223 protein-coding genes, 2 tRNA genes, 2 other RNA genes, 6 pseudogenes and 2 riboswitches (2 of these 235 cut by a window edge) are annotated in these 229163 nt (G+C 61.0%); of the genes and pseudogenes, 113 read left to right on the top strand and 120 right to left on the bottom strand.

What is annotated here, in order from left to right; translation table 11 throughout:
- The 3 genes in view from IPM27_09385 to IPM27_09375 are tightly spaced (at most 11 nt apart) and all read left to right on the top strand, a layout consistent with a single transcriptional unit that may run on beyond the window.
- A protein-coding gene (locus tag IPM27_09385; protein MBK9161759.1) for a CHASE2 domain-containing protein crosses the window boundary here: on the top strand, positions 1-1058 show its 3' portion. The gene continues 652 nt to the left of window position 1, outside the view; the window shows 1058 of its 1710 coding nt (coding positions 653-1710); the start codon falls outside the window, past its left edge; its stop codon occupies positions 1056-1058.
- Entirely contained in the window at positions 1055-1552 is a 498-nt protein-coding gene (locus tag IPM27_09380; protein ID MBK9161758.1) for an SH3 domain-containing protein, read from the top strand. The genes IPM27_09385 and IPM27_09380 overlap by 4 nt, the downstream gene beginning before the upstream one ends.
- 11 nt (positions 1553-1563) lie before the next feature.
- On the top strand, positions 1564-2391 hold the full coding sequence (locus IPM27_09375) for a M48 family metalloprotease (GenBank protein ID MBK9161757.1): 828 nt from the start codon (positions 1564-1566) through the stop codon (positions 2389-2391).
- A gap of 48 nt (positions 2392-2439) precedes the next feature.
- On the opposite strand, the gene IPM27_09370 is transcribed toward IPM27_09375, so the two are convergent.
- A tRNA-Gly gene (locus IPM27_09370) sits at positions 2440-2513 on the bottom strand.
- 60 nt (positions 2514-2573) lie between these two features.
- Here IPM27_09370 and thiS point away from each other — a divergent pair.
- From thiS to trmB, 3 genes are all read left to right on the top strand, one after another.
- Entirely contained in the window at positions 2574-2777 is a 204-nt protein-coding gene (thiS, locus tag IPM27_09365) for a sulfur carrier protein ThiS (GenBank protein ID MBK9161756.1), read from the top strand.
- A 129-nt stretch (positions 2778-2906) separates the two neighbouring features.
- Positions 2907-3701: a thiazole synthase gene (locus IPM27_09360; GenBank protein MBK9161755.1), complete on the top strand. Its 795-nt coding sequence runs from the start codon at positions 2907-2909 to the stop codon at positions 3699-3701.
- Between the two features lie 20 nt (positions 3702-3721).
- Positions 3722-4471 carry a tRNA (guanosine(46)-N7)-methyltransferase TrmB gene (gene trmB / locus IPM27_09355; GenBank protein ID MBK9161754.1) on the top strand — a complete coding sequence of 250 codons (750 nt, stop codon included), beginning with the start codon at positions 3722-3724 and terminating at the stop codon, positions 4469-4471.
- Positions 4472-4518: 47 nt separating this feature from the next.
- Here the strand turns inward: trmB and IPM27_09350 are convergent, their stop codons facing one another.
- From IPM27_09350 to IPM27_09335, 4 genes are read right to left on the bottom strand one after another with little or no spacing between them, the layout of a single operon-like run.
- Entirely contained in the window at positions 4519-5721 is a 1203-nt protein-coding gene (locus tag IPM27_09350) for an oxygen-independent coproporphyrinogen III oxidase-like protein (protein ID MBK9161753.1), read from the bottom strand.
- Positions 5718-6314 (bottom strand): RdgB/HAM1 family non-canonical purine NTP pyrophosphatase, encoded by a 597-nt coding sequence (gene rdgB / locus IPM27_09345; protein MBK9161752.1) that lies wholly within the window; start codon positions 6312-6314, stop codon positions 5718-5720. Before rdgB ends, IPM27_09350 begins: the two co-directional genes overlap by 4 nt.
- 45 nt (positions 6315-6359) lie before the next feature.
- The gene (gene rph, locus IPM27_09340) at positions 6360-7076 is read right to left on the bottom strand and encodes a ribonuclease PH (protein MBK9161751.1); all 717 of its coding nucleotides are present in this window, start codon (positions 7074-7076) and stop codon (positions 6360-6362) included.
- Positions 7077-7122: 46 nt separating this feature from the next.
- Positions 7123-7917: a serine/threonine-protein phosphatase gene (locus IPM27_09335; GenBank protein ID MBK9161750.1), complete on the bottom strand. Its 795-nt coding sequence runs from the start codon at positions 7915-7917 to the stop codon at positions 7123-7125.
- A 78-nt stretch (positions 7918-7995) separates the two neighbouring features.
- Between IPM27_09335 and IPM27_09330 the strand changes: the two genes are divergently transcribed.
- The 5 genes from IPM27_09330 to IPM27_09310 are packed head-to-tail and all read left to right on the top strand — an operon-like array spanning position 7996 to position 12238.
- A complete protein-coding gene (locus IPM27_09330; protein MBK9161749.1) occupies positions 7996-8859 on the top strand; it encodes a YicC family protein in 864 nt (287 codons plus the stop codon).
- A gap of 2 nt (positions 8860-8861) precedes the next feature.
- On the top strand, positions 8862-9479 hold the full coding sequence (gene gmk / locus IPM27_09325) for a guanylate kinase (protein ID MBK9161748.1): 618 nt from the start codon (positions 8862-8864) through the stop codon (positions 9477-9479).
- Positions 9480-9482: 3 nt separating this feature from the next.
- Entirely contained in the window at positions 9483-9689 is a 207-nt protein-coding gene (locus IPM27_09320; GenBank protein ID MBK9161747.1) for a DNA-directed RNA polymerase subunit omega, read from the top strand.
- Positions 9690-9703: 14 nt separating this feature from the next.
- Positions 9704-11815: a bifunctional (p)ppGpp synthetase/guanosine-3',5'-bis(diphosphate) 3'-pyrophosphohydrolase gene (locus IPM27_09315; protein ID MBK9161746.1), complete on the top strand. Its 2112-nt coding sequence runs from the start codon at positions 9704-9706 to the stop codon at positions 11813-11815.
- A 48-nt stretch (positions 11816-11863) separates the two neighbouring features.
- Positions 11864-12238, top strand: coding sequence for a hypothetical protein (locus IPM27_09310; GenBank protein MBK9161745.1), 375 nt, complete (start codon positions 11864-11866; stop codon positions 12236-12238).
- Between the two features lie 101 nt (positions 12239-12339).
- Here the strand turns inward: IPM27_09310 and pabB are convergent, their stop codons facing one another.
- The gene (gene pabB, locus IPM27_09305) at positions 12340-13671 is read right to left on the bottom strand and encodes an aminodeoxychorismate synthase component I (protein ID MBK9161744.1); all 1332 of its coding nucleotides are present in this window, start codon (positions 13669-13671) and stop codon (positions 12340-12342) included.
- 47 nt (positions 13672-13718) lie between these two features.
- Here pabB and IPM27_09300 point away from each other — a divergent pair, with 47 nt between their 5' ends.
- Positions 13719-14288: an MFS transporter gene (locus tag IPM27_09300; GenBank protein ID MBK9161743.1), complete on the top strand. Its 570-nt coding sequence runs from the start codon at positions 13719-13721 to the stop codon at positions 14286-14288.
- A 295-nt stretch (positions 14289-14583) separates the two neighbouring features.
- Here the strand turns inward: IPM27_09300 and IPM27_09295 are convergent, their stop codons facing one another.
- From IPM27_09295 to IPM27_09245, 11 genes and pseudogenes are all read right to left on the bottom strand, one after another.
- Positions 14584-15216 (bottom strand): histone H1-like repetitive region-containing protein, encoded by a 633-nt coding sequence (locus IPM27_09295; protein MBK9161742.1) that lies wholly within the window; start codon positions 15214-15216, stop codon positions 14584-14586.
- A gap of 142 nt (positions 15217-15358) precedes the next feature.
- Positions 15359-16510: a ribonucleotide-diphosphate reductase subunit beta gene (locus tag IPM27_09290; GenBank protein ID MBK9161741.1), complete on the bottom strand. Its 1152-nt coding sequence runs from the start codon at positions 16508-16510 to the stop codon at positions 15359-15361.
- Positions 16511-16620: 110 nt separating this feature from the next.
- Positions 16621-19473 (bottom strand): ribonucleoside-diphosphate reductase subunit alpha, encoded by a 2853-nt coding sequence (locus tag IPM27_09285; GenBank protein MBK9161740.1) that lies wholly within the window; start codon positions 19471-19473, stop codon positions 16621-16623.
- A 162-nt stretch (positions 19474-19635) separates the two neighbouring features.
- A complete protein-coding gene (gene ampD / locus IPM27_09280; GenBank protein ID MBK9161739.1) occupies positions 19636-20181 on the bottom strand; it encodes a 1,6-anhydro-N-acetylmuramyl-L-alanine amidase AmpD in 546 nt (181 codons plus the stop codon).
- Complete coding sequence (locus tag IPM27_09275) at positions 20171-21541, bottom strand: sigma-54-dependent Fis family transcriptional regulator (GenBank protein ID MBK9161738.1); 1371 nt, start codon at positions 21539-21541, stop codon at positions 20171-20173. Before IPM27_09275 ends, ampD begins: the two co-directional genes overlap by 11 nt.
- Positions 21534-23138, bottom strand: a complete 1605-nt coding sequence (locus IPM27_09270) for a PAS domain-containing protein (GenBank protein MBK9161737.1) — start codon at positions 23136-23138, stop codon at positions 21534-21536. The genes IPM27_09275 and IPM27_09270 overlap by 8 nt, the downstream gene beginning before the upstream one ends.
- Positions 23139-23156: 18 nt before the next feature.
- Positions 23157-23369, bottom strand: coding sequence for a hypothetical protein (locus tag IPM27_09265; GenBank protein ID MBK9161736.1), 213 nt, complete (start codon positions 23367-23369; stop codon positions 23157-23159).
- A gap of 90 nt (positions 23370-23459) precedes the next feature.
- Positions 23460-24227, bottom strand: coding sequence for a HesA/MoeB/ThiF family protein (locus IPM27_09260; GenBank protein ID MBK9161735.1), 768 nt, complete (start codon positions 24225-24227; stop codon positions 23460-23462).
- Positions 24228-24356: 129 nt separating this feature from the next.
- Positions 24357-24433, bottom strand: a tRNA-Pro gene (locus IPM27_09255).
- A 28-nt stretch (positions 24434-24461) separates the two neighbouring features.
- Positions 24462-24728: pseudogene (locus IPM27_09250) on the bottom strand (octaprenyl diphosphate synthase).
- Between the two features lie 15 nt (positions 24729-24743).
- A pseudogene (locus tag IPM27_09245) lies at positions 24744-25671 on the bottom strand (polyprenyl synthetase family protein).
- A 132-nt stretch (positions 25672-25803) separates the two neighbouring features.
- Between IPM27_09245 and IPM27_09240 the strand changes: the two are divergent.
- The 5 genes from IPM27_09240 to IPM27_09220 all read left to right on the top strand — a co-directional run bounded on the left by IPM27_09240 (position 25804) and on the right by IPM27_09220 (position 31670).
- Positions 25804-27873 carry a carbon starvation protein A gene (locus IPM27_09240; protein ID MBK9161734.1) on the top strand — a complete coding sequence of 690 codons (2070 nt, stop codon included), beginning with the start codon at positions 25804-25806 and terminating at the stop codon, positions 27871-27873.
- On the top strand, positions 27858-28082 hold the full coding sequence (locus tag IPM27_09235; GenBank protein MBK9161733.1) for a YbdD/YjiX family protein: 225 nt from the start codon (positions 27858-27860) through the stop codon (positions 28080-28082). The genes IPM27_09240 and IPM27_09235 overlap by 16 nt, the downstream gene beginning before the upstream one ends.
- Positions 28083-28194: 112 nt before the next feature.
- Positions 28195-28410: a 50S ribosomal protein L31 gene (rpmE, locus tag IPM27_09230; GenBank protein ID MBK9161732.1), complete on the top strand. Its 216-nt coding sequence runs from the start codon at positions 28195-28197 to the stop codon at positions 28408-28410.
- A 152-nt stretch (positions 28411-28562) separates the two neighbouring features.
- Positions 28563-29984 carry a M48 family metalloprotease gene (locus IPM27_09225; GenBank protein ID MBK9161731.1) on the top strand — a complete coding sequence of 474 codons (1422 nt, stop codon included), beginning with the start codon at positions 28563-28565 and terminating at the stop codon, positions 29982-29984.
- A 48-nt stretch (positions 29985-30032) separates the two neighbouring features.
- On the top strand, positions 30033-31670 hold the full coding sequence (locus tag IPM27_09220; protein MBK9161730.1) for a glycosyltransferase family 39 protein: 1638 nt from the start codon (positions 30033-30035) through the stop codon (positions 31668-31670).
- A 16-nt stretch (positions 31671-31686) separates the two neighbouring features.
- On the opposite strand, the gene IPM27_09215 is transcribed toward IPM27_09220, so the two are convergent.
- From IPM27_09215 to aroC, 3 genes are all read right to left on the bottom strand, one after another.
- Positions 31687-32304: a DUF2238 domain-containing protein gene (locus IPM27_09215; protein MBK9161729.1), complete on the bottom strand. Its 618-nt coding sequence runs from the start codon at positions 32302-32304 to the stop codon at positions 31687-31689.
- Between the two features lie 681 nt (positions 32305-32985).
- Positions 32986-33678, bottom strand: coding sequence for an HNH endonuclease (locus tag IPM27_09210; protein ID MBK9161728.1), 693 nt, complete (start codon positions 33676-33678; stop codon positions 32986-32988).
- Between the two features lie 15 nt (positions 33679-33693).
- Positions 33694-34788: a chorismate synthase gene (aroC, locus tag IPM27_09205; protein ID MBK9161727.1), complete on the bottom strand. Its 1095-nt coding sequence runs from the start codon at positions 34786-34788 to the stop codon at positions 33694-33696.
- 141 nt (positions 34789-34929) lie between these two features.
- Here aroC and IPM27_09200 point away from each other — a divergent pair, with 141 nt between their 5' ends.
- The 3 genes from IPM27_09200 (at position 34930) to IPM27_09190 (ending at position 37577) form a co-directional block, all read left to right on the top strand.
- Positions 34930-35931 carry a zinc-dependent alcohol dehydrogenase family protein gene (locus IPM27_09200; GenBank protein ID MBK9161726.1) on the top strand — a complete coding sequence of 334 codons (1002 nt, stop codon included), beginning with the start codon at positions 34930-34932 and terminating at the stop codon, positions 35929-35931.
- A gap of 93 nt (positions 35932-36024) precedes the next feature.
- Complete coding sequence (locus IPM27_09195) at positions 36025-36804, top strand: TatD family hydrolase (GenBank protein MBK9161725.1); 780 nt, start codon at positions 36025-36027, stop codon at positions 36802-36804.
- Between the two features lie 2 nt (positions 36805-36806).
- Positions 36807-37577 (top strand): tRNA threonylcarbamoyladenosine dehydratase, encoded by a 771-nt coding sequence (locus tag IPM27_09190; GenBank protein MBK9161724.1) that lies wholly within the window; start codon positions 36807-36809, stop codon positions 37575-37577.
- Here IPM27_09190 and IPM27_09185 read toward each other — a convergent pair.
- The 5 genes from IPM27_09185 to thpR all read right to left on the bottom strand — a co-directional run bounded on the left by IPM27_09185 (position 37574) and on the right by thpR (position 41131).
- Positions 37574-38002: a DNA lyase gene (locus IPM27_09185; GenBank protein MBK9161723.1), complete on the bottom strand. Its 429-nt coding sequence runs from the start codon at positions 38000-38002 to the stop codon at positions 37574-37576. The two genes, IPM27_09190 and IPM27_09185, sit on opposite strands and share 4 nt — an antisense overlap.
- A 2-nt stretch (positions 38003-38004) precedes the next feature.
- The gene (corA, locus tag IPM27_09180) at positions 38005-38964 is read right to left on the bottom strand and encodes a magnesium/cobalt transporter CorA (GenBank protein MBK9161722.1); all 960 of its coding nucleotides are present in this window, start codon (positions 38962-38964) and stop codon (positions 38005-38007) included.
- Between the two features lie 64 nt (positions 38965-39028).
- A complete protein-coding gene (locus IPM27_09175) occupies positions 39029-39424 on the bottom strand; it encodes a group II truncated hemoglobin (GenBank protein MBK9161721.1) in 396 nt (131 codons plus the stop codon).
- A gap of 1 nt (position 39425) precedes the next feature.
- Positions 39426-40553, bottom strand: a complete 1128-nt coding sequence (locus IPM27_09170; GenBank protein MBK9161720.1) for a phospholipase A — start codon at positions 40551-40553, stop codon at positions 39426-39428.
- A 29-nt stretch (positions 40554-40582) separates the two neighbouring features.
- Positions 40583-41131, bottom strand: a complete 549-nt coding sequence (gene thpR, locus IPM27_09165) for an RNA 2',3'-cyclic phosphodiesterase (protein ID MBK9161719.1) — start codon at positions 41129-41131, stop codon at positions 40583-40585.
- A gap of 85 nt (positions 41132-41216) precedes the next feature.
- On the opposite strand from thpR, the gene IPM27_09160 reads away from it, so the two are divergent.
- The gene (locus tag IPM27_09160) at positions 41217-45041 is read left to right on the top strand and encodes a DUF3683 domain-containing protein (protein ID MBK9161718.1); all 3825 of its coding nucleotides are present in this window, start codon (positions 41217-41219) and stop codon (positions 45039-45041) included.
- An 80-nt stretch (positions 45042-45121) separates the two neighbouring features.
- Entirely contained in the window at positions 45122-46747 is a 1626-nt protein-coding gene (locus tag IPM27_09155) for a hypothetical protein (GenBank protein ID MBK9161717.1), read from the top strand.
- A gap of 69 nt (positions 46748-46816) precedes the next feature.
- Here the strand turns inward: IPM27_09155 and phoR are convergent, their stop codons facing one another.
- The 8 genes from phoR to IPM27_09115 all read right to left on the bottom strand — a co-directional run bounded on the left by phoR (position 46817) and on the right by IPM27_09115 (position 55789).
- Entirely contained in the window at positions 46817-48115 is a 1299-nt protein-coding gene (gene phoR, locus IPM27_09150) for a phosphate regulon sensor histidine kinase PhoR (protein MBK9161716.1), read from the bottom strand.
- 10 nt (positions 48116-48125) lie between these two features.
- On the bottom strand, positions 48126-48812 hold the full coding sequence (gene phoB / locus IPM27_09145) for a phosphate regulon transcriptional regulator PhoB (protein ID MBK9161715.1): 687 nt from the start codon (positions 48810-48812) through the stop codon (positions 48126-48128).
- A gap of 68 nt (positions 48813-48880) precedes the next feature.
- Positions 48881-50326 carry a sodium:solute symporter family protein gene (locus tag IPM27_09140; protein MBK9161714.1) on the bottom strand — a complete coding sequence of 482 codons (1446 nt, stop codon included), beginning with the start codon at positions 50324-50326 and terminating at the stop codon, positions 48881-48883.
- Between the two features lie 95 nt (positions 50327-50421).
- Complete coding sequence (locus IPM27_09135; GenBank protein ID MBK9161713.1) at positions 50422-50769, bottom strand: DUF1622 domain-containing protein; 348 nt, start codon at positions 50767-50769, stop codon at positions 50422-50424.
- Positions 50770-50798: 29 nt separating this feature from the next.
- Complete coding sequence (locus IPM27_09130) at positions 50799-51401, bottom strand: peroxiredoxin (protein ID MBK9161712.1); 603 nt, start codon at positions 51399-51401, stop codon at positions 50799-50801.
- A gap of 86 nt (positions 51402-51487) precedes the next feature.
- Positions 51488-53230, bottom strand: a complete 1743-nt coding sequence (gene msbA, locus IPM27_09125) for a lipid A export permease/ATP-binding protein MsbA (protein MBK9161711.1) — start codon at positions 53228-53230, stop codon at positions 51488-51490.
- A gap of 27 nt (positions 53231-53257) precedes the next feature.
- Positions 53258-53821 (bottom strand): hypothetical protein, encoded by a 564-nt coding sequence (locus IPM27_09120; GenBank protein MBK9161710.1) that lies wholly within the window; start codon positions 53819-53821, stop codon positions 53258-53260.
- Between the two features lie 105 nt (positions 53822-53926).
- Positions 53927-55789, bottom strand: coding sequence for a TonB-dependent receptor (locus tag IPM27_09115; GenBank protein ID MBK9161709.1), 1863 nt, complete (start codon positions 55787-55789; stop codon positions 53927-53929).
- A gap of 129 nt (positions 55790-55918) precedes the next feature.
- A riboswitch (cobalamin riboswitch) is annotated at positions 55919-56116 on the bottom strand.
- A gap of 104 nt (positions 56117-56220) precedes the next feature.
- Between IPM27_09115 and IPM27_09110 the strand changes: the two genes are divergently transcribed.
- The 5 genes from IPM27_09110 (at position 56221) to IPM27_09090 (ending at position 58253) form a co-directional block, all read left to right on the top strand.
- Complete coding sequence (locus IPM27_09110) at positions 56221-56421, top strand: hypothetical protein (GenBank protein ID MBK9161708.1); 201 nt, start codon at positions 56221-56223, stop codon at positions 56419-56421.
- Complete coding sequence (locus IPM27_09105; GenBank protein ID MBK9161707.1) at positions 56418-56729, top strand: cell division protein ZapA; 312 nt, start codon at positions 56418-56420, stop codon at positions 56727-56729. The genes IPM27_09110 and IPM27_09105 overlap by 4 nt, the downstream gene beginning before the upstream one ends.
- A 10-nt stretch (positions 56730-56739) precedes the next feature.
- Positions 56740-56930, top strand: a non-coding RNA gene (gene ssrS, locus IPM27_09100) — 6S RNA.
- A 58-nt stretch (positions 56931-56988) separates the two neighbouring features.
- Complete coding sequence (locus tag IPM27_09095; protein MBK9161706.1) at positions 56989-57450, top strand: EVE domain-containing protein; 462 nt, start codon at positions 56989-56991, stop codon at positions 57448-57450.
- Positions 57447-58253: a sulfite exporter TauE/SafE family protein gene (locus IPM27_09090; GenBank protein ID MBK9161705.1), complete on the top strand. Its 807-nt coding sequence runs from the start codon at positions 57447-57449 to the stop codon at positions 58251-58253. Before IPM27_09095 ends, IPM27_09090 begins: the two co-directional genes overlap by 4 nt.
- Here the strand turns inward: IPM27_09090 and IPM27_09085 are convergent.
- The 5 genes from IPM27_09085 to ilvD form a co-directional block, all read right to left on the bottom strand.
- Complete coding sequence (locus IPM27_09085) at positions 58243-59763, bottom strand: alanine:cation symporter family protein (GenBank protein ID MBK9161704.1); 1521 nt, start codon at positions 59761-59763, stop codon at positions 58243-58245. The genes IPM27_09090 and IPM27_09085 overlap by 11 nt on opposite strands.
- Positions 59764-59896: 133 nt before the next feature.
- The gene (locus IPM27_09080) at positions 59897-60211 is read right to left on the bottom strand and encodes a c-type cytochrome (GenBank protein ID MBK9161703.1); all 315 of its coding nucleotides are present in this window, start codon (positions 60209-60211) and stop codon (positions 59897-59899) included.
- A gap of 152 nt (positions 60212-60363) precedes the next feature.
- Positions 60364-60657 carry a c-type cytochrome gene (locus tag IPM27_09075; GenBank protein MBK9161702.1) on the bottom strand — a complete coding sequence of 98 codons (294 nt, stop codon included), beginning with the start codon at positions 60655-60657 and terminating at the stop codon, positions 60364-60366.
- A gap of 301 nt (positions 60658-60958) precedes the next feature.
- Positions 60959-61867 (bottom strand): D-hexose-6-phosphate mutarotase, encoded by a 909-nt coding sequence (locus IPM27_09070; GenBank protein MBK9161701.1) that lies wholly within the window; start codon positions 61865-61867, stop codon positions 60959-60961.
- Between the two features lie 52 nt (positions 61868-61919).
- Positions 61920-63770 (bottom strand): dihydroxy-acid dehydratase, encoded by a 1851-nt coding sequence (gene ilvD / locus IPM27_09065; protein ID MBK9161700.1) that lies wholly within the window; start codon positions 63768-63770, stop codon positions 61920-61922.
- A gap of 64 nt (positions 63771-63834) precedes the next feature.
- Between ilvD and IPM27_09060 the strand changes: the two genes are divergently transcribed.
- From IPM27_09060 to IPM27_09030, 7 genes are all read left to right on the top strand, one after another.
- The gene (locus IPM27_09060) at positions 63835-64617 is read left to right on the top strand and encodes a prolipoprotein diacylglyceryl transferase (GenBank protein ID MBK9161699.1); all 783 of its coding nucleotides are present in this window, start codon (positions 63835-63837) and stop codon (positions 64615-64617) included.
- A 55-nt stretch (positions 64618-64672) separates the two neighbouring features.
- On the top strand, positions 64673-65968 hold the full coding sequence (locus IPM27_09055) for an HlyC/CorC family transporter (protein MBK9161698.1): 1296 nt from the start codon (positions 64673-64675) through the stop codon (positions 65966-65968).
- A gap of 113 nt (positions 65969-66081) precedes the next feature.
- Positions 66082-67299: a type II secretion system F family protein gene (locus IPM27_09050; GenBank protein ID MBK9161697.1), complete on the top strand. Its 1218-nt coding sequence runs from the start codon at positions 66082-66084 to the stop codon at positions 67297-67299.
- Between the two features lie 119 nt (positions 67300-67418).
- Positions 67419-68291 carry a prepilin peptidase gene (locus IPM27_09045; protein ID MBK9161696.1) on the top strand — a complete coding sequence of 291 codons (873 nt, stop codon included), beginning with the start codon at positions 67419-67421 and terminating at the stop codon, positions 68289-68291.
- Entirely contained in the window at positions 68288-68914 is a 627-nt protein-coding gene (locus IPM27_09040; protein ID MBK9161695.1) for a dephospho-CoA kinase, read from the top strand. The genes IPM27_09045 and IPM27_09040 overlap by 4 nt, the downstream gene beginning before the upstream one ends.
- A gap of 65 nt (positions 68915-68979) precedes the next feature.
- On the top strand, positions 68980-69741 hold the full coding sequence (zapD, locus tag IPM27_09035) for a cell division protein ZapD (GenBank protein ID MBK9161694.1): 762 nt from the start codon (positions 68980-68982) through the stop codon (positions 69739-69741).
- Entirely contained in the window at positions 69738-69932 is a 195-nt protein-coding gene (locus IPM27_09030; protein MBK9161693.1) for a DNA gyrase inhibitor YacG, read from the top strand. The genes zapD and IPM27_09030 overlap by 4 nt, the downstream gene beginning before the upstream one ends.
- On the opposite strand, the gene IPM27_09025 is transcribed toward IPM27_09030, so the two are convergent.
- The 5 genes from IPM27_09025 to IPM27_09005 form a co-directional block, all read right to left on the bottom strand.
- Positions 69920-70891, bottom strand: coding sequence for a Nudix family hydrolase (locus tag IPM27_09025; GenBank protein MBK9161692.1), 972 nt, complete (start codon positions 70889-70891; stop codon positions 69920-69922). The two genes, IPM27_09030 and IPM27_09025, sit on opposite strands and share 13 nt — an antisense overlap.
- A 215-nt stretch (positions 70892-71106) precedes the next feature.
- Positions 71107-72336: a bifunctional glutamate N-acetyltransferase/amino-acid acetyltransferase ArgJ gene (gene argJ / locus IPM27_09020; protein MBK9161691.1), complete on the bottom strand. Its 1230-nt coding sequence runs from the start codon at positions 72334-72336 to the stop codon at positions 71107-71109.
- 67 nt (positions 72337-72403) lie between these two features.
- Positions 72404-72889, bottom strand: a complete 486-nt coding sequence (locus IPM27_09015) for a cyclic nucleotide-binding domain-containing protein (protein MBK9161690.1) — start codon at positions 72887-72889, stop codon at positions 72404-72406.
- A gap of 19 nt (positions 72890-72908) precedes the next feature.
- Positions 72909-75632 (bottom strand): preprotein translocase subunit SecA, encoded by a 2724-nt coding sequence (secA, locus tag IPM27_09010; protein ID MBK9161689.1) that lies wholly within the window; start codon positions 75630-75632, stop codon positions 72909-72911.
- Positions 75633-75711: 79 nt separating this feature from the next.
- On the bottom strand, positions 75712-76632 hold the full coding sequence (locus IPM27_09005; GenBank protein ID MBK9161688.1) for a M23 family metallopeptidase: 921 nt from the start codon (positions 76630-76632) through the stop codon (positions 75712-75714).
- Between the two features lie 34 nt (positions 76633-76666).
- Between IPM27_09005 and IPM27_09000 the strand changes: the two genes are divergently transcribed.
- Positions 76667-77089, top strand: a complete 423-nt coding sequence (locus IPM27_09000; GenBank protein ID MBK9161687.1) for a DUF721 domain-containing protein — start codon at positions 76667-76669, stop codon at positions 77087-77089.
- Here IPM27_09000 and IPM27_08995 read toward each other — a convergent pair.
- The 19 genes from IPM27_08995 to rnpB all read right to left on the bottom strand — a co-directional run bounded on the left by IPM27_08995 (position 77086) and on the right by rnpB (position 96819).
- Positions 77086-77277, bottom strand: coding sequence for a hypothetical protein (locus tag IPM27_08995; protein MBK9161686.1), 192 nt, complete (start codon positions 77275-77277; stop codon positions 77086-77088). The genes IPM27_09000 and IPM27_08995 overlap by 4 nt on opposite strands.
- 39 nt (positions 77278-77316) lie before the next feature.
- Positions 77317-78228: a UDP-3-O-acyl-N-acetylglucosamine deacetylase gene (locus tag IPM27_08990; GenBank protein MBK9161685.1), complete on the bottom strand. Its 912-nt coding sequence runs from the start codon at positions 78226-78228 to the stop codon at positions 77317-77319.
- A gap of 61 nt (positions 78229-78289) precedes the next feature.
- A complete protein-coding gene (ftsZ, locus tag IPM27_08985) occupies positions 78290-79465 on the bottom strand; it encodes a cell division protein FtsZ (protein ID MBK9161684.1) in 1176 nt (391 codons plus the stop codon).
- Positions 79466-79536: 71 nt separating this feature from the next.
- The gene (ftsA, locus tag IPM27_08980; protein MBK9161683.1) at positions 79537-80772 is read right to left on the bottom strand and encodes a cell division protein FtsA; all 1236 of its coding nucleotides are present in this window, start codon (positions 80770-80772) and stop codon (positions 79537-79539) included.
- A 22-nt stretch (positions 80773-80794) separates the two neighbouring features.
- Positions 80795-81499 carry a cell division protein FtsQ/DivIB gene (locus tag IPM27_08975; protein MBK9161682.1) on the bottom strand — a complete coding sequence of 235 codons (705 nt, stop codon included), beginning with the start codon at positions 81497-81499 and terminating at the stop codon, positions 80795-80797.
- Positions 81489-82400, bottom strand: a complete 912-nt coding sequence (locus tag IPM27_08970) for a D-alanine--D-alanine ligase (GenBank protein MBK9161681.1) — start codon at positions 82398-82400, stop codon at positions 81489-81491. Before IPM27_08970 ends, IPM27_08975 begins: the two co-directional genes overlap by 11 nt.
- 8 nt (positions 82401-82408) lie before the next feature.
- Positions 82409-83326, bottom strand: coding sequence for a UDP-N-acetylmuramate dehydrogenase (gene murB / locus IPM27_08965; protein ID MBK9161680.1), 918 nt, complete (start codon positions 83324-83326; stop codon positions 82409-82411).
- Positions 83323-84723 carry a UDP-N-acetylmuramate--L-alanine ligase gene (locus IPM27_08960; GenBank protein ID MBK9161679.1) on the bottom strand — a complete coding sequence of 467 codons (1401 nt, stop codon included), beginning with the start codon at positions 84721-84723 and terminating at the stop codon, positions 83323-83325. The genes murB and IPM27_08960 overlap by 4 nt, the downstream gene beginning before the upstream one ends.
- Before the next feature lie 153 nt (positions 84724-84876).
- The gene (gene murG / locus IPM27_08955) at positions 84877-85956 is read right to left on the bottom strand and encodes an undecaprenyldiphospho-muramoylpentapeptide beta-N-acetylglucosaminyltransferase (protein ID MBK9161678.1); all 1080 of its coding nucleotides are present in this window, start codon (positions 85954-85956) and stop codon (positions 84877-84879) included.
- The gene (gene ftsW, locus IPM27_08950) at positions 85953-87116 is read right to left on the bottom strand and encodes a putative lipid II flippase FtsW (GenBank protein ID MBK9161677.1); all 1164 of its coding nucleotides are present in this window, start codon (positions 87114-87116) and stop codon (positions 85953-85955) included. The genes murG and ftsW overlap by 4 nt, the downstream gene beginning before the upstream one ends.
- Positions 87104-88495: a UDP-N-acetylmuramoyl-L-alanine--D-glutamate ligase gene (locus tag IPM27_08945; protein MBK9161676.1), complete on the bottom strand. Its 1392-nt coding sequence runs from the start codon at positions 88493-88495 to the stop codon at positions 87104-87106. Before IPM27_08945 ends, ftsW begins: the two co-directional genes overlap by 13 nt.
- A 60-nt stretch (positions 88496-88555) precedes the next feature.
- Positions 88556-89641: a phospho-N-acetylmuramoyl-pentapeptide-transferase gene (locus tag IPM27_08940; protein ID MBK9161675.1), complete on the bottom strand. Its 1086-nt coding sequence runs from the start codon at positions 89639-89641 to the stop codon at positions 88556-88558.
- A 3-nt stretch (positions 89642-89644) separates the two neighbouring features.
- Positions 89645-91072 carry a UDP-N-acetylmuramoyl-tripeptide--D-alanyl-D-alanine ligase gene (locus IPM27_08935; GenBank protein ID MBK9161674.1) on the bottom strand — a complete coding sequence of 476 codons (1428 nt, stop codon included), beginning with the start codon at positions 91070-91072 and terminating at the stop codon, positions 89645-89647.
- Positions 91069-92658 carry a UDP-N-acetylmuramoyl-L-alanyl-D-glutamate--2,6-diaminopimelate ligase gene (locus tag IPM27_08930; protein ID MBK9161673.1) on the bottom strand — a complete coding sequence of 530 codons (1590 nt, stop codon included), beginning with the start codon at positions 92656-92658 and terminating at the stop codon, positions 91069-91071. Before IPM27_08930 ends, IPM27_08935 begins: the two co-directional genes overlap by 4 nt.
- Positions 92655-94385 (bottom strand): penicillin-binding protein 2, encoded by a 1731-nt coding sequence (locus IPM27_08925; protein MBK9161672.1) that lies wholly within the window; start codon positions 94383-94385, stop codon positions 92655-92657. The genes IPM27_08930 and IPM27_08925 overlap by 4 nt, the downstream gene beginning before the upstream one ends.
- Positions 94382-94687, bottom strand: a complete 306-nt coding sequence (ftsL, locus tag IPM27_08920; GenBank protein MBK9161671.1) for a cell division protein FtsL — start codon at positions 94685-94687, stop codon at positions 94382-94384. The genes IPM27_08925 and ftsL overlap by 4 nt, the downstream gene beginning before the upstream one ends.
- Positions 94677-95612, bottom strand: coding sequence for a 16S rRNA (cytosine(1402)-N(4))-methyltransferase RsmH (gene rsmH / locus IPM27_08915; protein ID MBK9161670.1), 936 nt, complete (start codon positions 95610-95612; stop codon positions 94677-94679). Before rsmH ends, ftsL begins: the two co-directional genes overlap by 11 nt.
- Positions 95609-96055 carry a division/cell wall cluster transcriptional repressor MraZ gene (gene mraZ / locus IPM27_08910; protein MBK9161669.1) on the bottom strand — a complete coding sequence of 149 codons (447 nt, stop codon included), beginning with the start codon at positions 96053-96055 and terminating at the stop codon, positions 95609-95611. Before mraZ ends, rsmH begins: the two co-directional genes overlap by 4 nt.
- Before the next feature lie 414 nt (positions 96056-96469).
- Positions 96470-96819, bottom strand: an RNA gene (gene rnpB, locus IPM27_08905) — RNase P RNA component class A.
- Positions 96820-96930: 111 nt separating this feature from the next.
- Between rnpB and IPM27_08900 the strand changes: the two genes are divergently transcribed.
- The 7 genes from IPM27_08900 (at position 96931) to IPM27_08870 (ending at position 102485) form a co-directional block, all read left to right on the top strand.
- Positions 96931-98001: a VanZ family protein gene (locus IPM27_08900; protein ID MBK9161668.1), complete on the top strand. Its 1071-nt coding sequence runs from the start codon at positions 96931-96933 to the stop codon at positions 97999-98001.
- Positions 98002-98087: 86 nt separating this feature from the next.
- Complete coding sequence (locus IPM27_08895) at positions 98088-98399, top strand: (2Fe-2S) ferredoxin domain-containing protein (GenBank protein MBK9161667.1); 312 nt, start codon at positions 98088-98090, stop codon at positions 98397-98399.
- Positions 98399-99010, top strand: coding sequence for an alpha/beta hydrolase (locus tag IPM27_08890; GenBank protein MBK9161666.1), 612 nt, complete (start codon positions 98399-98401; stop codon positions 99008-99010). Before IPM27_08895 ends, IPM27_08890 begins: the two co-directional genes overlap by 1 nt.
- Positions 99007-99921: an ATP-binding cassette domain-containing protein gene (locus tag IPM27_08885; protein MBK9161665.1), complete on the top strand. Its 915-nt coding sequence runs from the start codon at positions 99007-99009 to the stop codon at positions 99919-99921. The genes IPM27_08890 and IPM27_08885 overlap by 4 nt, the downstream gene beginning before the upstream one ends.
- Before the next feature lie 190 nt (positions 99922-100111).
- A complete protein-coding gene (locus IPM27_08880) occupies positions 100112-100897 on the top strand; it encodes an ABC transporter permease (protein MBK9161664.1) in 786 nt (261 codons plus the stop codon).
- Positions 100898-100906: 9 nt separating this feature from the next.
- Entirely contained in the window at positions 100907-101326 is a 420-nt protein-coding gene (hemJ, locus tag IPM27_08875) for a protoporphyrinogen oxidase HemJ (GenBank protein MBK9161663.1), read from the top strand.
- A gap of 4 nt (positions 101327-101330) precedes the next feature.
- Entirely contained in the window at positions 101331-102485 is a 1155-nt protein-coding gene (locus IPM27_08870) for a class I SAM-dependent RNA methyltransferase (protein MBK9161662.1), read from the top strand.
- A gap of 212 nt (positions 102486-102697) precedes the next feature.
- Here IPM27_08870 and IPM27_08865 read toward each other — a convergent pair whose 3' ends face one another.
- On the bottom strand, positions 102698-103834 hold the full coding sequence (locus IPM27_08865; protein MBK9161661.1) for a PilT/PilU family type 4a pilus ATPase: 1137 nt from the start codon (positions 103832-103834) through the stop codon (positions 102698-102700).
- Positions 103835-103870: 36 nt separating this feature from the next.
- Positions 103871-104914 carry a type IV pilus twitching motility protein PilT gene (locus IPM27_08860; protein MBK9161660.1) on the bottom strand — a complete coding sequence of 348 codons (1044 nt, stop codon included), beginning with the start codon at positions 104912-104914 and terminating at the stop codon, positions 103871-103873.
- Between the two features lie 78 nt (positions 104915-104992).
- On the opposite strand from IPM27_08860, the gene IPM27_08855 reads away from it, so the two are divergent.
- Genes IPM27_08855 through IPM27_08840 form a run of 4 tightly spaced genes read left to right on the top strand, consistent with a single transcriptional unit; the run spans position 104993 to position 107350 of the window.
- Positions 104993-105691, top strand: coding sequence for a YggS family pyridoxal phosphate-dependent enzyme (locus IPM27_08855; GenBank protein ID MBK9161659.1), 699 nt, complete (start codon positions 104993-104995; stop codon positions 105689-105691).
- Entirely contained in the window at positions 105688-106497 is an 810-nt protein-coding gene (locus tag IPM27_08850; GenBank protein ID MBK9161658.1) for a pyrroline-5-carboxylate reductase, read from the top strand. Before IPM27_08855 ends, IPM27_08850 begins: the two co-directional genes overlap by 4 nt.
- A complete protein-coding gene (locus IPM27_08845; GenBank protein MBK9161657.1) occupies positions 106497-107063 on the top strand; it encodes a YggT family protein in 567 nt (188 codons plus the stop codon). The genes IPM27_08850 and IPM27_08845 overlap by 1 nt, the downstream gene beginning before the upstream one ends.
- A complete protein-coding gene (locus IPM27_08840) occupies positions 107063-107350 on the top strand; it encodes a YggU family protein (GenBank protein ID MBK9161656.1) in 288 nt (95 codons plus the stop codon). Before IPM27_08845 ends, IPM27_08840 begins: the two co-directional genes overlap by 1 nt.
- A 19-nt stretch (positions 107351-107369) precedes the next feature.
- On the opposite strand, the gene rng is transcribed toward IPM27_08840, so the two are convergent.
- From rng to ilvA, 9 genes are all read right to left on the bottom strand, one after another.
- Positions 107370-108824 (bottom strand): ribonuclease G, encoded by a 1455-nt coding sequence (gene rng / locus IPM27_08835; GenBank protein ID MBK9161655.1) that lies wholly within the window; start codon positions 108822-108824, stop codon positions 107370-107372.
- Positions 108821-109441 (bottom strand): septum formation inhibitor Maf, encoded by a 621-nt coding sequence (maf, locus tag IPM27_08830; protein ID MBK9161654.1) that lies wholly within the window; start codon positions 109439-109441, stop codon positions 108821-108823. Before maf ends, rng begins: the two co-directional genes overlap by 4 nt.
- A gap of 121 nt (positions 109442-109562) precedes the next feature.
- Positions 109563-110033, bottom strand: coding sequence for a 23S rRNA (pseudouridine(1915)-N(3))-methyltransferase RlmH (rlmH, locus tag IPM27_08825; GenBank protein MBK9161653.1), 471 nt, complete (start codon positions 110031-110033; stop codon positions 109563-109565).
- 100 nt (positions 110034-110133) lie between these two features.
- Positions 110134-110496, bottom strand: coding sequence for a ribosome silencing factor (gene rsfS / locus IPM27_08820; protein ID MBK9161652.1), 363 nt, complete (start codon positions 110494-110496; stop codon positions 110134-110136).
- Positions 110490-111149 (bottom strand): nicotinate-nucleotide adenylyltransferase, encoded by a 660-nt coding sequence (nadD, locus tag IPM27_08815; protein ID MBK9161651.1) that lies wholly within the window; start codon positions 111147-111149, stop codon positions 110490-110492. The genes rsfS and nadD overlap by 7 nt, the downstream gene beginning before the upstream one ends.
- Positions 111150-111152: 3 nt before the next feature.
- Positions 111153-112436 (bottom strand): dihydrolipoyllysine-residue acetyltransferase, encoded by a 1284-nt coding sequence (aceF, locus tag IPM27_08810; GenBank protein MBK9161650.1) that lies wholly within the window; start codon positions 112434-112436, stop codon positions 111153-111155.
- A gap of 16 nt (positions 112437-112452) precedes the next feature.
- Complete coding sequence (gene aceE / locus IPM27_08805; protein ID MBK9161649.1) at positions 112453-115107, bottom strand: pyruvate dehydrogenase (acetyl-transferring), homodimeric type; 2655 nt, start codon at positions 115105-115107, stop codon at positions 112453-112455.
- 33 nt (positions 115108-115140) lie between these two features.
- Complete coding sequence (locus IPM27_08800; protein MBK9161648.1) at positions 115141-115734, bottom strand: 5-formyltetrahydrofolate cyclo-ligase; 594 nt, start codon at positions 115732-115734, stop codon at positions 115141-115143.
- Positions 115735-115817: 83 nt separating this feature from the next.
- Positions 115818-117326: a threonine ammonia-lyase, biosynthetic gene (gene ilvA, locus IPM27_08795; protein ID MBK9161647.1), complete on the bottom strand. Its 1509-nt coding sequence runs from the start codon at positions 117324-117326 to the stop codon at positions 115818-115820.
- Positions 117327-117420: 94 nt separating this feature from the next.
- Between ilvA and apaG the strand changes: the two genes are divergently transcribed.
- A complete protein-coding gene (gene apaG / locus IPM27_08790; protein MBK9161646.1) occupies positions 117421-117804 on the top strand; it encodes a Co2+/Mg2+ efflux protein ApaG in 384 nt (127 codons plus the stop codon).
- A gap of 112 nt (positions 117805-117916) precedes the next feature.
- The gene (locus tag IPM27_08785; protein MBK9161645.1) at positions 117917-119065 is read left to right on the top strand and encodes a murein transglycosylase A; all 1149 of its coding nucleotides are present in this window, start codon (positions 117917-117919) and stop codon (positions 119063-119065) included.
- A gap of 126 nt (positions 119066-119191) precedes the next feature.
- Here IPM27_08785 and IPM27_08780 read toward each other — a convergent pair whose 3' ends face one another.
- Genes IPM27_08780 through IPM27_08770 form a run of 3 tightly spaced genes read right to left on the bottom strand, consistent with a single transcriptional unit; the run spans position 119192 to position 122118 of the window.
- Entirely contained in the window at positions 119192-120145 is a 954-nt protein-coding gene (locus IPM27_08780) for a diguanylate cyclase (protein MBK9161644.1), read from the bottom strand.
- A 7-nt stretch (positions 120146-120152) separates the two neighbouring features.
- Complete coding sequence (locus IPM27_08775) at positions 120153-120860, bottom strand: DsbC family protein (protein ID MBK9161643.1); 708 nt, start codon at positions 120858-120860, stop codon at positions 120153-120155.
- A gap of 31 nt (positions 120861-120891) precedes the next feature.
- The gene (locus tag IPM27_08770; GenBank protein MBK9161642.1) at positions 120892-122118 is read right to left on the bottom strand and encodes a UbiH/UbiF family hydroxylase; all 1227 of its coding nucleotides are present in this window, start codon (positions 122116-122118) and stop codon (positions 120892-120894) included.
- Positions 122119-122336: 218 nt separating this feature from the next.
- On the opposite strand from IPM27_08770, the gene dusB reads away from it, so the two are divergent.
- From dusB to IPM27_08715, 11 genes and pseudogenes are all read left to right on the top strand, one after another.
- Entirely contained in the window at positions 122337-123323 is a 987-nt protein-coding gene (dusB, locus tag IPM27_08765) for a tRNA dihydrouridine synthase DusB (protein ID MBK9161641.1), read from the top strand.
- Between the two features lie 17 nt (positions 123324-123340).
- Positions 123341-123661: a Fis family transcriptional regulator gene (locus tag IPM27_08760; protein MBK9161640.1), complete on the top strand. Its 321-nt coding sequence runs from the start codon at positions 123341-123343 to the stop codon at positions 123659-123661.
- A gap of 94 nt (positions 123662-123755) precedes the next feature.
- Positions 123756-125318, top strand: coding sequence for a bifunctional phosphoribosylaminoimidazolecarboxamide formyltransferase/IMP cyclohydrolase (gene purH, locus IPM27_08755; protein ID MBK9161639.1), 1563 nt, complete (start codon positions 123756-123758; stop codon positions 125316-125318).
- Positions 125319-125445: 127 nt separating this feature from the next.
- Positions 125446-126717, top strand: a complete 1272-nt coding sequence (gene purD / locus IPM27_08750) for a phosphoribosylamine--glycine ligase (protein MBK9161638.1) — start codon at positions 125446-125448, stop codon at positions 126715-126717.
- A 539-nt stretch (positions 126718-127256) separates the two neighbouring features.
- The gene (locus IPM27_08745; protein ID MBK9161637.1) at positions 127257-127535 is read left to right on the top strand and encodes a hypothetical protein; all 279 of its coding nucleotides are present in this window, start codon (positions 127257-127259) and stop codon (positions 127533-127535) included.
- Positions 127536-127685: 150 nt separating this feature from the next.
- Positions 127686-128690, top strand: coding sequence for a virulence RhuM family protein (locus IPM27_08740; protein ID MBK9161636.1), 1005 nt, complete (start codon positions 127686-127688; stop codon positions 128688-128690).
- A 244-nt stretch (positions 128691-128934) separates the two neighbouring features.
- A pseudogene (locus IPM27_08735) lies at positions 128935-129021 on the top strand (ORF6N domain-containing protein).
- Positions 129022-129141: 120 nt separating this feature from the next.
- Positions 129142-132207 carry an Eco57I restriction-modification methylase domain-containing protein gene (locus IPM27_08730; GenBank protein ID MBK9161635.1) on the top strand — a complete coding sequence of 1022 codons (3066 nt, stop codon included), beginning with the start codon at positions 129142-129144 and terminating at the stop codon, positions 132205-132207.
- A gap of 124 nt (positions 132208-132331) precedes the next feature.
- Positions 132332-133213: a glycerol kinase gene (locus tag IPM27_08725; protein MBK9161634.1), complete on the top strand. Its 882-nt coding sequence runs from the start codon at positions 132332-132334 to the stop codon at positions 133211-133213.
- A gap of 493 nt (positions 133214-133706) precedes the next feature.
- Positions 133707-134306 carry a sensor histidine kinase gene (locus IPM27_08720; GenBank protein ID MBK9161633.1) on the top strand — a complete coding sequence of 200 codons (600 nt, stop codon included), beginning with the start codon at positions 133707-133709 and terminating at the stop codon, positions 134304-134306.
- Positions 134307-134362: 56 nt separating this feature from the next.
- The gene (locus tag IPM27_08715) at positions 134363-134674 is read left to right on the top strand and encodes an STAS-like domain-containing protein (GenBank protein MBK9161632.1); all 312 of its coding nucleotides are present in this window, start codon (positions 134363-134365) and stop codon (positions 134672-134674) included.
- A 120-nt stretch (positions 134675-134794) separates the two neighbouring features.
- On the opposite strand, the gene IPM27_08710 is transcribed toward IPM27_08715, so the two are convergent.
- The 3 genes from IPM27_08710 to IPM27_08700 all read right to left on the bottom strand — a co-directional run bounded on the left by IPM27_08710 (position 134795) and on the right by IPM27_08700 (position 135743).
- Positions 134795-135070 carry a plasmid stabilization protein gene (locus tag IPM27_08710; protein ID MBK9161631.1) on the bottom strand — a complete coding sequence of 92 codons (276 nt, stop codon included), beginning with the start codon at positions 135068-135070 and terminating at the stop codon, positions 134795-134797.
- A 112-nt stretch (positions 135071-135182) separates the two neighbouring features.
- Positions 135183-135443, bottom strand: coding sequence for a type II toxin-antitoxin system Phd/YefM family antitoxin (locus tag IPM27_08705; protein MBK9161630.1), 261 nt, complete (start codon positions 135441-135443; stop codon positions 135183-135185).
- Between the two features lie 90 nt (positions 135444-135533).
- Positions 135534-135743: a SlyX family protein gene (locus IPM27_08700; GenBank protein MBK9161629.1), complete on the bottom strand. Its 210-nt coding sequence runs from the start codon at positions 135741-135743 to the stop codon at positions 135534-135536.
- Between the two features lie 131 nt (positions 135744-135874).
- On the opposite strand from IPM27_08700, the gene IPM27_08695 reads away from it, so the two are divergent.
- The 7 genes and pseudogenes from IPM27_08695 to IPM27_08665 all read left to right on the top strand — a co-directional run bounded on the left by IPM27_08695 (position 135875) and on the right by IPM27_08665 (position 141528).
- Positions 135875-136231 carry a nucleotide pyrophosphohydrolase gene (locus IPM27_08695; protein ID MBK9161628.1) on the top strand — a complete coding sequence of 119 codons (357 nt, stop codon included), beginning with the start codon at positions 135875-135877 and terminating at the stop codon, positions 136229-136231.
- A 267-nt stretch (positions 136232-136498) separates the two neighbouring features.
- Positions 136499-136787, top strand: a pseudogene (locus tag IPM27_08690) (nucleotidyltransferase family protein).
- Positions 136784-137140 carry a DUF86 domain-containing protein gene (locus tag IPM27_08685; protein ID MBK9161627.1) on the top strand — a complete coding sequence of 119 codons (357 nt, stop codon included), beginning with the start codon at positions 136784-136786 and terminating at the stop codon, positions 137138-137140. The pseudogene IPM27_08690 and the gene IPM27_08685 overlap by 4 nt, the downstream one beginning before the upstream one ends.
- 3 nt (positions 137141-137143) lie before the next feature.
- Positions 137144-137704: a Sua5/YciO/YrdC/YwlC family protein gene (locus IPM27_08680; protein ID MBK9161626.1), complete on the top strand. Its 561-nt coding sequence runs from the start codon at positions 137144-137146 to the stop codon at positions 137702-137704.
- Between the two features lie 140 nt (positions 137705-137844).
- Positions 137845-138759 carry an oxygen-dependent coproporphyrinogen oxidase gene (gene hemF, locus IPM27_08675; GenBank protein ID MBK9161625.1) on the top strand — a complete coding sequence of 305 codons (915 nt, stop codon included), beginning with the start codon at positions 137845-137847 and terminating at the stop codon, positions 138757-138759.
- 70 nt (positions 138760-138829) lie between these two features.
- Positions 138830-140810: pseudogene (locus IPM27_08670) on the top strand (bifunctional (p)ppGpp synthetase/guanosine-3',5'-bis(diphosphate) 3'-pyrophosphohydrolase).
- Positions 140811-140907: 97 nt separating this feature from the next.
- Positions 140908-141528: a class I SAM-dependent methyltransferase gene (locus tag IPM27_08665; protein MBK9161624.1), complete on the top strand. Its 621-nt coding sequence runs from the start codon at positions 140908-140910 to the stop codon at positions 141526-141528.
- Here the strand turns inward: IPM27_08665 and IPM27_08660 are convergent.
- Together IPM27_08660 and IPM27_08655 are read right to left on the bottom strand one after the other, a co-directional pair.
- Positions 141504-142148: a class I SAM-dependent methyltransferase gene (locus IPM27_08660; protein ID MBK9161623.1), complete on the bottom strand. Its 645-nt coding sequence runs from the start codon at positions 142146-142148 to the stop codon at positions 141504-141506. The genes IPM27_08665 and IPM27_08660 overlap by 25 nt on opposite strands.
- A 161-nt stretch (positions 142149-142309) precedes the next feature.
- Entirely contained in the window at positions 142310-143212 is a 903-nt protein-coding gene (locus tag IPM27_08655) for a hydrogen peroxide-inducible genes activator (protein ID MBK9161622.1), read from the bottom strand.
- Between the two features lie 122 nt (positions 143213-143334).
- Between IPM27_08655 and katG the strand changes: the two genes are divergently transcribed.
- From katG to IPM27_08640, 3 genes are all read left to right on the top strand, one after another.
- Entirely contained in the window at positions 143335-145524 is a 2190-nt protein-coding gene (gene katG, locus IPM27_08650; protein ID MBK9161621.1) for a catalase/peroxidase HPI, read from the top strand.
- Between the two features lie 90 nt (positions 145525-145614).
- Entirely contained in the window at positions 145615-145770 is a 156-nt protein-coding gene (locus IPM27_08645; protein ID MBK9161620.1) for a hypothetical protein, read from the top strand.
- A complete protein-coding gene (locus IPM27_08640) occupies positions 145767-146249 on the top strand; it encodes a DNA starvation/stationary phase protection protein (protein MBK9161619.1) in 483 nt (160 codons plus the stop codon). Before IPM27_08645 ends, IPM27_08640 begins: the two co-directional genes overlap by 4 nt.
- A 444-nt stretch (positions 146250-146693) precedes the next feature.
- On the opposite strand, the gene IPM27_08635 is transcribed toward IPM27_08640, so the two are convergent.
- Both IPM27_08635 and IPM27_08630 read right to left on the bottom strand, forming a co-directional pair.
- Positions 146694-147761, bottom strand: a complete 1068-nt coding sequence (locus IPM27_08635) for an alkene reductase (GenBank protein ID MBK9161618.1) — start codon at positions 147759-147761, stop codon at positions 146694-146696.
- Positions 147762-147802: 41 nt separating this feature from the next.
- Positions 147803-148669, bottom strand: coding sequence for a pirin family protein (locus IPM27_08630; GenBank protein MBK9161617.1), 867 nt, complete (start codon positions 148667-148669; stop codon positions 147803-147805).
- Between the two features lie 89 nt (positions 148670-148758).
- On the opposite strand from IPM27_08630, the gene IPM27_08625 reads away from it, so the two are divergent.
- The gene (locus IPM27_08625) at positions 148759-149661 is read left to right on the top strand and encodes a LysR family transcriptional regulator (GenBank protein MBK9161616.1); all 903 of its coding nucleotides are present in this window, start codon (positions 148759-148761) and stop codon (positions 149659-149661) included.
- A gap of 178 nt (positions 149662-149839) precedes the next feature.
- On the opposite strand, the gene fur is transcribed toward IPM27_08625, so the two are convergent.
- Positions 149840-150265 (bottom strand): ferric iron uptake transcriptional regulator, encoded by a 426-nt coding sequence (gene fur, locus IPM27_08620; protein ID MBK9161615.1) that lies wholly within the window; start codon positions 150263-150265, stop codon positions 149840-149842.
- Positions 150266-150430: 165 nt separating this feature from the next.
- Between fur and IPM27_08615 the strand changes: the two genes are divergently transcribed.
- Positions 150431-151174: a hypothetical protein gene (locus IPM27_08615; GenBank protein MBK9161614.1), complete on the top strand. Its 744-nt coding sequence runs from the start codon at positions 150431-150433 to the stop codon at positions 151172-151174.
- A gap of 16 nt (positions 151175-151190) precedes the next feature.
- Here IPM27_08615 and ubiA read toward each other — a convergent pair whose 3' ends face one another.
- The 5 genes from ubiA to IPM27_08590 all read right to left on the bottom strand — a co-directional run bounded on the left by ubiA (position 151191) and on the right by IPM27_08590 (position 156900).
- Entirely contained in the window at positions 151191-152054 is an 864-nt protein-coding gene (gene ubiA, locus IPM27_08610) for a 4-hydroxybenzoate octaprenyltransferase (GenBank protein ID MBK9161613.1), read from the bottom strand.
- A 65-nt stretch (positions 152055-152119) separates the two neighbouring features.
- A complete protein-coding gene (locus tag IPM27_08605) occupies positions 152120-152716 on the bottom strand; it encodes a chorismate lyase (GenBank protein ID MBK9161612.1) in 597 nt (198 codons plus the stop codon).
- Positions 152697-154817, bottom strand: coding sequence for an ATP-dependent DNA helicase RecG (recG, locus tag IPM27_08600; GenBank protein ID MBK9161611.1), 2121 nt, complete (start codon positions 154815-154817; stop codon positions 152697-152699). The genes IPM27_08605 and recG overlap by 20 nt, the downstream gene beginning before the upstream one ends.
- Positions 154814-155200 (bottom strand): RidA family protein, encoded by a 387-nt coding sequence (locus tag IPM27_08595; GenBank protein MBK9161610.1) that lies wholly within the window; start codon positions 155198-155200, stop codon positions 154814-154816. The genes recG and IPM27_08595 overlap by 4 nt, the downstream gene beginning before the upstream one ends.
- A gap of 68 nt (positions 155201-155268) precedes the next feature.
- A complete protein-coding gene (locus tag IPM27_08590) occupies positions 155269-156900 on the bottom strand; it encodes an alpha-D-glucose phosphate-specific phosphoglucomutase (GenBank protein ID MBK9161609.1) in 1632 nt (543 codons plus the stop codon).
- A gap of 155 nt (positions 156901-157055) precedes the next feature.
- Between IPM27_08590 and rpiA the strand changes: the two genes are divergently transcribed.
- The 3 genes from rpiA to ppx all read left to right on the top strand — a co-directional run bounded on the left by rpiA (position 157056) and on the right by ppx (position 160000).
- On the top strand, positions 157056-157718 hold the full coding sequence (gene rpiA / locus IPM27_08585) for a ribose-5-phosphate isomerase RpiA (GenBank protein MBK9161608.1): 663 nt from the start codon (positions 157056-157058) through the stop codon (positions 157716-157718).
- Between the two features lie 93 nt (positions 157719-157811).
- Positions 157812-158519, top strand: a complete 708-nt coding sequence (phoU, locus tag IPM27_08580; GenBank protein MBK9161607.1) for a phosphate signaling complex protein PhoU — start codon at positions 157812-157814, stop codon at positions 158517-158519.
- Complete coding sequence (gene ppx, locus IPM27_08575; GenBank protein MBK9161606.1) at positions 158519-160000, top strand: exopolyphosphatase; 1482 nt, start codon at positions 158519-158521, stop codon at positions 159998-160000. The genes phoU and ppx overlap by 1 nt, the downstream gene beginning before the upstream one ends.
- Positions 160001-160027: 27 nt before the next feature.
- On the opposite strand, the gene polA is transcribed toward ppx, so the two are convergent.
- A complete protein-coding gene (gene polA / locus IPM27_08570; GenBank protein MBK9161605.1) occupies positions 160028-162769 on the bottom strand; it encodes a DNA polymerase I in 2742 nt (913 codons plus the stop codon).
- Positions 162770-162796: 27 nt separating this feature from the next.
- Here polA and IPM27_08565 point away from each other — a divergent pair, with 27 nt between their 5' ends.
- From IPM27_08565 to IPM27_08550, 4 genes are all read left to right on the top strand, one after another.
- Positions 162797-163513 carry a TIGR00730 family Rossman fold protein gene (locus IPM27_08565; protein ID MBK9161604.1) on the top strand — a complete coding sequence of 239 codons (717 nt, stop codon included), beginning with the start codon at positions 162797-162799 and terminating at the stop codon, positions 163511-163513.
- A gap of 4 nt (positions 163514-163517) precedes the next feature.
- On the top strand, positions 163518-164021 hold the full coding sequence (locus tag IPM27_08560) for a DNA-deoxyinosine glycosylase (GenBank protein ID MBK9161603.1): 504 nt from the start codon (positions 163518-163520) through the stop codon (positions 164019-164021).
- 85 nt (positions 164022-164106) lie between these two features.
- Positions 164107-164436 carry a DUF2782 domain-containing protein gene (locus IPM27_08555; GenBank protein ID MBK9161602.1) on the top strand — a complete coding sequence of 110 codons (330 nt, stop codon included), beginning with the start codon at positions 164107-164109 and terminating at the stop codon, positions 164434-164436.
- 2 nt (positions 164437-164438) lie between these two features.
- Complete coding sequence (locus IPM27_08550) at positions 164439-165380, top strand: homoserine kinase (protein MBK9161601.1); 942 nt, start codon at positions 164439-164441, stop codon at positions 165378-165380.
- 16 nt (positions 165381-165396) lie between these two features.
- Here the strand turns inward: IPM27_08550 and thrH are convergent, their stop codons facing one another.
- Positions 165397-166005 carry a bifunctional phosphoserine phosphatase/homoserine phosphotransferase ThrH gene (gene thrH / locus IPM27_08545; GenBank protein ID MBK9161600.1) on the bottom strand — a complete coding sequence of 203 codons (609 nt, stop codon included), beginning with the start codon at positions 166003-166005 and terminating at the stop codon, positions 165397-165399.
- On the opposite strand from thrH, the gene IPM27_08540 reads away from it, so the two are divergent.
- Complete coding sequence (locus tag IPM27_08540) at positions 166004-166993, top strand: hypothetical protein (protein MBK9161599.1); 990 nt, start codon at positions 166004-166006, stop codon at positions 166991-166993. The genes thrH and IPM27_08540 overlap by 2 nt on opposite strands.
- A 105-nt stretch (positions 166994-167098) precedes the next feature.
- Positions 167099-167599: a hypothetical protein gene (locus IPM27_08535; GenBank protein MBK9161598.1), complete on the top strand. Its 501-nt coding sequence runs from the start codon at positions 167099-167101 to the stop codon at positions 167597-167599.
- Here the strand turns inward: IPM27_08535 and IPM27_08530 are convergent.
- The 4 genes from IPM27_08530 to IPM27_08515 all read right to left on the bottom strand — a co-directional run bounded on the left by IPM27_08530 (position 167590) and on the right by IPM27_08515 (position 171598).
- On the bottom strand, positions 167590-167934 hold the full coding sequence (locus IPM27_08530; GenBank protein ID MBK9161597.1) for a carboxymuconolactone decarboxylase family protein: 345 nt from the start codon (positions 167932-167934) through the stop codon (positions 167590-167592). The genes IPM27_08535 and IPM27_08530 overlap by 10 nt on opposite strands.
- Before the next feature lie 53 nt (positions 167935-167987).
- Positions 167988-168455, bottom strand: a complete 468-nt coding sequence (locus tag IPM27_08525; protein MBK9161596.1) for an MEKHLA domain-containing protein — start codon at positions 168453-168455, stop codon at positions 167988-167990.
- Complete coding sequence (locus IPM27_08520) at positions 168433-170601, bottom strand: UvrD-helicase domain-containing protein (protein ID MBK9161595.1); 2169 nt, start codon at positions 170599-170601, stop codon at positions 168433-168435. The genes IPM27_08525 and IPM27_08520 overlap by 23 nt, the downstream gene beginning before the upstream one ends.
- Positions 170602-170698: 97 nt before the next feature.
- Positions 170699-171598: a phosphoribulokinase gene (locus IPM27_08515; GenBank protein MBK9161594.1), complete on the bottom strand. Its 900-nt coding sequence runs from the start codon at positions 171596-171598 to the stop codon at positions 170699-170701.
- A 248-nt stretch (positions 171599-171846) separates the two neighbouring features.
- Here IPM27_08515 and IPM27_08510 point away from each other — a divergent pair, with 248 nt between their 5' ends.
- The 20 genes from IPM27_08510 to IPM27_08415 all read left to right on the top strand — a co-directional run bounded on the left by IPM27_08510 (position 171847) and on the right by IPM27_08415 (position 194618).
- Positions 171847-174453, top strand: a complete 2607-nt coding sequence (locus IPM27_08510; GenBank protein ID MBK9161593.1) for a leucine--tRNA ligase — start codon at positions 171847-171849, stop codon at positions 174451-174453.
- Positions 174454-174457: 4 nt separating this feature from the next.
- Positions 174458-174961 carry a hypothetical protein gene (locus IPM27_08505; GenBank protein MBK9161592.1) on the top strand — a complete coding sequence of 168 codons (504 nt, stop codon included), beginning with the start codon at positions 174458-174460 and terminating at the stop codon, positions 174959-174961.
- A 4-nt stretch (positions 174962-174965) separates the two neighbouring features.
- Positions 174966-175970 (top strand): DNA polymerase III subunit delta, encoded by a 1005-nt coding sequence (locus IPM27_08500; GenBank protein ID MBK9161591.1) that lies wholly within the window; start codon positions 174966-174968, stop codon positions 175968-175970.
- Positions 175967-176290: a divalent-cation tolerance protein CutA gene (locus IPM27_08495; protein ID MBK9161590.1), complete on the top strand. Its 324-nt coding sequence runs from the start codon at positions 175967-175969 to the stop codon at positions 176288-176290. Before IPM27_08500 ends, IPM27_08495 begins: the two co-directional genes overlap by 4 nt.
- Before the next feature lie 10 nt (positions 176291-176300).
- Entirely contained in the window at positions 176301-178166 is a 1866-nt protein-coding gene (dsbD, locus tag IPM27_08490) for a protein-disulfide reductase DsbD (protein ID MBK9161589.1), read from the top strand.
- Positions 178167-178230: 64 nt separating this feature from the next.
- Positions 178231-178701 carry a type II 3-dehydroquinate dehydratase gene (aroQ, locus tag IPM27_08485; protein MBK9161588.1) on the top strand — a complete coding sequence of 157 codons (471 nt, stop codon included), beginning with the start codon at positions 178231-178233 and terminating at the stop codon, positions 178699-178701.
- Positions 178702-178720: 19 nt separating this feature from the next.
- The gene (locus IPM27_08480) at positions 178721-179179 is read left to right on the top strand and encodes an acetyl-CoA carboxylase biotin carboxyl carrier protein (protein MBK9161587.1); all 459 of its coding nucleotides are present in this window, start codon (positions 178721-178723) and stop codon (positions 179177-179179) included.
- 52 nt (positions 179180-179231) lie between these two features.
- Positions 179232-180587: an acetyl-CoA carboxylase biotin carboxylase subunit gene (gene accC / locus IPM27_08475; GenBank protein ID MBK9161586.1), complete on the top strand. Its 1356-nt coding sequence runs from the start codon at positions 179232-179234 to the stop codon at positions 180585-180587.
- Positions 180588-180619: 32 nt separating this feature from the next.
- Positions 180620-181513: a 50S ribosomal protein L11 methyltransferase gene (gene prmA / locus IPM27_08470; GenBank protein MBK9161585.1), complete on the top strand. Its 894-nt coding sequence runs from the start codon at positions 180620-180622 to the stop codon at positions 181511-181513.
- A gap of 13 nt (positions 181514-181526) precedes the next feature.
- Complete coding sequence (locus tag IPM27_08465; protein MBK9161584.1) at positions 181527-182522, top strand: DUF3426 domain-containing protein; 996 nt, start codon at positions 181527-181529, stop codon at positions 182520-182522.
- Positions 182523-182541: 19 nt separating this feature from the next.
- Positions 182542-182703 (top strand): YqaE/Pmp3 family membrane protein, encoded by a 162-nt coding sequence (locus IPM27_08460; GenBank protein MBK9161583.1) that lies wholly within the window; start codon positions 182542-182544, stop codon positions 182701-182703.
- A gap of 65 nt (positions 182704-182768) precedes the next feature.
- A riboswitch (glycine riboswitch) is annotated at positions 182769-182857 on the top strand.
- A gap of 327 nt (positions 182858-183184) precedes the next feature.
- Positions 183185-184267, top strand: coding sequence for a glycine cleavage system aminomethyltransferase GcvT (gene gcvT, locus IPM27_08455; GenBank protein MBK9161582.1), 1083 nt, complete (start codon positions 183185-183187; stop codon positions 184265-184267).
- A gap of 127 nt (positions 184268-184394) precedes the next feature.
- A complete protein-coding gene (gcvH, locus tag IPM27_08450) occupies positions 184395-184784 on the top strand; it encodes a glycine cleavage system protein GcvH (GenBank protein MBK9161581.1) in 390 nt (129 codons plus the stop codon).
- Between the two features lie 93 nt (positions 184785-184877).
- The gene (gene gcvP, locus IPM27_08445; protein MBK9161580.1) at positions 184878-187730 is read left to right on the top strand and encodes an aminomethyl-transferring glycine dehydrogenase; all 2853 of its coding nucleotides are present in this window, start codon (positions 184878-184880) and stop codon (positions 187728-187730) included.
- An 11-nt stretch (positions 187731-187741) separates the two neighbouring features.
- Positions 187742-188263, top strand: a complete 522-nt coding sequence (tpx, locus tag IPM27_08440; protein MBK9161579.1) for a thiol peroxidase — start codon at positions 187742-187744, stop codon at positions 188261-188263.
- Positions 188264-188278: 15 nt separating this feature from the next.
- Complete coding sequence (locus IPM27_08435) at positions 188279-188572, top strand: hypothetical protein (GenBank protein MBK9161578.1); 294 nt, start codon at positions 188279-188281, stop codon at positions 188570-188572.
- A gap of 51 nt (positions 188573-188623) precedes the next feature.
- Positions 188624-189346, top strand: coding sequence for a flagellar brake protein (locus IPM27_08430; protein MBK9161577.1), 723 nt, complete (start codon positions 188624-188626; stop codon positions 189344-189346).
- A 121-nt stretch (positions 189347-189467) separates the two neighbouring features.
- Positions 189468-190481 (top strand): sodium:calcium antiporter, encoded by a 1014-nt coding sequence (locus tag IPM27_08425; GenBank protein MBK9161576.1) that lies wholly within the window; start codon positions 189468-189470, stop codon positions 190479-190481.
- Positions 190471-193110, top strand: coding sequence for a calcium-translocating P-type ATPase, PMCA-type (locus IPM27_08420; GenBank protein ID MBK9161575.1), 2640 nt, complete (start codon positions 190471-190473; stop codon positions 193108-193110). The genes IPM27_08425 and IPM27_08420 overlap by 11 nt, the downstream gene beginning before the upstream one ends.
- 122 nt (positions 193111-193232) lie before the next feature.
- A complete protein-coding gene (locus IPM27_08415) occupies positions 193233-194618 on the top strand; it encodes a lysine 2,3-aminomutase (protein ID MBK9161574.1) in 1386 nt (461 codons plus the stop codon).
- 22 nt (positions 194619-194640) lie between these two features.
- Here IPM27_08415 and IPM27_08410 read toward each other — a convergent pair whose 3' ends face one another.
- The 3 genes from IPM27_08410 to IPM27_08400 form a co-directional block, all read right to left on the bottom strand.
- Positions 194641-195852 carry a citrate transporter gene (locus IPM27_08410; GenBank protein ID MBK9161573.1) on the bottom strand — a complete coding sequence of 404 codons (1212 nt, stop codon included), beginning with the start codon at positions 195850-195852 and terminating at the stop codon, positions 194641-194643.
- An 11-nt stretch (positions 195853-195863) separates the two neighbouring features.
- Positions 195864-197324, bottom strand: a complete 1461-nt coding sequence (locus tag IPM27_08405; protein MBK9161572.1) for a TrkH family potassium uptake protein — start codon at positions 197322-197324, stop codon at positions 195864-195866.
- 203 nt (positions 197325-197527) lie between these two features.
- The gene (locus IPM27_08400; GenBank protein ID MBK9161571.1) at positions 197528-198415 is read right to left on the bottom strand and encodes a mechanosensitive ion channel family protein; all 888 of its coding nucleotides are present in this window, start codon (positions 198413-198415) and stop codon (positions 197528-197530) included.
- 484 nt (positions 198416-198899) lie between these two features.
- Between IPM27_08400 and IPM27_08395 the strand changes: the two genes are divergently transcribed.
- From IPM27_08395 to IPM27_08370, 6 genes are all read left to right on the top strand, one after another.
- On the top strand, positions 198900-200144 hold the full coding sequence (locus IPM27_08395) for a cation:proton antiporter (protein ID MBK9161570.1): 1245 nt from the start codon (positions 198900-198902) through the stop codon (positions 200142-200144).
- A 163-nt stretch (positions 200145-200307) separates the two neighbouring features.
- Positions 200308-201207: a mechanosensitive ion channel gene (locus IPM27_08390; protein ID MBK9161569.1), complete on the top strand. Its 900-nt coding sequence runs from the start codon at positions 200308-200310 to the stop codon at positions 201205-201207.
- Positions 201208-201289: 82 nt separating this feature from the next.
- Positions 201290-202228, top strand: coding sequence for a carbohydrate kinase family protein (locus IPM27_08385; protein ID MBK9161568.1), 939 nt, complete (start codon positions 201290-201292; stop codon positions 202226-202228).
- A 10-nt stretch (positions 202229-202238) separates the two neighbouring features.
- Positions 202239-202715 (top strand): hypothetical protein, encoded by a 477-nt coding sequence (locus tag IPM27_08380; protein ID MBK9161567.1) that lies wholly within the window; start codon positions 202239-202241, stop codon positions 202713-202715.
- A complete protein-coding gene (locus IPM27_08375) occupies positions 202712-203230 on the top strand; it encodes an O-acetyl-ADP-ribose deacetylase (GenBank protein MBK9161566.1) in 519 nt (172 codons plus the stop codon). Before IPM27_08380 ends, IPM27_08375 begins: the two co-directional genes overlap by 4 nt.
- Positions 203208-204119, top strand: a complete 912-nt coding sequence (locus IPM27_08370; protein MBK9161565.1) for a fructosamine kinase family protein — start codon at positions 203208-203210, stop codon at positions 204117-204119. Before IPM27_08375 ends, IPM27_08370 begins: the two co-directional genes overlap by 23 nt.
- On the opposite strand, the gene IPM27_08365 is transcribed toward IPM27_08370, so the two are convergent.
- Positions 204116-204253 carry a hypothetical protein gene (locus IPM27_08365; protein ID MBK9161564.1) on the bottom strand — a complete coding sequence of 46 codons (138 nt, stop codon included), beginning with the start codon at positions 204251-204253 and terminating at the stop codon, positions 204116-204118. The two genes, IPM27_08370 and IPM27_08365, sit on opposite strands and share 4 nt — an antisense overlap.
- Positions 204254-204499: 246 nt before the next feature.
- The gene (locus tag IPM27_08360; GenBank protein MBK9161563.1) at positions 204500-204889 is read right to left on the bottom strand and encodes a hypothetical protein; all 390 of its coding nucleotides are present in this window, start codon (positions 204887-204889) and stop codon (positions 204500-204502) included.
- 334 nt (positions 204890-205223) lie between these two features.
- On the opposite strand from IPM27_08360, the gene IPM27_08355 reads away from it, so the two are divergent.
- Positions 205224-205592, top strand: coding sequence for a hypothetical protein (locus IPM27_08355; protein MBK9161562.1), 369 nt, complete (start codon positions 205224-205226; stop codon positions 205590-205592).
- Between the two features lie 10 nt (positions 205593-205602).
- Positions 205603-205815: a hypothetical protein gene (locus IPM27_08350; protein ID MBK9161561.1), complete on the top strand. Its 213-nt coding sequence runs from the start codon at positions 205603-205605 to the stop codon at positions 205813-205815.
- Positions 205816-205876: 61 nt separating this feature from the next.
- On the opposite strand, the gene IPM27_08345 is transcribed toward IPM27_08350, so the two are convergent.
- Positions 205877-206698, bottom strand: a complete 822-nt coding sequence (locus tag IPM27_08345) for a symmetrical bis(5'-nucleosyl)-tetraphosphatase (protein ID MBK9161560.1) — start codon at positions 206696-206698, stop codon at positions 205877-205879.
- 118 nt (positions 206699-206816) lie between these two features.
- On the opposite strand from IPM27_08345, the gene IPM27_08340 reads away from it, so the two are divergent.
- Genes IPM27_08340 through rffA form a run of 4 tightly spaced genes read left to right on the top strand, consistent with a single transcriptional unit; the run spans position 206817 to position 212146 of the window.
- Positions 206817-208376: an MBOAT family protein gene (locus IPM27_08340; GenBank protein MBK9161559.1), complete on the top strand. Its 1560-nt coding sequence runs from the start codon at positions 206817-206819 to the stop codon at positions 208374-208376.
- Positions 208377-208378: 2 nt separating this feature from the next.
- Positions 208379-209587 carry a hypothetical protein gene (locus IPM27_08335; protein MBK9161558.1) on the top strand — a complete coding sequence of 403 codons (1209 nt, stop codon included), beginning with the start codon at positions 208379-208381 and terminating at the stop codon, positions 209585-209587.
- Entirely contained in the window at positions 209584-210993 is a 1410-nt protein-coding gene (locus tag IPM27_08330; GenBank protein MBK9161557.1) for a dolichyl-phosphate-mannose--protein mannosyltransferase, read from the top strand. The genes IPM27_08335 and IPM27_08330 overlap by 4 nt, the downstream gene beginning before the upstream one ends.
- Positions 210994-211018: 25 nt before the next feature.
- Complete coding sequence (gene rffA, locus IPM27_08325; protein MBK9161556.1) at positions 211019-212146, top strand: dTDP-4-amino-4,6-dideoxygalactose transaminase; 1128 nt, start codon at positions 211019-211021, stop codon at positions 212144-212146.
- A 31-nt stretch (positions 212147-212177) separates the two neighbouring features.
- On the opposite strand, the gene IPM27_08320 is transcribed toward rffA, so the two are convergent.
- The 11 genes from IPM27_08320 to waaC all read right to left on the bottom strand — a co-directional run bounded on the left by IPM27_08320 (position 212178) and on the right by waaC (position 223105).
- A complete protein-coding gene (locus tag IPM27_08320) occupies positions 212178-212540 on the bottom strand; it encodes an EamA family transporter (GenBank protein ID MBK9161555.1) in 363 nt (120 codons plus the stop codon).
- 86 nt (positions 212541-212626) lie between these two features.
- Complete coding sequence (locus IPM27_08315; GenBank protein ID MBK9161554.1) at positions 212627-213334, bottom strand: GNAT family N-acetyltransferase; 708 nt, start codon at positions 213332-213334, stop codon at positions 212627-212629.
- Positions 213327-214265 (bottom strand): glycosyltransferase, encoded by a 939-nt coding sequence (locus IPM27_08310; protein MBK9161553.1) that lies wholly within the window; start codon positions 214263-214265, stop codon positions 213327-213329. The genes IPM27_08315 and IPM27_08310 overlap by 8 nt, the downstream gene beginning before the upstream one ends.
- Positions 214266-214274: 9 nt before the next feature.
- Positions 214275-215135 (bottom strand): class I SAM-dependent methyltransferase, encoded by an 861-nt coding sequence (locus IPM27_08305; GenBank protein MBK9161552.1) that lies wholly within the window; start codon positions 215133-215135, stop codon positions 214275-214277.
- Positions 215132-216181, bottom strand: a complete 1050-nt coding sequence (locus IPM27_08300) for a glycosyltransferase family 4 protein (GenBank protein MBK9161551.1) — start codon at positions 216179-216181, stop codon at positions 215132-215134. Before IPM27_08300 ends, IPM27_08305 begins: the two co-directional genes overlap by 4 nt.
- Positions 216178-216996, bottom strand: coding sequence for a glycosyltransferase family 2 protein (locus IPM27_08295; protein ID MBK9161550.1), 819 nt, complete (start codon positions 216994-216996; stop codon positions 216178-216180). Before IPM27_08295 ends, IPM27_08300 begins: the two co-directional genes overlap by 4 nt.
- Entirely contained in the window at positions 216990-217784 is a 795-nt protein-coding gene (locus tag IPM27_08290; protein MBK9161549.1) for a glycosyltransferase family 2 protein, read from the bottom strand. The genes IPM27_08295 and IPM27_08290 overlap by 7 nt, the downstream gene beginning before the upstream one ends.
- Positions 217777-219036 (bottom strand): O-antigen ligase family protein, encoded by a 1260-nt coding sequence (locus IPM27_08285; GenBank protein ID MBK9161548.1) that lies wholly within the window; start codon positions 219034-219036, stop codon positions 217777-217779. Before IPM27_08285 ends, IPM27_08290 begins: the two co-directional genes overlap by 8 nt.
- Positions 219033-221027 (bottom strand): polysaccharide biosynthesis protein, encoded by a 1995-nt coding sequence (locus IPM27_08280; GenBank protein ID MBK9161547.1) that lies wholly within the window; start codon positions 221025-221027, stop codon positions 219033-219035. The genes IPM27_08285 and IPM27_08280 overlap by 4 nt, the downstream gene beginning before the upstream one ends.
- On the bottom strand, positions 221017-221997 hold the full coding sequence (locus tag IPM27_08275; protein ID MBK9161546.1) for a glycosyltransferase family 4 protein: 981 nt from the start codon (positions 221995-221997) through the stop codon (positions 221017-221019). Before IPM27_08275 ends, IPM27_08280 begins: the two co-directional genes overlap by 11 nt.
- A gap of 40 nt (positions 221998-222037) precedes the next feature.
- Positions 222038-223105, bottom strand: a complete 1068-nt coding sequence (gene waaC / locus IPM27_08270; protein ID MBK9161545.1) for a lipopolysaccharide heptosyltransferase I — start codon at positions 223103-223105, stop codon at positions 222038-222040.
- A 306-nt stretch (positions 223106-223411) separates the two neighbouring features.
- Here waaC and waaA point away from each other — a divergent pair, with 306 nt between their 5' ends.
- Positions 223412-224668, top strand: a complete 1257-nt coding sequence (gene waaA / locus IPM27_08265) for a lipid IV(A) 3-deoxy-D-manno-octulosonic acid transferase (GenBank protein ID MBK9161544.1) — start codon at positions 223412-223414, stop codon at positions 224666-224668.
- Here waaA and cysC read toward each other — a convergent pair.
- The 8 genes and pseudogenes from cysC to rfbD all read right to left on the bottom strand — a co-directional run.
- Positions 224643-225308 (bottom strand): adenylyl-sulfate kinase, encoded by a 666-nt coding sequence (cysC, locus tag IPM27_08260; protein ID MBK9161543.1) that lies wholly within the window; start codon positions 225306-225308, stop codon positions 224643-224645. The two genes, waaA and cysC, sit on opposite strands and share 26 nt — an antisense overlap.
- 14 nt (positions 225309-225322) lie before the next feature.
- Entirely contained in the window at positions 225323-225760 is a 438-nt protein-coding gene (locus tag IPM27_08255; protein MBK9161542.1) for a PIN domain-containing protein, read from the bottom strand.
- Positions 225760-225999: a hypothetical protein gene (locus IPM27_08250; GenBank protein ID MBK9161541.1), complete on the bottom strand. Its 240-nt coding sequence runs from the start codon at positions 225997-225999 to the stop codon at positions 225760-225762. Before IPM27_08250 ends, IPM27_08255 begins: the two co-directional genes overlap by 1 nt.
- 71 nt (positions 226000-226070) lie before the next feature.
- Positions 226071-226904, bottom strand: coding sequence for a 3'(2'),5'-bisphosphate nucleotidase CysQ (gene cysQ / locus IPM27_08245; protein MBK9161540.1), 834 nt, complete (start codon positions 226902-226904; stop codon positions 226071-226073).
- Entirely contained in the window at positions 226885-227430 is a 546-nt protein-coding gene (gene rfbC, locus IPM27_08240) for a dTDP-4-dehydrorhamnose 3,5-epimerase (protein MBK9161539.1), read from the bottom strand. Before rfbC ends, cysQ begins: the two co-directional genes overlap by 20 nt.
- Positions 227366-228339 (bottom strand): annotated as a pseudogene (gene rfbA / locus IPM27_08235) (glucose-1-phosphate thymidylyltransferase RfbA). Before rfbA ends, rfbC begins: the two are co-directional and overlap by 65 nt.
- On the bottom strand, positions 228324-228677 hold the full coding sequence (locus tag IPM27_08230; GenBank protein ID MBK9161538.1) for a four helix bundle protein: 354 nt from the start codon (positions 228675-228677) through the stop codon (positions 228324-228326). The pseudogene rfbA and the gene IPM27_08230 overlap by 16 nt, the downstream one beginning before the upstream one ends.
- Before the next feature lie 63 nt (positions 228678-228740).
- On the bottom strand, positions 228741-229163 hold the 3' portion of the coding sequence (rfbD, locus tag IPM27_08225; protein ID MBK9161537.1) for a dTDP-4-dehydrorhamnose reductase. 480 nt of this gene lie beyond the right edge of the window; only the last 423 of its 903 coding nucleotides appear in the window; the start codon falls outside the window, past its right edge — the gene reads right to left on this strand; its stop codon occupies positions 228741-228743.

The following is a 229163-nucleotide window of genomic DNA, read 5'->3' as shown; positions in this document are numbered from 1 at the left end:
GCTACAACGTCTATCGTGAAGACTACGGCTGGAAACTGCCGACCCTGCCGGCACGCATCGCGCGCGAACTCGGCTGGAACGAGCCGGATGCGCAACAAGTGCTGCTCAACTGGCGCGGCAAACCCTTCACCTATCCTCATGTCAGCTTCAGCGACGTGTATGCCGACATGGGCAACAGGGAGAAAAAACGCCCACAGGACGAATTCAGGGACAAGATCGTCATCATCGGCTCGACCGCGCCCAGCCTGTTCGACATCAAGGCCACACCGATGGACCGCATGTTCCCCGGCGTCGAGATCCTCGCAACGGCGATAGACAACTTCAAGCACGGCGATGCATTGCGCTTTCCGGAAGGGCGCGTATGGTACCTGCTGATCACGCTGGCCATCGTGTGGCTGACCGCATGGGGCTTCTACCGCGATGCCGGGCGCGACAAGATCGACCGCCTGTTCGGCCTTTCGCAAGTCATCCTGATCGGCATCACCTACGCCAGCATCAACCTCACCAATGTCTATATCAATCTCACCGGCCCGGTGACGGTGGGACTGGCATTCTTCACGCTGGCACGCCTGTATGCGATGGCGACCGGCAAGGCGCTGGAGCAGAACATGGTGCGCACCGCCACGACGCGCAGCGGCGAACTGCACGCGACCCTGCTGCTGATCCGGCTGGACAGCGAGCGCAACGTGGTCCGCCCGGCGACACTGGAAAAGATCCGCCACGCGCTGGAAAAGATCGGCCAGACCGACAAGAGCGTCGAAACGCTGACCGGAGACCAGAAGGGGCTGTGGGACCTGTTCGAAAACACGCTGGCGATCTCGTGGGTCGCCGCGTCGCAGGACGATCAGGCGCAGGCGGCGATCCGGCGCGACGCCGACGCGCTGCTGCGCACCCTGCCGGAGGTGTTGCACCGACATCTCGCCCAGCCGGATAATGCAGCCAGCCACTTCGTCCACTCGGGACACATTGCCGGAGGCGCGGGGGCGACTGCCGGCTGGCGCGTGATGTTTGCGGAAGCATTGCTGGAATGGGACAAACAAATGAAGGGATCGGGATGAACGCAACGAAACTCGGATTGACGCTGGGCGCGCTGCTGCTGAGCGGCGCATTGCATGCCGCCGAAAGCGGCACCGCGCTGAAGAACGACGACATCAAGGCGGAACCGTTCCGCGATGCGAAGACGGTTGCCACGATGGCGGCCGGCGACAAGATGGACATCCTCAGGAAGGACGGCGGCTGGTATCAGGTGAAAACCGCAAAAGGCAAGGGCTGGGTGCGCATGCTCAGCATCCGCAGGGGCGACGCAAGCAAGAAGGGCGGCAGCGCCTCCGGCCTGCTCGCGCTGAGTTCCGGCCGCGCCGGCACCGGCAAGGTGGTATCCACCACCGGCATCCGCGGACTGAACGAGGAAGAATTGAAGGCGGCCAGATTCGACGAGGCCGAACTGAAGCGTGCCGAGTCGTACGCCACTGACAAGAAATCAGCCGCGAAATTCGCCGCCGCAGGCAAGCTGGTCGCGCGGACGTTCGACTACCTGCCGACACCAAAGTGAGGGAGCACAAGATGAACAACAAGACATTGTGGATCCTCGCGCTGGCATTGCTCTCCGGCAGCGCATACGCAGCCAATCCGTTCGAGCAGCAGTTCCTCAACGTGCTCAAGCAGGGCGTGCAGGAAAAGGTGACCGGCAAATCCGCCACCCCGGTCGAAGAGGAGGTCGCGATCGGCCGCCAGATCGCCGGCAACCTGCTCGGCGCCGCGCCGCTGGTCAGGGACACCAAGCTGCAGAAATACGTCAATAACGTCGGCCGCTGGATCGCCGACCAGAGTGAACGCCCCGACCTCGTCTGGCACTTCGGCGTGATCGAATCGAACGACGTGAACGCCTTCGCCGCGCCCGGCGGCTACATCTTCATCACCAAGGGGCTGTACAAGCTGCTGCAAAGCGAAGCCGAACTGGCCGGTGTGCTGGCGCACGAAGTCGGCCACGTGATCCGCCAGCACCACCTGAAGATATTGCAGCAGAGCAGGCTGCTCGACCTCGGCAGCCAGGCGCTCGCGCAAAATATCGGCGGCAACGACAAGGTGCAAGGCCTGATCGGCAGCGGCGCGGAGATCGTGTCGCGCTCGCTGGACAAGAACGCCGAATTCGAAGCCGACCGCATCGCCGTGGTGCTCGCCACGCGCGCCGGTTACGACGCGTTCGGCCTGCCCGCCGTACTGCAACAGATCGGCCACTTCGCCAAGGACGACGGAGACGTCGCACTGCTGTTCAAGACCCACCCGCACCCCGATGACCGCCTCGGCAAACTGGGCGGCGCGATGGACGACCGCTTCGATGGCGTGAAAGGCAAGACGCTGGAGAAGCGGTTGTATCGGATCAGGCCGTAGCGATAATCGGATATGGCAGGGAGAGTTACGAAATGAATCGGCAGAATGTGGAGCGGGTGAACGGGATCGAACCGTCGTATGCAGCTTGGGAAGCTGCCGTTCTACCATTGAACTACACCCGCTTGGTGTAAAATGCGGGCGCATTCTAACACGGCCATGGGCAATTCAAGAGGCATCCCAAAGTGATAACTATCAGCATCAATGGCGAATCCCGCCAGTTCACGCAAGCCATCAGCATCGCCGCGCTCATCGAGGAGATGGGGCTGGCCGGCAAGCGCATCGCGCTGGAACGCAATGGCGGGATTGTGCCGCGCAGCGCCTTCGCCACGCAGCAACTGGCCGACGGCGACAGGATGGAGATCGTAGTCGCGGTGGGTGGCGGCTGACACACGGACCCGTCATTCCATTTTGTAGGAGCCCGATTCATCGGGCGATTGGATATCGAAGAACGGCTATCGCGCAATGAATTGCGCTCCTACATGGCCCTCACCGACATATTGATTCAAGGAAACGAAATGAACGACAATTTAATCATCGCAGGCAAGAGCTATTCGTCCCGGCTGCTGGTCGGCACCGGCAAGTACAAGGATTTCACCGAGACGCGCGCAGCGCTGGACGCGAGCGGCGCGGAGATCGTGACGGTGGCGATCCGCCGCACCAATCTGGGCCAGAATGCCAACGAGCCCAACCTGCTCGACGCCGTGCCCCCGTCGAAATTCACCTATCTGCCGAACACCGCCGGCTGTTATAGCGCCGACGATGCGGTGCGCACGCTGCGCCTCGCGCGAGAATTGCTCGACGGCCATTCGCTGGTGAAGCTGGAGGTACTGGGCGACCCGCAATCGCTGTATCCCAACGTGATCGAGACCCTCGCGGCGGCCAAGACGCTGGTGGCGGAAGGTTTCCAGGTAATGGTGTACACCTCGGACGACCCCATCATCGCCAAACAACTGGAAGACGTCGGCTGCGCAGCGATCATGCCGCTGGCTTCACTGATCGGTTCCGGCATGGGCATCCTCAACCCGTGGAACCTGCAACTCATCATGGAACGCGTGCAGGTGCCGGTGATCGTGGATGCAGGCGTGGGCACCGCATCGGATGCGGCCATCGCGATGGAGCTGGGCTGCGACGGCGTGCTGATGAACACCGCGATCGCCGCCGCGCAGAACCCGGTACTGATGGCGTCGGCGATGAAGAAGGCCACCGAGGCCGGACGCGAAGCCTACCTCGCCGGACGCATGCCGAAGAAACTGTATAGCGCCAGCCCGAGTTCGCCGACGGCGGGCATCATCAGTTCGGTGCGCAGTTAAACCCGCCCTCTCCCGGCCATATGGCCACCCTCTCCCGCAAGCGGGAGAGGGATGGGGAGAGGGTCTTGAGTCTAATCGATACCGTGACCGAAAACACCGACCTCCGCAATCGCCACATCCGCAGTTACGTGCTGCGCCAGGGTCATCTGACGCCGGGGCAGCGCCGTGCGGTGGACGCGCTGATGCCGCGCTTTGGCGTCCCATATGAAGTAAAACCGCTGGAACTCGACCGCGCATTCGGGCGCAGCGCGCCGAAGATTCTGGAGATCGGTTTCGGCATGGGCGACAGCACCGCGACCATCGCACAGGCGCATCCGGAGAACGACTACCTCGCGCTGGAGGTGCATACGCCGGGCGTGGGCAACCTGCTCAAGCTGATCGACGCGCAGCAGATCGGCAATATCCGCATCATCCAGCACGACGCGGTGGAGGTGCTACGCGACATGATCGCCGACGGTTCGCTGAACGGCGTGCATATTTTCTTCCCCGACCCGTGGCACAAGGCACGCCACAACAAGCGCCGCCTGATCCAGGCGCCGTTCGTCGCCGGGCTGGCGCAAAAGCTCAAGCCCGGCGGCTATATCCATGCGGCGACCGACTGGCAGGACTATGCCGAGCAGATATTGCACGTATTCAGCGAGGAGCCGTTACTGGAGAATACTGCGGCAGACTATGCGCCGCGCCCTGAATACCGCCCGCTCACCAAGTTCGAACAGCGCGGCCTGCGTCTGGGGCACGGCGTGTGGGACCTGGTGTTTCGCCGGAAGTAACCAATTCCCTCTCCCCCAGCCCCTCTCCCGCCTGCGGGCGAGGGGAGCTAAGCAGGATTCCGCAGGAATATCTCCAACAGGTCATTAAGGAAGCGCTGCCCCAGTTCGGTGGGCGCGATACGGCTCTGATCGCGCACCAGCAGCCCGCGCTGTTCCGCCTGTTCCAGTTCGTGGCGCAAGGATAGCAACGGCAGACCGGCGCGTTCCTGGAACAACGCGCTGTCGAATCCCCCGTTCAGACGCAGCGCGTTCATCATGAACTCGAAACCGAGGTCGTCCGCAGCCACTTCATGCTCTTCCTGCACCGGCTCTCCGCGCGTCACCGCATCGAGATACGCCTGCGGCTGTTTGTGGCGCATCTGGCGCATCACCCTGTCGTGGAAACTCAGCTTGCTGTGTGCGCCCGCGCCGATGCCGAGATAATCGCCGAACTGCCAGTAGTTGAGGTTGTGCCGCGCGCGCCGTTGCGGCTGCGCGAAGGCCGAAGTCTCGTAGTGTTCATAGCCGTGCCCGGCAAGCAATTCCTCGATGCGCTGCTGCATCTCGCTGCCCGTATCGTCGTCCGGCAACGGCGGCGGCTGGTGCGCGAACAGGGTGTTCGGCTCCAGCGTCAGGTGGTAACAGGACAGATGTTGCGGTGCGAACGACAACGCGCCCTGCACGTCCTGCAATGCCTCGGCCAATGACTGGTTCGGCAACGCATACATCAGGTCGAGGTTGATGTTGTCGAAATGCCGCTGGGCGACCGCGATGGCGCGCTTCGCCTCGTCGGCGGAATGGATGCGGCCCAGCGCCCGAAGATGCGCGTCGCTGAAACTCTGGATGCCCAGCGATAACCGGTTCACGCCCGCATCGCGGTACACGGCGAACCTGTCCGCCTCGACCGTGCCGGGATTCGCCTCCAGCGTGATCTCGGCATCGTGCGCCAGCGGCAACAACGTGCGCAACTGACGCATTATCTCGGCAACGCCCTCGCCGGAAAGCAGACTGGGCGTGCCGCCGCCGAAGAATACCGTATAGACCTTGCGGCCCCAGATCAGCGGCAGTGCCATCTCCAGGTCGCGCACCAGCGCGGCGACGTACTCCTTCTCCGGAAACACACCGCGCGCCTCATGCGAATTGAAGTCGCAGTAAGGACATTTACGCACACACCAGGGGATGTGGATGTACAGCGACAGCGGTGGCATCGCCCGGAAATTCACCGACCGCTTGTATTGCAGGATGATGTTGCTCGAAACGGGACTGCTCATGCACCGTCGTTCGCGCGCAGTCTTTCAAGCAGGATCTTCATCGCCTTGCCGCGATGGCTGATCGCATGCTTCTCGTCGCGAGTCAGTTCCGCGCTCATCCTGCCCAGTTCGGGCAGCCAGAACAGCGGGTCGTAACCGAAACCGCCTTCGCCGCGCTCCTCGTGCGCGATCTCGCCGTGCCATTCGCCTTCCACGATGAGCGGCTGCGAATCGCCTGCCCAGCGCATCAGCACCAGCACGCAGTAGTAATGCGCGCGCCGGTCGTCATGCGCCTTCATCGCTTCGAGCAGGGCACGGTTGTTGCGCTCGTCCGATTTGGGGAATCCTGAGAAACGCGCGGAAAGCACTCCAGGCATGCCCTTGAGCGCATCGACGCACAGGCCGGAATCGTCGGCCAGCGCGGGCAGCCCGCTCTCGCTGCTGACATGCCGCGCCTTGGCGATGGCGTTCTCGACAAAGGTATGGTGCGGCTCCTCGGCCTCGGAGATGCCGAGTTCGGACTGGGTGACGACCTCGATCCCGAGCGGCTGCAGCAGGAACTGGAATTCGCGCAGCTTGCCGGGATTGTTCGATGCGATGACGAGTTTTTTCATGACCGGATACTTTCCTTTCCCTATGACGTCGGGCAAAACAGGAAGCTAGTCTGCCAGGGCCGTTTTCTGCAGTGTGGTCAATTCGGCGATGCCGGCTTTCGCCAGCTCCAGCAGCTCATCCATCTCCTCGCGCGAGAACGGGTGCCCTTCGGCGGTGCCCTGCACTTCGACGAAGTGGCCGCTGCCCAGCATCACCACATTCATGTCGGTATCGCAGGCCGAGTCCTCGACATAATCCAGATCGAGTACCGGCGTGCCTTCGTAGATACCGACCGAAATGGCGGCAACGGAATCGCGCAACGGGTTTTCCTTCACCCGCCCCTTCTGCATCAGCGCTGCAACCGCATCATTCAGCGCGACATAGGCGCCGGTGATACTGGCGGTGCGCGTACCGCCGTCGGCCTGGATCACGTCGCAGTCCAGCGTGATCGTGCGCTCCCCCAGCTTTGCCAGGTCGACCACCGCGCGCAGGCTGCGTCCGATCAGGCGCTGGATCTCCTGCGTGCGCCCGGACTGCTTGCCCCTGGCCGCTTCGCGCGGCATGCGCTCGCCGGTGGAACGCGGCAGCATGCCGTATTCGGCCGTCACCCAGCCCTCGCCGCTGCCCTTCTTGTGCGGCGGCACGCGTTCTTCCACGCTGGCGGTGCAGATGACCTTGGTGTCGCCGCATTCGATCAGCACGGAGCCTTCGGCATGCCTGGTGTACCGGCGGGTAATACGGATGGAGCGCAACTGGGCGGGCTGTCTGGAATCGTGGCGCATGGCAAATACTCGTTAAATGTTGTTGGTCGAAGGAAAAGTTACCGGGTCAATGCGGTTCAAGGACATGGCTGACTGGCTCGGCCGTATCGTGCGCGGTCTCGCTGCCGCCCCAACGCATCGCAATGCCGGTGACGTTATCAGAACGCCCCTTTTCGCGCCGGACCGCCAGCACGACCAGGTTCTCCAACACCACATCGACCGGGTTCGACACGAATACGGAGGCCAGTTCGGCATCGGTGAACGGGCCCCACAGCCCGTCGCTGCCGAGCAGCAGTACATCGTCGTTCTGAAGTTCAACCGGCTCGCCCGGCTCGATATAAAACATGTTCTCGACCCCGCCGAGACAATTGGTGATCTGGTTGCGCTGCGGATGGATGCGCGCTTCCTCGGCGGAGATCAGCCCCCATTGCAGCCACTGATAGACCATCGAGTGGTCGTGCGTCCTGGTCAGTACGCGTCCGTTGCGCAACACATAAAGACGCGAATCCCCGGCATGCCCCCAGTACACCTTGCCACCCCGGATCATCGCGGCCACGCAGGTCGTGCCCGGCGAACCGCCATGCCGCTTGTCATGCGGCAACTGCAGGATGCGCTGGTTGGCGTGGAGCATGGTCTCTTCCAGGAATTTCTGCGGTTCGGCCTGCGGCGACTCCACGAAACGGCCGAACGATTCGACGAAGGTCCCGACGGCAAGTTCCGCCGCCAGTTCACCGTGCAGGTGACCGCCCATACCGTCCGCCAGCACCATCAGCAAGGCGTCGTTGTTATAGGCGTAGGCAACACGGTCCTGATTGTATTTCCGGTTGCCGATGCTGGTGACCTGATGGATCGAGAAGTTCATGGTCTGGGGGAAAAATTCACGGGCACAATCGTAATATAATGCGCCGCTCCAGCACAGTCTTTTTTCGGGAGTTTCCGCATGATCCTCAGCATGACCGGCTATGCCTCCGCCAGCGCGGAAACCGACAACGGTTCGCTGACCATGGAATTGCGTGCCGTCAATCATCGCTACCTTGATGTCCAGTTGCGTATGCCCGACGAGTTGCGCGGTTTCGAGACAGCCCTGCGCGAGGCGATCACCGCCCAGTTGCAACGCGGCAAGGTGGAATGCCGCATCAATCTTGCCGTCCACGGTGCACAGGCCGGCGCGGCGCTGAACCGCGAACTGCTGCTGCAACTGGCCGCATGGAACCGGGAAGTGCAGGCGGAACTGCCCGATGCGCGTCCGCTGGGTGTCGCCGACGTATTGCGCTGGAACGGGATGCTGGAAACGCCCGCTGTCGCCGCCGACGAACTGCGCGCCACGCTGCTCGGCCTGTTGCAGGAGACGCTGCAGGAATTCTCCGCTTCGCGCGCGCGCGAGGGCGAAAAACTGAAAGATTTCCTGTTGCAGCGCGTGGAAAAAATCGAGGCGTTGCGCACCGGCGTGATGCCGCACGTACCCGCCGCAATCTCCGCCTACGAGCAGAAACTGGTCGCACGCCTGCAGGAGGCGATGAATGGCGCGGACGACGAGCGCGTCCGCCAGGAAATCACGCTGTTTGCCAGCAAGATCGACGTGGACGAGGAGTTGTCGCGGCTGAACAGCCACCTGACCGAGATGCGCCGTATCCTGTCGCACGGCGGCGCGGTGGGCAAACGCCTGGATTTCCTGATGCAGGAACTGAACCGCGAAGCCAATACGCTGGGCTCGAAATCGGTCGATGCTGAAGTGTCGCGCAGCGCAATGGAAATGAAGATCCTTATCGAACAGATGCGTGAACAAATTCAAAACCTGGAGTAAACATGTCCGGCAACCTATTCGTTATCAGCGCGCCGTCCGGTGCGGGCAAGACCAGCCTGGTACAGGCGCTGCTCAACATCAATCCGCAGATCGACCTGTCGGTCTCCTACACCACGCGCTCACCGCGTCCGGGTGAACAGGATGGCAGGGACTATCACTTCATCGGTCGCGAAACCTTCCTCGACATGGCAAAACGCGGCGAATTCCTGGAAAGCGCGGAGGTCTATGGAAACCTGTACGGCACCTCGCAGACCTGGATCGCGCAAGTCAACGCCAAAGACCGGGATGTCCTGCTGGAAATAGACTGGCAGGGCGCCGCGCAGGTGCGCCGCCTGTTCCCGGGATGCATCAGCATCTTCATCCTGCCGCCCTCGATGCAGGCACTGGAGCAGCGCCTGCACGGCCGCGGCAAGGACAGTGCGGAGATCATCGCAAAACGCCTTGCGGCCGCACGCGAGGACATCTCGCATGTCGCTGAATTCGATTATGTTATTATCAACGACAACCTGAACGAGGCGTTGCGCGAGCTCAATGCAGTCGTACTCACCGCACGTCTGAGATGCAGGAACCAGCTGGCACGCCAGCACGAATTGATCAACCAACTGGAAAGATCGGAATAAATCATGGCACGTATTACCGTCGAAGAATGTCTGGAAAAAATCCCCAACCGTTTCGAGCTGACCCTGGCCGCCGCCTATCGCGCGCGTCAGCTGTCGAATGGCGCTAATAACCTGGTGGAGGAAAGCAAGGACAAGCCCACCGTGATCGCCTTGCGCGAGATCAGCGAAGGCAAGGTCGGCCTCGAGATCCTCAACCGGGGACAGGCCTGATCCAGTGATGATCCATGGCCAACGCAGATCTTCTGCTGGAGGAAGCATCCGCCTATCTTAAGCCGCAGGATGTCGAACACATCCGCGCGTCCATCGAATTCAGCCGCGCCGCGCACCATGGACAGGTGCGCCATTCCGGCGATCCCTATATCTCCCATCCGATCGCCGTCGCGCGCATCCTGACCACCCTGCACCTCGACGTGCAAGCGGTCATCGCCGCATTGCTGCACGACGTGGTGGAAGACACCGAAGTGACGCTCGAGCAGGTTTCTGAAAAGTTCGGCAAGCCTGTCGCGGACCTGGTGGACGGCTTGAGCAAGCTGGACAAGATCCAGTTCGAAACCCGCGAAGACGCGCAGGCGGAGAATTTCCGCAAGATGCTGCTGGCGATGGCGCGCGATGTGCGCGTCATCCTGATCAAGCTGGCCGACCGGCTGCACAACATGCGCACGCTGGATGTCATGTCGCGCGAAAAGTGCGAGCGCATCGCGCGCGAAACCATGGAGATCTATGCGCCGATCGCGAACCGGCTCGGGCTGAACGACATCCACCACGAATTGCAGGACCTCAGCCTCAAGCATCTGCATCCCCATCGCTATGCGGTGCTGGCCAAGGCACTCCAGGTGGCACGCGGCAACCGCCGCGAAGTGCTGGAGAAGATCCTCGAAACGATCCGCCAGCGGCTCGCCGAATTCAACATCAAGGCGGAAGTGAGCGGCCGCGAAAAGAACATCTACAGCATCTACCGGAAGATGCAAAGCAAGGCGCTGGCTTTTTCCGAGGTGCTGGACATCTATGGCTTTCGCGTACTGGTACAGGATTTCTCCTGCTGCTATGTCGCACTTGGCGCACTGCACGGCCTGTACAAACCCATCCCCGGGAAATTCAAGGATTACATCGCGATCCCCAAGGTGAACGGCTACCAGTCGTTGCACACCACGCTGTTCGGCCCGTTCGGTATCCCCATCGAAATCCAGATACGCACCCATGAGATGCACAAGATCGCCGACGTCGGCGTTGCCTCGCACTGGCTGTACAAGAGCGGCCACGGCTCGATCAACGACCTGCACAAAAAGACCCACCAGTGGTTGCAGGAACTGCTGGACAGTCTCAGCCAGAGCAGCGATTCCTCCGAATTCCTCGAGCACCTCAAAGTCGACCTGTTCCCCGACGAAGTGTACGTATTCACGCCGAAAGGCAAGATCCTTTCGCTGCCGCGCGGCGCAACCACGGTGGACTTCGCCTACAGCGTGCATACCGACATCGGCAACCGCTGCATCGCCGCCAAGGTTAATCACGAGGTGGTTCCATTGCGCACCGAGCTCAGGAACGGCGACCGCGTGGAAATCATCACTGCGGCGCATGCCAAACCGAATCCGGCCTGGCTGGGTTATGTGGCAACCAGCAAGGCGCGCAGCCACATACGCCATTTCCTCAAGACCATGCAATCCGGTGAGGCGGCAAAACTCGGCGAACGGCTGCTCAACCAGGCGCTGAACTCGCTGGGGGTCAGCCCGAAGGACATGGACGAGGCGCACTGGAACAAGCTGATCAGGGAAACCAGCGCCAAGACGCGCGAAGACATCCTTGCCGACATCGGCCTGGGTCGCCGCCTCAACATGGTGGTCGCGCGGCAACTGGCGCGTGTCGGCGACACCGTGGGCGAGATACCCGCCAATGCCGTGGTGACGATACAGGGCACGGAAGGCATGGCTGTGCAATTCGCCAAATGCTGCTGCCCGATTCCCGGCGATCCGATCATCGGCGTGATCAAGAGCGGACAGGGGCTGGTGGTGCATACCCACGATTGCCCCACGCTGCGCAGGGGACACAGCAGCAGCGAGCAATGGCTGGATGTGACATGGGACAAGAACATCTCGCGTCCCTTCGATGTCAGCATCAAGCTGCTGGTTGCCAACCAGCGCGGCGTACTGGCCAAGGTCGCCGCCGCCATCGCCGAAGCGGAATCCAACATCGAGAACGTCAGCTTTGCCAACGAAGGCGAATACACCGCACTGCACTTCACGCTGGAAGTGAACAACCGCCTGCATCTTGCCGGCATCATGCGCGGTCTGCGCAAGATACAGGAAGTGGTGCGCATCATCCGCGTGAAGAACCCGGGATAGATCCAGCAGCCCGGCATTCCCGCCATCTGCTGCGCTTTGGAGAACGGTATGCTCAGGGAGCTACGCAATGTCCAGCAAGTACCCGGCGAGCCCCGGCGGCGCTGGTTCTTTTGCCAGGACCTCGACTTGGTCGTGTGGGAAGACGAAGACGGCTCGATTCTGGGTTTCCAGCTTGCCTACGACAAGCACAGGAACGAACATTCGATCTCCTGGCGCAGGGATCGCGGCTTTTCCCACTATGTCGTCGACGACGGGGAGCCGATGGCTGGCGTGAACGACACGCCGTTCCTTCATGCCAATGGCTTGTTCAGGCGTGACCGCGTCCTCGACCTGTTCCTTTCCCTGTCACCGGAAGTACCCGGGGACATCGTCGCCTTTGTCGTGGCCCGGCTTCGCGAATTCAACGGGCCGCTTGCTCCCTGACAGGGCTGCCGGTTCTGCGCCGCCCGATCATTCGCGCATCGTACATCGAGAGACGCCCGTTCCCATCCGGCGTGCGCGCTCAGTCACCTCGCGCAGCGTGATCACATTTCCCCGCCATGGCGTCGCAGCAGGTCGAGCATTGCCGATGCCTTATCCAGCGTCTCCTGGTATTCCGAAGTGCACTGCGAGTCGGCAACGATGCCGCCGCCCGCCCAGCAGCGCACCTGCCCCCCCGAATAGACCAGCGTGCGTATGGCGATGTTGCTGTCCATGTTGCCATCAAAACCGACATAGCCGATCACGCCGCAATAGATGCCACGCCGGTGCGGCTCCAGCCGCTCGATGATCTGCATGGCGCGCAGCTTGGGCGCGCCGGTCACCGAGCCCCCCGGGAAACAATCACGCAACACATCGAGCGCATCGCGCCCGGGTGCGAGATCGCCTTCCACGGTACTGACCAGATGATGCACATTGGCGTAACTCTCCACTTCGAACAGCGCCGGCACGCGCACGGAGCCGGGCGCACAGCCCTTGCCCAGATCGTTGCGCAGCAGGTCGACGATCATCAGGTTCTCGGCCCTGTCTTTGGGGTGATGCCGCAGCTCTTCTGCCAGTTGCGCGTCGCGCAACGGCTCGACATCGCGCGGTCGCGTGCCCTTGATCGGCCGGGTCGACACCCTGCCGTTGCGTATCTGGATAAACTGTTCCGGCGAGGCGCACAGGATCTGTACCTGCGGCAGGTCGAGAAAGGCGGCATACGGCGCCGGACTGAGACGGCGCAGTTCCAGGTATGCGCCCAACGCATCGCCCGTGGCCTGCGCGCTGAAGCGTTGCGCGAGATTGATCTGGTAGCAGTCGCCTGCTTGCAGGTAATCCTGCACGGCGGCGAAAGCTGACGCATAACTGTCGGGCGTGAAATTTGAAACGGGCTCCCCTTGCACGTGAAAATCGTCATCGGGAAGCGCGCTGCCAAGCTGCAAGCGCCGCAATATCTGCGGCAGCAGCACCTCCGTTTCGGCATAGTGCCGGTGCGACACCACCCTGGCCGTCCGCAGTTGGTGATCCAGCACCAGCGCCCAGTCGTAGATGCCGATCGCCATGTCCGGCAATCGCTCGGCATCCTGCGCCAGATCCGGCAGACCCATCAGGCGCCGCGCCAGATCGTAGCTCCAGTAGCCCAGCGCGCCGCCGGCAAACGGTACATCGTCTACCGGGTCGGCATGCAGCCCCAGTTCATTGCGTATCAGTGCAAATGGATCGCACGATGGCGAATCGCTACCGATCAGCAACGTGCGTTGCGGCGCAGCGGTCAGGATGTCGTAGCGTGCCATGCCACCGCTGTCCAGCCATACAGCCCAAGGTAGTTCGGCAATCGCGGCGAAGTAGCCGCTGGCATCACTACGATAGGGAAGCTCGACTGAATAGAAGCTCATCGGGGATTCGGGGATAATATGGGCATCAATATTTTCAGGACGGAACCATGACCACTATCGTCGCAGTCAGAAAGAACGGGATCGCCGCCATCGCAGCCGACACCCTGACGACCTTCGGCAATACCCGACTACCGTCGCATCTGGACGCATCACACGACAAGATCCTGCATATCGGAAACAGCCACGTGGGCGTATGCGGCAGCGCCGCGCATCATCTGGTGCTGGCGAACCTGCTTACCCGTTCGACCGACGTGAAGCTTAACAGCAAGGCGGAGATTTTTGAAACATTTCGCAGGTTGCACCCGATTCTTAAGGAGGAATGCTTCCTGAACCCCAAGGAAGACGAGGAAGACCCCTATGAATCAAGTCAGATTACCGCGCTAATCATCAACGCCAACGGTATTTTCGGCATCTACTCGATGCGCGAGGTGTTCGAATACACACAGTATTGGGCAATCGGCTCAGGCCACGAGTTTGCGCTCGGCGCACTGCATCATGCCTATCCTCGCTACGGCAATGCGGAGGACATTGCGCGCGTCGCCGCAGAGACCGGTATCGCACTGGACAAGAACAGCGGCGCACCGATCACGCAGTACAGTATGGCGATACAGGACTGATCTGCTGTCGTGCGCCACGAAATAAAGGATCGGGAAATTCAGGGGGCAGAAATACTGTCGCAAACAGGGTAGTTTGCAACGGAGGTACAACATCCCGCCAATACTGGATTGGCGAAACAAAAAGGCGCACGCACCGACAAGTGCGCCCCCAATCAAGCCTGCTGTGGCAAACTCCTGACCGCCGAATCAGACTACACTTTGCCGGCCAATCGATTGCGGGAGCTGACAAGCAGCATCACCTCCCGCACCAAAACTGCACCACTATTCCAGTGCAGCGCCACCACAGCCTACCTCATCAGTTCGGCTTGCCGATTCCCGGTGTGGGGAAAGGCCATGTCGCAGCCGGACGCACGGGTGCTGGTGCGGAAGGAGCCGGTGCCGCCGCAGGAGCAGGTGCTGCCGGCTTGGCGGCCACTTTCTTCACGACGGGCTTCTTGGCGGCGACCTTCTTGACAGCCGGCTTCTTGGCTGCCGGTTTGGCTGCTGCCTTTTTCGCGACTGGCTTCTTGGCTGCCGGTTTGGCTGCTGCCTTTTTCGCGACTGGCTTCTTGGCTACCGGTTTGGCTGCTGCCTTTTTCGCGACGGGCTTCTTGGCTACCGGTTTGACTGCTGCCTTTTTCGCGACTGGCTTCTTGGCTACCGCTTTTTTGGCTACCGGTTTGGCTGCTGCCTTTTTCGCGACTGGCTTCTTGGCTACCGCTTTTTTGGCTGCCGGTTTGGCTGCTGCCTTTTTCGCGACTGGCTTCTTGGCTACCGCTTTTTTGGCTGCCGGTTTGGCTGCTGCCTTTTTCGCGACTGGCTTCTTGGCTACCGCTTTTTTGGCTGCCGGTTTGGCCGCTACTTTTTTGACGACTGGTTTTTTGGCTGCCGGTTTCTTAGCTGCCGTAGCCTTCTTTGCTGCTGGTTTGGCTTTCTTTGCTGCTACCATTTCAACCTCCTTACGATAATGAAAGTTAACGAAATACAACATTTGCGACTACTGCACCTCCGGATCGCGCCCATTCAAGGCTCGCCCCAAAGCCCTTCCCTTAAGCCCGGCCACCCACCGCATCGGCATACGCCGTTTACGGTTAATCCCAGGACAACGCGCCACCGGTCTGATATTCGGTGACACGGGTTTCAAAAAAGTTCTTTTCCTTCTTGAGATCAATCATCTCCGCCATCCACGGGAACGGATTGCTTGCGCCCTGGAACAGCACATCGACACCGATCTGCTGGCAACGCCGATTGGCGATGAAACGCAGATATTCCTTGAACATGGCGGCATTCAGGCCCAGCACGCCGCGCGGCATGGTGTCTTCCGCGTAGGCATATTCGAGTTCCACACCCTTCAGGATCAGTCCGCGGATCTCGTCGCGGAATTCCGGCGTCCACAGATGCGGGTTCTCCATCTTGATCTGGTTGATCACGTCCACGCCGAAATTCAGGTGCATGGATTCATCGCGCAGGATGTACTGATACTGCTCAGCCGCGCCGGTCATCTTGTTCTGGCGCCCCAAAGCCAGGATCTGCACGAAACCGACATAGAAGAACAATCCTTCCATGATGCAGGCGAACACGATCAGGCTGCGCAACAGCTGGCGATCCGCTTCCGGCGTGCCGGTCTTGAATGCAGGGTTGGTCAGTGTATCGATGAACGGCAGCAGGAATTCATCCTTGTCACGGATACTTGGCACCTCGTGATACATGTTGAATATCTCGCCCTCATCCAGCCCCAGGCTTTCCACGATGTATTGATAGGCGTGCGTATGGATCGCTTCTTCAAAGGCCTGGCGCAGCAGGTATTGGCGGCATTCCGGGTTGCTGATGTGGCGATACGTGCCCAGCACGATGTTGTTGGCCGCAAGGCTGTCCGCCGTGCTGAAAAAACCGAGATTGCGCTTGACCAGCCGCCGCTCGTCTTCCGTGAGCGCATTGCTCTTCCACAGCGCGATATCCGCAGTCATGTTCACTTCCTGCGGCATCCAGTGGTTGGCGCAAGCGGCCAGATATTTTTCCCACGCCCACTTGTACTTGAACGGGACCAACTGGTTCACGTCGGCATTGCAATTGATGATGCGCTTGTCTTCGACACGGATACGCCCGGTCGAAACGGGCGCAGGCTTTGCCTGGATCGTCGCATCCGGATCGGGCATCGATGCTCCCGGTCTCCCGAAAGCGGGAGTACGCATCGCTCCCGGAAACGTCGCGGATGGATTAATGTCTTCTTCGAATGTCAGCATGTTGTCTCCCTTAATTCTTTAATGCGTCGCCACGTCACTTTCGTCGTCAGGATTGTGGCTCCGACATAACCTGAAGGTTAGTCTTCGCCGTAATCATGGATGAAAGCATGTCACTGACATGCTTCACATTCAGGATTATCAATCGAGCAGAACTTGTTCTCCTCGGCCATTCCGCCATGCGACGGCACCGCGTTCAACGCGCCGGCGCGACCGGTCGATTTTTCGGCTGACGTGGCGCCCAGCGCGCGCAGGTAATAGGTCGTCTTCAGGCCGCGCAGCCATGCCAGCTTGTAGGTCTCGTCCAGCTTGCGCCCCGATACACCGGCCATATAGATGTTCAGCGATTGTGCCTGGTCTATCCATTTCTGCCGGCGCGAAGCCGCCTCGATCAGCCAGGCCGGCTCCACCTCGAACGCCGTCGCATACTGGTTGCGGAGCTCCACGGGGATGCGGTCGATCTTGGCCAGACTGCCGTCGAAATATTTCAGGTCGGCGATCATCACTTCGTCCCACAGGCCGAGTTGCTTCAGGTCGGCGACCAGATGCTCGTTGATCACCGTGAATTCACCCGACAGGTTCGACTTCACGAAGATGTTCTGGTAGGTCGGCTCGATGCAGGCGGACACGCCGATGATGTTGGAGATGGTCGCGGTCGGCGCGATCGCCACACAATTGGAGTTGCGCATCCCGTGCTGGCCGATGCGCGCGCGCAACGCATCCCAGTCCATCGCGGATGACATATCCACTTCGACGTAGCCGCCGCGTTCCCGGCGCAGCAATTCCAGCGAGTCCTGAGGCAGGATGCCGCGATCCCACAGGCTGCCGCGATAGCTGGCATAACGGCCGCGTTCCTCGGCCAACTCGGTGGAAGCCCAATAGGCGTAGTAGCACACCGCCTCCATCGAACGGTCGGCGAACTCGACCGCCGCCTCGGAAGCATAGGCGATACGCAGATCGTGCAGGCAATCCTGGAAACCCATGATGCCTAGGCCGACCGGCCGGTGCTTCAGGTTGGCATTGCGCGCCTTGCCCACCGCGTAGTAATTGATGTCGATCACGTTATCCAGCATGCGCATCGCGGTACCGATGGTACGGCGCAGCTTGTCGTGGTCGATCTGCCCGGCCCGCTCGTGACCCTTTGGATGCAGGTGGGCGGCCAGGTTGACCGAACCGAGATTGCACACGGCGATCTCGGTGTCGCTGGTGTTCAGCGTGATCTCGGTGCACAGGTTGGAGCTGTGTACCACGCCGACATGCTGCTGCGGCGAACGGATATTGCACGGATCCTTGAAGGTGATCCACGGATGCCCGGTCTCGAACAACATGGTCAGCATCTTGCGCCACAGACTCTGCGCCGGAACCTTCTTGAACAGCTTGAGTTCGCCGCTGGCCGCCTTTGCCTCATAAGCCGTATAGGCCTTCTCAAATTCGGCGCCGAACTTGTCGTGCAGGTCAGGCACATTGGAAGGCGAGAACAGCGTCCACTCGCCACCTTCCATCACGCGCTTCATGAACAGGTCGGGAATCCAGTTCGCCGTATTCATGTCGTGCGTGCGGCGGCGGTCGTCACCGGTGTTCTTGCGCAGATCGAGGAATTCCTCGATGTCCAGGTGCCAGGTTTCCAGGTAGGCACACACCGCGCCCTTGCGCTTGCCACCCTGGTTGACCGCCACGGCGGTATCGTTGACCACCTTGAGGAACGGCACCACGCCTTGCGACTGGCCGTTGGTCCCCTTGATGTGCGCACCCAGTGCGCGCACCGGCGTCCAGTCGTTGCCCAGGCCGCCGGCAAACTTTGCCAGCAGCGCGTTCTCCTTGATCGCCTCGTAGATGCCGTCCAGATCGTCGGCCACCGTGGTCAGATAGCAGGATGAAAGCTGCGAGCGCAATGTACCGGAATTGAACAGCGTCGGCGTGGAACTCATGAAATCGAAGCTCGACAGCAGGCGGTAGAACTCGATGGCGCGAGCCTCGCGGTCGATCTCGTTCAGCGCCAGCCCCATCGCCACACGCATGAAGAAAGCCTGCGGCAATTCGATGCGTTTGCCCTGCACATGCAGGAAATAGCGGTCGTACAGGGTTTGCAACCCCAGATAACCGAACTGCAGGTCGCGTTGCGCGTCCAGTTCACCGGCCAGACGCTGCAGGTCGAACTGCGCCAGCGCCGGATCCAACAACTCTGCCGCGATGCCCCGCTTGATGAACTGCGGGAAATACTCCGCATAACGCGCCACCATGTCCGCCGGTGCGATCTCCTCGCCCAATATCTCGCCACAGATATTGTTGAGCAACAGGCGCGCGGTGACGAAGTTATAAGCCGGCTCTTTCTCGATCAGGGATCGCGCGGAGAGAACCAGACATTTGCGTACCTCGTGCAGCGACACGCCGTCATACAGATCCTTGAGCGTCAGTTTGATGACCGCATCCGTATCAACCGCCTCGCCCAAGCCCGCACAGGCGGAATGCACCAGCGCGGAAAGGCGATCCAGATCAAGCGGTCGCGCCACCCCGTCGGTACCGGTGACATTGATGACATGCACCGGCTCCCTGCTTTTGTTTTTGGCGCGGGAACGGGAACGCTCCTCACGGTACAGCACATAGGAACGGGCGACATCGTGCTCGCCGGAACGCATCAGGGCCAGCTCCACCTGATCCTGGATATCTTCGATATGCATCGTCCCGCCATGCGGCTGGCGGCGCAGCAACGCATTGACCACGCCGTCCGTCAGTTGCTCGACCATCTCTCGCACGCGCGCCGAAGCAGCCCCCTGTCCGCCGTTCACCGCGATGAACGCCTTGGTCATCGCGATCGAGATCTTGCCGGGCTCGAAAGCCACCACTGACCCATTGCGGCGGATGACTCTATATTGATCGAAGGGACTGAAGGAAGGGGAAACGGGATCGGAAACTTTGTCGGCAAGCATCGGAGGGCTTGAAACGTTATCGGTAACGGCATGCAGCATGTACGTCTCCCTGAAATTTGTCTGATTTGGTGAAAATCATAAAACCACTATATCTAGTATTTTTTTGTGGTGTTGGACCTAATTGTAGTAGGTGATGAAAATATTGCAAGCAAAAAAACGGCCTATATATTTCTGGCCAGTTGATGAGCAAATGCTGATTTTTCAGGGGGGTGAACCGGACAATGCGCACAGATAACGCATCCAGTCGAAATACGGGCCGGGATCGGTCTTGCGTTGCGGGGCGATATCGCTGTGCCCGGCGATACCGCGTATCGGATAGGACGCCCGCAACGCCAGCGTCAGGTCATGCAGCACGACATATTGAGCGTCGGTAAACGGCACGAAATCGCTGCCCTCGATCTCGATGCCGATGGAAAAATCGTTGCAGCCGGCTCTGCCCTGCCAGCAGGATGTCCCCGCATGCCAGGCGCGGCGCGTACAGGGCACGAACTGAACGATGCCACCGTTGCGGCGGATAAAGAAGTGGGACGATACCTTGAGTCCGGCGATGGTCCGGAAATAGGGATGCCCGTCCGGATCCAGCGTGTTGGAGAACAATTGCGGCACACCATCCCCGCCGAACTCGCCGGGCGGCAGGCTGATGTTATGGATCACCAGCAGCTCGATCTCGCCGCCGGGCCGCTCATCGCAATTCGGCGACGGCTGGCGTTCTGCACCAGCCAGCCAGCCCTGCGCGTCAATCCGCATCGCCCATACCCTGCGGGGGCTTGATGCCCAGCCGCTCCATCCGGTAGCGCATGGTGCGGAACGTCAGTCCCAACAGCCTGGCGGCAGCCGTTCGATTGAAGCCAGTCTGCTCCAGAGCTTCCAGCAAGGCCTGCCGCTCGACCCGATCCAGGTATTCCGGCAAAGGACACTTGCCGCCCGGCTCCGGCGGTCCGGCATGACACTCCTCAACTGGAACAAGATGCAGGTCGGCCACAGTGATTTCCTCATCGGAACACATGGCCAGCGCGCGCTCGACGATATTCTCCAGTTCGCGCACGTTGCCGGGAAAATCGTAAGTCTGCAATTCGCGTAACGCCTCCTCCGAAAAATGCACGGTCGAAGCATTCGGACGCAAGCGCTCCAGTATCCGCTGCGCGATCTCCGGGATATCCTCGCGCGATTCGCGCAGCGCCGGCATGTGGATCTGGATCACGTTCAACCGGTAATACAGATCCTGGCGGAAATTGCCTTGCCGCACCCGCTCGGCCAGCTCATTGTGCGTCGCGCTGATGATGCGCACATCCACCGTCTCCTCGCCCGTCGCACCCACCTTGCGCACGCTCTTTTCCTGTATCGCGCGCAACAGCTTGACCTGCATGGACAATGGCAGGTCGGCGACCTCGTCCAGGAACAGCGTCCCGCCGTGCGCCGCCTGGAAAAAGCCGTCCCTGTCCTTGTCCGCGCCGGTGAACGCACCCTTCCTGTAACCGAAGAATTCGCTCTCCATCAGGTTTTCCGGTATCGCGCCGCAGTTCACCGCGATCACCGGCTGGTCGCGGCGCGCACCGCTCTGCACGATGAGCCGCGCCGCCAGTTCCTTGCCACTGCCGGATTCGCCGCTGATATGCACCGGCGCCTGGCTGCGCGCCACCTTTTCGATCAGCTCGCGCACCTTTTGCATGGCCGGCGAACGACCGAGCAGCGCCTTGTCTCCCGGCACAACCGGCTGCGGCAGGTTCAGCGCCGATTTAACCAGCGCGCGCAACTGGTCGAGCGAGACCGGCTTGGCCAGATAATCGAATGCGCCGGACTTGAGCGCGGTAATGGCATTTTCCATGTTGCCGTGCGCGGTGATCACCGCCACCGGCACGTCCAGATTCTGCTGCGCAATGTGACGCACCACCTGCAGCCCGTCCCCGTCCGGCATGCGCATGTCCGTCAGGCACAGGTCGTAACGATGCGCCGCCAGTTCCGCCAGCGCCTCACGCACGTTAGCGGCCCGATCCACCGTCAGCCCCATCTTGAGCAACGCCATCTCCAGCAACTCGAGGATGTCCGGTTCATCGTCCACCAGCAACACGCGCGGCATCTTTGCCTGATAGTTATCCGCCCTATTCATGCAATTCTCCAAATACGATCCGGAAGCAGGCACCCGCCGGCTCCGCGCCCGGCACATCTCCCCGGTCATGATATTCCAGCCGCGCACCGTTCGCCTCACACAATTCCTTGGCGATATACAAACCCAGCCCGGATCCCTCTGCCGCCGTGGTAAAGAACGGCTCGAACAGCCGCGACCGGGATGCCGCCGGGATGCCCGGCCCGTCATCCTGCACCTCCAGCGTCACCCGCCCCGCCTCGTTGCCCGTCGCCAGCACGATGCTGCCGGACTGATTGCGGCTGTACCGCAGGCCGTTGCCGCACAGGTTCCACAATACCTGGCGCAGGTGACCACGATCGAAGAGCACTTTCCCCGCCTGCACATCCTGCAGCACCAGCACCCCCGGTTCCAGATGCTCAACCTGGGAAAACTCCTCGACAAAACCACGCAACAGCGGCACCAGGTCGAACATCTCGGACTGCGCACGATCGCGCCGGTTCAACTGCATCACATCCTGCACAATCTGGTTGATGCGTTGCGTGTTGTCCAGCACGATCTGCAACAGGCGCTTCTGTCTGGCGTCGGCCGGGTCCTCCTGCATCAATTCCGTGGCATAACTGATTGCCGACAACGGATTGCGCACCTCGTGCGCGATGTTCGCCGTCAGGCGCCCCAGCGCTGCCAGCTTGATCTGCTGTGCCTCGGCCTGCACACGCTGCATGTCCTCCAGAAAGATCACCGTGCCATGGGCGGACTGGCGCTCCACAGCGACGAAACGCAGTCTCGCCTGCACGCCGACATCCAGCTGCAGGGTATCGCGGCTGGCCAGACCGCTCCTTTTCCACATCGCGTATTGCCCGAACAACAGCGGAAAACTTTCCGACAGCGAACTTCCCGACAGCGCATTGTGCCGCAACAGCCGCGCCGCGCCGGGATTCATCTGCACGATCACACCCTGCTCGTCCACCACCAGCACCCCGTCCTGCATGTCGCGCATCACCAGACGATTCGCCTCGGACATGCTGGCCAGATCCTGGCCGCGGCGCTGCGCCAGCAACTGGCTGTCTATCGCATACTTCGCCAGTGTATGCGCCAGCCAGGCCACCGCAAAATAGGAGATGCACAGCAGGCCGACCTGGACATACTGCGCGGGCTCGGCATTGGCATACAGCACCGAGAACGAATGTTCGAGCAGCGCGGCAATGCTGGCCAGCGAAGCAAAAAACAGCGTGACCCTGCCGCGACTGATCAATCCGGCCGAGGCCAGCGAAATCAACAGCAACATCCCGATGCTGCTCTGTATCCCGCCGCTGGCATAGGAAAGCACCGTCAATCCGGCCACATCCCCGCCAACCTGCATGGCCAGTTGCACATTGAATCGCGGCCAGCGCAACCGGAGCAGGACGAGGGAGGCGATCGTCAGCGCGGCATAGGCGAGACTCGCAAAGAAGAACAGCGTCCAACTCCGGGTGTCCAGCGGCAATGCCGAACCGAAGGAACCGGCGATAAAAACAAGGAGGCTGGCCAATGCCAGCCGGTAGAGATTGAAATAGCGCAGGGAACGCCAGAAATCGACGGTCGCTGTGGCGGGAACGGAATTGTCGGTCAATTCACTCAAGGACGGTCCGCCAGAATGTCATTCCCGGAACGCGTCGCGGTGCGCCGCACTGCAGAAGAACCGGCCATCGGACCGGATGCTCTCCCCCTTGGGCAGATGCACCCCGCAATGCGCGCAGCGCACCATATCCTCGACGACCGCCTCGTCGCGAACGGAAGCCCCCTTGCGATAAGACCGGATCAGCAGATAGACCGCCGCCGCAATGGCGATCAGCAACAGTAGACGACTCATTGGAACATACTCCATGCCACGCGATATCAGGTGGAACTATACCCGACCCACGCCCGGCGGCAACACCCGGCGCGCCGGACGCACAGCCAGTCAGGAGCGCATTTCCGCGCGCTGCGTACCACACGCCCGGCAATCGGCATCCCTGTTCAATGTGCTGCGCATGACTTTCATGTCCAATGCATCGACCGTCAGCAGCCTGCCGCTCAAGCCGCGCTCAATCCCGGCCAGCAACTTGAGCGCCTCTGCCGCCTGCAGCGCGCCGACCACACCGACCAGCGGCGCGAACACCCCGGTGGTCGCGCAACGCAGCTCTGCCGCCAGGCTGTCCTCCGGGAACAGGCAGTTGTAGCAAGGCGCGTCCGCTCGGCGGAAATCGAACACCGCCACCTGCCCGTCGAACTGGATCGCCGCACCCGACACCAGCGGCTTGCGCTGCGCCAGACAGGCGCGATTGACGGCATAGCGTGTGGCGAAATTGTCACTGCAATCGAGCACTGCGTCCGCGTTGCCGACCAGTTCCTCGAGTTGCTCCGCCCCGGCGCGAATCGCCAGAGGAACGCACTCCACCTCGGGATTGAGGTCGTGCAGCGCGGCCTGTGCGGACAGCACCTTGGGCTGGCTCACCGAGGCGGTGCGATGGATGATCTGGCGCTGCAGGTTGCTGAAATCCACCGTGTCGTGATCGCACAGCGTCAACCGACCGACCCCGCTGGCCGCGAGATACATGGCGGCGGGAGAACCCAGGCCGCCGAGGCCGACGATCAGCACCCGAGATTCGAGCAGGCGCTGCTGCCCCTCGATACCGAGCTCCGCCAACAGGATATGACGGCTATAGCGCAACAGTTGTTGATCGTTCATGCCGAGTCCCAGTTTGCGAAAGCGACCTGTCCCCGGACGGCATTTCGTCGCACAACGCCCGGATCGTTCCGGACGCTTTTGCCGCCGACAGTATCTGAAGACCGTCCGCCCCGGGTGGGCGGCTCGTGTTGGTCGGGGTGAGAGGATTCGAACCTCCGACTCCTGCGTCCCGAACGCAGTACTCTACCAGGCTGAGCTACACCCCGCTCATGCGGGCCGGAATGGCCCGTCAAACTAAAATTGCCGCGACGCGGCAAAGTGCGCCAATTCTAACAGACACTGCTTGTATTTTGTATCGGCAAACGAAGCGATCTCGGCGCATGCCGCTTCAGCCTCGCGCATCGCCTGCTGGCGCGTGAAATCCAGCGCGCCGGTGGCATGGATGATCTCCAGCACCTCGGCAAACCTGTCCACATCGCCCTGCTCGATCGCGCTGCGCACCACGGCGGCCTGTTCAGGCGTACCGTGCTGCATCGCATAGATCAGCGGCAATGTCGGCCGGAATGGCCCGTCAAACTAAAATTGCCGCGACGCGGCAAAGTGCGCCAATTCTAACAGACACTGCTTGTATTTTGTATCGGCAAACGAAGCGATCTCGGCGCATGCCGCTTCAGCCTCGCGCATGCCGCTGGCGCGTGAAATCCAGCGCGCCGGTGGCATGGATGATCTCCAGCACCTCGGCGAACCTGTCCACATCGCCCTGCTCGATCGCGCCGCGCACCACGGCGGCCTGTTCAGGCGTACCGTGCTGCATCGCATAGATCAGCGGCAATGTCGGCTTGCCTTCGGCGAGGTCGTCGCCGAGATGCTTGCCGGTCTGCGCCTCCTCGGCGGAATAATCCAGCACATCGTCCACCAATTGGAACGCCGTGCCGAGATGCATGCCGTACCTCGCCGCCGCGTCCTCATCCGCCGCCGAAGCCTTGCCGAGGATCGCCCCCAGACGCATCGCCGCCTCGAACAGCTTGGCAGTCTTGTAATGGATGACACGCATATAGTTGGGAATGTCGACATCCGCATCGTGACAGTTGAGCAACTGCAACACCTCGCCCTCGGCGATGATGTTGGTGGCATCGGCCAGCGTCTGCATCACACGCATCTCGCCCACTTCGACCATCATCTGGAACGCCCGCGAATACAGGAAATCACCGACCAGCACACTGGCCGCATTGCCGAACAACGCGCTGGCGGTCTCGCGCCCGCGTCGCAACTCGGACTCGTCCACCACATCGTCGTGCAGCAGCGTCGCGGTGTGGATGAATTCCACCACCGCCGCCAGGTCATGCTGGTGCTTGCCGCGATAGCCGAACGCTTCGGCGGACAGTACCACCAGCGCCGGGCGCAGCCGCTTGCCGCCGCTGTTGATGATGTACTCGCCGACCTGGTTGACCAGTGCCACTTCGGAACGCAGACGCGCGCGTATCACTGCATCCACCGCCGCCATGTCGGCCGCCAGCAATTGCTTGAGGTTCTCCAAAATGCTTCCCGTTGATTATGTGTCCATGCTGCGCGTTAACGCGCTATTCTCGTGGGGCGCCATTGTCGCATAAAATCCCCGCTTCTCGGAGAGCCCATTATGAAACCCTACGCAACCATCGCCGGCTGGGTAACCGTCGCCCTGCTGGGCGCAGCCGCCGTCGGCGGCATCGCGCTGAACCGCGGCGAATCCATCAACGCGCTGTGGTTCATCACCGCCGCGCTGTGCGTCTATGCCATCGCCTACCGCTTCTATGCGGCATGGATCGCCGCGACCGTGTTGAGCATCGACGAAACGCGCGCCACCCCGGCCGAACGGCTGAACAACGGGCGCGACTTCATGCCGACCCACCGCTGGGTCGTGTTCGGACACCACTTCGCCGCCATCGCCGGCCCCGGCCCGCTGATCGGCCCGACGCTGGCCGCGCAGTTCGGCTACCTGCCCGGCACCTTGTGGATCCTGTTCGGCGCGGTACTGGGCGGCTGCGTACAGGACATGGTGACGCTGTTCTTCTCGACGCGGCGCAACGGGCGCAGCCTCGGCCAGATGGCGCGCGACGAATTGGGCAACATCGGCGGCATCGCCGCGCTGGTCGCCACCTTCCTGATCATGATCATCCTGATCGCGGTGCTCGGACTGGTCGTGGTCAACGCGATGAAGAACAGCCCGTGGGCCACCTCCACCGTGGCCGCGACGATACCGATCGCGATGCTGGTCGGACTCTATATGTACAAGCTGCGCCCGGGGCGCGTGCTGGAAGGCTCGGCGCTCGGTGTGATCCTGCTGCTGCTGGCGGTGGCGGGCGGCGGCTGGATCGACCAGCAACCGGGGTTGCGCGAACTGTTCGATCACCCCGGACTGCCGCTGGCATTCGCCGTGATCGGCTACGGCTTCGCCGCCGCGATCCTGCCGGTGTGGCTGCTGCTCGCGCCGCGCGACTATCTGTCTACCTTCATGAAGTTGGGCACGATCATCCTGCTGGCGCTGGCCATCGTGTGGCTGCGACCTGAGATCAGGATGCCCGCGCTGACCCGGTTCATCGACGGCAGCGGCCCGATCTTCGGCGGCACGCTGTTCCCGTTCGTGTTCATCACCATCGCCTGCGGCGCGATCTCCGGCTTCCATGCGCTGATCTCGTCCGGCACCACGCCCAAGCTGCTGTCCAACGAGCGCGACATCCGTATGATCGGTTACGGTGGCATGGTGCTGGAATCGCTGGTCGCCATGATGGCGATGATCGCCGCGACGGTGCTCGATCCCGGCGTATTCTTCGCCATCAACTCCCCAGCCGGCATCGTCGGCAAGGAGGCGGCTGACGCGGTCGCCACCATCTCCGCATGGGGCTTCCCGGTCACCGTCGAGCAGATGAACCAGCTGGCGCGGCAGATGGGCGAGGCCACGCTGTTCGCGCGAACCGGCGGCGCGCCGTCGCTGGCGGTAGGCATGGCCAGCATCTTCAGCAGCGCGTTCGGCCAGGGGATGCTGGCATTGTGGTACCACTTTGCGATCATGTTCGAGGCGGTGTTCATCCTGACCACGCTCGACGCCGGCACCCGCGTCGGCCGCTTCATGCTGCAGGACCTGCTCGGCAACGTATGGAAACCGATGGGGCGGACCTCATGGTATCCGTCGGTGCTGTTCACCAGCGCCGTGGTGGTCGCAGCCTGGGGCTATTTCCTGTACATCGGCGTGATCGACCCGAACGGCGGGGTCAACATCCTGTGGCCGCTGTTCGGCATCTCCAACCAGATCCTCGCGGCGATCGCGTTATGCGTCGCCAGCGGCATCCTGGTGAAATCCGGCAAGCTGAAATATGCCTGGGTGACCGCATTGCCGCTCACCTGGCTGGTGGTCATCACCAGCACCGCGACCTGGCAGAAGCTGACCAGCGACGACCCGCGCATCGGTTTCCTGGCCGCCGCCGACAGCCTGTCCGACAAGCTCGCCGTGGGCCTGCTGCCGCCGGAAAAAGCGGCCGTCGCGCCGCAACTGATCTTCAACCTGCATCTGGATGCGGCGCTGGCCCTGTTCTTCGTGGCCCTGCTGTGGCTGATCGTCGCCGACACGCTGCGCGTCTGCGCACGCCACCTGCGCGGCAAGCCGGTCCCGCCACTGTCCGAGGAGCCGCATTACCCGACGCAACTGGAGGTCGCATGGGCCAGAGACTGAGCAGCCTGCTGCGCGATCCGCTCGCCACGATCCTCCGCTGGCATGACCGGGGTTGGCAGGCCTTACGCCGTCTCAGCGGCGACGACGGTTACGAGCGCTATCTGGCGCATCACGCCGCCGCCCATCCGGACACCCCGGCCATGACGCGCAACGCGTGGTTCGCCCGCGAACAGGAACGCAAGTGGAACGGCATCAAGCGCTGCTGCTAGAGCCCCAAAAATATTTGCGTAACCACGTGTATTTATGGATAATGCGCGCCCCCCGTTGCTCTACTCATGGGAGTGCGTACACCCGCCGCACTAAATTACTGAAGGAAAGAAAATGAAAGAGAACATCCACCCGAATTATCAGGAACTGACCGTGACCTGCAGTTGCGGCAACAGTTTCAAGACCAAATCCGCGCTCGGTAAGCCCGCGATGCATGTCGAAGTCTGCTCGGAATGCCATCCGTTCTATACCGGCACGCAGAAGATCGTCGACACTGCCGGTCGTATCGACAAGTTCCGCCAGAAATACGGCACCAAGGCTGCGGCGTAACCTTCGGGTAATTGTTCCCGATTGCCTGATGGCCGACCGTCCCGTCCGCCATTTGCGGAACTTACCGCAGCAATATAATCAAAAGGCAGCGTTTGCTGCCTTTTTGTTTTAGGCGACAATCCTCCCCTCCAACCCCGTTGAACAGGTGTGCCATGCGTCTACTGATTATTGCCCTTGCCCTCGCCCTGCTGTCCGGCTGCGCCCAGAACCCGGTCACCGGCGGCAACGACTTCGTGATGATGTCGGAAAACCAGGAGGTCGCGGTCGGCCGCCAGAACGACGCGCTGATCAAGAAACAATACAAGGTCTACGGATCGAAAGCGCTGCAGGACTACGTCAACAGCGTCGGTCAGAAGATCGCCAAGCAGAGCCATCGCCCCGGCCTGCAATACCACTTCACCGTGCTGGACACGCCCGACATCAACGCGTTCGCGCTGCCCGGCGGCTATGTCTACATCACGCGCGGCATCCTCGCCTATCTCAACAGCGAGGCGGAACTGGCTGCCGTGCTGGGGCACGAGATCGGCCACGTCACGGCACGCCACGGCGTGCGCCAGCAGAGCGCGGCGCAGGCGGCCAACATCGGCCTGACCATCGCCTCCATCTTTGTGCCCGAGATCGGCTCGGCGGTCGGGCAAAACCTGAGCAACATCATCGGCGGCGCGCTGCTGTCCGGGTACGGGCGCGACCACGAACTGGAGGCCGACCGGCTCGGCGCCGAATACCTGGCACGCACCGAGTACGACCCGCAAGCCATCATCAAAGTCATCGGCGTACTGAAGAACCAGGAACTGAAGGACGCCGAACTGGCCAAGCAGGAAGGCCGCGAACCGCGCCGCTACCACGGCCTGTTCGCCTCGCACCCGGACAACGACACGCGATTGCAACAGGCGGTGGGCGAAGCAGGCAAGAACGCCTCGGCCCATGCCCATGCCGAAGGTCGCGAAGCCTTCCTTGCCGCCACCGATGGCATGCAGTTCGGCGACAACAGCGATCAGGGCGTGGTACGCAACAACACTTTCTATCACGGTGACCTCGGCATCGTGGTCGCCTTCCCGGCAACCTGGCAGGTGCATAACCTGCCCACCGCGCTGGTCGCGGTCAGTCCCGGCGGCGAAGCGACGCTACAGATGAAGATGGACCAGCAGCCGCGCGGCACCCCGGCCGAATATGCACGCCGCATGATCGGCTCCGGAGCGGATGTACGGCAACTCGACCTCAACGGCCTGTCCGCGGCGACGTTCGAACTGCCGAACGTGATGGGCGGCGTGATCTACCAGGACAAATATGCCTACGTCCTGCAGGCACAAGCCAAGTCGCGCGGCGGCCTCGCGGCACACCGCAACGACATCTTCGACACCGTGCGCAGCTTCCATACGCTCAGCACCGAAGAACGCAAATGGGTCAAACCACTCGGCATCCATGTCATCTCCGTGCGCCCGGGCGAGACCTATGCCGCACTGTCGAAAGGCTCACCGCTGGGCAAATCGGCGGAAACCTATCTGCGCCTGATCAACGCGCAATACCCGGACGGCGAACCCAGGGTCGGCCAGCCACTCAAGATCGTGAAGTAACGGCATGTCACACGACCGGAACCATAGCGAATCGCGCGGCATGTTCTGATGTATTTCATCAAGCCGACCGACCCCCACCCGATCACGCCCGCCAAGGCCGTGCTGCTCGGCTTGCTGATCCTGGTCTGGGCGGCCACCGGACTGGTCGGCCACGATCCGTGGAAGCCGGACGAGGCACAGGGATTCGGCATCGTCTATTCGATGCTGCAAAGCGGCGACTGGCTGGTGCCCACGTTGGTCGGCGAACCTTATCTGGACAAGCCGCCGCTGTACTACTGGACCGCCGCCCTGTCCGCCCAACTGTTCGCGCCGTTGCTGCCGCTGCACGACGGCGCACGCCTCGCCAGCGGCCTGTACGTCGCGCTGGCGCTACTGTTCACCGGACTCGCCGGCCGCAAGCTGTACGGCGAGAATCGCGGCTGGGCCGCGGCCGTCATCCTGATCGGCTGCCTCGGCATGCTGGTGCGCGCGCACCAGATGATCACCGACCTCGCCCTGCTCGCCGGTTGCGCGATGATGTTGTACGGCTTCGCACACAGCCAGGAACGCGCCGTGCGCGCCGGCATCTGGATCGGCACCGGCATCGGTATCGGCTTCCTGTCCAAGGGCTTCATCGCGCCCGTCCTGTTCGTGCTGATCGCGGCCTGCCTGCCGCTGTTGTCCGACAGATGGCGCGGGCGCAGGTACTACTCCAGCCTGGCCGTCGCCGCGCTCGGCGCACTGCCGTGGCTCACCGTCTGGCCGCTGCTGCTGTACCTGCATTCGCCGCAACTGTTCGCCGACTGGGCGTGGACGCACAACATCGGCAACTGGCTGGGCTACGCGTCGCACGGCCCGGGCAGGGAATCGTTCTACTACCTGAAGAACCTGCCGTGGCTGGCCTGGCCGGCGCTGCCGCTGGCGGCGTGGGTCGTGTGGCAATCGCGCCGCCGCCTGGCGCAACGCGACGACCTGCAACTGCCGCTGGTCGCCTTCGGCGTGATGCTGGTCACGCTCAGCTTCGTACCCAATATCAAGGAAGTTTTCGCGCTGCCGATGCTGCTGCCGCTCACCCTGCTCGCCACCGCCTCACTGTCCGCGCTCAAGCGCGGCGCGGCCAACGCGCTGGACTGGTTCGGCCTGATGACCTTCGCGCTGGTCGCCATCGCGATGTGGTGGGGCTGGGCCGGCCTGCTGCTGAACAACCACGCCAAGATCACGCTGTGGCTGAAGGACTACCAGCCCGGCTTCGAACCGTCCTTCGATGCCGTGCCGTTCTGGATCGCCGTCACCGCCACCGTGCTGTGGCTGGTGCTGGTATGGCGCGTCGGCCGCTCGATGCGCCGCGCCGTCACCAACTGGGCGGCCGGTATCACGCTGGTCTGGGTGCTGGCGATGACGCTGTGGCTGCCGTGGCTGGACAGCGGCAAGAGCTACCGCAGCATGGTCGCCTCGCTGAAACAGGCCATGCCGCAACAATACCGCTGCGTCGGTTATGACTACCTCGGCGACGGCCAGCGCGCGATGCTGCACTACTTCGGCGACATCCTCACCCGCGAAGACCGCAGGGAACGGTGCGACCTGCGCCTGATCCAGGGCGACCGGCTATCCAAGCCGCTGCTCGACGAAACGCGCTGGGAAAAGATCTGGGAAGGCAGCCGCAAGGGCGACAAGAGCGAGCATTACCGGCTGTACCGGCGCATCTGAATACATCCCGAACGGCCTACGACGCCCGCTTCAATTCATCCATTTGACGGTCATGCAGGCGCGACAGTGCCAGCATCGCCGCAAGCGCGCCAAGCAACGCGAAGAACATGTCCGACTGCGTATCCCATTCGTCGCCCTGCGTGCCGAGGAACTCGTCCGCACCCTGCCCCATGAACAGCGCCGCCCACCACTCGACCAGCTCGTAGCACGAACTGACGAACATCACCGCGCACACCGACAAGAACGCCGTCATCCGCCTGCCGGTCACATAACCGCCGCGCCACAGGATCTCGCGCGCGACCATGAACGGCACGAGACCCTGCGCGAAATGGCCGATCTTGTCGTACGGGTTGCGCACCGTCCCCAGCACATCCTGCAGCCAGAACCCCAGCGGCACCCGCGCATAGGTGTAGTGCCCGCCGCCGATCAGGATCAGCGCGTGCACGAAGATCAGCGTGTATAGCAGCGTCGTCAGCGGGAAGCGTTTGTACGTCGCCGCCATCACCGGCAACGCGATCATCACCGGCAGCACCTCCATGAACCAGGTGGGGTAGTCGTAGGGACGGATGGCGGAGACCAGCAGGATGAGGATCAGCAGCGCAGCGGCGGTAATGAGGGCAGTTTGGCGCTGCATGATGATCTCCTTGTCTATGAGCCGTTCGTGCTGAGCCTGTCGAAGCATGAACGACAAAACCAAAATCAACACCGTCGGGGGTAGCCCGACAGCTAGTTACCTTTCTTGTCTTGCCAAGAAAGGTAAGCCAAAGAAGTCGCACCCGGTTCACCGCCCACTTCGTGGGTTCCCTGCGTTGCTCAACCAGACAGGCCTCCTCATAAACTCGTACGACCTGCTACGCAGTCACGTGCTCAAACATATTCGTCGGACTACCCCTGTCTGGTCTCCGCTACTCGGCGGACGCACAGGGGATGAAAATCAAAACCTAAAAGCCAAACCTCAACACCAGTGAGGCGGGCATTGCCCGCCTCACTCAAATCAAAAACAACCGTGCGCGCAGCGCACACAAAACCGCCTCACCGCCTTTGACTTTCTTTCCCCTGTGCGCCGCCTCGATCAGGCGCGAACGGGCGGTGGGGTTAGGCGAGCACTGTTTGAGCACGTGGCCGCGTAGCGGATCGTGCGAGTTGCGCAGCCCCGCTCGTTTGCGGCTGATCGAGGGAACCCCGAAGGGGCGGCAAACCGGGGGCGATTTCTTTTGGTTACTTTTCTTGGCAAGACAAGAAAAGTAACTTGCTGCCGGGCAACCCCCGGCGGTTTTCGATGGGTATCGTTGCGCTCGCCCCATCCTACGCGAGTTCAAACATTGAACGCGTTTCCCTTGCCAAGGTTGCATCGTTTGCACTTGATTTCAAGGTTATCGTCGTTCGTCTCACCGCCTTTTGACCAAGGCAAAATATGATCAACGTGCAATTCAACACCCGCCTCAGACAATGGGCTCCGACCGCAAGATTTGCACCGAAAACCATCCCTTACGAGAATTCTAAATCTTTGTCGATCTGATATTTCACGGCGAGCGCGACGCTTTGTAGAAGCAATTTTCAAGGTTAAGTCCACTGCGCCTTGATCTTCTTCTTGCTGGGGTTGTTCTGGTGAGTCAGAGTTGACCCATGCTACAAATCTGCCAAGCGCCTTTGACCATGAACCAAAACGGTTTTCATATGTACGAGCGGAGAACCGAGAGTTGGGCGCTCTTACCTCGTTGTATCTGGGTTGGCGCCCTAGACTTATCCATAGCGCCTTGATGTTCTCGAAGAGTTCATCATCAGTAATTCCAATTTTTGACCGGCTTGGTTGCAAGCCCGCCAGTTTTAATGCCTTAACCCACGACCCAAATCTTCGTTGAATAGTACTTGGATGGGCTTTCCCTCTTTCCTCGTATTCGGCAATAGTAATCGTCTCTTTGCCAAGTGCTTTAGCACTGCAACGCATATCTTCCAACAACTCCTCGTCGGAGGCGCCCCTAAGACTTTCTTCCAATTCAAACTTCATATTGCTTCTGCTTGCCTAACGAATCTGAGGAGTCTCACAAACCACATCCCCACACTGCCCCCTATTCCTCAACGCATGATCCATCAACACCAACGCCACCATCGCCTCCGCGATCGGCGTGGCACGGATGCCCACACAGGGATCATGCCGCCCCTCGGTCGAGACCTTCACCGCCTCCCCCGCCTTGTTGATCGAATCGCGCTCGATGCGGATGCTCGATGTCGGTTTGATGGCGTAACGTGCGACGATGTCCTGCCCGGTGGTGATGCCGCCGAGGATGCCGCCCGCGTGATTGGATGCGAAACCATTCGGCGTGAGTTCGTCACCATGCTCGCTGCCTTTCTGCGTGACGCAACCGAAGCCCGCGCCGATCTCCACGCCCTTCACTGCATTGATGCCCATCAAGGCATGCGCGATGTCGGCGTCGATACGGTCGAACACCGGTTCGCCCCAGCCGACCGGCACGTTGTGCGCGACGACGGCGAGCTTGGCGCCGATGGAGTCGCCGGATTTGCGCAGCGCATCCATGTAGTCTTCCAATTGCGCGACATAGCTCGCGTCGGCCACGAAGAAGGTGTTGCCTTCGGCACTCACGTCGTCCCAGCTTTTGAACGGCACGACGATCTCGCCGAGCTGTTCCAGGTAGCCGCGCACTTCCACGCCATATTTCTCGCCCAGCCATTTTTTCGCGATGGCACCTGCCGCCACACGTCCCGCAGTCTCGCGCGCAGAGGCGCGGCCGCCGCCACGATGGTCGCGGATGCCGTATTTCTGCCAGTAGGTGTAGTCGGCATGGCCAGGGCGGAAGGTCTCGGCGATGTTCCCGTAGTCTTTGCTGCGCTGGTCTTCGTTGCGGATCAGCAGCATGATGGGCGTGCCGGTGGTCTTGCCTTCGAACACGCCGGACAGGATCTCCACCGTATCCGATTCGCGGCGCTGCGTGACGTGGCGCGAGGTGCCGGGCTTGCGGCGGTCGAGGTCGGGCTGGATGTCGGCTTCGCTCAGTGCCATGCCCGGCGGGCAACCATCCACGATGCAGCCGATCGCCTTGCCGTGAGATTCGCCGAAGGAGGTGACGGTGAACAGGGTGCCAAAGGTATTTCCGGACATGGTGGTGTCTCGCAAAAAGAGTGCGCGAAGTTTAACATATGCCCACACCCACACATTACCGCCGTAGGAGCGCAATTCATTGCGCGATAGCGATGCAAACAATCGCCCGATAAATCGGGCTCCTACAGAAATGGATCATTGATGAAAGCTATACTGATGACCGCCGCAGGCAGCGCCGATGTGCTGCAACTGCGCGAGATCGAAAAACCCGCGCTGCCTTCGCCGCACCACATCCGCGTGAAGCTTGCCGCCGCCGGCGTGAACCCGGTGGACGCCAAGCTGCGCGCCAAGCCCGCCTACCATCCCGACAAGCTGCCCGCGATCCTCGGTTGCGACGGCGCGGGCGTGGTGGAAACAGCAGGCGAAGCAGTCACGCGCGTCAAGGCCGGCGATGAGGTGTTCTTCTGCAACGGCGGGCTGGGCGACGAGCCGGGCAACTATGCCGAATACACCACGCTGCACGAGGAATATTGCGCGGCGAAACCCGCCAACCTGTCGCTGCAGGATAGCGCCGCGCTGCCGCTGGTGCTGCTCACCGCATGGGAGGCGCTGGTCGAGCGCGCCGGGCTGCAGGCCGGACAGACGGTGCTGATCCATGCCGCGGCCGGAGGCGTCGGCCACGTCGCATTGCAACTGGCGCACCACCTCGGCGCGCGCGTCGCGGTGACGGTCAGCAACGACCGCAAGGCCGGGCTGGCACAAGGCCTGTACGCGGAGAAGATCATCAACTACAAGACGCAGGACTTCGTGCAGCAGACGCTGGACTGGACGGGCGGACGCGGCGCGGATGTGGTGTTCGACACGGTGGGTGGCGAGACTTACCTGCGCTCGATGAATGCCGTGCGCATCGGTGGCAAACTGGTCAGCCTGCTCTCCACGCCGCTGTCGCTGGCCGACACGCAACTGGCGCGGCTGCGCAACCTGTCGCTGTGCTACGAACTGATGCTCACGCCGCAGGTGCTGGCCCTGCACGACGAGCGCGTGCGCCAGCGCAGGATACTGGAAGAAGGCGCCAAGCTGGTCGAGGCGGGACAGCTCGGCGTGCTGGTCACGCACCGGCTGCCGCTGGATCAGGCCGCCGAGGCGCATCGCCTGATTGAGGCGGGCGGCATGATCGGCAAGATCGTGCTGATGATGAAATGAAAAAGCTCACCCTCTCCCCAGCCCCCTCTCCCGCAAGCGGGAGAGGGGAATTGTTCCCTCTCCCGCTTGCGGGAGAGGGTTAGGGAGAGGGCAATGCGATTCATCGACACCCACTGCCATCTCGACGCCGACGAATTCGGCGACACGCAGGCCGAACTGGTACAGACAGCACGCGATGCGGGCGTGGATCGCATCGTCGTGCCCTCGGTGGCGCGCGCCAACTTCGAGGTGGTGCGCGAGCTGTGTGTACGCTTCCCGTCGTGCGCGCCAGCTTACGGCATCCACCCGATGTATACCGATGACGCGATGCCGGATGACCTGCTTGTGCTGCGCGGCTATCTGGAACAACACAAACCCGTCGCGGTCGGCGAGATCGGCATGGACTTCTTCATCAACCACTACGACCGTGCGCGGCAGGAATATTTCTTCGTCGAGCAACTGAAGCTGGCGCGCGAATTCGGCCTGCCGGTGCTGCTGCACATCCGCCGCGCGCAGGACGCCATCCTCAAGCTGCTGCGCCAGCACCGGGTGCGCGGCGGCATTGCGCACGCGTTCAGCGGCAGCCGCCAGCAGGCCGACGAGTTCATCAAACTGGGCTTCAAGCTCGGCTTCGGCGGCGCGATGACCCACGACCGCGCCACCCGCCTGCGCGAGCTTGCCGCGACGCTGCCGCTGGAAACCATCGTGCTGGAGACCGACGCGCCGGACATCCCGCCCGACTTCCTCGAACGCGGCCAACCGAACAAGCCGGAATATGTGCCGCGCATCGCGCAGACGCTGGCACAGTTGCGCGGCATAAGCATCGAGGAAGTTGCACGCGCCACGACAGCGAATGTATCGTCCATTCTTCCGCGACTCGCCGCGACAAACTGAACATGGGACACCTTCATCCGCTCGACGACCATCACGAACGCCGCTTCGGCGGCCTCGACCGCCTCTACGGCGACGGGTCGCGCATCGCGCTGCACCGGGCGCGCGTGGTAGTGATCGGCGTGGGCGGTGTCGGTTCCTGGGCGGTGGAGGCGCTGGCGCGCAGCGGCATCGGCAACCTGACGCTGATCGACTTCGACCATGTGGCGGTATCTAACGTGAACCGGCAGATCCAGGCGCTGGACAGCACGCTGGGCAAGGCCAAGACGGAAGCACTCAAGGCCCGCATCGCGGACATCAACCCCGCTTGCCGGGTGACGATCGTGGATGATTTCCTGACCGAGGCGAACATGGCGCAACTGATCGTGCCGGACAGTTTCGACGCGGTGCTCGACGCCTGCGACGAGGCGAGAGTGAAGGCGGCGCTGATCGTTCATGCGCGCTACAACAGGATCCCGCTGGTGGTGTGCGGCGCGGCGGGCGGCAAGGCCGATCCGCTCCGGTTGAAGCGGGACGATCTCGGCAAGGTGACGCACGATGCCTTGCTGGCACGCATCCGCACGACGCTGAAGAAGGATTTCAACATCCCTCCGCGCAAGAACGGCAAGTTCGGCGTGGCCTGCATCTATTCGGAAGAACCCTCACAGCGCAGCACAAGCTGCACGACCGGCGACCTGAGCTGCGCCGGCTATGGCTCGGTGGTCACGGTGACCGCCGGCATGGGGTTCGCTGCGGCGGGTTGGTGTATCGACAAGCTGCTTGCCAATAGGGGTTAGACCACTTCCCAGGGCTCCACCTCTCCCGCCACTCCCCTGAACAGAGGATGCAGCTGTGCCGGTCCACACTGTTGCAGCCGCCCCAGCGCGGCGACATCCCGCACGGCCAGCTTGCTTCGAAGATGCCGGAGTTCGTATTCGACCTGGCCTTGCGTGACCGCGATCCTGCGGCGCGTCGTTTCGGGCCCGATCTTGTCCGCATCGAAGCGATACCCGCGACAGGATGCTTCCTGCTGCACCGCCCGCAAGTAGCTGGCGATCGCCGCCAGCGGCTCGGGATGCGTGCGGAAGCGCTGCAACTGCGGGTGATGGCGATAACCCCGGGTCTCGCCGCGCAACACTTTCTGCGCCAGCAGGGCCTCGCGCCACAGCGCGACCAGGCCCTTGGCATCGAGATGCTTGGGGTGCAGCGACCAGAGGCGCATGGTTACTTCAGCCAGCCCTTGCGCCAGAACACCCAGAACGGCACGCCGACCGACAGCGTCATCAGCAGCAGCGCGAACGGATAGCCCAGCTTCCACTGCAACTCCGGCATCATGGCGAAGTTCATGCCGTAGATGGACGCGATCAGCGTGGGCGGCAGCAGGGCCACCGACACCACCGAGAACAAACGCACGATCTTGTTCTGGTTGATGTTGATGAAGCCGATCACGGCATCCATCAGGAAGTTGATCTTGTCGAACAGGAACGAGGTGTGGCCGTCCAGCGACTCGATGTCCTGCTGGATCTGTTTCACCTCCTCGATCTGTTCCGCGCCGAGCGCCTTGACCCGGACCAGAAAGGACAGCGCGCGCTGCGTGTCCATCACGTTGCGCCGGATGCGCCCGTTGACATGCTCGGCATGCGCGATCTCGGCCAGCGCCTCGCGCGCCTGCCGGTCGCTGATGTTCTCGTTCAGCACGCTCTGGCTGACGCGCCCGAGGTCGGCGTACACCTCTTCCAGCGCATCGGCGGAGAATTCGACGTCCATGCCATACAGGTCGACCAGCACATCGCTGTTGTTCCTGATCTCGCCGGACTCCGAACGCAGCCGGATGCGCAGCAGGCGGAAGATCGGCAGATCTTCCTCGTGGATGCTGATCAGCGTCTCGCCGGACAGCACGAACGCCACCGCCACGCTGCGCGAGTGGCTTTCGGTACCGGACAGGAAATCGGAACGCAGGTGCAGGTTGCCGTCATGTTCGAAGAAACGCGCGCTGGCCTCGATGTCGCGCAGGTGTTCGGGGCGCGGCAGGTGGAAACCGTATGCCGCCTCGACCCACTCGCCCTCTTCCGGCGTCGCGGCGACCATGTCCACCCACACCGGCGCTTCGCTGCCCAGATCGGCGCCAGGCTCGATATGCAGGCGGTTGAGGCGGCCGTTCTTCAGTGTGAATGCATGCAGCATGACGTATCCCGGGAAATATACAGCGCCATTCTAGTTCCGAAAGAACCAAGTGCGCCAACCATGCTTAATCATCACGGTTGCGCATGTGGTCCGCCACCTTGGCGAAAGCGGCGGAAAGCTCCCGGCGCAGCCCTTCGTCCTTCACCACCTCGTCCAGCGCCCGATCCATGCACAGCAGCCACTGGTCGCGCTCGGCCTCACCGATGGAAAAAGGCATGTGGCGGCGGCGCAGCATCGGGTGGCCGTATTCCTCGACGAACAACTGCGGCCCGCCCATCCAGCCGGACAGGAACTTGAACAGCTTGTCCGAGGCGCTCTGCAGGTCGGCCGCATGCATTTTGCGGATGCCATGCGCTTCCGGCAACTCATCCATCAGTTGGTAGAAGCGCTGCACCAGCGCGCGCACCTTGTCCGCGCCGCCGATGCGCTGGTAATGCGTCAGTCCCTGTGCGCCCTGCATGTCACCACTCGCGGAACGAAAAACCCAGCCCAAAGGTATTCTGGCTATGGTTGTAGTCGATCAGGCTCTCGCCGAAGCCCGAGGTGAACTGCGCATGCACGCGCGCCGCATTGCCGAGCGCGAACGGCATCGACCAGTCGATCTGGACGAAGCCGCGATTGGCCGCCATGTTGAGGTTGTTGCGCAACAAGATGGATACGGCCTGTCTTTTGTCTGCCGGTTCCCAGCGCGCCACCAGGTCGGCACGCCCGACGTAGTCGACGATGTCCGGATTGTCGTCCTTCGCCAGCTTTTCCGGGATGCGATACCAGCCGCGCGCCAGGATGGATGTGCTGTTGTTCCATTCCCAACCGCCCTGCAGGTAGAGGCGGTTCCAGCTGCGCGATTCCGGCAGGGGACGTCCGTTCGACTGGTGCACCCAGGCAAGATTGACCAGTTTGAGGCCCTCCGCCGCACCCGTACCGAACGTGGCGATCAGCTCGGGCTCGTAATCGGTTTCGCGGAACGGCGACGAGTTGCGCATGTTGAATACCTGCCAGCTTGATTGCTGCGTATAGGCTCCCCACAGTCGCAAGGTTTTCATGCCCAGCAGATCGATGTCCTGCTGGCTGCCGATGTCCGCCTTGAAACTCAACTGGAACTTGGCCTCCAGCGCATCGATGTCGCGCGGGGTGAGCGCGCTGTGGCCGATGGCCGGCGAAGTCGGCTGGCTGTTGGCGTTGCCACTCTTCCTGACCAGCAGATAACTTTGCCGGTGCGGCCTGAGGCGACCCACCTTGCTTTCGCCGCGGGCGTTCCTGTCATCCAGATTCCAGGCGCGCGTCAGATAAGAGCGCTCGTCTGACGGTTGTGTCGCATCTGCCGGCGCGCCATTCTCTTCATCATCGGCCTTGCCATCACCCTTCTCACCGACCGGTACATCTGCCACGGGTTGCGGCAGGACGGTCGCGGAAGCGGAAGATACTGCACTGTCGTAACATTTCAGGCGCGCGGCATTGTCGTCCGGGTACTGTTTCGCACACCGCGCGAAGTCTTCTTCGCCAGCTTGAACCGTCGGCACAGACAGCGCGCACAGCACGGCTAGCAGCAGGAAGTTGCCCGGCGGGGCGGAATGGCTCGGTTTTTTCATGGTGAGGGGGACGGGTTTTGCGGATGTGATTATCCGCCAGATGCGCGCAAAGGGAAACGCGCCAGCACGCGATAATCCGCCCGCCCGCCGTCAGGCACGGATTGCACCAGCGCGAAATCACCGACCGGCCAATGCACCGGCGGCATCGCTGGCAGCGGCGCATCCGTCCACTTTGCATTGCGCGCCAGCGTGACATGCGGCTTGTATGCGCGCCGGTCGAACCGGAAGTGATGCCTGCGCAGGCTGTCCTCCAACCCGGCAACCAGTCCGGACAGTTCCGGCGGCAGCGAGGACGGCGCGGCATACACGATGTGGTTGTGCCCCCAGTAACGCGCGGTGTCCATGCACAACCCGAACGATCCGGCCTCCACTTCGCGGGCAGCCAACTGCAACGCTTCCAGCCGGTGCGTTGCAACCTCGCCGAGGAACACCAGCGTGGTATGCAGCGTGACGGCGCGCATGGCCCTGCCGCCGCACAGCTCGTGCAGGCACGGCTGCCACGCGGACAATGCCACACGCACCTTGCGATCCGGCCAGAGCGCGAAGAAGACCCGCGCGGTTTCGAGTTCAGGTTCCATGGTCGCATTTTATCCGCAACCCTGTCGGGGTCGAGCGATGATGCGCGATGCGGTAGAATGCGCGCCTTGCAATCAAGGCTGCACCATGACCGCCCGTTTAAGAGAGATCCCCTATAACTACACCTCGTTCTCCGACCGCGAGATCGTGCTGCGCCTGCTCGGACCCGAGGCTTGGGACATCATCAACACGTTGCGCGCGGAGCGTCGCACCGGGCGCTCGGCCCAGATGCTTTACGAAGTGCTGGGCGACATCTGGGTGCTGACGCGCAACCCCTACCTCGAAGACGACATGCTCGCCAACCGCAAGCGGCGCGAGGCGCTGGTCGGCGCGCTCTACCACCGGCTGCACGCGATCGAGGCGCGCCGCCAGGATAACGAGGTGGTGAAACGATTGCTGGAACTGACCACGGCGGCGGTCGAGCGTTTTGCGGCCGATTTCGAACATACCCTGCAACTGCGCAAAAAGACGCTGCGCAGCCTGAGCCGGTACACGCGACGCGACAACATCCAGTTCGACGGACTGGCGCGTGTCACCCATGTGACGGATGCGACCGACTGGCGCGTGGAATATCCCTTCGTTGTGCTGACGCCGGACAGCGAGGAGGAGATCGCGCCGCTGGTGCGTGCCTGCATCGAGCTCGGCCTGACGTTGATCCCGCGCGGCGGCGGTACCGGCTATACCGGGGGGGCGGTGCCGCTGGACCGGCATTCCGCCGTCATCAATACCGAGAAGCTGGATACGCTCGCTGCCATCGAACGGCGCGTCCTGCCCGGATTGTCCACCCCCTACGCCACCATCCATTGCGGTGCGGGCGTGGTCACACGGCGCGTGATGGAAGCGGCCGAAGCAGAAGATCTGGTGTTCGCGGTCGATCCGACCTCGGCCGACGCATCCTGCATAGGCGGCAACGTGGCGATGAACGCGGGCGGCAAGAAGGCCGTGCTGTGGGGTACCGCACTGGACAACCTGGCGTCGTGGAAGATGGTGACGCCGGACGGTCGCTGGATGCTGGTCGAGCGTCTCGACCACAATCTAGGCAAGATCCACGACGCGCCCGAAGCGCGCTTCCGCATCACGCGCTTCGATGCACAGGACAAGCCGCTCACCGCTGAGGCCGAGATCCTCACTATCCCCGGCAGCGCCTTCCGCAAGACCGGGCTGGGCAAGGACGTGACCGACAAGTTCCTGTCGGGCTTGCCCGGCATCCAGAAGGAAGGTTGCGACGGCATCATCACCTCGGCGACCTTCATCCTGCACCGCGCCCATGCCCACACCCGTACCGTCTGTCTGGAATTCTTCGGTCAGGTGCGCGAAGCCGTGCCGGCCATCGTCGAGATCACCTCGATGCTCGATCCGCGCAGCAGCAAGCGCGGCGTATTCCTCGCCGGGCTGGAACATCTGGATGAGCGCTATCTGAAGGCGGTCGGCTATGCCACCAAGGCCAAGCGCGGCACGCGTCCGAAGATGGTGCTGATCGCCGATGTGGTCAGCGACGACGAGCGCGCGGCCGGCGAAGCCGCCTCGGAGATCGTTCGTCTGGCCAACCTGCGCCATGGCGAAGGCTTCATCGCGGTCTCGGCCGAGGCGCGCAAGAAGTTCTGGTTGGACCGCGCGCGCACCGCCGCCATCGCCAAGCACACGAACGCATTCAAGGTGAACGAGGACGTGGTGATCCCGCTGCCGCGCATGGGCGACTACTGTGACGGGGTGGAACGCATCAACATCGAGTTGTCGCTCGCCAACAAACTCAAGCTGCTCGATGCGCTGGATGAACTGTTTGCCGGCGAACTGCCGCTGCATTATCAGGATGACGAACAACTGGGCGACGACGAATTGCTCGGCAACCGCCGTCAGGGAGCGCAACAACTGCTCGCAGATGTGCGCCAGCGCTGGCAGTGGCTGCAGGATAATCTGGACGTCCCGCTCAGCGAGAGCCTGTATGCCCCAGAAGAACGGCAGGATGCGGTCACCGTTTTCGACGCGGTGCAACGCCACCTGTTGCGCGCCTCATGGAAGCGCGAGTTGCGCGACCCGCTGCGCCAGATCTTCAGCGGCAACACCTATCAACCCGTCCTCGAACAGTGCATTGCCATCCACCAGCGCGTGCTGAAGAGCCGCGTGTTCGTGGCGCTGCACATGCACGCCGGAGACGGCAACGTGCACACCAACATCCCGGTCAACTCAGACGACTATGCCATGCTGCAGCAGGCGAACGGCGCGGTGGATCGCATCATGCAACTGGCGAAGGACCTCGGCGGCGTGATCTCGGGCGAGCACGGCATCGGCATCACCAAGTTCGACTATCTCGACGCGCAGGAGATCGCGCCGTTCATCGCCTACAAGCAGCGGGTCGATCCGGAAGGCCGTTTCAACAAGGGCAAGCTGCTGCCGGGCAGCAACCTGGAGCGCGCCTACACCCCCAGCTTCAGCCTGATGGAACTGGAGAGCCTGATCCTGGAACAGAGCGCGCTGGGGGAGATCTCCGACTCGATCAAGGACTGTCTGCGCTGCGGCAAGTGCAAACCGGTGTGCTCCACCCATGTGCCGCGCGCCAGCCTGCTCTATTCGCCGCGCAACAAGATTCTTGCCACCTCGCTGCTGATCGAGGCATTCCTGTACGAGGAGCAAACCCGGCGCGGCGTTTCCATCCAGCATTTCGACGAGTTCAACGACGTGGCGGACCATTGCACGGTGTGCCACCGCTGCGAGAAGCCGTGCCCGGTGGACATCGACTTCGGCGATGTCTCCATCGCCATGCGCAATTTCCTGCGCAAGCATAACCAGAAGCGCTTCAGCCCAATCACTGCGACCTCGATGCGGTTCCTCAACGCGACCGACCCGACCACCATCAAGCTGATCCGCAAGGTGATGATCGAATGGGCATACAAGGGGCAGCGGATAGCACATGGCGTCGCCAAACGGTTCGGCCTGCTGGGCGCGCAACTGAAGCGCCCGCCCGCCACCGTCGGCAAGCCGCCGCTCAAGGCGCAGGTGATCCACTTCGTGAACAAGCCGATGCCCGGCGGTTTGCCGAAAAGAACCTCACGCGCGCTGCTGGACATCGAGGATCAGACCATCGTGCCGGTGATCCGCGATCCCCGGCGCGCCAGCGAAGAGGCCGAAGCGGTGTTCTATTTCCCCGGCTGTGGCTCGGAACGCCTGTTCTCGGAGGTCGGCCTGGCGACGCAGGCGATGCTGTATCACACCGGCGCGATCACCGTACTGCCGCCCGGCTACCTGTGCTGCGGCTATCCGCAGAACGCCTCTGGCGATCAGGTGCGGGGCGAAGCCATCACCACGCAGAACCGCGTACTGTTCCACCGCGTGGCGAACACGCTGAACTATCTGGACATCAAGACGGTGGTCGTCTCCTGCGGCACCTGCATGGACCAGTTGTTGCAATACCAGTTCGACAAGATCTTCCCCGGCTGCCGGCTGCTCGATATCCATGAGTACCTGTTAGAGAAAGGCATCAAGCTGGACACACCCACTGATGCAAGATACATGTATCACGATCCCTGTCACTCGCCGATGAAAACGTACCAGCCGCTCAAGGTGGTGAACGAGCTGATGGGCAGCAGCAAGGTCGCGCTGAACGACCGCTGTTGCGGCGAGGCCGGATCCTTTGGCGTCTCGCTGCCGCATATCGCGACCCAGGTGCGCTTCCGCAAGGAAGAGGAGATGCGCAAGGGTGTTGCTGCCCTCAGGGCGGACGGCTACGACGGCGAGGTTAAGGTGCTGACATCGTGTCCGGCGTGCCAGCAGGGATTGAGCCGCTATGTCGACGATACCGGCGCCGCGCCGGACTACATCGTGGTGGAGATGGCGCGCCACCTGCTCGGCAAGGACTGGCTGGAAGATTATGTCGGCAAGGCCAACCACGGCGGGATCGAACGCATCCTGCTCTGACAGTGCCGCAGGCGCGTTGCCGCTTGACTGCGGAGCGCGTCTCATGGAAAGTATCCACCCATACCAATGAATGACGAACCATGCTGACGTTGCCGCTCGAACCGACCGATGACCGCGCCAATCCTGTTTTCAAGGATGCGGCCGGTTGCGAACGATGGCTGGGACAACTGCAACTGACCAATCTGCAACTGGCGCACAGCCAGTTGCTCACCCAGATCAACGAGTTCAACCGCTACCCGACGCGCGGGCTGGAACGGCTCAATTCCCTGGAGCTGCTGCGCGAGACGGTCGGCTACGTACAGGCCGACTATGCCAAGAAACTGATTGCCAAGCCGTTGCCGTTGAGCGACAGCGAGTTGATGGTGTTCGTCGGTATCGTGCAGCTCTGGCAGGCCTTGGTGCTCGGCTACCAGCGCTGCCTGCAGGCCTATATCGCCGGGGACAGGCAACTCGAGGAGCATGGCGCGCTGCTCGGCCAGCGTTGTCTGCTCTACAGCGGTCTGGAGATCTTCGAACACCTGCGCACCGGTTACGAATTCAACACCAAGCTGTGGCATCAGCTGCATGACCTGTATGCCTTTGCCGAACAGCAGGGATTGCACCTGACTGCGGTGGAAGACCCGCTGAACACCGTCCAGCCGCGCAGCAGCTGCCGCAGCGTCTACGTCAAGACGCTGCTCGCCTGCTATGCGCGACCCGCCGAACTGACCCGCGCGCAACTGCAATCGCTCGACCATTGGCTTTCCCTGTGGAGCGACATCGTCACCGTTGAGATCAGCTATACAGCCAGCAAGAATGACGCCCAACCGCTTGCGGTGGATCTGGACAGCGTACAGGGCTTGCAGCCGCTTAAATATGTCACGCACAGCGGCAGTATGCGTTATCTGGCGATGGTGCCATTGAGCAAGCTGCTGCGCGTCAAGACCATCCTGCTGCAGCAGGGCGAGACTCCGCAGAAGGTCGGCCTGGGCAATCATTGCAACAGCAGCGATTGCATCGAGTTCCTGACCTTCCTGCACCAGTGCTGGTGCGAGGATCACAATACCCGCTTCGGCGAACGGCATCCCGTCGCACAACATGCGCTGCTGTGCTACAAGCCGGAAGGGATCTACGCGCATCTGTCCGGGAAGCCGTTCGGGCAGCCCAAGCGTGACAATACGGTCAGCGAGGCGGCGCGGCGCCAGATCGAGACCTATGGCCGGGTGCTGGAAGACAAGAGCGCAAGCAAGGGCTTGCAGGAACTGGGCTTCCCGCTGGAGAACTGGCATATAGAGAACGAAAGTATCCTGGGTGCACGGCTGGTCCGGGAAGACCATTTGGGCGGCAGACTGAATTACAGCCAGTTGGTCGCGCTACGCCCGGACGATGCCGACGCCTTCATGCTCGGCGTAACGGCATGGGTGAATGTCGTACTCACCGGCCAACTGAAGATTGGTGTGCGTTATCTGCCCGGAGTGGTGGCTGCGGTCAGCATCCGGGCAACCGGGATCAATCTCACCGTCTCCGACAAGTATGTTCCGGCCTTCCTGTTGCCCGCCATTACCGCGCTGGGCATCCCGTCCAGCCTGGTCGTCCCGCGCGAATGGTTCCAGCCCAATCGCGTGGTCGAGGTACTGCACCTGAACGGGGAAAAGCAGAACGTCAAGATGGGTTTCAGCGTCGAGCGCGGAATGGACTACGAACGCGTCAGTTTCACGCTGGTATAGGACCCCGTCGATCTTCCCGCGCCTGCGGCACCGGGTGGCTAACCGTTCGCGGCATGCCAGTCGATTCGACTACCGGACGATGCGTTTCCCCGGAAAAACCAGCGAGAACAGGCTGCCCTTGCCCTCCTCGCTGAGGATTTCCAGTCTGGCCTGGTGCCGCATCGCAGTATGCTTGACGATTGCAAGGCCCAGTCCCGTCCCGCCAGTTTCGCGGGAACGGCTGCGATCCACCCGGTAGAAGCGCTCCGTCAGGCGCGGGATGTGCTGGGACGCGATCCCGATGCCGCTGTCCTGCACCGAAAACACCGGCTGGCCGGAGCGCATATGCCAGCGCAGCAGGATCGTGCCACCGTCCGGTGTATAGCGGATCGCGTTGCTGAGCAGGTTGCCGAACGCGCAGCGCAAATCGTTGCGGCTGCCGTGCAACTTCGCCTGACCCGGCATTTCCAATCCGATCTGATGTCGTCCGTTGCTGAGCAATTGGCCGTCGCGGCACACCTCGTCAAGCAGGACGGCCATATCGATATCATCTTCGTGCAGCGGATTCTGCTCGTTCTCGAGCCGCGACAGGGCAAGCAGGTCATCCACCAAACTGTACATGCGGCGCGTCTGCTCGGACATCAGTTGCAGCGCCATCTTCGCCTCGTCCTGACCGAGGTCGCGCATATCCTGCAGGTTTTCGATGAAACCGTTCACCACCGTCAGCGGCGTGCGTAATTCGTGCGAGACGTTGGCGACAAAATCGCGGCGCATGTTCTCGATGCGCTCCAGTTGCGTGATGTCGCTGCTGATCAACAGGTGCTTGTTCCCGCCGTACGGAACCAGCTTGATGGACAGCACCAGCCCCTGGTGGCGAGCCGGCTCCATCACCAGCGGCTCGCTGAAATTCGCTTCATGGAGATAGTCGACGAATTCCGGCTGGCGCACCAGGTAGGTGATGTCCTGCATGTAATCGTGTTCCGCATCCAGCCCGAAATGCTGCTCGGCAAGCGGATTGCACCACTCGATACGGTTCTGGTCGTTGAGGATCGCCACACCCTCCGGCAGCGCGGAGGTCGCCTGCTCGATGTGCTGCAATTCGTAAGCCAGTTCCTGCTTGGTCTGATTGTGCCGCTTGACCATCTTGTAGAGCCGCGAAAATATCTCGTCCCATATCCCGCCATCCGCTTCCGGAATGTTTTCCAGTCGCGCGTCGCTCAGCCAGACGCCCAGCTTGTACAACTGGCGCGCACGGTAGAGCATCACGGCCAGCAATACGGCCAGCATGAACCACAAGGCGGAAACAGCCGAGAATACGCCCCAGATCGGCAGCGCCACCAGCCCGCCGCCCCATACCGGCAAAGTCACCCGCAGCCAATAATCCCGCAAACCAGCCCCCTCAAGTTGTAGAAAAACGGTAGCCGCTTCCGCGCACGGTCTGAACCAGACCGTCCATGCCGGCCGGTTCCAGTGCCGCACGCAAGCGGCGGATATGCACATCCACCGTGCGTTCCTCGACGAAGACCTGCGTGCCCCACACCTGATCCAGCAACTGTGCACGACTATACACGCGCTCGGTATGGGTCATGAAGAAATGCAGCAACCGGAATTCCGTCGGTCCCAGATCGATGGTTGCCTCACGCGCCGTCACTCGATGCGAAGCGGGCGACAGTTCCAACCCGCCGACCGCGACCGTCTCGTCCGGCATCTGCGGAACATGGCGACGCAACACGGCGCGGATCCGCGCCATCAGTTCTCGCGGCGAGAACGGCTTGGTGATGTAATCGTCCGCCCCCGCTTCCAGCCCCATTATCTTGTCCCGTTCATCCCCGCGCGCAGTCAGCATGATGATCGGGATGTCCCGGGTACGTGCCTCGGCGCGCAACTGCTTGGCCAACAGGATGCCACTGGTATTCGGCAGCATCCAGTCCAGCAGGATCAGGTCCGGCATTCCGTTGTGGATCTGCCGCCACGCGCTTTCGGCATCTTCGGCGCGCAACGCATGGAATCCAGCCTGCTTTACGTTGAACGCCAGCAACTCCTGGATCGCCGGCTCATCTTCCACGATCAAAATCTTCGCGCTCATCTGTAATCCTTGGTCATCAATCAGGATTGCAATGGTATGAAGTATTTATGACGGGAAGATGACATCCGTCAGGACCCGGAATCCGGGGAAGGTTTCCCGCGCAACAGATCAGGCAGCAACGAACCCGCCACCATGCCGACGACGCTCATCAGAAAGCCGGCGAACTGCGGCGGAAGATCGGCCTCCGGCGCGATGAACTCCAGCGGCAGCCAGGTCGCCAGCCCCAGCCCGATCGCCCAGTATGCGCCCATCCTGGTGGCGCGCTTCCAGTACAGCCCTGCCACCAGCGGCGTGAAGGCGAGCACCAGTGTCACCTTGTAGGCATTCTCCACCATCTGGTGGATGCCGGTCTCCTGATCCAGCGCCCACAGGGCGTACAGCGTCACGCACACCGAGAAGATACCGACCACCCAGCGTGTCATCACCAGCATCTTGTGGTCGGACAGGTTCTTGCGCGTGAGCCAGCCCTTGAGCACGTTCTCGGACAGCATGACCGAGGGCGCCAGCAGCGTACCCGACGCGGTGGACATGATGACCGACAGCAGCGCGCCGTAGAAGATCACTTGGGCAAATAGCGGCAGGTGTGCCTTGACCAGTTCCGGCAACAGCTTCTGGCTGTCCTCGGCGAGCCACTGCGCGACCAGAGCCGGGTCGATCAGGTTGGCCGAGTAGGCCATGAACAAAGGCACTGCGGCGAACAGAAAATAGGCCACGCCGCCCAGCACCGTGCCCCACACCGCGACGTTCTCGTTCTTTGCTGTATTGGCACGCTGGAACACGTCCTGCTGCGGGATAGAGCCGAAACCCATGGTCAGCAGCCCCGAAATGAAGGCAACCATGGCCACCGCGTTCATCTCGGGCCAGAAGTGGAACTTGTTGTTCGCCACCGCATGCTCGATCACCGGTGTGACCCCGCCGGTCATGCCGGCCAGCAACACCGAGATGTAGACCAGACCGATGACGATGACGATCATCTGCACGAAGGTAGTGAGTGCGACCGACCACATGCCGCCGTACAGGGTGTACATCAACACCACGGCAGCGCCGATGAGGATGCCCTGCGCCTGGGTGATCTGGCCGTCGGACAGCACGTTGAACACCAGCCCCAGCGCGGTGACCTGCGCCGACACCCAGCCCAGATAGGACAACGCAATTGCGATACCGGTGATGACCTCGACCTTGTGCCCGAAACGCTGGCGATAGAAATCGCCGATGGTGAGCAGGTTCATGCGGTACAGCTTGCGCGCGAAGAACAGACCGAACAGGATCAGACACAGCGATGCACCGAACGGGTCGGAGATCAGACCTCCCAGATCCTCCTCCATGAAAGTAGCCGGAATACCGAGTACGGTCTCGGCGCCGAACCAGGTGGCGAACACCATGGCCAATACGATGTACATCGGCAGGGAACGCCCGGCGGTGATGTAGTCACGCGCGTTGTGCACACGGGTCGCGGCATACATGCCGATACCGATAGAAAGAACCAGATACAGGAAGACAAAACCAACCAGCATGATGGACACCCGCTCGAAATCAGAACGGCACGGATTTTAACAGTCTTGCAGGATTTGCGTGAAAACGCGCTTGACAGACACCTGCCGATATCACGCTACTTTTGTTCGGCGAACTCTTTAAGATCCTTGTTCAGGAAGAAGGCAATGACGGTACGGATGATGACGATCCCGCCGAGAATGGCAAGCGATTCCCAACTGGGGATGATGATGGTCTGGATGATGTCGCCAGCCAGGAAAAAATCGAGACCCAGCGCAATCTTCTCGCCGATGGCGAGGCGGATGTGGCTGATCGGAACGGGCTCGGACGCCTTGTCCAGCAACGACCGGAATCGCGCCAGCAGCTTGACCACCCCTTCGACCACGCCCCACATCACGATGGCGATGCCGAGCGCTTCGGTCCAGGGAACGATCAGGGCGACCAGCTCAACCAGAAACTCGTGCATGGCCGTCCCCGTCGTGTTTTACGATGCGCCTACAGTTCCTTGGCGTGATTGGCCAGGTACTTCGCCACGCCGTCCGGCGAAGCATTCATGCCGGCCTTGCCTTTGCTCCAGCCTGCCGGGCAAACCTCGCCGTGCTCTTCGGTGAACTGCAACGCGTCAATCATGCGCAGCATCTCGTCGATGTTGCGGCCCAGCGGCAGGTCGTTCACCACCTGGTGGCGCACCACGCCGGCGCGGTCGATCAGGAACGAGCCGCGGTAGGCAACGCCGCCTTCGGCTTCCACATCGTAAGCCTTGCAGATCTCGTGCTTGATATCGGCAACCAGCGGATATTTCACCTGGCCGATCCCGCCCTTGTCGATCGCGGTGTTCTTCCACGCAAGGTGGGTGAAGTGCGAATCGATGGACACGCCGATCACTTCGACATTGCGCTTCTTGAACTCGTCCAGACGGTGGTCGAAGGCGATGATCTCGGAAGGACAGACGAAAGTGAAGTCCAGTGGATAGAAATACACCACGGCATATTTGCCGGAGATGTGCTTTTTCAGATTGAAGGTCTCGTTGATCTCGTTGTTGCCCATCACGGCAACAGCATTGAAATCGGGTGCGGACTTGCCGACAAGAACTGCCATGTTGATCTCCTGATGATTGGTTGTATTCGAGTAGCGCAATTTAGGCTATTTGCCATTGCCGCGTCAACCTTCCACGGCATAAGGTCTTACGCCCCGGTGACGGCGGCGAATTGGATGCGATGCAGTTGCGCATACACACCATCCTTGCCCAGCAATTCCGCATGTGTGCCGATCTCGACGATCCTGCCTTTTTGCAGGACGACGATGCGATCCGCCTTTTCGATGGTGGACAGGCGGTGCGCAATGACCAGCGTAGTGCGCCCCTGCATCAGGGTTTCCAGCGCGGCCTGCACATGGCGTTCGGATTCGCTGTCCAGCGCCGAAGTAGCCTCGTCCAGGATCAGGATCGGCGCGTTCTTCAGGAGGGCGCGCGCAATGGCGATGCGCTGGCGCTGTCCGCCGGACAGCTTGATGCCGCGTTCACCGACCAGTGTATTCAGCCCTTCCGGCCATTCGCGGATGAATTCCATCGCATGCGCGGCGGTCGCGGCGGCAACGACCTCCTCTTCGGAAACCTCGCGCATCTGGCCGTAGGCGATGTTTGCGGTAACCGTGTCGTTGAACAGCACCACCTCCTGGCTGACCAGCGCGATGTTGGCGCGCAGGCTGCCCAGCGTCAGTTCGCCGAGATCATGGCCGTCCAGCAGGATCGCCCCCCGGGTCGGGGAATAGAAGCGCGGCACCAGATTGGCCAGTGTGGTCTTGCCGCTGCCGGATGCGCCGACCAGCGCAATATTCTCTCCGGCGCGAATGTGCAGGTTGATATCCTGCAACGCATATCGTCCATCCTGCTCATAACCGAACTGGACATCCCTGAATTGGAGCTCTCCGAGCGCGCGACCGATCGCTAACGTGCCACTGTCTGTCTCACCGTCGGTATCGAGCAGTGCAAACACGCTTTCCGCTGCCGCCAGTCCGCGTTGCAGGTATTCGCTGACACCGGTCAGCCGCTTGAGCGGCGCGGTCAGCATCAGCATCGCCATGATGAACGAAACGAACCCTCCCACCGTGGTCTCGTCGGCCTGCGATTGCAGCGTAGCGAGGTAAACGATCACCGCCAGCGCCAGCGCCGCGACCATCTGCACGATGGGCACGTTCGCCGCCGCCGCCGCCGCCTGTTTCATGGCATAGCGGCGCACCCAGTTGGCCTGCTCGTTGAAACGCATGCGCTCATATTGCTGGCCGCCGAACAGCTTGACCACCTTGTGCGCACTGACACTCTCCTCGATCACCTGGGTGACATCGCCCATCGCCTGCTGCGCATCGCGGCTACTGGTACGCATGCGCTTGCTGATGGTGCTGATGATGAAAGCGATGACCGGCGCCATCAGCAGCGTCAGCAGCGTCAGCTTCCAGTTGAGATAGAACAGCCAGCCCAGCAGACCGACGATCACGATGCTGTCACGGACCGCGATGGTCACCACTGTGGTTGCGGCACTGGTTACCTGGGTTACATCGAAGGTCAGCTTGGAGATCAACAGACCGGTGGCATGATCGTCGTAATAGCGGGTCGGCAAGCTGAGCAGCTTGGCGAACATCTCGTTGCGCAGATCCATCACCAGTTTGTTGCCGACCCAGTTGATCGCATAGGTGCCGACGAACGTCGCGATGCCGCGCACCAGAAAAATCAGGATGATGATCGCCGGCACCATGCGCATCATTGCCTGATCCTTATGCACGAAGGTGCCATCCAGCATCGGCTTCATCAGCGCGGGCACCAGCGGTTCGGTGACGGCGACGACGACCATGCCGAGCAGCGAAAGTGCAAAAGCACGCCAATATGGCCTGACGTAGCCGAGCAGACGTGAATAGAGCTGGTAAGAAGTCATGTACGCCTTCTCACCGCGCAACGCAGGTTATGCGCGCTGCGAACGGCGAAGCGATGACTGTGCGACAACGACATGCAACAGCACGGCCGCAGCCAGATACAGGAACGCGCCTTGCAGATACTGCATGAAGTACCGGGTTATATGCATGGCGTACTGCGTCACGCCCATGTCAGCGAAATAATCGGAGAAGAAATAGAAACTGAAATTCGAGATCAGGAAGGCGGCACAGACGGCTGCGAATGCGATACCCGAAAACTCGCCCAATCCGCGCAACGAGAAGCGATAACGCGCCGCGCAAAAACGACCGCCGAGCCATAGTGTGAAGTAGGTCGGGATCAGAAACCAGTACGCCGGGGAGAAGCACCAACCGCTGACGCCGCCGAAGTTGATCGCCAGATAATCGGCCGCGCCCGCCTCGATCAGCAATACCGGAAATGCCCAGCGCGGCAAATAAAATCCCGCCAAAAGGAAAATCGCCAGCGAAGCATCCGGCAGATGCAGCATGGAACCGAAATGATGGTCGCGCGTCGCCGCCATCAGGACGGCCAGCGCAGCGAAGATCGCCATGTCTTTTACTTGATTGTTGTTCATTTCACCACCTGTTGTGAGTGCTTGTTTCATTTCCGTTAACAGTACACCAAGCCACGCAAAAAGCAAAGGCTGACGAAGGCCGGCCCTTGCCATCGCATGAAAATTTTATTGCCGGTAGTTCACCCCGACGAACAGTGTGCGTCCCAGCGTATTGTAACCATGCGCCAGCATGTAATCCCTGTTGAACAGGTTGTCCACGCGCAACGACAGATCGAATTGCTTGCCCAGCGCATATCTTGCCGTGATATCCGCCACATCGTATGCTGCCAGCGTCGTCCGCGCGAAGGTGTTGATATCGATATCGGCACGCGCTCCGCTATGCCGCCACTCTCCGCCGACGCTCCATGAGCCGATCCGTTGCATGATCCCGATGCTGGCGAATGATCTTGCGCGGCGCAAGAGTGCCTGGCCGGTCGCAGCATCGCGCGGGTTCTGCAGTGTCAACGACATTTTCGCATCCGTGTTGCCGAATTGCCCGGCATATTCCATTTCGATGCCGTCTATGCGCGCCTTGCCGAGATTGATCATGGTGCTGGCAGGCAGGTTGTTGTTGACGATCAGGTCGTTGATACGGTTATCGAAATATACGATATCCGCACGTTGCCCGTCCGCCGTGTAGTGCAGGCCCAGTTCATTGTTGCGCGAACGTTCGGGTTTCAGGTTCGGGTTGCCCACATAGGAGAATCCGAAGCCGTAATTGACGAACGGATAGAACAGATCGTTCAGCGTGGGCGCCTTGAATGCCGTGCCCGTACTGGCCGTGATACGCCATGCATCATTCAGGTCGTAGCCGTAACCCAGCAACGCCGTATCCGCCTTGCCAAAATCCGAGTAGCGGTCTCGGCGCAGGTTGAGCTGCAGCTGATGTGCGCCATAAATACCGGTATAACCCGCAAACACGCTGTCGTCGGTGCGCCGAGTACGCGTAAAAGCCGTGCTGCTCGATACGCGCTGCTTCAATTGCTCCACGCCGACGTTCAGCACGTTGTGCGCTCCCAGTTGCAGCATGTTCTGCCAGGCAATCTGGTCGCTGACGGTCTTGAACTGCGCACCCAGTGCAATGTCCGGCACGCCATTCAGGAAATTCTGCGTATCGTCCACCCCTTGCGATAATTGCAGCCTGCTCTGCCAGATGTCGCCGAAATGGTTTTCCATGGTCAACGCCATCTTCCGGACATTGGCCTGGCTCTCGTTCACATCGGTTCGCAAGCCGAAAGAATTATCCGTTTGGCTATTTGCGCTGCTATCGAACAACGAAAACGACAGGCTGTGATCGGCGCCGAAGCTCTGACGTACGCTGGCAGAAAAACTGGCGTTGCGATAACCGTCCCGATCCGGATTCACTGTCGGCACCATGGTCGGTTTGACGGATGAGACACCCTCTGTCTTGAAACCGGACACTTGAACACCAAACGAGGTCTCGCCCGCCTCACCACCGAATCCAGCCGATATGCGTTGCGTATTGCGTGATCCGGCTTCTGCGCCAACATTGAATGCCGGTGCGCCTTTGCCGCGCCGGGTGAATACCTGTATCACCCCACCGATGCCTTCCGAGCCATACAGGCTGCTGATATTGCCGCGCACGACCTCAATGCGCTCGATCTGATCCAGCATCAACTGGTCTATCGCGGTCATTCCGGAAGTGGCCGAACCGACCCGTACGCCATCCAGCAACACCAGTGCATGGCTGGAGTTGGTGCCGCGCATGAATAGGCTGCTCTGTTTGCCGATGCCGCCGCTCTGGTATACCTCCACGCCCGCGAGCCCCTTCAGCAGCGTCGGCACGTCTGCCGCTTGTGACGCCAGAATTTCCTTGCGACTGATTACGGTGGTGTGTACAAGTGATCGATCGAGCGGCTGCGCCACGCGTGTGGCGGTAACGACCACCTCGTCCAGCGCATCCATTTCCGCGTACGCAAAGGAAGTGACCGCACACAACAGTACGGCGATGAGTTGCTTGTGTTTCATGATGGAATTTCCCCGGTAAGTTCCGAGCGTCCCCGCTGGAACATCAAAAACACAGGAAATGTCGTGAAGCAGGAGGGGGATTAAAGATGAAGTCCAATATGAAAAACATCCATGCGCCTCCCGCAGCATTTCCTGAACCTTGCCCAAGGCCGGTATCCGGGCTCGCAAGTCTTGATCGGCCGCCTTCCCATGATCACTCACAGTGGCACACTGGCAAATCCACACTCGCTTACCGTTGCGGGGGCAGCACAGGTTTCGGAACTTCCTCACCTGTTTCCCGTTTAACTCGTCTGCATGCAGACAAGCACCTCGAAGCGGAGCGGACTTTAACACCCTTTCTCCCACCCCACAAAATATCATTTGTACAAAGTGCATGCATAAGCCCGGCTTACCATTTGACTTTTCAGCATTTTCCAAACTATAGTCAACATATGGAAAATGAACTGAACGCACTGGAGGGCAAACTTGCGCAACTGATCCAGGTCAGCAGCAAGCTACGTACGGAAAATCTCCGTTTGCGTCAGGAACTGGCTCACGCCCTCAGCGGCCATCGTCAATGCAGCGACAAAATGGCCATCGCAAAGACCCGTCTGGAGAAATTGCTGGACACCTTACCCGAAGAACATTCATGAGCAGCGAGATTAAAACCCTGGATATCAAGCTGCTCGACCGCGAACTGCGTGTCGCCTGCCCTGAAGAAGAGCGCGGCGAACTGCTGGATGCCGTTGCCTATCTGGACAAGAAAATGCGCGAGATTCGCGACGCGGGAAAGATCGCCAGCATCGAGCGCATCGCCCTGATGGCCGCCCTTAACATCACTCACGAACTGCTCACCATGAAAGTCGGGCGCGGGTTTGACCTTGCAGACTTTAAGCGTAGAATGGACTCCATGCAGGCAGCGATTGACACGGCACTGGCCGAGCAGGATACGCTGTTCTAGTTTCAAGCGTTGTCCCCTGCAGTGTCCGACAGATCCATAGATTCTTTGAACCAATAAGCAATGCTTAAGGTCGCGACCCTTGATGTCACTGTTGTGAATGTCCCCATTGGATGTACCGGCGGATATACCTGATGTGACTGGCGAGCGGCCCTCTTGAACCCAGGTTCAAGATGCTGGATCACCGGCACAGGCGGGGGATTTTATTACCAGTGCGACCTTGGTCATTTCGGGTCGCACTTTCTTTTGCGAGCGAAGAATCATGCGCTACTGGCTGATGAAATCCGAACCTTCCGATTGCAGCATCGACGACCTTGCCACGCTTCCCGGTCAAAGTGTGCCTTGGTACGGGGTGCGCAACTATCAGGCGCGCAATTTCATGCGCCACCAGATGAGCGTCGGCGATGGCGTGTTGTTCTATCATTCCAACTGTCCCGTGCCCGGTATCGCCGGGATTGCGCGTGTGGCCAGCGCCCCTTATCCCGATGCCACGCAATTCGACCGCAACAGCAAATACTTCGACCCCAAGGCGACGCCCGAAACTCCGCGCTGGTTCAATGTGGACGTACAACTGGTCAGGAAAATCAGACTGATCCCCCTGTCGGAACTGCGTACACAGCCACAACTTGAAAATATGCGCATCCTGCAACGCGGCAACCGCCTGTCCATTACGCCGCTCGACCCGGCGGAATGGCAGTTCATCGTAAGCCATCTTGCCCGATGACCGGTTATGAGTGGCCGCTCGCCTATCTCGCGCTCGGCGCCATCGTCGGCTGGCTGGGCGGGTTGTTCGGCATTGGCGGTGGCTTGATCCTGGTTCCCGCATTGCTGCTTTCGTTCGAAATGCAGCATTTTTCCGGCCCCAACCTGCTGCATCTGGCTCTCGGCACCTCGATGGCGACCATCCTGTTCACCTCGCTCGCAAGCATGCGCAAGCATCACCATCACGGCGCAGTAGACTGGCGCACGGTACGTACCATCGCGCCCGGGATCCTGATCGGCACCACGCTGGGCACCGTATTCGCGGCCAGTGTCTCGCAGTACTTTCTGGTCGTTTTCTTTGCGCTGTTCGTCTACTTCGCCGCCACGCAAATCCTGCTCGACATCCGCCCGCATCCGGCGCGTCAATTACCCGGCATGGCAGGCATGACGCTATTTGGCGGATTGACTGGAAGCTTGAGCAGTCTGGTCTCCATAGGAGGGGGCACCTTTGTTGTGCCGTTCCTGGTCTGGTGCAACATACCCCTGCGCCGTGCCATCGGCACCTCTGCCGCCGTGGGATTCCCTGTCGCGCTGGGCGGCACGGCAGGCTACATCGCCACCGGCTGGACCGGCACAGGCCTGCCCGACTTGCATCTGGGTTATGTCTACCTGCCCGCCCTGCTGTGGATCGCGCTCGCCAGCATTGTCACTGCACCGCTCGGCGCAAGAGCCGCTCACCTCATGAACGTGGGATTGCTGCGCAAACTGTTCGCCGTACTGTTGATGGCGGCAGCGACCAGAATGTTGCTGAAAGTTATCGCCTGACCGCAATACCCGCTTCGCGATCCAGTTCGCCGCTCTTGAGTTTTACCTGATACTCATCCAGTGCGCGCCTCACTTTTCCGCTCAACACATACAGCCCGATCAGGTTGGGGAAGGCCATCGCCAATACCAGCAAATCGGTGAAATCCAGCAGGCTCGATGCGCTGGCAACCGATGCGATGATGACGAAACCGATAAAGATCACTTTGTACAGGATGGAAAACCGTTCGCCGAACACATACACCCAGCAGCGCTCACCATAATACGACCAGGAAATGGCAGTGCTGTATGCAAACAGGAAAACTGAAAGTGCCAGGATCGCCGGGAACCAGTCCGAAACCGTCGCAAAAGCAGCCGAGGTCAGTGTTGCTCCCTGACTGGCAGCGCGAATCGCCTCATATTCCGGTGCGCTATAAACTCCTGTGATGACGATCACCAGTGCCGTCATGGTGCAGATGATGACGGTATCAATGAATGGCTCATACAGTGCTACCAGTCCCTGTCTTATCGGATACTTGACCGAGGCCGCCGAGTGCGCGATTGCTGCCGAACCGAGCCCCGCCTCGCTGGAAAACGCAGCCCGTTTGAAGCCCTGCACGACCGCGCCGACCATGCCGCCCGCGACCGCGACCGGCGAGAACGCCTCGAAAAATATCTTGCCCAGCGCATCCGGTATCAGGGCGGCGTTGTTCCCGATGATCCACAGGCAGGCGCTGACATAGATGATGACCATGATCGGCACAACCGCCTCCGCCACATGTGCAATGCGACGCACACCGCCGATGATGACCAGCCCGACAGCGACCGCCATGAACAAGCCGTAGGCAATCGGGGTTTCCTGAAAGAAGGGAATCTGGGACTGCACCGCCCCCAGTGATTGGCTCACCTGGAACGCGCTACCCGCACCGAAGGAACCCAGGATTGTGAAGATGGCAAACATGATGGCCAGCGACTTGCCCAGCTTCGGCGCGCCTTTTTCCGCCAACCCCTTGGAAAGATACTCCATCGCACCGCCCATCAATTTACCGTCCGGACGCACCTCTCGGTACATCTGCGCCAGCGACGCTTCGGTGAATTTGGTGCTCATGCCAAGGAAACCGGCGACAATCATCCAGAAGGTCGCGCCCGGCCCGCCGATCGAGATGGCGATCGCCACACCCGCGATATTCCCCAGGCCGACCGTGGCCGAAAGCGCGGTAGACAAAGCCTGGAAGGAAGTAACCTCGCCCTGATCGTCGGCAGTGCGGTATTTGCCGCGTATCACACGATACGCATGGCGCATCATGCGCAGATTGACGAAATTGAAGCGTAGCGTCAGGAACACGGCAGCCACGATCAGCCATGCCACGATGAATGGCATTGACGGCTCGCCGGGAAATATATCGAAGAATATGATCTGCGCCAGGAACCCGTTGATCGATTCGAAAATACCGTCCAGTGTCGCTTCGGCCGCATAAGCCTGAACCGGCACCCCTGACAGTCCTAGCCACACAATAATCTGTCTTATTTCCATCCTGCCCCCTTGTTCGATTGCCAGATTAAAACCCGAATTGGAGCAATGACTCAAGTCCAGAAGAAAACTCATCAATCTTGCAACCAATAAAAAAGGCCGGCTTGCGCCGGCCTTTTCAACAAACAACCGCTGATTACAGACCCTTGATGAAGTCGATGATCTCCTTCATGTCGGCATCGCTGACCTTCGGATTGGCCGGCATCGGCATAGAACCCCATGCGCCAGAACCACCCTTCTTGATCTTGGTGGCAACCTTGTCCCAAGCCGCGGCATCGCCCTTGTACTTGTCAGCAACAGCTTTCCAAGCCGGGCCAACCACCTTCTTGTCCACAGCGTGGCAAGCAGTACAGTTGCTCTTCTTCGCGACGGCCGGCATGTCGGTTGCCATTGCGCTACCTGCAACCATCAAACCTGCTGCTACTGCCATGCTTACGATAATAGATTTCATGTGCTCTCCGTTTCTCGATTGAAATGTCATAAACAATACGAAGGTTTCTGCCTTCGCTACCGATTCTAAACAACTCCGTCCACTTTGCAAACCAACTTTTTTGCGGTTGCAGGATAGTAACGCCGCCCCCCCCTTTACGGTTGACAACCTATCTACAGGGATAGCACGAATCCTGCCAGGATCTTGCGCTCAGCCTCGCTGATTCGCGGATAAGAGGGCATCACCACGCTACCCCAGGCCCCGCTACCGCCCTTGGCGATCTTGTTCATCAGCATGGCTTCGGCATCACTGTTGGCGCGGTACTTGGCCGCCACATCCCTCCATGCAGGGCCGACCAGTTTCCTGTCAATCGCATGACATACCAAACAGTTATTATTTTTCGCCAACCGCATGGCATCTTCTTCTGATACCGCACTACCCACCTTGACCTCTGGCTTGGCCGCCACAGCCGGTACAACAGCAGCGGGCACGACCTTTTCTGCAACAACAGGGCTGCTTGCTTTATCCCCGGTCTCTGCCGCGCGCTTGCTTCTTAACTCGGGCTGGGCCGCTTTCTCAACGACAGCCGCCGCGACTGCTTCCTGAGCAGGCGCAATTTCGACGGCAGTCACAGCGGATGCCGGAACGATAACAGGCATAGGCACCGAGGATTGTTGTGCAGGGGTTTCTGGTTGGCAGGCCGACAATGCGAACAACAAGGTTATCAATAACGCTTTCTCGCGCATGACGAACTCCTGATGATTAAAACTAAACAGACTCGGCACGGTATTCGACGATCAGGGTATGGCGCGAGCCTGCCGCGACCGTGACCAGATTGTCCAACGCATTCGCCGACTCCACGCACACCATCTCGCGCCAGCCGTCCGGTTGCCCCATGTCGCCCATTTTGTTGGCTTTTTCAACCCACGGCGTCCAGACCACCGTGGACAGGCTGCCGGATTTTGCGATGGAAATGCGACGCTTCAGTTTGTCGTCCTCGATCACGCACTCTGCCGCCGTATTGATGTAAACGCGGTCGACCTCGCCCGAAAAACCGATCTTGCTCTCCTGTTTGCGCAGGTTGCTGCCGCCCACCTTGTCCCAGTAATCACAACCTTCAAGACCCGTCACGCGTGCCACACCGATGTCACCGATCTGCAAATAGGTATGCAACGCCTCGCCGATTACGAAGTCTTCTGTGCCGGTATTCTCGGTAGTCATCTCCATGCGCAGCGCCTCGCCGACCACCACAGTCAGATCGAGGTTGCAGGCATGCGGCCACTGCGCACGCGTCTTGTCGCTGGCGATCAGGCGCAACGTCAGCCGAGTCGCGCCATTCGGCTCGGCGCCGGACTCAATCACCCGCCATGGCACGGTGCGTGCAAAACCGTGGCCGGGGAAGCCCGCCTCGGAAGCATGTGCACCGAACCACGGCCAGCAGACCGGTGCGCCACCGCGTATCGACTTGCCCGCAGCCAGCTTTGCATCGCGCGACAACCACACGACCGGAACAGACTGACTCTTCGGCTGCCAAGTCATCAGGTGCGCGCCTTGCAGGCACAGTGATGCGCTGCCCAGCGCGTTATTGATCTCGGCAATCACCAACCCGCTGGCATCTTCGCGAAAACTCAGTTGTCCCTTGATGCCGAATTGCGTATTCAATACTGCTGCACTCATGATCTTCTCCCATATTATCAATAACCTGCCGTCGGGCATCTCTGCCAAAAAATCAACGCTCGATTTGCGTCACATCCCGCACCGCACCTTTATCAGCCGAAGTCACCATCGCAGCGTAGGCTCGCAATGCCGCCGACACCTTGCGCGGTCGCTCGGTGGCTGGTTTCCAGGCTTGCTTGCCTTTCGCCTCCATCGTGGTGCGGCGTTTTTCCAGTTCAGCATCCGAAATCATCAGGTTGATACTACGGTTCGGAATATCGATTTCGATGGTATCACCCTCTTCCACCAGTCCGATTGCGCCGCCGCTGGCAGCTTCCGGCGAGGCGTGACCGATACTCAGGCCGGAGGTACCACCGGAGAAGCGTCCGTCGGTTAGCAGCGCGCAGACTTTGCCCAAGCCCTTCGATTTCAGATACGAAGTCGGGTACAGCATCTCCTGCATCCCAGGTCCGCCCTTGGGGCCTTCGTAGCGGATGATGACCACATCGCCGGCAACAATCTGGTCGGCGAGGATGCCAGCAGTCGCCGCGTCCTGACTTTCAAACACGCGCGCCCGCCCGGTGAATTTGAGGATGCTCTCGTCCACGCCCGCCGTCTTCACAATGCATCCATCCAGCGCGATGTTGCCATGCAACACCGCCAAACCGCCGTCCTGCGAATAGGCGTGCGCCTTGTCGCGGATGCACCCTTTGGCGCGGTCCGCATCCAGTTCGGGATACAGCATGGATTGCGAGAACGCGATGGTGGTCGCGATGCCGCCGGGTGCGGCACGGTAGAACTTCTTCACGGCTTCGTCTTGGGTCTGCGCGATGTCCCATTGTTTGAGGCCTTCGCGCAGGTTATTGCTATGCACGGAACCGGCCTCGCCGTGCAGCAAGCCGGCCCTATCCAGCTCACCGAGGATGGCGACGATACCGCCCGCGCGGTGCACATCTTCCATATGGTATTCGGACGACGGAGCGACCTTGCACAAGGTGGGCACATGGCGCGACAGGCGGTCCATGTCCTTCATGGTGAAGTCCACACCCGCTTCGCGCGCGATAGCCAGCAGGTGCAGCACGGTGTTGGTCGAACCGCCCATGGCGATGTCCAGCGTCATCGCGTTCTCGAAGGCTTTGAAGGTGGCGATGCTGCGCGGCAGGATGCTGGCATCGTCCTGTTCGTAATAACGTTTGCACAGATCGACGATCAAACGTCCCGCGCGCAGGAACAACTCCTTGCGCTCAGAGTGGGTCGCCACCAGCGAACCATTGCCCGGCAAACTCAGCCCCAGCGCCTCGGTCAGGCAGTTCATCGAATTGGCGGTGAACATACCGGAGCAGGAACCGCAGGTCGGACAAGCTGATCGCTCAATGGCATCCACCTCCTCATCGCTGATGCGACTGTCCGCGGCAGCGACCATCGCATCCACCAGGTCGAGGCCCTTCACCTTGCCTTGCCAATTCACTTTGCCGGCTTCCATCGGCCCACCGGACACGAACACCACCGGGATATTGAGACGCATCGCGGCCATCAGCATGCCGGGCGTGATCTTGTCGCAGTTGGAGATGCACACCAGCGCATCGGCGCAGTGCGCGTTGACCATGTATTCCACGCTGTCGGCGATCAGGTCGCGCGATGGCAACGAGTACAGCATGCCGTCGTGGCCCATGGCGATGCCATCGTCGATGGCGATAGTGTTGAACTCCTTGGCGATGCCGCCCGCCTTCTCGATTTCGCGCGCCACCAGTTGCCCCATGTTGTGCAGGTGTACATGACCCGGCACGAATTGGGTGAACGAATTGGCGATAGCGATGATGGGCTTGCCGAAATCGGCCTCCTGCATGCCTGTGGCGCGCCACAGGGAACGGGCACCGGCCATGTTGCGACCATGGGTGGAAGTGCGGGAACGGTATTGAGGCATGTTATCCCTCTGAACTGAAGATGAAGCACGTATAATCGGAGTAATGATTCTAACCGATTCGCACATGCTCGTTCATCCGCAATTCGATCCTGTCGCCCTGCAACTCGGCCCACTCGCCATCCACTGGTATGGACTGATGTACCTCGCCGGGTTTCTGACGTTCCTGTGGCTGGGCCGCAAGCGAATTGCCATATTGGGCGATTCGCGCCTTGATGCCAGAAAACTCGATGATCTGCTGTTCTACGGTGTACTTGGAGTGATCCTGGGCGGCAGGCTGGGCTATATCCTGTTCTACAAATTCTCCTATTACGCCGCCCACCCCCTGGACATATTCGCCGTATGGCAAGGCGGCATGTCCTTCCATGGCGGATTCCTGGGCGTACTGGTGGCGATGGCATGGTTCGCGCACAAGCACGACATGCGCTGGCTGCAACTGACCGACTTCATCGCGCCACTGGTGCCTCCCGGTCTTGCGTTCGGGCGACTGGGCAACTTCATCAACGGCGAATTGTGGGGCAGGCCGACAGATGCCGCATGGGGAATGGTCTTTCCGCAAGTGGATGATGTGGCGCGCCATCCCTCACAATTGTATGAATTCGCTCTGGAAGGCGTGTTGTTGTTCATGCTGTTATGGTGGTATGCGCGCAAACCTCGCCCTGTCGGAGTGATATCCGGCCTGTTCCTGGCTGGTTATGGCAGCTTCCGTTTTCTGGTTGAATTCACGCGCGAGCCAGACGATTTTCTCGGGCTGCTATCGTTCGGCATGAGCATGGGCCAATGGCTAAGCTTACCAATGGCAATTATCGGCGTGCTGATGTTGCTACGGCACAGCCCCAAGGTTTCTTGACACCCATGCGCAGCTCGCACACCATTCCTGTAACCAATCATGACCGGGTATCGTTTTGGATGACATCTCTCTAGGCGCGCTGTACGGCATTCTGCTATTGCTGCTGCTCTGCAGCGCGTTCTTTTCCGGTTCGGAAACCAGCATGATGGCAATCAACCGTTATCGCCTGAACAGCCTGATACGTAAAGGCAACCGCAGCGCCAAACTGGTCAATCATCTGCTCAGCAAGGTTGACAAACTGCTGGGCTCCATCCTGCTGGGCAATACATTGCTCAACGTCGCAGCCGCTGCGGTGACCAATATCATCATCCTGCGCCTGTTCGGCCAGAACGATTGGGCAATCCTGATCGGAACACTGACACTCACTTTTGCAATCGTGGTCTTCAGCGAGATCATGCCCAAAATCATTGCCGCCAGCTATCCGGAACGCGTTGCATTACCTGCAAGTTATGTACTCACCCCGTTAATCAAACTATTCCATCCCGTTGTTGCGATTGCAGGCGGCATCGTAAAAGGCATGCTGTGGCTGATGCGCATCAAAATCGAGACCGACCAGAGCAAGCAGAAGATGACGCTGGAGGAGTTACGCGGGCTGGTACTGGATGCCGAACACTTTCTGCCGCGCAAACATCAGAAGATGTTGCTCAATCTGGTCGACCTGGAACGTATCACCGTCAATGACGTGATGGTTCCGCGCAACCAGATCGAAGCCCTCGACATCAACGCCGAACCTGCCGAACTGCGCCAGCAGATCATCACCTGCCACCATACCTTGCTGCCGGTCTACGCGGACAGCCCGAGCAATGTGATCGGTATTCTGCACCTGAAGCGCGTGCCATCCCTGTTGCTGGAGGCGTCACTGGACGTGGATCAACTTCGCGCACTGTTGAAGGCGCCCTATTTCATCCCTTCCGACACCCCCCTGCTCAAACAATTGCAACAGTTTCAGGAGCGCCACCGGCGACTGGGGTTGGTGGTGGATGAATACGGCGAATTGCTTGGTCTGGTGACGCTGGAAAACATCCTGGAAGAGATCGTCGGCGAGTTCACCACGCAATCTCCCGCGCAAACCGGAAAATTCCTGAGCCAGAAAGATGGCAGTTTCCTGCTGGAAGGCAGCAGCAGCCTGCGTGAGCTGAACCGGAAGCTGGGGCTGCATTTCCCGCTGGACGGCGCAAAAACGCTCAACGGCCTGATCCTTGAACATCTTGAAGACATACCGGAGGCTGGCACCAGCCTGAAAATCGCGGGGCATCCGATCGAAATCATCCAGATGCAGGATCGTATCGTCAAGGTGGCGCGCATCTTCCCCGCACAACCCAGAAATACGGACGGCGGAATGGATAAGTGATGCGCACGACACTCGTCACCAGTCCCTTGCGCAACCCCGCTCCGGCTTTACAAGTGACATAAAGCTCGGCATCATGCCCGTCAACAATAGAGAGTGACCCGAGGGAAACCGCTATGGCTGTCGCACCAAAAGATCAGAAAGCAAAAGAATATTCCTATACATGGGAAGGCAAGGACAAAACCGGCAAGTTGGTCAAGGGTGAGATGCGCGCGCCGGGCGAGGCCAGCGTATCCGCTCACCTGCGCCGCCAGGGAATCAACGTCATAAAGGTAAAGCGGCTGCGTGCCAGCTCCCAGGCCGTCACCGCGAAGGATATCTCGCTGTTCACCCGCCAGCTGGCCACCATGATGAAATCCGGTGTTCCGCTGCTGCAGTCGTTCGATATCGTCGGCAAAGGTCACAGCAACCCCTCCGTGGCCCGCCTGCTGCTTGACATCAAGACCGATGTGGAGACCGGAAGCAGCCTGGAACAAGCCTTTAGAAAGTACCCACTATACTTTGATGATCTGTACTGCAACCTGGTCGGAGCAGGCGAGGCGGCCGGCATTCTGGACAGTCTGCTGGATCGCCTGGCGACCTACAAGGAAAAGACGGAAGCCATCAAAAGCAAGATCAAGTCGGCGCTGTTCTACCCGGTCTCTATCATCGTGGTCGCTTTCGGTATCACTGCCATCATCATGATCTTCGTAATACCCGCGTTCAAGGAGTTGTTTTCCAGCTTTGGTGCAGACCTGCCGGCTCCGACCCTTCTGGTCATGGCCATCTCGGAGTTCTTCGTGGCTTGGTGGTGGGCTATTTTCGGTGGTATCGGTGGCGGTCTGTATACCTTCTTCTATTTCTGGAAGCGCAGCAGAAAAATGCAAGCAATCATGGACAGGATCATGCTGAAACTGCCCATCTTTGGCGGACTGATCAAGATTGCCAGCATCGCACGCTGGTCACGCACGCTTGCCACCATGTTCGCTGCCGGCGTACCACTGGTGGAGGCGTTCGATTCCGTGGCCGGTGCAGCGGGTAATGACGTTTACTACGTAGCCACAAAGGAGATCCAGCGCGAGGTCACCACCGGTAACAGCCTGACCGTAGCCATGCAAAATACCGGGGTATTCCCGAGCATGGTTCTGCAGATGGCTGCGATCGGCGAAGAAGCCGGCTCGCTGGATTCCATGCTCAGCAAGGTGGCCGATTTCTACGAAGCCGAAGTTGACGATGCCGTAGAAGCGCTCTCCAGCCTGATGGAACCGATCATCATGGTGGTGCTCGGCACGCTGATCGGCGGCATGGTGATCGCGATGTATCTGCCAATCTTCAAGATGGGCCAAGTGGTTTAATGGCCGTCAGTGTCAGCAAGCGCGCGCAGCCATTCGCCCTCACCTGCTCGCATTTGGCCATGACAGCTGGCGGCATAGCATGATCTCCATGTGTTTCATCCCCGGCTGAAACCGCTGACATGATCGAATTCTTCCGCCTGCTTGAATCCTCGCCGCCCGTCTTTACCGGCACATGCCTGGTGCTGGGCCTGATGGTCGGTAGCTTCCTCAACGTGGTGATACACCGGTTGCCCAAGATGATGGAACTCGATTGGCAGCAGCAATGCGCGGAACTGCGTGGCGAGGAACCGACACCCTCGGCCACCTACAATCTCATCACCCCCCGGTCTGCCTGCCCTCACTGCAATCACGCCATCAGCGCTTGGGAGAACATTCCTGTCGTCAGCTATCTGGCATTGCGCGGCAAATGCAAGGACTGCGGCGCTCGCATCTCGCCCCGCTATCCGATCATCGAAGCAACCAGCGGCATCCTTTGCGCCTGCGCGGCAGCGCACTTCGGCTTCGGGTGGCAGGCAGCCGGCGCACTATTGCTCATATGGGCGCTGCTGGCACTCACGGTCATCGACTTCGATACACAACTACTCCCCGATGACATCACGATGCCGCTGATCTGGGCGGGCTTGCTGTTCAACCTGTCCGGCACCTTCACCAGCCTGCATAGCGGAGTGCTGGGTGCGGTCATCGGCTATCTCGCTTTGTGGAGCGTGTACTGGCTGTTCAAACTGGCCACCGGAAAGGAAGGCATGGGTTATGGCGACTTCAAATTGCTCGCCGCGCTCGGCGCCTGGCTGGGGTGGGAGATGTTGCCTCTGATCATCCTGTCCTCCTCCCTTGTCGGCGCAGCAGTAGGTATCACCCTGATCGTCGCAGTGAAGCACGGTCGGGACATTCCCATCCCCTTCGGCCCCTATCTCGCCGGCGGCGGACTGATTGCCCTGTTCTGGGGACAAGCCCTGACGCAGAGCTATCTGCATTTGCTCGCCGCCCCATGAGCACCCCGGCTCGTGGCAAGCTTCACATTGGACTCACCGGCGGAATAGGCTGCGGCAAAAGCACCGCCGCCATGCTGTTTGCGGAGCACGACGCTGGCATCATCGACACGGATATCATCGCGCACAGCCTGACGCAGGCCACTGGCGCAGCCATGCCGGCGATCTGCAAAGCCTTTGGAGACGGGTACATCGAAAAGGACGGCACACTGAACCGCAACAAGATGCGCGAACGGATATTTGCCGATAGCGGCGCCAAGCGTCAGTTGGAAGGGATTTTGCACCCTCTGATACTGGAACAGGTCGAATCACGCTTGCCGCAGTTGCATACGAACCCGTACATCGTTCTGGTTGTGCCGCTATTGCCGGAGAGCGTCGCCTTCCAGAAACTTGTGCAACGCATCCTGGTAGTGGATTGCGAACCGGCCACCCAAGTCAGGCGGGTTATCGGTCGCAGCCAGATGAGTGAATCGGAAGTGCGCGCCATCATTGCCCAGCAGACGCCGCGCGACGAACGCTTGCGACTGGCTGACGACATCATTCACAATGATGGCGGAGTGGATGCACTGGCAGCACAGGTGACCATCCTGCATGGGCGCTACACCATGATGGCAAACAGCAATTGACGATTAACAGACATTCAATATATCTTTAGCCGGTCTTCACCCAACGACCTTCCGTGCGATAACCCATGATCAGTTACGAGTTTCCTCTCAACGAAAAGGTGCGCACGTTGCTGCGCCTCGAGGATTTGTTCGCACGCATGGCGCATTTCATGGAAAAAGACAGCTCGGTGGATCATCATGCCGCGCTTGGCACATTGTTCGAAATACTCGAAGTCTCGAGCCGCGCCGACCTGAAATCGGAGCTGGTGCAGGAGCTGGAGCGGCAAAAACGCGCATTGTCCGGCCTGCACAACAACCCCGCGATCTCCGAAGAAGCGCTGGATGCCATCCTGACCGAGATCGAAAACGCATCCCTGAACCTGCTCGCGCTGGGCGGCAAGATCGGCCAGCACCTGCGCGAGAACGAATGGCTGATGGGTATCCGGCAGCGCGCCTGCATGCCGGGAGGCACCTGCGAATTCGACCTGCCTTCCTATCATTACTGGCAGGAACAGCATGCCGACCTGCGGCGTGAGAATCTTCAGGACTGGCTATCCCCGTTCATGCCGTTGCACACGGGACTGGAAGTCATCCTGCGACTGTTGCGCGAAGGCGGCAAGACGCTGCACTTTACTGCACACCACGGAGCCTTCCAGCAAATGCAGGGCGGCCGCATCGCGCAGATGCTGCGCATCGGCCTGGACGATGACATGGCCTGCATCCCCGAAGTCAGCGCCAACAAATATGCGCTCAACATCCGTTTCGTCGCCGCCAACTATTCTGCGAAGTCCACCCTGTTCGACCAGGATGTTCCTTTCGATCTGACCTTTTGCAGCCTCTCGTCATGACCCGCACCACGTCACAACCAGTTGTCACCTGCCCGCATTGCGGTCGCGAACATGTATGGGATACCGACAACCACCATCGCCCGTTCTGTAGTGAACGCTGCAAACTCATCGACCTTGGGAAATGGGCCAACGAGGAATATCGCATCGAACAGCGCGAGCGGGACTCCCTCGACGCGAATCACCAGGCCTGACGCAATAACGCTATCCCGTGCGCGCCATGCCGCCAGGCCGTACGCATGTTATCGTGCGTCAATCCGCCCAAAGCATAGACGGGAATGGACGATCCAGATGCGGCGACTGAAAATTCTTCCCAGCCCAGAGGCGGCGTCCCCGGGTGTGACTTCGTCGGAAGAACCGGACTCAGCAACGCAAAATCGCAACCCAGCTCTTCCGCCCGGCGCAACTCTCCTGCATTGTGACAAGAAGCTCCGCACCAGTTCACTTCGGGGCGTTTGCGCAATCCGGCGAGCTGCTTGCTGCTCAATTGCACACCATCCGCCCGGACTTCGCCGGCCAGTTCGATATCGGCATTGATAATCAGTCGCGCCCCATATCGACGGATCATCGGCATCATCTTCAGGGCCAGTTCATGCAGTGCCTCGCGCGGATAATCCTTCTCGCGCAACTGGACCAACCGCAATCCATCCGACAAAGCCTTCTCCAGTCGCCGCAGAAATTCCACCTCACCCAGCTCGGCGACATTGCTGATTGCATACAAAGCCGGCAATTCCAGCGCGCGCAGGACAGGCGTGTTGGCAGGCAGGACAGGCTCAACTGAAACTCGCCCCTTCTCCCGCTCGCGGGAGAGGGCCGGTTGCCAGGCAAACTGCTGTCCCTCGTGCGGATGCAATTCACTGCGCCATGCCGTCACGCGAAAAAAATTCAGCCGTACCGTCGCGTGCGGATAGGTAAACACGCGTGTCAACCACGGATAAGCGGTCTCGACCGAGATCCCCAACTCTTCGCGCAACTCGCGCACCAGTGCATGATGCGGCGTCTCGCCCAGCTCGACCTTGCCACCGGGAAACTCCCAGTAGCCGGCCCAAATTTTACCGGCAGGACGTTGGGCGAGCAGGAAGGATCCGTCGGGACGCTGCAGGACGGCGGCGGCAACCTCGACGATCTTGGTGTTTTCGGTTTGCGTGTTCAAAGTGGTCTTTCAAACAAGGCCGCTCGCCCTGAGATTGTCGAAGGATGGGTGTACCTAAATATGCAAAGCGGCCGGGGATGACCCGGCGGTTTTGATTTTGATTAGGGCAATTCATGGTTCGATATCTCACCACGAGCGGCCTTGTTTCAGATAATCGTTCCTTGAAGCTCGCCAAAAAACGGACTCTTTATTCCGGCCTTCACAGGGATAACAAACTAACTCCGATAACTCGCATTAATCTTCACATAATCATAAGAAAAATCGCAAGTCCACAGCGTCGCATTTGCCGTCCCGCGACCCAACACCACCCGAATCGTGATATCGCTTTGCTGCATCACGCGCTGGCCGTCCGCCTCGCGATAGCTGGCAGCACGCCCGCCATGTTCGGCAACCAGCACCTCATCCAGATACAGTTCCAGCGCAGCAACATCCAGATCATCGACGCCGGCATAGCCGATTGCCGCCAGAATGCGTCCAAGATTGGGATCAGAGGCAAAGAATGCGGTCTTGACCAGCGGCGAGCGTGCAATCGCATATCCTATCTGCCTGCATTCGTTTTCATCTTTCCCGCCCTCGACTTTTACGGCAATGAACTTGGTCGCGCCTTCTCCGTCGCGCACGATGGCTTGTGCGAGGTAAATGGCAACTTCACTGATTGCGGCCTGCAGCGCGGCGAACTCAACATCTGCCGTCTCGCTGATTTCCGGCAAGGCAGATTTGCCTGTGGCGATCAGCATCAGCGCGTCATTGGTGGAGGTGTCGCCATCCACGGTGATGCAGTTGAATGAACGATTGGCGGCTTCGCGCACCATCTGTTGCAGCAAGGGCTGCGAGACCGCGGCATCGGTGGCAATGTAGCCCAGCATGGTCGCCATGTTCGGGTGGATCATGCCGGAACCTTTGGCGATACCAGTGACAGTGATATTCACGCCTTTTATCGTCACTTGCCGGGAGGTCGCCTTGGCGACGATATCGGTGGTCATGATCGCCTGTGCAGCATCAAACCAGTTATCCGGACGCATATTGGCTACAGCACCCGGCAAACCGGCAGCAATCTTCGCTACCGGCAACGGTTCCATGATCACGCCAGTAGAGAACGGCAATATCTGGGCATCCCGGCACCCCAGCAAACCCGCCAGTGCCGCGCAGGTACCGCGCGCATCGCTCAACCCCTGCTCACCGGTGCCCGCATTGGCATTGCCAGTATTGACCACCAGCGCGCGAATGTCCTGATTTGCATCCAGATGCTCGCGCGCCACGATTACCGGCGCAGCACAAAAGCGATTCCTGGTAAATACGCCCGCAATGCGCGCGCCTTCACATAGCTGCATCACCAGCAGGTCCTTGCGGCCCGCATACTTGATGCCCGCTTGCGCGACACCCAAAGAAACGCCCGCAACGGGCAACAGTTGTGCCGCTACGGGCGGGGTCAGATTGACCGGCATAAGACCTTCTCCTGTAACCGGCGCCCCGGAATCGCCTGACTCGGGGAATGGCCGGTCGTCGTGCTATCTAATAACGCCCGCCGCTCTTGTAGATGTAATTGGCGAGTTCTGCAGATTCCGTATTCACGCGCCGCACGATGCCATGCACGTTGCGCACCACGCCTCGCATCACGCGATACACGATCATGGGGTGCGAGTTGATCAATGTCTCGAACTTTGCCCTTGGCATGCTCAGCACCTTGGTGTCTCCGATCGCGATCAACGTTGCGCTGACATCAGAAGCCGCGCCACCTGCAAAGGTGATGATGCCCGCGAGGTCGCCGGGCTTGAGGACGTGGATGGTGGATTCTTCAGCGCCGCTCTTGATCTTCACCTCGATGTCGCCATGCGCCAGGATATACAGGTTGTCTGGCTGATCACTCCCGGGCTGGACGATGGCCGCGCCTGATTTGTAATCCTGCACCTCAAATAATTCCGCGAGAATCTCCACCTCGGCATCGTTCAGTTCCTCGGTAACCGGCGAGGTGCGCAGCGTATCAATCACTAACGACATGTCATTCTCCTTTCGCGTATCAATTCAATTTCCCGTGGCACTGTTTGTACTTCCTGCCCGAACCGCACGGACAAGGATCGTTACGGCCCACTTTCTGCCCTTCGCGCACGAACGGCTTATGTTCCCCATCCGATGGCTGGGCGCCCTGCTCCAGCGCTTCATCATAATCGGCGTGATGATACTGCACATTTTCCGGTGCGGGTTGCGATTCTACCGCCTCGACATCCGCCTCGCTACGCACCTGCACCATCATCAACACCTGCGTCACCTCGCGCTTGATCTCGTCCAGCATCATGGCAAAAAGTTCAAATGCCTCGCGTTTGTACTCCTGCTTCGGGTTCTTTTGCGCATAGCCGCGCAAATGGATGCCCTGGCGCAAATGATCCAGCGCGGCAAGGTGCTCGCGCCAATGCACATCCAGGCTTTGCAGCATGATCGCTCGTTCGTAATGGTGCATCGCCTCGCCGCCCACCGCGTCCACCTTGGCCTGATACAACTGCCGCGCCTGTTCGGCAATGCGTACGCGCAAACCCTCTTCGTTCAGCTGTCTGTCTTCCTCCAGCCACCGCGCTATCGGCAGAGCCAGGCGAAATTCCGCCGCCAGCGCCTTTTCCAGCCCCGGCACATCCCACTGTTCCTCCATGCTGTGCGGCGCGATGTGCTGGCTGATGGCATCTTCCAGCACGCCTTCCCGCATCGCGGCGATGGTATCGGAGATATCCGTGCTTTCCAGCAGTTCGCTACGCTGCTGATAGATCACCTTGCGCTGGTCGTTGGCCACATCGTCGTACTCGAGTATCTGCTTGCGCAAATCGAAATTGCGCGCCTCGACCTTGCGTTGCGCGTTCTCGATGGCGCGCGTCACCCACTTGTGTTCGATCGCCTCGCCTTCGGGCAACTTGAACCGGCTCATGATCGCCGCCACCCGGTCGGAAGCGAAGATGCGCAACAGCGGGTCTTCCAGTGACAGGAAAAAACGACTGGAGCCCGGATCACCCTGGCGCCCGGAACGCCCACGCAGCTGGTTGTCAACACGACGCGACTCGTGGCGTTCCGTTCCAATGATGTGCAGCCCTCCGCTGGACAGCACCTGCTGATGTAATTGCTGCCATTCCTCCTTCAATTGCGCGATACGACCTTCTTTTTCCGACTCTTCCAGACTGTCATCCCCGCGGATGAGCTCAACCTGCTTCTCGACGTTGCCCCCCAATACGATGTCGGTGCCGCGCCCCGCCATATTGGTGGCGATGGTCACCATTTTCGGGCGCCCCGCCTGCGCAACGATCTCCGCTTCGCGCGCATGCTGTTTGGCATTCAATACCTGATGCGGCATCTTCTCCTTGTCCAGCAACCCGGACAACAATTCCGAATTCTCGATCGAGGTCGTACCGACCAGTACCGGCTGACCACGCCGGTAACAATCCCTGATGTCATCGATCACCGCGAGATGTTTTTCCCCGGTGGTGAGATACACCTTATCCATCTGGTCGTTACGGATGGTCGGGCGATGCGGAGGAATGATGACAGTCTCCAGGCTGTAAATCTGCTGAAACTCATACGCCTCGGTATCCGCAGTACCGGTCATGCCGGCCAGTTTGTGGTACAGACGGAAATAGTTCTGGAAGGTGATCGAGGCCAGCGTCTGGTTCTCCTTCTGTATGGGGACGCCCTCTTTTGCCTCCACTGCCTGATGCAGGCCATCGGACCAGCGCCGCCCCGCCATCAGTCGGCCGGTGAATTCGTCCACGATCACCACCTCACCATCCTGCACCACATAGTGCTGGTCACGGTGGTACAGACTGTGCGCACGCAATGCCGCATACAGGTGATGGATCAGGGTAATGTTGGCTGGATCGTACAGACTGCCGCCTTCCGGCAACAAACCAGCCTGTGTCAGGATGGTCTCCGCACGTTCGTGTCCCGCTTCGGTCAACAATATCTGATGGTTCTTCTCGTCCACGCTGAAATCGCCGGGCCCCTCTTCGTCACCATCCTTCTGGCGCACCAACTGCGGCGCCAACTGATTGACGTGTACATAGATATCGACGTTATCCTCGGCTTGCCCCGAGATGATCAGCGGTGTGCGTGCCTCATCGATCAGGATTGAGTCCACCTCGTCCACGATGGCGTAATTGAGCGGGCGCTGGTAGCGCTCATCCATTTGCGTAGCCATATTGTCACGCAGGTAATCGAAGCCGAACTCGTTGTTGGTGCCGTAGGTGATGTCGGCCGCATAAGCCGCCTTCTTCTGGTCGTGCGGCATCTGTGACAGAATCACCCCGACCGACAGCCCGAGGAAACGGTACACCTTGCCCATCCACTCCGCATCGCGACCGGCCAGATAGTCGTTGACCGTCACGACATGCACGCCCTTGCCCGAGATTGCATTCAGATAGACCGGCAGGGTGGCCATCAGGGTTTTGCCCTCACCGGTTCGCATTTCGGCGATCTTGCCGTTATGCAGCGCAATCCCGCCAATCAACTGTACGTCGTAATGACGCATCCCCAGTACACGCGAACTGGCCTCTCGCACGACCGCGAACGCTTCAGGCAGCAGCGCGTCCAGCGTCTCGCCCCGGGCAAAACACTGCTTGAAACTTTCGGTCTTCTGGCGCAACTCTTCGTCGCTCAGCCTGGTGATATCGGATTCAAACTTGTTAACGGTCTTGACGATAGCGCGATACTGCTTGAGCAGACGATCATTGCGACTACCGAAGACACTTTTCAGCATTCTGGAAATCATGTTCTCGTTTTCTTACACCACAAAATAATAAAGGGTGAGGCGATCCATCACCTCACCCTCGGATAAAGCTGTATTGCCATCAACTGGCTGCGTTCCGCAAAAAACGCACTGGATTCTGCGCGATACCTTTATAACGAACCTCAAAATGCAAATGGTTGCCCGTAGAGCGTCCGGTACTACCGACTTCGGCAAGCTTTGTGCCGCGCCTGACCACCTGACCAACCTTCACCAACAGCTTGGAGGCATGCGCATATCGCGTAACGATATCGTTGCCGTGATCCACCTCCACCATATTACCATACTGGGGATGGTAATCCGAGAACGCCACCACCCCGCCTGCAGAGGCGCGGATCGCCGTCCCGGCGGGAACCATATAATCGACCCCTTCATGCATCGCGTTCGCGCCGGTAAAGGGGTCGCTGCGCCAACCGAAATTCGACGAATAGAATCCCCCATTGATTGGCGGGATCGACGGAAGCAACTTGCGGTTCAGCTGATTCTGCAACAGCATGGTCTCTAGCGCCATCAGCTTGTCGGAGCGATCCGTCACCACTTCGGCCAGTTTATCCAGCTGACGCTCCAAGCTGGCAGCCGACAACTCCTGCGTGGAGGGCATCACCAGCGGACCGCCCTGCGCGGGAGGTTGATCGAACTGGAATTCCTCCGGCTTCATGCCGGTCAATTTCGCCAGGCGCGCCCCAAGTGCATCCAGCCGCTGAACCTCCGCCTGGATCCGTCCGACCCGCGTTGCCATGGCATCGAGACTGCTGTGCATATAGGACTGTTGCTTTTCCCGTTCCTCGCTCTGCACCCTGGATAACAGTGTGCGGATGCTGTCATTCAGCCCTTCCGGGGCAAAACGCACCAGAGCGTATTGCGCGGCAAAAGCCACTCCCAGCATCATCCAGAACAGCAGCACGAGCAACATCATAATCTGCCAGCCGCCCAGATTGATGCTGCTGGCTTTTGCCAAGCGATTGGAAACCAGAATAATATTCACGCATCTCCCCCTTACGTGTAGCATCAAGAGCATCGTGGCACAACGACTTAAATCACTCCTCAGTAGCGGTCAGGAATTCGGCTTCCTGACCGGGAAGACCAAGTATTTGCTGGCTCTGCAGCAGCATTTCGCCAGCGTTGCGCCGCCCCATCTTGCCGAATCCGCCCAGATTCTGGGTCTGCATGCAGGCACGCTGAGTGTCGCAGTTGCGAATCCCGCCATTGCCGCGAAATTGCGTCAACTTGCACCGGAACTTGTGGTTATGTTGCAAAACAGGGATTGTGAGGTTAGCGGAATCCGCGTCAAGGTGCAAGTTGACTATATGCGCTATCGCCCACCACCCACGCCCCGCATACTGACCGAAACGGCACGGAACGCGTTGAACGAGCTGAGCGGCAACATGGACGATTCGCCATTGAAGGACGCGCTGCAAAGAATGGCGCGCAGAAAAAACTAGATCAGAATCCGCCAGCCGACCAGTACATAACGTTCCAGCACGAACAGCAGGGCGAAGACCGCCAGCAGGATCGCCGTAAAACGTAGCGTTTGCCAGGCGAATTCAATATAGCGCCGGTCACGCGTAAACCAGTACATGCCGCCACTCAACACCAGCAGCAAGGAGACCAGCACCAGAAGTAAACGCAAGATCAACATATACCAGCCATTACCGGGGGGCAGCGAGAGTCAGGCGGAATGCAATTGCAGTCTCAGAAAAGCGGGCGCTTCCTCCTCGCTGTCGAAGGTGACAAATTCCCACGCCTGTTCGTCGGCAAGCAGGGCACGCAACAAGGCATTATTCAGGGCATGTCCGGATTTGTAGCCGGAGAATGCGCCGATCAGCGGATATTTCAACAGATAGAGGTCGCCAATCGCATCCAGCACCTTATGCTTGACGAACTCATCTTCGAATCGTAAGCCGTCCGGATTCAGCACCCGGTAGTCATCCATCACGATGGCATTGTCCAGGCTGCCGCCCAGCGCCAGACCTTGCGCACGCATATTCTCCACATCCTGCATGAAGCCGAAGGTGCGCGCACGACTGATATCGCGGACATAGGAATGCTCGTCGAGATCCACCGTGACATGCTGCTTGCTGTTGGCGAATACCGGATGAGCGAAGTTGATGGTAAAGGTCAGTTTGTAACCATGATGCGGGTCGAAGCGGACCCATTTGTCGCCCTGCCTGACCTCGACGGCCTTTTTCACGCGGATGAATTTCTTGGCGGCGCCCTGTTCGACGATACCCGCCGATTGCAGCAGGAAAATGAAGGTTCCGGCGCTGCCATCCATGATCGGCACTTCAGCGCTATCCAGATCGACATAGGCATTGTCCACACCCAGTCCGGCCAGCGCGGACATCAGGTGCTCGATGGTTGCGACCCGCACACCATTCTGCTCCATGCAAGTCGAGAGTCGCGTGTCATGCACCAACTCGGCGCTCGCACAGATCTCTTCGACCGGCTTGATGTCCACCCTGCGAAACACGATACCGGTATTGGCCGGCGCAGGGCGCAATCCGAGCGTCACTTTTTCGCCGCTATGCAAGCCGACGCCCGTCACGCTGACGGCATTCTTCAGGGTGCGCTGCTTAACCATCGCTGTCTTGATCACTGGAATCACGGTGCGATTTTACCACAGCCATACTCCCGAACCGCGCCTAATCCGCCTGTTTGCGCAGGAAGGACGGGATGTCATAGGTATCCACACCGGACTTTTCCATGGCATCGACCGCTTCCCTGCGACCACGACGCATCACTGCCGGCGTATCCAGTTCGGCGTAGTTCACGCTGGCATTGGGTGCCGGCTCATTATCCGTCCCGGTGCGCTGGAAAGTCTCTTCGCTGCGGTAGACCACCTCCGGTTTGGGCTGCCTGCGTGCCAGCGGCGCCCCCAAGCCCGTTGCCACGACCGTCACGCGCAGGTCCTCGCCCATGGCATCGTCGAACACCGAGCCAACGATCACCGTCGCCTCTTCCGCAGCAAACTGGACGCATTCCATCACGTCGTCGATTTCCTTGAGTTTCAGATAGCTTGAGGAAGTGATGTTCACCAGTACGCCGCGCGCACCCGACATATCCACATCTTCCAGCAGCGGACTGGCGATCGCACGCTCGGCGGCGATACGGGCACGCCCCTCGCCCGAAGCGATCGCAGAGCCCATCATCGCCATGCCATTCTCCGACATCACGGTACGCACGTCGGCGAAATCCACATTGATCAGGCCCGGCACGTTGATCACTTCCGCGATTCCCGCCACTGCGCCCTGTAGCACCCCGTTGGCCGCCTTGAACGCTTCCGGCACGGTGATATCCATGCCCAGCACCTCCATCAGCTTGGAATTCGGCACGATGATCAGCGAATCGACGAATTCGTGCAGCGCCTCGATGCCCGCCTTGGCGAAACGCATCCGGTTGCCCTCGTAGGCGAATGGCTTGGTGACCACCGCCACGGTCAGAATATCCATCTCCTTGGCGATCTGTGCAACGATGGGCGCCGCGCCGGTACCGGTTCCGCCACCCATGCCGGCGGTGATGAACACCATGTTCGCACCCTGGATCATCTCCCGGATGCGGTCTCGATCCTCCTCGGCTGCCGCCTGGCCGACCGACGGCTTGGCACCCGCCCCCAACCCCTTGGTGATGCTTGCGCCGATCTGCAACTGGGTGCGCGCCTTGCTGCGTTTGAGTGCCTGCGCATCGGTATTGATGACGACGAACTCGACCCCCTGCACGCCCTGTTCGATCATATGATCGACCGCATTACCGCCGCAGCCACCCACACCGATCACCTTGATCACCGCCTCCTGAGATTGTGCTTCCATGATTTCAAACATCGTCGTCTCCTTATAAAAAATTACCAACCCACCCTGCACCCGTTTTGTACCGCCAACCAACCCCTGAACCGCTAAAAATTCCCCTGGAACCAGCTCTTCATCCTCGCCAGCACATCACCGAACGAACTCGACTGCATACGTATCTCCTCGTTGCGCAGGTGATGTTCCAGGCCGTACAACAGCAACCCCACGCCCGTCGCCATGCGCGGCGTCTTCACCACGTCGGACAGGCCGCCCACATATTTCGGGATACCCAGCCGCACCGGCAGATGGAAGATCTCCTCGCCCAGCTCAACCATCCCCTGCATCGCGCTACTGCCGCCGCAAATGACGATTCCGGACGACAGCAGATCCTCGAACCCGCTGCGGCGCAGTTCCTGCTGTACCAGCGAATACAATTCCTCGACGCGCGGCTCGATCACCTCCGCCAGCGTCTGGCGCGACAGCATGCGTGGTCCGCGTTCGCCCACCCCGGGCACCTCGATCGCGCTGTCGTCGGCCAACTGGCGCAACGCGCAGCCTTGCTTGATCTTGATGTCCTCCGCATCCTGAGTCGGCGTACGCAACGCCATCGCGATGTCGTTGGTAATCTGATCGCCGGCGATCGGGATCACTGCGGTATGGCGTATCGCGCCGCCGGTGAACACCGCGATATCCGTGGTGCCACCGCCGATATCCACGATGCACACCCCCAGATCCTTTTCATCCTCGGCCAGCACCGCCTTGCTCGATGCCAGCGGCTGCAGGATCAGTTCGTTGACCTCCAGCCCGCAACGATGGATGCATTTCATGATGTTCTGCACCGCCGCCACCGCACCGCTGACGATATGGACTTCCACATCGAGCCGCATCCCGCTCATGCCCAGCGGCTTCTTGATGCCGTCCTGGCCGTCGATACTGAATTCCTGCTCCAGGACGTGCAGCGTCTGCTGGTCAGCCGGCAGGCTGATCGAACTGGCCGTTTCGATAACGCGTTCGATATCGCCGACCGAGACCTCCTTCTCCTTGATCTTCACCATGCCGCGCGAATTGATGCCGCGGATATGGCTGCCTGCGATGCCGGTATAGACCTCGTGTATCTTGCAATCGGCCATCAGTTCCGCTTCTTCCAGTGCGCGCTGGATCGATCCCACGGTGGCTTCGATATTCACCACCATGCCTTTTTTCATGCCGTCGGACTTGTGCATGCCCATGCCGATCACTTCCAGCGACCCATCCGGCTTGACCTCACCGACGATGGCCACGATCTTGGACGTGCCGATATCCAGCCCGACCACCAGATTCTTGTTTTCCCTGTTCCTGCTCATCGTTCGTTCTCCACTGCCGATTTCAACCTTTGCCGCTGCCACCCACCGCAAACCCGTTGCGATAGCGCAGATCCACATACCTGATGTTTCCCTGCATCGCGGCGATGCCGTACGGATACACTGCCACGAACCTTGCCAGACGCCGCTGCATCTCCTCGCGCCCCAGTTCCAGCACCAGACCGTTGTTCAATTGCACCTGCCACGCATGACGCGGCGTCAATGCCAGCCGCTCGATCTGCAGGTCCAGTGCCGCGAGCTGGCGGCTGAATTGCCCGAAGCTCTGCGCAACCTCGGTCGAGGTGCCCTCCTGCCCCACGAAATCCGGCAGCAATTGCCCGCTTTCCGCGCTGAATACCTCGCCCTGCCGATTCACCAGTGCGCTGTCGTTCCAGCGCGCCAGCGGCTGGTGTTCCTCCAGTCGCACCATCAGGCGATCCGGAAATTCGCGCCGGATGGCGACACTGCGTACCCAGGGCAGCTTTTCCAGCGCCAGTCTCAACCGTTCGATATCGGTCGTGAAGAAATTGCCGTTCACTTCGCCGCGCACCGTCCGAAACACCGCCGGGACATCCACCCGCAGCGGATTCGCTTCCAGACGCACAGTGTGCAGCGGGAACAGGCCCGGCTGATGCACCGCGTACCAACCCGCCCCGTACAGCATGGCCAGCATGCTGAGCGCGAACAGCACATCGGATATCTCTCTCAGCAGGATATGGTCATCCCACATGCGCCAGCTCCAATATCTCCAGCACCAGTTGCTCGAAACCCAGGCCCGCCTGGCGCGCAGCCATCGGCACCAGGCTGTGGTCGGTCATACCCGGCGAGGTGTTCGCTTCCAGCAGGTAAGGCTGGCCGCTCTCGCCCATCAGGAAATCCACCCGACCCCAGCCTTGCCCGCCGATCAGCGCAAACGCCTGTTTCGCCAGCCGCTGCATCTCCGCCTCGCGCTCCGCGCTCAACCCGCTCGGGCACAGATAGCGCGTGTCGTCGCGCAGATATTTCGCCTCGTAATCGTAGAACTCGTTGGCCGGCTCGATCTTGATCACCGGCAACGCCTGTTCGCCGAGGATCGCCACCGTGTATTCGCCACCGCCGATGAAGCTTTCCGCGATCACCAGCCTGTCGTGCTTCGCGGCCTCGCGATAGGCCGCTTGCAATTGCCCCGCCGCCTTCACCTTGCTGATGCCCACGCTGGAACCTTCGTTGGCCGGCTTCACGAACAGCGGCAGCCCCAGCTGCTCCGCCGCCGCATCCCAGTTGCTGGCTTCGTCCAGCAGCATGTAGGGCGGGATCGGCAGGTTCGCCGCCTGCCAGACCAACTTGGTGCGCCACTTGTCCATGCCCAGCGCGGAAGCCAGCACGCCGCTGCCGGTATAGGGAATGCCCAGCAACTCCAGCGCACCCTGCACCGTACCGTCCTCGCCGAACCGCCCGTGCAGCGCGATGAACACCCGGTCGTACCCCTCTTCGGCCAGCGCCTGCAGGTTCTGCACGGCGGGATCGAACGCATGCGCATCCACGCCGCTGCGCTGCAATGCCGCCAGCACGGCTGCACCGCTCTTCAGCGACACCTCGCGTTCGGCGGAACGCCCACCGAACAGCACCGCAACCTTGCCAAACCGATCCATATCCGAACTCACGCTTTTTCTCCGATGATCCTTACCTCGGGATGCAGATGCACCCCGGTCTGTGCCGCAACGGTCTCACGCACCTCTTCGATCAGAGTCTCGATATCCGCCGCGCTGGCATCGCCTATGTTCACGATGAAGTTGGCGTGCTTCTCCGACACCTGCGCGCCGCCGATGCGCCGGCCTTTCAGCCCGCACCCCTCGATCAGCTTCGCCGCATGGCCACCGGGCGGATTGCGGAACACCGAACCCGCATTCGGCAGTTGCAGCGGCTGACTGGCGCTGCGCTTCTCCAGCAATGCCTTGATCTCGCGCTGCGCGGCCTCGACATCCCCCTGACCGAACTTCAGCCAGGCGCCAACAAAGAACTCTTCTCCCGCCGTGCGCCGTGCCACATGGCGATAGCCGACCTCGTATTCCTGAGGCATACGCTCCAGCAGTTCGCCGTGCCGCGTCAGCACCTGCACGCGCGTCACCCGTTGCCAGGTCTCGCCGCCGTAACACCCCGCATTCATCGCCAGCATGCCTCCCAGCGTGCCGGGAATGCCGGCAAAGAACTCCGCGCCGCACAGCCGGTTGGCGGCGGCAAAGCGCGCCAGTTTCGCGCCCGGCACTCCGGCCTGCGCGTAGACCACCAGATCGCCCTCCATGCGCAACTCGCCCAGCGCGCCATGCATCAGCAACACCGTGCCGCGCAGGCCGCCGTCGCGCACCAGCAGGTTGCTGCCCAGCCCCACCGCGACCAGTGTTTCGTCTTCCGGAAACTGGCGCAGGAAAGCCTGCAGGTCGGCCAGGTCGGCCGGCTGGTAGACGCATTGCGCCCTGCCGCCCGCACGCCAGCTGGTGTGCTTGCGCATCTCGACATCGAAGCGCAATTCGCCCCTCAATCCCGTTGCGCTGAATCGTGTCGGTTCGCTCATGTTCATGACTTCGCCAATTGCCTGATCGCGCCCGGCACGCCGCCGATCGAGCCCGCGCCCATCGTGACCACCACGTCGCCGTCGCGCGCCATCTGCATGACCGCCTGCGGCATCTCCGATATCTGTTCGACGAACACCTCTTCGTTCTGGCCGGCCACACGCAACGCATGCATCAGCGCGCGCCCGTCCGCCGCGACGATGGGCGGTTCGCCGGCGGCATACACTTCCGCCAGCACCAGCGCATCGACGCTGCACAACACTTTCACGAAATCCTCGAACAGGTCGCGGGTCCGCGTGTAGCGGTGCGGCTGGAACGCCAGCACCAGGCGACGGCCGGGGAACGCGCCGCGCACCGCCGCCAGCGTCGCGGCCATCTCCACCGGGTGATGGCCGTAATCGTCGATCAGCGTGAACTGCCCGCCGTCCGGAAATTCGATCTCGCCGTAGCGCTGGAAGCGCCTGCCGACCCCCTGGAATTCTGCCAGCGCGGCGACGATGGCCTCTTCCGTTACGCCGACTTCCAGACCGATGGCGATCGCGGCCAGTGCGTTGAGCACGTTATGCATCCCCGCCAGGTTGAGCGTGACGTCCAGGTCTTTCGGCGTGCCGTTCTGGCGGCACTGCGCGGTGAAGCGCATCTGCCCGCCCTGATGGCGCACGTTTACGGCGCGGATCTGCGCGCCCTCGCTCAGCCCATAGGTGGTCACCGGCTTGCTGATGCGCGGCAGGATCTCGCGCACGTTGGCATCGTCCACGCACACCATCGCCATGCCGTAGAACGGCAGGTGCTCGACGAAATCCACGAACGCCTGCTTGAGCCTGCCGAAGTCGTGGCCGTAGGTTTCCATGTGGTCGGCGTCGATATTGGTAATCACCGCCAGGATCGGCTGCAGATACAGGAACGAGGCATCCGACTCGTCCGCTTCCACGACGATGAACTCGCCGGTGCCGAGCTTGGCATTGGTGTCGCTGCTGTTCAGCTTGCCGCCGATCACGAAGGTCGGGTCGTAGCCGCCGCGCGCCAGCACACTGGCCGCCAGCGACGTAGTGGTGGTCTTGCCGTGCGTACCCGCCACCGCGATCCCCTGGCGCAAACGCATCAACTCGGCCAGCATCATCGCGCGCGGCACTACCGGGATATGCCGCTCACGCGCCGCCAGCACTTCCGGATTGTCCTGGCTGACCGCGGTGGAGACCACCACCGCATCGGCGTTTTCCAGGTGTTGTGCAGCATGGCCGGTATATACCGTCGCGCCGAGTTGTTTGAGGCGTTGCGTGGTGACGCTCTCGGCAAGGTCGGAACCGCTCACCCGGAATCCCAGGTTGAGCAGCACTTCCGCGATGCCGTTCATGCCGGAACCGCCGATACCGACAAAATGGATGTTCTTGACTTTATGTTTCATTCTGAAAACTCCACTTGCACCACGAAGGGCACGAAACGCGCGAAGAAAAACAGGGAGGCTGTATCAAACAAACGTCTCTTTTGCGGGTGCAAACTTCCCGAAAGCTCTTCGCGGCCTTCGTGTTCTTCGTGGTAAAAAATCCGTTTTTATCGTTCATGATTCCGCCAGTTCTGCGCATGCCTGCGCCACCTGTTGCACCGCATCCGTTCTGGCCAGCCCGCGCGCCTGCCGTGCCATCGCCAGCAATCTTTCGCGGCTCCGCCCGCCATCCGTCAGCTCGATCAGCAGTTGCGCCAGACTGTCCGCGCTCAACCGGTCCTGCGGCAACAGGGTCGCCGCCCCCCGCTCACTCAGGAAACGCGCGTTATGCGTCTGGTGGTCGTCCACCGCGAACGGGAACGGGACCAGGATGCTGGCCACGCCTGCCGCAGCCAGTTCGGCAATGGTCAGCGCGCCGGCGCGGCACACGACCACATCGGCGTCCGCATAGCAGCCAGCCATATCGTCGAGGAATGGGCGGATGTCCGCCTCCACTCCGGCCTGCCGGTACAGCTCCCGCACCGCTGCAAAATGCTGCTTGCCGGTCTGGTGCAGCACATGGGGGCGCTCCGCTTCCGGCAACCGTGCCAGCGCCTGCGGCAGCGCCTCGTTGAGCGCCTTCGCGCCAAGGCTGCCGCCGACCACCAGCAGATTCAGTCTGCCGCTGCGCGCGGCATAGCGTTGCTCCGGGCCGGGCAGGGTCGCGATGCTGTCGCGCACCGGATTGCCGCACCAGACGGCCTTCGGCAGCACATCCGGAAAACCGCTCAGCACCTTTTGCGCAATGCGCGCCAGCGCCCTGTTGCTCAGACCGGCGATGGAGTTCTGTTCGTGGATGATCAGCGGCCGGCGCAACAGTGCGGTCATGACACCGCCGGGGAAGGTGATATATCCGCCCATGCCCAGCACCACGTCGGGGCGATGGCGGAACAGCGCGGCCATGCTCTGCCCCATTGCCCGCAACAGTGCGAACGGCAGCAGCAGCTTGCGCAACAACCCCTTGCCGCGCAGGCCGGAGAAATTCACCCACGCGACCGGATAACCGTGCTTGGGTACCAGCTCTGCTTCCATGCTGTCCGGCGCGCCCAGCCACACCACGTTCCAGCCCTTTTCGCGCAAGGCATCGGCGACAGCCAGCCCGGGATAGATATGACCGCCGGTGCCGCCTGCCATGATCAGGATGGAGCGCGTCATATCGGCATCCCCCTTGCGATCCGTCTGCTTTCCCAGTCGATGCGCAGCAACACCGCAGCGGCGATGCAGTTCACCACCACGCCGCTGCCGCCGAAGCTGAGGAACGGCAGGGTCAATCCCTTGGTCGGCAGCACGCCCATGTTCACCCCGATGTTGATCATCGCCTGTACCCCCAGCCACACGCCGATTCCCTGCGCGACCAGCGCCGGAAAATTGCGCTCGAGGAAGGCGGCATGCCGGCCGATCTGGAAGGCGCGCACCACCAGCAGAGCGAACAGCAGGATCACCGCCGCCACGCCGGCCAGCCCCAATTCCTCGGCGATCACCGCCATCAGGAAATCGGTGTGCGCTTCCGGCAGGTAGAACAGTTTCTCCACGCTGCCCCCCAGCCCCACGCCGAACCATTCGCCGCGCCCGAAGGCGATCAGCGCGTGGCTCAGTTGATACCCTTTGCCATAGGGGTCGGCCCACGGATCCATGAAACCGACGACGCGCTGCAGGCGATAAGGCGACGACAGGATCATCGCGCCGAATGCCAGCGGCAAGGCCACCAGCAGCAGCCCGAACACCTTGATATTGAAACCGCCCAGCCACAGCGTGCCGAAAGCGATGGCCAGGATCACTACCAGCGCGCCCATGTCCGGTTCCTGCAGCAACAGGAATCCGATCAGCGCCATCACCACCAGCATCGGCCAGAACGCCTTGTACAGATGATCCTTGAGCGCGCCCTTGCGCACCGTGTAGTCGGCGGCATACAGCACGGCGAACAGTTTCATCAGCTCGGAAGGCTGCAGGTTGATGACGAACAGCGAAAGCCAGCGCCGGCTGCCGTTCACTTCACGGCCGATGCCCGGCACCAGCACCAGTACCAGCAATAGCGCCCCGACCATGAACAGGTAGGGCGCGTAGTTCTGCCAGAGCTGCACCGGCACCTGGAACGCGAACAGGCCGGCTGTCAGCCCCACCGCGACAAACATGCCGTGCCGCAACAGGTAATAGGTCGGCTGGTAACCGGCGAACCGGCTGCCTTCCGCCGTGGCGATGGACGCGGAATACACCATCACCAGACCGAGCGCCAGCAGGCCGGCCAGTACCCAGATCAGCAATTCGTCGAATTGCGCCTGCGGCGGGCGGGTTCGTGTCCTGACTAGCGAGACCATGCTTCCTCCCCGGCCAGTTCGCGCACTGCCTGTACGAATGCCTCGGCGCGGTGCACATAGTTTCGGAACATGTCGAAGCTCGCGCAGGCGGGCGACATCAGTACCGCGTCGCCACGCTCGGCCAGCACGGCCGCCTGACGCACCGCGTCATTCATGCCGCGCGCAAAGATCATCTGCACGCCGCTGTCTTGCAAGGCGTCGGCGATCAGTGGCGCATCGCGCCCGATCAGCACGATTGCGCGCGCATGTCCCGATACTGCCTGCTTCAGCGGCGAGAAATCCTGCCCCTTGCCGTCGCCGCCCAGAATCACCACGGCACGCCGGCCCAAACCGCGCAATGCGGCTTCGGTCGCACCGACGTTGGTCCCCTTGGAATCGTCGTAGTAGGCGACCCCTTCCACTTCCGCCACTTTCTCGACGCGGTGCGGCAACCCCTTGAATGTTCTCAACGTAGCGACCAACGGTGCCAGCGGCAGACCGAGCGAGCGGCAGAGCGCCAGTGCCGCGAGCGCGTTCGCCACGTTATGCAATCCCGCCACCTGCAGTTCGTCGGCACGCATCACTTTCCGCTCACCCTGCATCAGCCAGGTAAACGCTCCCTCGCGCGCGATACCCCAGTCGCTCCCGCGCGACGGCGGGGTCAGCCCGAAACTGACCTGTGCGCGTTCCGCGACCTGCATCGCCCTGCTGCGCGCATCGTCCCGGTTCAGCACCTGCACGCCCCCCCCCTGGAAGATGCGCGCCTTGGCAGCCGCATACGCATCCATGCTGCCGCCGTAGCGGTCGAGATGGTCTTCGCTGACGTTGAGCACCGTTGCCACATCCGCACCCAGGGTACGGGTCGTCTCGAGCTGGAAACTGGACAACTCCAGCACCCATACCTGCGGTTGCTGCTTGCGCGCGCGCAACGCATCCAGCACCGCCGGCGAAATGTTCCCCGCGACCTGCGTATCCAGCCCGGCCGCCTTGCACATCGCGCCAACCATGCTGGTCACCGTGGTCTTGCCGTTTGCGCCGGTGATGGCGATGACCTTCGTATTGCGGCGGTAATCATTGGTCGCCAGCAGTTGAGCCAGTAGTTCAATGTCGCCCTCGACCGGGATGCCGCGCGCGATGGCACGTTGCACGAACGGGTCGGCCAGCGGCACCCCCGGGCTGATGGCGATGCGGTCGGTGCCTTGCAGCAAGGCGTCATCGAACGCCCCGCAGTGCAGTTCGGCCTGAGGCAATTCACTGCGCAGTGTCGACGCGCCCGGCGGGTCGCTGCGACTGTCGGCGACGCGCAATCTTGCGCCCTGCGCGTGCAGATAGCGGACGAGCGACAACCCGGTCTCACCGAGACCGAGTACCAGCACTGTTTTGTCAGCCCATCCTTTCAATGCATCTCCTTTTTGGGGAGTAGAGAGTGGGAAAATCCACTCGCCACTCACCACTTCCCACTACCTCAATTTCAGGGTCGCCAACCCGATCAACACCAGCAACATCGTGATGATCCAGAAGCGCACTACCACTTGCGTTTCCTTCCAGCCTTTCAATTCGTAGTGATGGTGCAGCGGCGCCATGCGGAACACGCGCTTGCCGGTCAGCTTGAACGAAGTCACCTGGATCATCACCGACACCGCCTCCATCACGAACACGCCGCCCATGATGAACAGCACCAGCTCCTGGCGCACGATCACCGCCACCACGCCGAGCGCCGCGCCGAGCGCCAGTGCGCCGACATCGCCCATGAACACCTCGGCGGGATAGGCGTTGAACCACAGGAACGCCAGTCCCGCGCCGGCGATCGCGCCGCAGAACACCGCCAGTTCGCCCGCGCCGGGGATATAGGGAATGCCGAGATATTTCGAGAACACCGCGTTGCCCGCCACATAGGCGAAGATCGCCAGCGCGCTGCTGACCATCACCGTCGGCAGGATCGCCAGACCGTCCAGACCGTCGGTCAGGTTCACCGCATTGCTCGAACCGACGATGACCAGATAGGTCAGCACAATGAACGCAAAGGCCGAAAGCGGGAACACCAGCAGTTTCAGGAACGGCACGATCAGCTCGGTCTGCGCCGGCAGGGTGGCGGTCTGCCACAGGTAGACGCCGACCGCCAGCGCGATGAGAGACTGCCAGAACATCTTGGCCCTGGCCGACAGGCCCTTGGGGTTGCGATAGACCACCTTGCGGTAATCGTCCACCCAGCCGATCACGCCGAAACCGAGTGTGGTGAGCAGCACCACCCACACATAGGGATTTCGCAGGTCGCCCCACAACAACGTGGTGACGGCAACGGAGATCAGGATCAGCGCGCCGCCCATGGTCGGCGTGCCGGCTTTCACCAGATGCGTCTGCGGCCCGTCATTGCGCACCGACTGGCCGATCTTGTACGCGGCCAGCTTGCGGATCATCGTCGGCCCCACCAGGAACGAGATGCACAATGCGGTCATCGCGGCCATCACGCTGCGCAGCGTGATGTAGTTGAACACGCTGAAGAACCTGATATCTTCGGACAGCCATTGGGCGAGAGCTAAGAGCATTCTTTATTCCTTTGGTAAACGGTGAGTGGCGAGTGGTGCGCGGGATGCGGTTTTCCCGCTCTCCGCTTCCCGCTCGCCACTCTCCAGATATGCCACGACACGCTCCATCCTCATGAAGCGCGATCCCTTCACCAGCACGGTGGCATTCGCATCCAGCTCCGTCTCCAATGCTTTCTGCAAATCTTCGACGCATCCGAAGTGCCGCGCGCCGTCACCGAACTCGCGCACTGCGCCGGCACTCAGTTCTCCCAGCGCGTACAGCCTGTCGATACCAGCCTGCCGCGCCAACGTCCCGATCTCGGCATGGAACGCCGCGGCGCGGTCGCCCAGTTCGCCCATGTCGCCCAGCACCAGCACGCGTCGGCCCTTGTTTTGCGCCAGCACGCCGATCGCCGCACGCAGCGAAGCCGGATTGGCGTTGTAGGTATCGTCGATCAACACCGCATCGTTGCGCGCCTGCTTGCGCTGCAAACGGCCGGCGACGCCGCCGAATCTCTCCAGTCCGGCAGCGATGGCCTCCAGCGGGATGTTCAATGCGATCGCAGCAGCGGTTGCCGCCAGCGCATTACGCGCGTTGTGCTCGCCGGGCACGCGAAGGTTCACGCTGAAATCTCCCGCAGGGGTCTGTGCGTCGAGGCGCAACCCGTCCACCTGCGGTGACCACTGCCCGCCCACATCGGGCTGGCCTGCCAGACCGAATTCGAGCAGTTCGTGCGTGCCGGCCAGCGAACGCCACATCGGCGCATGAGGGTCGTCCGCGTTGATGACCGCCGTGCCGTGGTCGCCCAGCCCGGTAAAAATCTCGCCCTTCGCATGCGCCACAGCTTCCACCGTACCCAGTCCTTCCAGGTGCGCGCCGGCGGCGTTGTTGACCAGCGCGACATCGGGGGCAGCGATGCGGGTCAGGTAATCGATCTCGCCGGAATGGTTCATGCCCATCTCGATCACGGCGTAACGATGCTGCGCACCGAGTTGCAACAGGGTGAGCGGCATGCCGATATCGTTGTTGAGATTGCCACGAGTCGCCAGCACCGCCTCTTCTGCGCCTGCGGCGACGCGCAGGATGCCGGCGAGCATCTCCTTGACCGTGGTCTTGCCGTTGCTGCCGGTGATCGCCACCAGAGGAACGGGAAATTGTTTGCGCCAATGCGCGGCCAACTTTCCCAGCGCGAGGCGGGTATCTTTTACCACCAACAGCGGAATGGTCACGCGCGCGTCGTGTGCGCTGTATCCTTCGACCAGCGCCGCCACTGCCCCGCTCTGTGCTGCCTGGGCGACGAATTCGCCACCGTCGAAATTCTCGCCGCGCAGGGCGACGAACAGGTCGCCCGGTTGCAGCTTGCGAGTATCGCTGGAAACGGCGTTGAAACGCACATCCTCCCCGACCAGTCGGGCGTCGAGTGCTTGCGCGGCCTGCGAGAGCAGCATCATGCCGGCGCCCTCCATGCCTGCAGCGCCTGTCCGGCGACCGTGACATCACTGAACAGGTGTCTTACCCCGCCGATTTCCTGGTAGTCCTCGTGCCCCTTGCCCGCCACCAGCACGGTGTCGCACTGCCGCGCCTGCCCGATGGCGCGCGCGATGGCGGCGTCACGCTCGACGACGACCTCATGGCCGGATGCCGTCATGCCGGCCAGCACTTCCTCGATGATCTTGCGCGGTTCCTCGCTGCGCGGGTTGTCGCTGGTCACGATGCAATGGTCAGAAAACCTCTCGGCGACCAGCCCCATCATCGGGCGCTTACCGCGGTCGCGGTCGCCACCGCAACCGAACACGCAGATCAATCTTCCGCCCGCCGCCGCGCTGACCTCGCGCAATGCCAGCAACACCTTTTCCAGCGCGTCCGGCGTGTGCGCGTAATCCACGATCACCGTCGGCTGCCGCATATCGCCGAGGCGCTGCATGCGCCCGGCGACTGCCTGCACCCGGCCCAGCGAACGCACCGCATCGTCCAGCGCGACATCGCCGACCAGCAGCACCGCCAGCGCGCCCAGCAGGTTCGCCGCGTTGAATCGTCCGACCAGCACGCTATCCAGCCGCGTGCCGCCCCAGCTCGAATGGACATCCAGCTTCAATCCACTGCCGTTCATCTTCAGCAGGCTGCCGTACACCATGCGGATGCCCAGCCGCTCCCCCATCTGCAATGCATCGTCCGTCAATCCGTAGCCGACGACTTCCGGGATTGAAGATTGCGTTTCACGTTCGCCTCCTCTCCCGCCTGCGGGAGAGGATTGAGGAGAGGGCTTAGGGAGAGAGTTGGCAAGAGGGGAAGGCGATACGCCACCCAGAACCAATTCCTCGGCCAGTCCCGCGCCATAAGGGTCGTCCAGGTTGAGTACCGCGAATTTCAGGTGTTCCCAGTCGAACAGCTTGCGCTTGCTTGCCGCATAGCTTTCCATGTCACCGTGATAATCGAGATGGTCGCGGCTCAGGTTGGTCAACAACGCCACGTCGAAGCGCACGCCGTTCACGCGCCCCTGCGCCAGCGCATGCGAGGAAACCTCCATCGCCACGGCGCGCGCGCCGTTATGCCGGTAATCGGACAGCAGCCCGTGCACGCGGATCGCATCCGGCGTGGTATTGGCACTGGCCTGCAGCATGCCCACGAACCCGTTGCCCAACGTACCGATCAGTGCGCAGTTTCTGCCGGCCTCGTTCAGGGCCTGCGCGATCCAGTGGCTGCACGAGGTCTTGCCGTTGGTGCCGGTGATACCCGCCAGCCACAACTTGTCCGAAGGCTGGCCGTATACCGCATCCGCCAGCCAGCCAGCCTTGTGGCGCAGATCCGGCACGGCCAGATTGGGGATCTGCCAGGCGTCGTTCCAGGCAAAATGCTGCGCCTCCCAGACCACCGCGTTCGCGCCCCGCTCGATCGCCTGCGCAATGAACTGCCGGCCGTCGGCCTTTTCGCCGGGGTAGGCGACGAAGGTATCGCCGCGCTGCACCGCACGGCTGTCGGTCACCAACCGCGTGATCGGCACTCCCAGATTTTTCAGTAGCTCAAGGGAGAAACTCATACCTCCTCCCGGACGATGTCAGTCGACGGCGCAATCACGTTATCCAGCGGCGCATCGTTCGGCACACTGAGCGCATGCAGCGTCTCGCCGACCACCCTGCTGAACACCGGCGCGGCGACCTGCCCGCCGTAATATTGGTCATTGCCCGGCTCGTCTATCATCACCGCCACCACCAGCCGCGGATCGGAGGCCGGCGCTAGCCCGACGAACGAGGCGACATAGCGATTGACGTACCGGCCGTTCTCCAGCTTGTGCGCGGTGCCGGTCTTGCCCGCCACGCGATAGCCCGCCACCTGCGCCAGCGGGGCCGTTCCGCCCGGCTGCACCACCAGTTCCATCATGTCACGCAGGGCGCGTGCGGTACCGGCGGAAAACACCTTCCTTCCGGTCGCCGGCGCTTCCAGCCGGAGCAAAGAAACTGGCTTCAACTCCCCATCGTTGGCAAATACGGTGTAAGCGCGCGCCAACTGCAACAGGTTCACGGAGATGCCGTGGCCATAGGAGATGGTGGCCTGCTCGATGGGGCGCCAGGTCTTCGGGTCGCGCAACCTGCCCGGCGCCTCGCCGGGGAAATTGCTGCCGGTCTGCGCGCCGAAACCGCTGTCCGACAAGCTTTGCCACAACGCATCGGATTTCAGTTGCAGGGCCATCTTGGCCACGCCGATGTTGCTGGATTTCTGGATCACCTGCGCCACGGTCAGCACGGATTCGGGATGGGTGTCGTGGATCGTCCTGTTGCCCAGCGTCATCGTGCCGCGCTCGGTGTTGATGACGGTTTCCGGGCGTACCTTGCCGTTCTCGATGGCAGCCGCCACGGCGAACGGCTTCATGGTCGAACCCGGCTCGAACAGATCGGCAACGGCGCGGTTGCGCATCGCCCGGAGGTTGGTTTTGCCGCGATTGTTGGGGTTGTAGCCCGGATAATTGGCCAGCGCCAGCACTTCGCCGCTACGCGCATCCAACACCACCACCGCTCCGGCCTTGGCTCGATGCTGCCGGACGGCCTGCTCCAGTTCGCGATAAGCGAGGTGCTGTATCCTGCCATCCAGGCTCAGCGCGATATCGCTGCCCGGTTTGGGTGCGTGCAGGCTGCCCGCGTCCTCGACGATATGCCCGCGCCGATCCTTGATCACGCGCTGGCTGCCCGGCTTGCCGGCCAGTTGTTCCTGCAAGGCCAGTTCCAGCCCCTCCTGCCCGTTGTCGTCCAGGCCGGTAAACCCCAGAACCTGCGCCAGCTCCTCGCCTGCCGGGTAATAACGGCGGTATTCGCGCTGCAGGGAAACGCCGGGAAGATTCAGCCGCACCACTTGCTCGACCTGTTCGGGAGGCAGCTGCCGCTTGAGATAGACGAAATCGCGTGTAGTGTCGAACAGCCGGCCTCTTACCGCCTCGGCATCCATGCCGAGTATCCGCGCGAGTTGCCTTACCTGGCTGTTGTCGGCCTCGGTATCGGCAGGGCTGGCCCATACCGATTCCACCGGCGTGCTCACCGCCAGCGGCTCGCCGTTGCGGTCGGTGATCATGCCGCGGTGCGCGCTGACCTCGATCACCCGGCTATAACGCGCATCGCCTTTCTTCTGCAGAAACTCGTCGTGTATCCCCTGCAGGTATACGCCGCGCCCCAGCAGGCCGGAGAATCCCAGCAGCAGCAGCACGAACAGCGCGGTGGCGCGCCATCCGGGAAGCCTCACCGTGATGTCTGGATGTGCGCGAGTCGCGTAATTCATGGTTGTCCGTTTGTCTGGCCGTCAGGCTCTACCCGTATAAATCGAACTTGTCCGCTTTGCGGCAACTGCATGCGCAGTTGTCGTGCCGCGATCTTTTCCACGCGCGAAGGTGTGGCCCAGGTGCTCTGTTCCAACTGCAACTGTCCCCATTCAACCTCCATCTGTTCCGCGCGCTCCTTTTCCTTCTGTAACTCGATGAACAGCTTTCGCGCCTTGTGCTGTGAGGTCACCACGCTCAATGCGCAGACCACCACCACCGCCAGCAACAGTGCATTCAGCCCGGTGTCGCCGCTACGCCACATCGCTGCGCTCCGCTACGCGCATCACCGCGCTGCGGGCGCGAGGGTTGGCGCGCACTTCCGCCGCGCCCGCCCGCACTGCCTTGCCGACCAGCCGGCAACGTCCCTGCGGCAGCTCGCTGGCGCGGATCGGCACATTGCGCGGCAACTTGTCGCCCTCCGCCATGTCGCGCATGAAGTGCTTGACCATGCGGTCCTCCAGCGAATGGAAGCTGATCACCACCAGCCGTCCGCCCGGCTTCAGGTGCGTCACACATTCTGGCAGGACCCTTTCAAGCTCCTCGAGCTCGCCGTTGAGATAAATCCGTATAGCCTGAAAGGTGCGTGTCGCCGGGTTCTGCCCGGCTTCGCGGGTACGTACCGCTTTGCCAACCAGCTCGACGAGCTGCCGCGTGGTTTGGACAGGTTGAGTTGCGCGCGCAGCAACAACCGCTCTTGCAATCTGCTTAGCAAACCGTTCTTCGCCGTAATCACGTATCACCTCCGTTAGCAAGCCCTCATCCACCGTCGCCAGCCACTGCGCCGCGGTCATCCCGCTGCTGACATCCATGCGCATATCCAGCGGCGCATCGAAACGAAAACTGAAACCGCGCTCCGCCTCATCCAGTTGCGGCGACGAAACCCCCAGGTCAAGCAGGATGCCGTCCACTTTCTCCACCCCCGCCTCACGCAACACTTCCGCCAGATGCGCGAAACCGCGATGCACCATCCGGAAGCGCGCATCGCGCCACTGCTTTCCCACCGCCACTGCTGCCGGATCCTTGTCCAGCGCGACCAACCTGCCGCGCTCACCCAGACTTTCCAGTATCAAACGACTGTGTCCGCCGCGCCCGAACGTCCCGTCCACATAGATGCCGTCCGGCTTGATCGCGAGTGCGTTTCCAGCTTCATTCAACAGAACTGTCGTGTGGGCCAAGCCCTCACTCACAAGGAGAACCCTTCCAGCTCGGGCGGCAGCTCGCCGCCGATTTGCGACAAGCCCGCATCCTGCTGCGCCTGCCACCTGGCCTCATCCCACAACTCGAACTTGTTGCCCTGCCCGACCAGCATCACGTGCTTGTCCAGCGCGGCGTAGTTGCGCAAGGCGGGAGAGATCAGCACACGCCCGGCGCCATCCATCACGACGTTTTCCGCATAACCGATCAGCAGGCGTTGCAGGGCGCGGCTTTTTGGATTGAACGAAGAAAGCTTGTTCAGCTTGTCGTATATCGGCTGCCATTCCGGCTGCGGATAGACCAGCAGGCATCCGTCGGCATCGGCAGTCAGCACCAGCTGACCCGCGCAATGCGCGAGCAGCATGTCGCGATACCGCGCCGGTATCGCGAGCCTGCCCTTGCTATCCAGATTGAGTTGCGCCGCCCCTTGGAACATTCCCCTAACCCCCACTTTTACCCACTTTTACCCACTTAAGCCCACTATATTGAAAAAAAACCAGCAGGTCAAGCGGAAAAACGGGATTTTTCTTTACAGTACAAAGAGTTAGCGCGGGAAGTTAAGGAAAAATAAATATACTTAAAAAATAATGAATTGCGCAAATAAGCTAAAGTCGTTTGTGATGAGCGACATAGATATTCTGGCCACTTGCCCTTGTTTTTGGCTAGTAGATAAGGGGCCGGGGTCGATTTCTTATGGGCAGCCGGGTTGGGTTGCGTCCGCATGGCAGTCGCGAGGCAGAAACATCAAACGCTGTGCCGCCTGGACAGATGGGTTTGGATTTACAGAAGGGGAATAGTGATGTGAGAAGAAAAGAAATCGCTACCTTTGGTAGGTTTCCCGTTGCGAAAGAAGTGAAGCTGGCCGGTAAGCCGGGTTCTGTCGTGGACAGTCATTCCTCTAGGCGTTTCGTTACCTGACGCTCAAGCGACCTACCCGCTGACGACGCGAGCAACGTCATGGTCAGCCTATTTGGTCTTGCTCCGGATGGGGTTTACCCTGCCGCTGATGTTGCCACCAGCGCGGTGAGCTCTTACCTCGCCATTTCAACCTTGCCGTTTCCCGAAGGAACTTGGGCGGTGTATTTTCTGTGGCACTTTCCATCGCCTCACGGCGTCCGGCTGTTAGCCGGCATCCTGCTCTGCGGAGCCCGGACTTTCCTCTGCATAAAGCAACTATGCAGCGACTGTCTAGCCAGCTTCGGGGCGGAGTCTATCACGGGAGCCCGCACAAAACCGGATGTGCGGGCTGCGTGTTGACACTCCCGCCGATTTCGCCAACACTCCGTTGCCCATGCCGACACCACGTTCCCAATGAAAGAGTTGTTCATCACCGAGACGCGCGCGCGCCTGCGCACCTGGCTGGCGCTCGGCTACACGCTGTTCATCGCCTACGTCAGCCTGTCGCCCTTCACCGGCTGGCGCGAGCAGGGGATGGACTTTGTCGCGGTGCTCGGCGCACCGTTGCATTTGACCTATACGGCGTTCGATGCAGTCGTCAATCTGTTGTCCTATCTTCCGTTCGGCCTGCTGGTCGGCCTGACGTTGCGCGCGCGCTTTTCACCAATGGCCAGCGTGATCCTCGGCGTGTGCCTGGGCGTGCTGCTGTCGGCCGGCATGGAATACCTGCAGATGTTCCTGCCTGCCCGCATCAGCTCGAACACGGATCTGCTGAGCAACAGCATGGGGGCGCTGGCTGGCGCGCTGCTGGCGGTTGGCATCACTTCGCGGCCCCGGCTCCTTGCGCACCTGACGCGCTGGCGCAGCGACCTGTTCCATCACGGCACGGAAATGGATTTCGGGCTGGCGTTGCTGGCCCTGTGGATGTTCGGCCAAGTGAATCCGTCACTGCCGATGCTGGGCAACGTGTTCATCAGCGAGGTGGCGCGCCAGCCGTTCAGCATGCCGCTGCCCGCACCGTTTGACTGGTGGGAAAGCCTTGCCGTGTCGCTGAACCTGCTGATGCTGGGCACGCTGATGCTGACCCTGTTGCGCTCGCAACGCAGGGTCTTTACCGCGCTGCCGGCGGTGCTGTGCCTGGTGGCACTGGCGAAATTCGTCACGGCAGCCTTGCTGCTGAAGTCATGGGCATTGCTGCTGTGGATCAACAGCGAAGCGGTATTCGGCATGCTGGCCGGGTTGCTGTTGTTGCTCGCGCTGTTGTGGCTGCCGCGCACCGCGGCGATCACCGTCGGCGCGGTGATCGCGCTGGGATATCTCGTCATCGTGAACTTCGTGTTCGACAGCAATTCCCCGGCGGCGGCGGCGTCCGTCTACCACTGGCATTACGGCCACCTGCTCAACTACAACGGGCTGGCGCAGACCATCATGCTGGCCTTCCCGGTGTTGCTGCTGTGGCATCTGTGGCGCGTCCGCAAAATATAGGGACTGCACGCGTTGCACGGCCCCGGTCTCGCCGACTGCCGCAAGGGCTCCTATAATTCCTTCATTCTCGATCACCGGAGCAGGTCATGAGTTTTTTCGACAAGCATGTTTTTTTCTGTACCAACCAGCGCGAGGACGGCAGCGATTGCTGCAACCGCTATGGCGCGCAGAAGGCGCGCGACTACGTCAAGGACAAGGTCAAGGCGCTCGGCATCTCCGACCGCAGCAACAGGATACGCATCAACTCCGCCGGCTGCCTTGACCGGTGCGACGACGGCCCGGTGATCGTGATCTATCCGGAAGGCACCTGGTATACCTATGTGGACGAGAGCGACCTCGACCAGATCATCGAGGATCACCTGAAGAACGGCCGCATCGTCGAACGGTTGAAGATCTGATGCCCTCCCAGAAAAAAACCATTCTTGCCGGGCCGGTCGGCCAGATCGAAGGGATGCTGCACCTGCCCGACGAGGCGCCGCACGCGATCGCGGTGGTCGCCCATCCGCTGCCGACGATGGGCGGGACGATGGACAACAAGGTGGTCACCACCCTTGCCAGGACTTTTGTGGAGTCGGGCTTTGCCGTGCTGCGTTTCAATTTTCGCGGCGTGGGCGAAAGCTCGGGCAGCTACGATCACGGCAACGGCGAGTCGCTGGACGCGGCGGCCGCCGCCGAGTTCATGCGGATCGAATTCCCGGGACTGCCCCTGCTCTGCGCGGGATTCTCCTTCGGCGGTTATGTGCAGGCCCGCGCCGCCGAGTCCGTCCGCCCGCAACGGATGGTGCTGGTCGCGCCTGCCGTCGGGCGATTCGAGATGCCGCATGTACCGGACAACACCTTGCTGGTGCATGGCGACCTCGACGAGGTGGTGGGCCTGGATGCGATGTTGCACTGGGCGCGCCCGCAGCATCTGCCGGTCATGGTGCTGGCGGGTGCGGACCATTTCTTCCACGGGCGCCTGACCCAGCTCAAGAAGGTCGTATCACAACACTTGAAAGGAGCGGCGTGAACGCAGTACTGAACGCGCGCGGCCTGCGCAAGTGCTACGGCACGCATGCCGTAGTGGACGGGCTGAACCTGTCCATCCGGCGCGGCGAATGCTTCGGTCTGCTGGGGCCGAACGGCGCGGGCAAGACCACCACGCTGCGCCTGATGCTCGGCCTGATCGCGCCGGACGGCGGCGAACTCGCGCTGATGGGCCATGTCGTCCCGCAGGATGCGCGCGCCGCGCGACTGCGTGTCGGCGTGGTGCCACAGATGGACAATCTCGATCCGGATTTCACCGTGGCGGAAAACCTGCTGGTGTATGGCCGCTACTTCGGCATGAGCGACGCGGCCATCGAGGTGCGCCTGCCGGAACTCCTGGAATTCGCCAACCTGACGCAGAAGCGCGACGCCAGGGTGCCGACGCTGTCCGGCGGCATGAAACGCCGCCTGACGCTGGCGCGCGCGCTGGTGAACGACCCGGAAGTCATCTTCCTCGACGAGCCGACCACCGGGCTCGACCCGCAGGCACGCCACCTGATCTGGCAGCGCCTGCGCGAACTGACCGCGCGCGGCAAGACGCTGCTGCTCACCACGCACTTCATGGACGAGGCGGAACGGCTGTGCCACCGCCTCGCGGTGATGGACAACGGGCGCATCATCAGCGAAGGCACGCCGCGCGAACTGATCGAGCGCAACATCGAGCCGCAGGTGGTCGAGGTATTCGGGGAACAGGCAGCGGATTGGGCCCGCCATCACGCTCCCGCTCTGGCCCAGCGTTTCGAGATCAGCGGCGAATCGGCGTTCTGCTATGTCCGCGACGCGCAGCCGTTGCTGGCTGCCTTGCAGCAGCAGCCGCAATTGCGCTACCTGCACCGCCCGGCCAATCTCGAGGATGTGTTCCTGAAGCTGACCGGGCGGGAGATGCGCGAATGATTTCAAGGCACCAAAAAAACCATCCATCCACGAAAGACACGAAAATCACGAACCGCACGCCCCCTCTGTTGGGAGGAAATATTGTTTTTTCTGGCCTTATTGAAGAATGAAAATCTGAATCCGTGAAATCCATGCTAACCATTTCGTGCTTTTCGTGTCTTTCGTGGACAGGTTTTTTTGGCAAACCAAGATGAAACTCTCCTCTTTTGCCCTGCCGCGCCTGAGCATGCGATTCGTCCCGATCTGGCGGCGCAATTTCCTGGTATGGAAGAAGATGGCGGGACCCTCGATACTCGGGCATCTCGCCGACCCGGTGATCTACATGCTGGGGCTGGGCTACGGGCTGGGCGGGATGTTGCCCGAGGTCGGCGGCATGTCCTACCTCGCCTTCCTCTCCGCCGGGACGGTGTGCTACAGCACGATGAACAGCGCCAGCTTCGAGGCGCTGTATTCCGGCTTTGCGCGCATGCACGAGCAGCGCACCTGGGAAGCGATCCTCAACACGCCGATCACGCTGGACGACATCGTGCTCTCGGAGATCGTCTGGGCGGCGAGCAAGAGCCTGCTGTCCGGAGTGGCCGTGCTGCTGGTGATCTGGCTGCTGGGGCTGTCGCATACATTGCTGTCGCTGTGGATCATCCCGCTCGCGCTACTGGTCGGGCTGTGCTTCGCCGCGCTGGGACTGATCATGACTTCGCTGGCGCCGGGCTACGACTTTTTCATGTATTACTTCACGCTGGTCATCACGCCGATGGTGCTATTATGCGGCGTGTTTTTTCCGGTCGACCAGTTGCCGGCGGCGTTGCAGACGGTATCTTCCATGTTGCCGTTGACGCATGCCGTCGATCTTGCCCGGCCATTGCTGAACGACGCGGTCCCCGACCGCTTCCCGTTGCATATCGCCGTGCTGTCCGGCTACACCCTGGCGGGTTTCTACCTCTCGCTGGCGCTGTTCCGGAAACGGCTTTCTCAATAAGGACGAATCATGTATCTGTGGATCAAGGCATTTCATATCATCATGGTGGTGAGCTGGTTCGCCGGCCTGTTCTACCTGCCGCGCATCTTCGTGAACCATGCGATGGCGACCGAGCCCGCCGAAATCACCCGCCTGAAACTGATGGAAAGCAAGCTGTACCGTTTCGTCACACCGATCGGCGCGCTGGCGGTTATCAGCGGCCTGTGGCTGTGGCTTGGCTATCGGGAGATCTTCTCCGGCGGCTGGCTGCATGTTAAGACTACACTGGTGGCCGGCCTCATCGCCTACCATTTCTATTGCGGCCATCTGCTCAAGGTCTTCGCAGCCGACCGGAATACCCGCAGCCATGTCTGGTTCCGTTTCTTCAACGAAGTACCGGTACTGGTCCTCGCCGCAGTGGTGATCCTCGTCACCGTAAAGCCTTTCTGAAACCATGCCTGATTTTTTCGCCCCCTGCCCGCGCGGCCTTGAGAACATCCTGCGCGACGACCTCGCGGCCATGGGCGCGCAGGACGTGCGCGGCACCGACGGCGGCGTGGAGTTTTCCGGGGACTGGGCGCTGTGCTACCGCGCCAACCTGGAGAGCCGCATCGCCAGCCGCCTCCTGTGGCGGGTGAAGGACACGCGATACCGCAGCGAGCAGGACATCTACAAGGCGGTGTTCGATCTGCAATGGCAGCGCTGGTTCGACGTGACCCATACGATACGCGTCCACACCACCGCGATACGCTGTCCGCTGAAGAGTCTGGAATACATCACGCTGCTGGTCAAGGACGCGGTATGCGACCGCTTCCGCGCGCATTGCAACGAGCGCCCCAGCGTCGACACGCTGGAACCCGACATCCGCATCCACGTGTTCATCGAGGACAGCAGGCTGATGCTGTACCTCGATACTTCCGGCGACGCGCTGTTCAAGCGCGGCGTGCGCTCGCACACCAACATCGCGCCGATCCGCGAGAACCTTGCGGCAGGCATCCTGCGCCTGGCCGGATGGCGACCGGGCACGCCGCTGCTCGACCCGATGTGCGGCAGCGGCACCTTCCTGATCGAGGCCGCGCAGATGTCGCTGAATATCCAGCCCGGCATCGCGCGCGGTTTCGCATTCGAGAAGCTGAAGAATTTCGATGCCGCGCTATGGAACGGGATGCGCGAGCAGGCCATCACCGCACAGCTTCCGGCCGGACCGCTGGAGATATACGGCAGCGACCTGTACGGCGACGCGCTGAAGACCGCGTGGCGCAACCTGCACGAAGCGGGGCTGTCCGAATGCGTGCAGCTCAAGCAGGCCAACGTGCTGGAGATCTCGCCGCCCGCAGAACACGGGATATTGGTGGCGAACCTGCCCTATGGCGAGCGCATGGGCGAACTGGATGAACTGGCGGAACTGTACCCGAAGCTGGGCGATACGCTGAAAAAGAGATTCGGCGGCTGGACGGCTTACCTGTTCACCGCCGACAAGGCGATCCTGAAGCTGATGCGGCTGTCGCCGTCGAAACGCACGCCGCTGTTCAACGGCGCGATCGAATGCCGCTTGCTGGAATACCGGATCGTATCCGGCAGCAACCGGCGTCAGGGAACCTCTGATTAAGTCCCACGTGACCGCGCAGTCGGTTTGGCGGGATGGGATGCAAGGCGCGCGAGGCAGCGAATGGTCAATCCCCTACGCAACAAGCGCAACGCCGCAGACCGCCCGCAAAACCACTGCCCATAAGGGTTGCAACAAAATCGCGCCCTCGCGGCGTTGCGCTCCTCGCAATTTTGTCAGCAACGCGGCTCATGGAGGACCTAATCAGAGGTTCCTTAGGTCATCTTCAGGTTCTCGGTGCCGCTCATCACGTCGCGATCCCCGACCAGCTTGCTTTCCAGTTTGATGCGCAGACGCAGGTCGTTGACCGAGTCGGCGTTCTTCAGCGCATCCTCGTAGGCGATCAGACCGGCTTCGTACAGGTTGAACAGCGCACCGTCGAAAGTCTCCATGCCCAGTTCGCGCGACTTGGCCATCACGCCCTTGATGGCGTGCACCTCGCCCTTGAAGATCAGGTCGGCGATCAGCGGGGAATTGAGCAGGATCTCGATCGCGGCGGAACGGCCGGTACCATCCTTCTTCGGGATCAGGCGCTGCGAGATCAGCGCCTTGATGTTCAGCGACAGATCCATCAGCAGCTGCTCGCGGCGCTCCTCCGGGAAGAAGTTGATGATGCGGTCCAGCGCCTGGTTGGCGCTGTTGGCGTGCAGCGTGGCCATACACAAGTGGCCGGTCTCGGCGAAGGCCACGGCGAATTCCATGGTTTCGCGGTCGCGGATCTCGCCGATCAGGATCACGTCCGGCGCCTGGCGCAGGGTGTTCTTCAGCGCGGCCTCCCAGGTTTCGGTATCCACGCCGACTTCCCGGTGCGTGATGATGCAGTTGATATGCTCGTGCACGTATTCCACCGGGTCCTCGATGGTGATGATGTGGCCGTAGCTGTTCTTGTTGCGGTAGCCGAGCATGCCGGCCAGCGTGGTGGATTTACCGGAACCGGTGCCACCGACCAGGATCACCAGGCCGCGCTTGGTCATCACGATGTCCTTCAGCACCGGCGGCATGCCCATCTGGTCGAGGTCGGGAATCTTGGTGGTGATGGTACGCAACACCATGCCGACGCGCTGTTGCTGCATGAATACGTTCACGCGGAAGCGGCCGATGCCCGGCGGGCTGATCGCGAAGTTGCATTCGTGCGAGGATTCGAACTCCGCCGCCTGCCGGTCGTTCATGATGGCGCGCGCCAGTTCCTGGGTATGCGTCGGGGTCAACGCCTGATTGGAAACCGGGGTCATCTTGCCGTCCACCTTGAACGCGGGTGGAAAACCACTGGTGATGAACAGGTCGGAAGCTTTCTTGCTGAGCATGCCGCGCAGCAGGTTGTGTATCAGTTCGGTGGCCTGGTCTCTTTCCATGATTCAGTAACTCCTTAAGCAGATCGTCTCCGGCGATCAACCGGGGAACATATCCTTGTTCATTGCCTTGCTGCGCGCTTCTGCGGGGGTGATGGTACCGGCTTTCACCAGATTGCTCAGGCACTGATCGAGCGTCTGCATGCCCAGACTTTGCCCGGTCTGGATCGCGGAATACATTTGCGGCACCTTGGCTTCCCGGATCAGGTTGCGGATCGCCGGGGTACAGACCATGATCTCATGCGCCGCCACCCGCCCTGAGCCATCCTTGGTCTTGAGCAGCGCCTGTGAGATCACCGCGCGCAGTGATTCGGACAGCATCGCGCGCACCATTTCCTTTTCGTCGGCGGGGAACACGTCAATGATACGGTCGATGGTCTTGGCCGCCGAACTGGTGTGCAGCGTGCCGAACACCAGGTGGCCCGTTTCCGCTGCCGACATCGCCAGCCGGATGGTTTCCAGGTCGCGCATCTCGCCGACCAGGATGATGTCCGGGTCTTCGCGCAATGCCGAACGCAACGCGTTCTGGAAAGACAGCGTGTCGCGCCCGACCTCGCGCTGGTTGATCAGGCACTTCTTGCTCTCGTGCACGAATTCGATCGGATCTTCCACCGTCAGGATGTGTCCCAGCTCGTGCTCGTTGCGGTGGTTGATCATCGCCGCCAGCGTGGTGGACTTGCCGGAACCGGTCGGCCCGGTGACCAGCACCATACCGCGCGGAAAATCGGAAATGGTCTCGAAACTCTTCGGCGCCTTAAGGTCTTCCAGCGACAGGATCTTCGACGGAATGGTCCGCATGACCGCGCCGGCGCCCCGGTTCTGCACGAACGCGTTGACACGGAAGCGCGCCAGCCCCGGAACCTCGAACGAGAAGTCGACCTCCTTGTTCTCTTCGTAGAATTTGCGCTGCTGGTCGTTCATGATGTCGTACACCAGCGCGTGCACTTCCTTGTGTTCCATCGCGGGCAGGTTGATGCGGCGCATGTCGCCATGCACACGGATCATCGGCGGCAGGCCGGCGGAGAGATGCAGGTCGGAAGCTTTGTTCTTGACGCCGAAGGCAAGCAGTTCAGTGATATCCATTATAATCTTCCCTGATTTGTGAGGCGGTCGTGAGCCGCGCTGATCAAAGACACAAAAGGACAGGCGGCGCGTGGGATTATGACAACAATCACTTCCAACTTGCAAGCCGTGCGCGCCGCGATCGCGGCAGCGGCGGACAAAGCGGGGCGCAATACCGACAGCGTTTCGTTGCTGGCGGTCAGCAAGACCTTTGCGGCTGATGCGGTACGCGAGGCTTATCGTGCAGGACAACCGCGTTTTGCGGAAAGCTATGTGCAGGAAGCGCTGGTGAAGATGGATGGGCTGCGTGACCTGCCGATCGAATGGCATTACATCGGGCCGGTCCAGAGCAACAAGACCCGCGCCATCGCCGAAAACTTCGCATGGGTGCACAGCGTGGACCGGCTGAAGATCGCCGAGCGCCTGTCGGAGCAGCGTCCCGCACAGCTGCCTCCGCTGCAGGTTTGCGTGCAGGTGAACATCAGCGGCGAGAATAGCAAGAGCGGCGTGTCGCCCGACGAAGCCGGCCCGCTGGCGCTGGCTGTCGCAAAGCTGCCGCGCCTGCAACTGCGCGGATTGATGTCGGTGCCCGCGCCGGAGCAGGATGCGACGGCACAACATGCGCCGTTCGCGCGGCTGCGGGAAATGCTCGGCCAGATCAACCGGCAGGGCTTGCAGCTCGACACGCTGTCAATGGGCATGTCGCACGATTTTGCCGCCGCCATCGCGGAAGGCGCGACGATAGTACGGGTAGGGACGGCCATTTTCGGCGCAAGACATTATGGAGACAGCACATGAACATCTGCTTCATCGGCGGCGGCAACATGGCGACCGCACTCATCGGAGGCCTGCTCGGCAAGGGTTTTGCCGCGCAGCAGATCAGCGTGGTCGAGATCAACGCGGAAAGCCGCGCGCGACTGCATGACGGTTTCGGCGTACGTGCCGTGGACGATATCGCCGCAGGCCTCTCCGGCAGCGACGTCATCCTGCTTGCCGTCAAGCCGCAGCAACTGCGCGAGGTGGCACAACAGATCGCGAAACAGCTCCACGGCCAGCTGCTGATCTCCATTGCCGCCGGCATCCGCGCAACCGACCTGGCGCGCTGGTGCGCCAGCCAGTCGATCGTGCGCGCGATGCCCAACACGCCGGCCCTGATCCGGAGCGGCATGACCGGTCTGTACGGCCTGCCTGCGGTGAGCGCGGCACAGCGCGGGCAGGCGCAAGACATCCTGGCGGCAGTCGGCGAAACCCTGTGGCTGGAAGACGAAGCGATGCTCGATGCCGTCACGGCGATCTCCGGCAGCGGTCCGGCCTATGTGTTCTATTTCATCGAGGCACTGCAACAGGCAGCCGTCGAACTCGGGTTCGACCACGAGGCGGCACGCCGCCTGAGTCTGGCGACCTTCCTTGGCGCAAGCAAGCTGGCCGCAGACAGCGGGGACGATGCCGGCGTGCTGCGCGCGCGCGTCACGTCGAAGAACGGCACCACCGAGCGCGCCCTGCTGAGTCTGGCAGCCAACCGCGTTGCCGAACACATCGTGCAGGCCGCCCGGGCGGCCGAGGCGCGCTCCCGCGAAATGGGCGACGAACTGGGGCAACAATGATGATCAACGAAGCGCTGCTGTTCCTGGTCGATATCCTGCTGCAACCCTTCGCGGCGATCCTGCTGATGCGCTTCCATCTGCAGTGGCTGCGCGCACCGCTGCACAACCCCGTCGGGGAATTCGTCATGACGCTCACGGACTTCGTGGTGCTGCGCGCACGGCGTTTCATCCCCTCCGCATGGGGATTCGACAGCGCGACACTATTGCTCGCGCTGCTCGTCGAAACACTCTATCTGGCCTGCTTCATCGGTCTGCAGGGCTATCCCTTCCACGGCTTCCCGCTGGCCGGGCTGCTGTTCTGGTCGGCGGTCAAACTGCTCAAGATCAGCCTGTATCTGCTGATGGGCGCGCTGTTCATCCAGGCGATCCTGTCATGGGTAAGCCCGCATTCCCCGTTTACGCCGGTGCTGGCCGGCCTCACCGGACGCTTCCTGCGGCCGCTGCGTCGCATCGTACCGATGGTCGGCAACCTGGATCTATCCGTGCTGGTATTGTTCATCGTCTGCAACCTGATATTGATCCTGCCGGTCGGCGCGCTGGAACAATTCGCCACACGGTTGCTGTGATGGCCGACTGGTATCGCAGACACGGGGAGACGCTCACGCTCACCCTGCATGTGCAGCCCGGCGCGAAACACAGCGGGATCGCCGGGTTGCATGGCGATGCACTCAAGATCAGGCTTGCCGCGCCGCCTGTCGAAGGCCGCGCCAACGACGCATTGCTGCGCTTCATCGCGGAACTGTTCGGCGTTCCGTTGCGGCAGGTGGAACTCAAGCAGGGTGGGCAGTCGCGCCACAAGGTCGTGGCGGTCACCGGCAGCGCCGTCGAACCGGAGGACCTTCCGGGCGTTTGAATGCAGGGCTGCGTGCCCGTCACATCAGAATGACGTCGTACTGCTCCTGGCTGTAGATCGTTTCCACCTGCATCGAGATGGGTTTGCCGATGAAGTCGGAAAGTTGCGCCAGCGCCTGCGACTCTTCCTCGAGGAACAGGTCGATCACTTGTTGCGAAGCCAGGATGCGGTATTCGCGCGCGTTGAACTGGCGCGCCTCGCGCACGATCTCGCGCAATACCTCGTAGCACACGGTCTGCGCGGTCTTCACCTCGCCGCGCCCCCGGCAGGTCGGGCAGGGCTCGCACAGCAGATGAGCAAGGCTTTCGCGGGTGCGCTTGCGCGTCATCTCCACCAGCCCCAGCGAGGAAAAACCGTTCACGCTGATGCGCGTATGGTCGCGCGACAGGGCGCTCTTGAACGCCTCCAGCACGGCGTCGCGATGTTCCTGCATATCCATGTCGATGAAGTCGCAGATGATGATGCCGCCCAGGTTGCGCAGGCGCAGCTGCCGTGCGATGACCTGCGTGGCTTCCAGATTGGTCTTGAAGATCGTGTCGTCGAAATTGCGCAGCCCGACGAAACCGCCGGTGTTCACGTCGATGGTGGTCAGGGCCTCGGTCTGGTCGATGATCAGGTAGCCACCCGATTTCAGATCCACACGCTTCGACAGCGCGCGCTCGATCTCCTCCTCGACGGCATACAGGTCGAACAACGGGCGGACGCCGATGTAGTGCGACAGCTTGTCGATCGCATCGGGATTGTAGTCGCGCGCAAAATCCACCATTTTCTGGTAGGTGCTGCGCGAATCCACCAGGATGCGCGACGTATCCTGGGTAACGAAATCACGCACCACTCGCAGGCCGAGATTGAGTTCCTGATACAGCAATTGCGGCGCACTGGCAGTCTGCGAGATGTTCTGCAGATTGCTCCAGAGCTTGTCGAGGTAGGCGATATCCCTTGAAAAATCCGTGTCGTTCGTTGTCTCCGCCACGGTGCGGATGATATAGCCGCCCCGGTGGTCGGGTGGCAGCGCGGCCTGCAACTTGTCGCGTAGCGCATCGCGCTGTTCCTCGTTGTCGATGCGCTGCGACACGCCGATACGCTTTTCCTGCGGCAGGTACACCAGCAGGCGCCCCGCGAAACTGAGTTGCGTGGTCAGCCGCGCACCCTTGGTGCCGATAGGCTCCTTGATGACCTGTACCAGCAGATTCTGCCCCTCGGAGAGCACCCTCTCGATCGGCTTGGCCGGATCGCCGTTGTTGCTGTTCTCCCAGATGTCGTCCACGTGCAGGAATGCCGAACGCTCCAGGCCGATGTCGACGAAGGCGGACTGCATGCCCGGCAATACCCGCTTGACCCTGCCGAGATATACGTTGCTGACGATGCCGCGATTGCGGCTGCGTTCGATGAGCAGTTCCTGCACGGCACCGAGTTGCATCACCGCGACGCGCGTTTCCTGCGGGGTAACGTTAATAAGGATCTCTTCGCTCATGGCACGGGGTAGTCGAATGATTGCAGCAATTGTACCGTCTCGAACAACGGCAGTCCCATCACGCCGGAATAGCTGCCCGACAGGTGTTCGATGAACGCGGCGGCATGGCCCTGGATGGCGTAGCCACCCGCCTTGTCCGCATATTCGCGGGTGAGCAGATAGCTCCGGATGCGCTCCTCGTCGAGTTCGGCAAAGCGCACCGTGGAGACGGAAAGCGCGGTTTCGATCCGGTCGCCCAGCGCGATCGCCACCGCGCTGAACACCTGATGATCCCTGCCGGAAAGGCGGTGCAGCATCCCGGCAGCCTGTTCGGCGTCTTCCGGTTTGCCCAGCACTTTGCCGTCCAGCGCGACCGTCGTATCCGCGGCCAGCACCGGGAAAGGTGGCAACCGGCGGAATTGCAGCGCGGCATGTCCCGCCTCCGCTTTCTCTCGGCACAGGCGTTGCACATAATCTTCCGGCGCCTCGCCGGAATGAGGCGTCTCGTCTACGTCGACCGTGCGGCGCGGGTCGCTGCGCAACAGCAGCATCTCGAAACGGATGCCGATCTGCTTGAGCAGTTCGCGGCGGCGCGGGCTTTGCGATGCAAGATAGATACGCGGCTGGATGATGGTCATGTCAAATTCAGGTAAATGGGAAGCGGGGCGGCCATGCGGACCTTAGTGGAGAGCGGGAAAAGCCCCCTTCCTCCTTCCCGCTGAAGCGCATAGCGCTGATCCATTCTCTGTTCTCCATATCCTATTCTCTGTGGTAAGGGTGATTGTGCAACAGGCTGTACGCCCGATACAACTGCTCGGCGAGCAACACGCGCACCATCGCATGCGGCAGGGTAAGCGCGGACAGCGCCATGATGCGTTGCGCCGCCTGCCTGACCGACTCGTGCAGGCCGTCCGCCCCGCCGATGATGAACGCGACATCGCGCCCCTCGCGCATCCACTCCTGCATCTGGGCGGCAAGCGCCCTGGTGGTCGGCTGCGCGCCGTGTTCGTCCAGCGCGATGCGCAGGCAGTTTTGCGGCAGCGCGGCGAGGATGCGCTGTGCTTCCGTTTCCATGATCTGCGCGGTGGTCTTGCCTGTGGTGCGCGGCTCGGGCTTGATCTCGACCAGTTCGATCTTCGCCTCGCGCGGCATGCGCTTGGCGTATTCGTTGAAGCCCGCCGTGATCCAGTCCGGCATCTTGTGCCCCACCGATACGATGAGCAGCTTCATGCCTGAGGAAGCCCTTCGTCCACGAAAACAAACGGGAAGCTCGCGCTTGACATGACCCGTTCACTCATTTCGTGGTTTTCGCGGACAGATCGGGGCCGTGTCATTCCGGCTTCTTGGCCAGCTTGGGGCGCGCCGCCTGGGCCCTGCTCCACAATTCTTCGAGATTGTAATAGTCGCGGATGGCCGGCTGCATGATATGCACCAGCACCTCGCCCAGATCGACCAGTATCCATTCGCCGCCGTCTTCCCCCTCGCGACCCAGGACAGTTTCGCCGCGCTCTTTCAGCTTGACCACCACATTATCGGCAAGCGCCCTGGTCTGGCGCGTGGATTGCGCACTGGCGATGATCATGCGATCGAACAGCGGACTGAGTTTGCTGGTGTCGATCACGGTGATGTCCGTGGCCTTGACGTCCTCCAGTGCGGAAACAACGGCCTGTGTCTTTTCTTCGGTAGTCAGCATGGTGTGTATAAATGATGTTGATGAATATAGTCCGCCACTGCATTGGGCAGCAGGTAGCGTATCGTGCGGCACTCCGCGACCCGGCTGCGGATCAGCGTGGCGGAGATCTCCAGTTTCGGGATGGCCAGTTCGACGATGCCGCCGCCGGGTCGTTGCGACAACCCGTCCACGGCGCACAAACGCTCAAGGTAGTGACGCCGCAGTTCCGGCGTCGCGCTGTGGATGCGTTCCTCCAGTGAATAGCCGGGGCGGTAGCCCACCACGACATGCGCCAGGTCGAGCACGTTTTCCCATTCGTGCCAGGTGTGCAATTGCAGAAAGGCATCGCCGCCCATCAGCAGGCACAACGGTTGCGATGCGCCGGACTCGGCGCGCAATTCGCGCAGCGTATCCACCGTATAGCAGCGGGTCGTCCTGGCGACCTCGCGCTCGTCCAGCACGAAAGCCGGCTGGTCGGCGATGGCGAGTTCCACCATCGCGCTGCGGTGCTGTGCGGTCGTCCGGGGGCGATCACGGTGCGGCGGGACACCCGCCGGGATGAAGCGAATCTGTCGCAGGCACGCCAGTTCCAGCATCTCCTCGGCAAGGCGCAGGTGCCCATAATGAATGGGATCGAAGGTACCGCCGAGGATACCGATGGGTTTGCTGTCCACCGGTTACAGCGCCAGCCTGCGAATGTCGGCCAACACCTGCGCAAGATAGGCGGTGAAGCGCGCCGCAGCGGCGCCGTCGATCACGCGATGATCGTAGGACAGCGACAAAGGCAGCATCAGGCGCGGCACGAATTCTCCGTCCTTCCACACCGGTTTCATGCTGGAGCGCGACACGCCGAGGATCGCCACTTCCGGCGCGTTGATGATCGGCGTGAACCCGGTGCCGCCGATCCCGCCCAGACTGGAGATCGTGAAGCAGCCGCCCTGCATGTCGGCGGCGGAGATCTTCTTCTCGCGCGCCCGCGCGCTGACCTCGCCCAGCTCCTGCGCGAGTTGCACGATGCCCTTCTTGTCCACGTCGCGCAGCACCGGCACCATCAGGCCGTCCGGCGTATCCACCGCGACGCCGATGTGGAAGTATTGCTTGAGCACCAGATTCTCGCCGCTGGCATCCAGCGAGGCGTTGAACTCGGGATATTTCTGCAACGCCGCCACGGCAGCCTTGAGCAGGAACGCCAGCGGCGTGATCTTGATGTTCTGCTTGGCGTATTCCGTGCCGAGTTGCTTGCGGAATGCCTCCATCTCGCTGATATCGGCCTCATCGTGCTGCGTGATGTGCGGGATCATCACCCAGTTGCGGTGCAGGTTCGCGCCGGAGATCTTCTTGATGCGCGACAGCGGCCTGGATTCGATGGCGCCGAATCTGGAAAAGTCCACTTCCGGCCACGGCAGCAGGCCGGGCAACGCACCGCCGCCAGCCGCACCACGCGGTTGCGCCAGCGACTGCTTGACGAAGTTCTGCACGTCGTCCCTGGTGATACGACCTTTTTCGGCGCTGCCTTTGACTTGCGCGATATCCACCCCGAGTTCGCGCGCGAAACGGCGGATGGCCGGGCTGGCATGCGCGTTGCCGGCGGATGAAGCGGCAACGGCAGGAGAAGCAACGACCGGTGCTGCCGGCGGGACAGGCGTTACCGCCGGAGCAGGGGCGGGCGGCGCGTCGGCATGCCGGGCCGATGCCGCGGCCGGTATCGCCGCAGCGGCAGCGCCGGTTTGCACCAGCACGATCAGATCACCCTCCGATACCTTGTCGCCGACCTTGACCCTGACTTCCTTGACCACACCATCGAACGGTGCCGGCACGTCCATGGTCGCCTTGTCGGTCTCCAGTGTGATCAGCGCCTGATCGGACTTGACGGTATCACCCGGCTGGACGGCGACCTCGATGATCTCCACCCCTTTGTAATCGCCGATGTCCGGCACCAATACGTTCTTGATCTCTGCCATCTTCATTCTCCCCGGCTTATACGGTCACCGGATTCGGCTTGTCCGGATTGATCTTGTATTGCTTGATCGCCTTGCTGACCACGCCCGCTTCGATGGTGCCTTCGTCGGCCAGCGCCTTCAGCGCGGCGACGGCCACGTAGTGGCGGTCCACCTCGAAGAACTCGCGCAACTTGCGGCGGAAGTCGGAACGACCGAAACCGTCGGTACCCAGCGTCTTGTACTGTGCCTTCACGTACGGACGGATCTGGTCGGCATAGCTGCGGATGTAGTCGGTCGCGGCCACCACCGGCGTCTTGGCCTCCAGACACTGCTCGACATAGCTCGCTCGCGCCTTGGCTTCCGGATGCAGCATGTTCCAGCGCTCGCAGTCGATGCCGTCGCGGCGCAGTTCGTTGAAGCTGGTCACGCTCCACACATCGGCGGCCACACCGAAGTCCTTCTCCAGCAGCTCGGCCGCGGCGATGACCTCGCGCAGGATGGTGCCGCTGCCCAGCAGTTGTACCCTGGCTTTCGCCTTGGCCTTGCCGGCGCTGAACTTATACATGCCCTTGATGATGCCTTGTTCGGCCCCCTTGGGCATCGCGGGATGCGTGTAGTTCTCGTTCATCACCGTGAGGTAATAGAACACATCCTCCTGTTCCTGATACATGCGGCGCATGCCGTCCTGCACGATCACCGCCAGTTCATAGGCGAAGGTCGGATCATAGGACACGCAATTGGGGATGGTCGCGGCCATCAGATGACTGTGGCCGTCCTGATGCTGCAGGCCTTCGCCATTCAGCGTGGTACGTCCGGCAGTACCGCCGACCAGGAAGCCGCGCGCGCGCAGGTCGCCCGCCGCCCAGGCCAAGTCGCCGATGCGCTGAAAACCGAACATCGAATAATAGATATAGAACGGGATCATCGCCGTGCCGTGGTTGGCATAGGCGGTTGCCGCAGCGATCCAGTCGGCCATGCCGCCGGCCTCGTTGATGCCCTCCTGCAAGATCTGGCCGCTTGCCGATTCCTTGTAGAACATCAGCTGGTCGGCATCCTGCGGGGTGTATAGCTGTCCGACCTGCGAGAAGATGCCGAGCTGGCGGAACATGCCTTCCATGCCAAAGGTACGCGACTCGTCCGGCACGATAGGCACCACCTGTTTGCCGATGGCTTTGTCTTTCACCAGTACGCCCAACAAGCGCACAAACGCCATGGTAGTGGAGATCTCGCGGTCATCCGTGCCTTTCAGCAACGCGTCGAAGGCCGACAGGCCGGGGATGTCGAGCTTGGCGGCAACCGGCTTGCGTGCCGGGATGGTGCCCATGGTCGCGCTGCGCTCGCGCAGATATTTCATCTCCTGACTGTCTTCGGCGGGACGCACGAACGGCACATCGGCCAGTTGCTCGTCGGTGACCGGGATGTTGAAACGGTCGCGGAATTTGCGCAGCGATTCCCCGTCCATCTTCTTCTGCTGGTGGGTCGGGTTCTGCGCCTCGCCGGAGGAACCCATGCCATACCCCTTCACCGTCTTGGCGAGGATCACCGTCGGCTGGCCCTGGTGCTTGCTGGCGGCCGAATAGGCGGCGAACACCTTGTGCGGATCGTGGCCGCCCCGGTTCAGGCGCCAGATCTCGTCGTCGGACATATCGGCGACCAGTTCCAGCAATTCGGGATATTTTCCGAAGAAATGCTGGCGCACATATGCGCCGTCCCTGGACTTGTAGGTCTGGTATTCGCCGTCCACCACTTCCTGCATGCGCTTGAGCAGCAGGCCGCTCTTGTCCTTGGCCAGCAGGCGGTCCCACTTGCCGCCCCAGATCACCTTGATGACGTTCCAGCCGGCGCCGCGGAACACGCCTTCCAGTTCCTGGATGATCTTGCCGTTGCCGCGCACCGGGCCGTCCAGACGTTGCAGGTTGCAGTTGATCACGAAGATCAGATTGTCCAGTCCTTCGCGTCCGGCCATTGAGATCGCGCCCAGCGATTCCGGCTCGTCGGTCTCGCCGTCGCCGAGGAAGGCCCACACCTTGCGGCCGTCGGTCTGCGCCAGGCCGCGATGCTGCAGGTAGCGCATGAAACGCGCCTGATAGATCGCCATCAGCGGCCCCAGGCCCATCGACACGGTGGGAAACTGCCAGAAATCAGGCATCAGCCAGGGGTGCGGATAAGAGGACAGCCCGTCGCCGTCCACTTCCTGGCGGAACTTGCGCAACTGGTCTTCGCTGAGGCGGCCTTCGATAAAGGCGCGCGCATACATACCAGGCGAGGAATGCCCCTGGAAATACACCAGGTCGCCGCCATGATCGTCGGTCCTGCCGTGGAAGAAGTGGTTGAAGCCCACGTCATACAAGGTCGCCGCGGAAGCGAAGCTGGCGATGTGACCGCCCAGTTCGGAAGATTCCTTGTTCGCATTCAGCACGATCGCCATCGCATTCCAGCGCATCAGCGCGCGGATGCGGTGCTCCAGTTCCTTGTTGCCGGGCGAACGCTCCTCCTTGTCCAGCGGGACCGTATTGATATAAGGCGTGGTCGCGCTGATCGGCATGTCGTCGCCGGCCAGGCGCGCATGATGGATCAGTTGATCGAGCAGGAAATGCGCACGTTCCGCACCTCCGCTTCTCCGCGCCGAATCGAGGGCATCCAGCCATTCCTGCGTTTCCTGCGGGTCGTAATCGGATTGTCGTGTCACCATTTCTGCAGATCTCCAAAATAAAGCCGTTGGCGCCTATGTCGCGCAATGTATCGTTTCGTTCTCCGTCACCAGCCACTCCACCTTGCGGTCGGTGCTCTCCTGCGGGATCTCCGCCACCACCTGCATCCCGAACGCCCCGGCGGCCAGAGCCGGACGGTGCGGCACATGCGCCAGTAGCTTGTCGAAATAGCCGCCGCCATAACCCAGCCGCGCGCCGGCGCGGGTGAACGCCACACCGGGCAGCAGGACGAAATCCAGTTCGCCCATCGCGTCGAACCTGTCGCAGCGCTCCGCGAGCGGCTCACGGATGCTCCACAAACCGGGTGCCACATCATGCTGCAAGTCGCGTACCCGGTACAGGTCCAGATGCTTGCTGGCACGGTTCACACGCGGCAGCAACACCCGCTTCCCATCCTCCAGCGCCCGCTGCACCCATGATTCGGCGGCCAGTTCCGCGCCGAAATTCAGGTACCCCAGCACGGTCTGGGCAGCGCGGTACGCCGGCAGGCGGCACACGCCATCCACGACGGCGCAGCTCCAGTGCAGACGTTCGGCGGCAGACACCTCATCGCGGGCGGCGATTATACGTTGCCTGAGAGCCTGCTTCCTAGCCTGAATGTCACTCATGGCAGCAAACCTTCCTTAATTCACCCCGCATTTAACAGCCAACTACCATTAATTCCGCTTAATTTCGCGCATCGTCAGAATAATCAGCCCAGGAACAACTGGTACGCAGGGTTGGCACTCTCGTCCCAGTAGCGATAACCGAGCGCATCCAGGAATTTCCGCAACGCCTGCGTGTCATGGTGCGGCACCTGCATGCCGACCAGCACGCGACCATAGTCCGCGCCGTGGTTGCGGTAGTGGAACAGGCTGATGTTCCAGTTGTGGTTCATGCTGTTGAGGAAGCTCATCAATGCGCCGGGACGCTCCGGGAACTCGAAGCGGAACAGGATCTCGTCCTTCGCCTCAGGCGCGTGACCGCCGACCAGATGACGCAGGTGAAGCTTGGCCACCTCGTTGTCGCTCAGATCCAGCGCGGGCAGCCTGTTGCGCTGCAACCGGCCCACCAGCGCGGCCGTCTCCTTCTGGTCGTGCACCTGGATGCCGACGAACACCTGCGCCTCCTTCGGATCGGCAAAACGGTAGTTGAATTCGGTGATGTTGCGCTTGCCGATCAGCGAACAGAATTTGCGGAAACTGCCCGGCGTTTCCGGGATGGTGACGGCGAGGATCGCCTCGCGCCGCTCGCCGATCTCGGCGCGTTCCGCGACGAAACGCAGCCGGTCGAAATTCATGTTCGCGCCGCTGGCGATGGCCACCAGCGTTCTGCCTGCGAGCTGCTCACGCCCGGCATACAGCTTGGCGCCGGCGATCGCCAGCGCGCCGGCCGGCTCGAGTATCGAGCGCGTATCCTCGAACACATCCTTGAGCGCGGCACAGGTCGCGTCGGTATCCACCAGCACGATCTCGTCCACCAGCTTGCGGCACAGGCGGAAGGTCTCGCTGCCCACCTGCTTCACCGCCACGCCGTCCGCGAACAACCCGACATGGTCGAGCCGGACGCGCCGCCCGGTCTGGACGGAGCGGTGCATGGCATCGGAATCCGCCGGCTGCACACCGATGACCTTGATCTCGGGACGCAATTCCTTGACGTACGCCGCCACGCCGGAGATCAGCCCGCCGCCGCCGATGGGCACGAAGATCGCGTGGATCGGCTGGGTATGCTGGCGCAGGATCTCCATCGCGATGGTGCCCTGTCCGGCGATCACGTCCGGATCGTCGTAGGGGTGGACGAAGGCCATGCCGTTCTGTTTTTCCAGTTCCAGCGCGTGCAGGTAGGCATCCGAATAGGAGTCACCATGCAGCACCACTTTTGCGCCGCGCGCCTTCACGGCATCGATCTTGATCTGCGGGGTGGTGGACGGCATCACGATGGTCGCCTTGCAGCCGAGTTTTTGCGCGGACAGCGCCACTCCCTGCGCGTGGTTGCCCGCCGAAGCGGCGATCACGCCGCGCTTGAGCTGCTCCGGCGTGAGCTGCGCCATCTTGTTGTAGGCGCCGCGCAGCTTGAACGAAAACACCGGCTGCATGTCCTCGCGCTTGAGCAGGATGGTATTGCCGGTGCGCGCCGAAAGATTGGGCGCGACCTCCAGCGGCGTTTCCACCGCCACGTCATATACGCGCGCATTGAGAATGCGTTTCAAATATCCACTCATGATCCGGCCTGCCCGAAAAAATACCCGCGAAGATTAGCACAAAAGCTTTCCGCGGCCCTTGCGACACAAGGCAAAATCGGTTCAAATGCCGCGCATGGAAAACAGCGGCCAACACGGCATCGTCATACTCACGCGGGTAAATTACCTGCCCGACCAGTCGGATGAATCGGGCGACCGCTTCGTCTTTTCCTATACCATCAGCATCACCAATTCCGGCCGGAAATCCGCCAAGCTCATCAGCCGCCACTGGATCATCACCGACGCATACAACCACGTACAGGAGGTACGCGGGAAAGGCGTGGTCGGCGAACAGCCCCTGCTCGAACCGGACCAGAGTTTCGAATACACCAGCGGCACGGTATTGGCCACGCAGGTCGGCACGATGCATGGCAGCTACCAGATGCGGGCCGAGGACGGCACCGAATTCGAGGTCGAGATCCCGCAATTCGTATTGAGCGTCCCGCGTGTCCTGCATTAACCCAAGCGCACCCGGATTAGCCTGCCATGCCCGGAACGATGTTGTGGGAGCGCAATTTATTGCGCGATTACGAGTTGCAAAAATACTATCGCGCAATAAATTGCGCTCCCACATGGTATGGCTCATACCGTTGCTGCTCCTGGCGGCCTGTGCCGCGCCGCCCAAGCCGCCCGTCGAGCCCGTGCCGCCTGTCGTCCCGCCCGCCGCACCTTTCGCGGCCAGCACATGGGAGAGTCTGCCCGACTGGCAGGCCACCGACCTGCAGCCGAGCTGGCCGGCATTCCTGCAAAGCTGCCGCGTCCTGAAGAACAAACCGGCCTGGCAACCGGCATGCGCCAGCGCCGAACAACTGACTCGGCCGGACAACGCGACACTGCACGCCTTCTTCGAGGATAGTTTCACACCCTACCAGGTGATCAACCCGGACGGATCGTCGCAGGGACTGGTCACCGGATATTACGAGCCGAAACTCTCCGGCAGCCGCGTGCGCACCGGGCGCTTCCGCCATCCGCTCTATGGTGTGCCGGACGACATGCTGACCATCGACCTGGGCGAGGTCTATCCGCAACTGAAGGATCTGCGCCTGCGCGGTCGCCTGCAGGGCAAGCGCGTCGTGCCCTATTACAACCGCGCCGACATCGGCAACGGCAAGGCCGCCCTGCAGGGGCGCGAACTGTTCTGGGTGGACGACGAGATCGACCTGTTCTTCCTGCAGATCCAGGGCTCGGGACGCATCGAACTGCCGGACGGCGAACTGGTCAAGGTGGGCTATGCCGACCAGAACGGCCATCCCTACGTCTCCATCGGCAAGAAACTGGTCGAAACGGGAGAACTGAAACTCGAGGAAGCTTCGATGCAGGGCATCAAGGACTGGGCGACCAGGAATCCCGGCAAGCTGGCCGCGCTGCTCGAACAGAATCCCAGCTACGTGTTCTTCCGCATCCTGCCGAGCGGCCTGTCCGCGCCGCTGGGCGCACTGGGCGTGCCGCTGACCGGCGGCTACAGCATCGCGGTGGATCCGCGCACCACCCCGCTGGGTGCGCCGGTGTTCCTCGCCACGACCTGGCCGAACACCGCCGATCCGCTGAACCGACTGATGCTGGCGCAGGATACCGGCGGCGCCATCAAGGGCGCGGTGCGTGCCGACTTCTTCTGGGGCTTCGGCGAACAGGCGGGCATCCATGCCGGCCGCATGAAACAGAACGGCCGGATGTGGGTGTTGTTTCCGAAAGGCGCGGAACCGTCGCTATCTATAAAGTAAATCTCGCGCAGCGATCCGTTCGCATCCTCTCCCGCTTGCGGGAGAGGATTGAGGAGAGGGAAGCCCGCTGTATGCTGGCATCATGGCTCGACAGACTCGCCACGAATGCATTAAATCCGCGTTGCCCTAACTGACGATATGCACGCGGTTGCGGCCGCTGCGTTTGGCCGTGAACAACTCCTGTTCCGCCAGTTCGAGGAGTTCCACGCCGCCGGTTTCACGGTCGGGGATGCGATGTACGCCGCCGATGCTGATGGTCACCACGCCGTGCGACGACTCGCTGTTCGGGATGCTGAGGGCGCGCACCTGTTCGCAGAGCTTCTGCGCATGCATGCGCAGATCGTCGATGCTGGACGCCAGCGAGACCACCGCGAAATCCTCCTTGCCGTAGTGTGCCGCGCAATCCGTACTGCGCGCAAAGGATTTGGCGACGCATTCACCCACCATGCGCATGCATTCCTCGCCCGCCGAAAATCCGTAGGCCTCGTTGAACTGCTGGAAGTTGTCGAGATCGATCATCAGTACCGACAGTTCGCAGTGGGTGCGCTGCGCGGTGGCGCGCAGTTCGGCGAACCGTTCGTCAAAATGCTGGCGGTCACCCAGAGCGGGATGGTGGCTGTCGCTGACCGCCCCGTTCAACTGCTGGTTGAGCGCCTTCAGATCCAGGTGTGGCTGGTTCATGTGCTGTTCGAGCAGGACGCGGGCCGTCGCATCCTGCTGCACGCCGATGTAATGCGTGAGCTTGCCGTCGGCGTCACGCACGGGCGCGATGCTGAGCTCGTTCCAGAACATCGAGCCGTCCTTGCGGTAATTGCGCAGCGTGACGGTGCACCCCTCCTGCCTGGAAGCGGCCGCGCGGATGATCGCCAATTCCGGCTGGTCTGTATCGTTGCCCTGCAGGATGCGATAACTCTTGCCGATGATCTCGGCGCTGTTGTAGCCGGTCAGCCTTTCGAATCCCTTGTTGACGTAGATCAGCGGATAGCCCGCCTGCCTGGCGTCGGTGATGGTGATGCCGTCCTGCGACTGGTCGAGCGCCTGGAGCAACAGGTCGCGCGGGATTTCATTGGTAGTATCCATAACGTTCTTACTTTTTTCCGGCCTCGTTCAGGCGCTTCTCCAATTCCTCTGCAGGCAGGTATCCGGGCACTTGCACGCCGTCGGCGAAGATCAGGTTGGGTGTGCCGTTGACACGCAGCTTCCTGGCCAGCGCCGCCACCTTGTCGGTCTGCAGCTTGCAGGATGCGTCGGGCGGGCGGACGCCATCCAGCATCAGCCCATCCCACGCCTTGACCGGGTCCCTGGCGCAGCGGACGTTGCGCACGAGCACGTCCGACCCCTGGAAGATCGGGTACATGAACATGTACAGCGTGACGTTGGACACGCGATCCAGTTCCTTTTCCAACTTTTTGCAGTAGCCGCAGTTGGGATCGGTGAAGTAGGCCATCTTGCGCTTGCCGTTGCCCTTCACCTTTTTCACCGCGATGTCGAGCGGCAGCTTGTCGAACTCGATCGCGAACAGCTTGCGGCGGCGCTGCTCGGTGATGTTGCTGCGACTGCTCACCTCGATCACGCTGCCGTCGAACAGGTACTGCCCCTGTTCGTCGGTGTACAGCAGGTCGTCGCCGATGACGATCTCGTACAGCCCGGCATAGGGCGTCTTGACGATATGCTCGATGTTGCCGATGCCGGGGAACTTGCTTTGCAGCGACTCCCGTATCTCCTTCTCCCCGGCATAGGCGGAAGACAGGCAGGCAAACAGGAACAGCGCGAGGAGTCTTTGGACAAAATTCATTTCATTCTTCCCGGAAAGTCATGGATCGGTGTCAGTTAAAAGCGTGTCGCATCAGCGATTTCTTCAGCGGAACCAGGCGGTTGGTAGCCCCCAGCCCGGCATTGCGCAGGATGCGCAACAGCGGATTGTCGTTGCAGAACAGGTTCTTCAGCCCGTACGTGGTTGCCTGCATCGAATAGATGTCTTCCTTGCGCTTGCGATCGTAACGGCGCAGCAGTTGCGCATCGCCGCAGTCGTCCTGCGCCCCGCGATCCAGCAGGATCTGCGCCAACTGGCGCGCATCGCGGAAGCCGGTGTTGACGCCCTGACCGGCCAGCGGGTGCATGTTGTGCGCGGCATCGCCGATCAGCGCGACGCGCGGTGCGCTGATCTGCGGCAGCACCAGCAGACGCAGCGGGAACGCGGCGGGCGGCGTGATGACCTCCAACTCGCCGAGCATTTGCCGCGACGCTTCGGCGACCTGTGCGCACAGCGCCTCGTGCGACAGCGCCAGCAGGTCCCGGGACTTCTCCGGCGTGACCGACCACACCATGGACAGGCGGTCGCCCGGCAGCGGCAACAGCGCGAGGATGCCGTCCGGCTGGAACCACTGGTGGGCGATACCGCGGTGCGGGACGCTACAGGTGAAGTTGGCGACCACGCCGTGATGATGATAGTCCACCGGCGCGGCGCTGATGCCGGCCTGGTTGCGCACCCAGGAATCGCGTCCGTCCGCGCCGACGATCAGTTTCGCGCTCAACGTGCGTCCGTCCTCCAGCGTCAGTTCGGCAGTCCCGGGGGTGAATTCCAGTGCCGCGCAACGCGCCGGATGCAGCATGACGAGATTGTCCTGTTCCTTCAGCACTTGCCACAGCGCATGCTGCAGCGTGCGACTCTCCAGTATGCAGGCCAGTTCCGGCACCCCCATCTGGTAGGCGCTGAACAGCAATTCCGCTCCGTCATCGCCGAACACGCGCATCTCCTCGACCGGTGCGACGCGGGCGGGGTCCAGCAAGGCCCATGCGCCCGAACTTTCGAGGAAACTGCGGCTGCCCGGACTGACCGCGTAGATGCGGCTGTCCCATTCCTCGTTTGAAGAGGGTATTTCACGCTCGCCTCCTCTCCCGCTTGCGGGAGAGGATTGAGGAGAGGACTGTTTTGCCAGTGCCGGCGCAGCCTGCGCCTCCACTATCGCCAGCGAGAGGCCGCTGTGCCTGAGCGCGGCCGCCAGACTCGCCCCGACCAGGCCGCCTCCGACAATGATCACGTCGAATTTCATTTGGCTTTCCATAGGCGGCAATCATAAGCGATATTCCCCCATGCTGTCCGCTTGCTTTATAATTCCAGCCCCTCTCGTAAAACAATCGGCTTGTATTTTTGAATGTTGCCCCGGTCGGGTGGTTTTGGCGAATCATGAACGTTCGCATCCAGCCAAAATCCTTATGCAGGGGCGCCGCACGACGAACGGGACATTGGTCATTTTAAAGATAAAGTCAAATGCGCATCGGCCCATACCAGCTCAGGAACAATCTCATAGTCGCCCCGATGGCGGGGGTGACCGATCGCCCGTTCCGCATGCTGTGCAAGCGCATGGGTGCGGGCATGGCAGTATCCGAGATGGTGGCCTCCAACTCGCTGCTGTACGGTTCCGAAAAGACCAAACGCCGCGCCAACCATGAGGGCGAGGCCGATCCCATCTCGGTGCAGATCGTCGGCGCCGATCCGAAGATGCTGGCACAGGCCGCGCGCTACAACGTGGACAACGGCGCGCAGATCATCGACATCAACATGGGCTGTCCGGCCAAGAAGATCTGCAACGTGATGGCGGGCTCCGCGCTGATGCAGAACGAGAAGCTGGTCGCGGATATTCTGGAGGCGGTGGTCAGGGCGGTAGACGTGCCGGTCACACTGAAGACACGCACCGGCTGGGACAAGACCAACCGCAACGCGATCAACATCGCGCGCATCGCCGAAGCCAGCGGCATCCAGGCGCTGGCCATCCACGGGCGCACCCGCGCCTGCGCCTACACCGGCGACGCCGAATACGACACCATTGCAGCCGTGAAAGCGGAAGTGGACATCCCGGTCATCGCCAACGGCGACATCACCACGCCGGAAAAAGCGAAGTACGTGCTGGAACACACCGGCGCCGACGCGGTGATGATCGGTCGCGCCGCACAGGGCCGCCCCTGGCTGTTCCGCGAGATCGAACATTTCCTGGACACCGGAGAACACATGGCATCGCCCGACGCGGCCGAAATGTACGACATCCTCACGGCCCACATGCAAGAGCTGTATGACTTTTACGGCGAATACACCGGGCTGCGCGTCGCGCGCAAGCACATCTCCTGGTACACCAAAGGATTGCCGGGCTCGGCCGCGTTCCGCCATCGCATGAACCAGATGGAAAGCGTAGACGAGCAGATGCGGGCGGCGAACGATTTTTTCGAAGAACAAAAGACAGGCAGCGACAGACTGCACTGAATCAGGGAGCAAGCAGCATGGCCATCAAACAGAAAAGCCTGCCGGTCGGACGGTGTAAGGCGCCGACTCGCGGAACGAATGACAATTGCGTGATACCGTCCGATCATGAGAATGACATCGCGAAGCAGGTGCGCAAGGCGTTGAAGGATTATTTTGTGGATCTGGACGGCGAAGAGCCTTCCTGCAGCGTGTATGACATGGTGATGGATTGCGTCGAGAAACCGCTGATCGAGATGGTGCTGGAGCATGTCGGCGGCAACCAGACGCGCGCAGCCGGGATGCTCGGCATCAACCGCAACACCCTGCGCAAGAAGATGCTGCAACACGGCATCGTTTAATCCCATTCCGCGCAGCGGTTCGTCCGCTCCCTCGCCCGCTTGCGGGAGAGGGTTGGGGAGAGGGAAAAAGATTTTTATTTAATCGGGAATCATCATGGCCATCACCCAAGCACTCATCAGCGTCTCCGACAAATCCGGCGTCCTCGAATTCGCCAAAGGCCTGCACGCCCTCGGCGTCAAGCTGCTCTCCACCGGCGGCACTGCCAAGCTGCTCGCCGACAACGGCGTGCCCTGCACCGAAGTCGCCGACTACACCGGCTTCCCCGAGATGCTCGATGGCCGTGTGAAGACCCTGCAACCGAAAGTGCACGCCGGCATCCTCGCGCGTCGCGACCTGCCCGAGCACGTCGCCACGTTGGCCAAGCACGAGATCCCCACCATCGACCTGGTGGTGGTCAACCTGTACCCGTTCGCGGCCACCATCGCCAAGCCCGGCTGCACACTGGAGGACGCCATCGAGAACATCGACATCGGCGGGCCGACCATGGTGCGTTCCGCCGCCAAGAACCACGCGCACGTCGCCATCGTCACCGACCCGGTCGACTACGCCGACGTGCTGGCCGAGATGCAAACCAACAACTGCAGCGTGTCCGACGCCACCCGTTTCGACCTGGCCAAGAAAGCCTTCTCGCACACCGCCGCCTACGACAGCATGATCAGCAACTACCTCACCGCCATCAATAGCGACGGTAGCAAGCAAGCCTTCCCCGCGCAGATCAACTTCAACTTCGCCAAAGTGCAGGACATGCGCTACGGCGAGAACCCGCACCAGAGCGCCGCATTCTATCGGGACCTCATCGCCGTGCCCGGCGGCATCGCCGACTACACGCAAGTGCAGGGCAAGGAACTGTCCTACAACAACATCGGCGATTCCGATGCGGCATGGGAATGCGTCAAGACCTTCGAGCAGCCCGCCTGCGTCATCGTCAAGCACGCCAACCCCTGCGGCGTGGCCATTGCGGACAATCCGCTGAACGCCTACAAACTGGCCTATTCCACCGACACCACCTCGGCCTTCGGCGGCATCATCGCCTTCAACCGCGAGCTGGACGAAGCCACCGCCGCGCAGATCGTCGCCAACCAGTTCGTCGAGGTCATCATCGCGCCGAGCGCCACCGAAGCCGCACTCAAAGTCACCGCCGCCAAGCAGAACGTGCGTGTGTTGACCGTACCGCTGTCGAATGCGCACAACCAGTGGGACGTGAAGCGCGTCAGCGGCGGCCTGCTGGTGCAAAGCTCGGACGCACTCAACGTGGGCGCAGAACACCTCAAGATCGCCACCAAGCTGCAACCCACCGCAGAACAGATGACCGACCTGCTGTTCGCATGGCGCGTCGCCAAATACGTGAAGTCCAACGCCATCGTCTTCTGCAAAGGCGGTCAGACACTGGGCGTCGGCGCAGGCCAGATGAGCCGCGTGGACAGCACCAAGATCGCCAGCATCAAGGCGCAGCACGCTGGGCTGAGCCTCGCCGGCTCCGTGGTCGCCTCCGATGCCTTCTTCCCGTTCCGTGACGGCATCGACGTGCTGGCCCAAGCCGGTGCCAAAGCCGTCATCCAGCCGGGGGGTTCCATGCGCGACGAAGAAGTCATCGCTGCTGCCGACGAGTTGGGCCTGGCGATGGTGTTCACTGGCCACCGTCACTTCCGCCATTAATGGACTCCCCTCTCCCGCTCGCGGGAGAGGGGTTGGGGGAGAGGGTGCAGGGCGTGCCCGCCGTCAATATTCAAGATGCAATGGTGGGTTACGCGAGAACCGCTAACCCACCCTACATGAGGTCGATATGAAAATATTAGTCATCGGTTCCGGCGGTCGCGAGCACGCACTCGCCTGGCGTCTGGCGCAGGGTGTAAAAGTGCAGAAGATCTACGTCGCGCCGGGTAACGCGGGCACCGCGCTCGAAGAGGGCGTGGAGAACGTCAACATCACCGCCATCCCCGAACTGCTCGAGTTCGCCAAGAACAACGACATCTACATGACCGTGGTCGGCCCCGAAGCGCCGCTGGCCGCAGGCGTGGTCGATGTGTTCCGCGCCGCAGGGCTGAAGATCTTCGGCCCCACCCAGGCCGCCGCGCAGCTCGAATCCTCGAAGGATTTCGCCAAGCGCTTCATGGCACGCCACAACATCCCCACCGCGTTCTTCGAAACGTTCAGTGACATCGCGCATGCAAAAGCCTATGTCAAGAAACACGGCGCACCCATCGTCATCAAGGCCGACGGTCTCGCTGCGGGCAAGGGCGTGGTCGTGGCCATGAGCCAGCAGGAAGCGTTCGACGCCATCGACATGATGCTGTCCGACAACAAGCTGGGCGATGCCGGTGCGCGTGTGGTGATCGAAGAATTCCTCGAAGGCGAAGAAGCCAGCTTCATCGTCATGGTGGACGGCAAGAACGTCTTGGCCATGGCCAGCAGCCAGGATCACAAGCGCCTGCTCGACGGCGACCAGGGCCCCAACACCGGCGGCATGGGCGCGTACTCCCCCGCGCCCGTCGTCACGCCCGGCATCCACGCCAAGGCCCTGCGCGAAGTCATCATGCCCGTGGTACGCGGCATGGAAGCCGAGGGACATGTCTACACCGGATTCCTGTATGCCGGCCTGATGATCTCGCCGGACGGCGGATTGAAAGTGCTGGAATTCAACTGCCGCATGGGCGACCCCGAGACCCAGCCGATCATGCTGCGCCTGAAGAGCGATTTAGCCGTCATCGTCGAGCATGCCATCGCCGGAACGCTGGACAAGGTCGAAGCCGAATGGGATCGCCGCACCGCGCTCGGCGTGGTTATGGCTGCCGCCAACTATCCCGACACCCCGCGCAAGGGCGATGTCATCGAAGGCCTGCCGAACAAACCGGAAGACGCGCATGTGTTCCACGCCGGCACCGCGATGCAGGACGGCAAGGTCGTCACCAGCGGCGGGCGCGTGCTGTGCGTCGTGGCGCTGGGCGACATGGTCAAGCATGCGCAGAGCCGCGCCTACGAGATCGCCGACGGCATCCACTTCGACGGCCAGCAGATGCGCCGCGACATCGGCTATCGGGCGATAGGGCGGAAGTAACAAACCTCCCCTCTCCCGCAAGCGGGAGAGGGGTTGGGGGAGAGGGTGATAGGAACGGGGAAGCGGCAACGCTTCCCCGTTTTGTATTCAGCGGCCTATATGTTCTTGCTGGCGCGAAGGCGCATGATTGCAACTATTGATGTTTCCATAATTAATGACATTCGCGGCGTCATTCCCGCGCAAGCGGGAATCCAGTGGGTTTAATGAAAATGCATTTTTTCTTGCTGGATTCCCGCTTGCGCGGGAATGACGCGGTTTTTTTCACTCGACTTCATTTCTGATCATCTTGTCCTGATTTATGGAAGGCTCAATAATAAGGTAAGGAAGGTCTGATTAAGTCCGAAAGCCATGGTTCGATACATTTTCCGTTCGTCCCGAGTGCCGCGCTTGCGCGGTGTATCGAGGGAGCGAACGGAAAACGAGCTTGCGAGTTTCGCTTAAATACTCACCACAAACGGACTAAATCAGACCTTCCCTAGCAAATACGTGGCGCGGAGCGCAAACTGCCGCACACCGCAATCCACCCACAGGAGCGCCACATGTCCAAGAAAAAGTTCCACTGCCAAGCAGTCACCCATGCAGGCATCAAAAGCATCAGCATCACCGACGACACGCACCACTTCTGCCTCACCCTGGAAGATGCGGGCAACAGATTGAACGCCCTGAAAGCAGCCATAGCCACCGGTAAATACCCCATCGCCATGGAACTGGTGAATTCCTGCGCCAAGTTGATGACCGGCCCAACCGTAAAGTATTACGTCACCCAGCACGACGCCGAGAAGTTCGAACATGCACTGGATAAGGCCTTGCATCACTAAAGCGGCAGCACTTCCCCGTTTCACTCGGCGGCCTATATATTCTTTGCTATTGGAGATAGATGGCTGGGTCGGTACTATTCGGCCCGGACATGGAAATTTCAAACGAAGGCCATGCGCAGGTTTTGCGCCATGGAATGAGAAATTGAGCAAATGAGCGAACTGATCCTCTACCAAACTGTTGATGGCAACACCGAAGTGCGCTTGCGTGCCGAAGAAGGTAGCGTTTGGCTCACCCAGAGTGAGATCGCCGAACTGTTCGCCACCACCAAACAGAACGTCAGTCTGCATGCAGCCAACATCCTGAAAGAAGGTGAATTGGCGGAGGGGGCAACTGTCAAGGAATCCTTGACAGTTCAAATTGAGGGAGCGCGGCAAGTGAAACGCCGCACCCTCACCTACAACCTGCCGATGATTCTAGCCATCGGCTATCGCGTTCGCTCAGTGCGCGGCACCCAGTTCCGCCAATGGGCCACCGCCCATCTAGGCGAATATCTCATCAAAGGTTTCGTCATGGATGACGAGCGTCTGAAGGATCCCAAAGGCTGGGACTACTTCGACGAACTGCTGGCGCGCATCCGCGAGATCCGCGCCTCGGAAAAACGCTTCTACCAAAAGGTGCGCGACCTGTTCGCCCTCAGCGTGGACTATAGGGCCGAAGACAGCGCAGTCCAACTCTTCTTTGCCGAAGTGCAAAACAAACTGCTGTACGCCGTCACACAAAAGACCGCAGCCGAACTCATCACCGCCCGTGCCGACGCCAATGCCCCCAACATGGCGCTGAACACATGGAGCGGCACGCGCGTGCGCAAACACGACGTCATCATCGCCAAGAACTATCTCGACGCAGACGAAGTGGATGTGCTTAACCGACTGGTCGTCATCTTTCTGGAAACTGCCGAACTGCGCGCCCAAGAGCGCAAGCAACTCACGCTGGATTTCTGGCGGCAGAATGTGGATCGCCTGATCGAATTCAGCGACCGCCCCGTGCTACAAAGCGCAGGCAACATCAGCACAGAACAGATGAGAAACATCGCCCACGAACGTTATGAGACCTTCGATGCGCAGCGCCGCAACGCTGAAGCTGTTGAAGCCGATGCCGAGGATATTCAGGCACTGGAAGAAATCGAAAAGCAGGCGAAGGGCAACGTAAAGTGATGACCGGCCCAACGGTAAAGCATTACGTCACCCAGCACGACGCCGAGAAGTTCGAGCATTCACTGGATAAGGCGCTACATCACTAGAGAGGTGCCGCTTCAACGCTTGTTAATAAGCGGTCTATATATTCTTCGCTATTGGCGATACTAGGCAGGGTCGGTACTATTCGGCTCGGGTATGGCAATAACAAAATGAAAGGCCGTGCATTGGGGAGAGGGCAGTGTCTGATAAACCAAATGAATACGAATCTTTAAGATCACAATTTGCAACCTTAAAGACAGGGCGCGGCCAGCACAGGCAATACCTGCCCTACGCCTTCACCGAGCACGGCGCGCACGACAAAGCCATCGCCGAGATCATCAATGCCATCCGCCAGTTGATGTCGCCGGAAGAACCGAAAAAGAAACGCCCCATCGGCTTCGCGTCGTGGAAAGAACAAAAGGGGAACTAGATGGTTGCGCCGAAAGAAGTCCTCAAACTGATTGAAAACTTTGAGCACAATCTTGATGCCTACCGTGGTGGCAAGTACAACGAGACGCAAGTGCGCCGCGACTTCATCGATCCTTTCTTCAAGGCCTTGGGCTGGGATATGGACAACAGCGCGGGCTATGCCGAAACCTACCGCGACGTCATTCATGAGGACGCCATCAAGATCGGCAACAGCGTCAAGGCGCCCGATTACAGCTTCCGCATCGGCGGACAGCGCAAGTTCTTCCTCGAAGCAAAGAAACCCTCGGTCAACGTCAGGGAAGACATCGAGCCGGCCTTCCAACTCAGGCGGTATGCATGGTCGGCCAAGTTGCCACTGTCCATCGTTACCGACTTCGAAGAATTCGCTATTTACGATTGCCGCCAGAAGCCGGTCAAGAGCGACAAGGCCAGCAAGGCGCGCCTGTTCTACTGCACCTTTCGCGACTATGCCGAAAGGTGGGACGAAATCGCTGCGATATTCTCCAAGGAGGCCGTGCTCAAAGGCTCGTTCGACAAATACGCCGGCAGCAGCAAGGGCAAGCGTGGTACCAGTGAAGTGGACAGCGCGTTTCTCGATGAGATCGAGAATTGGCGCGACCTGCTGGCGCGCAACATCGCGCTGCGCAATCCGAACCTGAGCCAGCGCGAACTCAACTTCGCCGTTCAGCAAACCATAGACCGCATCATCTTCCTGCGCATCTGCGAAGACCGTGGCATCGAGCCCTATGGCAAGTTGATGGCACTTCAGAACGGCGCCAGTGTCTATGCCCGCCTGCGCGAAATGTTCCGCGATGCGGACGACCGATACAACTCCGGCCTGTTCCACTTCAGCAAGGAAAAGAACCGTGCCGGAGCGCCGGACGAACTGACGCTGCATCTGAACATCGACGACAAACCGCTCAAGGAAATCTTCAAGAATCTTTACTATCCCGACTGTCCCTACGAATTCTCCGTGCTTGGTGCGGACATCCTGGGCAGCGTGTACGAACAATTCCTCGGCAAGGTCATCCGCCTCACTGCGGGCAACCGGGCTGTGGTGGAAGACAAGCCGGAAGTCAAGAAAGCGGGCGGCGTGTTCTACACCCCGGCCTACATCGTGCAATACATCGTCCAACACACTGTCGGCAAACTGCTGGAAGGCAAAACGCCCAAGCAGGCGAAAGGCATTGCCATCCTCGACCCGGCCTGCGGCTCTGGCTCTTTCTTGATCGGTGCCTACCAATACCTGCTCGACTGGTACCTGGAACGCTATGTAGAAGAAGGGGCAGAGAAACACAGCAAAGGTAAAAGCGCACACATCCGCCCGGGCGCACAACAGACCTGGCGGCTCACCACGGCAGAAAAGAAACGCATCCTGCTCGAACACATCTATGGCGTAGACATCGACGCGCAGGCGGCGGAAGTCACCAAGCTATCGCTGCTGCTCAAGATGCTCGAAGGCGAATCGGACGAAACATTGAATAGCCAGATGAAACTGTTTCACGAGCGCGTGTTGCCCGACCTGGAACACAACATCCAGTGCGGCAACTCGCTGATCGGTCCGGATTTCTACGATGGCAAACTGGAACTGGATACGGAAGAAGCGCAGCGCATCAATGTATTCGACTGGCAGACGGCGTTCCCGCAGATATTCGAGGCGGGCGGATTCGATGCGGTGATCGGGAATCCTCCGTATATCCGTATCCAGACCATGAAGGAATGGGCGCCGCTGGAAGTTGAGCATTACAAGGAGCGTTACCTTTCTGCGGGCAAGGGGAATTACGATATTTACGTCGTATTTGTCGAGCGTGGCCTGCAATTACTCAACAAGAGAGGGCGGCTTGGTTTCATCCTCCCGCACAAGTTTTTCAACGCCCAATACGGTGAGCCGCTACGTGGACTCATCGCAATAGGTAGCCACCTTGCCGACATCGTGCACTTCGGCCATCAGCAGGTGTTTGCGGGCGCTACCACTTACACCTGTTTGCTTTTTCTCGATCGTGCTCCGGGCGAGAAATTCCCCTTTGTCCAAGTGGATGACCTGCGAGCCTGGCGTCAGGATGGTACAGCGCAAAGTGCCGAAATCTATGCCAATCAATTGAGCGCGTCGGAATGGAATTTCTCTGCTGCGCAAGGAGGCGATTTGCGTACCCGGCTGCTCGCCATGCCGATCAAACTTGGCGAAGTTGCGCATATTTTTGTCGGTTTGCAAACGAGTGCAGACAAGGTTTTCGTGCTTGAGCATGTGCGCGATATCGGCAAACATCATGTGGTTGCGCGCGATGCGGGCGGAACCGAATGGCAACTGGAGCGCGGCATTCTCAAGCCCTTCCTGAGCCATGTGTCGCTCGCCTCGTATGCTGCCCCGCAAGCGCAACACTGGCTTATTTTTCCTTACGCGCTTGAAGGTGGCCAAGCCAAACTGATGGGGCCGGATAACCTGAAAAAACTGTACCCCAATGTCTGGGCTTACCTTGAACACTCCGCTGATGCACTTAAACGGCGCGAAGGCGGGAAATTGAAAAATTCTCCCGATTGGTATGGCTATGTTTACCGCAAAAACCTAGTGGCTTTTGATGAGCCTAAACTGGTGGTACAAGTAATTTCGCAAACCGGCCGCTACGCCTTCGACAATAACGAACTCTACTTCACTGGCGGCGGCAACGGCCCTTATTACGGCGTGCGCTGGAAAGACGCCGCAGATCAGCACTCGTTGCATTACTTGCAGGCGTTGCTCAATTCCCGCTTATTGGACTATATATTGCATAGCGTCAGCAGCCCGTTCCGTGGCGGTTATTGGTCTTACGGCAAGCGATTCATCGAGCAGCTTCCTGTCCGTGCCATTGATTTCACCAACATCCAAGACCGATCCACTCATGACCACGCAGTCGCTCTCGTCGAAAAAATGCTCGCCCTGCACCCGCAACTCGCCGCCGCGAAAACCCCGCATGAATCCAACCTGCTGCAACGCCAGATCGCCGCGACCGACAATCAGATCGACCAGTTGGTGTATCAACTCTATGGCTTGACCGACGAAGAAATCGCGCTGGTGGAAGGAGCGCAGTGAGGCAATCCACATTGCAACTAGTGGGGGCAGCATCGAAAATTTCTGTTGAAACGAATGGCGAGTCTGTGGGCAATTCCTTCATTGTGTTTGTACTGAAATAAACAAAAATACTCGGGGAGTTTATATGCAGGAAACTACTTATCTCTCAACCACAAAACTTGCAGAGAAATTTGCCATGCAGCCGAAGGAGCTTTTTGCGCAATTGGCAACGCTTGGGCTGATCAATCAAAGCGATGGCGCATGGGAACTGACCGAGGAAGGCAGGAAGAAAGGCGGCATTGTCAAAGAGAGTAAACAGTATGGCCCGTATATCGCATGGCCGAGCAACGTAGACCTGAATCTGACCATCAATGAAGCGCTCATCACCGCGACAGCCATAGGCAAGCATTTTGAATTGAGTGCGACCAAAGCCAACTACATCCTTTCAGAGCTGGGCTGGATCAAGAAAAGTCTTAAGGGCTGGGCGCTGACCAATCAGGGCGCAAAACTGGGTGGTGTGCAGGATGAAGACAAGAAATCAGGCATCCCCTTTGTGCGCTGGCCGGAAACCATCGTCAACTCAAAAGCATTGCTGGAGTCGATGGGGCACATCACCGGCAAGCCCCCTGAAAAGAAGGCGGAAGAGGTTGTGAAGACCGACGAGGAAATCGGGTTCCGAGATAAGTTTGAGGCGAAGCACCGGTCTGCCGATGGGCATTTTGTCAGGTCGAAGGCGGAAATGTTGATCGACAACTGGCTCTATATGGCCGAGATCGTCCATGCCTATGAGCGCAAGCTGCCCATTGAGGAAGATGTTTATTCGGATTTCTACATTCCCACCGGCAAGGTCTATCTGGAATATTGGGGGCTGGAGAACGATCCCAAGTACCTTGCCAGGAAGAAACAGAAGATCGAGATTTACAATAAATACGGTTTTAATCTGATCGAACTTTGCGACAAGGAAGTCCAGAACCTGGACGATCACCTGCCTAGGTTGTTGCTCAAGTATGGCGTGCAGGCTTATTGAGCATGCTGCGTCGCGCGGGTGGCGTTGTCGCGGTTGATAGGGTGAGGTGATGGATGACTAGAAACAAATTCAATATCTCAATCGGCGCATTGCTGGCGAAGGACTCATCATGAGTATGCCGATTTCTCTGCCTACCCATTTTTCAGCCCGCTCTGCAAAAGAGGCGATTACTGCGTGCTGGCAGATCGAGTCGGTAGCAGGTGTGGTTGATGTTGATGCATCCAATCTGGTTTTTGTCGATCCCTTCGGGATGGCTTTGTTGGCGGCAACCTTTTTCAAAGTTTGCCAGCAGGGTGGCGCGGTTCGGGTGCATTGTCTGAATGCGCAGTTAAGCGGTTATTTGCAGCGCATGGATGTTTTTCGTGGGGTGGAGTTGGTTGACTGTGCACCGATGCAAGGACAGCGGCATGATCGGGCCGATGCTCTGGTTGAGGTGACGCGTCTTGAGCAGCGCAGGGATGTCGATTCTGCCGCTTTGCGGTTGACCAGAGCATTGGTGGGCAGAATGCCAGTGGCAAACCATAACGAACAGCCGGATGAAATGACCGGCTATACGGAGGAAGATCGCCTGGCTGAGCCGATTCAATATGCGTTTAACGAGTTATTGGAAAATGCTTTGACGCATGCAAGGCGTGCCGGTTACGGAAATGCCTGTGTATGGGTTGCCTGCCAATACTATCCAACCAGCGATATGGTTCGTTTGGGAGTTGTAGATAACGGGTGTGGTTTTCTGGCAACCTTGCGCGGCCATCCAGCATTGCATCAGGAAACGCATTTGGCGGCTATCCTTGCTGCCTTGCAACCGCGAGTGAGCTGTAACCGGGACTTGGGATTGGTTGCGGATTCGGTCAATCAGGGAGTGGGCCTGACCACCACCCAGCGAATTGCCATGAGTGTGGGTGGCCGATTGTATATTGCAAGCGGCGATGCAATCCATAGTTCTGCTTCCTATAGCCACTTGGCAGATGGCATACGCTGGCAAGGTGTGGCGATTGCGCTGGAATGTAAGCGTCGGCGTTTGCCAGAGGTGCATTTGCGCGATCTGCTTCCCCCTCTCGAGCCCCAACCCGGTGTCATGTTGCGTTTTCAATGAAATGTGGCTATCGTGCAGCCGCTGGCCTGCTAAATCCGTATGGGGTTAGTTAAATCATGAATAGACAAATACATCTGAATCAACATGCCCACGGCCATATGGTGGGTTCCCGCATGGCTGCGGCACCCGTACGCGACGAGATTGAAATAATCTTGGCGCAAGTGGGCGCTGAGGTGGTGCTGGATTTCTCCGGCATCAGTGCGACGCAATCGTTTGTTGATGAGCTGGTTGGTGTACTTGTGCTGCGCCACGGCCCGGACATTTTGTCGCGTATCGTTTTCAAGGGTTGCTCGGACGACGTGCGGGCAATTATCGAGTTTGTTGTTGCTGATCGTTGCGACCAATACATTAAAGCGAACACGCACTAACTACTTATTCCATCAGGACGTCAGCCAAAAAAAGCCTCGCAGTGATGCGAGGCTTTTGATTTTCAGAAACTTATTGGGTCAGCAACAACTGCCAGTCAGCGGAACGCTGCTACTGTGTGATCAATAAGCCACATCATGATCGCCCACATTGATCGGGATGATTTCTTTGTCCCGAATCAACAGCTCAAGCGTGATGCGGTAAGAGAGGTTGATGGATACCGAGTGCAACCCCTGCAACCTTCCGCCCAGGGCATGCAAGCGCAGCGATGGATGGTGCGGGTTCATCTCCAGCAGTTGCAGTGTCCTGAGGTATTGGTTTTCCAGCTCGGGATGGCGTTTGAGAAATCGCGCTACGCGCTTTTCATACTGCTCCGTATATACAAGCTGGAAGGTCATGGGAAATTGCAAAACATGATAATGAAACCGCCATGACCTTTCCCTCTCCCCGACCCTCTCCCATAAATGGGCGAGGGGGCGATGGCAGGCTGCGCGAGTGTCAGGATACTGGTCATGCGGCGGTCTTTTTCACCCGCTTCACATGCGCTGCCGCCGAGCCCTTGTTAAACCGTCCGGCGGCGATGTCGGCTTTGGTTTCGGCCAATGCGGCTTCCAGTTCGCATTCGCGCAGGTGGTGATACTGCGCGATCTCCATCACCACGAAACGCTCTTTGCCGCGAACCGAGACGATCGCTTCCGGCCGGTCCGCCAGCGCGGCCTCAATGGCGGCGATGCCTTTTGTTTTTAAATCATTGGCAGTCAGGTTGGACATGATTCGTCTCCTTGTGGCGTTGTTTACAGTGTGCCGAATAATATGCTTAAGAGTACGATTCATCAATCCCGAATGATCGGGAGCCGCCCTTTAGTAATGCGGCGGCCTTTCATTTGCCGGGGACTTGCCGTCATTCCCCGCTTCCGCCAGCGCCCGAACCTGGCCTGCCAGCGCCTTGCAAACCTCCGTTAGCTGATCCAGCTTTTGTTGCTGCTGGTAGACCGTCTTGTTCAGTTCGTCGATCTGGTCTTCCTGGAAGGCGAGTTTGGTTTCGATGTCGATCAGGCGTTCTTCGTTCATGGGGCGGCTCGGCGGGTTCGGGGTGCTCATTCTAGCGCGTGCGCTGATGTTTCCGCCGGCATGAGGGTTGTAAATTGCCATTGTCCGGTTGCTGCGACACAATGTCCGCATTGTGCAAGCGAGAGGGCAAAATGAGCGAAGCGGATTTTGATCGGATCAGGCGGCAGGTACGGCAGTTCGTGGCGGAGCGCGACTGGGACCAGTTCCATTCGCCGAAGAATCTTTCCATGGCGCTCATCGTGGAGGCGGCGGAGCTGGTGGAACATTTCCAGTGGCTCACCGAGGAGCAGAGCGCGAACCTGCCCCCGGAGAAGCTGGCCGAAGTGGAGCAGGAACTGGCGGATATCCAGGTGTATCTGATCAGCCTCGCGGCCAACCTCAAGCTCGATCTGATCGCCGCCGTGGACAAGAAGCTGGTGCTGAATGCGCAGAAATATCCGGCAGACAAGGTGCGTGGCAGCAACAAGAAATATTCGGAATACGAGTAACGAACTGTCTATGGAATAACCTTCTTTTATCGGAAGTGCATGCCTGCATCCCCGGACGGTACTCTTCGAGGAACATGGAATCCGCCACGCGAACAACGAGGCAACGCAAACCCGGAACAAGCCGGAAGAACGCTTTGGGTAAAGCCGGCTGCGAGTCGGCGGCAAATTGTCAACGACTGCGGAATAAAACTGCACAACGGCTGGGGCGGTGCACGCACCGAGGGAATTTCTGTATGATTATGCGCATCTACACTGGGGCCTTTAGCGATGAAACCGTCTCAATTACTTAACGTGCACCGCAGCGAAATTTGCCGCATGGTTGAGCAGAACCATGTGCGTAATCCGCGCGTGTTCGGTTCGGTATTGCACGGCGAGGATGCGGAAGGCAGCGACCTGGATCTGCTGGTTGATCCTTTGCCGGGAACGACGCTGCTGAATCTTGGAGCGCTTCAGGTTGATCTGGAGCAGTTGCTTGGCGTGCAGGTGGATGTGCTGACTCCCGGCGACCTCCCCCAAATTTCGCGAAGTAGTTCTGAGCGAAGCTTTGCCTGTATGACTTCTCGCAGCTTGAGGCAGGCAGATTATCTTTCCCATATGCTGGAAGCCGCTGTGTTAGCGCAAAGCTACGTTGAGGGTATGGAGAAAGCGGATTTCCTTGAGGACAAGAAAACACAGCAGGCCATCATCCTTAACGTCATGGTGATCGGCGAGGCGGCGATCAAGCTGGCAGACGAATATCCGGCGTTCATCGCACGATTTCCCCAAGTAGAATGGAGAAGTATGCGCGGCATGCGCAACCGTTTGGCCCATGGCTATTTCGATATCAATCTGGAGATCGTCTGGGATACGGTGAAACAGGCGTTGCCGATCCTTGAAGACCAGCTTCGCCAGATCCAAAAATCGCAATAATCAATGCGGACTGTATTGCCCGTTCCATCCCGTACTCTTGTCGCGTTCCTCCGGCGTGGCGGCGTGATCGCCTATCCGACCGAGTCGTGCTACGGCCTCGGTTGCGATCCGCGCAACCGGCGCGCGGTGCAGCGCATCCTGAAGCTGAAGCAGCGACCGCAGCGCAAGGGGCTGATCCTGATCGCGTCCGATTATCGTCAGGTGCAGCCTTATATCCAGCCGCTCACCGCTGATGAACAATTGCGCCTGCAACAGGACGGCGCGCAGGCGGTGACCTATCTGATGCCGGCGAAACCTTCCTGTCCGCGCTGGCTGCGCGGCGAACACAATACGCTGGCAGTGCGGCTGACGGCGCATGCCTTTGCGAAGGAACTGTGCCGCAACGCGAAGAGTGCGCTGGTTTCGACCAGCGCGAACCGCAGCGGGATGCGCCCGGCGAAGACGTTTGCCGAGTGCCGGCGGATGTTCGGGGAAAATGTGCGGGTATTGCGCGGCCGGGTGGGAAAGCGCAAACGCCCATCGACGATACGGGCGTGGGCAGGTGATAGAATCGTGCGCAAATGATCTCCTTCCCGCAAGGAGGGCCGCACAACCTATTCCCTCTCCCTTGAGGGAGAGGGTCAGGGAGAGGGTGGTGTCTATAAGCCCCTCTCCCCCACCCCCTCTCCCGCAAGCGGGCGAGGGGAGTTACTACCGGAGAGAACATGGATAGCGCCGCTGTAAAGGAATACCTGCTGGAGCTGCAGGAACTGATCGTCGAACGTCTGGAACAGGTGGACGGCAAATCCTTCCTGCGCGACAAGTGGACGCGCGCCACGGGTTCGGGCGGCATCGGCAAGGGCGAAGGGATCAGCTGCATCATCGAGGAAGGCAATGTGCTGGAGCGCGGCGGGGTGGCGTTCTCGCATGTGCAGGGCGACAAGATGCCCGCGTCCGCCACCGCGCACCGTCCCGAGCTGGCCGGTTGTTCGTGGGAGGCGATGGGCGTGTCGCTGGTGATGCATCCGCGCAATCCCTATGCACCGACCTCGCATGCCAACGTGCGCATGTTCATGGCGCACAAGCCGGACGGCGACAAGGTGTTCTGGTTCGGCGGCGGCATGGACCTTACGCCTTACTACGGCTTCGAAGAAGATGCGATCCACTTCCATCAGGTGTGCAAGAACTCGCTGACGCCGTTCGATCCCTCACTGCACGCGAAATACAAGAAATGGTGCGACGAGTATTTCTTCCTCAAGCATCGCAACGAGCCGCGCGGTGTGGGCGGCATCTTCTTCGACGATCTTTCCGAGCCGGATTTCGAATCCTGTTTCGCCATCCAGCAGAGCGTGGGCGACCATTACCTGTCGGCCTATGTGCCGTTGCTGGAGAAGCGCAAGGACATGCCCTACGGCGAGCGCGAGCGCGACTTCCAGTTGTATCGTCGCGGCCGCTATGTGGAGTTCAATCTGGTGATCGACCGTGGCACCATCTTCGGGCTGCAATCGAATGGCCGCACCGAATCCATCCTGCTCTCCATGCCGCCGTTGGTGAAGTGGCGCTACGACTGGCATCCGGAAGCGGGCACGCCGGAAGCGGAGTTGTACGACAGGTTCCTCGTACCGAAAGACTGGGTGTAAGCGGAAACAACCCGCTGCGGCGGGTGGCTCAGTTTCCCGGCCCGGCGATCCATCAATGCAATAATGGGCCATGATTTCCATCCAGCACAAAACCGGCAGTGATCACACGAGCATCGAAGCCTGGCTGGCTACGTTGCAGACTTCTTTCCCGCCGGACGGGGTCGACAGGGTGCGCCGCGCCTGCGACCTGGCCGGGACGCTTTATGCCGGGCAAACCGACCTGACCGGCACGACCCTGTTGCAGCACGCGCTGGGAACGGCATCCCTCCTGGTCGCCATGAACATGGATCACGAGACTGTCTGCGCCGCCATCCTGCATGCGCTGCCCGAATACCGCGACGACTGGCGGGAAATACTCGAAGCGGATTTCGGGATCGGCGTGAAGGCCCTGATCGAGGGAATCTCGCGCATGGAGAAGAGCCGCTTGTCCGGCGAGATACGCGCAAGCGGCAAAAAGGAAAAAGAAGACCACCCCCGACAGATGGAAAGCTTGCGCAAGATGCTGCTGGCGATGGTGCAGGATATCCGCGTGGTGCTGATCGAACTGGCAGCGCGCACCCAGACCATGCGCTGCCTTTCCGGCGCGCCGGCGCACCGTCAACGGCAGATTGCGGAGGAGACGCATAACCTGTTCGCCCCGCTGGCCAACCGCCTCGGCGTGTGGCAACTCAAGTGGGAACTGGAAGACCTTTCGATCCGTTATCTCGAACCCGAGCTTTACAAGAAGATAGCCAATCTGCTGGATGAGCGCAGGGTGGATCGCGAGCAGTACATCGCCGACGTGGTGTCCCGGTTGCGGCAGGCGCTGGACAAGGCCGGCATCCCGGCCGAGGTGACCGGCCGGCCCAAGCATATCTACAGCATCATCAACAAGATGAAGCGCAAGCAACTGGACTTTGGGGAACTGTACGATGTGCGCGCGGTGCGCATTCTGGTAGGCGGCCCGGCGGACGAGGGCGGGATCGACGGTATCCGGGAATGCTATACCGCGCTGTCTCTGGTGCACGAACTGTGGCCGCCGATCGAAAGTGAATTCGATGATTACATCGCAAATCCGAAGAGCAACGATTACCGTTCGCTGCATACCGCCGTCATCGGCCCGCGCGGGCTGGCGCTGGAAGTGCAGATCCGTACCCGCGAGATGCACCATCATTCTGAACTGGGCGTCGCGGCCCACTGGCGCTACAAGGAAGGCGCGAAATCCGACGCGCGGTTCGACGAGAAGATCGCCTGGCTGCGCCAGATACTGGCGTGGAAGGACGACCTGTCCGGCACCGACATGCCCGAACAATTCAGGGACGGACTGTTCCACGACCGGGTCTATGTGTTCACGCCGCAAGGCAAGGTGATCGACCTGCCCAGGGGCGCGACCCCGGTGGATTTCGCCTACGCCCTGCACACCGATCTGGGACACCGCACGCGCGGCGCGAAGGTGGACGGCAGCATCGTGCCGCTCGGCTATCAACTGCAGAACGGCCAGCGCGTGGAAATACTTTCAGCCAAACAGGGCGCACCCAGCCGCGACTGGCTCAACCCGTCGCTCGGCTTCCTGCACAGTTCGCGCGCGCGCCAAGGTGCGCAACTGGTTCAGGAGCCAGAACCTCGATGAGAGCATCGCGCAGGGCAGGACGCAACTGGACAAGGAACTGCACCGGCTCGGCGTCGTTTCCATCAACCAGGAAAAACTCGCGCAACGGCTGCACTTCAACAAGCTGGAGGATTTCCTGGCGGCCATCGGGCGCAACGAGGTCTCATCCCGGCGCATCGCGGACGCGATACGGGAAGAATCGCCGGCGCAAGTCCCGGCGATGCCCAGGCCGCTCGTTGCCCATCCGCCTGCCGGACCGGCGCGCACCGCAGACATCGCGGTCGGCGGCGTGAACAACCTGATGACGCGCATCGCGAAGTGCTGCAACCCGACCTCGCCCGATGCCATTGCCGGCTACATCACGCGCGACCGGGGGATCACCATCCACCGGCAGGACTGCCCGTTCCTGCAACGCCTGAAAGAGAACCGGCCCGACCGAGCGCTCAGCGCAAAGTGGGAATAGCTGCGGGTCCCGTTGGCCGGATTGACTCTTGCGGCGGATTGCACAACACTGTGACCGCGAACGCATCGTGGCAATCACCTTTCGGACCGGAGGCAATATGCAATCGAAGGGGCATTGGGAAAAGGTTTATTCGGCCAAGGCAGCAGATACGGTAAGCTGGTTCCAGCCGCATGCCGCCCTTTCCCTCGACCTCATCCAGTCGACCGGCGCAAAACATAACGCGGGTATCATCGACGTGGGCGGCGGCGCCTCCACGCTGGTCGATGACCTCGTGGCGGACGGCTATACCGACCTGACGGTACTCGACCTTTCCGGCACAGCGCTGCATGCGGCGCGCAAGCGACTGGGCCAGAACGAACGGAAGGTGCGCTGGATCGAGGCCGACATCCTCGGTGCTGACCTGCCCGCCCGACGCTACGACATCTGGCATGACCGTGCCGTGTTCCATTTCCTGACCGACCCGGCCGACCGCACCGCATACGTACAACAGGTGCTGTCTGCCGTGAAGCCGGGCGGCCATGTCATCGTCGCCACCTTTGCCGAGGACGGCCCGCTGCAATGCAGCGGCCTGCCGGTGATGCGCTATCGCGCCGACGAACTGCACGACCAGTTCGGCGAGGCATTCACTCTGCTGAAGCATCAGAAGGAAGCACACCACACGCCGTCCGGTGCGGTGCAGCAGTTCGTCTACTGCTATTGCCGCAGAGCGCCGTCCTGAACCTTCCTCAGCACGATGCGGCGGAACCAGCCGCCGCCGAGCGCGGGCGTGTCGCTCGCCACTTCCAGATCGGGAGACGCCGCCAGCACTTCCTCGAACACCACATCCATGCGCGTGGCGATCCGGCGCGACAGGGGGGTGAGCAAACGGCGCAATGGCGCGAACTGTCCCGGTAGCAGGAACTTGTCGAACAGCAGGATGGTGCCGCCCGGCTTCAGGACGCGCGCGGCTTCGGCCAGAGCGCGCTGCGGTTCCGGCACCACGGCCACGATCAGGTGCAGCACGACGGCATCGAACTGCGCATCGTCGAACGGCAACGACATGCTGTCTCCCAGCACGAAATCCACTTCCAGTTCCCCGCCTCGCGGACGCGCGCGCGCCAGCATGCCGGGGTTGAAATCCAGCGCGGTGTAGCGATGCAGGCGCGGGGCGTGCGGCAGGTCGAGGCCGGTGCCGGCGCCGCTGATGAGTACCTGCTGCGGCACATCGGCAGGCAGGCTGGCGAGCGAGGTGCGGCGAGCTTCGCGCATCGCGCGTTCGATGACCAGGTCATAGAGCGGCGCGATGAGGCTGTAGCTCATGCGCAGTAGCGGGTTTTGGCGGTAGGGTTGCTTGGTCATTTTGATCTCTCAATTGGGCACTTCAACACCCCCTCCCCCTTGCAGGGGGAGGGTTGGGGAGGGGGTAGAAGTGTTGAGGCTTATCGACTCTACCCCCATCCTGGCTTTCCCCCTGCAAGGGGGAAGGAATTGGTACGGCACTAATGAAATTGAGCTCATAGTCACTCCAGATGGGTGATACCGGTCACCCTGGCCTGTGCGATCGCCCGGGCCAGCGCCTCCACCGCCTGGGTGCGGGCATAGCTCTTGCGCCAGGCCAGCGCGATGCGCCTTGAAGGGACGGGCTTGGCAAAGGGTATCACGCTCAACAGTTTGCTGCGGTAGCGCACGCTGTTGGCCGAGGCGGGCAGCACGGTGATGCCGAGACCGGATGCCACCATGTTGCGGATGGTTTCCAGCGAGGTGCCGTGCTGCATGTCCGAACTCTTGCGGCTGTCCGGGCAGGCCTCGGCCACCTGATTGCTGTAGCAGTGGCCGGAATCCAGCAGCAACACCTTTTCGTCTGCCAGTTCGGCGGGTTTGATGCTGCGCCGCGCAGCCCAGCGATGGTCGCTGCTCACCACCACCTCGAACGATTCGTCGTACAGCGGGCGGGTGAGGATGCTCGCATCGCCGAACGGCAGCGCGATGAGGATGGCATCCAGCTTGCCGTTGCGCAGTTGCGCCTCGAGGTTGGCGGTGATGTTCTCCTCCACTTCCAGCGCCATCTGCGGCGCGAGCTTCTTCAGGGCGGGGATGAGGTCGGGCAGCAGGTAGGGGCCGACGCTGTGGATGACGCCGACGCGCAACGGTACGTCGAGCTGGTTGCGCCCCTGCGCGGCGATCTCCCGGATGCGCTCGGCCTCCTCCAGCACACGCTGCGCCTGTTCGACGATGGCTGCGCCTGCCGGTGTCACCGTCACTTCGCTCTTGCCACGCTCGAAGATCTTCAGGCCGAGCTCGTCTTCCAGCTTCCGGATCGCCAGCGAGAGCGCGGGCTGGCTGATGAAGGCCTTCTGCGCCGCGCGGCGGAAGTTGAGTTCCTGTGCGACGGCGACGATGAAGCGCAGTTCGTTGAGGGTCATGGCAGCTCCTTGTGATTTGCATAGTAAATCACCTTGCTTTGAACAATCAATTGGATTGATGGCCGGCATGAGCCTACATTGCAACCGTGGAATGAACCACGCCTACCGCACAGGAGAGAAACATGACGACCGAATCTAAATGCCCGTTCCATTTCACCGCTGCCGAGGGTTCGGTGAAAACCAACCATGACTGGTGGCCGAACCAGCTGAACCTGAAGGTCTTGAGCCAGTTTGCGCCCGAGACCAGCCCGATGGAAGCGTCGTTCAGCTATGCCGAGGAATTCAACAAGCTCGACCTTGCCGGGGTGAAAAAGGATCTGTACGCACTGATGACCGACTCGCAGGACTGGTGGCCGGCGGATTACGGCCACTACGGCCCGCTGTTCATCCGCATGGCCTGGCACGCGGCCGGCACCTATCGCATCGGCGACGGGCGCGGCGGCGCCGGTCTGGGCCAGCAGCGTTTCGCGCCGACCAATTCCTGGCCGGACAACGTCAACCTGGACAAAGCACGCCGCCTGCTATGGCCGGTCAAGCAGAAATACGGCAACCGGATCTCCTGGGCCGACCTGATCGTGCTGGCCGGCAACTGCGCGCTGGAATCCATGGGCTTCAAGACCTTCGGCTTCGCCGGCGGCCGTACCGATGTGTACGAGCCCGACGAGTCGGTGTACTGGGGTTCCGAAACCGAGTGGCTGGGCGATGCGCGCCACACCGGCAAGCGCAATCTGGACAACCCGCTCGCCTCGGTCCAGATGGGCTTGATCTACGTCAACCCGGAAGGCCCCGGCGGCAAGTCCGACCCCTTGCAGTCCGCGCGCGAAGTGCGCGAAACCTTCGCCCGCATGGCGATGAACGACTACGAGACCGTGGCGTTGACCTGCGGCGGCCACACCTTCGGCAAATGCCACGGCGCGGGCGATGCGGCGCGGGTCGGTCCCGCACCCGAAGCGGCCGGCATCGAGAACCAGGGATTCGGCTGGATCAGCAGCCATGGCACCGGCAAGGGCGGCGACCTGATCAGCAGCGGTCTGGAGGGCTCATGGACGCCCACACCGACCCGCTGGGACATGAGCTATCTCGACATGCTGTTCGGCAATGAATGGGAGTTGACCAGGAGCCCCGCCGGCGCGAGCCAGTGGACACCCAGGCAGCACACCGACGCCAACATGGCGCCTGACGCGCACGACGCGGCGAAGAAAGCACCCATCATCATGACCGACGCCGATATGGCGATGCGCATGGATCCGGAGTACGAGAAGATCGCGCGGCACTTCCATAAGAACCCGGAAGAGTTCGCCGACGCCTTCGCACGGGCATGGTTCAAGCTCACGCACCGCGACATGGGGCCCAAGGCCCGCTATCACGGCCCCGAAGTGCCGCAGGAAGACCTGATCTGGCAAGACCCGATCCCCGCCGCGAACCATCCGCTGGTCGACGACAAGGACGTGGCTGCGCTCAAGGCCAGGGTGCTGGCCTCGGGCCTCTCGGTGTCGGAACTGGCCTATACCGCGTGGTCCTCGGCCGCAAGCTTCCGTGGCAGCGACAAGCGCGGCGGCGCCAACGGTGCGCGCATCCGTCTCGCGCCGATGAAGGACTGGGACGTCAACCAGCCGGCACAGCTCGCCAGGGTGCTCGGCAAGCTCGAAGCGATCCAGGCCGGGTTCAACGGCGCGGCCGGCGGCGGCAAGCAGATTTCGCTCGCCGACCTCATCGTGCTGGCGGGTTGCGCCGCGGTCGAGGAAGCCGCACGCAAGGCCGGTCAGAACGTGACGGTGCCGTTCACCCCGGGCCGCATGGATGCCTCGCAGGAGCAGACCGATGTGGACTCATTCGCGCCGCTGGAGCCCATCGCCGACGGCTTCCGCAACTACCGTAGCGGCCGTTTCCCCGAGGTGCCCACCGAGGCGCTGCTGGTGGACAAGGCGCAACTGCTCACGCTCACCGCGCCGGAGATGACGGTGCTTGTCGGCGGCCTGCGCGCACTGGCTGCGAACCATGGGGGCGGCAGGCATGGTGTATTCACCGACCGGCCGGGCGCGCTGACCAACGACTTCTTCGTTAACCTGCTCGACATGGGTAACGAGTGGAAGCCGGTCGATGACGGGAGGAACCTGTTCGAGGGGCGCGACCGCAAGAGCGGCAAGGCCAGATGGACCGCCACCCGCGCCGATCTGGTGTTTGGCTCGAACTCGCAGTTGCGCGCCATCGCCGAGGTCTATGGCCAGAACGACGCACAGGAAAAGTTCGTGCGCGATTTCGTCGCGGCCTGGGACAAGGTGATGAATCTCGATCGCTTCGATATTGGGTGATATGGACGAAGGGGCGCTGGCGGCTTAGCGCCAGCCCCCTCCCCTTTAGCTACGCAGGCAACGGCACAAAATTTTGCGAAGGAGAAGACAATGGACACATTGCATCAATTTTCTCATCAGGGTATTTTGTCGGTGCAAGCTTTTGTGGCGGTACTGGTGATGCTGGGGTTGGGATTGGAAGGGCTTTCAGCGGGCCAGGACACAGGAAGCGAATTGCACGACCCCTCACAAGGAGAACGATCATGAGCAAGTCACCTGGCATCAATATCGGCATCGCAGAGAAGGATCGCAAGAAGGTCGCCGCAGGTCTGGGCCGCATGCTGGCCGATACCTATACGCTCTACCTCAAGACCCACAACTTCCACTGGAACGTCACCGGTCCGATGTTCCAGACATTGCACCTGATGTTCATGACGCAATACACCGAATCCTGGAACGCGGTGGACCTCATCGCCGAACGCATCCGCGCGCTGGGCTATCCGGCACCCGGCAGCTACAAGGAGTTCGCCTCGCTGACCAGCATCAAGGACAGCAGCGGCACCGTCAGCGCAAAGGAGATGATCCGGCAACTGGTGGAAGGACAGGAAACCGTGGTGCGCACTGCGCGCGAAGTGCTGCCTGTCGCCGAAAAGGCGGGTGACCAGCCTACCGTGGACCTCTTGTCCACGAGGATGGAAGTACATGAAAAAAACGCATGGATGTTACGCAGCTTGCTGGAAGAATGATTGAACGAGAGGCGGAAGCCTCCCCCATGCGTTTTTTCGGTGGAGACTCATGCGGCGGCCTCATTGCCGCGTGATGTCGGAACCAAATGAATGCATGGATGTTACGCAGCCTGTTAGAGGGGTGAACTGCTCAATCGAGTACTGCGATCCTCACGCATTCTTTCGGCGAAGACTCATGCGGCGGCCTCATTGCCGCGTGATGTCGGAACCAAATGAATGCATGGATGTTACGCAGCCTGTTAGAGGAGTGAACTGCTCAATCGAGTGCTGCGATCCTCACGCATTCTTTCGGCGAAGACTCATGCGGCGGCCTCATTGCCGCGTGATGTCGGAACCAAATGAATGCATGGATGTTACGCAGCCTGTTAGAGGAGTGAACTGCTCAATCGAGTACTGCGATCCTCACGCATTCTTTCGGCGAAGACTCATGCGGCGGCCGGATGATCAGTAATCCGTATAACCCTTCTCGCCCGGCGTATAGAACGTGTCGAAATCTGGCGGCGTGAGGGCAGCTCCACTCTGCAGTTTTTGCACCAGGTCGGGATTCGAGATGAACGGGCGGCCGAACGCCACCAGGTCGCCCCGGCCCGCATCGAGATCTGCATTTGCGCGCACCGCATCGTATCCGCCGGACAGGATGTACCGGCCCTTGAACGCACTGCGTATCTGCGCCTTCAATGCGGGGCTGACTTCCGGCGCACCCATCGCACTGTGGTCGACGATATGGATGTAAACCAGCCCCAACCGGTTCAATTCCTCGACCAGGCGCAGGTACATCGCATCCATTTCGGCATCCGGTGCGGCGCCGTTGAATACACCATAGGGCGAGACGCGCATGCCGATGTGTCCTGCGCCCACCGCGGCAACGGCGGCCTTTGCCACTTCCACCGCGAAGCGGATGCGATTCTCGATGCTGCCGCCCCAGCGGTCGGTGCGCCGGTTGGTGGCGGTGTTCAGGAACTGGTCGATCAGGTAGCCGTTCGCCGCATGCAGCTCGATGCCGTCGAATCCGGCCCTGATCGCGTTCTGGCAGGCCTGCGCGTATTCGCCGATGGCAGCGGCGATGTCGGCCTCATCCATCTCGGCCGGAACGGGATAGGGCTGCATGCCGCCGCCATCAGTCCACATGTCGCCCGCCAGCGCCAGTGCGGACGGCGCCAGGATCCGCGTTCCCTCCGCCATGTTCGCCGGATGGCTGACGCGCCCGGTATGCATCAGTTGCACGAATATCCTGCCGCCCGCGTCGTGCACGGCATCGGTCACCTGGCGCCAGCCCTGCACCTGCGCTTCTGAGAAGATGCCGGGGATGCGCGCATAACCCAGACCGTTTGGGGACGGCGACGTGCCTTCGGTGATGAGGAGCCCGGCGTCGGCACGCAGACGGTAATACTTGGCCACCAACTCGTTCGGGACATTGCCGATGGCGCGCGAGCGCGTCATCGGCGCCATGACGATGCGGTTCTTCAGTTGCAGTTCGCCGAGGGTGATGGGGGTAAACAGCGTGTTGTTCATTTCATGCTCCTTGACTGTGGTTATTCAATATATTGCGTATTTCAGGCAAAACGTCCGGCACGGAAATCGCCGATCGCCTGATGGATCTCCTGCTCGGTGTTCATCACGAACGGGCCGTATTGCACGATGGGTTCGTTCAGCGGCTTGCCGGCGACCAGGATCAGGCGCGCAGTTTCCGTTGCGGCGATCGCCACACCGTCCGCTCCCGGATCGTTTTCCAGTATCCCCATGCGCGCGGCATCCACCCGTGTTCCGCCGACCTGTACCGCACCGCGATAGACATAGAGGAAGGCGTTATGCGTAACGGGCAGCGCGGTCGAGAACGATGCGCCTGCCGGAAGATGGATGTCGAGATATAACGGTTCGGTCACTTCCCGCGTCACCGCCCCCGCCACGCCGTTGCTCGTGCCCGCGATCACGCGCACGGTGACGTTCCCGGCGGTCACATATTCTGGAATCTCCGCGCTCGGGAAATCGCGGTACCACGGCTCGCCCATCTTGCGCTGCGACGGCAGGTTGAGCCAGAGCTGGAAGCCCTCCATCACGCCATCCTGCTGTTCCGGGATCTCGGAATGGATCACGCCGCGCCCGGCGGTCATCCATTGCACGCCGCCGTTCTCCAGCAGGCCCTCATGCCCCGCGCTGTCCTTGTGGCGCATACGGCCCGCGAGCATGTAAGTGATGGTCTCGAAGCCGCGATGCGGATGGTCGGGAAAGCCCGCGATGTAATCGTCCGGGTCGTCGCTGCCGAACGCGTCCAGCATCAGGAACGGATCGAGGCGGCGTTGCAATTTCCCGGTAAGCACGCGTGTCAGGCTCACGCCCGCGCCGTCGCTGGTGGCGATGCCTTCGACGATGCGTTCGATGCCGCGCGATGCTTTCAGTACGACTGCTTGTGCGGTGTTCATGATGCCCCCCCAAATCCGTAATGTGAATACATCATATGCGGCTCAATATGATAGATAAACCCCCGCAACCAAGATAGACTATTCCATATATGGCACAAAAGAACATCTCTGCCGATGATTACATCCTGTTCGCCACCATCGCCGAACAAGAGAGCATGGTTCGCGCCGCCGGGCACCTCGGCATGCCCAAGGCCACGGTCTCCCGGCGCCTGACGAACCTTGAGGCGGCCCTGGGACAACGCCTGCTGTTGCGCACCACGCGCCGCTTGACGCTCACCGATTTCGGCCGGGAATTCCTCGACCATTGCCGACGCGTGACGGAAGAAGTCGCCGCAACCCATGATTTCGTGCGCAGCCAGGAAACGAAACCGCGCGGACGATTGCGTGTTTCCATGCCGGGCGAATATGCCAAGCTGAATTTTTCGCGGGCCTTCGCCACCTTCGTCGAGGCTTACCCGGAGATACAGCTCGAACTCGACATGACTTCGCGGCGCGTCGACCTGATCGGTGAACACTTCGATCTGGCGATACGCATGGGAACGCTGGATAACGATTCGGCACTGGTGGTACGCAAGATAGACGAGCAATGCTTCGGCCTTTACGCCAGCCCGATCTATCTTGCGCTGCGCCCTGCGCCGAACCACCCCGACGACCTCGCGCGTCATGCTGCGGTGCGCCTGATGTCGGGGCGCGGAACGGCAGTCACCTGGAAGTTGATGCATGACAAGGCGGTCTGGGAAGGGACGCCACCCGGCAGGCTCACCTTGAATTCAATGGACGTGATACAGCAGCTATTGCTTGACGGCGCGGGCATCGGCGCACTGCCGTGCCAGTTCGCGGCAGAAGACGTGAAGCTCAAGCGGCTCGTGAGAGTGCTGCCGGATTGGTCGTTGCCGACCGTTCCGGCATGGGCGGTGATGCCGATGCGGCGCTACCTGCCGGCCAAGACACGCGCCTTCCTTGCGCATCTGGAACAGTTCATCAGACCGTAAGGTCGTATTTCTTTCAAGGCAGGTGTTTCAGACTGCACGCCAGATTGATGCTTTAAAAATCACCCGGATTTCCAGCCCATTGCCGCTTTGTTGCAGGGGGTTCTGCGGCATGGATCGCAGCGATTCGCTTGACGATGGGCAGACCCAACACTACCGCTGACGATCTTTCCCGACGCGCTCATTTCCTGTGCGGGCATTTTTTTCGGGTGCAGTCCGCGTAGATATGAAGCGCGTGGTCACGAATGACAAATCCGCGTTCGGTCGCGATCTTTTCCTGTCGCGTCTCGATGGCGTCATCGAAAAACTCTTCCACATGACCACACTGCAAACACACGATGTGGTCATGGTGCTCGCCGCTATTCAACTCGAATACCGACCTCCCGCTTTCAAAATGGTGCTGTACCAGCAATCCCGCCTGCTGGAATTGCGTCAGCACGCGATATACGGTGGCGAGGCTGACCATCTCACCCGAACTGGCCAGCGATTTATACACATCTTCCGCGCTCAAGTGGTGTTCCTGGCTGGCTTCAAACAACTGCAACACTTTCAGCCTGGGGAGGGTGGACTTCAGCCCGGCATTTTTCAGGTGCTCCGGTTTGTGCATGGCGGCTCCAGAATCTGACATTGGATGGATATTTTTGGCATCGATGCCACAAGTGTCCTGATTCTACCTCCCTTGCCATCCCGCTCTCCAATTTTGATAACCAGTTGCATTCTCAAATGAGAATGGTTATCGTTCGCAAACTTTTTGACTGGAGACATTCGCATGATGAAGCGCATCGCACTATGGTTTGGAACGGTCGGGATCGGCCTGCATGCAGGCTTGGCGACCGCCGGCCCCGCCAGCTATGTCTTTACACCCAAGGTTGAACAGGGGGTGTATGAGATGGAAGTGAACTACGGCACGAACCGCTCGCCGGCAGGAGAACGCTTTACGGCATTCGCGGTGGGGTTGGGCTATGGCATGAGCGAGCATTGGTACAGCGCCATCAGCCTGAAGCAGGAACACAACGGCAATCAGAGCCTGACGATCGCCGAATGGGAGAACAAGTTTCATCTGGGCAAGGCAGGCGCCTACCCGGTGGACTTCGGATTCATCACCGAAGTGGAATCGCCGATCAGCGGCAACGGGCCCTCGGAGATCAAATTCGGCCCCCTGCTGCAATCGGACTTCGGCAAATTGCAGTTGAACGGAAACGTGCTGTTCGAACGCGCCTTCGGCCAGGCGGACGAACAGGGCGTGCCCTTTGTGACGAACATCGGCTACCAGTGGCAAGCCAGATACCGCCTGCGCCCGACTTTCGGTTTTGGCCTGCAAGGTATGGGCGAAATGGGAAAATGGAATGACTGGGATGCCCGCGCCAACCAGAATCATCGCGCCGGGATCGTGCTGTTCGGGAAAATCGAACTCGCCGAGGGACAGGAAGTAAAGGTCAATGCCGCATCGCTCTTCGGCATCAGCAATGCCGCGCCCGGTCAGACCTTCCGGATGCAGCTCGAATACGAATTCTGATGGCGCACGCCGGGAATCAGCGCAGCAGATATTCGGCGGCCACCCCGGCGAACACCGCCGCGCCAAACCAGTTGTTGTGCAGGAAGGCCTTGAAGCAGTCTTCGCGTTTGCGTTCACGAATGAGGCGGTAGTGGTACAGCGCGATACCCGCCGCGGTCAGCAAACCGGCGTAGTAGAACCACCCCAATCCCGCCATTTGCCCCACCGCAACAAGAAGACCCAGCGTGATGGCATAACAACCCATCACCGCAATCACGTCGTATCTGCCGAACAACAGCGCCGAGGAATGGATGCCGAGATGGATGTCGTCATCGCGATCCACCATCGCGTATTCGGTGTCGTAGGCGATGGCCCAGAACACGTTGGCGAGCAGCAGCACCCAGGCCAGCGGCGGCACATGGCCCAGCGTGGCCGCAAACGCCATCGGGATGCCGAAACCGAAGGCGATGCCCAGATAGGCCTGGGGAATGGCGAAGAATCGCTTGGTGAACGGGTAGCTCGCGGCGAGGAACACGGCGGGAAAGGACAACATCCAGGTCAGCGGGTTGAGCGGCAGGATCAGCAGGAAAGCAAGGAACGCCAATGCCACCGCCAGCCACAGGGTTTCGCGTTCGCTGACCTTTCCGCTGGTGAGCGGCCTGTCCTGGGTACGCTTCACATGCTTGTCGATATGGCGGTCAGCATAATCGTTCACGGCACACCCCGCCGAGCGCATCAACGCGGTGCCGAGCGCGAAGATCGCCACGATGTGCCACGCCGGATGACCGGCGCCCGCGATCCACACCCCCCACAGCGTCGGCCACAGCAGCAGCAGGATGCCGATGGGACGATGCAGCCGGGTGAGCTGGATATATAGAGGGATGCGTTCTGCGAGATTCATTTTCAGGATTCAGGATTCAGGATTCAGGATTCAGGATTCAGGATTCAGGATTCAGGATTCAGGATTCAGGATTCAGGATTCAGGCAAGCCGCTTTACTGTATCCCGTATCCTGCAACCTGTCTCCCAGTTTCAAAATCCCCGGCAGGAACACTTCGGTCACCAGCAGCGGCGCGCCATGCAGGTTGAACAGCGAGCGGCGCGCCCACAATCTTTCCGGGCGGGACCCGATTGCGCTCACGGCGCTCTGGTAGAGCGGATGATGGGGCCGCAGCGCGGCGTAATGCAGCGGATGGCGCACCACCTGCGGATGGGCGAACAGCAGGCTGCCGAGCGAGCGGCTGCCCAATCCCTGCATCGCCCGCCACGCGCCGCGCAGGTCGCCCTCGTGGCAGGCGCTGTGCGCGAATACCACGGGCCGACCGTCTGCATGCAGGAACACTTCCCTCGAATAAGCCAGCCGGTGCAGCGCGATGCCCAGCACGGCCGCCTCGTCGCAGGCGATGCGCGCCAGTCCGCTGCGCACCGGCTTCACGGCAAATTGCGTGCAACGCTGCTGGATGCGCCGGGTGAGCGAGCCGTGGTCGCGCAGCCAGGGAGCCATCTCATTCTCGCAGCCGATGACGGCGCGATGCCAGAACCGGTCAGACGTGCAGGTAGTCATGCTTGTTTGCCATCCATCGTTTCAAATGCGCCCGCGCCGCATCGGGAAAATCGCGCAGCAGTTCGCCGGATACCTGCCGTGCCAGCTCCAGCAGATCCTCGTCCGCATCGATATCGGCGAAGCGCAGCATCGCCACGCCGCTCTGCCGCGCGCCGAGCAGTTCGCCGGGGCCGCGCAACCGCAGATCCTGCTGCGCGATGACGAAGCCGTCCGTGTTCTCATAGATGACTTTCAGCCGCTCGCGCGCCAGTTCCGACAGCGGCTGCTGGAACAGCAGCACACACATGCTTTCCGTCGCGCCGCGCCCGACCCGGCCGCGCAACTGGTGCAATTGCGCCAGCCCCATGCGCTCGGCGTGGTCGATCACCATCAGGCTGGCGTTGGGCACATCCACGCCGACTTCGATCACCGTGGTCGCAACCAGCAGTTGCAACTCGCCCGCCTTGAACGCGGCCATCGTTGCGGCCTTTTCGTCATTGGCGAGTTTGCCGTGTACCAGGCCGATGCGCAACCCGGGGAAGATCTGCGCCAGCGTGGCGTGGGTTTCCAGCGCGGTCTGAAGCTGCAACGCTTCCGATTCGTCGATCAGCGGGCACACCCAGTAGGCCTGACGCCCCTCCATGCACGCGGTACGCACGCGCTCAAAGACTTCGTCGCGCCGCGTATCGCTGACCAGTTTTGTGGCGACGGGCGTGCGCCCCGGCGGCAGTTCGTCGATCACCGACACGTCGAGGTCGGCGTAATAGCTCATCGCCAGCGTGCGCGGGATCGGGGTCGCGCTCATCATCAATTGGTGGGGTTCCTGCATAACGCCCCCTCCCCCTTGCAGGGGGAGGGCCGGGGAGAGGGTAGAAACATTATCTGCCTCCGACTCTATCTCCGACGCAATAACCGCCCTGCCCTTGTTGCGCAGCGCCAGCCGCTGCTGCACCCCGAACTTGTGCTGCTCGTCGACGATGGCAAGACCGAGATTCCGGAACTCGACATCCTTCTGGAACAGCGCATGAGTACCGATGGCGAGCGGGGTGTCGCCCGCCGCGATCCGTTCGGCGGCGGCGGTCTTGTCTTTCTTTTTCAGGCTGCCGGACAGCCACGCCGGTGTTATGCCCAGCGGCGCCAGCCATTCGTGCAGTTTCAGATAATGCTGTTCGGCGAGGATCTCGGTCGGCGCCATGAACGCGACCTGGTAGCCGTTCTCGATGGCCTGTAGCGCGGCGAGTGCGGCAACGATGGTCTTGCCGCTGCCCACGTCGCCCAGCAGCAGGCGCTGCATCGGGTGCGGTCGCGCCAGATCGTGGGCGATCTCGTGCCATACCTTCAACTGCGCACCGGTAAGCCGGAACGGCAGCTTGGACAGCAAGGCCCGCGTAAGACCATCCTGTGCAGGCAGGGCGGGGGCGATACGCTTGCTGCGCTCCCGGTGGTGCGCGCGCATCGAAAGTTGCTGCGCCAGCAGCTCGTCGAACTTGATGCGCCGCCAGGCGGCGTGGCTGCGCGCTTCCAGTGTGGCGGCAGAGATGTCCGGAGACGGGTTGTGCAGCAGGCGCAGGCTGTCGCCAAAATTACCGAGGCGCAGCCGTTCGAGCAGCGCCGCAGGGAGGGTATCGGCGAGCGGGATGGTTTCCAGTGCATTGCCGATCAGCTTGCGCAGCACGGCCTGGCCCAGCCCGGCGGTGGTCGGATAGACCGGCGTCAGGCTCTGCTCCAGTGGTGTATCCTCTTCCACCGCACGGCATTTCGGATGCACCATCTCCAGCCCGTAATAGCCCATGCGCACCTCACCGATGGCGCGTATCTGCCGGCCTTCGGCGAGCTGTTTCTGCTGGCTGGGATAGAAGTTCAAAAAGCGCAGGGTCAGCTCCCCGCCGCCGTCGCGCAATCGGCATACCAGTGTGCGGCGCGGACGGAAGGCGACTTCGCTGTGGGTGATGACGCCCTGCACCTGTGCCGCCATGCCCGGTTGCACCGAGGCGATCGGCGCGAGATGCGTCTCGTCCTCATAGCGCAACGGCAAGTGCAGCAACAGGTCGGCGCGGTGGTGGATGCCGAGCCGGGCCAGTTTTGCCAGCGTGGCCGGCGCGATTTTGAGCGGTGCGCTCAATCCTGCAGAACGAGGATCCCGTCCATCTCTACCAGCGCGCCGCGCGGCAACGCGGCCACGCCCACTGCGGCACGTGCCGGATAGGGCTGCCGGAAGTAGCTCGCCATGATCTCGTTCACCTTGGCGAAATGCTTGAGGTCGGTGAGGTAGACGTTCAGCTTCACCAGGTCGTCGAAGCTGCCGTCGGCGGCAAGCGATACCGCGCGCAGGTTCTGGAACACGCGGTGGATCTGTGCCTCGATGTCTTCCGCCATATGCATGGTGGTCGGGTCGAGGCCGATCTGCCCGGACAGGTATACGGTATCGCCGACACGGATGGCCTGCGAATAGGTGCCGATCGCCGCCGGCGCATCGGGAGTCTGGATGAATTGCTTGTTTGCCATGTTCACTCCTTATAAAACAGGCCCGCGCCTGAACGGCGCGGAAGATTGTGCATCGTGCCGACCCGGAATCAGGTGATCACCGTCGGAGCTTCCCGTCCGGTGCGCTGGCGCAGTTCCGACAACTGCAATGCGATCCCGATCAGCTCGCCAAGCGCTTCCTGCGCGTCGAGGTGGTGCTTGCCGACATCCGGCTCGTAGGCTTCCAGATAGATGCGCAGGGTCGCGCCTTCGGTACCGGTGCCGGACAGGCGGAACACGATGCGCGAACCGTCGGTGAAGATGATGCGGATGCCCTGTCCGGTGCTGACGCTGCCGTCCACCGGATCGGTGTAGCTGAAGTCGTCGCACAGATCGACGGTGTAGCTGCCGAATTTACTGCCCGGCAAACTGCCGAAGCTGTCCTTGAGCAATTTCATCACGCCGTTGGCCGCCCCGGTGGGGATGGCTTCGTAATCGTGGCGCGAATAGACGTTGCGACCGTATTTCGCCCAGTGCTCGCGCACGATGTCTTCCACCGGCTGCTTGCGTGCCGCGACCACGTTCAGCCAGAACAGCACCGCCCACAGGCCGTCCTTCTCGCGCACATGGTCGGAGCCGGTGCCGAAGCTTTCTTCGCCGCACAGCGTGACCTTGCCCGCATCCATCAGGTTGCCGAAGAATTTCCAGCCGGTCGGCGTCTCATAGCAGGCGATGCCCAGATCCTTGGCCACGCGGTCCGCCGCTGCGCTGGTCGGCATCGAGCGGGCGATACCCGCCAGACCCTGTTTGTAACCGGGCGCCAGTTTCGCGTTCGCCGCCAGAATGGCCAGACTGTCGGACGGCGTGACGAAGAAACGCTTGCCCAGGATCATGTTGCGGTCGCCATCTCCGTCCGATGCCGCGCCAAAATCCGGCGCATTGTCGCCATAGACGATCTCGACCAGTTCGTGCGCATAGGTCAGGTTGGGGTCGGGATGTCCGTTGCCGAAATCGGGCAACGGCTCGGCATTCATCACGCTGTCGGCCGGCGCACCGAGGCGGTTGACCAGAATCTCGCGCGCATACGGGCCGGTAACCGCGTGCATCGCATCGAACTTGATTCGGAAGCCGCCCGCCAGCAGCGCGCGGATCTCGCCGAAATCGAACAAAGACTCCATCAGTTCTGCGTAATCGCCGACCGGATCGATCACCGAGACCCGCATGTCGCCGACCTTGCATTCGCCCGGCGTGTCCAGATCGACATCCGGCGCGTCGATGATGCGGTACTGCGCGATCGTTTTGCTGACCGCGAAGATCGCTTCGGTGACGGTCTCGGTGGCCGGGCCGCCATTGTTGCCGTTGTATTTGATGCCGAAATCGCCGTCCGGTCCGCCGGGGTTATGGCTGGCGGACAGGATGATGCCGCCGAAGGTCTGGTATTTGCGGATCACGCAGGAGGCGGCCGGCGTGGAGAGGATGCCGCCCTTGCCGACCAGCACGCGCCCGAAACCGTTCGCCGCAGCCATTCTGAGGATGACCTGGATCGCTTCGCGGTTGTAATACCGTCCGTCGCCACCGACAACCAGCGTCGCGCCCTGCGGCGGGGAGATGCTGTCGAAGATGGCCTGCACGAAATTTTCTAGGTAGTTGGGCTGCTGGAAAACGGGAACCCGTTTGCGCAAGCCGGAGGTGCCGGGTTTCTGGTCGTTGAAGGACGTGGTGGCGACGATCTGGACTTGCATTTTTATTCCTCCCGTTTTTCGTGATTTTTCGCCCGCTATCTTATCACCTGCCCGCATTCATGCGTTATCTCGGACGGACGGCATTCCCCAACCATCCGATTCCTGCAATAATCCCGCCTGCAATTCAATAATACTGAAAGTGAGCGCATGACATGTTGAGCCAAGACGATTTGAAACGCGCGGTGGCACAGGCCGCGATCGAGTATGTACCATCCGATTGCATCGTTGGCGTGGGCACCGGTTCTACAGCCAACTTCTTCATCGACGAACTGGCCCGGATCAAGCACAGGATACGCGGCGCGGTCGCCAGTTCCGAAGCATCCGCAAAACGCCTGCAGGGCCACGGCATCGAGGTGCTGTCCCTGAACGACGCGGGCGACCTGCCGGTGTATGTGGACGGTGCGGACGAGATCACCCGCCACATGCACATGCTCAAGGGCGGCGGCGGCGCATTGACGCGCGAGAAGATCGTCGCGGCCGCGAGCAAGAAATTCATCTGCGTGTGCGACGCCAGCAAGCTGGTGGATGTGCTGGGCAAGTTCCCGCTGCCGATCGAGGTGATCCCGATGGCGCGCAGCTTCATCGCCCGTGAAGTGGTCAAGCTGGGCGGGCAGCCCAGGTTGCGCGAAGGATTCACCACTGACAACGGCAACGTCATCCTCGACGTGCACAACCTGCAGATCACGAACCCCGTGGAGCTGGAAACACAATTGAACCATCTGCCCGGCGTCGTGACCAACGGGCTGTTCGCCCGCCGCGCCGCCGACGTGTTGCTGCTGGGCACGCCCGAGGGCGTAAAAAAGATGACGGCGGGATGATTTACCTGCCGATTGAAGCGCGAACCACTGTCATTTGCGCTTCACAAAGGGCGAATAGACTGACAGATTGCAATTCTTTTCAGGAACGACAGCATGGCCAGTAATGAACATATTTCCCGGCAGTTCGATGCCGATCTCGAAGCCATCCGGGCCAACGTATTGCAGATGGGCGGGCTGGTGGAGAGCCAGATCAGGAGCGCCATCGAGTCGCTGGTGAGCGGCGATGTGGCGGTGATGAACCGAGTGATTGCGGACGACCACCGTATCAACGCGCTGGAAGTCAAGATCGACGAATCCTGCAGCCAGGTGATCGCACGCCGGCAGCCGACCGCCAGCGACCTGCGCATGGTGATGACCGTGGTCAAGACCATCACCGACCTGGAACGGATCGGTGACGAGGCCGAGAAGATCGCCCGCATGGCCAAGATGCTCTCGCAAAAGCAGGGGCTTGCGCTGCCGCGCTACCAGGAGATCAAGCATGCCGCCGACCTCGCGGTGGAGATGCTGCGCAAGTCATTGGATGCGTTCGCGCGCCTCGACGTGGTGATGGCCGCACAGGTGGTGCGCCAGGACGATCAGGTGGACGATGAGTTCCGCGCCATCATGCGTTATCTCATCACCTTCATGATGGAAGACCCGCGCACCATTTCGACTTCGCTGGAAATCCTGTTCGTCGCCAAGGCGATCGAACGCATCGGCGATCATGCCAAGAACATGGCGGAATATGTCATCTATATGGTCAAGGGGCGTGATGTGCGCCATGTGACCGTGGATGAGATCGACCGGGAAGTGCAGGGGTAATGCAGCAACAACCCATCCTCGCCGCTGTCGACATGGGGTCGAACAGCTTCCGTTTGCAGGTCGCACGCGTCGAGGGTGAGCAACTTTACATGCTCGATGGACTGCGCGAACCGGTGCGTCTGGCCGCCGGCCTGACGCCCGACAAACTTCTGGACGAGGCGGCGCAGCAGCGCGCGCTGGATGCGCTGGGAAGATTTTCCGAACGGTTGCGCGACTTGCCGCACGGGGCGGTGCGCGCGGTGGGCACCAACTCCCTGCGCGTTGCCAGGAACGCCGCTGAATTCATCGTAAAAGCCGAAAAGGTTCTGGGATTCCCGATAGAGGTCATCTCCGGACTCGAGGAAGCGCGTCTGATCTATCTTGGCGTGGCGCACGGCCTGCCGCCTTCGGACGACAACCGGCTGGTGATGGACATCGGTGGCGGCTCCACTGAATTCATCATCGGCAAGGGTCTGGAACCCATCCTGATGGAAAGCCTGTACATGGGTTGCGTCAGCTTCAGCACGCGCTTTTTCCCGGACGGCAAGATCACCAAACAAAGCATGAAGCAGGCGGAAATGGCCGCCCGCAAAGAATTGCAGACCATCGTTTCGGATTACCGCGGACAGTGGAGCACCGCGCTGGGTTCCTCAGGTACCGCCAAGGCGATACACGAGATCCTGGAAAACAACGGATACAGCGCCGGCGGCATCACGCGCGAAGGGCTGGACAAGCTGCGCAGCGCAATGATCAAGGCCGGAGACGTGCATCAGCTCGGCCTGCAGGGCCTGCGCACCGACCGCCTGCCCTCCCTGCCGGGCGGTTTCGCCATCATGTACGCCGCCTTCGACGAACTCGGGATCGAAGTGATGCAGCCCGCGCTGTGTGCCTTGCGCGAAGGCGTGTTGTACGATCTGTGGGGGCGTTTCCACGACAACGACATGCGCGATGTCACCGTAGAGCATTTCATGCACCGCTACCGTGTCGATTTCAGGCAGGTCGCGCGCGTGACAAAACTTTCCAACATGCTGGCGCAACAATTCCTCGGTGGCGATGATGAAGAGAACGAGTCTGCCCTGCATGTCCTGAAATGGGTCGCCAGCCTGCACGGCATCGGCATCCGCGTCGCGCACAGCGGCTACCACAAACATACGTCATACATCCTGGCCAATGCCGACATGCCCGGGTTCTCGAAGAAAGAACAGGCGCGGCTGAGCCTGCTGGCGCTGGCGCACCGTGGCAACCTGAAGAAACTGCAGGGTCTGCTGACTGACGTGGAAGATTGCGTACTGGCGATGAGTCTGCGCCTGGCGGTGCTGTTCTACCGAAATCGCAGCGACATCGTCCTGCCCGGAATGCAGGCACGCCTGAAGGGGGCGAAATTCTCCCTGACCATCGAACCGGAATGGCTGGAGAACAACCCGCTGACCGGGGATGCCTTGCAGGAGGAAGTGAAAAGCTGGAAATCCATCGGCATCAACCTGGAGATCGCGGAAGGCTGATTGCGCACCAAGCCGGCACAGACGCGGTCAATGCGCTTCGTCCCAGTTCCTGCCTTCGCCCAGCTCCACCAGCAGCGGCACCTTCAGTGCGGCAACCCCGCACATCAACTTCGGTAGTATCTCCTCCACCTGATGCAACTCCGTCTCCGGCACTTCCAGCACCAATTCGTCATGCACCTGCATGATCAGCTTGCTCTGCATCCCTTCCTGTTCCAGCCAGCGCTGCACGGCGATCATCGCCAGTTTGATCAGGTCGGCGGCGGTGCCCTGCATCGGAGCATTGATCGCGGCGCGTTCCGCCCCCTGACGGCGCATACCGTTGCTGCCGTTGATCTCCGGCAACCATAGCCGGCGCCCGAACACGGTTTCGACATAGCCTTGCTGCCGGGCCTGTTCGCGGGTGCTGTCCATGTAGTCCTTCACGCCGGGGTAACGCGCGAAATAACGGTCGATGTAGGCCGTCGCTGCGCTGCGCTCGATGCCGAGCTGTTTGGCCAGGCCGAACGCGGACATCCCGTAGATCAATCCGAAGTTGATCACCTTGGCGTAACGGCGCTGCTCGCTGTCCACCTCGGCGGGCGCGACCATGAATATCTCGGCGGCAGTGGCGCGGTGGATATCCTCGTTGTTGGCGAAAGCGGCCAGCAGCCCCTCGTCTCCGGACAGGTGAGCCATGATGCGCAGTTCGATCTGGGAATAGTCGGCTGAGACGATACGGCTGCCCGGTGGCGCGATGAAGGCCTCGCGGATGCGTCGCCCTTCGGCGGTACGTACCGGGATGTTCTGCAGGTTGGGATCGCTGGAGGCGAGCCGGCCGGTGACCGCGACCGCCTGCGAGTAGCTGGTATGCACGCGCCCGGTGTTCCGGTCGACCATCTGTGGCAGCTTGTCGGTATAGGTGGACTTGAGCTTCGCCATGCCGCGATATTCCAGCAACAGTTTGGGCAGCGGATAATCCAGCGCCAGCTCCTGCAGCACCTCTTCATCCGTGGAAGGATCGCCACTGGGCGTCTTCTTTTTCGCCGGCAAGCCGAGCTTGTCGAACAGGATCTCGCGCAGCTGCTTGGGCGAGTTCAGGTTGAACGGCTGACCGGCAGCCGCATGTGCTTTCTTTTCCAGTTCGATCAGTTTCTCGCCCAGCTCGCGGCTCTGCACCTGCAACAGCGCGCTGTCCAGCAGCACACCGTTGCGCTCCATCGTGTACAGCACATGCATCGATGGCATCTCGATGTCGCGGTACACGTGCAGCAACCCTGCCTGCTCACCGATCTGCGGCACAAGCGCATGATGAAGCTGCAGCGTGATGTCGGCATCTTCGGCGGCATAGCGCGTGGCGATGCCGATATCCACCTGGTCGAAGCCGATCTGTTTCGCGCCCTTGCCGGCGACCTCGGCATAACTGATGGTCCTTACGTTGAGGTGGCGCAGCGCGAGGCTGTCCATGTCGTGCGGCTTGTGGGATTCCAGCACGTAGGATTGCAGCAGCGTGTCGTCATGGATACCGGCCAGCCGGATGCCGTGGTTGGCGAAGATATGCAGGTCGTATTTGAGGTTCTGCCCGAGCTTCTTGTGTTTCGGGCTCTCCAGCCAGTGCTTCAGCTTCTGCAGCGCATGTTCGCGCCCGATCTGGTCCGGCGCACCGGGATAGACATGCGCCAGCGGAAGATAGGCAGCCTCGTGCGGCACGACTGCAAACGACATGCCGACCAGTTGCGCATTCAACACGTCCAGCCCGGTGGTCTCGGTGTCCACGCACGCCAGATCGGCCGCCAGCAGTTTTTCCAGCCAGGCATCCAGTTGCGCGTCCGTCAGCAAGGTTTCGTAGTGCGCGCCATCGGTACGCGCCGGCTCCGTGACCGACTGCTGTTCCGTGGAAGGAATATTGCCGCTCGCCCGGTTCGCCGGAGCGGGAGAACCGCCGTCCAGTTCGCGCAGCCAGGACCTGAACCCGAATCGCTCGAAGAGCTCTCTTAACACGTCCTTGTCTGCCGGCGGTTCGGTGAATGCGGCATAGGGCTGCGGCAACTCGACATCGCATTTGACGGTCAGCAGGCGGCGCGCCTGCGGCAGCCAGTCCAGTGCACTGCGCAGGTTTCCACCGACCACGCCGCCGACCTCGCCGGCATGCGCCATCAGGTTGTCCAGCGTGCCATATTCGGCCAGCCATTTCACTGCGGTCTTCGGGCCGCATTTGGCGACGCCCGGCACGTTGTCCACCGCATCGCCGGTCAGCGTCAGGTAATCGACGATGCGTTCCGGCGGCACGCCGAATTTCGCATGCACGCCCGGCACGTCCAGCGTCTCGTTGTTCATCGTATTGACCAGCGTGACATGGTCGTTGACCAGTTGCGCCAGATCCTTGTCGCCGGTAGCGACGATGCTGCGCACGCCATCGCGCGCGGCCTGCTCCACCAGCGTGCCGATCACGTCATCCGCTTCCACGCCCTGTTGCGCGAGGAGGTGCCAGCCGGACGCGGCGATCGCCCGGTGCAGCGGGTCGATCTGCTGCGCCAGATCGTCCGGCATCGACGGGCGGTTGGCCTTGTATTCCGGGTACCAGTCGTCGCGGAAGGTTTTGCCCTTGGCATCGAAGACGCACAGGCTATAATCCGCCGGGTAGTCGTGGCGCAATCTGCGCAGCATGTTGAGCACGCCGTAAATCGCGCCGGTCGGGAAGCCCTCGCGGTTGCGCAAATCCGGCATGGCGTGGAATGCGCGGTACAGGAAGGACGAGCCGTCCACCAGAAGCAATGTTTTAGCGAAACTCATTTCATTCTTTTGCATAAAGGAAACCGCATGGACATCCCGTCTAAACTGCCAACCAGCGCGATACCGGAATCGTGGAACTCCAAGGAAGCATGGCGCGTGTTCGGCATTATGTCAGAGTTCGTCTCCGCGACCGAACGCCTCAACCGCATCCACCCCGCCGTGAGCATCTTCGGCAGCGCGCGCACCCGGCCCAACCAGCCTTATTACAAGCTGACCGAAGAGATCGCGCGGTTGCTGTCCGACGCCGGCTTTTCGGTCATCTCCGGCGGCGGCCCCGGCATCATGGAAGCCGCCAACAAGGGCGCGTTCTATGGCAAATCGCCCAGCGTCGGCCTCAATATCCAGTTGCCGCACGAACAGCACGGCAATACCTACCAGAACATCAGCCAGACCTTCCAGCATTTCTTCGCGCGCAAGGTGATGTTCGTCAAGTTCGCCACCGCCTATGTGGTGATGCCCGGAGGGTTCGGCACGCTGGACGAACTGATGGAAGCGCTGACTCTGGTGCAGACCGGCAAGACGCGCAAGATGCCGATCATCCTGGTGGGCAGCCCATTCTGGGGCGGCCTGGTCGAATGGTTCCGCAACACGCTACTCTCAGAGCAGGTCATCGGCGCGGAAGACCTCGACCTGGTGCAGGTCATCGACGACCCCGAACAGGTCGTCAGCGCGATCTTCAAACACTACGAAACGCGCGGTTTCGAGCCTTCGGAAGCAGAGCGCGAACGGCAACTCTATCTGTAACGGCATGCAGCAGGTACAAAGCTTCGCGCCCCTCGGGAGCGCGGATGCGCGACTGCTCATCCTGGGCAGCATGCCCGGCGCGGCCTCCCTCCGGGCGAACCAGTATTACGCGCATCCGCGCAACCACTTCTGGTCCATCCTCGGCGAACTGCTCGGTTTCGACCCGTCCCTGCCCTACGAACAGCGAGTACGCGTCCTGTCATCGGCGCAAGTCGCGCTGTGGGATGTGCTCGGGTCGTGCCGACGCGAAGGCAGCCTGGATTCCGGCATCGACGACAGTTCATGCATCCCGAACGATTTTGCCGGTTTCCTCCTGCGCCACCCGCAACTCACCCGCGTCTTTTTCAACGGTGCCAAAGCGGAGGCCTGCTACCGCAGGCAGGTACTTCCCGGCCTGGCGATTGATCACCTGACGTACCGACGCCTGCCGTCCACCAGTCCGGCTAATGCCGCCTTGTCCTTTGAACGCAAACTGGACGCATGGCGCTGCATCGTGGCGCCACGCTGACACGGCGCAGGACGCTCACCAATCCGCGCAGACTCCCCGCGCATCGGCTAGAATATCCGCACCCAATTCCATCGAGGCCACTGCGATGCGCCACTATCTCCTGATCCTGCTCGGCTGCTTTTCCCTGACCGCCTTCGCCGCCCAGCCCGCCCCTCCCGCCAATCTCGAACCGCTGCCTCCTCCACCCGCGTTCGATGTTCCGCCGGATGACGCACCGGAAGTGACCATCACCAAAGAGACCGAACAGACCATCGAGGAATACCGCGTCGGCGGCAGGCTGTACATGATCAAGGTGATCCCGAAAGTCGGACCGCCATACTATCTGGTGGACGACTTGGGCGACGGCAAGTTCTCGCGTCAGGAGAGCCTGGATTCCGGTCTGCGCGTGCCACGCTGGGTCATCCACAAGTTCTAGCAGTGGCGGTTTTCACCCGCGTCTCGGAGGCGGAACTCACCGCCTGGCTGGACGACTATTCGCTTGGCCGGCTGCTCGATCTGCAACCGATCGCCTCCGGCATCGAGAACACCAATTATTTCGTGACGACCAGCAACGGTCGTTTCGTGCTTACGCTGTTCGAGAAACTCGGCGAGAACGAGTTGCCGTTCTATCTGAGCCTGATGTCTCACCTGTCACGCCACGGCATCCCCTGCCCGAGTCCGGTGGCCAACCGCCACAACCGCTTCCTCGGCATGCTCAACGGCAAACCGGCCTGCATCGTCAGCCGGCTGACCGGTGACTCCGTCGCCGAACCGAACCTCGCCCAGTGCACCGCGATCGGTACGATGCTCGGCCAGATGCACATTGCCGGACAGAGTTTTTCGCAGATCATGCTGAATCCGCGTGGCGCGGCATGGCGTGCCGCGACCGCCGCGCGGGTGCGTCCGTTCCTGAGCAACGATCAGGCGGCATTGCTGGACAAGGAAGTGTCGCTGCACTCGCAGCAAAGCCGGTTTGTCTTGCCGCAGGGTGTGATCCATGCCGACCTGTTCCGCGATAACGTATTGCTGGAGGAAGACCGCGTCGGCGGGCTGGTCGATTTCTATTTCGCATGCAGCGACGCGCTGCTGTACGACGTGGCGATCACCGTGAACGACTGGTGCGTCCGAGCGGACGGAACGCTGGATACGGACCGCTCACTGGTTTTCCTGCGTGCCTATCATGTCGTGCGCCCGTTGCAGGAAGCAGAACGCAAAGCGTGGCCACTGATGCTGCGGCTCGCCGCACTGCGCTTCTGGCTGTCGCGCCTGTTCGACTTGCACCTGCCGCGCGACGGCGAACTGGTCAATCCGCGCAACCCGGAGCATTTCCTGCGTATTCTGCAGAATCACATCGGAATGGGACAGCCCGTCTGGTTATGAACCGGGATTGATTGCGTCAGATTCTCGCGCTGGCCTTGCGGATTTCCGCATCGAGTTCCGCATAGTTCATGGTGACCGGATATTGCGGAAACTCCCGTATCACGTTTTCAGGCGGATGGAACAGGATGCCCGCATGCGCTTCGCCCAGCATTGCCGTGTCGTTGTACGAGTCTCCGGCGGCAATGGTTTTGAAATTGAGCTCCCGGAAACGTTTCACCGCTTCACGTTTCTGGTCCGGCATGCGCAGGTGGTAATTGACCAGCGTTCCGCCGGCGTCCGCTTCCAGCTTGTGGCAGAACAATGTCGGCATGCCCAATTGCTGCATCAGCGGCATGGCAAACTCATAGAATGTGTCGGATAGGATGATGACCTGAAAGCGCTGGCGCAGGTCATCGAGGAAATCCTTCGCGCCGGCCATCGGCCCCATATCCGAAATGACCTTCTGTATGTCAGGCAGGCCGAGCTTGTGCTGCGCCAGGATGTCCAGCCGATATTTCATCAGCTTGTCGTAATCCGGCTCATCGCGCGTGGTGCGGCGCAATTCCGGGATTCCGGTACGCTTGGAAAACTCGATCCATATTTCCGGAACAAGGACGCCCTCAAGGTCAAGACAAACAAGTTGCATGGAAAAACTCCATAGTGAGACGATGCAATACGGGGTACGGATTCTACCATCTCCCGATTATCTCCGACCAAGCGCAGGTCTGTTCCGTACATTCATGGTTGCCACAGTCATCCCTGTTGTCATCTGCTGCACGTCAGCAGGCAAACACACGAGTAACCGCCACCACCGTGAGCAGATGTTCGGAAATCACATTACAATTGAACCGTTCATCCGTTTTCATGACAGCAGGGATCAAATGGAAATCAGAAAATTGCATGCAGCTCGCGGCTGGATATGGGTCAAGCAGGGCTATCAGCTCATCATGCGCAACCCGTTGCTGTCCATCTCTCTGGCGCTGATTGGCGCGCTGGCGATATTCATCGCGCTTCTTCTTCCAGTGCTGGGCCCTTTGCTCGCGTTACTGTTGATGCCGGTACTCATTGCCGGTTATATGCGCGCCTGTCGCGCGCTCGAGGAAGGTGAAGATGTTGAGCTGCGCCACCTCTTCGCAGGATTCGAAAAGCATGTCGCACCGCTGGTTGCGCTTGGTGGTTACCTGCTGCTGGGCATGCTGGTCACGTCGATGGCGATGGTCTTCATCGGCGGCAGCGAGTTCGCAAAGTTGCTTGAGGGATTCCAGGCCAGCGACGATCCGCAGGCATTATTTGCGGCAATGGCGGATGCAGGCTCCGGTATTGCACTCACGCTCCTGACCGGCCTCTCGTTGATGTTGATGATGATGCTGGCAATGCAATATGCGCCCATGCTGGTCTTCTTTTCGGATGTGCCGCCATTCGCCGCGTTGCGCGCCAGCCTCACCGGCTCCCTGCGCAACATCATCCCATATACCGTCTACAGTATCATCATGCAGGTCATCGCATTGGTGCTTGGATTACTGCCATTCGGAATCGGCCTGGTCGTATTATTGCCGCTGGCTTTCACCTCGCTCTACGTCAGCTACCGAAACATCTTCCCTTTCCCCGGAGAGTTTCCGCCTTCAGGGGAGTAGCGTTTTCCGGAACATCTTTCAAGCACGCTTTGATATCCCCATGCATTAGTGCGTGCTAATATATTGGCATTGTCGATATTTGATCGGCGGACATGGGAGGATGGGATGCAATTCCAGGCAAGCAAAGCAGAAATAAAGCGTGCGCAATCCCCTCACAACCTGTTCATAGCCGGGCTGTTCGTTTTCGATCTGCTGATGACACCCGCAGTGATCGCGCTCAAGATCGGCTTGGTAGCGATCTTCATTCCGCTGGTCTGTTCCGGATCGCTGCTCGCCTACATCTATTTCCGCAGCAAGAAGAGCACGGCCTGGTTTGTGGACATGCACTGGCGCCTGGCCTGGAACCGCAGCCGCTTGTTGCTGGCAGGGTATGGCGTGTCCGGACTGCTGATCCTGCTCTCGTGGCTGGTCAGCCAGACCGCCCGCGACGCGAGCATGGCGCATATCATGTGGACTGCGCTGACCCGCATCTCGCTGGTGCCGACATTGATCTTCGTAATGGTCGTCGCCGTGCTGGAGGCCAGCGGCCTCGCCATGGCGGGCAAAGGCGAGGTGCCTGACGATCTGGCGGCGAAATTTCCGCCGCCGGGAAACGCTCAGGCCTGACCGAACTCTTCGAATGCGCGCAAGACCTCCGCCGCATACATCAGCGACGGCCCCCCGCCCATATACACGGCCACTGCCAGCATCTCGTTGATCTGTTCTCTGGTCGCGCCCAGCCTTACCAGCGCACGCACATGAAAGCCGATGCAACCGTCGCAGCGGGTCGATACCGCGATCGCCGTCGCGATCAGTTCCTTTTGCAGCGTGGATAACACACCTTCCGCCATGGCCGATTTAGACATCGCGTCGAAGCCTGCCATGGGTGCAGCTGCTTCCTTGCGGAACGGGATAAGCGCCTTGCTGATGTCCTGCGTGATGGTCTTGAACGATTTACTCATGGCTATCTCCTGAAATGGATGCAAAGCCATATATTAACATTTTCTAATATTCTTTACTGCTCATCCTCGGCAACGAACACGGCTGCCTGTCCATGGCGGACGCCAGCCTCGTCGGTCAGGTTCCACACCGTGCAATCCGAGATAGCGAAACGTCGCCCGCTCTTCGCAATGCGTACGCCGGAATAGCCCGCAACGAATCCCTGCCGTGTGACTTGCTCCAGCAGTTCCTCGCGCGCCTCCTGCGCCAGCGGCTCGGCCGATAGGCGCGAAGGCAGTTTGCTGAATTCTTCGAAACCCATCTCGAACAATTGCAGCGCAAGGCGATTGCCATAGAAGAACACGGGATCGTCCTCGGTGCCGTGCGCCACGATGGCGAACGGCGCCTCCCACATTGCAGCGCGCAATGCCACATCCTCCTGCGGGACGACCTCCAGTAAAGGCTGGCCGGTAAGCCGGCGGTAACTCTCGGCGATCAGCCGCAGGCGTCCGAGCGGAACATCAGATGGATTCGAGTTTGGCATATTCGAGTGCCAGCCACTTGCTGCCAGCGCGCTTGAAGTTGACCTGCACGCGACCTTCGTTGCCGCTTCCCTCGCTGTCGGTCACCACGCCCTCGCCGAACTTCTGGTGGAACACGCGCTGGCCGATGCGCCACACCGATCCGGGCGAAGCCGGCGCGGGCGCTTTCGGCGAGGCAAACGCAGCGATGTAACTCTCCGTCTCACGGCGTCCCGTGTCGAACATCCTGCGCGCCGTGAAACGGGGAGTGATCCAGTGCAACAACTCTTCCGGCAACTCGCGCAGAAAACTGGAAACCATCCCGTAGTGCGTCTGTCCGTGCAGCATGCGACTCTGTGCAAAGGTCAGGTACAGACGGCGCCGGGCGCGCGTGATCGCCACGTACATCAGGCGGCGTTCCTCGTCGAGCGCGCCGCTGTCGATGCTGTTCTGGTGCGGAAACAGGCCCTCTTCCAGCCCGGTGATGAACACGGTGTGGAACTCCAGCCCCTTGGCCGCATGCACCGTCATCAGGTGCAACGCATCCTCGCTGTCGCCCGCCTGATGTTCGCCAGATTCCAGCGAAGCGTGGGTGAGAAAAGCGGTCAGGCTGTCATCCTCGTTCTCGTACACGAACAGCGTGGCCGAGTTGATGAGTTCGTTCAGGTTCTCCAGACGTTCCTCGGCCTCGCGCTTCTTCGCGGGGGAACTCTTCTCGGCTTCGTAATGTGCTGCCAGTCCGCTGTGCTGCAGCACATGGTCGATGATCTCCGGCAACGGCAAGTCTCTGGTCGCACTGCGCAACGACTCGATGATGCCGACGAAGGCCGCGACCTTGCCGCCTGCCCGTGCCGCCGCGTCGAATAGCGTCGTGTTGTACTGTTTCGCACTCTCCAGCAACTGCTCGATGCTGCGCGCACCGATGCCGCGCGCGGGGAAGTTGATGATGCGCAGCAGCGCATTGTCGTCGTCACCGTTCTCCATCAGGCGCAGGTAGGCCAGCGCATGCTTGATCTCCTGCCGCTCGAAGAACCGCAGGCCACCATATACGCGGTACGACAGCCCCGCCGATACCAGTGCATGTTCCAGCACCCGTGACTGCGCATTGGAGCGGTAGAGCAGGGCCATCCCGGAAAGCTTCACCCCTTCGCGGCTGAGCTGCCTGATCTCCTCCACGATAAAGGCCGCTTCGTCCACATCCGTACCTGCCTCGTACACACGAATCTGCTCACCCTTGTCGGCGTCGGTCCACAGGTTCTTGCCGAGGCGCTCGCGGTTGTTGGCGATCAACGCATTGGCTGCGTCGAGGATGTTGCCGTGCGAGCGGTAGTTCTGCTCCAGCTTGATGACGGACTGAACATGGAAATCGCGCAGCAGCTCCTGCATGTTGCCAACATTGGCACCGCGGAAGGCGTAGATGGACTGGTCGTCGTCGCCAACAGCAAAGAGCGCGTTGTTCTGTGCCGCCAGCAGTTTCAGCCAGCGATATTGCAGCGGGTTGGTATCCTGGAACTCATCCACCAGAATGTGTTTGAAACGCTCCTGGTAATGCTCGCGCAGGGCTGCGTTTCTCGACAGCAGCTCGTAGCAGCGCAGCAGCAGCTCGGAGAAATCCACCACCCCTTCGCGCTGGCACTGCGCATCGTACTCCGCGAATATCTCCGCCTTGCGCCTGATGTAGGGATCGTAGGCTTCCACTTCGGAGGCGCGCAGCCCCTGCTCCTTGTTGCCGCTGATGAACCACTGCATCTCTTTCGGAGGGTATTTCTCGTCGTCCACGTTCATCGCCTTCATCAGGCGCTTGATGGCGGAAAGCTGGTCGCCCGAGTCGAGGATCTGGAAGGTCTGCGGCAGGTTGGCCTCGCGGTGGTGCGCGCGCAGCATGCGGTTGCACAGGCCGTGGAAAGTGCCGATCCACATGCCGCGCGTGTTGATCGGCAGCATCGCGGAAAGGCGCGTCTGCATCTCCTTCGCTGCCTTGTTGGTGAAGGTCACCGCCAGCACCCCCTGCGGCGACACCTGGCCGGCACTGATGAGGTATGCGATGCGCGTGGTCAGCACCCGCGTCTTGCCGCTGCCCGCTCCGGCCAGGATCAAGGCGGAACGGGCAGGCAATTCGACGGCAGCGCGTTGTTCGGGATTGAGGCCGGAAAGCAGGGCAGAAGTCATGGCGTGATTATCCCACAGGGCATCGTGCCTGCCGCACCAAACAGAACGGGGAAGCGTCTCCGCTTCCCCGTCCGCTGTTGCTTCAGGCTGTCGAGGCTCAGGCCTTGCTCTTCTTCGCGATCATTTCGTGCATGACCGGGGAGAGGATGATCTCCATCGCGTGACTCATCTTGCCGCCGGGCACCACCATGGTGTTGGCACGGGACATGAATGCGTTCGGGATCATGGACAGATAGTAGGGGAAATCCACGCCCTTCGGATTGCGGAAGCGGATCACGACGAAGCTCTCGTCCGGCGTCGGAATGTCGCGCGCAACGAAGGGGTTGGAAGTGTCCACGGTCGCCACACGCTGGAAATTGATGTCGGTGTAGGTGAACTGCGGGGTGATGTATTTGATGTAGTCCGGCATACGGCGCATGATGGTATCCACGGTCGCTTCGGCGGAATAGCCACGCTCGGCCTTGTCGCGATGGATCTTCTGGATCCACTCGAGGTTGACCACAGGCACCACGCCGATGGCGAGATCGACGAACTTGCCGGCATCCACACCTTGCTTCTCATCTTTGGCCAGGCCGTGCAGACCTTCATAGAACAGCAGGTCGGAACCGGTTTCGATATCTTCCCACGGGGTGAACACGCCGGGCTTGAGGTCGGTCAGGTTGAAATGCTTGTTGTGCGCAACGGCCTCTTCTTCACTATGCACATAGTAGCGGCGCTTGCACATGCCGGTCTCACCGTACACCTTGAAGGTTTCCTCGATCTTGTCGAAGTGGTTCGCTTCCGGACCGAAGTGGCTGAAGGTGTTGTGTCCATTCTTCGCAGCCTCTGCCGCTGCAGCACGGAATGCCATGCGGTCCAGACTGTGCAGGCTGTCGCCCTCGATCACGGCAGCCTTGATGCTCTCGCGGCGGAAGATGTTCTCGAACGCGCGTTTGACGGTGGTGGTGCCTGCACCGGAAGAACCGGTAACAGCGATGACGGGATGCTTTGCGGACATAACGATCTCTCCTGAACGATTATGGGTGAATTATATTGGGTTCGGGATTCTACTCCAGTTTTCCCGCACAGCGCGAGATGATTGATTTTTCGTCCGGGCTATCCGGCACCTGTACCCGTGCATTCATTGGCTTGGGAGGCCAACCCGGGCAGATTGCCCGATGACTTCGCGATATTCCCGCGCGCGCCGTGCGCATCCTGTTGCCGCTATAATGGCAAACCTGAAATTTCGCACCAGACCGGCAAAACATGGAAGAACACTACTCACCCAGAGACATCGAAGCCTTCGCCCAGCAGCACTGGGACCAGACCGAAGCCTTCCGCGCCGTGAAGGAAACCGGCAAGCCCAAGTATTACTGCCTGTCCATGTTCCCCTACCCCTCCGGCAAGCTGCACATGGGCCATGTGCGCAATTACACCATCGGCGACGTGCTCACCCGCTGGCACAAGATGCGCGGTTACAGCGTGCTGCAACCGATGGGCTGGGATGCCTTCGGCCTGCCCGCCGAGAACGCGGCCATCGCCAACAAAGTGCCGCCCGCAAAGTGGACGTACGACAATATCGCCTACATGCGCCAGCAGTTGAAGAGCCTGGGCCTGGGCATCGACTGGACGCGCGAACTCGCCACCTGCCAGCCCGACTATTACAAATGGAACCAGTGGCTGTTCCTGCGCATGCTGGAGAAAGGCATCGCCTACAAGAAGACCCAGGTGGTGAACTGGGACCCGGTGGACCAGACCGTGCTGGCCAACGAGCAGGTCATCGACGGGCGCGGCTGGCGCACCGGCGCTGAAGTGGAAAAACGCGAGATCCCCGGTTACTACCTCGGCATCACCCAGTACGCGGAAGAACTGCTGGCCGACCTCGACAAGCTGCCGGGTTGGCCCGAGCGCGTGAAGACCATGCAAGCCAACTGGATCGGCAAGAGCCACGGCGTGCGCTTCGCGTTCCCGCATGACATTCAGGAAGAGGGCAGGGCAATCAACGACGGCAAACTGTGGGTCTATACCACCCGCGCCGACACCATCATGGGCGTGACCTTCGTCGCCGTTGCCGCCGAACACCCGCTGGCGACCCATGCCGCGAAATCGAACGAGCAGGTCGCCACTTTCATCGAGAAGTGCAAGCATGTGTCGGTGATGGAAGCCGACATCGCCACCATGGATAAGGAAGGCGTGGACACCGGGCTCAAAGTCACGCACCCGCTGACTGGCGAACAGGTGCCGGTGTGGGTCGGCAACTATGTGCTGATGGGCTATGGAGAAGGCGCGGTGATGGCCGTGCCGGCGCATGACGAGCGCGATTTCGGCTTTGCAAAGAAGTACAAACTGCCGATCAGGCAAAGCATCGGCATCACCGGCCAGACCTTCTCTACCGATGGTTGGCAGGAATGGTACGCAGACAAAGAGAATGGCGCGTGCGTCAACTCCGGCAAGTACGACGGCCTGGACTACCAGCAAGCCGTGGATGTCATCGCCGCCGACCTGAAGGCCAAGGACTTGGGTGACAAGCAGGTGCAATGGCGCTTGCGCGACTGGGGCGTGTCGCGCCAGCGCTACTGGGGCTGCCCGATTCCCATCATCCATTGCGACACCTGCGGCTCGGTGCCAGTACCGGACAAAGATTTGCCTGTCGAACTGCCCGAAGACTGCGTACCGGACGGCAGCGGCAACCCGCTGCACAAACGCGAGGACTTTCTGAATTGCGTCTGCCCCCAGTGCGGCAGACCCGCCAAGCGCGAGACCGACACCATGGACACCTTCGTGGATTCGTCCTGGTATTACGCGCGCTACGCCAGCGGATTCAAGAGCGACGCGATGGTGGACGACGAGACCAACCACTGGATGCCGGTGGACCAGTACATCGGCGGCATCGAGCATGCCATCCTGCACCTGCTGTATTCGCGCTTCTGGAGCAAGGTGATGCGCGACCTGAAGCTGGTGAATTACGACGAGCCCTTTGCGAATCTATTGACGCAAGGCATGGTGCTCAACCACATCTTCTCGCACAAGACCGACAAAGGCGGCATCCAGTATTTCCCGCCTAATGAAATCGAGATGGTGAAGGATGACAGCGGTCGCATCACCGGCGCGAAACTGCTCGCCGATGGTTCCGCTATCGACTACCAGGGCATCGGCACCATGTCCAAGTCCAAGCTCAACGGTGTGGACCCGCAGGCGCTGATAGACGAATACGGCGCCGACACCGCGCGCCTGTTCATGATGTTCGCCGCCCCGCCCGAACAGACGCTGGAGTGGGCGGATTCCGGCGTGGAAGGCGCGTACCGCTTCCTCAAGCGCGTGTGGGCGTTCGCTGCCGAGTTCGAAGACATCGGCAAGGAAGCGGCCGATTTCGCCAGCCTCTCCGGTGATGCCAAGGCGCTGCGCCGCGAGATCCATCTCGCTTTGCGCCAGGCCAACTACGACATGGCGCGCTTCCAGTTCAACACCGTGGTCTCTGCCGCGATGAAGATGCTCAACGCGCTGGAAAAGAACGGCAAGGATGCGGCTAATCGCGCCGTGGCGAATGAAGCGCTGTCCATCCTGCTGCGCCTGCTGTCGCCCATCACGCCGCACATCGCCCATGCCTTGTGGAAGGAACTCGGCTACGGTGACGACATCCTGACCGCCGCCTGGCCGGAGCCGCTGGAAGCCGCGCTGGTGCAGGACGAGATCGAACTGGTGATCCAGGTGAACGGTAAGCTGCGCGGCAGCATCAAGGTCGCTGCCAGCGCCGGCAAGGCCGAGATAGAACAGGCCGCACTGGCGCACGAGTCGGTACAAAAACACCTGTCCGGCGCGACGCCGAAGAAAATCATCGTCGTGCCGGGCCGATTGGTCAATATTGTCGCCTAGGAGAATGTCCATGCGGATCTTCCTGCTGTTGTTCACCCTGATGCTGGGTGCGTGCGGTTTCCATCTGCGCGGCCATGGAGAGTCGGCGCTTATTCCATTCGATACGCTATATCTGGACGCAGCCAATCCCAACACACCTTTCATCGACGAGTTACGGCGCGGCCTGCTCGCCAGCAAGGTGACGCTGGTAGACAAGGCCGACAAGGCCGACGTGGTGTTGAACATCGTTTTCGAGGTCCCGGAAAAACAGATCCTTTCCTTGGGCGGCGGCGGTCGCGTGAACGAGTTCCAGTTGCGTTTCCGCGTTTCGTTGCGCGCCTATGACCAAGAACAGCGCGACTGGATCATGCCCGGCGAACTCGTGCAACGCCGCGATTATTCCTACGACGATACGCAGATTCTCGCCAAGGAATCGGAAGAGGCTCTGCTTTACCAGAGCATGCGCTCCGACATGGTGCAGCAGATCCTGCGCCGCCTGAGCCTCGCCAAGCCGCAAGCGCAGCAATAAGCCCATGCAGATCACCAGTGAAGAATTGCCGCGCCACCTCGCTTCCGGCCTGAAGCCGCTGTACGTGGTGCATGGCGACGCGCTATTGCTGGCGATCGAGGCAGCCGACAGTATCCGTACGGCGGCGCGCGGCGCCGGATATACGGAACGCGAAACGTTCATCGCGGAACAGTATTTCAAATGGAGCGAGCTGCGCAACAGCACACAGAACTTCTCCCTGTTCGCAACGCGCAAGGTCGTGGATCTGCGCATCCCGTCCGGCAAACCCGGCACGGAAGGCGGCCAGGCATTGCAGGACTATTGCGCGAACCTGAGCGACGATGTGCTGACGCTGGTCTCTTTGCCGAAACTCGACCGGACCGCGCAAAAAAGCTCATGGTTCTCCGCATTGCAGCAGCATGGCGTAACGGTTTCCGCAGACGACATTCCGCGCCCGGCATTGCCACGCTGGATCGCCGCCCGCCTGGAACGGCAGGGACAGACCGCCGACAAAGCCACGCTGGAATTCCTCGCGGATCGCAGCGAAGGCAACCTGCTTGCGGCATTCCAGGAAATACAGAAGCTCGCCCTGCTGTTTCCCGCCGGCGAACTGACGTTCGAACAGGTCAAGGATGCGGTGATGGACGTCGCGCGTTACGACATCTTCAAACTCTCGGAAGCCATGCTGGCCGGCAATCCGGCACGCTTTGCGCGCATCCTGGAGGGCCTGCGCGCCGAAGGAACGGCGGCGACGCTGGTATTGTGGGCGATCAGCGAGGACATTCGCACACTGGGCAAGGTGTTGCAAGCCACGCAGCGCGGCGGCAGCATCGACGGCGCATTGCGCGACGCACGGGTGTGGGGGCCGCGCCAAGGACAGATAGGTAACGCCGCACGCCGTTTCAGGTTCCCGCAGATCGAACGTGCGATGCAGCAGGCCGCGCGTCTGGACAAGACCATCAAGGGCTTGCGCCAGGGTGATGTGTGGGATGAACTGCTGCAACTTGGATTGCGTTTCTCTCGAACATGAACGACATTTTGCTGGTGATCACAACCCTTCCCGATGCGCGCTCCGCTGACAGTCTGGCGCGGCAACTGATCGAGGAACATGCGGCCGCCTGCGTGAACAGCCTGGCGCCCTGTACCTCGACCTATCGCTGGGAAGGAAAGGTGGAGACTGCGACCGAGGTACCGCTGCTGATCAAGACGACGCGGGCGGCTTATCCCCGGCTCGAAACCCTGATCCGGTCAGCGCATCCCTATGAACTTCCCGAAATCATCGCTGTCCCGGTGACAGCAGGTTTACCCGCCTACCTGGACTGGGTGGGCAGCGAAACCGGTACCGAATAAGGAACTATCCATGCGTTTTGTGTTACTGCTGTTGCTTTGTTTCCTGCCCCCCGCATCCCATGCGGAAGGTTTGCTCGACCGTCTGCCATCTTTGAGCGGCGCCAAGCAACCGAGCTTCCTCCCCCCCGACCAGGCGTTTGCGCTGGAAGTACTGGTACGCGACGCGCACACCCTGCAGGCAAACTACAAGATAACGCCCGGCTACTACCTGTACCGAGACAAGATCGATTTTATGATCGACGGCAATGCAGCCAAGGTTTCCCGCATCGACCTGCCCAGGGGCGAGATGAAACAGGATCCCAATTTCGGCGACACCGAAGTGTTCCACCGTTCGTTCCAGGCCGGGATCACACTGGAACGCACAAGCGATGCGGCATCCAGTATCACATTGACTGCGGTCTACCAGGGGTGCAGCGAACAGGGACTGTGTTATCCGAGCATCGAAAAGATCATGCAGATCGACCTGCCGGATACACGAACCGGCGTCAGTGTGCCACCCGCGAAGATGATGAAGGAAGCACCCCAGCCAGCCGCCATTTCGCCGCTACCGCTCTCGCCCGACATGGAATCCGTCGCCGGCCAAGAAGATTCGAAGATCGCCCGGCTGTTCAAGAGCGGAAGCTTCTGGCTGATCATTTCCTTCTTTTTCGGCGCAGGTCTGTTGCTCGCCTTCACGCCTTGCGTGTTTCCGATGATCCCCATCCTGTCCGGCATCATCGTCGGGCACGGCCACAAGATCACCCATATGCACGCCTTCATCCTGTCTCTGGCTTACGTGCTGGGCATGGCGATCACCTATGCGGCGGCCGGCATCGCGGCCGGATTTTCCGGCGAGTTGATCTCCAACGCGCTGCAGACCCCCTGGGTGCTGGGCAGTTTTGCCGCACTGTTCGTCCTTCTGTCGCTGTCGATGTTCGGCTTCTATGAACTCCAGTTGCCCTCCGCCCTGCAAAGCAAGCTCACCGACACCAGCAACCGCCTGCACGGCGGCCATCTGTCCGGCGTGTTCGCGATGGGCGCGCTTTCCGCCATCATCATGGGGCCATGCGTGGCCGCCCCGCTGGCTGGCGCACTGCTTTACATCAGCCAGACCCACGATGCGGTGCTGGGCGGCACGGCCCTGTTCGCGCTGGCACTGGGGATGGGGGCGCCGCTGTTGCTGATCGGCACCTCGGCTGGCGTGTTGCTACCCAGAGCCGGCGCATGGATGGAAGCGGTCAAGCGTTTCTTTGGCGTACTGCTACTGGCGCTGGCGATCTGGATCATCCAGCCGCTGCTGCCCGTCAGCGCGCAGATGCTGCTGTGGTCCTTGCTGCTGATCCTGTCCGCAGCGTACTTGCGCGTGCTGGAACCGGTTCCGCATAACGCCAGCGGCTGGCAGAAACTCCTGAAAGGGATCGGGCTGCTCGTTCTGTTGCTGGGGATCGCCTACCTGGTCGGCGCGTTGTCCGGCGCCCGCGATATCCTGCGCCCGCTTGGCGCCCTCGGCCAGTCTGCCGCGCAGCCATCCGCCACCCTGCAGTTCGAACGCATCAAGGACGGCGCCGACCTCGACCGGCGCCTCGCGCTGGCCAAAGGACAACAGGTCGTGATGCTGGACTTCTACGCCGACTGGTGCGTCTCGTGCAAAGAGATGGAACGCTTCACTTTCGCAGATGCCGTCGTTCAGGACAAGCTCGGGGCGGTACTGCTCCTGCAGGTGGATGTCACTGCGAACAGCGCATCCGACAAGGCGCTGCTTAAGCGCTTTAGCTTATATGGCCCGCCGGCCACACTGTTTTTCGATACAGAAGGCCGCGAGTTGGGCGATTTTCGGGTGGTCGGTTATCAGGATGCCGCGCAATTCCTGAACACGCTGCAAAGCGTCGGCCTTTAACGTTTCTTGCTTATCTTCCGAATAAATCTGGACAATTCACCATAACTTACGGCAAACTGAACACATGGACAAAAGTAGCAACAGCCAATCCGGCCCGACTAAGAACATCCTCGTGCTACACGGCCCGAACCTGAACCTGCTCGGCCGCCGCGAGCCGGATGTGTATGGTCACACCACATTAGACGAAATTAACGAACGTTTGATGTCTGTAGCAGGCAAGAACGGGGTGAACATGTTCTGTTTCCAGAGCAATGCCGAAGCAGCGCTGATCGAGCGCATCCATCAGGCACGGCTCGACGGGACAGACTTCATCATCATCAACCCGGCGGCATTCACCCATACCAGCGTGGCGCTACGCGACGCGCTGGCGGCAGTGAGCATCCCGTTCATTGAAGTACACCTTTCAAACGTATTCACGCGCGAGGCGTTCCGCAAGGAGTCTTTCTTTTCCGATATCGCGGTCGGCGTAATCAGCGGACTTGGCGCATCCGGTTACGAATATGCAGTGCGGTACGCAATCAAACATAACAACTAAACACCTTTAGGAGGTCGCAATGGATTTACGCAAACTCAAGACACTGATTGAGTTGGTTGAAGGCTCGGGTATCGCCGAACTGGAGATCAGCGAAGGTGAAGAACGCGTGCGCATCACCCGTACCGTAGCGGCCGCGCAGCAGATTTACGCACCCGCTGCCGCGCCCCAGCCGGTGGCTGCAGCCGCTCCCGTGGCGGCCGCTCCAGTTCCCGCCGCCGAACCCGCAAAACCTGCCGTGGCTGAAGGTCATGTGGTCAAATCGCCGATGGTCGGCACCTTTTACCGTTCCGCTTCTCCCGGCGCCAAGTCGTTCGTCGATGTCGGCCAGTCGGTCAACAGCGGCGATACCCTGTGCATCATCGAAGCGATGAAACTGCTCAACGAGATCGACGCAGACCAAGCGGGCGTCATCAAAGCCATCCTTGTGGAGAATGGCCAGCCCGTGGAGTTCGGCCAACCGCTGTTCGTCATCGGTTAATCTTGTAATGGCGCGCGCCTTTGCGTAGCGCCCAAGTATTGGAGCCAACACCATGTTTGAAAAAATCCTGATCGCCAACCGCGGTGAAATCGCGTTGCGCATCCAGCGCGCCTGCCGCGAACTGGGCATAAAAACCGTCGTAGTGCATTCCGAAGCGGATGCGGATGCCAAATATGTGAAACTGGCCGACGAATCCGTTTGCATCGGACCCGCCCCCTCGAACCAGAGCTACCTGAGCATCCCCGCCATCATCAGCGCAGCGGAAGTCACCGATGCGCAGGCCATCCATCCCGGCTACGGCTTCCTGTCCGAAAATGCCGATTTTTCCGAACGCGTCGAAAAATGCGGCTTTGTGTTCATCGGCCCGCGCGCCGAAACGATCCGCCTGATGGGCGACAAGGTTTCGGCCAAGAACGCGATGAAGAAAGCGGGGGTACCCTGCGTGCCCGGCGTGGACGGCGCATTGCCGGACAATCCCGCGGAAATCGTCAAGATTGCGCGCAGCATCGGCTATCCGGTCATCATCAAGGCGGCGGGCGGCGGCGGCGGGCGCGGCATGCGCGTGGTGCATACCGAAGCCGCGCTGCTGAACGCGGTCACCATGACCAGAACCGAGGCTCAGGCCGCGTTCAACAATCCCATGGTGTACATGGAGAAATTCCTGGAGAACCCGCGCCACATCGAATTCCAGGTGCTGGCCGACCAGCATGGCAATGCCGTATATCTGGGCGAGCGTGACTGTTCGATGCAGCGCCGTCACCAGAAGATCATCGAAGAAGCGCCTGCACCCTTGCTCAATGCCCGCCTGCGCAACAAGATCGGTGAACGCTGTGCCGAAGCCTGCCGCAAGATCGGCTATCGCGGTGCGGGAACCTTCGAGTTCCTGTACGAGAACGGCGAATTCTTCTTCATCGAAATGAATACGCGCGTGCAGGTCGAACATCCCGTGACCGAAATGATCACCGGCATCGACATCGTGCAGCAACAGATACTCGTCGCCGCCGGCGAAAAACTGCCGTTCCGCCAGCGCGATGTGCAATTTCGCGGCCACGCCATCGAATGCCGGATCAACGCGGAGCATCCCTACAAGTTCGTGCCGTCGCCGGGACGCATCACTTCCTGGCATGTACCGGGCGGTCCCGGCATCCGCGTCGATTCGCATGTGTACGCGAACTACTTCGTGCCGCCACACTACGATTCGATGATCGGCAAACTGATCGCCTACGGTGACACGCGCGACCAGGCAATGGCCAGAATGCGTACCGCCCTGTCCGAAATGGCAGTGGAAGGCATTGAGACCAACATCCCGCTACATCGCGAGCTGATGCAGGATGCGGCCTTCATGCGCGGCGGCACCAGCATCCATTATCTGGAAGAACGCCTGTCCGAGCGCACCAAAGGCAAGTGATTCCAGCATCTCATCCGGCGGGATCGGAATAAGTGCCCTGGCTGACCCTCATCGTCGATACCGATGCCGAACACGCCGAAGCGTTGAGCGAAGCGCTGCTTGAACGTGGCGCATTGTCGGTGGACCTGCTCGACGCCGATGCCGACACGCCGGACGAGCAGGCGATCTTCGGCGAACCCGGCGAACCCGCTCCGGGCGTGTGGCAACACAACCGCATCAGCGCGTTGTTCGACAGCGATCGCGATGTCGCAGCGATCCTGCAAGCCGCGTCAGTCACCGTCGGCCTGGAACAGCTTCCCGCATACCGCATCGACACACTGGACGACAAGGACTGGGTGCGCCTGACCCAGTCGCAGTTCGACCCGATCCCGATCTCCCCGCGCCTGTGGATCGTGCCGACCTGGCACACCCCCAGCGATCCGGATGCGATCAACATCGTGCTCGACCCGGGCCTCGCGTTCGGCACCGGCAGCCATCCGACCACGCGCCTGTGCCTGCGCTGGCTCGACGCGAACCTTCGTGGCGGCGAAAGCGTGCTGGACTATGGATGCGGTTCCGGCATCCTCGCCATCGCCGCGCTCAAGCTTGGGGCTGCACGGGCCGTAGGTGTTGATGTAGACTCTCAGGCAGTGATCGCCAGCCGGGACAACGCCAGCGCGAACCATGTCGAAAATGCACGGTTCCATTTGCCTGACGACGCCCCGCCGGGCAGCTACGACGTGGTGGTGGCGAACATCCTGACCAACCCGCTGCGCCTGCTTGCACCGTTGCTGGCGAATGCGGCATGTACGGGCGGGAAGATCGTACTTTCCGGCATCCTCGAGGAGCAGGCGCAGGACGTGATGAAAATCTACCGGCAATGGTTCGACCTTGACGACCCGCTTTTCGAAGACGGCTGGGCGTGCCTGTCCGGGACAAAACGCTGACTTCATACTGGAAATGAGCGGAACCACACTCTGCACACATTGCGATACCCGCTTCCGGGTCACCGCGGCGCAACTGGAAGCGCACCACGGTATGGTGCGTTGCGGCCATTGCCTGCAGGCTTTCGATGCCAATCGCAATTTCGAGCCAGACCAGCCAGATCCGCAGCTTGAGTTGCCGATACTGGACGAGCCTGCCGCCCCGGCCGCAGAACATGCGACAAGCGAGCCGGATATCGAACCGGCATCCGGCATCTCCAACGCCCCCCTGCCGGATGAGACCGAAAACCCCCTCGAACAGGAACACGGCGCCGAAACCACACAGGATGCCGAGCTGCGCGAAGAGCAACCGGATATCGGCCAACGCTCCATCGAGCCGGAAGACGCCGCTGACGAAAAACCTGTTGCAATGCGGCCCACCGAAATCGCCGTGCTGCACCCCATGACGCTGGCCGAGCAGGTTGCCCTCATCAAGGATGACGCGCCGGGCGAACCCGAGGCCACCCTCCCGGCTGAAGCAAAGCGCCGTGTCTGGCCCTGGGCGATCGCCGCGTCCCTGCTCACGCTGGTACTGCTTGCGCAGACCGCCTACTTCTTCCGCATCGAGTTGGCCGCCCGGTCACCCGGCCTGAAGCCTGCTCTGCTCGCCTATTGCCAATGGATCGAATGCGAAGTACCGCTGCCGCAACACGCCAGTCTGATGAGCATCGAATCCTCGGATCTTGAGGCCGACCCCGAAATCGAGAACCGGATCACCCTGAATGCCCTGCTGCGCAACCGTGCCACGTATGCGCAGGCCTATCCCGACTTTGAACTCACGTTGAACGACATCGACGACAAACCGCTGGCACGACGCGTGTTCAAGCCCGCGCATTACCTGCCGCCGCTGGAAAGCCAAAGGACCGGGCTGCTGCCGAACCACGAACTTGATGTAAAATTGCGACTGGAAACCGCCGACCTCAAGCCGACCGGCTATAGACTGGTGCTGTTCTACCCGAAACAGCTGCATTAATTACCATCAGGAAATCAAGATGAAAAACAAAATCGTACTTATCATTCTCTCTGTATTGCTGGCGCCGCTTGCCGTTTTCCTAAAAAAAGGAGCTGGCAAGGATCTGGTAATCAATATATTGCTGTGTTTCGTGTTTTACCTGCCAGCCGTCCTCCATGCTTTATGGCTGGTTACAAGATAATGGCATCTGGCCACCTATAACGCCTTATATTCACCCAACAAACTTCCGGTATAATCCGCCCGCCGTTCAAACCGATGGGAGAGCGTGCTGTCACCAGCACCGCCGAAGGCGTAACACCCGCAACCGCTCAGGCTAAAGGAACCACCGGGACAGGCGAATCTGGAGAGCGCTGTTGAATCAGCCACCGAAGGGGCACGCGAATTCAATGCCTCTAAGAACCGCAACGAGCGGTTCGAATGCAAGGCGCACGGAACGCAACGACCGAGAAAACGAGCTAGGCGAGTTTCGGCGAAGACTAACCTTCAGGTTATGTCGTAGCCACATACCCAGCTTAAATAATCGAGGAAGTGAGTACCGCGCGACACAGCAGTCGAACTGCGCAGCAGGTTATTAGAGGTATTGCCGCAATCTCTCAGGTACCAAGGACAGATGGGGGCGAGGCTATGTGGCCTCGCCCTTTTTTATCGCCCGGAAAACGAACATGACCCTGAAGACGACTCCTTTGAATGCAGCCCACCGCGCCATGGGCGCCAAGATGGTGGATTTCGGCGGCTGGGACATGCCGGTCAACTACGGTTCGCAGATCGACGAACACCATCAGGTGCGCAACGATGTCGGCATGTTCGACGTGTGCCACATGCGCGTGGTGGACATGCGGGGCGACGGTGTGCGCGTCTTCCTGCGCTACCTGATGGCGAACAATGCCGACAAGATCACGGTTCCCGGCAAGGCGCTCTATTCCGCCATGTTGCGTCCCGATGGCGGCGTGATCGATGACCTCATCATCTACTTCATGACCGAGCAATGGTTCCGCATCGTGGTCAATGCAGACACCGCAGACAAGGACATCGCATGGATGAAGGAGCAGGCTGCGACACACGCCCCAAACCTCACCATCACCTCGCGCGACGACTTGGCGATCATCGCAGTGCAGGGCCCGAATGCTCGCGCCAAGGTATGGGAGGTGCTGCCGCAGACCCGTGCCGCGACAGAAGGGATGGTCAACTTCCAGGCGGCCGACTGCGGCGAATATTTCGTGGCGCGCACCGGCTACACCGGCGAGGATGGTTTCGAGGTGATGTTGCCGAAGGAAAAAGCCGAAGCATTCTGGTACGCGCTGAACAAGGCCGGCGTGAAACCCATCGGCCTTGGTGCGCGCGACACGCTACGACTGGAAGCGGGCATGAATCTGTACGGTCAGGACATGGACGAGACGGTCGGCCCGCTGGAATCCGGTCTGGCCTGGACGGTTGACCTGAAGAGCGAGCGTGACTTCATCGGCAAGGCAGCGCTGCTCGCCAACCCGCCGAGCAAGAAGCTGGTCGGCCTGCTGTTGCTGGATCGCGGCGTACTGCGCGGCCACCAGAAAGTCGTCACGCCGCAAGGCGAAGGCGAGATCACCAGCGGCACCTTCTCGCCGACACTGGAAAGATCCATCGCGCTGGCACGCATCCCGAAGGACGTGGCGATCGGAGATGTCGTGCAGGTCGAGATTCGCGATAAGATGCTGGCTGCGCAAGTCGTGAAATATCCGTTTGCCCGCAACGGCAAGGCGGTGATTTAAATTAATAGCAGTTGTCCACGAAAGACACGAACAGCACGAAAGAAAATCTGCACTATCGTTCGTGATTTTCGTGTGTTTCGTGGATAGAAGTGGTTTCCAATTCAAACATCAAACTTCGGAGAACAACATGAGCAACCCGACCGACCTGAAATATACCGAATCACACGAATGGGTGAAGACCGAAGCTGACGGCACCATCACCATCGGTGTCACACAGCACGCACAGGAACTGCTGGGCGACATGGTGTTCGTCGAGACGCCGACCGTCGGGCGCAAGCTCAGCGCCGGTGAGGCATGCACCGTGGTGGAATCCGTGAAGGCCGCCGCCGATGTCTATGCTCCGGTGAGCGGTGAAGTCACGGCAACGAACGGTGAGCTGGATGGATCTCCGGAAAAGATCAATGAAGATCCCTATGCGGCATGGCTATTCAGGATGAAACCGGACAACGCCGCCGATGTCGCCGCCCTGATGGATGCGGCCGCTTATCAGGCGCATGTAGACAGCGAAGCACACTAAGCAGGATTCGGGATTCAGGAAGCAGGATTCAGGGAAAACCCTCTCCTCGCTCCGAGTCCCGCATCCCTCACTGAATCCTGAATCCCGAATCCTATGAACACCGACCATTTCGTCTCCCGCCACAACGGTTCCAACGCACAAGACGTGCAAGCCATGCTGGACAGGATCAACGCGCCCACCCTGGATGCACTGATAGACCAGACCGTGCCTGCCGCCATCCGTTTGCAGCAGCCATTGAAACTGGCGGACGGGATGTCGGAACATGAGTTCCTGGCCCACCTGCGCGGCATCGCTTCCAAGAACCAGCTTTACAAAACTTATATCGGCCTCGGCTACTACGGTACCGTGCTGCCTGCCGTGATCCAGCGCAACGTGCTGGAGAACCCAGGCTGGTACACCGCGTACACACCGTATCAGGCCGAGATCGCACAGGGTCGTCTGGAAGCATTGCTGAACTACCAGACCATGGTGATCGACCTGACCGGCATGGAGATCGCCAACGCCTCGCTGCTGGATGAAGCCACTGCCGCCGCCGAAGCGATGACCATGTTGCACGGCCTGCGTTCGCGCGACGATGTGGCCGCAGGCAAGAACAGTTTCTTCGTGTCGCACGAATGCTATCCGCAGACCATCGAGCTGCTGAAGACACGCGCCAAGCCGCTGGGTATCGAACTGGTGATCGGCGACTTCAAGACCGTCACGCTGAACGACAGACTGTACGGCGCAATGCTGCAATACCCGACTGCAGACGGCACGGTCCATGACTATGCCGATTTCGTGACGCGCGCCAAAGCCAACGGAATGAGCATCGCCGTCGCCGCCGACATCCTCAGTCTGGTGCTGCTCACGCCGCCGGGCGAATGGGGGGCGGATGTGGTGTTCGGTTCCACCCAGCGCTTCGGTGTACCCATGGGCTACGGCGGCCCCCACGCCGCTTACTTCGCCTGCCGCGATGCGCACAAGCGTTCCATGCCGGGTCGCATCATCGGTGTGTCGGTAGATGCCGACGGCAACCCTGCATTGCGCATGGCACTGCAAACGCGCGAGCAGCACATCCGCCGCGAGAAAGCGACTTCCAACATCTGTACCGCGCAAGCACTGCTGGCGATCATGGCCGGTATGTACGCGGTGTATCACGGTGCGGAAGGGCTGCGCGGCATCGCACGCCGCGTGCATCAAGCGACTGCGGTACTCGCCGATGAATTGCAGAAGCTGGGCTACCAGATCGCACAAGGTACTTACTTCGACACCCTGCACCTGTTGCATACCGACAATGTGAAGATCCACGCGCTGGCCGAAGCTGCACAGATCAACTTCCGCTATACCGCCGACGGCCTCACGCTGTCGCTGGACGAGACGGCTTCGGTCTCCGACCTGAACGCCATCCTCGCCGTGTTCGCACAAGCCGCCGACAAGGCAGCACCCAGCGTGACGCGTGAACAAGTCGTCACGCACGCACTGATGTTCACCCCGCGCAACTCGGCCATCCTCGCGCACGACGTGTTCAATGCGTATCACACCGAGACCGAGATGATGCGTTACATCAAGCGACTGGAGAACAAGGACCTGTCGCTCACGCATTCCATGATCTCGCTGGGCTCCTGCACCATGAAGCTGAATGCGGCTTCCGAGATGCTGGGCCTGACCTGGCCCGCATTCGCCAACCTGCATCCCTTCGTACCGCTGAATCAGGCAGAAGGCTATGCCGAGCTCATCGCCGGTCTGGATGCCGATCTGTCCGAGATCACCGGTTTCGCCAAGATGAGCTTCCAGCCCAACAGCGGCGCCTCAGGTGAATACGCCGGCTTGCTGGTGATCCAGGCTTACCACCGTTCGCGCGGCGAAGCGCAGCGCAACGTGGTACTGATCCCCTCCTCTGCGCACGGCACCAACCCGGCCAGCGCCGCGATGTGCGGCATGAAGATCGTGATCGTGAAGTGCGATGCACGCGGCAACATCGACGTGGACGACTTGCGCGCAAAAGCGGAGGAGCACAAGGACGACCTGTCATGCCTGATGGTGACCTACCCCAGCACGCACGGCGTTTACGAGGAAAGCATCAAGGACATCACCGCCATCATCCATGCCTGCGGTGGGCAGGTGTACATGGACGGCGCGAACATGAACGCGCAGGTCGGCCTGACCAGCCCCGGCAACATCGGCGCGGACGTCTGCCACCTTAACCTGCACAAGACCTTCGCCATCCCGCACGGCGGTGGTGGACCGGGCGCGGGCCCCATCGGTGTAGCGGCACATCTCGCACCGTTCCTGCCTTCGCACCCGGTGGTCAAGGTCGGCGGCACGCAAGGCATCCATGCAGTCTCCGCCGCGCCTTACGGCAGCGCGCTGATCCTGCTCATCTCCTACGGCTACGTCAAGATGATGGGCGGCAAGGGCCTGACCGAAGCGACCAAGCTGGCGATCCTCAATGCCAACTACATCAAGGAATCGCTGAAGGACCATTACGCCACGCTGTACAGCGGCAGCAACGGCCGCTGCGCGCACGAGATGATCCTGGACTGTCGCGAATGGAAGAAAGAAGGCGTGGAAGTGGCCGATATCGCCAAGCGCCTGATGGACTTCGGCTTCCACGCACCGACCACCTCCTTCCCGGTGGTGGACACACTGATGGTGGAACCGACCGAGAGCGAATCGAAAGCCGAGCTGGATCGCTTCTGCGACGCGATGATCGCCATCCGTGGCGAGATCGAGGCAGTCGTCACTGGCAAAGTTGACAAGAAGGACAACATCCTCAAACACGCGCCGCATACGGCTAAATCGGTCTGTGCCAATGAGTGGGCACGTCCTTACTCGCGCGAGCAGGCGGCCTATCCGCTTCCCTATGTGCGTGAGAATAAGTTCTGGCCAGCCGTGGCGCGGGTGGATAATGTGTATGGCGACAAGAACCTGATCTGCGCCTGCCCACCCATCGCTGCATACATCTAAAGGACACCATCATGGCCAAAGACCCCAGCAACAAGACGGCTGTCACATTGGACGGCGTGCCCGTCACCCTGTTCGGCACCTTCCCAGTCCTCGGCCAGCTCGCCCCGGACTTCTCGCTGGTGGACAAGGACCTGAAGGATGTCTCGCTGAAGGATTTCGCAGGCAAGCGCAAGGTGCTCAACATCGTGCCCAGTCTGGACACCGCCGTGTGTGCCACCTCCACGCGCAAATTCAACGAGGCCGCCGGCAGGCTGAACAACACCGTGATTCTGGTGATTTCGGCCGATCTGCCGTTTGCGATGAGCCGCTTCTGCGTGGCGGAAGGATTGGAGAACGTGGTCACACTGTCGCTGATGCGCGGCCGTGATTTCATGCGCAACTACGGCGTTAAGATCGCCGACACCGCATTGGCCGGTGTGACCGCACGCGCGGTGCTGGTGCTGGACGATCAGGACAAGATCATCCACGCCGAACTGGTGGACGACATCACCCACGAGCCGAACTACGAAGCGGCATTGGCCGTATTGCGCTAGGGACAGCGGATGGCGATGGACAAGAACTTCCACAAACGCATCATCGGCATCTGCTGGCTGCTGATGGGCGCGCTCATCCTGTCGCTGCTGGCGGTGAATTTCCAGACCGCCGAGACGCGAGTCGTCGCGATGGGATTGGCGGAGGGAGCATTGTTCACCGCTTCCGGCTTCATGCTGCTGGCGAAATTGCCGAAGTCATGGAACTTGTGCCTGCCCTGCGCCGCCTTGTCTCTGTTTTCGTTTCCGATCGGAACGGTGATCGGCATTTATTACCTCTGGTATTACTTCAAGATGGAACGGGTGTACTGAACGCATGATTGCCCACTCGCGCCCATCCCTCTTTTTCTTTCCTCACGAATCATGAGCGCGCCAAATGCGATGACGAAGGACGTTCCCGAAAACGCGCTCTATCGCTCGCGCATCGAGATCTGCCGCATCCTGCAGATGCTGCTGGAACAGGACATTCCGTTACATGCGGGAATGGGGCGCGGCAGGACATTCATCTCCCGCCTCGCCCATGTCGACCAGCGCGGCGGCCGCTTCTGTGCCGCCTATTGCGCGAACAAACTGCTGAACGCCATGATGCTCAGATCGGCATCCGCACAATTCACCGCCAGCTTTCAGGGCGCGCATATCGCCTTCAAGGTTTTCGGTCGCCCGGTAGAAACACAGGTCAATGGCCGTGCCGTGCTGCGCTTCATGCTGCCGAGCTCGCTCACGATCTGCCATCGCCGTGAATGTCCCAGATTCACGCTGCCGGCGAACGCTTCGCTGCGTTGCGTCGCCGATGCCGGCGGATTCCTTTCCTTCGAGTCACACATCACCGACATCAGCCACGACGGCTTCGGGAGCCTGAGTTACAGCGGCGACATCCATCTCGACACGGGCACGGTACTGAAAGGCTGCCGCGTCATCCTGCCCGATGGAAACGCAGTGGTTGCCGACCTTGAATTGCGCTATACGCTCCCGGTCACGTTGCCGGACGGAACCATCGCGCATCGCTCCGGCTTTCGTTTCATCCAGCGCCCTGACGAGGTAACCCGGCTGGTCGATTTCTTCATCCAGGACATGGACAGGGAATAGCATCCCGCATCGTTGACATACTGCGGCCGCAACGCCTCGACCTCGCAAGCCGCGCACGGTACAATCCTTCGCAGGCTCATCGCGACCTTCCCGAATCCTTCGGTTCCGGATATACGAAAGGATGCTTGACGTGCTGCTCTGGCTGGAACTGTTGTTTTGCCTCGCCGTCATCGGCTATGCGGGTTATTTCCTTTCCCGCTACGGCGACATCATTGCCGACAAATCCGGCATCTCCGCTTCGTGGATCGGCCTCATCCTGCTGTCCACGGCGACCTCGCTGCCGGAACTGGTGACCGGCATCTCCGCGGTCACGGCTGCCGATGCACCGAACATCGCGGTGGGCGATGTGCTGGGCAGCACCGTGTTCAATCTCGCCATACTGGTGATGCTGGATGCGCTCTACCGCAAAGAGACACTGTATAGCCGCGCCGCGCAGGGGCATATCCTGTCGGCCTCTCTGGGTACCTTGCTGATCGCTTTCGCCGGTTTCAGTCTGCTGCTGGATCATTCGGGAATGAGCATGGCGCTGGGACACATCGGCTTCTACTCGCCGTTCATCCTGCTGGTCTATCTGGTTGCGATGCGCGCGGTCTACAGCTACGAGCGCCGCACCCTGAGCGAATACGCCGAGGAATCCGCCGAACGTTATCCGGACATGACGCTGCGAGATGCGATCAAGGGTTATTGCTGGGCAGCGCTGGCAGTCGTTGCGGCTGGCTCCTGGCTGCCTTTTGTGGCCAGCGACATTTCGGAGATGATGGGCTGGGGACAAAGCTTCGTCGGCACGTTGCTGGTCGCAGCAGTGACCTCGGCGCCCGAAGCGGCCGTCACCATTTCGGCGCTGCGCATCGGCGCGCTGGACATGGCGATCGCCAACCTGCTGGGCAGCAACCTGTTCGACATCATCATCCTCGCGGTAGACGACCTGTTCTATACCAATGGCCCGCTGCTGGCGCATGTCGATGCCAGCCACGCGCTGACCGCCTTCACTGCCGTGATGATGAGCGCGCTGGCGACCGTGGGGCTGATCTTCCGTCCGCAAGGGCGTGCCATGCTCGGACTGACCTGGATCAGCCTGGGCATGCTCATGCTGTATGTATTGAATTCCTGGCTACTGTTTGAAAATGCAAGATAACCGGCGCCACTGGCACACCCTCAGCACCGAGTCCGCCGCACGGGCGGTGGACAGCGATCCGGCCACCGGACTCAGTGCGGCCGAGGCTGCGGCTCGCCACGCCCGCCATGGACCGAACGCCCTGCGCGAAACCAAATCGCGCCCGGTCTGGCGCATGCTGCTCGACCAGTTCACGGACTTCATGATTGTCGTACTGATCGCCGCGGCGGTCATCTCAGGCTTGGTCGGCGACGTGGGCGATACCATCGCCATCGTGGTCATCGTCATCCTCAACGCGGTGATCGGTTTCATCCAGGAATACCGCGCCGAAAAGGCGATGGCCGCACTCAAGCGCATGGCCGAAGCCAGCGCCAGCGTGGTGCGCGACGGCCAGATCGAATCCGTGAACGCCTCGGCTCTGGTACAGGGCGATGTCGTGCTGCTGGAGGCGGGCAATATCGTCCCGGCCGACATGAGGCTGACCGAGGCGGCCCGCCTCAAGATCGACGAATCCGCGCTCACCGGAGAATCGGTTGCCGTCGAGAAGCAGACCCGCGAACTCGAACAGATGGAACTGCCGCTGGGCGACAAGACCTGCCTCGCCTACAAGGGCACCATCGTCACCTATGGCCGCGCGCGCGGCCTGGTGGTTGCCACCGGCATGCACAGCGAACTGGGCAAGATCGCCGCGCTGCTTGAAGAGGGAGACGAGAGCAAGACCCCGATGCAGCGCCGCCTGGCGGAGCTCGGCAAACGGCTGGCGATCGCCGCCCTGGCGATCTGCGTGCTGGTGTTCGTCATCGGCGTATTGCGCGGCGAACCGCTGCTGCTGATGTTCATGACCGCAGTCAGTCTTGCCGTGGCCGCCATCCCGTCCGCCCTGCCCGCCGTGGTCACCATCTCGCTCGCCTTGGGGGCACACAAGATGGTGAAGCAGCATGCGCTGATCCGCCGCCTGCCTGCCGTGGAGACGCTGGGGTCGGTGACCTACATCTGTTCTGACAAGACCGGCACGCTCACCCAGAACAGGATGCACGTCACCGCGCTGTTTGCCGACGACGTGCTGCACAAGATCTGGCCGACCAGCGGCGCACCGTGGGAGGCACTGCTGCGTGCGCTGGCGCTGAACAACGACGCGCATATCGACCGCCACGGCAAGCCGCGCGGCGAACCGACCGAGGTCGCTCTGCTGCATGCCGCGCAACTGGCCGGTCTCGACAAGACCGAACTGGAGAAGGACACGCCGCGCCTGCTGGAACTGCCGTTCGATTCCGAGCGCAAGCGCATGACCACGCTGCATGGAGAGATCGACAGCGTGATCGCCTACACCAAGGGCTCACCGGAAGCGGTGGTGCCGCTGTGCGTTCGCAAGCTGGGCAGCGATGGCGAGGTCGGTATCGATACGCATGCCCTGCTGAAGCAGGCTGAAGCGATGGCAGCAGACGGACTGCGCGTGCTGGCTTTCGCCTACCGGCGCTGGCCGAAGTTGCCCGACGGGTTGCCGCACGTATCCGTCGAATCGGAACTGGTGTTCATCGGATTCGCCGGACTGATCGACCCACCGCGCAGCGAAGTGAAGGAAGCGGTGGCGCAGTGCCGCACCGCCGGGATCACGCCGGTGATGATCACCGGAGACCATCCGGCCACAGCCCGGGCGATCGCGCTCGAACTGGGCATCCTGCATGACGGGGACGGCCGCGTACTGACCGGCATGGAACTGGCGCAACTGGATCAGCATGCGTTCGAGGCCGAGGTCGAGAGTGTGCGGGTGTATGCCCGCGTCGATCCTGCCCAGAAGATCCGCATCGTGCAGGCCTTGCAACGCAGGGGAGAAGTGGTCGCGATGACCGGCGACGGCGTGAACGATGCGCCGGCATTGAAGGCGGCCGACATCGGCGTGGCCATGGGCAAGGGGGGCACCGATGTGGCGCGCGAGACCTCGCACATGGTGCTGCTGGACGACAACTTCGCCACCATCGTGCATGCAGTGCGCCACGGCCGGCGCCTGTACGACAACATCCGCAAGTTCCTGCGCTACGGCATCTCCACCAACTCGGCCGAGATCTGGACCATCTTCCTCGCACCCTTCCTCGGCCTGCCCATTCCGCTGCTGCCGATCCAGATCCTGTGGGTCAATCTGGTCACAGACGGCCTGCCCGGACTGGCGCTGGCAGCCGAACCTGCCGAGCGCGGCATCATGCGTCGCCCGCCCAGGCCGATACGGGAAAGCATGTTCGCGCACGGCATGTGGCAACACATGATCTGGGTCGGCCTGCTGATGGCCGGCCTGTGTCTGTCCGTTCAGGCCTGGGCATTGCAGAGCGGCTCCTCACACTGGCAGACCATGGTGTTCACGGTGCTCACCCTGTCGCAGTTGGCCCATGTGGTGGCGATCCGTTCCGAACGCGAATCACTCTTCACCATCGGCTTCTTCTCGAATCCCGCGATGGCCGCGACCATCTTCCTCACCTTCGCCCTGCAGATGTCCACGCTGTATCTGCCCGCTTTCAACGACATCTTCAAGACCCAGCCACTGAACATGGAAGAACTGGCTCTGTGCCTGCTGCTCTCCAGCGTGGTGTTCTTCGCGGTCGAGATCGAGAAATGGCTGATACGGCGCGGCGTGCTGTATCGCACCTCTGCGGCCTGACCCCCATCATTTCCGCTTTGGCATCACCCGTTGCTGTGTTATAAACGGGCGCACCCATCCCATTAGAGAGACACGCGGCCCGTGTAGCAGCGATGTTTCCGCCACAGAAGGAACCCTGAACAATGACAGAACCGCAACAGCCCCCCATTCCCGTTTATTCCACCAGCAATCCAAAGTTCCGGTCCTACAACCTGAACAACTTCCGCGACATCCCGCAGATCGCCAACCTCACCGAACAGCAACGCTTCGATATCGAAGTGGTCGGCCATGTACTGCCGTTCAAGGTGAACAATTATGTGATCGACCAGTTGATAATCTGGGACAGGGTGCCGGACGACCCGATCTTCGCGCTCACCTTCCCGCAGCGCGACATGCTGAATCCGGAGCATTACGAGGAGATGGCTGCCCTGCTTCGTCGTGGCGCAGACAAGGATGAGATCAGTGAGGCCGCCAACCGCATCCGCATGCAACTCAACCCGCATCCGGCCGGACAGACCGACCACAATGTGCCCGAGATGGACGGCGAACGACTGCATGGCATGCAGCACAAATACCGGCAGACCGTACTGTTCTTCCCCAGCCAGGGGCAGACCTGCCACGCCTATTGCACCTTCTGCTTCCGCTGGCCGCAGTTCATCGGCATGAACGACATCAAGTTCGCCAGCCGCGAGGTCGAGAAACTGGTGGAATACGTGAAACGCAATCCGCACGTCACCGATATCCTGTTCACCGGCGGCGACCCGATGATCATGACGGCGAAGAACCTCGCCGCCTATATCGAACCGTTGCTCTCGGCCGAGCTGCCGAATCTCGTGAATATCCGCATCGGCACCAAGGCGCTTGCCTACTGGCCGCACAAGTTCGTGGACGACGACGATGCGCAGGAGATGCTGACCCTGTTCCGCAGGGTGACCGATTCAGGCAAACAACTGGCACTGATGGCGCATTTCAACCATCCTCGCGAACTGGAGAACGCCACCGTGCGCCGAGCCATCCGCAACCTGCGCGAAGCGGATGTGACGATACGTACACAATCGCCGGTGATGCGGCACATCAACGACGACCCGGCACTGTGGGCGAAGATGTGGGAGGAACAGGTCAGGCTGGGCTGTGTGCCTTACTACATGTTCCTCGCGCGCGACACCGGCGCGCAGCACTACTTCTCGGTGCCGCTGGTCCGCGCCTGGCAGATCTTCCGCGAAGCCTACCAGCAGGTCTCGGGGCTGGCGCGCACCGTGCGCGGCCCCAGCATGTCAGCCAACCCCGGCAAGATCCAGATGCTGGGCGTGGCCAATGCGGGTAGTCAGAAAGTGCTGGTGATGCGTTTCCTGCAGGGGCGCAACCCTGACTGGGTACAGCGCCCCTTCTTCGCCGAACACAACGAGAGCGCCACCTGGATAGACGAGCTCAAGCCCGCTTTCGGCGAAGAAAAGTTTTTCTTCGAGGAAGAACTGGAGCAGTTATTCCACGAATGCAACGACAGCAGCACGGCAGACGATTTCGAGTGAAGGAACCCAGGCCGGGACATTCTCACTGTTGCAGCGGCACTGGGTGCCAACCCATCAGCGCCATCATCACCATGAAGCCAATCACATAGGCTAGCGCCACATGCCATCCGTGGCGCAGCCAGTTCGCTGCCGATTTCGCCTCCGGATACATGTTCGAAATGGCCACCCCGGCGGAAGAGCCGAACCAGAGCATGGAGCCTCCATAGCCGACTGCGAACGCAAGCACACCCCAATCGTACCCCCCCTGCCGGATGGCAAGTGCGGTGAGCGGGATGTTGTCGAACGCCGCCGAAATGAATCCCAATCCAAAGGCCGAACGCCAGGATGCCTCCGGCAGAGTATCGACCGGCATCATTGATGCTGCCGTGACCAGGAACAGCAGGAACGCAGTTCCGCTGATCGACGATTTCAGCACTTCCCAGTCGTGGCGGCATACCGGAGCCGTGGCGAGGATGGCCACCCATACCGCCAGACCGACAAAAGGCAGACTTGAACTGGCTTCGGCAAAGAACTGGTTGACGATGACATTGGTGGTGATCGCAAACAGGAGGATTATCAGCACGATGAAGATGCGTTTCCATTCGATCGTGGTATGCGCATGCACGTGATGCAGGATGGGCGAATAGGCATGTTGCTGGCGTGCGGCCACCAGCCCCGAGACCACCAGGGCGACGGCCGATGCGACGATGGCATGAAACACCTCGCCCGGGCTGACGCCGGCGATCCACATCATGGTCGTCGTGGTATCGCCAACGACAGAGAAGGCGCCGCCCGCGTTTGAGGCGGCGACGATCGCGGCCAGATAACCGATATGAACCTTCGCGCGGAACAACTGGTGTGCCATGGCGCCGCCGATGAGCGCCGCAGCGATATTGTCGAGGAAACTGGAGACGCACCAGACGATGACCAGCACTCCGAAAGCTCCCAGCCAGCCACCCGGCAAGAAGCGTGGCAGCAAGACAGGCACATGGCTCTTCTCGAAATGTCGCGCCAAAATGGCGAAGCCAAGCAACAGGCAGAACAGGTTGGCCAGCGTCACCCACTCATGCCCCAGATGACCCGCGAGCCCGGCCCATCCCGCACCGGTCTTGAATCCGGCAAAGAGCAATTTGTAGCCGGTGATGACGAGCAAACCAGTCAGGGCGACCCGAAACGTATGGTGATGGAACAGCGCGACGCCCAATAGCGTGAGCGCGAACAGGAAAAATTCGAGCGGGATGCCGACGATTTGCATGGTTACTCCGGTTATCTGCGCCAGAAGTGGGGGGAGAACAGGATCAAAACGGTGAAGATTTCCAGACGTCCGACGAGCATGGCGAAGGTGCATATCCATGTCTGAAAATCGTTAAGGCCCTGATAGTTACTGGCCGGGCCGACCTGTCCCAAGCCAGGACCACAATTGTTGATCGAAGCGAGGATGGCGGTGAACGCCGTGATGAAATCCAGCCCGCTGATCAGCTCCACGAAAGTCAGGATGGTGATGCTCATGAAATACAGGAAGATGAAGCCGAGCACCGCGAACACGATGTGGTTCTCGATGACCTGTCCGCCGATCTTCATCGGGTTGACGATGGTTGGGTGCAGCATCTTGCGGAATTCGCGCCCGCCCTGCTTGACCAGGATCATGGTGCGGATCATCTTGATGCCGCCGCCGGTCGAACCCGCGCTGGCCACCGTCGCGGTGAGCAGCATCATCCACAGCGGCGCGAACATCGGCCACTGCGCATAATCGACGCTGGCATAGCCGGAACTCGTGGCGATGGAGACCAGATTGAAACTGGCATGGCGCAACGCAGTCCAGAAGCCGGTATAGACATCGGTCCACCACAGATAGAAGGCGATGGCGACACAACTGCCGAGGATCACCCCCAGCGTGGCAAAGGCTTCCGGATCCTTGCGATAGACCTTGAGGGATTGCTCGCGATAGGCCATGAAGTGCGTGGTGAAATTCACCACGGCGATGAGCATGAATACGATCAGCGCGAACTCGATCAGCGGCGAGTTGTAATAGCCGATACTGGCATCATGGGTGGAGAACCCGCCCAACCCCATCGCGGAAAAGGAATGGCAGACGGCATCCAGCCAGTTCATCCCGGCCCATTTCAGCACCACGATACAGACCAGCGTGATCGCCACATAGGCGACCCACAGGTTGCGCGCGGTATCCGAGATGCGCGGGGTGAGCGACGAATCCTTCATCGGCCCGGGTGTCTCGGCCTTGTACAGTTGCCGGCCACCGATGCCGAGCAGGGGCAATATGGCGACCGCCAGCACGATGATGCCCAGGCCGCCCAGCCAATTCAGCTCATGGCGCCAGATATTCAATTCCGGCGGCAGATTGTCCAGACCGACCAGCACCGTTGAACCGGTGGTGGTCAGACCGGACATGGTCTCGAAATAGGCGTCGGTGAACGACAGTCCCGGCAGGATGAGCAACAGTGGGATGACCGCAAAGACAGGCATGATCACCCATGCCCCGGTCACCAGCAAATAGCCGTGGCGGATCGAGAGCTCTTGCTTGTAAGCGCGGGTCAGCATGGCGACCAGCGCACCCAGTCCGGCGGTGAGCACCATCGCCACCATGAAATCGAGCATCTCCGGGCGGTCGCCATCCAGCAAGGCCACCAGGATGGGCAGCAGGAAAGCAAGGCTGAACACGACCAGCAACAGGCCGAGCACATGCAAAACGGTAAAGACGCGTTTCATCTACCGGTGATGCAGCGATCCGTACCGTGGAAGCAATGGAAATGGCGACACCGCACTGCCTGCGCTCATGCGGCGGGACAAGAAAAAGACCTGCTCCCTTGAAACCATTCAGCCCCCCTTTCCCGGCAAGTGCGGGAAGGAACGGGGCGGCACTCTACTCCTAAGGCCGGAAAAAGCAAGTACCCCCAGGGGTCGAACAGGGATCAGGAATTCCCGTTCTGGCGGGCGATGCGCAGCGCCGGTGCGTTGCCCTGCCTGTCCTGCCCGGCATAGATCGTCAGATGCGGATAGGGGATCTCGATACCGTGCGCGTCGAAGGCCTTTTTCAACCGGCCGAGGAAAGCACGGCGCACGTTCCACTGTTCCAGCGATTCGGTCTTGAAGCGGCAGCGGATGACCACAGCAGAATCGGCCCAGTCCTGCACGCCCTGTATCTCGATGTCTTCCAGTATCATCGGCCCGATCTCCGGATCAGCGCGCAGTGTGGCAGCGGTCTCACGGGTGACGCGATAGACCTCGTCCAGGTCCTCGCGATAGGCCACACCGAAATTGATCAGGGCATAGGCGTAACCGCGGGATTTGTTGGTGACGATGGAGATCTGTCCGTTCGGGATATAGTGAACATTGCCTTCGATGTCGCGCAGGGCAACGAATCGCAAGGTGATGTCCTCGACTATGCCCTTCTTGTCGCAGAGCTCGACCGCATCCCCCTGGCGGATCTGGTTCTCCAGCAGCATGAAGAAACCGTTGAAATAGTCCTTGATCAGGCTCTGCGCCCCGAAACCGACCGCGATGCCGACCACGCCGGCGGCGCCAAGGACAGGCGCGACGGAAATGCCGAGCACGCTCAGCGCCATGATGCCGGCGATGAGCCAGATGACCACCGATGCGATATAGTGCAGCACATGCGCGATGGTATCGATACGGCGCCGGTCTTCGGCGCTATCGGCGCGTTCGTTCATGTAATCAGTGAACAGCCGGATCAACCTCCTGCTCACGCGCATCAGCAGCCATGCCAGCGCCAGAATGATGAGGACATGCACCAATTCCCTTGGGATGTGCAGGCTTTCAAGTGTCAGTTTACTTTCCATCTGGCGTTCCCCTTCGATCCGATGGGGACATTCTAGCGTAGCACGCTGCAGAAGTTGTCATGCATGTCAGGGAACCTCTGATTAAGTCCTCCATGAGCCGCGTTGCTGACAAAATCGTGATGATCGCAAGGCGCGCGACGAAGGTGGCGGCTGTGACACGTTACTGCGAAGCAGCCGATTGCGGGAACAGCCGCCGGCAGCCCATCCCGCACCGGACGGCTCCGCCGCACCGTGTCCGGGCTGCGTCCGGGACTACGATGCCGAGAAGCGCAACGTCGCGAGGGCGCGATTTTGTTGCAACCCTTATGCGCAGTCGGTTTTGCGGGCGGTCTGCGGTGTTGCGCTCGTTGCGAAGGGGATCGACCATTCGCTGCCTCGCGCGCCTTGCATCCCATCCCGCCAAACCGACTGCGCGGTCACGCGGGACTTAATCAGAGGTTCCTCGGGGTATAATCCGCGCCCCTGGCCAACTTATCCGGAAAACATGTCAACAACAATCCTCATCATCGGGCTGATGGTGTTCTTCTCGCACTTCCTGTCGCTGCAATTCAGCAGGACCAACATCCCCGACGTGCTGGTACTGATGATCGTAGGCATCGTGATCGGGCCCGCGCTGGGCATCGTATCGCCCGAGGATTTCGGCAAGGTCGGGTCGCTGCTGGCGACCATCGCGCTGGTCATCATCCTGTTCGAAAGCGGCACCTCGCTAGACCTGAATGTGCTGGGCAAGTCACTGGGCACCACCGGCCTGCTCGCGATCGCCGGCTTCCTGCTGACCACTGCCGTGGTGACCGGCGTCGGTCTGGCCGTGCTCGGCCTGGGGATCATGCCCGCCCTCCTGCTCGGATTGACGCTAGGCGGCACTTCTTCCGCGGTGGTGATCCCGATGGTGAACGCGCTCAAACTGTCGGAGAAACCGGCCACCGTGCTGGTGCTGGAATCAGCGTTGACCGACGTGCTGTGCATCGTCGGCGTGTTCGCCCTGCTACAGGTGCAGATACAGGGCGGGGTCGACGCGGGCAAGCTGGTCGGCAGCGTGCTCGCCGCGCTGATATTCGCCGCGGTGATCGGCGTACTGGGCGGCATCGGCTGGCTGCTGGTGCTGGGCAAGGTGCGCGATTTCCCCAACACTATCTCGTCCACGCTCGCCTATGTGTTCATCGTCTACGGCGCCACCGAGGCGCTGGGATATTCCGGCGCGATCGCCGCACTGGCACTGGGCATCACGCTGACCAACTTCGAGAAGTTCGGCCTGAGCCGCATCCCCAGCATCGACAACAACCTCGTTCCCCTGAACGAGGTCGACCTGATCTTCTATCAGGAAGCCGTGTTCCTGCTCAAGACCTACTTCTTCGTCTACCTGGGCATCTCGATCCATTTCGGCGCGGCCAACATCACGCTGACCGCCGTTTCCATGGTGCTGCTGGTCTATGCCGTTCGCATCATCCTGACCCGCTTCATCTTCCGCGATCCCGGCTATAGCCTGCGCGACACCGCCATCACCTCGATGATGGCGCCCAAGGGGCTGGCGGCAGCCGTACTGGCCACATTGCCGCTCAAGTACGGCATCGAGGGCGGCGAGATCATCCGCGACGTGACGTACATGGTGGTGCTGGTCAGCATCTCGCTCACCGCCATGCTGGTGATGGCCTATCCGGCAAAACCCGTCCAGAGCATCTATGCGCGGACGCTGAAAAAACCGCTTGCCGCAGAAGCCGGGGATTCATAGGAAAAGTCGCGCCCGCCTTTCACGCTCCCTGTCGTTCCCGCCCGAATGGTTCTTCGAACCGCGCCTCCGGGGCGCGGTTATAATTCAGCCTCCCATTCGCTCATCATTCCGGCAACGAAAGGCGAACACCATTGATTGATGCAGAATCCCACGGAGTCATGGCATGAACCATATCCTGAATGAACTGACCGCCCATCCGCTGTTCGCACAGATGCTGGTGCTCGCGTTGAGTCTGGTGTTCATCCTGCTGCTGGTGCGTTTCGCGCAGATGGTCGCGACCAACAAGATCGCCGACAAGGACCTGCGCTACAAGACGCGCAAGACGTTCAGCATGGTCGGCTATACGCTGTCGCTGCTGGTCGCCATCGCCGTGTTCAGCAACCAGTTGTCCAACATCCCGGTGCTGATCGGCCTGCTCGGCGTCGGCATCGGCTTCGCCCTGCGCGAGCTGATCCAGAGCCTGTTCGGCTGGCTGGTCATCACCTTCGGCAACCTGTACAAACCGGGCGACCGCATCCGGCTCGGCGGCGTGATGGGGGATGTGATGGATGTCAGCCCGCTCTCCACCACCCTCATGGAGTGCGGCGACTGGGTGAAATCCGACCTGTACAACGGCCGCGTGATCCACATGCCGAACAATGTCGTGCTGCGCGAGCAGGCCTACAACTACACCTCGGGCGACTTCCCCTACCTGTGGGACGAGATCGTGATCCCCATCCGCAGCGACTCCGACCACCGGCTGGCGCGCACGATCATCCAGCAGACCGGAGACCGCCTGCAGGCCGACACCATGGCCGCCGCGCAGGCTTCGTGGTCCACCTTCATGCTGCACCACCGGCCCGAGGATGCGCGCATGGACGTGGTCGTCACCATGAGTTTCGACGCTAACTGGATCGAGTTCACCATGCGCTATCTGGTGGACTACTCGCGCCGACGTACCGCCAAGGACAGGCTGTACACCGCCATCCTCGAGGCGTTCGAACAGACCGGCGGCAAGGTCAGGGTCGCAACGCCGGTGATGCAACTGTCCGAGGTCACTTTCAGCAAGGAAGCCTCTGCTTGAATCGCGTCCTGATCCTGCCGCCTACCGCCCGCGCTGAGGCGTTTATAATCTTCTTATTCCAACACGACGCACCGATACCATCATGAAGACTCTCATCTGCGGTTCCATGGCCTACGACACCATCATGGTGTTCCACGACCACTTCAAGAAACACATCCTGCCCGAACAGCTGCACATCCTGAACGTGGCGTTCCTGGTGCCGGAGATGCGCCGCGAATACGGAGGCTGTGCCGGCAACATCGCGTACAACCTGAAGCTGCTCGGCGGCGATCCGCTGATCATGGCGACCGTTGGCGACGATTTCACCCCGTATGCCAAACGGCTGGAAAAACTGGGCATCGCGCAGACGCACATCCGCCACGTGCCGGACAGTTTCACCGGACAGGCCTTCATCACCACCGATCTGGACGATAACCAGATCACCGCCTTCCACCCTGGCGCGATGGGCTTCTCCGAGCAGAACAAGGTGAGTCACGCCAGCGATGTCAGTCTGGGCATCGTGTCTCCGGATGGTCGCACCGGCATGATGGAACACGCCGAACAATTCGCCGAGGCGGGCATTCCGTTCGTGTTCGATCCCGGTCAGGGCATGCCGATGTTCTCCGGCGAGGACCTGTTGCGCTTCATCGACCAGGCGACCTATGTCACTGTCAACGATTACGAAGCCAAGCTGCTGCAGGACAAGACCGGCAGGACGCTCAAGCAGATCGCCGAAAGCGTTGACGCACTGATCGTCACGCTGGGCGGCGACGGGTCGATGATCTACGCGGACGGCAAGGAGATCGCCATCCCCACGCCAAAACCGGTCGCAGTGGTCGATCCAACCGGCTGCGGCGACGCCTACCGGTCCGGGCTGCTGTACGGCATCCGGAGCGGCTGGGATTGGGAGACCACCGGGAGGCTGGCTTCGCTGATGGGCTCGGTCAAGATCGCGCATCGTGGCGGCCAGAGCCATGTGCCACTGCGCGACGAGTTGATGTCCCAGTTCAAGCATCACTTCGGCTTCGACGTGCAATTGTAAGAAGACCGTCATGCGCGTCCCGTTATTGCTCGCCACTTTATTGCTCGCCGCCTGCGCGAACACCCCGCACGGTATCGCCGATCGCCCTGCTGATGCGCCCAAGGAAATCGTCAAGGCCGGCGTGATCGAAAGCGTCACGCCGATCGAACTGGATGCCAGTTCGGATTCCGGCTCGGCAGCAGGGAGCATCTTCGGCCAGGTCGGCGGCGCAAGTACCGGCGGCGGGCGCGGCGCGGTCGTCGGATCGGTGCTGGGCACCGTGCTCGGTGGCACGCTCGGACACCAGGCCGGCATCGCCACCCGTCCCGGGCTGGAGATATGGGTCAGACTGGACGGCGAAACGCAAAGCACTTATGTGATGCAGCCAGGCAAACCGGATGCCTTCAAGATCGGCGACCGCGTACGGATAGTGAACAAACGGGGCGAAGAACGCGTGGAACACGAAGTGCCCGCCGTACCGGGAAACGACAAACCCGCGAAGGAATGAGTCCGGACGCCATCACCCTGCGCGCCATTCGCGATGACATCACCATGTTGAAGGTGGATGCCATCGTCAATGCGGCGAATTCATCGCTGCTCGGCGGAGGCGGCGTGGACGGCGCGATCCATCTCGCCGCCGGTTCGGAACTGCTGGCCGAATGCCGCATGCTAGGCGACTGTCCCACCGGGCAGGCACGCATCACACATGGATACCGGCTGCCCGCACGCTTCATCATCCACACCGTCGGCCCGGTCTGGCATGGTGGCGACCGCGGCGAGTCAGACCTGCTGGCTTCCTGCTACCGCGAATCGCTGTCGCTGGCACAGTCGCGCGGCCTGCGCTCCGTCGCCTTTCCCTGCATCAGTACCGGCGTCTACGGCTACCCTGCACAACAGGCCGCCGAAATCGCCGTCGCCACGGTTCGCGATGCTTTGCTCGCGCGCGGGTCGCTGCGCGAAATCGTCTTCTGCTGTTTTTCAAACAGTGATCTGGCTATCTATGAACGACTTCTCGGGCATTGACTGGCAGGCCATCGCCGAACGCATCGCGCCACCCGGAGCGGCTCCGTTGCGCCTGAGCGCGACACCCGTCAGCGGCGGTTGCATCAACCGGACATACCGGCTGGAAGGCGCGGACGGTTCGCGATATTTCGCCAAGTTCAATGACGCGGTATATCACCCGATGTTCGCCGCCGAAGCGGAAGGGCTGGCCGCCATCGCCGCGACGAACACGTTGCGCGTGCCGCGCGCCATCGCGCACGGCATCACCGGCGAGCAGAGCTATCTGGTGCTGGAATATCTGGAACTGGGTTCGCGCGGCAATGCAAGGCTGCTGGGCGAGCAATTGGCCGCGCTGCACCGCTGCACTTCGCCCTGCTTTGGTTTCGCGCATGACAACTTCATCGGCACCACTGCGCAGCCCAACGGATGGAAAAGCGACTGGGTGGATTTCTGGCGCGAGCAGCGCCTGGGATATCAGTTGCGACTTGCGGCAGACAACGGGTACGGCGACCCGTTACAGAAACTGGGCGACAGCTTGCTGGACGCACTGCCCGCTTTTTTCGGCGGTTACACGCCGCGCCCCTCGCTGCTGCACGGCGACCTGTGGGGCGGTAACCATGCCTTCCTCGCGGACGGCACGCCGGCGGTCTTCGATCCCGCAACCTGTTACGGCGACCGCGAATGCGACCTGGCGATGACGGAACTGTTCGGCGGCTATCCGGCGGACTTCTATGCCGCCTATCGCGCGGCCTGGCCGCCGGATGAAGGCTATGCTGCGCGCCGCGACCTGTACAACCTGTATCACATCCTCAACCACGCCAACCTGTTCGGTGGAGGATACGCCAGGCAGGCCGAAGGCATGATGCAACGACTGCTGGCCGGACGCGACCGGGAATATCGCCGCTCCTAGAACACAAGCGAAAGAATGACCGTCAACACCCCGCCCAGCGCGATCAGCGGAAAGCCCTTGTACTGGTATCGCGTCATCTGATCCACCTTGATGGCGACGGCGGCGACGATGACACCGACAATCGTAATGATCATTTCATGTCCTCCAATGCCTCCGGCAGGACAATCTGCCGTTCACACGGACCGGCAATGCCGTTATCCATGCCGACGCGCGGATTTGCGCTTACGGGGACCCATATTGGGATCCGTCCACCTCCGCGTCAAAGCATGTACGACGAATGGGCAGGGTGATCGATGACCGGAAGGTTGATGGAAATGAACGGTCGATATTGCGGATGACCGGAAAAGCATGACAGCCTTTCCGGCTTCGATACAGACGGTTTACTTGGCTTTTCTGACAGGCGTGGCTTTTCTGGCAGGCTTGGCTTTTGTTGCCGTCTCGCTCTTCAACGGTGTGGCAGCCTTTTTTGTCGCCTTCTCCTTCGAGGATGCGGCAACCTTTTCAGCCGGTTTGGATTTGGCCTTCTTCCTGGCCTCTTCCTTCTTCTTGGTTTCCTCTTTCTTCTTCAGGCTGCGCATCATCTTGCGCCACTCTTCAAGCTGCTCGTCTTCAAGCTCCATCTGCATGGCCAGCGCTTCCTCGCGGCTGATCTTCTCCTTCTGCAGCCGCCGCGGCAACTTGCCGCCCATTCTGGACAACAGGCGTTCGGATTCTTCCTTGGTCAGGCCTTTTACTTTTTCCAGATACTCGGGTTTGCAAAGTTCAGTCATTTCTTGTTTCTCCCTTGCTGTAATGACACTCATCTATCTGATTTTCTATGGTGTTGCGACACTAGCTGCTCTGAAATAAACATGCAAGCGTAATATTAGCTTTAGCGCATATCGTCTAGCTTGGATCAGCTTCGATCCGTCAAGATTACCAGCCTTGTTCAACCACCCCGTTCCGGCCTGTCAAATCGCCCCTTCTCTACACATTCATTCTTGCATCATGAGATTGTAACGTGGGCGCATTAGGATGACCGCCCCGATATGCCGGTCTACAACGCACGGCGACCAGCCTGGCTGACGGGATTTCCGCATATGGTCAACGCTATGAGGGAACGAAATGTTGAATCGAGATGAAAAATCCGACAGTGCGCCATTCATCAGAAATATCCTGCTGGACATGTGCAGGATGAAATCCGAACTGAACGAACATCGTTACTACCTCGAACGGAAAGTCTCAAAAAGAACCGAACAGCTGTTGAAGCGTATCGCATTGCTCGAATCCTGCAATGCGGCATTGGGCGACAGGCTTGCCGCAGCCCAGAAAAAGCTCCTCATGTTCATGCAACAACCGGAATCCCCCTTGCCGCAAAAAGATTCCGTTCCGGACGGCACTGACTTGAAACTATGTGTCGCGCCCCTCCATGAGAAACAACCCGGCGAAGCAGGCGCGCCGAACCATCCGGATAGACACACCCATACCAACTGAAGGAAACATCATGAACCGTCTTCTCACCCAACCTGAAGAGATCGACCATATTCTGGAAGTCATGGCCTCCCACGATGCTGAAGCCGATATCCCGGCAATGCCGTCCTGCGGCGGCATGCCCATCGATAAACACGATAAACCGATTGGTGCGACCGGATCTTCGTGCGACGAAGAATCATCTCGCGGCTCGCCGAAACCATTACCGTACGCCTGGAGTTTGTGACGATCTGCCGATATTGCAGGCAGTCGTCCGATTGCGTGTTGACAGCTTGCCGACCAGTCCGTTACCAGTGCTTCGTCACCGGATTGTTGCAGGCCACCTGGAACAACCGGCGGTCGTCCAGACGGATCGCCGTCATCGGGCCGCCCCACAGGCATCCGCTATCCAGCGCGATGACATTGTGCGTCATCTTCAATCCCAGAGCCGACCAGTGGCCGAAGATCACGGCGGCCTTGCGGCTGGCCCGGTCGGGCACGTCGAACCACGGCAGATACCCTTCCGGAATGTTCTCCACTTCGCCCTTGAACTTGAATTCCATTTCGCCCTGCGGCGTGCAGATACGCATGCGCGTGAAGGCGTTGACGATGACGCGCAGCCGCTTGTATCCGCCCAGATCATCGCTCCAGCCATGCGGACTGTTGCCGTACATGCGCGCCAGAAAGGTGGCGTAATCGTCGCCGCGCAATGTCTTTTCCACCTCGCGGGCCAGCTTGCCGGCCTGCTTGACGCTCCATTGCGGCAGCAGACCGGCATGCACCAGCACATAACCGTCCTGCGCATGGAACAGGCGCTGGCTGCGCAGCCAGTGCAGCAACTCGCCGCGATCCGGGGCACCCAGCACCTCGTCCAGCGTGTCGCTGCGATGCAGCTCGGCCGCGCCTTCGGCGACTGCCAGCAGGTGCAGGTCGTGGTTGCCGAGCACGGTGACGGCGCTGTCGCCGAACGACTTGACCAACCGCAGCACCTCCAACGAGCCCGGCCCGCGATTCACCAGGTCGCCGACCAGCCACAGCGTATCCTGCGCTGAATCGAAACGCATCTGCTCCAGCAATTGCCGGAATTCCTCGTAACACCCCTGAATGTCGCCTACCGCATAAATCGCCATCGCATCGTAACCGCCGTGTTTATCTGTAAAATAGCCTACCAGATTTTTATGTCGTTCCGATGAAATACGCCATCCCCACGCATATCGACGTTGTGCCGGCCAAGGATCGCACCGCCTGATGCTGTTCAACTCCTACGCCTTCATCTTCGTGTTCCTGCCGGTGGTGCTGCTGGGTTTCTTCCGGCTGGCGCGGGTCGGCCACGGCTATGCCGCCGCCTGGCTGGCGCTGGCCTCGCTGTTCTTCTACGGCTATTGGAACCCGGCCTACGTCGGATTGCTGCTCGGCTCCATCGTTGGCAACTACGCGTTCGGCACCTGGATCGCCCGGGCCGGCGCAAAACAGGACGAACGGCGCAAGAAATCCCTGCTGGCCATCGCCGTCGCCGCCGACCTCGCACTGCTGGGCTACTACAAATACGCCAACTTCTTCGTCGACAACCTGAACCCGCTGCTGGGCACCGACTGGAACCTGTCCCACATCATCCTGCCGCTGGGCATCTCGTTCTTCACCTTCACCCAGATCGCCTTCCTGGTGGACACCTGGCAGGGCAAGGTCAGGGAATACAACTTCGTGCACTACCTGCTGTTCGTCACCTACTTCCCGCACCTGATCGCCGGACCGGTGCTGCACCACCGGGAGATGATGCCGCAGTTCGCCCATGCCGCCACCTACCGGTTCAACTACGAGAACATGGCGGTGGGCGCGACCATCTTCTTCATCGGGCTGTTCAAGAAGGTCGTGCTGGCCGACGGCCTGTCGGTCTACGTCGGGCCGGTGTTCGACGCCCCCGCCGCCGGCGTCACCCTGACCTTCGTCGAGGCCTGGGGCGGGGCGCTGTGCTACACCCTGCAGCTGTACTTCGACTTCTCCGGCTACTCGGACATGGCCATCGGCCTGTCGCGCATGTTCGGGGTGGTGCTGCCGCTGAACTTCCATTCGCCGTACAAGGCGGTGAACATCATCGAGTTCTGGCGGCGCTGGCACATGACGCTGTCGCGTTTCCTGCGCGACTACCTGTACATCCCGCTGGGCGGCAACCGCAAGGGCGCGCCGCGCCGCTACCTGAACCTGATGGCCACCATGCTGCTGGGCGGGTTGTGGCACGGGGCGGGCTGGACGTTCGTGATCTGGGGCGGCCTGCACGGCCTGTATCTGGTCGTCAACCACGCATGGCATGCGCTGCGCCGCAGCCTCGGGCAGGACCCCGACCGGCCGCTGTCCCGTCCGGCCCACCTGCTGTCGGTGCTGCTGACCTTTCTGGCGGTGGTGGCTGCATGGGTCGTTTTTCGCGCGGACAACATGGATGCCGCCATGGCAATGCTCCATGCGATGGCCGGCATGAACGGTTTCGTGCTGCCGGACGCCTGGCTGCCGAAGTGGGGAGCATCCGGCCAGTGGCTGGCGGCACAGGGCGTCGACTTCGGCGCCACCAACGACCTGATCATGGGCGGCGCGATCAACTGGATCTGGATCTCCCTGCTGATCGTCTGGCTGGCGCCGAACACCCAGCAGATCATGGCCGGATTCCGGCCCGCGCTGGATGTGCCTTCCGGCGGGCGGGCCAGATGGCTGTTGTGGCGCCCCTCCCTGCCTTCCGCCCTTGCCGTGTGGTTGATCGGCTTCATCGCCGTCATCAACCTGAACCGGCAATCCGCGTTCCTGTACTTCCAGTTCTGAACATGAACGCGCCGCATAAACGCTTCGTCTGGACACTGACCGCCTGCTTCGGCGCGACGCTGCTGCCGATCATCATCCTCAACCTGGTCCTGCTCAACGACACACTGGGCAACCACCGGAAAACATTGCTCGCCAGCCAGTGGCAACAACGCACGAACGGAATCACCTATGCCCCGACATTGAGCGATACCGGCCTGTTCAAGACATTGCGCCTGAACGATCGCCTGCCGGAAATCGATACGGTGGTATTCGGCTCATCCACAGCGCTGGGCATCGGCCGACAGGCGTTCCCGGACACGCGGCATCCCTACAACTATGCGCAGACCGGACATGCGCTCAGCGCGGTGATCGGCGAAGCGGAGTACCTCCAGCGGCATCATGCCAACGTGAAATGGCTGGTCATTCCGCTGGACTGGTCGCTGGGGTTCATCTACCAGAACGGCATACCGCCCGATGCCGACCTTTCCGCGGCCGCCACCCTGCGTGCAGTGCAAGCACCGGACAAATCGATCCCGCTGGCGGACAGGATGCGCGACGCTTTGTCCTACCCGCGCATCAAAAGCCTGATGGGAATACTGGACGGCATCCGCCGTGCAGACGACAGAACGGCCGCTTTTCGCGGCTACTTCCTGCAGGACGGAAGCGATGACTACCGGTGCGCGGACGGTACGCCCGGAAAGGATTTCGACACCATCCATCGCGGCACCTGCACGGGTTTCCGCCATGATGGCAGCGCCACTTTCGCCAATTCCTCCCGGGTCGGGAATGCGCGCGCGCTGATACTCGCCTCGATCGCGTCCAATTCCCAATATCGCAGGAGCCTGTTATCCGCCGATGGCGTACCCGCCCCGCAGTTGTTGCAACGCCTCGCCGGAATGGGCCGGCACGCCCGGCAGAATGGCGGGGGCTTGATCCTGTTCATGCCGCCGCTCCTGCCGGGAATGGAAACCGAGTTCCTCCGCCACCCGCAATTGCGGAATACACTGAACCGCACCAAGCAAACGCTGGACGGTTGGGCAAGGGAAAACGGCCTGTTCATCCTGGATGCGGGACAATCCGAACATTTCGGTTGTCGTGCCGATGAATTCCTCGACCCGCACCACGCCGTATCGACGTGTTACGACAAGATATTCCAGACTTTCTGGCGCCATGTGTCGCGCCCGGATGGCACAATCGAGTTACCTGCCGCAGGCCTGAGACAAGAACCATGAACATGAATACGACCGCTCCTTATTCCTTCCGCGTTCTGCTGATCGCCGCAGCCTTGAGCCTGCTCACCGCATTCAATCATTATTACGTCGGCGAGGAAGCCATCTTCCCGATCACCTCCATGGAGATGTGGCAGCACGGCACCTGGCTCAAGCAATACCTCTATGGCGCCGATGTGCGGCACAACCCGCTGTTCAACTGGCTGATCATCGTGGGCGCCAACCTGTTCGGCTGGACGCATGTGCTCGAAGTGGCGCGTGGATTGACGATCGGCGCCACCCTCGCAACGGCCGCGGTGTTGTACTGGCTGGTCTGGCGCCTGTTTGCCGAACGCAACTTTGCGCTTTTCGCCGCACTGGTCTACCTGACGTTCGACGACGTACTGATGTACCACGGCTGGCTGGCCTATGTCGACCCGTTGTTCGCGCTGTTCATCTTCGCCGCCATCGCCGCGCTGTGGATCGCCTGTGCGGAGCAGCGCCGCAACCTGTTCTGGGTAGCCGCCCTTTCCCTGACCTGCGCCTTCCTGAGCAAGGCGTTCACCGCCTATGTGTTTTACGGCATCGCCCTGCTGGTCCTCGCCCGCATACGCGACTACCGGAAACTGCTGCTCGGCCCCGTGTCGCTGGCGGCGCATGCCACCATACCGCTGGCAGCACTGGCTTGGTTCGCGCTGATCCCTGCCGGCCACAGCCAGAGCGGGCGCATGTTTGCCGAGATCCTCGCAAAGCTCGCTTTCCCCGACCTCGGAGAATATGCAGCCAAACTGTTGCAATACCCGTTGGAGATCTGGTCCGGCCTGCTGCCCGCCGGCGCGTTGGTCATCTATTTCGCCCTGCGCGGTCGCATCACGCAGAAAGAGACCCGACCGGAACACTTCCGCGATGCATTGCTGATTGCAGCGTTGAACTTCCTGCCCTACTGGCTCGCACCGCACAGCGGCGTGCGCTACCTGATGCCGGTCTATCCGCTGTTCGCGCTGATTGCCGCGCGGCTGATCTGGCGTGCGGGCGCCGCCTCGATCGATGTCACGCGCCGCTGGCTGGTTGCCGCGATCGCATTCAACCTGATGCTGGGCCTGGTTGCCTTTCCCTACTACCAGCATCGCTATCGCGGCGAGAATTACGCGCTGGCCGCCAGCGACATCCTGGCGCGCACCCACGGGCAACCCTTGTATATAACGGACTCGACGACCAACGGCCTGAACGTTACCGCCTATATCAACCAGCAGCGTTACCCGCAGCGCACGTTGCAATACCCGCCGCAGGATCTGGAATCCGGTTTCATCATCTCGATGACTCCCGCGATACAACAGGGGGAAACCGTCAAGGCATACCAGCTCGGCGGCGACAAGCTGTATCTGCTATGCCGTGGCACTGCCTGCGCAAGGGGATTACCGATAGAATGACGGCTCCGTTTTTAAGATTGCCGCAATGAAACGCATCCCGTTCAACAAACCGTTCATCATCGGTCGCGAGCTTTCCCTGATCGCGGATGCGGTGGCCCAGGGCCACCTCTCGGGGGATGGCACATATACAAAATCATGCCATCGCTGGTTCGAGGAGAAGCTCGGCTGCCGCAAGGCGTTGCTTACCCACTCCTGCACCGGCGCGCTGGAAATGGCCGCGATCCTGTGCGACATCCAGCCCGGCGACGAGGTCATCCTGCCCTCCTACACGTTCGTGTCCACCGCCAATGCCTTCGTGCTGCGCGGTGCCGTGCCGGTGTTCGTGGACATCCGTCCGGACACGCTGAACATCGACGAGAATCTGATCGAGGCCGCCATCACGCGCAGAACCAGGGTGATCGTCCCGGTGCATTACGCGGGTGTGCCGTGCGAGATGGATGCCATCATGGACATCGCTCAGCGCCACAAACTGCTGGTGGTGGAAGACGCCGCGCAGGCTCTGCTCTCGACATACCGGGGCCGGGCATTGGGCAGCATCGGGCATCTCGGCTGCCTGAGTTTCCACGAGACCAAGAACATCATCAGCGGCGAGGGCGGGGCGTTACTGGTGAACGATGCGCGCTTCACCGAACGTGCCGAGATCATCCGCGAGAAGGGCACCAACCGTAGCCAGTTCTTCCGCGGCGAAGTGGACAAATACACCTGGGTGGACATCGGCTCATCCTATCTGCCCAGCGAACTGGTCAGCGCCTTCCTCTACGCGCAACTGGAACACGCCGACGAGATCATCGCCAAACGGCGCAGCATCTGCGCCGCGTACGCCGCGCAACTGGCTCCGTTGCAGCAGGCGGGTCATCTGCGCATCGCGGAATTCGATGATGACAGCAACGGCCACCTGTTCTATGTGCTGCTCGAGAATCTGGCCGTGCGCAGCAGACTGATCGCGCACCTCAAGGCGCGGGACATCCATCCGGTGTTCCATTACGTGCCGCTGCATTCCTCGCCGGCCGGTCGGCGATACGGACGCGAAGGCAGCAGCATGAAGGTGACCGACGACCTGAGCGAGCGCCTGCTGCGCCTGCCGCTGTTTTATGAAATGAGGTCGGAAGAGATCTCGCGCACCTGCGACGCGATCCGCGAATTCTTCGCCTGACCCGGCGGCGTTACAGCGTTACAGACAGCGGCTATCCCTGACTGGCAACCACGATCCCCAGGAAGATCAATGCGGTGCCGGCCATCTTGAGCGGCGTGACCGGCTCCTGGAAGAAGAACCCGCTGGCCAGCAACACGATGATGAACGTCATCCCCATGAAGGGATAGGCATGGCTGATCTGCAGCTTGGTCATCGCCGCCATCCAGAACACCGACGCCAGGAAAGCCGCGGCAAGCGCGCTGATGACCCACGGGTTCAGCAACAGATGCAACAGGAAGGCGATCTTGTCCGGCAACGCTTCCGGCAGCGCTCCGGCTTTCAAGGCTTGCCATTTGATCGCGATCTGGCCGTACACGGTCAGCGCGATGGTCATGAAGATGTAGAAGTAGCTCATGTCGTTATTCCAGATTTCGTGTAGCGAATCCCTGCGGCACCCCTCGCCCGCTTGCGGGAGAAGGGGAACGGGGGAGAGGGAAACGGTCACGGTGCAGACGATTCATTATCTTGAGCGGCCTGTGCCGTGACCGTCAGCCGATGATAGACATCCTGCGGATGCTTGAACGAGAACCCCAACGAGGCATACAAATTGAGCGCACCGAGGTTGGAAGCGGAGATCGAACTCCTGATCTCTTCATGGCCGGCGGCCAGTAGTTCGCTGCATGCCGCGCTCCACCAGAATTTCGCACGGCCTTTGCCGCGTTGCTGTTCCGCCAGCGCATGCAGCACCAGACTGTTGCCGCTGTGGCCGATGAATCCCGACAGGGCGCCCTGCCAATACAGCCCGTAAACCTGTTCTTCATCGAGTAATTGCCGCAGCCAGTTGTCATAGCGCAGGTCGGCGACATTCCTGCCCAGGTTGAAATCGCGATGGAAGCGACCGTGCACGAACGCGCCATGGCCTATCGCCAACACCTGTTGCGCATCGACCTCCTTCGAGATGGTCGCATCGGGATGCCGGACGGGACGCAACCGTGCGGCATTGCAATGCGGTTCGATCAGGGTGTCGCAGTAATAGAAACCGTGTTCGTGCAACAGCCGTTTGTCCGCCAGCGGGTCGACCTTGATCGTGTGGTGACCGGCGGTCATGACCGCCTGCTGCAGCGCTACTGCGGAATGTTCGAGCAACTCCCACGCCGGCATGCCGAGCGCAACCGTATCCCATGCGACCTGCCTGATCAGCTTATTCATCGAAGGTCGCGCGCCGGACGATATACAGCGGCCGCTTTTTGCTCTCGTCAAAGGTCTTGCCGAGGTAGATGCCGATGATGCCGAGCGTGGCAATGATGATGCCGCCGATGAAATACAGCGAAACGATCAGGCTGTTCCAGCCCGGAACCGGCGAACCGTAATACAGCGCGTGCCCGATGATGTAGATGCCGTAGCAGAACGCAAGGAACGCCATCGCGAACCCGAAACGTACCGACAGGCGCAACGGCTTGTCCGAATAGGCGATGATGGTCTCGGCGGCCAGCTTCCACAGCTTGGCGAAGGTATAGGTGGATTCCCCTTCGTGGCGTCCGGCGTGCGCCACCTCGATGCTGGCGGTGGGAAAGCCCATCCATTGCACCAGGCCGCCGAAGAAACGCAGCTGTTCGCGCATGCCGAGAAAATTCACCACGACCTTGCGCGACATGATGCGGAAGTTTCCGGTCTGCGCGTCATAGTCTATGTCGGCGAGATAACTGAACAGCTTGTAGAACAGCCATGAAGTGGCGCGCTTGAATGGCGGATCCTGCCGCTTGCCGCGCCGCGCCAGCACGATGTCGTAACCTTCCAGTGCCTTGGCATACAGGCGGGGGATCTCCTCCGGCCTGTCCTGAAGATCGCAATCCATCACCACCGCCCAGTCGCCGTGACAATGGTCCAGACCGGCGGTGATGCCGTAGTGCTGGCCGAAGTTGCGGCTGAACTGGATGCCCTTCACGCGCGGATCGGCAGCCGCCAGCCGCTCGATCACCTGCCAGGAATTGTCGCCGCCGCAATCCTCGACCAGCACGATCTCGAAATCGGGCGAGATGCTTTGAAGGGCGTCCCTGAGGCGCCGGTACAGCTCGTCGAGACACTGCTCGGCCTTGTATACCGGGATGACGACAGAGATATGCGGGGCAGGACGGTTCATTCGTTCAGGTCACTCGCGTCTCAGATACACGGCCATGTCGTGTCCCTTGTCCAGCCAGGCGCCCAGCACGTTCATCATCTCGCCGGCAACCTTCGCGATGCGGTAGAGCGGCGCGGCACAGGTGCCTTTCTCGCGGAAGCGCACCCCGCGGGTATGGATGGCGGCAACGGAAAAACCCGTTTGTTGCGCCAGCCTGCCCAGCGAATCCGGCGTATAGAAACTGACATGCCCGCCATGTTTCGCGATGCTCAGGTATTCCCAGTCCGCGCCCATCGCCCCCATGCTCCAGCTTGCCGCATTGCCGGTACCGACCAGCAGGATGCCGCCCGGCCGCAGGATGCGCCGGCATTCCCGCAGCAGTTCCTGCGGGTGTTTGAGATGTTCGATCACCTCGAACAGCGTGACGGCATCGAACTGCCCATCGGCATAACCCGCGTCCTGCAACAGCCCCTGATGCACCTTCAGCCCGGCGGCCTGCGCCGTGGTGGCGGCTTTGGGCGCAGGCTCCACGCCTTCCGCCTGGAACCCGAGCGCGACGGCGGTATGCAGGAACGCCCCGCTGGAACACCCGACATCCAGCAGGCGGATCTCGCCGGGCGCACGGTCGAGCAGTTTCGCGATCCGGTCGAGGAATTTCCTGCTGCGCCGGACACGGCGCTGCTCCGACCCGGCGACCGGCAGCGTGCCCTGCGGGTCGTCGAATTCCTGCATCGATTGCCAATAATGTTCTTCGCTGCACTGGCTGACCAGTTGTCCGCATGCGCTGCAGCGCAGCAGCGCGCCTTCGGGCAGGACATACTGCGTGGTTTCCAGCGGTGCGGCGCAGCCCACCGGGCAGGTGTCCAGATAACGTGTTTCAGGATTGCTCATTTCGATTCTGCCTCAAGGAGTTCGCGGTAAATTGTCTCATATTCCTGCGCCACCACGCGCCAACTGCGTTCGAATCGCGGCACGGTTTCGCGGCGCCCCAATTCCCGTTCGACAGCGTCTGCCCACATCCCGACCGGCGCGGAAAGCGCTAGCACAGCGCCGGAGTCCGGGGTGACATGCGCCGCCGCGCCGCATACCTCCGAAACCACGACCGGCACCCTGGCCGCCATCGCCTCGCTGATCACCATGCCGTAAGGCTCCGCTCTGGCGGGGTGCAGCAGCACGTCGAACCCGGCGTGATGCGACTGGTCGCTCCAGCCCGCCAGCTCATAGCCGCCCTGCCAGCCGGCAAACAGATGTCTCACCTCGCCGGCGGCCGGCCCCACCACGCGGAATCGCAGGGCGGGACGCTTGCGGCGCAATGCCGCAACGACTTCGACGGCCAGCGGCAAGCCCTTGCGCTGCCATTCCTTGCCAACGAAACCGACCACGCCGCCATCGGCCGGGACCTCGCGCGGTTCGCGTACCGCGCCGGCCGCCACGCCCGGCACGACGGGCCCGGTCAGCTTGTGCGCCAGCTCCGGATAGTAATGCGCCAGCCGCTGCCTGATGAACCGCGAATTCGGCACGATGCATCGTGCGGCGCTCAATTCGCGCCGCTCCAGGAACAACTGCATCGCGACGCGCAACGAAACCCTGCGCCACCACGGCATGTCGCGCACCGACGCGAACGGCGGGCCATGGAACGTGGTCAGATGATGCGAAGCCAGGCGCTCATGGCTGTGGATCAGCCAGCCGGGATGCGGGTTATCGGCCAGCCAGCGCGCGACGCGTTTGCCGAAGCGCAGCAGCGACAACCAGCGCGGGCGCGGCGCGATGGCGCCCAGCTCGTGCACGGCGATGCCATGCGGCTTTTTGGCAAGACAGACCTCGCACAACACCTCGACCTCGTGCCCCAGTTCGCGCAATTCGCGCGTCAGTTCCCAGACATAGCGCTCCATGCCGCCCACCGGCCCGTAGCGCCGCACCACGTGCAATATCTTCATAGGTATTGGTCCACGCCCAGCTGCGCACGGATGTGCGTCGCCTGTAGCGCCTCGTGCAGGCGCTGTCGGTTCTCCGCAAGGTTGGCGCGGTCGTTCTCGCGATGCCACAGGTGGAACACCGGCACTGCGAAACGCGCCGACTTGTTGTGCACCCCGGCGCGCAGCAGCCGTATCACCAGGTCGGAATCCTCCAGCCCCCAGCCGGTATAGCGCTCGTCCAGGCCGTTCACGCGCAGCAGGTCGTCGCGCCACGCCGACAGGTTGCAGGTCTTCGCGCCCTGCCAGCGCGTCGGCAACCGCCTGCGCAGCCAGCCCATGCCGGGAACCCGCAGCAACGGCAACAGGCGTTCGATCTGTCCGCGCTGGCGCGCGCGCAGCCAGTCGCGCCTTCCCCACAGGTGGATCGGCAATCTGTCGCGCAACACCTGTTCGGTGAACGCCTGCGTCAGCATCAGGCGGTTGCCGGACAGGAACCAGCCGCGCTCCGCCAGACGGCGGTGGCTGGCGACGAAATCCGGCGGCAGCACACAATCGCCATCGATGAACACGATGTAGTCCGCAGTGGTGGCCGCCAGCGCACGGTTGCGGATCGCGGCAGCGCGGAACCCTTCGTCCGCCTGCCAGACATGCGTAACGGGGAACGGCGCGCGTGCGCCGTAAGCCGCAACCAGATCCGCCGTATCCTGCGTGGAACCATCGTCCGCGATGATCACCTCGAAATCCGCGTCGGTCTGCGCCAGACAGCCCTCCAGTACCGCGGCCAAGGCGTCGGGGCGGTTGTAGGTGGTGATGATCAGCGCAATACGCATCACGATTTTCTGTTCAGCAGCATCAGTTTCAGGTAGCGGTAATATGTGCCCTCGGCATTGGAGACCGCCAGCATGAAGCCTTCGCGCCCGTCGAGGAATCCGCCGCGCAGCACATAGGTGCGGAAGAAGCTCCACAGCCCGCGCAGCACCGCGCCGGACAGCGAGGCCTGCCTGCCGCGCCGCTGCATCATCGCCGCCCCCGCCGATGAATACTGGTTGACCTTGCGCAGCACCTCTTCCAGGTCGTCGAAAGCGTAATGCAGCAACTCGCCATCCAGCAGGCCGGTCCTGCCTTCCACCCGCAGCCGCTCGTGCACCAGGTCATCGGAGAACCTTGCCGCATCGCGCCGGAACAGACGCACGATGCGATCCGGGTACCAGCCTGAATGACGCATGAAGCGGCCGCAGTAGCTGGACAGGCGCGAGATCTCGTAAGCGGCATGCGCATTGTCCGTATCCGCCAGCACGGCCTCGATGGCAGCGCGCAGCTCCGGTGTCACGCGCTCGTCGGCATCGATCGAGAACACCCACTCTCTTGTCGAATGATCCAGCGCCCGGTTCTTCTGTATACCGAAACCCGGCCAGTCGCAGACGAACACGCGCGCGCCCATCTCGCGGCAGATCTCTGCCGTACCGTCGCTGCTGCCGGAATCGACCACCACGATCTCGCCCGCCCATGCCACCGATTCGAGACAGGCGCGAATGTTCGCCGCCTCGTTCCGGGTGATGACGATGACGGAAAGCCCGCGGCCAACCGGGGTGGTGCTTGCCGCGCCTGTGATTTCATCAGCCATGTCTCGCCACCTTCAGATTCGCAAACAATACCGCCGTCATGAACGCGAAGAACAGCCCGTCGGAATGATCCAGCAGCGCCGAGTTGACCAGGCAATTCGCCATATACGCCAGCACCAGTCCGCGCGCCGCATCCTGTTCGAACGGGGTCTCCAGCAGCGGCGCGTAACGCCACTGCGCATAAAACAGGTACAGCAGCAGCGCCAGTCCAGCCAGGCCGCATTGCACGGTCACCATCAGGTATTCGTTGTGCGGGTTGTGCGTCCGCAAGACCTCGCTGCCCTCGACCTGCCGCGCAAAAGCCGCCTGAAAACCGCCGGTGCCCACACCGAACAGCGGGTGCTGCTGCACGATCTGCAGGGTATTGTAGTAATAATCGAGCCGCTGGCCAGTCGAGCTCTCCCAGCCGTGGTTCGGCTGCCATGCCTGGAACTCGTCCGCCACCATGGACACCCGGTCGTGCAGGCGCGGCGAAGCAAGAAAGGCTGCGCTCGCCATGCCGGCCAGCAACAGCAGCGCTGCGGTAGCATGCCGCCAGTCCCACGCTTTGCCGCGCTTATGTCTGTGCCGCGCCAGCGTCGTCCATGCGAACCAGCCCAGCAGCAGCAACAGGATCACGTAACCGGTGCGTCCCTGCACCATGAACAGCACGTTGATCCCGGCCAGTCCGGCGTACGTCCCCCAGGCCAGCCGCGCGCCGGACGATGCCGCTTCGCGCAGATTGAGCAACGCAAGAAAGGCGCCCATCGCCATCATGTTGTTCTGCGTGATGTGGCTGTGGAAGATCACCGGATTATCCATGGCTGCCCACACAGGCATCCATGACTGCACCGGCAGCCAGCCCAGGCCCACCAGGTACGACAGCAGCAGGGTCGCCCCCATCGCCGCGAGGAAGGCGTATTGCGCCCGGCGCCGGGCGATCTCGCCGGACAGTATCAGCATGAACATCGGGATGAAGGCCAAGTCGGCGTATTTACCCAGGATGCCGGCGGCCTCGCGCAACGGCGTCTCGCCGTAGAACATGGCGGCAAACAATCCCAGGAACAGCAACCACGCGGCGCGCGCGACGGTATGTTGCACAGCCGTCTGCCAGATGGAGCGTGCGTTGAACAGCGCGCCGAGCAGAACGATCGCCAGCAGCAGATTGTCCAGCGCCACGGAAACGGGTACGGCAAGACCGATCAACACCGTGCTCACGCGCAATGGCGGCATGACAAAACGCTGCGCCAGGGTCGGAACGGTGCCCGATCTCACGGCTGCTTTTCCTGCCGCGATGTCGATGGCGTCGGATTCGGCTGGTATTCGGGCACCCAGGACTTCAGTTCGCTTTTCGCCTTTTCGTCGGCCATGGTCGCCGCGCCGATCCATTCCAGCAATCGCGCCAGCCAGTCCGCGTCGACCTGCCGCGCCTGCGCGATGCGCAACTTGGGATGCGGCGTCGGCAGGGTGTGTTCGTTGTCGGCCAGCAGCTCCTCGTAGAGTTTCTCGCCGGGACGCAGACCGGAGAACTCGATCCGGATCTCGTCTTCAGTGAACCCGGACAACCGTATCAGGTCCCTGGCCAGGTCGGCGATCCTCACCGGCTCGCCCATGTCCAGCACGAAGATCTCGCCGCCCTGCCCCATCAACCCCGCCTGCAACACCAGTTGCGCCGCCTCGGGAATGGACATGAAGTAGCGCGTGATCTCGGGATGGGTCACGGTGACCGGTCCGCCCTGCGCGATCTGTTCACGGAATTTCGGGATCACACTGCCGGTGCTGCCCAGCACATTACCAAAACGCACCATCACGAAACGCGTCAAGGGTTGAAGATCGCTTTTCACGTTTACCCCCTCGCCCGCAAGCGGGATAACCAGCGACTTGGCTGCGGTTGTTTGCAGCCTAGTCGAATGGCTAGTTGTTTCACCCAGAGGGTTGGGGTGAGGGGCTTCTTTCCGGGAGGAAGGCTGCAATGCCTGGCAGACCATCTCGGCCAGCCGCTTGCTCGCGCCCATCACATTGGTCGGATTCACCGCCTTGTCGGTGGAGATCATCACGAATCTGGCGACACCGTGCCGCTGTGCCGCGCGCGCCACCGTCCAGGTGCCCAGCACGTTGTTGCGGATCGCCTGCCAGGCGTTGTGCCGCTCCATCAGCGGCACATGCTTGTAGGCCGCCGCGTGGAACAGTACATCCGGCCGGTACTGTTGCATGACCTCGTCCACCCGTGCGGCATCGCGCACATCGCCGGCCAGATAGATGCAATGCAGGCCGGGAAAGGTCTGCCGCAACTCCTGTTCGATGGTGTACAACGCGAATTCGCCCTGTTCGAGCAATACCAGCGTAGCCGGCGAGAAACGCGCGATCTGGCGGCACAATTCGGAACCGATCGAGCCGCCTGCACCGGTCACCAGCACGGTCCTGCCGGTCAGCAGGCCATGCAGGCCGGCCTCGTCCAGTACCACCGGGTCGCGACCCAGCAGATCGTCCAGTTCGATGGCACGCAGCTGCGACACCGACACCTTGCCGCTCATCAGGTCGTCGAACGAGGGAACGGTCAGCGCCTTCACACTGGCGCAGGTACAGAGCTCGACCGCGCGCTTGCGCTGCTGGTGCGAGCCGGACGGCATGGCGATGATCACCTGGCGCACGCCCAGCCGCGCCACCCATTCCGGCAACTTATCCAGACCGCCCAGCACCCGCACCCCGTTGAGCGTGCGCCCGTGCTTGTCGGTGTCGTCATCCAGGTAGCCCACCAGCCGCAATTCCCGGCTTCTTGAAAGCTCCCTGGCGAGACTCACCGCCGCGTCACCCGCGCCCAGTATCAATACCGGTTCGCCGTGCAGTTTCACTTCACCGTACCAGCCCTGCTCCTTCCAAACGCGGTAGGCGAAACGGCTGCCGCCCATCATCAACAACAGCAGCAGCGGATTGATGACCAGCACCGAACGCGGCACGACCAGGTCGGCGCGCAGCATCCACAGCACGAAAGGGATGGCCACCGCCGCCAGCAACACCGCCAGCGCGATGTTGCGCAGGTCGTTGAGGCTGGCATAGCGCCAGATGCCGCGATACAGGCCGAAGCGCCAGAACACCACGACCTGCAATGGAACCACCCAGATCAGGGTCTGTTGCAACTCCACCGCGAAATTCGGCGGCAACTCGAAATTGAAGCGCAACAGATACGCGCAAGCCCAGGCCAGGATCGCTGCCACGATATCGTGCAGCATCGCCAGTGCGGCCTTGCCACTCCAGCTACGCGCCATCGTTGCCTCCTTGCCCGGCCTGATGCCGCAACCAGCGGCGATCGACCCACATCGACAGCCCCAGATAGATCGTTCCCCACCACGCCAGCAGGCCGCCCTGACCCATTGCATCCAGGCCGACACCCCATAATGCGGAGATTCCTGCCAGCAACATCAACAGGTATTCGGCCAGCGCGGTGTTGCGGTGTCCCCAGCCCATCTGCACCAGACGCTGGTAATAATGGCTGCGGTGCGCCTGTGCAAGTTTCTCGCCGCGTCGCAGACGGATGAACAGCGTCAGGGTCGCATCGGCGACGAACGGCGAAAAGACCAGTATCGGGAACCAGAACGGCCAATAGCCTTGTTGCCAACCCCACACGCCGAAAGTTGCGGCAAGGAAACCGAGCGTGATGGAGCCCGCGTCTCCCATGAACATCCTGGCCGGGTGGAAGTTATGGTAGAGGAAACCCAGCGCCGCCGCGCCGATCGTAAAATTCAGTATGGCGAAAGCCTCGTTGCCGTTCATCAGCCCGGCGATCCCGTAGAAGCTGAAGCCGAACAGCGCCATGCCGCCCGCCAGCCCGTCCGAGCCGTCCATGAAGTTATACAGATTGGTCATCCACACGATGAACAGCACCACCGGGACGGCCCACAGCAAGGGAACGCCCGCCCCCGACACGGCGACCAGCGCGGCGATAAAGTGCCCGACCAGCCGCGTGCGCGGCGACAGGTTGCGTATGTCATCCACCAGCGACAATGCGAACAGGCCCAGCGCAGGCAACACGATCCACCATGCCCAGAACTGGAACAGCAGCCCCCAGCCGGACAGGACGCCGGCCACCAGTGCGATGCCGCCGGTACGCGGGATCGGCTCGGTGTGCAGCGAACGTTCGTTGGGAATGTCCTGCAGCGTGTCGCCCTTGTTCCGGCTCAGGATCAGGGCCGTCACCATCGTGACGAAAGCCGAGATCAGCGGGGAGTAATACGTCATGCGGTTTTACCGTAGATTGAACGGCACGCATTTTAACAGTTTATGCGCGATGCTCTGCCCGGTTTATGCCCGGCAACGCGATGCATTCCCGGTGAACCTGCTGTGCGGTGATCGCCAGTTGGCAGGGCGGAATGCCATCCGCTGTTTCAAGCTTCGGACAATCGCGCTTGAAGCACGGCGCGCAATCCATGCCGCTGGTGAGGTGCCGGCACGACTTGCCGGGGATGCCGCTGTAATCCGGATCGGTCGGGCCGTGCAGCATGACGCCGGGAATGTCGAGTACCGCAGCAAGATGGCCGATGCCGGTCTCCACGCTGACGAAGGCGCGCGCATGCAGCAGGACGCTCATCAATCCGCTCAACGACAGTCTGGGCAATACTTGCGCATGTTCGCCGCCCGCTGCCTGCAGGCGCTGCGCGCGCTGGTGCTCCTCTTCGTTGCCCCAGGGCAACAGGCAGTTCCAGCCCGATTGCGTCAGAAGACGGATCAACTCCAGCCATGAGGATTCCGGCCAGTATTTGCTGTTCCAGGTCGTGCCGTGCAGCAATACCAGATACGGTTGCGCGGCGATCTCCCCGAGTTCGTCGCCGAACGCGACCTGCATCTGCCGCCGGCGGAAATCGTCGAGGCCGTAGTCGGCCGGCTGCGTCACATCGGCATCGAACAGGCGCGCCACCAGTTGCCGGTTCTTCTCGACCACATGCAGCCCGTCCGGCACCCGGACCGTCTGTCTGTAGAACCGGGCCGCCTGGGATTCGCGCGCGCTGTGCGCATCGAAGCCGGATACCGCAACGCCGGCCAGCCGTGCCAGCATTGCGCTCTTGAGCAATCCCTGCGCATCCAGCACGATGTCGTACTGCTCCGCCTGCAGTTGCCGGCGCAGACCTCCCAGCAGGGCCGGTAATTTCCACCAGGTCTTTTTGTGGGCGCGCAACGGCACGGCGATCACCTTGTCCACCGCCGCATGCCAGCCCGCCATCTCGGCGAAGGCGGGCTCCACCAGCCAGTGAATCTGCGCCTCCGGGAACCGGCGATGCAGATCGCTGATGGCCGGGAACAGGTGCAGGATGTCACCCAGCGAAGACAGTCTTACGACTAGTATTTTCATTGTTATTGATCTTTCCGTAATTCATCCCAAACAATGCATTGGGTGAAGAACGTCTATGTAGGAGCGCAATTTATTGCGCGATTTGAACGCATCGCGCAATAAATTGCGCTCCTACACAACACCTAACGACCGAATGGACTATTTGCGTCCATAACACATCCATTTTCAGCAGCCGCCAGAGGGCATATCCATGGATATGGCTGCATTCTAGTGGGCGCGCGCGGACGCAACAAATGTTTTTCTTGAGTCACCCGCCCAACGACACTACCATGCGCGACATCGTAGCAACCATGCCACCGACGCCGGATGAGACCCCTTTACACCGTTGCACTGCTGCTGGCGCTGCCGCTGATCCTGCTGCGCCTGCTGTGGCGCGCGCGCAAACAGCCCGAATACCTGCATCACATCGGCGAGCGCTTCGGCCGTTATGCCGTGCGCTGCGACCAGCCGGTCATCTGGCTGCATGCCGTGTCGGTGGGCGAGACCCGCGCCACGCAAAACCTCGTCGCCCGGCTGCGCGAGAACTATCCCGCGCACCGCATCCTGATCACCCATACCACGCCCACCGGACGTGCCACCGGTGAACAGATGTATGGCGACGACGTGCTGCGCGCCTACCTGCCCTACGACTACCCGTTCGCGGTGAACGGTTTCCTGCGGCACTTCCGGCCGCAACTGTGCATCCTGATGGAAACGGAGATCTGGTTCAATCTGATCCATGCCTGCCGGCGCAACGACATTCCCCTGCTGCTGCTGAACGCGCGCATGTCGGATAAATCCGCTCGGGGTTATGCGCGCTTCGCGCGGCTGACCCGCAGCGCGCTTGGTGCGCTCGCCTCAGTGGGCGCGCAAACGGAGGACGACGCGCATCGTCTTGCCGGACTGGGCGCCCATGACATCACTGTGACGGGCAACCTCAAGTTCGACATCGAGCCGCCGCCCGCGATGCTCGAACGTGGCCGGCAACTGCGCGAGCAGTTCGGTATGGCGCGCAAGGTATTCCTTGCCGCCAGCACCCGCGAAGGGGAAGAGGCATTGTTGCTTGATGCATTGAAAGACGTTCACATCCCCGGCCTGCTGCTGGTCATCGTGCCGCGCCATCCGCAACGGTTCGATAACGTCGCCGACCTGTTCGCACAACGCAACATCACGTTCCGGCGCAGGAGCGATAACCGCCCGGTTCCGGCAGACACTCAAGTGGTGTTGGGCGACAGCATGGGAGAGATGTTCGCGTACTACGCTGCCGCCGACATCGCCTTCATCGGTGGCAGCCTGCTGCCCTATGGTGCGCAGAACCTGATCGAAGCCTGCGCAGCCGGCACGCCGGTACTGGTCGGGCCGCATACTTTCAACTTCGCGGAGGCGACGCGGCTGGCCGTTGCTGCGGGCGCCGCCATCCAGGTGCCTGATGGTGGAACGCTGATCGCGGAAGCCCGGCGCCTGCTCAGCGACCCGGAAGCACTGGCGGAGATGCGCAAACAGGGTATCGTCTTTGTGGAACGGAATCGCGGCGCGACAAACGAATCGCTGCGCATCGTCACTTCACTGCTGACAGTTCCCTGATCGCCTGTTCGTGTTGCATCAGAACCGGGCGCTCACCCTGCGCAAGCAGCCGCATCACCTGTTGCACGCAATCCTGCAAGTCATGTTCCGCCGTGTTCACCGCCAGTTCCGGATGATCCGGGGCCTCATAGGGCGAGGAGATGCCGGTGAAATTGCTGATCTCGCCGGCGCGCGCCTTCTTGTACATGCCTTTCACATCGCGCTGTTCGCACACCTCGAGCGGGCACTGGCAGAATATCTCAAGGAATTCGCCCGGCGGGACCATCCTGCGCACCTTGTCGCGCTCGGCCTGGAACGGCGAGATGAACGCGGTCAGCACGATCACGCCCGCCTCCATGAACAGTTTGGACATCTCGCCGATGCGGCGGATGTTCTCCACCCTGTCCTCCGCAGAGAACCCCAGGTCGCCGCACAAGCCGTGGCGCACGTTGTCGCCGTCCAGCACGAACGTCCTGCATCCCATCCGGTGCAGGGTCTCTTCCACCTCGTGCGCCAGCGTGGACTTGCCCGAACCGGACAGGCCGGTGAACCACAGGATCGCCCCGCGATGACCGTTCTGCGCCTCGCGGCGCGCGCGCGTCACCGTGGCGTGATGCCACACTACGTTGTCGGAAATTAATCCCTCGTTCTGCTCTGTCATTTGAATCCTTGTAGTCAATATTCAGCCAGCACGACCAATTGGTCAGGCCGTGCATCGCGCACCGCATTAGCGCCAATACGCCGATCAAGCGTAACAAACCGCCCACCGTGCCGTATGGCCAATGCCAATAAATATGCATCCGTTACCTGCCGATGCGCCAACATCCGCGGCCACTCCACCCCCCCGCTTCCCAGCAGACTGATATCGGCGGGCCAAAACACATGATCGGCACTTGCCGAAGCCTCTGCCAATCGTTCTGCAACCTGGCCGATCGGCAGCGATCCCGGGTAGTTCGGCTGCGACATGATGCGTATGCAGCCATTCTGGGTTATCGGGCATGAAGCCCACCCATGCTTGATTTCGCTTTCCAGCCAGGACATTGCCAACTCATGGTGGATATGTCCCGCATCAAGCAATGCGATCAGAACATTCACATCCAGCAAAGCGCGCATCAAACACCCTCTTGGTCGCGCAATTGATCGACTTTGTCGTCGGTTGCTATCAACCCCCGTGACGGGAACGGCCTGAATCCTCCGACTTGCCGATGTTCAGGCTGATTCTGCGGCTGCCCGCCCGCCAATGCATTCCTCAATAATCTTGAAACAACCTGCCCGGCGGAAACATGTTGGAGTCGCGCCAATTCTTTGGCCGCCGCCAAAACATCGTCTTCAATATCCAGCGTGGTACGCATAAAGACCTCCTGACAATAAAAACGCATCTTGATGCTATGACATCATGATGCGCGCCGTCAAGAAAAGTGCGTCATTTCCAGGCCATGATCTTACCCAACAACACCTTATCGTCCGCAGCCAACACCATGAAGGGCGGATTATGCAGATCCGGTTTGTTATAACACAACGACTCTCCGTGGCTGTCGCATACGATGCCGCCCGCTTCCAGCACGATGGCGTGTGCGGCGGCGGTGTCCCATTCCATCGTCGGACCGAGCCGCGGGTAGAGATGCGCACTACCCTCGGCCACCAGGCAGAGCTTCAGCGAACTGCCCATGCTGACGAACTCGCCGCCGCCCAGATGCGCCACCAGATCGTCCTGGCGCGGATCGCTGTGCGAACGGCTGCCCACCATTTTGAGTTGCCCGTGCCCGTCATGCAGCGCGACCCGGATGGCGACCGGCGCCTCGTCGCCGCGCTGCCTGAACGCGCCGCTGCCCCGCTCGGCGAAATAACTCAGCCCGAGTGCCGGTGCATGCACCACACCCATCACCGGTGCGCCGTCCTCGATCAGCGCGATGTTCACGGTGAACTCGCCGTTGCGCTTGATGAATTCCCTGGTGCCGTCCAGCGGATCGACCAGCCAGAATCGCCCCCAGTGGCGGCGCGTTTCATACTCCACATGGGCGGATTCCTCGGACAGTACCGGCAGATCGGGTGTCAGCCGCTGCAGTCCTTCCACGATGGCGTGATGCGAGGCCATGTCCGCTGCCGTCAGCGGCGAACCGTCCGCCTTGCTCTGCTCACCCGTATTCCCGGCCTCGTAGGCCGCCATTATTTTTTGGCCCGCGAGGCGGGCCAGGGTCAACACTTCTATCAGCATATTCTCTCTAATCGCAAGGATGTCATGGAAATACCTCTGCATCGCTGAGACTCCTTCCTTTTTCATCCTTGACAGAAAGCATGGGGGGGCGCTGCAATTTCCAGTCAATCGCCAGTGTCGAATCATCCCAGCGAATGCAGCGCTCGTGCTCCGGAAACCAATAGTCCGTCGTCTTGTACAAGAACTCTGCCGCATCCGACAATACGAGAAAGCCGTGCGCAAAACCCTCGGGGACCCAGAGCATCCGTTTGTTCCCGGCGGAAAGCTCTACCGCAACATGCCGCCCGAAGGTCGGCGAACTCTTGCGGATGTCCACCACCACATCCAGCACGGCACCTTGCACTACGCGAACCAGTTTAGCCTGCGGGTGTTGTATCTGGTAATGCAGCCCGCGCAGTACGTTCCCGACCGAACGCGAATGATTGTCCTGCACGAAGTCCACCTCGCGCCCGATCAACTCGGTGAATTTGCGCCTGTTGAAACTCTCGAAGAAAAACCCGCGATCATCGCCGAATACTTTCGGTTCGATGACCAGCACATCGGGAAGAGAGGTCGGAATCGCTTTCAATGCGGATGTCCCTTTCCTTGATTACCTGCATCAGATAATCACCGTAGCCGCTCTTCAGCAGGGGCGTTGCCAGTTTTCCAGTTGTGCGGCATCGATGAATCCCCTGGCGAAAGGCGATCTCCTCCGGACAGGCGATCTTCTGCCCCTGGCGCTGCTCGATGGTCTGCACGAACTGGCTGGCGTCCAGCATGGATTCATGTGTGCCGGTATCCAACCAGGCGTAGCCGCGCCCCATGATCTCGACCGACAGCTTGCCATGTTCGAGGTAGGTGCGATTGATATCGGTGATCTCCAGTTCGCCGCGCTTGGAAGGTCTGAGGTTCGCGGCGATATCCAGCACCGAGTTATCGTAGAAATACAGCCCGGTGACGGCGTAACTGGATTTGGGTTGCGCCGGTTTCTCTTCCAGCGAAACGGCCTGACCGTTCGCATCGAACTCCACCACTCCATAATGCTCCGGATTGCGCACATGATAGGCGAATACCGTTGCGCCAGCTTCACGCTGTGCTGCCTTGTTCAACTGCTGATAGAAAGAATGGCCGTAAAAGATGTTGTCCCCGAGCACCAGCGCGGAGGGGTCGCCACCGATGAAATCGCGTCCGATGATGAAGGCCTGCGCCAGTCCGTCCGGGGATGGCTGCACGGCATATTGCAGGTTCAACCCCACGCACTGCCGTCACCCAGCAGTTGTTCGAAGCGCGGCGTATCCTGCGGCGTCGAGATAATCAGGATGTCGCGTATCCCGGCCAGCATCAGGGTGGACAGCGGATAGTAGATCATCGGCTTGTCATAGATCGGCAAAAGCTGTTTGGAGACTGCCAGCGTGACCGGGTGCAGGCGCGTCCCCGACCCCCCGGCCAGAATGATGCCTTTTCTGGTAAGTGGGGAGTGGGTCATTGGGTGCTCCATTTTTTGTGCAGGCCAGTCAATAATTTCCCGGTACGATCGGCCAGGTCAAATGCGGTGTGTTCGGACGAAACAAAATCAAGCATTACTGCCAATTGAAGTTGCGTTTCCAGCTCGGCTAGTGAGCCGCGTGAAATACCGATGAAGTGCAAATATTCTTTTGCGCCGTTTCGTCCGGCTCCTTCGGCGATATTGCTGGGTATTGATACTGCTGCGCGTCTCATTTGTTGTGCGAGTCCATAACGTTCCTCTACCGGAAAATCTGCCGTGAGTTGATACACCGCTTTAACCAACTGCATCGCAAACTTCCATGCATCTAATTGTTCGTGCGGTTTTCCCATTTACTCCCCACTCCCCACTCCCCACTCCCCACTCCCCACTCCCCACTCCCCACTCCCCACTCCCTACTTACCTCTATCCAGAATTTCAGTGAGCATGCGCTCGACTCCGGCCTGCCAGCACGGCAGGCTCAGATCGAATGTCTTGCGCAACTTATCACAATCCAGCCGCGAGTTATGCGGACGCGTTGCAGGTGTCGGGAAAGCGCTGGTCGGAACCGCCTTGACCGCTTCCGGAGCCACCTTGAGCGCAATTCCCGCCTGCCGTGCGAAATCCAGCACGAAGCTTGCGTAGCCGTGCCACGAAATCTCGCCCGAAGCGGCCAGATGATACATGCCCGCCACCCCGGCGTCCTGCTGCGCGGCGCGGATCGCGTGCGCGGTGACATCCGCCAGCAAGTCCGCACCGGTAGGCGCGCCGAACTGGTCGTCGATGACACTGAGGCTGTCGCGTTCCTGTGCCAGTCTCAGCATGGTCTTCGCAAAATT

This window comes from Nitrosomonadales bacterium (assembly GCA_016716325.1).
Taxonomy (GTDB): Bacteria; Pseudomonadota; Gammaproteobacteria; order Burkholderiales; family Gallionellaceae; genus Gallionella.
This window is presented reverse-complemented; position numbering and strand designations above follow the sequence as displayed.

Bases quoted from the DNA above. Each gene is read 5' to 3' on its own strand.
- IPM27_09380 (MBK9161758.1), top strand. From the start codon at position 1,055: ATGAACGCAACGAAACTCGGATTGACGCTGGGCGCGCTGCTGCTGAGC.
- IPM27_09375 (MBK9161757.1), top strand. From the start codon at position 1,564: ATGAACAACAAGACATTGTGGATCCTCGCGCTGGCATTGCTCTCCGGC.
- IPM27_09360 (MBK9161755.1), top strand. From the start codon at position 2,907: ATGAACGACAATTTAATCATCGCAGGCAAGAGCTATTCGTCCCGGCTG.
- trmB (MBK9161754.1), top strand. From the start codon at position 3,722: ATGGCCACCCTCTCCCGCAAGCGGGAGAGGGATGGGGAGAGGGTCTTG.
- IPM27_09350 (MBK9161753.1), bottom strand. From the start codon at position 5,721: ATGAGCAGTCCCGTTTCGAGCAACATCATCCTGCAATACAAGCGGTCG.
- rdgB (MBK9161752.1), bottom strand. From the start codon at position 6,314: ATGAAAAAACTCGTCATCGCATCGAACAATCCCGGCAAGCTGCGCGAA.
- rph (MBK9161751.1), bottom strand. From the start codon at position 7,076: ATGCGCCACGATTCCAGACAGCCCGCCCAGTTGCGCTCCATCCGTATT.
- IPM27_09335 (MBK9161750.1), bottom strand. From the start codon at position 7,917: ATGAACTTCTCGATCCATCAGGTCACCAGCATCGGCAACCGGAAATAC.
- IPM27_09330 (MBK9161749.1), top strand. From the start codon at position 7,996: ATGATCCTCAGCATGACCGGCTATGCCTCCGCCAGCGCGGAAACCGAC.
- gmk (MBK9161748.1), top strand. From the start codon at position 8,862: ATGTCCGGCAACCTATTCGTTATCAGCGCGCCGTCCGGTGCGGGCAAG.
- IPM27_09320 (MBK9161747.1), top strand. From the start codon at position 9,483: ATGGCACGTATTACCGTCGAAGAATGTCTGGAAAAAATCCCCAACCGT.
- IPM27_09315 (MBK9161746.1), top strand. From the start codon at position 9,704: ATGGCCAACGCAGATCTTCTGCTGGAGGAAGCATCCGCCTATCTTAAG.
- IPM27_09310 (MBK9161745.1), top strand. From the start codon at position 11,864: ATGCTCAGGGAGCTACGCAATGTCCAGCAAGTACCCGGCGAGCCCCGG.
- pabB (MBK9161744.1), bottom strand. From the start codon at position 13,671: ATGAGCTTCTATTCAGTCGAGCTTCCCTATCGTAGTGATGCCAGCGGC.
- IPM27_09300 (MBK9161743.1), top strand. From the start codon at position 13,719: ATGACCACTATCGTCGCAGTCAGAAAGAACGGGATCGCCGCCATCGCA.
- IPM27_09295 (MBK9161742.1), bottom strand. From the start codon at position 15,216: ATGGTAGCAGCAAAGAAAGCCAAACCAGCAGCAAAGAAGGCTACGGCA.
- IPM27_09290 (MBK9161741.1), bottom strand. From the start codon at position 16,510: ATGCTGACATTCGAAGAAGACATTAATCCATCCGCGACGTTTCCGGGA.
- IPM27_09285 (MBK9161740.1), bottom strand. From the start codon at position 19,473: ATGCTGCATGCCGTTACCGATAACGTTTCAAGCCCTCCGATGCTTGCC.
- ampD (MBK9161739.1), bottom strand. From the start codon at position 20,181: ATGCGGATTGACGCGCAGGGCTGGCTGGCTGGTGCAGAACGCCAGCCG.
- IPM27_09275 (MBK9161738.1), bottom strand. From the start codon at position 21,541: ATGAATAGGGCGGATAACTATCAGGCAAAGATGCCGCGCGTGTTGCTG.
- IPM27_09265 (MBK9161736.1), bottom strand. From the start codon at position 23,369: ATGAGTCGTCTACTGTTGCTGATCGCCATTGCGGCGGCGGTCTATCTG.
- IPM27_09260 (MBK9161735.1), bottom strand. From the start codon at position 24,227: ATGAACGATCAACAACTGTTGCGCTATAGCCGTCATATCCTGTTGGCG.
- IPM27_09240 (MBK9161734.1), top strand. From the start codon at position 25,804: ATGAAACCCTACGCAACCATCGCCGGCTGGGTAACCGTCGCCCTGCTG.
- IPM27_09235 (MBK9161733.1), top strand. From the start codon at position 27,858: ATGGGCCAGAGACTGAGCAGCCTGCTGCGCGATCCGCTCGCCACGATC.
- rpmE (MBK9161732.1), top strand. From the start codon at position 28,195: ATGAAAGAGAACATCCACCCGAATTATCAGGAACTGACCGTGACCTGC.
- IPM27_09225 (MBK9161731.1), top strand. From the start codon at position 28,563: ATGCGTCTACTGATTATTGCCCTTGCCCTCGCCCTGCTGTCCGGCTGC.
- IPM27_09220 (MBK9161730.1), top strand. From the start codon at position 30,033: ATGTATTTCATCAAGCCGACCGACCCCCACCCGATCACGCCCGCCAAG.
- IPM27_09215 (MBK9161729.1), bottom strand. From the start codon at position 32,304: ATGCAGCGCCAAACTGCCCTCATTACCGCCGCTGCGCTGCTGATCCTC.
- IPM27_09210 (MBK9161728.1), bottom strand. From the start codon at position 33,678: ATGAAGTTTGAATTGGAAGAAAGTCTTAGGGGCGCCTCCGACGAGGAG.
- aroC (MBK9161727.1), bottom strand. From the start codon at position 34,788: ATGTCCGGAAATACCTTTGGCACCCTGTTCACCGTCACCTCCTTCGGC.
- IPM27_09200 (MBK9161726.1), top strand. From the start codon at position 34,930: ATGAAAGCTATACTGATGACCGCCGCAGGCAGCGCCGATGTGCTGCAA.
- IPM27_09195 (MBK9161725.1), top strand. From the start codon at position 36,025: ATGCGATTCATCGACACCCACTGCCATCTCGACGCCGACGAATTCGGC.
- IPM27_09190 (MBK9161724.1), top strand. From the start codon at position 36,807: ATGGGACACCTTCATCCGCTCGACGACCATCACGAACGCCGCTTCGGC.
- IPM27_09185 (MBK9161723.1), bottom strand. From the start codon at position 38,002: ATGCGCCTCTGGTCGCTGCACCCCAAGCATCTCGATGCCAAGGGCCTG.
- corA (MBK9161722.1), bottom strand. From the start codon at position 38,964: ATGCTGCATGCATTCACACTGAAGAACGGCCGCCTCAACCGCCTGCAT.
- IPM27_09175 (MBK9161721.1), bottom strand. From the start codon at position 39,424: ATGCAGGGCGCACAGGGACTGACGCATTACCAGCGCATCGGCGGCGCG.
- IPM27_09170 (MBK9161720.1), bottom strand. From the start codon at position 40,553: ATGAAAAAACCGAGCCATTCCGCCCCGCCGGGCAACTTCCTGCTGCTA.
- thpR (MBK9161719.1), bottom strand. From the start codon at position 41,131: ATGGAACCTGAACTCGAAACCGCGCGGGTCTTCTTCGCGCTCTGGCCG.
- IPM27_09160 (MBK9161718.1), top strand. From the start codon at position 41,217: ATGACCGCCCGTTTAAGAGAGATCCCCTATAACTACACCTCGTTCTCC.
- IPM27_09155 (MBK9161717.1), top strand. From the start codon at position 45,122: ATGCTGACGTTGCCGCTCGAACCGACCGATGACCGCGCCAATCCTGTT.
- phoB (MBK9161715.1), bottom strand. From the start codon at position 48,812: ATGAGCGCGAAGATTTTGATCGTGGAAGATGAGCCGGCGATCCAGGAG.
- IPM27_09140 (MBK9161714.1), bottom strand. From the start codon at position 50,326: ATGCTGGTTGGTTTTGTCTTCCTGTATCTGGTTCTTTCTATCGGTATC.
- IPM27_09135 (MBK9161713.1), bottom strand. From the start codon at position 50,769: ATGCACGAGTTTCTGGTTGAGCTGGTCGCCCTGATCGTTCCCTGGACC.
- IPM27_09130 (MBK9161712.1), bottom strand. From the start codon at position 51,401: ATGGCAGTTCTTGTCGGCAAGTCCGCACCCGATTTCAATGCTGTTGCC.
- msbA (MBK9161711.1), bottom strand. From the start codon at position 53,230: ATGACTTCTTACCAGCTCTATTCACGTCTGCTCGGCTACGTCAGGCCA.
- IPM27_09120 (MBK9161710.1), bottom strand. From the start codon at position 53,821: ATGAACAACAATCAAGTAAAAGACATGGCGATCTTCGCTGCGCTGGCC.
- IPM27_09115 (MBK9161709.1), bottom strand. From the start codon at position 55,789: ATGAAACACAAGCAACTCATCGCCGTACTGTTGTGTGCGGTCACTTCC.
- IPM27_09110 (MBK9161708.1), top strand. From the start codon at position 56,221: ATGGAAAATGAACTGAACGCACTGGAGGGCAAACTTGCGCAACTGATC.
- IPM27_09105 (MBK9161707.1), top strand. From the start codon at position 56,418: ATGAGCAGCGAGATTAAAACCCTGGATATCAAGCTGCTCGACCGCGAA.
- IPM27_09095 (MBK9161706.1), top strand. From the start codon at position 56,989: ATGCGCTACTGGCTGATGAAATCCGAACCTTCCGATTGCAGCATCGAC.
- IPM27_09090 (MBK9161705.1), top strand. From the start codon at position 57,447: ATGACCGGTTATGAGTGGCCGCTCGCCTATCTCGCGCTCGGCGCCATC.
- IPM27_09085 (MBK9161704.1), bottom strand. From the start codon at position 59,763: ATGGAAATAAGACAGATTATTGTGTGGCTAGGACTGTCAGGGGTGCCG.
- IPM27_09080 (MBK9161703.1), bottom strand. From the start codon at position 60,211: ATGAAATCTATTATCGTAAGCATGGCAGTAGCAGCAGGTTTGATGGTT.
- IPM27_09070 (MBK9161701.1), bottom strand. From the start codon at position 61,867: ATGAGTGCAGCAGTATTGAATACGCAATTCGGCATCAAGGGACAACTG.
- ilvD (MBK9161700.1), bottom strand. From the start codon at position 63,770: ATGCCTCAATACCGTTCCCGCACTTCCACCCATGGTCGCAACATGGCC.
- IPM27_09060 (MBK9161699.1), top strand. From the start codon at position 63,835: ATGCTCGTTCATCCGCAATTCGATCCTGTCGCCCTGCAACTCGGCCCA.
- IPM27_09050 (MBK9161697.1), top strand. From the start codon at position 66,082: ATGGCTGTCGCACCAAAAGATCAGAAAGCAAAAGAATATTCCTATACA.
- IPM27_09045 (MBK9161696.1), top strand. From the start codon at position 67,419: ATGATCGAATTCTTCCGCCTGCTTGAATCCTCGCCGCCCGTCTTTACC.
- IPM27_09040 (MBK9161695.1), top strand. From the start codon at position 68,288: ATGAGCACCCCGGCTCGTGGCAAGCTTCACATTGGACTCACCGGCGGA.
- zapD (MBK9161694.1), top strand. From the start codon at position 68,980: ATGATCAGTTACGAGTTTCCTCTCAACGAAAAGGTGCGCACGTTGCTG.
- IPM27_09030 (MBK9161693.1), top strand. From the start codon at position 69,738: ATGACCCGCACCACGTCACAACCAGTTGTCACCTGCCCGCATTGCGGT.
- argJ (MBK9161691.1), bottom strand. From the start codon at position 72,336: ATGCCGGTCAATCTGACCCCGCCCGTAGCGGCACAACTGTTGCCCGTT.
- IPM27_09015 (MBK9161690.1), bottom strand. From the start codon at position 72,889: ATGTCGTTAGTGATTGATACGCTGCGCACCTCGCCGGTTACCGAGGAA.
- secA (MBK9161689.1), bottom strand. From the start codon at position 75,632: ATGATTTCCAGAATGCTGAAAAGTGTCTTCGGTAGTCGCAATGATCGT.
- IPM27_08990 (MBK9161685.1), bottom strand. From the start codon at position 78,228: ATGGTTAAGCAGCGCACCCTGAAGAATGCCGTCAGCGTGACGGGCGTC.
- ftsZ (MBK9161684.1), bottom strand. From the start codon at position 79,465: ATGTTTGAAATCATGGAAGCACAATCTCAGGAGGCGGTGATCAAGGTG.
- ftsA (MBK9161683.1), bottom strand. From the start codon at position 80,772: ATGAGCAGGAACAGGGAAAACAAGAATCTGGTGGTCGGGCTGGATATC.
- IPM27_08975 (MBK9161682.1), bottom strand. From the start codon at position 81,499: ATGTGGGATGACCATATCCTGCTGAGAGAGATATCCGATGTGCTGTTC.
- IPM27_08970 (MBK9161681.1), bottom strand. From the start codon at position 82,400: ATGGATCGGTTTGGCAAGGTTGCGGTGCTGTTCGGTGGGCGTTCCGCC.
- murB (MBK9161680.1), bottom strand. From the start codon at position 83,326: ATGAACATGAGCGAACCGACACGATTCAGCGCAACGGGATTGAGGGGC.
- IPM27_08960 (MBK9161679.1), bottom strand. From the start codon at position 84,723: ATGAAACATAAAGTCAAGAACATCCATTTTGTCGGTATCGGCGGTTCC.
- murG (MBK9161678.1), bottom strand. From the start codon at position 85,956: ATGACGCGCTCCATCCTGATCATGGCAGGCGGCACCGGCGGTCATATC.
- ftsW (MBK9161677.1), bottom strand. From the start codon at position 87,116: ATGGTCTCGCTAGTCAGGACACGAACCCGCCCGCCGCAGGCGCAATTC.
- IPM27_08940 (MBK9161675.1), bottom strand. From the start codon at position 89,641: ATGCTCTTAGCTCTCGCCCAATGGCTGTCCGAAGATATCAGGTTCTTC.
- IPM27_08935 (MBK9161674.1), bottom strand. From the start codon at position 91,072: ATGATGCTGCTCTCGCAGGCCGCGCAAGCACTCGACGCCCGACTGGTC.
- IPM27_08930 (MBK9161673.1), bottom strand. From the start codon at position 92,658: ATGAGTTTCTCCCTTGAGCTACTGAAAAATCTGGGAGTGCCGATCACG.
- IPM27_08925 (MBK9161672.1), bottom strand. From the start codon at position 94,385: ATGAATTACGCGACTCGCGCACATCCAGACATCACGGTGAGGCTTCCC.
- ftsL (MBK9161671.1), bottom strand. From the start codon at position 94,687: ATGTGGCGTAGCGGCGACACCGGGCTGAATGCACTGTTGCTGGCGGTG.
- mraZ (MBK9161669.1), bottom strand. From the start codon at position 96,055: ATGTTCCAAGGGGCGGCGCAACTCAATCTGGATAGCAAGGGCAGGCTC.
- IPM27_08900 (MBK9161668.1), top strand. From the start codon at position 96,931: ATGAAAGAGTTGTTCATCACCGAGACGCGCGCGCGCCTGCGCACCTGG.
- IPM27_08895 (MBK9161667.1), top strand. From the start codon at position 98,088: ATGAGTTTTTTCGACAAGCATGTTTTTTTCTGTACCAACCAGCGCGAG.
- IPM27_08890 (MBK9161666.1), top strand. From the start codon at position 98,399: ATGCCCTCCCAGAAAAAAACCATTCTTGCCGGGCCGGTCGGCCAGATC.
- IPM27_08880 (MBK9161664.1), top strand. From the start codon at position 100,112: ATGAAACTCTCCTCTTTTGCCCTGCCGCGCCTGAGCATGCGATTCGTC.
- hemJ (MBK9161663.1), top strand. From the start codon at position 100,907: ATGTATCTGTGGATCAAGGCATTTCATATCATCATGGTGGTGAGCTGG.
- IPM27_08870 (MBK9161662.1), top strand. From the start codon at position 101,331: ATGCCTGATTTTTTCGCCCCCTGCCCGCGCGGCCTTGAGAACATCCTG.
- IPM27_08865 (MBK9161661.1), bottom strand. From the start codon at position 103,834: ATGGAAAGAGACCAGGCCACCGAACTGATACACAACCTGCTGCGCGGC.
- IPM27_08860 (MBK9161660.1), bottom strand. From the start codon at position 104,914: ATGGATATCACTGAACTGCTTGCCTTCGGCGTCAAGAACAAAGCTTCC.
- IPM27_08855 (MBK9161659.1), top strand. From the start codon at position 104,993: ATGACAACAATCACTTCCAACTTGCAAGCCGTGCGCGCCGCGATCGCG.
- IPM27_08850 (MBK9161658.1), top strand. From the start codon at position 105,688: ATGAACATCTGCTTCATCGGCGGCGGCAACATGGCGACCGCACTCATC.
- IPM27_08845 (MBK9161657.1), top strand. From the start codon at position 106,497: ATGATCAACGAAGCGCTGCTGTTCCTGGTCGATATCCTGCTGCAACCC.
- IPM27_08840 (MBK9161656.1), top strand. From the start codon at position 107,063: ATGGCCGACTGGTATCGCAGACACGGGGAGACGCTCACGCTCACCCTG.
- rng (MBK9161655.1), bottom strand. From the start codon at position 108,824: ATGAGCGAAGAGATCCTTATTAACGTTACCCCGCAGGAAACGCGCGTC.
- maf (MBK9161654.1), bottom strand. From the start codon at position 109,441: ATGACCATCATCCAGCCGCGTATCTATCTTGCATCGCAAAGCCCGCGC.
- rlmH (MBK9161653.1), bottom strand. From the start codon at position 110,033: ATGAAGCTGCTCATCGTATCGGTGGGGCACAAGATGCCGGACTGGATC.
- rsfS (MBK9161652.1), bottom strand. From the start codon at position 110,496: ATGCTGACTACCGAAGAAAAGACACAGGCCGTTGTTTCCGCACTGGAG.
- aceF (MBK9161650.1), bottom strand. From the start codon at position 112,436: ATGGCAGAGATCAAGAACGTATTGGTGCCGGACATCGGCGATTACAAA.
- aceE (MBK9161649.1), bottom strand. From the start codon at position 115,107: ATGGTGACACGACAATCCGATTACGACCCGCAGGAAACGCAGGAATGG.
- IPM27_08800 (MBK9161648.1), bottom strand. From the start codon at position 115,734: ATGAGTGACATTCAGGCTAGGAAGCAGGCTCTCAGGCAACGTATAATC.
- ilvA (MBK9161647.1), bottom strand. From the start codon at position 117,326: ATGAGTGGATATTTGAAACGCATTCTCAATGCGCGCGTATATGACGTG.
- apaG (MBK9161646.1), top strand. From the start codon at position 117,421: ATGGAAAACAGCGGCCAACACGGCATCGTCATACTCACGCGGGTAAAT.
- IPM27_08785 (MBK9161645.1), top strand. From the start codon at position 117,917: ATGGTATGGCTCATACCGTTGCTGCTCCTGGCGGCCTGTGCCGCGCCG.
- IPM27_08780 (MBK9161644.1), bottom strand. From the start codon at position 120,145: ATGGATACTACCAATGAAATCCCGCGCGACCTGTTGCTCCAGGCGCTC.
- IPM27_08775 (MBK9161643.1), bottom strand. From the start codon at position 120,860: ATGAATTTTGTCCAAAGACTCCTCGCGCTGTTCCTGTTTGCCTGCCTG.
- IPM27_08770 (MBK9161642.1), bottom strand. From the start codon at position 122,118: ATGAAATTCGACGTGATCATTGTCGGAGGCGGCCTGGTCGGGGCGAGT.
- dusB (MBK9161641.1), top strand. From the start codon at position 122,337: ATGCGCATCGGCCCATACCAGCTCAGGAACAATCTCATAGTCGCCCCG.
- IPM27_08760 (MBK9161640.1), top strand. From the start codon at position 123,341: ATGGCCATCAAACAGAAAAGCCTGCCGGTCGGACGGTGTAAGGCGCCG.
- purH (MBK9161639.1), top strand. From the start codon at position 123,756: ATGGCCATCACCCAAGCACTCATCAGCGTCTCCGACAAATCCGGCGTC.
- purD (MBK9161638.1), top strand. From the start codon at position 125,446: ATGAAAATATTAGTCATCGGTTCCGGCGGTCGCGAGCACGCACTCGCC.
- IPM27_08745 (MBK9161637.1), top strand. From the start codon at position 127,257: ATGTCCAAGAAAAAGTTCCACTGCCAAGCAGTCACCCATGCAGGCATC.
- IPM27_08740 (MBK9161636.1), top strand. From the start codon at position 127,686: ATGAGCGAACTGATCCTCTACCAAACTGTTGATGGCAACACCGAAGTG.
- IPM27_08730 (MBK9161635.1), top strand. From the start codon at position 129,142: ATGGTTGCGCCGAAAGAAGTCCTCAAACTGATTGAAAACTTTGAGCAC.
- IPM27_08725 (MBK9161634.1), top strand. From the start codon at position 132,332: ATGCAGGAAACTACTTATCTCTCAACCACAAAACTTGCAGAGAAATTT.
- IPM27_08715 (MBK9161632.1), top strand. From the start codon at position 134,363: ATGAATAGACAAATACATCTGAATCAACATGCCCACGGCCATATGGTG.
- IPM27_08710 (MBK9161631.1), bottom strand. From the start codon at position 135,070: ATGACCTTCCAGCTTGTATATACGGAGCAGTATGAAAAGCGCGTAGCG.
- IPM27_08705 (MBK9161630.1), bottom strand. From the start codon at position 135,443: ATGTCCAACCTGACTGCCAATGATTTAAAAACAAAAGGCATCGCCGCC.
- IPM27_08700 (MBK9161629.1), bottom strand. From the start codon at position 135,743: ATGAACGAAGAACGCCTGATCGACATCGAAACCAAACTCGCCTTCCAG.
- IPM27_08695 (MBK9161628.1), top strand. From the start codon at position 135,875: ATGAGCGAAGCGGATTTTGATCGGATCAGGCGGCAGGTACGGCAGTTC.
- IPM27_08685 (MBK9161627.1), top strand. From the start codon at position 136,784: ATGACTTCTCGCAGCTTGAGGCAGGCAGATTATCTTTCCCATATGCTG.
- IPM27_08680 (MBK9161626.1), top strand. From the start codon at position 137,144: ATGCGGACTGTATTGCCCGTTCCATCCCGTACTCTTGTCGCGTTCCTC.
- hemF (MBK9161625.1), top strand. From the start codon at position 137,845: ATGGATAGCGCCGCTGTAAAGGAATACCTGCTGGAGCTGCAGGAACTG.
- IPM27_08665 (MBK9161624.1), top strand. From the start codon at position 140,908: ATGCAATCGAAGGGGCATTGGGAAAAGGTTTATTCGGCCAAGGCAGCA.
- IPM27_08660 (MBK9161623.1), bottom strand. From the start codon at position 142,148: ATGACCAAGCAACCCTACCGCCAAAACCCGCTACTGCGCATGAGCTAC.
- IPM27_08655 (MBK9161622.1), bottom strand. From the start codon at position 143,212: ATGACCCTCAACGAACTGCGCTTCATCGTCGCCGTCGCACAGGAACTC.
- katG (MBK9161621.1), top strand. From the start codon at position 143,335: ATGACGACCGAATCTAAATGCCCGTTCCATTTCACCGCTGCCGAGGGT.
- IPM27_08645 (MBK9161620.1), top strand. From the start codon at position 145,615: ATGGACACATTGCATCAATTTTCTCATCAGGGTATTTTGTCGGTGCAA.
- IPM27_08640 (MBK9161619.1), top strand. From the start codon at position 145,767: ATGAGCAAGTCACCTGGCATCAATATCGGCATCGCAGAGAAGGATCGC.
- IPM27_08635 (MBK9161618.1), bottom strand. From the start codon at position 147,761: ATGAACAACACGCTGTTTACCCCCATCACCCTCGGCGAACTGCAACTG.
- IPM27_08630 (MBK9161617.1), bottom strand. From the start codon at position 148,669: ATGAACACCGCACAAGCAGTCGTACTGAAAGCATCGCGCGGCATCGAA.
- IPM27_08625 (MBK9161616.1), top strand. From the start codon at position 148,759: ATGGCACAAAAGAACATCTCTGCCGATGATTACATCCTGTTCGCCACC.
- fur (MBK9161615.1), bottom strand. From the start codon at position 150,265: ATGCACAAACCGGAGCACCTGAAAAATGCCGGGCTGAAGTCCACCCTC.
- IPM27_08615 (MBK9161614.1), top strand. From the start codon at position 150,431: ATGAAGCGCATCGCACTATGGTTTGGAACGGTCGGGATCGGCCTGCAT.
- ubiA (MBK9161613.1), bottom strand. From the start codon at position 152,054: ATGAATCTCGCAGAACGCATCCCTCTATATATCCAGCTCACCCGGCTG.
- IPM27_08605 (MBK9161612.1), bottom strand. From the start codon at position 152,716: ATGACTACCTGCACGTCTGACCGGTTCTGGCATCGCGCCGTCATCGGC.
- IPM27_08595 (MBK9161610.1), bottom strand. From the start codon at position 155,200: ATGGCAAACAAGCAATTCATCCAGACTCCCGATGCGCCGGCGGCGATC.
- IPM27_08590 (MBK9161609.1), bottom strand. From the start codon at position 156,900: ATGCAAGTCCAGATCGTCGCCACCACGTCCTTCAACGACCAGAAACCC.
- phoU (MBK9161607.1), top strand. From the start codon at position 157,812: ATGGCCAGTAATGAACATATTTCCCGGCAGTTCGATGCCGATCTCGAA.
- ppx (MBK9161606.1), top strand. From the start codon at position 158,519: ATGCAGCAACAACCCATCCTCGCCGCTGTCGACATGGGGTCGAACAGC.
- polA (MBK9161605.1), bottom strand. From the start codon at position 162,769: ATGAGTTTCGCTAAAACATTGCTTCTGGTGGACGGCTCGTCCTTCCTG.
- IPM27_08565 (MBK9161604.1), top strand. From the start codon at position 162,797: ATGGACATCCCGTCTAAACTGCCAACCAGCGCGATACCGGAATCGTGG.
- IPM27_08560 (MBK9161603.1), top strand. From the start codon at position 163,518: ATGCAGCAGGTACAAAGCTTCGCGCCCCTCGGGAGCGCGGATGCGCGA.
- IPM27_08555 (MBK9161602.1), top strand. From the start codon at position 164,107: ATGCGCCACTATCTCCTGATCCTGCTCGGCTGCTTTTCCCTGACCGCC.
- IPM27_08540 (MBK9161599.1), top strand. From the start codon at position 166,004: ATGGAAAAACTCCATAGTGAGACGATGCAATACGGGGTACGGATTCTA.
- thrH (MBK9161600.1), bottom strand. From the start codon at position 166,005: ATGCAACTTGTTTGTCTTGACCTTGAGGGCGTCCTTGTTCCGGAAATA.
- IPM27_08535 (MBK9161598.1), top strand. From the start codon at position 167,099: ATGCAATTCCAGGCAAGCAAAGCAGAAATAAAGCGTGCGCAATCCCCT.
- IPM27_08530 (MBK9161597.1), bottom strand. From the start codon at position 167,934: ATGAGTAAATCGTTCAAGACCATCACGCAGGACATCAGCAAGGCGCTT.
- IPM27_08525 (MBK9161596.1), bottom strand. From the start codon at position 168,455: ATGCCAAACTCGAATCCATCTGATGTTCCGCTCGGACGCCTGCGGCTG.
- IPM27_08520 (MBK9161595.1), bottom strand. From the start codon at position 170,601: ATGACTTCTGCCCTGCTTTCCGGCCTCAATCCCGAACAACGCGCTGCC.
- IPM27_08515 (MBK9161594.1), bottom strand. From the start codon at position 171,598: ATGTCCGCAAAGCATCCCGTCATCGCTGTTACCGGTTCTTCCGGTGCA.
- IPM27_08510 (MBK9161593.1), top strand. From the start codon at position 171,847: ATGGAAGAACACTACTCACCCAGAGACATCGAAGCCTTCGCCCAGCAG.
- IPM27_08505 (MBK9161592.1), top strand. From the start codon at position 174,458: ATGTCCATGCGGATCTTCCTGCTGTTGTTCACCCTGATGCTGGGTGCG.
- IPM27_08500 (MBK9161591.1), top strand. From the start codon at position 174,966: ATGCAGATCACCAGTGAAGAATTGCCGCGCCACCTCGCTTCCGGCCTG.
- IPM27_08495 (MBK9161590.1), top strand. From the start codon at position 175,967: ATGAACGACATTTTGCTGGTGATCACAACCCTTCCCGATGCGCGCTCC.
- dsbD (MBK9161589.1), top strand. From the start codon at position 176,301: ATGCGTTTTGTGTTACTGCTGTTGCTTTGTTTCCTGCCCCCCGCATCC.
- aroQ (MBK9161588.1), top strand. From the start codon at position 178,231: ATGGACAAAAGTAGCAACAGCCAATCCGGCCCGACTAAGAACATCCTC.
- IPM27_08480 (MBK9161587.1), top strand. From the start codon at position 178,721: ATGGATTTACGCAAACTCAAGACACTGATTGAGTTGGTTGAAGGCTCG.
- accC (MBK9161586.1), top strand. From the start codon at position 179,232: ATGTTTGAAAAAATCCTGATCGCCAACCGCGGTGAAATCGCGTTGCGC.
- IPM27_08465 (MBK9161584.1), top strand. From the start codon at position 181,527: ATGAGCGGAACCACACTCTGCACACATTGCGATACCCGCTTCCGGGTC.
- IPM27_08460 (MBK9161583.1), top strand. From the start codon at position 182,542: ATGAAAAACAAAATCGTACTTATCATTCTCTCTGTATTGCTGGCGCCG.
- gcvT (MBK9161582.1), top strand. From the start codon at position 183,185: ATGACCCTGAAGACGACTCCTTTGAATGCAGCCCACCGCGCCATGGGC.
- gcvH (MBK9161581.1), top strand. From the start codon at position 184,395: ATGAGCAACCCGACCGACCTGAAATATACCGAATCACACGAATGGGTG.
- gcvP (MBK9161580.1), top strand. From the start codon at position 184,878: ATGAACACCGACCATTTCGTCTCCCGCCACAACGGTTCCAACGCACAA.
- tpx (MBK9161579.1), top strand. From the start codon at position 187,742: ATGGCCAAAGACCCCAGCAACAAGACGGCTGTCACATTGGACGGCGTG.
- IPM27_08435 (MBK9161578.1), top strand. From the start codon at position 188,279: ATGGACAAGAACTTCCACAAACGCATCATCGGCATCTGCTGGCTGCTG.
- IPM27_08430 (MBK9161577.1), top strand. From the start codon at position 188,624: ATGAGCGCGCCAAATGCGATGACGAAGGACGTTCCCGAAAACGCGCTC.
- IPM27_08425 (MBK9161576.1), top strand. From the start codon at position 189,468: ATGCTTGACGTGCTGCTCTGGCTGGAACTGTTGTTTTGCCTCGCCGTC.
- IPM27_08420 (MBK9161575.1), top strand. From the start codon at position 190,471: ATGCAAGATAACCGGCGCCACTGGCACACCCTCAGCACCGAGTCCGCC.
- IPM27_08415 (MBK9161574.1), top strand. From the start codon at position 193,233: ATGACAGAACCGCAACAGCCCCCCATTCCCGTTTATTCCACCAGCAAT.
- IPM27_08410 (MBK9161573.1), bottom strand. From the start codon at position 195,852: ATGCAAATCGTCGGCATCCCGCTCGAATTTTTCCTGTTCGCGCTCACG.
- IPM27_08405 (MBK9161572.1), bottom strand. From the start codon at position 197,324: ATGAAACGCGTCTTTACCGTTTTGCATGTGCTCGGCCTGTTGCTGGTC.
- IPM27_08400 (MBK9161571.1), bottom strand. From the start codon at position 198,415: ATGGAAAGTAAACTGACACTTGAAAGCCTGCACATCCCAAGGGAATTG.
- IPM27_08395 (MBK9161570.1), top strand. From the start codon at position 198,900: ATGTCAACAACAATCCTCATCATCGGGCTGATGGTGTTCTTCTCGCAC.
- IPM27_08390 (MBK9161569.1), top strand. From the start codon at position 200,308: ATGAACCATATCCTGAATGAACTGACCGCCCATCCGCTGTTCGCACAG.
- IPM27_08385 (MBK9161568.1), top strand. From the start codon at position 201,290: ATGAAGACTCTCATCTGCGGTTCCATGGCCTACGACACCATCATGGTG.
- IPM27_08380 (MBK9161567.1), top strand. From the start codon at position 202,239: ATGCGCGTCCCGTTATTGCTCGCCACTTTATTGCTCGCCGCCTGCGCG.
- IPM27_08375 (MBK9161566.1), top strand. From the start codon at position 202,712: ATGAGTCCGGACGCCATCACCCTGCGCGCCATTCGCGATGACATCACC.
- IPM27_08370 (MBK9161565.1), top strand. From the start codon at position 203,208: ATGAACGACTTCTCGGGCATTGACTGGCAGGCCATCGCCGAACGCATC.
- IPM27_08365 (MBK9161564.1), bottom strand. From the start codon at position 204,253: ATGATCATTACGATTGTCGGTGTCATCGTCGCCGCCGTCGCCATCAAG.
- IPM27_08360 (MBK9161563.1), bottom strand. From the start codon at position 204,889: ATGACTGAACTTTGCAAACCCGAGTATCTGGAAAAAGTAAAAGGCCTG.
- IPM27_08355 (MBK9161562.1), top strand. From the start codon at position 205,224: ATGTTGAATCGAGATGAAAAATCCGACAGTGCGCCATTCATCAGAAAT.
- IPM27_08350 (MBK9161561.1), top strand. From the start codon at position 205,603: ATGAACCGTCTTCTCACCCAACCTGAAGAGATCGACCATATTCTGGAA.
- IPM27_08345 (MBK9161560.1), bottom strand. From the start codon at position 206,698: ATGGCGATTTATGCGGTAGGCGACATTCAGGGGTGTTACGAGGAATTC.
- IPM27_08340 (MBK9161559.1), top strand. From the start codon at position 206,817: ATGCTGTTCAACTCCTACGCCTTCATCTTCGTGTTCCTGCCGGTGGTG.
- IPM27_08335 (MBK9161558.1), top strand. From the start codon at position 208,379: ATGAACGCGCCGCATAAACGCTTCGTCTGGACACTGACCGCCTGCTTC.
- IPM27_08330 (MBK9161557.1), top strand. From the start codon at position 209,584: ATGAACATGAATACGACCGCTCCTTATTCCTTCCGCGTTCTGCTGATC.
- rffA (MBK9161556.1), top strand. From the start codon at position 211,019: ATGAAACGCATCCCGTTCAACAAACCGTTCATCATCGGTCGCGAGCTT.
- IPM27_08320 (MBK9161555.1), bottom strand. From the start codon at position 212,540: ATGAGCTACTTCTACATCTTCATGACCATCGCGCTGACCGTGTACGGC.
- IPM27_08315 (MBK9161554.1), bottom strand. From the start codon at position 213,334: ATGAATAAGCTGATCAGGCAGGTCGCATGGGATACGGTTGCGCTCGGC.
- IPM27_08310 (MBK9161553.1), bottom strand. From the start codon at position 214,265: ATGAACCGTCCTGCCCCGCATATCTCTGTCGTCATCCCGGTATACAAG.
- IPM27_08305 (MBK9161552.1), bottom strand. From the start codon at position 215,135: ATGAGCAATCCTGAAACACGTTATCTGGACACCTGCCCGGTGGGCTGC.
- IPM27_08300 (MBK9161551.1), bottom strand. From the start codon at position 216,181: ATGAAGATATTGCACGTGGTGCGGCGCTACGGGCCGGTGGGCGGCATG.
- IPM27_08290 (MBK9161549.1), bottom strand. From the start codon at position 217,784: ATGGCTGATGAAATCACAGGCGCGGCAAGCACCACCCCGGTTGGCCGC.
- IPM27_08280 (MBK9161547.1), bottom strand. From the start codon at position 221,027: ATGGCGCGTAGCTGGAGTGGCAAGGCCGCACTGGCGATGCTGCACGAT.
- IPM27_08275 (MBK9161546.1), bottom strand. From the start codon at position 221,997: ATGACGTATTACTCCCCGCTGATCTCGGCTTTCGTCACGATGGTGACG.
- waaC (MBK9161545.1), bottom strand. From the start codon at position 223,105: ATGAAAATACTAGTCGTAAGACTGTCTTCGCTGGGTGACATCCTGCAC.
- waaA (MBK9161544.1), top strand. From the start codon at position 223,412: ATGAGACCCCTTTACACCGTTGCACTGCTGCTGGCGCTGCCGCTGATC.
- cysC (MBK9161543.1), bottom strand. From the start codon at position 225,308: ATGACAGAGCAGAACGAGGGATTAATTTCCGACAACGTAGTGTGGCAT.
- IPM27_08255 (MBK9161542.1), bottom strand. From the start codon at position 225,760: ATGCGCGCTTTGCTGGATGTGAATGTTCTGATCGCATTGCTTGATGCG.
- IPM27_08250 (MBK9161541.1), bottom strand. From the start codon at position 225,999: ATGCGTACCACGCTGGATATTGAAGACGATGTTTTGGCGGCGGCCAAA.
- cysQ (MBK9161540.1), bottom strand. From the start codon at position 226,904: ATGCAGAGGTATTTCCATGACATCCTTGCGATTAGAGAGAATATGCTG.
- IPM27_08230 (MBK9161538.1), bottom strand. From the start codon at position 228,677: ATGGGAAAACCGCACGAACAATTAGATGCATGGAAGTTTGCGATGCAG.